Below are 192,500 nucleotides of genomic sequence, written 5' to 3' on the forward strand. Positions count from 1 at the left end.
TTTTTCAAGATAGCTCCACGGTATTTATCTGGAGTGAAGTTGGGATAATTATTTTTTTCTGAATAAAGATAGATAAATGTGCTAGCTGGTCTAGAATCTCCTGTACCATAGTACATTTTTTCGATTAAGCTATTGGCAGGACCAATTCTGTTTTGTCCATTAGAGTTAAAACTTAGCATGTTTTCCCCTTCAGAATTATACAATAGTTGTAAATCTCTATTTTGTCCCGTAACTATTCCGTTATAGAAATTAGTTTGTTCATTGATTTTATAATCAAGAGCAAAAATAAATTCTGCATTATTTTCATTTTTACTGCCCCATAGGTCTTCGTATTTAGGAACTAAACTGAATTGTTTGATTTGTTCTAAAGCATCTTTTGCAATTGTAAAGTCTGCCTCTCCTTTACCTAGTACTTCTCCAGACCATAAAAAAGCCTCTCCTTTTAAAGCTAAAGTTGCATCTTTACTCCAAAAAACATTTAGCCCTTTCCATAATCTATTTTCTGTACCATAGAGTTTTAACGATTGTTCAATATCCTTTTTAACTTGTTCAAAAACCTTTTCTTTTGGCGAACGTTTTTTGTTTAAACTTGCGAGATTGGTAGGGTCCTTAATTTTTTCTGTTGTAATTGGAACATCACCCCAAGTCTTCATCATTGTAAAATAAATAAATGCTCTAATACCGTAAACTTGAGCGAGCATAAGCTCTTTTTCTCTTTCGTTCTTTACCTTAACCTTTGGTGCATTTTCTATAAAATCATTCAAATAATGTATAAATCCGTAAAAATTTCCCCAATTGTTGAAGGCAATTCTTTCCGGGCTTACATCTTGATTTATGACATTTGTATAGAATGGAGTCTCTAGGGTTTCTCCATTAAAATAAATATCGGATCTTAAATCTCCCAGCGCAAATAATGTGAAATTATAATCTCTGAACTTAGAATAAATCCCGATAAGATCTGCGTTCATTGTTTCTTCAGAGCCCCAAAAGTTATTGTAAGTCAATGAGCTTTCGGGTTGTAAATCTAAATCACATGAATTTAATGTGAGAATAGATAATATGGTTAAAATATATTTTTTCATGATCAATAAAATTAAAAAGTTAAGTTTAAGCCTAATGTGTATGTTCTAGGTAATGGATATCTACCAGAATCTACTCCACCTAGTTCCGGAGAGTTGCCTGAATATGATGTGAAATATTTTAAATTAGCTCCTGTAACAAAGATTCTCATATCGTTGAAAATATTGCCTACTTTATTTCCAGGTAATGTATAGCTAAGAGTTATTTCTCTTAGTGCAAGATAATCCCCTTTTTCCCAAAATTTACTACTTCCTTTCCATTGATCACCTTGGTCAAATCCGCCAGCTTTATAGTTTCCGCTAGGATCTGTAAATACATATTGAGGAAGTTCTGCATTTGTGTTTTCAGGGGTCCAGGTGTTAAATGCAATTTCTTTTGGTCCATTTTGAGCTCCTTGTGTTTGAGCAAAACCTTTAATTTTTCTACCATTTACAATCATGTGCCCGACAGCAAAATCGGTTTTGATAAATAAGTTGAAATTTTTCCAAGACATGTCTGAATAAAAACCTCCGCTGTATTTTGGAGTGGTTCTACCGATTACAGCTCTATCTTTATAGTCAATGATATTGTCGCCATTTAAATCCTTCCATCTGGTATCACCTAAATGAATATTTCTTTGATTTTTGGTATCAGCTTTAGCAAAGGAAACCACTCTTCCCTTATCAGCATCTAATGCTGCTTGGTCATTATAAATTCCATCAAAGAGATAGGCTACAATTAAATCATCTCCATATCTTTGCCCTTCTTGAAGTCCACCGACGTATTCTAGTTTTCCAGTTGAAGGATTATAAATTTGAGTTCCTCCTCGTCTGTTATTCTCGACACCATTATCTGGTAATGATTGAATATATTGTTTTACAGAGTAGTATGTTCCGGATAGATTCCATTTAAAATCTTTAGTATCAATAACCTTTCCTCTTAATTCGATTTCTATACCTTTATTGCGTAATGTTCCATCATTGATTGTGATTGATGAAAATCCAGTCCAAAGTGGTAGGCTTAGATTAGCTAATTTATTTTCAACATCTTTTACGAAATAATCGGCTAATAAAGAAATTCGATTATTAAATAAACCTAAATCTAAACCAAAGTTTAATGTTTTAGAGCGTTCCCAGATCAGATTATAATTAGGCAAAACGGTATTTACATATCCCACTTGTGATGCGTATGTACTAGTTTGTTGATATACTCCAAATACACCAAAATTGGAAAGAATGTCTTGATTTCCATTTACACCATAACTGATTCTTGGTTTAATTTTAGAAACGATATTGCTTACTTTAGAATCTTTAAAGAATCTTTCATTATGAAGGTTCCATCCAAAAGACACCCCAGGGAAGAATCCCCAGCGATTATCTGAATATAGCCTTGAAGTCCCATCATATCTAAATGTCAGCCCGAGCAAGTATCTATTGTCGTAATCATAATTCAATTGCCCGAATGAAGAGCCTACTGCATATTGAGTTTTAGAAGAACTTGGACTTCCATTAGCTTCAGCTCCAGCATTTAAAGTATAGATTAAATCAGTTGGAGAATTTTTTGTTGAAGCAGAAGAACTGAAATCATTCTGTTTAAAATATTCGGTGCCTAATAAAGTGCTAATATTGTGATTGCCAAATTTATTTGAGTAATTCACTGTAGCTGTAACTTGCTTGTTGTTTAGCCTTCTTTGAGTAAGACTAGCAATTCTTGTGCTATTTAACACCTTTTTAGAATAAAAAGCTTTGTTAAAAGATTCATCAGTATTATGCACATTGAAATATGCTCCTCTAAGCATAAATTTGAATTTTTTAGAAAAATTCCAATCAAATTGAACGGATGTCGTAAGTCTTTCCTCAAGATTTTCTCGTATAAATTTATCTTTATAATAAAGAGGATTTCCAAAATTTACTTCTGTGCCTGGATTAGGGTCGCTGCTTAAGCTACCATCTGGATTGTTGTTATAAATTCTTGCGGTAGGTGCAATACCAGCAGCTCTTTGGAATACATTATAGATATCACCCAAGTAGTTTGGCGTGTTTTCGGAATTAGCATAAATAACATTAGAGCTAATTTTTAAATTCTCAGAGATTTTATAAGATGCATTAAATGTGCCCGTATATCTATTAAATTTGGAGCCGTAGACTAATCCTTTATCATCTAGAGCTCCTAGGCTTAAATAAAATGCACCTTTCTCATTCCCTCCTGAGAATGCTAGGTTATAATCTTTTGAAAAACTATTTTGATAAAATAAATCACTAAAATTATTATCTTGAAAAATTAATTGCTGATTAGGGTTAAGGGGATCTGGGATAGTTTCCCACCCAGCATAATTAAGTAGATATTTATTTTTATCAGATAATATCATAGTTGTGTAGTTAGAATTAATCGGATTGTTTCTAACTCCAGCAGGATACTCTCCGTTTAAGAAAGCATTGAAAGCACTTCTATTAATCTGATTTTGATAATTTTGAATAGCTAATCTGTTGAATTTTACATATTCTCGAGCATTCATTAGTTCGAGTTTATCTTTAGTTCTATCGTTATAAGTAAACCTTGAATTAAACACGATTGAAGATTTTCCCTTTTTCCCTTTTTTGGTAGTTACTAAAATAACTCCATTTGCAGAGCGAGCTCCATATATTGCAGTAGATGCTGCATCTTTTAAAACTTCGATAGATTCTATGTCATCAGAGTTCAGTCCATAAAATGAGCCAGGCACACCATCAATTAAAACTAAAGGACTACCACCTCCTCCAAAATCAGTCCCCCCTCTCAATGTGATAGATGGGGTAGAGCCTGGCTGTCCAGAAGTTTGAGTAATTTTCAAACCTGCGATTGTTCCTTGTAGTGCAGTAGCTGCATTCGAGCGCGGAGCATTTTTCAGCACTTTGGTGTCCAATTTAGAAACGGAAGTGGCAAGAGTCTTCCTAGATTGATTTGAGTACCCAGTAGCTACAACTTCCTCAAGTCCTACTTGATTTAGATTCTTATTGCTATCAATGTACAGGTCATAATTACTTTGTTTGCTATCATCTTTAGTCAAAATAATTTCGTTACCTACCAACTTTGCATCAAGTGGAAAATTATTGTTGATGAACTGAATTAAAATTTCCACAGGAACATCTTCAAAATCTAAATTGTTGATTTTTAAATCTTTAATATCTAAAGGATTATATGTTACAGTTAGATTTGTTTGTGTCTTAATTTCATTTATAAAATCACTAAATGATAATTGAAATGGATTAACCATGTAAACTGTTTTTTCTTTTTCTTGAGCATAAATACTAGGATTTCCCAGAAAAAACGCAGCAAGAGAAAGGCTAATTAATGTTTTTTTCATATGTTAAGAATTGAATTAGAATCAAATATAATATAAAAATCTTAATTTTACCCGTAGTGCATTATCGAATGAGGTTAATTTTTAAATTGTTAATGTTACTATGAAAGACAAATTTATTGAGATATTGAATAGTAGTCAAGGAGGTAATTTTTGCCAATATTCTTGTTTTGAATCCTTCAAAAGATTTGGCATAATTACGCCGTATCATAAATTGGTCACACAACTGCGAGAATAAAGTTTCTATACGTTTTCTACACTTTCTGAATGGATAGAACTGAGGTTTGTAATCTTTTTGATTTTTTCTTTTAGGGGTTTCTAACTGGATTTTTACCTCATTGAACAAGTCAAGCTGAACCGTTTGAGAAAGATAGCCCCTGTCTCCAAGTAACACGCAATCAGAAATTTGAAGTTTTATGTCTTTCAAATAATGAATGTCGTGAACGGAGGCGGGAGATAAGTCAAAACTTTGGAACACACCAGCAATAGAACAGATCGCATGTAGCTTGTAACCATAAAAGTGTAGATTTTGAGAAGCACAAAAACCTTTATTTGGCATTGAAAAGCTATTTTCTTTACAGATTTTGCTTCTGGAAGAGCGGGATAATTTACACACTTCTAAAGGCATGCTGTCCACCAAGAAATAGTTTTCAAAATCATTGAACTTTTTCACCATTTTGCACCTAATTTCTTCAAGAAAAGGGAAGAGTTTTCGTTTTCTTCTGTTGTAAACACTCCTTTCAATTTTAGATTCAATAGCCCAACCTTTTATCTCTCTAAAAAGCTGGTACTCAGAATCGATAGATTTAAATTCTGCTAAAATAATTAAGCTTATCAGCTCTATATCAGATAATTTTGGTTTCACTGGTTTAAAATAGAAATTTTCAGTTCCTGAAAATTCTATTAGTTTATTCAAAATAAAATTGTAACTTGCCTCTAGGTTGCTCATAATTGTATTTGATTGGTAACCAATGCAATTTACTTTTCTTTAGGCTCATGGGCAACCTTTTTTATAATGCACTACGGGTTAATTTTTGTTGTTTTTAACACTTAGAATTTTTCATTTTGTAAAAAGGTCTTCAAAATTAGAAAGTCTTTTTTCTTAAAAATTAGCCCAAAAAGAATTTTCTGTCTTACATTTGTTCAACAAAAAATACTATGAAAAATATATTCATCACAGGAATTGATACCGATGCAGGAAAAACTGTCGCAGCTTCGATTGCTGTAGAAGCTTTGAAAGCGGATTACTGGAAGCCAATTCAGTCTGGAGATTTAGATAATACGGATACGATGAAAGTCCAGCGAATGGTCTCTAATTCTGAAACTAAATTCTACCCAGAAGCTTATAGGCTCAATACACCAGCATCGCCACATGCTGCAGCTGAAATAGATGGAGTTATTATTGATTTAGACAAAATTGAAAGACCTAAGACCGAAAATAATTTAATCATCGAAGGAGCAGGCGGACTGCTTGTGCCATTAAATGCTAAACAAAATGTCGCTGATTTGATTCAGCCCAGCGATAAGGTGGTTTTGGTTACAAAACATTATCTCGGAAGCATCAATCATACTCTATTGAGCTATGAATATTTAAAAAATAAAGGTTTTAATGATATAGCTATTTGGATTAATGGAGAGGAAAAGACTTCGACCGAACAAGCTTTAAAAAATAGAGTAGATGCCTTTTTTATTGAACGCATTCAAACTTTGTTAGAAGTAAATAAAGAAAGTATCCAAAACGAAGCGCAACGCATCAGCGAAAGCCTACAATATTTTGTTCAAAAATAGATAAACATGCTTTTGAAAAAAAAACACCTGTGTTTTTTCTAAAAATGTAGCGTGTTTTTTTAAAAAAGACGTGTGTTTTTTGAGAGTGGGTAAAGAGGAGAAGTGAAAGAAACAAAAATAGATTTGATAAAAGCATAAACTTTAAAAATAAATAAAGCCGTTCCAAAGTTGGAACGGCTTTTCTAGTTGATAAAATTGAATAATGGTCTCTTAGATTTCTCTGTTTAAGAATGAGTTAAGCATCCAAGCAGTTTTTTCTTGCCCTGAAATAAAATCACTCATCATTGCATTAGTACCCTCGTCGTCTAATTCTCCAGAAGCATCAAGAATTTCTCTCTCGATGATTAAAATTTCTTTCATAGAATCCAAAACAACTTTCACAGCCTCAGTATCTTTGTGGATATTTTTAGCCGCTTTTACTTTAGAAGTATCAAGATAATCTTGGAAAGTATGCATAGGAGTTTCTCCTAAAGTAAGGATACGCTCTGCGATTTCGTCGATTTGTTCTTGAGCCTCAGTGTACATTTCTTCGAATTTTTCGTGTAAAGCGAAGAAGTTTTGCCCTTTAATGTTCCAATGAACACTTCTTAAGTTTTGGTAATAAACTTGGAAATTAGCTAAAAGGTTATTTAAGCTTTTGCATAATTCTTTTGATTTTTGTTCGTCTAATCCGATAGTTGTTAGTGACATAATATTTGATTTTTTATTGTTTATTATTTATACAGCAAATATCATGAAAAACTTTATGCATATTGTTTTATTTTGCTAATGATTATTTATATCTTTATCAAATAAATTTATATAATGACATTAGTACAATTAGAATATGCACTAGCAGTTGCCGAAAGTAAAAATTTCACCCTAGCAGCAGAAAAGGTTTTTGTAACTCAACCTACGCTGAGTATGCAGATCCAAAAATTAGAAGCAGAGCTTGGAGTAAATATATTCGATCGCACAACACACCCCATTACCATTACACCAATGGGCGAAAAAGTTTTGGAACAAGCCAAAAAGATATTGAACGAGGCGAAAAGAATGCAATTTATGGTTTCCGAAGAGAAAAACTCGTTGGAAGGAACATTTAAAATAGGCGTAATCCCTACCTTAGTCTCTACTCTGGTGCCATTGTTTTATAAAAATTTCATCAACAATTATCCTAAAACTCAATTGAAAGTTGTAGAATTAAAAACCAAAGAAATATTAGAACAACTAAAGGAAGGAAAAATTGATTTTGGAATTGCAGCTACGCCACTCAATGTACCTGATTTTGTAGAAGATGTGTTGTTTTATGAGCCCATGCTTGCTTATGTGCCACCGCAACATCGCTTGCATGATAAAAAGGAAATAGAAGAAGGAGACCTAGACACAAGCGATTTATTACTATTAGACGAAGGGCATTGCTTTAGAAACAATGTGCTATCCATTTGCTCTAATTCCGCGAAGTCTAATCTATCTGGCGTATCTGTGCAAAGTGGAAATTTTGAAACATTGGTAAAACTAGCCGACGATGGGCTCGGCATGACGGTTTTGCCTTCTATGCAGGCAGATGATATTTTATTGAAAAAGGAAAAACAAAACTTAAAGAACTTTAAACAACCAAGTCCTACACGCGAAATCAGCTTGGTGTATCACGAGTTGCAATTAAGGCTAAATTTTGCTCGAGAATTAAAGAAAATGATTCAGGGATTGGTACGCGGAAAGATCTATCTAGAAAAAGGCAATCGAACATTCCCAACGCTCTCGATGGAGAAAAACACTTAAAAACTAAAAATGCGCTAAATTCCAATTTTAGCGCATTTTTTATTTATAGCTCAAGCATACTTTAAATGAAAGTAAGAGATTGATTTAAAATAAAAAAAGGATACCAAAAATGATATCCTTTTTAAGCGATCCGGACGGGACTCGAACCCGCGACCACCTGCGTGACAGGCAGGTATTCTAACCAACTGAACTACCGAATCTTTTACTTTAATTTTTTTTTAAAAAGTGTTAAGTAAACCACTTTTGCGATCCGGACGGGACTCGAACCCGCGACCACCTGCGTGACAGGCAGGTATTCTAACCAACTGAACTACCGAATCTAAAAATTTTTGTCAAATAACAAAACTTAAATACTTCTTTCTTTAAGCGGTTGCAAATATAAGAATTATTTTTTTACTGTCAAAAATTTTATTCAAAATTTTATAGAGATTGTAATTTTTGAACTAATTGCTCTTTTGGAACAACTCCAACTACTTTATCCACAACTTGTCCTCCTTTGAAGAATAAAATTGTAGGAATGTTTCTGATACCATATTGAGCAGCAACATCTGGATTGTTATCTACATTCACTTTTCCTACGACAGCTTTGCCTTCAAACTCACGGCTGATTTCATCTACAGTAGGGGCAATCATGCGGCATGGGCCACACCACTCTGCCCAAAAATCTACCATTACAGGTAATTCTGATGATAAAACTTCGTTGATGTTGTTATCTGTAATTTCTAGTGCCATAACTTCTATTTTTTATTTTTGCAAATTTACTTAAAAAAGAATTATTTTCAAATTTAATAGCTATAAAGATAATTGATAGCTGTATAAGTTTAGTTTAAAGATAAATCAAGCCCATCGATGTCTTGCAACATTTGTATCAAATCTTTACTAATATTAATCGCATATTTTGTGGTCTCGGAGCTAAATTTAACCTTATTCTTGGTATCAATGAGTTCCATAATAAGTTTTTTATCCCCTTGGTGTTTTTGTACAGAAGATTCGATGAGCTCTAGCATTTCCGCGTTTAGATTAGATAATTCGATTGAAAGTTTAAGTGAGCTACTCTTCTTTTCAATCAAGCCATCGAGAAGTGAGATGTCTTTCACATTTGTATATATTTTATTAGAAAACTTGTTTTGAGTAATTGCTACTTGAACCAAGACGAAAAGATTTTTGTCTAAATAGGGTTTCAATTTTAAATAGTCGTCGTTGAATAGCATAAATTCAAAGGTATCTGAATAATCCTCTAGTACGAATTTTCCAAAGCCTTGTCCTGTTTTGGATTCAAGATGGCTCGCACTAGTGATCATTCCCGCTACGGTGAAGGTGGAACCCACTAATCTCGATTCATTCTTTTTCATATTGGCTAGGTCTATTTTAGCATATTTCTCTATTTCGATATGGTATTTATCGAGTGGGTGAGAGGAGATATAAATTCCTACAACTTCTTTTTCTTTATTTAATTTATATAAATCGCTCCACTCATCACAATTGCTGATCTCTGGTTTTTGAACTTCTATTTCCATTCCAGCAGAGGCAAATAAATCAAACTGGAATTCGCTTCCGCCTTCTTGGGTAGCTTGTCCATATTTTACCAATTTTTCTAGATTGGTTTGTCCAGTTTCGTCTTCGGCGAAATATTGCGCACGGTGGATTTCGTCTAATTCGTCAAAAGCTCCTGCAAAAATCAAATTTTCCATGGTTTTTTTGTTACATTGTCTTAAATCGACACGCTCCATGAAATCATAAATGTTTTTGAATTTCCCGTTTTCTTGTCTTTCTTTGATGATGCCTTCCACAGCGGCAGCTCCTACACCTTTGATGGCACCAAGCCCAAAACGAATAGCTCCATCTTGGTTCACATTGAAGTCTAAAATAGATTCATTCACATCAGGACTTAATACAGGGATTCCCATTCTTTTGCATTCTTGCATAAAGAAGGTAATATCCTTGATGTCCTTCATGTTGTTGCTCAACACGGCAGCCATATATTGTGCAGGGTAGTGTGCTTTTAAATAAGCCGTATGGAATGCAATATAGGCGTAGCAAGTGGAGTGCGATTTGTTAAACGCATATTGAGCAAAGGCTTCCCAGTCGTTCCAAATTTTTTCTAAAACCTTTTCAGGGTGATTGTTTGCTTTGGCTTGTTCAATGAATTTGCCTTTCATTTTAGCCAGAACATCAATCAATTTTTTACCCATGGCTTTACGCAAGACATCGGCTTCCCCTTTTGTGAAGTTTGCCAATTTTTGCGAGAGTAGCATCACCTGCTCTTGGTAAACGGTAATTCCGTAGGTTTCAGCCAAATATTCTTCCATTTCGGGCAAATCATAGGTGATTTCCTCTTTTCCATGTTTACGATCGATAAAGTTTGGAATATATGCTAGAGGTCCTGGACGATACAAGGCGTTCATCGCAATTAAATCCGCAAAGTTATCGGGTTTTAGCGATTTTAAGTGTTTTTGCATTCCAGGGGATTCGTATTGGAAAATCCCTGTTGTTTTACCTTTTTGGAAAATCTCTTGATAAGTTTTTGGGTCATCAAGCGGAAAGTCATCGGGCACCAAATCTTCGCCCGTAGTTTCTTTGACTAAACGCACTGCATCTTTAATGATTGTTAGTGTTTTTAAGCCCAAAAAGTCCATTTTTAGCAACCCAGCCGATTCCACCACAGAGTTGTCGAACTGAGTAACTGCCATGTCAGAATCCTTGGCGGTCGCCACTGGAATTAATTCCTTAATGTCTGAAGGTGTGATGATTACCCCACAAGCGTGCACGCCCGTGTTTCGGATACTTCCTTCGATTACCCTCGCTTGTTGAATGGTAGTTGCCTCGAGCCCATCACCTTTGGATAGTTCTATGATGTCTTTTAAATCTTTTAATTCATCGGCATTGAATTTAGCTTCCAAATCCTTGTCGCTCATTTTGAACAATTTGTTCAACTTGGTGTGAACTTTCTTTGCGATTTGGTCGGTGTCCGAAAGCGGGAGGTTCAGCACACGCCCCGTGTCGCGTATCGCCGATTTCCCCGCCATGGTTCCGTAAGTTATGATTTGCGCCACTTGGTCTTTACCATATTTATTAATCACCCAGCGGATGATGTCCTCTCGCCCGCGGTCATCAAAATCAATATCGATATCGGGTAAGGATACACGCTCAGGATTCAAGAAACGCTCAAATAGCAAATCATATTTAATGGGATCTACATTGGTGATTCCAATACAATACGCTACGGCAGAACCCGCTGCTGAACCACGACCAGGACCTACCGAAACGCCCATTTTTCTCGCTTGGGAGGTGAAATCTTGCACAATCAAGAAATAACCAGGATATCCTGTGTTTTCGATGGTCGCAAGCTCAAAATCTAGACGCTCAGTGATTTCGGGCGTTATTTCGCCATAGCGTTGTTTGGCACCTTCGTAAGTTAAATGTCTTAAATAAGCATTTTCCCCTCTTTTTCCGCCATCTTTTTCGTCTTCTTCATTTCTGAACTGTTCAGGAATATCAAATTTAGGCAAGAGAATGTCGTGCTTTAAATCGTAGAATTCAAATTTGGTTAAAAATTCCTTGAAATTATCAATTGCTTCTGGAATGTCTTTAAAAATCTCTTGCATTTGCGCTTGAGTTTTAAAGTAGAATTCATTGTTGGGAAACCCAAATCTAAAATCTCGACCGCGACCAATTGGCGTGTCTTTTTTCTCGCCATCTCGCACACAAAGCAAGATGTCGTGTGCCTCGGAATCTTCTTGATTAATATAAAAAGTATTGTTTTGGGCTAAAATTTTAACTCCGTATTTTTTTGCAAATTTGATGAGCACTTGATTGACATGCTCTTCTTCTTCAAGCCCGTGACGAATGAGCTCAACATAAAAATCATCGCCAAAGGCTTCGTGCCAAAACTTAAAAGTTTCTTCGGCTTGCGTTTCCCCCACATTTAATATTGTATGCGGAATCTCAGAAGAAAGCGAGCCTGTAGTTGCGATAATGTTTTCTTTGTGTTTTAAAATCACTTCTTTGCCAACACGCGGATAGCCCGCATAGAATCCGTCGATGTATCCCGTAGAGGAAATTTTTGCCAAGTTGTGATAGCCTGCCTTGTTTTTAGCAATTAGCACTTGTGTGTAGCGGCGGTCTGGGTTGTCTTTAGTAAATTTAGTTTGCTTATATCGGTCTGAAATATAAACTTCGCAGCCAATGATTGGGATTAAGTCTGTTCCTGTTTTTTTTACGGCATTCACAAAGTGGAAAGCCCCCATCATGTTTCCCATATCGGTGAGTCCCACCGCAGGCATGCCTAGCTCAATGGCGCGATTTACCAAAGCTCCAATCGTAGAGGTTGCCGATAAAATGGAGTGCGAACTATGATTGTGAAAATGGAAAAATGGCGAATCTTTTACTTCTTCAAGCTCAGAATCTTTTTTCTTGATTTTAGCCGTAGCTTTTTTAGCCTCCGCATCTTTATCTGCGATTTGCGTGTCGACTTCGATGTCATACGGCTGAATCGTATCGTTGTATTTCTTTAAAAAGGCAGCAAAATCATCTGGGCTAAATTTAGCCTTGCTATCAGGAATTACTCGCAAGCGTACAAGCTCAAAGAAACATCGAGCCGTAGCATTAACATCGGCAGCCGCATTGTGAGCCTCGTCAAACGGAACGCCAAAGAGTTTTTCGTGTAATTCCGTAAGTTTTGGGAATTTAAATCTTCCGCCTTTTCCACCGCCTATGGCACAGAAATCTACCGATTCCACCATGGTATCCAGCACAGGAAGCTTGGTGATTTGGTCGGTATCTTGCTGGAGTCTGTGATATTCAGCCCCCACAATATTAACATCAAAATTGATGTTGTGCCCAATGATTAAAGGCTTGTCTTTGAGTGATTCAGAGAAAATAGAGAGTGCCTCTGCCAAGGGAATTCCTTCGTTTTGCGCTTTTTCGTTGGTGATTCCGTGAATTTTAGTCGCATTAAACGGAATGTCAAATCCGTCTGGTTTTACTAAAAGATTATGATTTTCGATTAAATCTCCCTTTTCATCATGCACCTGCCATGCCAATTGAACCAATCGGGGCCAGTTGTCTGAATCGGAAACGGGAGCGTTGTAATTACTTGGTAAGCCAGTGGTTTCGGTATCGAAAATTAAATATTTCATGAGATTTTTAGCCTTTAATTAAAAGTAGGTAGACCACAAAAGTACAAAATTAAAGATAAGTATCGGGCGGTGGTTAAATCCAATTTTCAACAAAATAAAAATATGAAATTAATCATTTTTTTTGAAATCAGCAAATTACTAATTTAGCATATCAATATATTTGAAAATGAGAACAATAATTTATCCTGCGCTTTTTTTGGTGGGAAGTATTTCTTTAGCCCAAAATCAACAAGTGAATGGTCGTGTAGTGGATAGTCTGCAAGTGCCCATTGCTTATGCCGAAGTGATTTTGAGAGATTTAGATACGGAAAAAGAAAATCAGATTTTAACCGATTCCGATGGTAGATTTGAGTTACAAGCAGATTGTAATCGTTGTGTGCTTTCGGTGGAATCTTTTGGTTTTAAGCCTTATCAATCGTCTGAGTTTTCAATCTTGGAAAAACAAGATTTTGCGACAATTAAACTAAATCCAGCTTCGCTTGCACTCAAAGAAGTGATCGCGACGGGGAGAGAAAAGCCTGTACTGGTAACTCTGAAGCCAGGTAAAGTAATTTACAATGTGGAAAATACTGCTGATGCTTATGGGAGTACGGCACTAGATGTGTTGAGGAAAACACCCAAGCTCACGATTGATGGTGGGAATGCTATTAGAATAAACGGGAAAAGTAAAGTTTTGGTTTTAATTAATGGAAAAAATACTTATTTGCAGCCAGAACAATTGGTGAATTTTTTAAAAGCTACAACTTCGGGCAATATTAAAAATATTGAAGTGATGACCAATCCGCCCGTGGAGTACGAAGCGGAAGGCTCGGCGGGCGTAGTAAATATTGTTTTGAAAAAAGCAACAGGGCTTAGAAATAATTTTTTTGTGAATGCTGGACTCTCAAGTGGTGTATTTACGCATGAAAATTTAGATTTATCGTTTAATTATCATTATCAAAAATTCAATTTTTATGGTAATTTCAGCCGACTTTGGGGTAAGGTGAATTACTTGTATGGAAATCATAGGTTAGCCAATGGGCAAGAGATTTTTAGTGATTCGTACGATGTAGATAAGAAAACGCCGCGCGTGTACAATTTTGGCGTGGATTATAAAATTGATGATAATCAAACGCTTAATTTGCAAATAGGTAGAAATCGATTACACGGAACAGGTTTTGTGAAAACTCAAAATAATGTAAGAACTCCAAGTTTGATACAGAATGTGAAATCTCTTAGTGACTATTTCTTTCAAGATTGGGATCGAGGGAATATTTCGCTGAATTATGATTTGAAAAATGCTAAAAGTGAAACTAAATTAAGTGTAGATTATGCCAAATTTATGGGCGATACGCAAATTCGTTTAAAAAACGATTTTTTTGACCAAAATAAAGTGGCTCAACGAGAAGAAACCACGGAAACTTATGCTAATCGAGATATTGATGCTTATGCTTTTTCAGCAAGTCAGCAAAGAGATTTAGGTAAAATTCAGTTGAAATATGGTTTTAAAACTTCGTTTGCCAATTCATCTAACGACTTTAAACGCTATGATTTAATCCAAGCAAAACCCGTTTTAAACATCAATGAATCTAATGTTTTTGATTTTAAAGAAAACATAACCGCTATTTTTGCCCATTCAGCTATTGAAATTAATTCTACAATGCGTTTAGGAGCGGGGCTGAGGGTAGAACGCACTAGTAATGAATCTCATATCGAAGTTGCCAAAGGAAGTTCGCATAAACCAGAGGCAATTAATTCCACTTATGTAGATTATTTTCCATCATTACAATTTAGTTATAAACCCAATGATTTGGAATACTCACTTTCATTTTCCAAACGAATCGATCGTCCGCAATATTCAGATTTAAACACGCTTGATCAGCCGATAGATGCATTTTCTTCTTGGCGTGGAAATCCCTATCTAAAGCCACAAAAAACAGACAAAGTAGCTGTGGGCATTTTGCACAAGCAAAAGCAAATAGAGCTTTTTTACTCAAAGACCCATGATTATAAAGTAAATATGCAAATTGTAGAAAATGGAATTATGCTCGAAATTCCTAAAAATATGGGGACGCAAGAACATCTAGGTCTAGATGTCTCTTATGTTTGGAATATTCTACAATGGCATTTTAACTTTTCTGGGCAGGCATTTTATTTGAAAAATAAAGTGAAATTGAAAGCAGATTTGCCAGTGAAAAATCATTGTTGGGCAACCAATTTATCATTAAATGTAAATGCTAGAATTTTCTGGAAAATGAATTTAGATATCTTTACACAATACAATAGTGGACAGCTAAGTGGTGCTACCGTAACTAGTCGCCCGATGAATAGCACCGATTTTAGTCTCTCAAGGGCATTTCTTAATAATAAAGCTAAGGTGAAACTTTCGGTTGTCGATGTGTTTAATAGCTCGCATTGGAATAGTGTGAATGAATACCCAGGTTTCTATTCCGATAATTATGGTAGAGGAGAACGTCGACAAATCAAGCTAAATATAAGTTATAAAATCGGCTGGGGAGAGAATCATGATTTACGAGAATCCAATATGCAATCTGAGTTAGACAGGATTTAATATAGGATGCCGAAAATAAAAATCCATAATTAAATATATTTTCTTACTTTTGTGCCAGATTTAAAATCAATTTTGATTGAGAACAAAACTTTTAAAGCCTATTGTATAAATGGGTTTAAGAGAGTTGTCTGAATAAATTGTGAAAATTAATGGAGTAAATGTTTGGTAGATTGAAAATTAATTCTTTACTTTGCACTCCGTTTTAAAAACGAATATAGCATGTCACGAGTTTGTCAAATTACAGGAAAGAAAGCACAAGTGGGAAATAGTGTGTCTCACGCAAATAATAAAACCAAAAGAAGGTTCAATGTTAACTTAATGAAGAAACGCTTCTATGTACCATCAGAAGATAAGTGGGTGCAATTGAGAGTTTCTGCTAATGGGTTGAAAACTATCAACAAGATTGGTATTGAAGCTGCTTTGGAGCGTGCGAGAAAAGAAGGTTTAATCAAATAAAATAAAGTATCATGGCTAAGAAAGGTAATAGAGTTCAAGTGATATTGGAATGTACTGAGCATAAAGAAAGCGGAATGCCAGGTACTTCTCGCTACATCACAACTAAAAACAAAAAGAATACTCCAGATAGATTAGAGCTTAAGAAGTTTAATCCTATCTTGAAGAAATATACTATTCACAAAGAAATTAAATAAAAATGGCTAAGAAGACAGTTGCAACATTACAAACAGGTTCAAAAAAGCTTACTAAAGTTATTAAAATGGTAAAGTCTCCTAAATCAGGGGCGTATGTTTTTGAAGAAAAAGTTGTTCACGCTGATGATGTGAATGATTTCTTTAATAAAAAATAATTTTTTTGATTTTTGATAAAATTTATAAAAGTCGTTACGAAAAGTAACGACTTTTCTTATTTTTTTACTATCTTTCCCCTTTCAAAACAATACAAATTATGAGTTGGTTTAAAAAAGTTTTTGGTTCTGAGAAAAAAGAAACTTTAGATAAAGGTTTAGAAAAAACCAATCACTCTTTCTTTGATAAAATGAGTCGAGCCGTAGTTGGTAAATCTACGGTAGATGAGCAGGTGCTGGATGATTTGGAGGAAGTGCTTATCACATCAGATGTTGGGGTGCAAACTACCATTAAAATCATTGAGAGAATAGAGGAGCGAGTAGCGAGAGATAAATACATAAACTCAGTAGAATTAGATAGAATTTTGCGAGAGGAGATTATGGCACTCTTGGCCGAAAATGAAACCGAAGATTTTGAATCTTTATCAATACCAGAACTTCCGAATGGTGATCCTTATGTGATTATGGTTGTGGGTGTGAATGGCGTGGGGAAAACTACCACCATCGGAAAACTAGCTAAACAATTTAAAAATCAAGGAAAAAAAGTGGTGCTCGGTGCGGGCGATACTTTTAGAGCTGCGGCGGTGGATCAATTACAGATTTGGGCAGATCGCGTAGGTGTGCCTATTGTGAAACAAGCTATGGGCTCTGATCCCGCATCTGTTGCTTATGATACAGTGCAATCGGCTAAGGCGCAAGGTGCAGATGTTGTGTTGCTTGACACGGCAGGGCGTTTGCACAATAAAATCAACTTGATGAATGAGCTTTCAAAAATCAAGCGTGTAATGCAAAAGGTAATTCCAGATGCTCCGCACGATGTAATGCTGGTGCTAGATGGCTCTACGGGGCAAAATGCCTTTGAACAAGCCAAGCAATTTACCCAAGCTACCGAAGTTACCTCGCTTGCAATCACTAAATTAGATGGAACGGCTAAAGGAGGTGTCGTGATTGGGATTTCAGACCAATTCAGCATTCCAGTGAAGTTTATTGGAGTAGGAGAAGGGGTAGATGATTTGCAAGTTTTCAATAAAGCAGAATTCGTTGATAGTTTCTTTAAAAAAACAAATTAATACCATTTAAATAATGAAAAATAGTATCCTCATTTTAGATTTTGGATCTCAGTATAATCAATTGATTGCAAGAAGGGTGAGGGATTTTGGCGTTTATGCCGAGGTCATTCCTTGTACTTCAAGTCTAGAAGAAATCAAATCTCACGAGCCAAAAGGGATTATTCTCTCTGGCGGACCGTCTTCGGTTTTTGCAGAAGATGGCTACCGAGTAGATAAGGAAATTTATGAACTGGGCGTTCCTGTGCTTGGAATTTGTTACGGAATGCAGCTTACAGCACATTTATTAGGCGGTGAGGTGAAAAAGGGACAAAAGGGAGAATATGGAAAAGCTGATTTCACAATCACAAACTCTTGTTCGCTTTTTGAAGATATTCCAGAACAATCAACCGTTTGGATGAGCCACTTTGATGAGGTGATGAAAACGCCAGAAGGATTTGAAGTCGCTGGTAAATCAGAAGCTGAGATTGCCGCTTTCTTTAACGAAGAAAAACAAATTTATACTGTTCAGTTCCACCCAGAAGTTTCGCATAGCGAATTTGGCGAAAAAATGTTGAATAATTTCGTTTTTAAAGTTTGTAAATGTGAGAAAAACTGGGCTTTAAATGATTTTATCGAAGCAGAAGTTCAGCGAATTAAAGAAAAAGTTGGCGATAAAAAAGTGATTTTAGGTCTTTCTGGAGGAGTTGATTCATCGGTAGCGGCTGTGTTAATTCATAAAGCAATTGGGGATCAGCTAACTTGTATTTTTGTAGATACAGGTTTGCTCCGATTGAACGAAGGAAAAACCGTAATGGAAACCTATGGAAACACTTTTGACATTAATATTATTAAAGTCGATGCCAAAGAAAGATTTTTATCAAAACTAGAAGGTGTTTCAGATCCTGAGCAAAAAAGAAAAATCATCGGGCATGAGTTTGTTGAAGTATTTGATGAAGAAGCCGCAAAAATTGAAAATGCAGCTTTCTTGGCACAAGGAACCATTTATCCAGATGTGATTGAATCTCAGTCGGTAAAGGGACCCTCAGCAACCATTAAATCTCACCACAATGTGGGAGGCTTGCCAGAGGATATGAAACTGCAATTATTAGAACCTTTGCGTGAATTGTTCAAAGATGAGGTGCGTCGAGTAGGAGTGGAATTAGGTATTCCGAGAGAATTGGTATATCGCCATCCGTTTCCAGGTCCAGGTTTAGGAATTAGAGTTTTGGGTGAAGTTTCCGCTGAGAAAGTTGAAATTTTGCAAAAAGCCGATGCAATTTTTATTGAAGAATTAAGAAAAGCTAATTTGTATGATGCCGTGAGCCAAGCTTTTGTGGTTTTATTACCAGTGAAGTCAGTGGGCGTAATGGGAGATGAGCGCACTTACGAATATACCGCAGTCGTTCGTTCGGCAGACACCATAGATTTCATGACGGCCACTTGGTCGCGATTGCCATATGAATTGCTTGAGAAAGTATCCAGCCGAATCATTAATGAAGTAAAAGGAATCAACCGAGTTGCTTACGATATTTCGTCGAAACCACCAGCAACCATAGAGTGGGAATAGAATTTAGAAATCGCAGAAATTCAAATTTCTGCGATTTTTTTTATTATATGAAAGTTTAAAAAGATAGTCCTCCTATAAAAGACTGATAAAAATATTTTAAGTATAGGTGCGAATAAAATATACATTTATATAAAAAAGTGTAATCGAAGGATAAAACCATAAAAAATCCTACCTTTGTAAAGAATTCACACTTGCAACCTCATGAAATCTCAATACACGCCACAGCAATTTGAGCGAATCAAGAAGTTCTTGCCATACATCATGGCGACGGCGATTTTTATGCAAATGCTAGATGCTACGATTCTGAATACCGCTTTGCCTGCCATGGCAAAATCGCTCAATGTTTCGCCACTCAATATGCAATCTGCCATCATCAGTTATGTAATTACATTGGCACTTTTTATCCCGATTAGTGGATATTTGGCAGATCGGTATGGGACTAAAAAGATTTTCATTTTGGCACTATTTATCTTTGGCGTAGGCTCGCTTATGTGTGCTTTAAGTTTCTCGTTGAAATTTCTGGTTTTGTCTCGAATTATCCAAGGTTTAGGCGGAGCTTTGATGACTCCCGTAGCGAGGCTTGCTCTTATGAAAACTTACGAAAAATCTGAGTTTGTGGCAGCTATGAATTTCGCTATTATCCCAGCCCTCATTGGCCCCATAGCAGGTCCGCTCGTTGGGGGATATTTAGTGGATTATTTAAGTTGGCATTATATATTTTTAATCAATTTACCAATTGTAATTATTGGGATTTTACTTAGTTTAAAATTTATGCCACAATTTTATGGCGATGACCCGCATTTAGATTTAAAGGGCTTTTTGTTATTTGGTGCTTCCTCTGTATTATTGTCTGTTGCGTTAGAAGTTATAACTAACGAAAGTTTATTCATCTATGGCGTTATAATGCTAGTTTTGGGCTTAATGTTTTTGCCTATTTATTTTAGGCATGCCAAGAAGCGAGAATTTCCAATTTTCCCAACACATTTGTTCAAGGTAAGAACATTCAGAATTGGGCTTTTGGGCAATTTAGCCTGTCGATTAGGCATCAGTTCTTTGCCGCTGTTGGTACCACTTTTAATGCAGATAGACTATCAACAATCTGCTGCCGTTTCTGGGTGGATCGTTGCGCCCATGGCATTTTCTTCTATGCTTGCCAAGCCTTTAGTCGTCCCGATTTTAAACCGATTTGGCTATCGCAGAATTTTAATAGGAAATACCATAATCATAGGCTTATTAATTGCCTCGATTGCCATTCCGTCGAGAGGGGCGAGCATTTATGTATTTATCCCGATTTTAATCGTTTTAGGATTTTTCAATTCGATACAATTCACGGCGATGAACTCCATTGCTATTGCCAATTTAAGGAATTACCAAACCAGCAGTGGGAATAGCTTGCTTTCAGTAAATCAGCAGATTGCTATTGGTTTTGGGATAGCGATAGGATTAGCTATTTTAAGATTTTTTCAGCACAATCCGTATTTCACACAATTCGGAATGCACGATGCGTTTAGATTTACCTTTATAAGCATTGGGGCGATTACAGTGGCATCTACATGGGTGTTTGCACGCTTAAATCCTACGGATGGTGACAATCTTAAGACCAAAAAATAATTGATATTTAATTTTTTAAGTTGGGCAGAAATCAATATTTTTGTAGAAATTGATAAAGTAGAATATGAAGAAAATATTTTTAAGCCTTTTGGTAGGCGTGAGCGTGAGTACTTTTGCGCAAGAAGATTTAATTAATTCACTTAAAAACAACAAAAGTTCGATCAATGGTTTTGTTTTTACGCCCGTAAAGGTAAACGATGCAACATCGGTTAAAAACCAAGGACGAAGCGGAACTTGCTGGAGCTACTCAGGAAACTCATTTCTAGAATCTGAGATGTTGAAAAAAGGAAAGCCAGCAGTTGATTTAGCCGAAATTTATACTGCGAGAAATACATATATCGACAAAGCTAAAAATTATGTGCGCATGCACGGAAATGTGAGCTGGGGCGATGGTGGAGAGTTGCACGATGTGATGAACTCTTACAGAAAATACGGAGCTTTGCCGCAAGAAGTGTATGATGGATTGAATGAAGGGCAAAAGCTAAATGATTTTGGCGAAATGCAATCAGCTTTAAAAGCGTATTTAGATGCTATTATTAAAAACAAAAAACTAAGCAAAAACTGGCTTAAAGGCTTTACTGCTATTCTAGATGCATATTTAGGCAAAGTGCCAGAAAAATTCACTTATAAAGGAAAAACTTATACCCCAAAAACTTTTGCTAAAGAAGTGGTGGGGCTAGATCCAAACGATTATATCGAAATGGTATCATTGAACGATGAACCAAAGTTTGAGTATGTATTCTTCCCTGTGCCAGATAACTGGAGCTTTGACTATGCATACAATATCCCGATGGATGATATTACAAAAGTGATTGATTACGCTATCGAAAAAGGATACACAGTGGGATGGGCAACCGATGTTTCAGAAAAATACTTTAGCTGGGTAAACGGTGTGGCTTATGTGCCAGAAAAAAGATATGAAGACATGAGCGATAAAGAACGCCAAAATATGTTCAGCACTCCGCCGACTAAAGAGCGTGAAATTACGCCAGAGATGAGACAAGAAGCTTTTGATAATTACGAAACTACAGACGATCACGGAATGCACATTGTAGGTTTGGCAAAAGACCAAAATGGAAAAGAATACTACATCGTGAAAAACTCTTGGGGTATGAGCAACGATTATCAAGGCTACCTTTATGTAAGCAAAAACTATGTGAAATATAAAACTACTGCCATTCTGGTAAACAAAGCAGGAGTTCCAAAATCAATTCTTAAAAAATAAAATTTTCTGAATTGTAAAACATAGAAAATCTATCAAAAAGCCCTTTTTCATTGATTGAGAAAGGGCTTTCTGTTTATTGCCTGTTAAAAACAAAAAACTATAATTTTAGGTAAGAATAAAAATTTACGTTACCTTTACCCGCCTATGGAAGAAGATTTTTTCTGCAACGAGCTCGTCCAAAAATTTGAGCAAATGATTGAGAATAAGGAGAGTCTATATTTTGATTCAGATGAATTGTCGGAAATTATAGAGCATTATCTTTCAATCAGAGACATGGAGTATGCCCAAAAGGCAATAGAGTTCGCCAAAGAAATCCATCCAGATAATTTAAATATCTTGGTCAAAGAATTTGATTTTAGCATAGAAAACAATCAAATTAGAAAAGCCGAACGCCAAATGCTGGAACTAGAATCCATGGCAAGTGGCGACATCGATTATATGATTGCTTGTGCTAAATTTTATTCAGCCAAAGAGGAATACTTCAAAGCCATTGATCTGTATCAGCAAGCTTTGAGCCTTGCCGAAGACGAGGAAACCAAAATTTTTCTTTTACACAATTTGGGCAACGAATACCTAAATATCGATAATCTTGTGCGAGCTTTTCATTATTTTAAAAACATTCTAGCCATAGATCCTCAAGATGAGGAAGCCTTTATTTCCTGCATCGATTGCTTTGATGAAATGGGGAAAATCCATGAAAGTTTAGATTTTATACATCAATATTTAGACAAAGATCCGTATTCAGAATACGCTTGGCTAGAGTTGGGACGAAAATACCTTTTAATTGAAAATTATCCCGAGGCACTCAATGCCTTTGATTTTGCCATCGCCATTAATCCTAAAAGTATTAATTCTCTAATGCTAAAGGCTTATACCTTAGAGCTTTTTGATAAATACGAAGAAGCCATTGAGGTGTACAAAGAAGCCGCGGAGTTGGAATATACCACAGCGACAACTTTTATGAAAATAGGTCAGGCTTATTTAAGTTTAGACCAAAAAGAAAATGCACTCGAGGCGTTTCATACGGCAATTCACGAAGACCCTCAGCTAGACAAAGCTTGGTATGAGGCGGCACTGGTGTATGAGGAGCTGGGGCAATATCAAGAAGCGTTGCAATACATCAATCGTGCGATTGAGCTAGACGAAACCAATGTGACTTACCATAAACGAAAAGCCTATTATTTTGTGCAAATGGGCGATTTGGAAGCCGCAGAAGTATGTTACCAAACGATTTTGAAGCTCGAAGGGCACAAATTCATCAATTGGCATGCTTATGCAGAATTGCAGGTGCTTTTGGGCGACTGCAAGGCAGCGATAGATACCATTCATGCCACGTCTAAAAGATTCAATCAGCCAGAATTATTGTATCAATTAAGCCATTGTTATTTTAATTTAGACGATATGGCAAAGGGCATTCAATATTTGAAAAAAGCCCAGCAAGTGGCACCAGAGCTTTTGCCCGAAATGATTGAAAAATATCCGATTTTAAAGGATTTTCTCAAAATCATTTCTGCATTGGATTAAATTACAATTACTTAAAAAAAGCAACTAATAATTTAACGATGAGGTAACACTAAAAGTGCCATTTTTGCATTTGAGATGAGTTACTTTATCATTGGCGACATACACGGGTGCTACTATGCACTAGAGGAAATGCTTGCGCACTGGAATCCAGCAAAAGAAAAATTGATTTTGCTTGGCGATTTGGTGCACAAGGGCAAGCATTCTTATGCCGTGCTCGAAAAAGTGATTCAATTACAGAAAAAATATCCCGAAAAGGTAATTGTGCTCAAAGGCAATAACGATGAAATCTTTCAGCAACGCTACGAGGAAAGCATCACGCTTTCAGACAAACAAAAATTTGAAACCTATAATTTGAATTATCTCTCTGTGTTGCAGTGGCTGGAGGAGTTGCCACATTTTTACGAAGATGCCAAAATCTTTGCGAGCCATGCAGGATTTCCTGCACGTGCCGACGAAGAAAATGGCGAAATCGATTTTTTGTTTCACAAAGGCGAGCTCAAAAAACTCAAAAAAACGCAATTCCTTGGGCATGTTGTGGTCGAGGAGCCTAAGTTTGTAAAAGATAAAAAAGCTTGGTATCTCGACACGGGCGCAGGCTGGGGCAAATCGCTTACAGGAATAAAACTTAGCAAAAAAGCAAAAGTGAATCAAGTCATTAGCATTTCGGTGACTAAAAAAGATGTTTGCATGCATTAGATTGGTAAAGAATTTGTAGCTCTATTTTCTCAAGATATGAATTTAGTAGCGCACCAATTATTATCCTTTAATCAGCCCGAAATTCAAGTGGGAAATCACTTGGGAGATGTCATCAAGGGGAGAAGGCTCAGTAACTTTCCCCATGAGATTCAAAAGGGAATTTTATTGCATAGGCACATCGATTCTTTTACCGATTCGCACCCCGTGGTCAAGAGGAGTTGTGCTAGATTGTACGAGGATTATGGCAAATATGCGCCCATCATAGTCGATATTTTTTACGATTATTTTTTGATTAAAAACTGGGGGAAATTCTGCAAAAAGGATTTTAATACTTTTAGAAAAGAATGCTACAAAGTGCTTTTGGCATACAAGGAACTATACCCAGAGCCCTATCGACACTACACCGAGCTTTTGGCAAAAAGAGATTGGTTTTATCAATATTCTACCATGGAGGGCGTGGAGCTTACGCTCAATAAACTAGGAAGCCGCACACGATTTTTCAACAACATGCACATGGCGGTAAAGTCGCTCTATGTAGACGAAGCACTTTTCAATAAAGATTTTTTAGAATTTTATCCCGAATTAGAGCAATCCTGCCGCGAATTTTTAAAGCTTTCGGCTTAGAAAAATTGCTTATATTTGTAAGGTGAGCAATCCAATCTTAACTCCCATAGACTATTTAAACGGGCTGGGCCCGCAACGAGCTGAGGTGCTAAAATCTGAGCTCAAGCTCTTTAATTGTCGGGATTTATTGTATCACTTTCCGTTTCGTTATATCGACAAAACTAAATTTTACACTTTAAAAGAAATTACCAATTTTTCGTCTGAAATTCAGATTAAAGGCACAATCATCAATATGCAAGAAGTGGGCGAGGGGCGAAAAAAACGCATTCACGCTACTTTTCAGGACGAAACGGGGCAAGCCGATTTAGTTTGGTTTAAATATTCGCCATGGCTTAAGAAAAAAATTTCGGATTTAATCGCAAAGCCTATCGTAATTTTTGGGAAGCCGAGCCTTTTTCAAAACCGAATCAGTTTCACGCACCCAGAAATGGAAACCGAATCGGCGCACCAAGCCGAAGGCAAAGGGCTAGAGCCTGTGTATTCTACTACCGAAAAAATACAGAAAAAAGGCATTACGCCCCGCATTTGGCGAGGCATGATAGAGCAGGTTTTGGAAATGGTAAATCCCTACATTCGGGAAAATTTATCTAGCGAAATTAAACGAAAATATGATTTAATCGATAGAAACAAAGCCTTTTACCAAATTCATTTTCCTAAAAATGCAGAAGAGCTGAATCAAGCCCAAAAAAGATTAAAATTTGAGGAATTTTATTTTCTGCACCTTTCATTGCAAATGCAAAAAGCCATAGGCAAAAAGAAATTCAAATCGCAAGCATTTTCTTCTGTGGGCGATTATTTCAACGATTTTTATCATCATCATTTAGGCTTTGAATTGACCAATGCCCAAAAGCGTGTGATACGAGAAATCCGTTCGGATATGGCAAAATCTAGCCAAATGAATCGCTTGTTGCAAGGCGATGTGGGGAGTGGGAAGACCATCGTGGCGTTTATGTCGATGCTCATCGCTGCCGACAATGGATTTCAATCGCTATTGATGGCGCCGACAGAGATTTTGGCGCAGCAACATTATTATGGCTTAAAGCAAGAAGCCGACAAGATGGGACTTGAGATTGCACTGCTCACAGGAAGCACCAAAACGGCAGAACGCCGAGAAATTCATCAAAAGTTAGAAGACGGAAGTTTGCATTTTTTGGTAGGCACACATGCTTTGATTGAGGACAAAGTAAAATTTAAAAATTTAGGTTTTGCCATAATCGACGAGCAGCACCGCTTTGGCGTGGCACAACGAGCCAAAATCTTTAATAAAGGAATTTTGCCACCACACATGCTGATTATGACGGCAACACCGATTCCGCGAACGCTGGCAATGACGCTGTATGGAGATCTGGATATATCGATTATTGATGAATTGCCCGCGGGTAGAAAACCGATTCAGACGCACCATATGCTCGAAAAAGATCGCTTAAAATTGCTCGGATTCATGCGTCGAGAAATCGAGAAAGGTAGGCAGATTTATATTGTGTATCCGCTGATCGAGGAGTCGCAACAATTGGACTACAAAGCACTCATGGATGGCTATGATTACATCGCTACGGAGTTTCCTTATCCTGATTTTGCGATTAGCATCGTACATGGGCAAATGAAACCAGCCGATAAAGATTATGAAATGCAACGCTTTGCCAAAGGCGAAACCGATATCATGGTGGCAACGACGGTGATAGAGGTGGGTGTGAATGTGCCGAATGCCAGCGTGATGATTATCGAAAGTGCCGAGAAATTTGGGCTGTCTCAATTGCACCAGTTGCGCGGTAGAGTAGGGCGTGGTGGCGAGCAGAGTTATTGTATTTTGATGACCAAAGATAAGCTAAACGAAACGGCCTACAAACGAATCCAAACCATGTGTCAATCTACCGATGGGTTTAGAATTGCCGAAGTAGATTTAGAATTGCGAGGCCCTGGAAATGTGATGGGAACCCAACAAAGTGGTATTTTAAATCTAAAGATTGCAGATTTAAAAATGGATAAAACCATATTTCAAGCAGCCAGAAAGGCCGTGGAAGATACACTAGAAGAAGACTTTAACTTATCAATGACCAAAAATGCCAATATTCTACATTTTTTCAACCTTTATCACAAAAAGAAAATCGGTTGGGCAAATGTGGGCTAAAAAATTTTAATTCCTGAAATAAAAATATATGAAACATAAAATAATCGCAGTATTTTTGTTACTGAGCGTAGCAATTAGCTGCCAAACGAATAATAAACCTAAAACTATGAGTACAAATTTAGAAACAGCAACTTTAGCAGGCGGGTGCTTCTGGTGCTTGGAAGCCGCTTACGACCGATTGAAAGGCGTAGAAAATGTACAATCTGGATTTGCCAACGGGCACACCGAAAATCCAAGCTACAAGGAAGTGTGTACGGGCGAAACGGGACATGCCGAGGTAGTGCGAATTACTTATGATCCGAGCCAGATTGATTTCAAAACATTGTTAGAAGTCTTTTGGGTTTTGCACGATCCTACTCAGCTTAACCGACAAGGCGAAGACATCGGGACGCAGTACCGTTCAGGGATTTTCTATGAAAACGAAAAGCAAAAAACAGAAGCCGAGGAATCGATGAAAAATTCAATCGCACGCGGGGATTATGACAAGCCATATGTAACTATCATCGAGCCTTTGAAAGCCTTTTACCCTGCCGAGGATTACCACACCGATTATTTTGAATTGAACCAAACACAGCCGTATTGTAGTGCGGTGATTGCCCCCAAGATGAAAAAATTTCAGGCTAAATTTAAAGAGCTTTTAAAAGATTAAAATTATTATAAGAGAGATTGTTCAAAAGGCAATCTCTTTTTTATGTAAAGATATTAGCGTTTAATTTTTATATTTACGATATATTAAATCGGTAGAAATAAAAGTTTTTTTGACTGTGAATTAAATAAAAAATAAATCATGAAGATAAAGAATTTTGAATTTAAAGCTCGTGTTTCTAATATAGAATCCTATCAAGAAAAATTATTAAGTTTAAACCCCAGATATGTAGGAGAAGATCATCAAATAGATACTTATTTCTGTGCCAAAGAGGGGCGACTGAAGCTTAGAGAGGGCAACATCGAAAATGCTTTGATTAATTATCAACGCGCAGATACTAGCAAGGCAAAGGAATCTAAAATAATTCTGTATAAACATAAGCCAAGCGAGGCGTTGAAAGAAATCTTGACATTGCAATTGGGAGTGAAAGTTATCGTAAATAAAAAAAGACAAATTTATTTCATAGACAATGTCAAATTTCATTTTGATAAAGTAGAGGGATTGGGCACCTTTCTAGAAGTTGAAGCCATAGATACCGAGGAGGAATTTACACTTGAGCAATTAGAGGAGCAGTGCAACAAATACTTTGAGTTTCTTGGGCTTACATCACAAGATTTGGTAGATAAATCTTACAGCGATTTATTGATGGAAAAAATAGAAAAAATATAATTTTTTAAAGCCATGCAAGTGAGTAGAAATATATTAGCCTTGGGCTTAGCTTTTTTGATTATAGTAGCAAATGCGATTTTTGGGTATTATTTTGCACCAGACGAAATTACGATAACCCCTTTGGTTGTTTCAAGCACGGCACTGCTTGTGTGTTTCGGGACTAAAAATTTAAGGGTCATTTACATCGCCGTTTGGACATACATTTTTTTAGGGTTAAATGATATTTTAATTAAACTCTTTGGCGGAGGAATGCACGATAGCTTAGGGCAGGCTTTAATCAATTCGGCATCATGGATTGGTTTGGTGCCCGTGCTTATTATTTTGATTACTAAACTTATTAAAACCAAAAATATAGAAACCACAACAGAGAGAGTTAAGGCATTTATATTATTTGTAATTCTAGTAATTATACATTTTGTATTATTTTTAAATTTAGGGCAAGGCAGATGTTGCAATTGCTAAAAATTTTAAAATCACATTTAAAAAAGCTATTTTCGCAAGTCAAATAAATATTTGTGATTAAAAGTTTATCCATAGTATTGATTATGCTCTTGCTTTTGCCCCCAGCATTAAAGCTGGGCGTGTGGGTAGACTTTAAACTGAACGAACAGTATATAGCACAAAACCTTTGCGAGAATAAAGAAGTGCCTGGCTCAGATTGTCATGGGAAATGCCATCTAGGCAAGCAACTTAAAAAGGTAGAAGAACCCGAACAGAAATCCTCTACTCAGCCCATCAAAGTCAAAGATTTAGAATGGGTATATGTCTTGTTTTATACCGAAAAAACTAATCATTCCATAAAAAAACGCAACGCCAAAAAATTCTATGCTTGGATAGAGGAATCGCTATGTTCCAAGTATCTTTTTAGCATATTCAAGCCACCTCAATTCGTTTAAATAGCACATAGCCTGTTGCTCTGCAAGTGGAGCGACTTTTCTTTAATTAAAATAATATTTAAACAGAATTTAAAATGAATTTAAAATGAATTTAAAACAAATCCTAGCAAGCACAAGTTTGCTAGCAGGTGGCTTATACGCCCAAACGATTACAGAAAATGTAGAATTATACCCCATCAGTGTCATTGCAATAGATGGTACATCACAAATGCTCAACGATGTGTTGTTGCCTAGCAAAGCGCAGCTTTCTTATGACGGAGGAGCTATTTTAAAGCAAATCCCCGCATTTCAGAGTATTAAAAAAAGTGCAAGTTATGGAGCAGATCCCGTTTTTAGAGGATTTAAATACGATCAGCTAAATATAGTGCTCAATGGAGCGCAGTGTGCCACTGCCGCTTGCCCCAACCGAATGGATCCGCCTACCAGCCAAATGCACCCAAGCCATGTAGAGCGTATCGAGGTGCTGAAAGGTCCTTATGCGTTGCGATATGGCGTAGGGCTGGGAGCTACGATTAATTATATTTCGTCTCCCAATCATTTTTCCACTCAAAACAAAACTTACGGCGGACTTGCCACTTCATACGAATCAAACGCCAACATTCACCAAAGTCAAGTCAATGTAGGGCTGAGCGGAAATGCTTATGATATAAACCTTTCGGGATTTTATGCCGAGGGGGGCAATTACAAAGCAGGAAACGGCGAGGAAGTTTTAGCAGGATTTCATCGAGGAAGCTTTAGGCTAAAATCTGGCTTTAAACTTAATCAAACGCAGCAGCTCACTTTGGGAGCCACTTACAACCGAGGCAGAGATTCGGATTTTCCTGCGCTCGGCATGGATTTGCGCAAAGATGACACTTGGTTGCTAAATGCTAGACACAGCGCAAACTTTAATCATTCATGGCTTAAAAAATGGGAAACCACGGCTTATGCCACATTGGTAGATCATTTAATGGATAATCAAATGAAGCCTACTCCGCGTATGATGGATGTTTCCTCTGCCACCAAAACGCAGAATTGGGGCGGGAGAACCGAGCTAGAGTTTAGACCACAGAACGGAAAATGGTTTGTGGGAGCAGACTTTAAAGCCGAACAAGCAGAAGGAACTCGTGTGAGAACCATGCTTAAAGGAAAAATGGCAGGCAAGCAAATAGAAGATAATTCATGGCAAAATAGCCAAATAACTAAAGCAGGCATTTTCTCTGAATATCAATTAAAGACACAAGCCTTGGAATATGTGCTTTCGGCTCGCCTCGAATGGAATCAAGCAGAGGCAAAAGACGCTAGCAAAGGCTTTTTGGCATTGTATCCAAAAAGCAAAAGCAGTCAGCTCAATCCTAGCCTTAGTGCAGGAATTATCAAAAACTGGGAGGCTGTGCAAGTAGGATTTTGGGTAGGCAGAGTACAACGCAGTGCCTCGCTCACCGAGCGATTTATCAATTCCTTTAGCGTGGGGCAAGACCCGTATGAGCTTGTGGGGAATCCATTGTTAAAAGCTGAAAAAAACAATCAGGCAGATTTTACTTTCCAATGGAAAAAAACAAAAACGCTGATAGATGTAGATGTTTATTTCTCGTATCTGCAAGACTTTATCTCATCTAGGATTGCACCTACTTTAAAGCCTAAAACGCCGATGAGCCCAGGTGTGAGAGTCTATACAAACATAGAAAAGGCATACAAAACAGGTGTGGAGCTAAGCTAGAAACAGCAACTTGTGTCCTATATTCAGCAGCAGATCAGCTTGGCATACAGTTATGGGCAAGACCTTGAGTGAGCAGAAGCATTGCCGGAGATGGCACCCCTAGATTTGCGTTATGCCTTGAGGGGAGATTTCTTCCGCCACCGATTGCAACCGATGTTTAGCCTGCGTTATGTCGCAAAACAAGACAGAATTTCAAAGGAATTTGGCGAAATTCCTGCACCTGAGTTCACGGTTTTAGATTTCCATACCACTTGGCAATTGAATGCTAAAATGGCTGCCAATGTGGGCGTAAATAATTTATTGGACAGGGCTTATTTCGAGCATTTAAGCCGTGCCGTGAGAGGAGGAAAGACACCTATTTACAGCCCAGGACGAAGCTTTACGCTAGGGTTCAATTATACTTTTTAATCCACTCAGCATTTAATCAAAAAAATAGAGAGGTTGCCTCATTTTTAGGCAGTCTCTCTATTTTTTTAACTAAGTTATCCATGCATAAACTCAACGGCAGGTTTTGCCAAATTGTTGCTTATGTTTTATAAAAAACTTGCGCAAGTTTTTTATAAAACTTCACTTATTTTTAAAGAAAACCATAGATGATTTTATAGCTAAGCCTTAAGGGTTAGTCTAATAACCTATAAGGGTTAATATGGAAACCCTTAAGGGTTAGTTGTGAAACCCATAAGGGTTTTGTTTAAAACTAGCTTAAGAAATGCAGAAAAGTATGGGAGAAAAATTCGAAAAGATAGGCAATAATGCATGAAAAGATACCAATAAAAGCAAGTGAATAAAGGCCAGGAAATAAAAAAACAAAACACAAAAAAAGCCTTTCCCCTGTGGGAAAGGCTTTCTAAGTTCAATTAAAAAAAAATCAAATTATTGATTGTTTCTCACGATGTAGTCGGCGATTTTTTCAATCAAGTTTACTCGGTCTTTGCCTCCGATATTGTGTTCGTGCATTGGGTAGGTAAAGAAATCTACCTGAACATTGTTTTTCACAGCAGCTTCTAGCAGGCTCATACTGTGCTGAGGAACTACCACATTGTCGATACTTCCCGTGATGAGCATTAATTTACCTTGCAGATTTTGGATATAATTAGAAACCGTGCTTTGCTTGTAGCCCTCTGGGTTTTCTTGTGGCGTGTCCATGTAGCGTTCGCCATACATTACCTCATACATTCTCCAGTTGATGACAGGTCCACCCGCTACCGAAGTCGTGAACACGCCTGGCTTGCGAAGCATTAAGCTAGAAGCCATAAAGCCTCCAAAGCTCCAGCCGTGCACAGCGATGCGTTTGGCGTCTACAAAAGGGAGTGATTTCAAATACTCTACGCCAGTCATTTGGTCTTCGATTTCTTTGTTGCCTAAATGTCTGTGAATTACGCTTTCAAATGCAAATCCACGATTGGCAGAACCGCGATTGTCTAGCGTGAAAACGATATAATCGTTCAAGCTAGCAAAGGCAGGCTCCCACATGCTCGCACCACCTAAAAATGAATTGGTTACCAATTGTGCATGCGGACCACCATAAACATAAATCAAAACTGGGTATTTTTTATTTGGGTCGAAGTTCTCTGGCTTAATCATACGGGCATATAATTTGGTGCCGTCATTTGCCTTTAAATCCAAAAATTCGATGTTTCCTACTGCGTAGTTTTTCAGAGGATTCTCGCTGGTTTTGATGATTGTTTTTTTGCCATTTCGGGTGTCTATGATTTGTGTAATGCTCGGAATCTCGAGCGAAGAAAATTCGTCGATTAAGTAATTTCCATCTTCGCTCAAAGTAGAGCTGTGTGTGCCTGCGGTAGGAGTGAGGTTAGTAGTTTTTCCAGATTTTAAATCTGTTTTAAAAGTTTGCGTGTTGCGTGGATCTTCTCCCGTACCTGTGTAAATGACAGATTTCCCGTCGTTGCTAAAGCCTAAAATATCTTTTACCACCCATTTGTGTTTGGTCAATTGCTTATTGGTTTTGCCATCTGTGCTTAAAAGATAAATATTTCTAAATCCATCTTTTTGGCTAATCCAAAGCAAGTTTTTAGTAGAATTTGGCACGAAAACCGCTGCATTTTCTGGCTCTACCCAAATGTTGTTGGAATAAGAGAAAATCGTATTCACTTTTTTGCCCGTAGCCACATCATAGCGGTTGAGGTCGTAATGAGTAGTTGCACGATTGATTTCAGCCAAAACGATGTACTTTTCATCTGGGCTCCAAGCCAAATTGGTTAAATAATGAAAATCATCGGTATTGATGTCTAAATAAGTGGTTTTGTTGGTTCTAAAATCATAAATCCCTACTTTAGCGATTTCGCTAGGGTCGCCAGCCATTGGGTATTTAATAGGCATTGGTGTAGCAGGAATTGTGTTTAAATCCACTAGCGGATAGTTGGTTACCTTGGTTTCATTTTTTTGATAAAAAGCCAAAAGATTTCCATTCGGAGAGAAGAAAATCCCTTTTTTGATGCCGTACTCACTACGGTGAATCGCTTGTCCAGAAACGATGTTTTTATCCTTGCTATTGGTTACCTGCAAGATTTTGCCCCCGTTTGGTTGCGCAACATATAAGTTGTTTTCCATCGTGAAAGCCACGCGATTGGTATTTTTATCGATTTCGGCATTTTCGGCATTCTCAGGAAGTTTAATGCTTATATTTTTATCATTTTTGATGTCCCAAGCGTAGTAAGTATTTCCAGCTTTAAAGAAAAGTTGATTGTTTTTATAGCTTAATCTTGGTAAATATCTTAAATCAGGAAATTTGGATTTAATTTCTTGAAAACCAATGGTTCTTGTTTCTTTTCCTTGCGTATTTTTAAAAACGAGTCCACGCTGGTCTTGGTAAAAGAAATTTTCACCAGCCCAGTCTAGGTTGTAGAGCGTTTCAGGGTAAAGTCCTTTGTAGTAGCCCATTACAGCATCTTCTATGCTTAATTTTTGCTTTTGGGCTAAAAGCGAACTGCTTTCAAATACGAGTAAAAAAAGCAGTGTGAATAATTTAAATTTCTTCATCGGAAGGAGTTTTTTTAATTAAAAAATCATTGATATGTTCAAAGCCATTTCGTAAGTTTAAATCGCGTTGCGGGAACGGAATTTCGATTCCCTCTTTGCTAAAGGCTTCAAAAATGGCATAATATAATTCACTTTTCAGTAATTTAGGTCTTTGGATATAGGTAGAAGTCCACACCACAAGCTCAAAGTTTAGCGAGCTATCGCCGTAATCGTCAAACAATAGTTGAGGTTCTGGAAAGTTTAAAACACCTTTGTGTTTTTGAGCAACTTCGAGTGTGATTTCACGCACTTTGCTTGGGTTTTCGTTGTAAGAAACGCCAATCGGGAAGCGAAAACGCACTTTTCTCTCGTTATAAGACCAGTTGATTACTTTATTATTAATAAATTCAGAGTTGGGTACAATGACATTGATGTTGTCGTTGGTTACGATTTTGGTTGAGCGCATAGAGATAGAAGTTACATCGCCCACGATGTTGCCCACCTCGATACGGTCGCCCACTTTAATAGGGCGTTCAAACAAGATAACTAAACCAGAGATAAAGTTTTGTGCAATGTTCTGCAAACCAAATCCAATCCCCACACCCAGTGCTCCTGCCAAATAACTGAACGAACCAAAGTCAAACCCCGCTGATTGGAAGATAAATATAATTCCTAAAAAAAGGAATATATATCTAAAAATTGAAGAAATCGAACTTCTTACGCCACGGTCTGCAATACGAGAGGATAAAACTTTGTTTTCTAGAAATTTTGAAAGTTTTTTGGCGATCAAAAGTAAAATTACAAATGCCACTACCATATAGAGTGCCGTGAGCAATGTAAATGGTTTTTGACCAATTTTCACCAATTCTATGTTGAAAAAGGCTTTGATCTGTTCCCAAAACTGATTCGCAACTTCTTTAGATTCTTCCATAAATTTTTAAGTGTAATTTTTTCGAACTCGCAAGGTACAAATTTATTGTAAAATTATTGAGCATGGATTATTTTTTGTTTAAATCATTGCCCTTTACGGTGTAGTACCAAGCAAGCCCCATTTGTTTGTTGTACATGTCAGTCAGTGTTTTGTCCTCGTTCACCTTTTCTTCTTTCCAGTTTTTTAGGTTGATTTTATCCTTCTTTTCTTCTCTAGGCAGGTAGTACAAATCATTCTTTTTTATGATTTTTTCAAAAGAAATGGCCTTGTCTTTACCTGGGGAAAGCAGGGATTCCCCAAAACTATAATAAGTAAAGTTCGGAGGTGCAATCATTTCTATGAGCGTAGGAGCAATATCGATATGTGTGCCTGGCGTAGTGTTTAGCTCGGCAGGAATTTGCTTGCCATATAAAATGAAATTGACTGAGCTTCTTTCATACAGATTGGGCTGGTGAGTGATAAATCTTCTACCAAAATGATCCCCCGTAAAACCAAAGATGGCCTCAGGGAATTTTTGCTCGGCACTTGCTACAAAATCGCCTATACATTTATCCCCATACCACAAGTGTCCCATTTCTTTCAGCGTAAGCCCATTGTCATAATACTTTTGCAAATCCTTAGGGAAATCTTCTTTCTTTTTATACGGAAAGCCCTTTTTGTCCACATTTACAGTATAAGGTGTGTGGTAGCTGGTCGTGAGGATTAGATTAAAGGTATATTCATCAGGATTAATACTTTGATTTACTAATTTAAACAAATCTTCGTCTTCCACGCCCCAGACATTCAAGTCGGTCTTGTCGGCATAATCCATGGCAGAATACACATGATCTGCACCTTGGTAGAGAGAGAAATCTCCGATGTTTTCCCAGCTTAAAAAACCGCCATAAAACAAATTAGTCTTGTAGCCTAATTTTTTAAACTGTTCAAAAATAGAAGTCTCAAAAGGAGCTACCGTTTCGCGAATATGGCTAATGTTGATGCCCGTGTAAGGAATATTGGTAACAATGCTCCCAAACGAGTTAAAGGTGGCATAAGATGCTGGTAAAAAATGCGTGAAACGCAAAGATTTATCGGCAATGGCACTTAGATTTTCAGACAACTTGAGCGGACGATATTTTTCCATCAGCGGCCATGAATCATAACTTTCCATAATGATTAGAAAGATTTGTTTTGGCTTCTGGATCATAGCCCCTTGGGTTTTCTTTTCTAGCAAATCCGTTACTTTTTTAGCCTTAAAAATCTGATTGAACTCCTGTTCTGAAAGAAAAGGATTTTTAGAGTTTCCATTTATTTCATTAAACTCATCATACGCATACATCAAAGACCTAAAAGGATTTATAATAATTTTGTTGATGAAAGAATCCTTAGAAACCGCAGAAGTGAATTTCCTCACGGGAAAACCAGTAAAAGAACCTCGAATTCCTCCAACAAATAGGGTGATGCTAAGTAGCACAAGTATCGTTTTGCCAGCGAGGGAGTTTATTTTAGATAATTTATGGAAGATGATTTCTGACTTTTCAAATTTCTTGAAAATATAAAGCATCAAAACGATGGCTACAATGGCTGCAAATGAATTTAAAAAAGGATGAAAGTCTTTTAAAATACTATTGAAAGCTGCTTTTTGATCATCGTAAATCGCTAAAAAAATGAAGTGATTAAATTGCTGATTGTATTCTTTAAAATAATTTAAAGTAACCACACAGATGAGTACTCCTAGGATAGAAAATAAAATCTGCATGATTTTTCTTACTCCGATTACAAATTTTAAACGGCTCGTGAAACCAGAAAATGCAAACAGTAAAAATAGTGGCAGTATGGTGAAGTATCCCATCACAGTACAATCGAACCTAAATCCCATGAATAGAGCCCGAGTAAAATCTTTCCATTCAAAAATCTGGATTCGTTGATAATATAGGCAGGCAAAAATAATTCTAAACAGACTGAAAAATACAATGCCTACAAACCAAAAGAATATTAGATTACTTAATTCTTTCAGAAAACTTTTCCACTTCATCAATTTAATTTTAACGCAAAAATAAATAACTTTAAGTTTTATAAAGAAATTTTTTAGTGAAAAAAGATAGTTTCTAAGTTTCTGTCAAGAAGTATAAAGTTTTGCACCTCAATTAATTATTAGAAATAAAAAAAATAGCCATTGAGAATCTGAGATAATCAATGGCTTTAATTGAGGGTGACCAATGGGTCTCGAACCCACGACCTCCGGAACCACAATCCGGCGCTCTAACCAACTGAGCTATGGTCACCGTGTTTGCTTTTGCGAGTGCAAATATAGTGATTTTTTTTAAACTGAAAAATAAAAATAAAAAAATCTATAAAAAAAGTGCTTTCGGTAAGAAAGCACTTTTAGATTTTCATGAGCGACAAGCTTATTCAGCAGCAGCTTCGTTTGATTCTTCTGCAGAAGTTTCAGGAGAGTTTTCTTCTTCCTCATCTTCATCGTCGTCATCAGCATCAGAGCCTGCAACGGCAGTACGAGAAGTTTTAATCAAACATACAACATCGCTATCTGGGTGCATCAAAGTGTACTCGTCTACGCGGATGTCTTTTACATACTTTTTGTGACCAATTCTCATTTTAGTGATGTCTACCACTACTTCGTCTGGCAAGTTAGCAGGCAATGCTCTAACTTTAAGTCTTCTCAAGTTGAAACGAAGAACCCCACCAGCCATAACACCTCTTGCTCTACCTTCTAGGCGAACTGGGATGCTCATAGTTACAGGTTTGTCATCAGTAATTTGGTAGAAGTCTGCGTGTAAGATAGCATCAGTCACTGGGTGGAACTGGATATCTTGCAATACACAGTTGATAGTTTCTCCTCCGTCTAGCTCAAGTACAACAATGTGTGCCTCCGGAGTGTAAACTAAGTCTTTGAAACTTTTTACATCAGCAGAAAAGTGGATTGGTTCTGCTTCACCGTAAACAACACAAGGAACTTGTTCAGCATTACGAAGTGCACGCGTACTAGCTTTGCCTACGCTTTCTCTTTTTTTCCCTTGAATCGTCAATGATTTCATTTAATTAAATATTTAGTGTTAAAAATTAAAATTTCGTGATTTTTTCTTGTGTTATATTACAAACTTTCTGCTGATAGACTGTCTGTTGTGAACTAAATGCATTACATCTGCAAATAACGAGGCGCAAGATACAACTTTTATTTTAGAAACATCGTGTCTTTTTAAAGGAATTGTGTCTGTAACTACAACTTCTTCTAAAACAGAGTCCTGAATACGCTCATAAGCTTTGCCGCTCAATACTGCGTGAGTAGCCATGGCACGAACGCTTCTCGCTCCTTTTTCAATCATAAGGGCAGCCGCTTTGGTAATGGTGCCAGCGGTGTCGATCATGTCGTCTACGATGATTACATCTTTATCCTTCACATCACCAATTAGCATCATATTTTCTACCACATTGGCCTTCTTTCTCTCTTTGTAGCAAATTACGATATCGCTCTTTAAGTAGCTAGCATAGGCATTAGCTCTTTTGGCTCCACCCATGTCTGGAGAAGCGATAGTGAGATTTTCTAAATTTAGATTTCTCACGTAATCTACTAATATGGTAGAGGCGTAGATATGATCCACAGGAATTTCAAAGAATCCTTGGATTTGGTCTGCGTGCAAGTCCATCGTCATTACACGAGTGGCGCCTGCTGCGCTCAAAAGATTTGCCACTAATTTAGCCCCTATCGGAACTCTTGGTTTATCTTTGCGGTCTTGTCTAGCATAGCCAAAATACGGAATCACCACGGTGATGCTTTTAGCAGATGCGCGTTTGGCAGCATCGCACATAAGGAGGATTTCCATTAAGTTGCTGTCTGGCATAAAGGTTGAGCCGATGATGAATACTCGAGCTCCACGGATTGATTGCTCAAAACATGGCTGATACTCGCCGTCGCTAAATTCAAGGAATTTAACATTACCTAATTCTTGCCCATAGTGCTGAGCAATTTTTTCGGCTAAGACTCTACTTTGTCGGGTTGAGAATAATAATGCGGGTTGGTCCATTGGATTATTTAATTTGGTTGCAAAATTATAAAAACCTTGAAAAAATTAAAAGTAATTTGGCTATGAATAATTTTTTAATTTCAAACATATTTTTTAACAACGAAAAATCTTTAGCTTCAAAAATCATAAAAAAATGAATTTTTGAACTGAATTAGCCCAATACAAATTGGCGAAAAATCGTGTGAAAATGAATTTTTTTAGCCCTAAAAATTAAATCAAATTTTGTGGCTCGTAAATAAAATATTACTTTTGTTAAGTTTTAAAACCAAATCCCAAATGGCAGAAAAAGGAGCAATTATAGAATTAAGAGATGTAGATGTGTACCAGAAAGATTTTTTGGTGCTTAATAATGTAGACTTCAGATTGGAGCGTGGCGAATTTGCCTATCTAATCGGGAAAACGGGGAGTGGTAAAAGTAGTTTGCTCAAGGTTTTGTACAGCGATTTGCCTTTGCAGCGAGGCGAGGGTACCGTGGCGGGATTTGATTTGGCAAAACTCAGCACACGCAAAATTCCTTTTCTGAGAAGAAAATTGGGAATCGTGTTTCAAGATTTCCAGTTGCTAACGGATCGAAATATCGAAAAAAACTTAATTTTTGTGCTGAAGGCAACGGGCTGGTCGGACAGAACGGATATTGATAATAGAATCAACGAAGTGCTGGAACTAGTGGGCATGGCGACTAAAAAACACAAAATGCCGCACGAGATTTCGGGAGGTGAGCAGCAGCGTATTGCGATTGCGCGTGCCTTGCTGAACCACCCAGAATTGATTTTGGCGGATGAGCCTACGGGGAATTTAGACCCTGCAACTTCGGTAGAAATTATGAATTTGATCAAGAAGATTTCGGTGGAAAACGATATGGCAGTGCTTATGGCAACGCACGATTATTCTTTGATTAAAAAATTCCCAGCCAAAACTTTCCGATGCGAAAACGGAAAAGTAATCGTAGCCGAAAGCGAAACTTTGTTTTTGGATTAAGGGAAATTAAATTTTATAATATTTTAAATGAGCATGCTGGATAGTGTGCTTTTTTTATGTTTTGGGGTTTGTTGATTCAATCCACAAAGAAAAATCCAAAGGCATTATACGCAGCATGAATGAAAATGGTGAACAAAGCAGCTTCGGCATTGCCATATCGATTTGTTGTCTTTAAATAAAAGTTATTTAAAATCAATGCACTTACAAAAGTCATTAGCATATAAAGCCAATTGTATGTGTGGAAAAGTGAAAAAACAACAGACATAGCTATCAAATAGAAATAAAAAGATTTGATTTTAGTTAAACGCAGTAATTTATACAATAAATATTGAGAAAGTATAGTTTCAATAATGGGGGCGAAAATGACAATTGTGGTAAATTTTTCTACAACATCAGAAAAATCAAAATTAGCGTTTACCCCATCGTAACCAAAGAAATGCTCGTTGATACAGGAGAAGAAACACCCATTAATAATCATCGCTACGATTGTGGAAATAATAAAAAAGATTCTATGTGTTTTCATCTAAAAAAATAATTCATAGAATTAAAAATGATATGAATGGCAATAGGGAATAAAATATTTCTCGTGGAGATAAAAGAAAAACTTAAATAAGTTCCTGCTAAAAATGCAAAAATGTATTGCTCGGGTGAATGGACAAATGTAAAAAGGCAATTGGAAATAATGAAAGCAATGATATAGTGGTATTTTTTATAACGCTGCATCAGTCCATTTAAGATAATTCTCCTAAAATATAACTCTTCAAAAATAGGGGCTATTACGGAAACGCTTAAAGCTGAAAATGTAACTTCTTTTTTACTTGGATAATTTAGTTGGATTGATAAAGCATAATCTATGAGTAGCAATATAATAGGAGCAAATAGAACAGATAAAAAACCTATTTTGATATATTTTTTTTCGAAGAAAGTAATAGGGGTATTTTTTCTTTTATTGTATAAAATAACCAAAAGGCAAGGGAAAAGTATCGCAAATACCATTAATATATTTAAAGAAGCAAACGAGACTTCTTGAACGATATTGTCTATTATGAAAACACCTATCCCAGCAAAAATGAAAGAAAATAGGATGAGAGCGAGTACTTTTAATATTGTGTTTGGGAAAAAATTCTTTTTCATGATTTCTTAAATGTTATCTATTATTAAAGTTGATTAAAAGAGTAGTTTCCTTTCCGTCATAAATGAGTTTAGATGTTGATTTTAAGGGAGTGATTCCATTATCTTCCCTTTTAAAGAAAAAATCTTGATACTCAAATTTATCATCACTTATTCTTAGTGTAAAGGAAGAATTTGATAAGACATAATCATCATCAAGTCGAATTATAATAGATAAATTACCATCTTCATTTTTTTCAAAAGAATCACTATAAATTTCTTTACCTCTCTTGTCTAATTTAAAAGCCCACTCTTTGTTATTTATTTTAGTGCAGTAAAATCCTTTTTGAGCAAAATTGTAATAGGAAATAAGCCAAGAGCTATAAAAACTCCGTAAAACATTCTTTAATAATAAAAGATGTTTCTTGTCAAGGTTTTTGGGGGTGTTTTTTATTCTTAAACGCCCGTTTGTCATAATTTTTCCAGATATTTTTTCTTCTAAAAAACTAAAATAAATCAAGTTTTTCTTCCTCAATAGTTGAGAGTTATTTTTATTAAAAATAGAACGAAAATTCTCTAAACTATTTTTTCCTGAAGCAGAAACATCTGCAAGATTTATAGTGTCGAGAATGTTGCTTGCATTACGATATGTATTCTGCTGAGCATGCACGGAAAGAGATAAAAGAAAGATGAATAAATAAATGTTTTTCATGTTAAATTTTTCTACAAATTTAAATGTTTTTAGCTTTGTGTGTAAATAAGACACCTAAAAACATGAAAAATTACTTTTTGAGTCTGTTGTTTTTATGCTTATGCGTGAGTGTGGGAGCACAAGAAAGAATAAAATTAAGCCAAGTTGATATAGATAATAAAACTTCTTATTTTAAATTCAAAGAATCTCTAAATTCAGAGAATGGATTCAAGGAAAAGGAGCAATTGAAATTTAAAGGTGAGTATATAAAGGAGGGAGAATTAATACCTTTTGAAGGTGAAATATCATATAAGTTTTTTAGTAGAAAAGGAAATATAAAAATTTCTAGAATAAATTTTACTGAAAAAAATAGTTATAGAGAGATTATTGAACCAATTTTGAAAAGGTCGATAGAGTTGTCTTATTATCCTTATTTCCTTATCCTAAATGATAGGATGGTTAAATTAAATTGTAATTTAGATAAAAATGGAGATTACTTATTTAAACCGCTTATAGAAGATAATAAGAAAGTGACAAAAGAAGACAAGAATGCTAATTTTTATTTTTCTCTAACTCTTAATAAAGATAACCGAATACAATATGCAAGATCAGAGATAATGGATTCGGAAAATACAGATTATATGATAGAAACAGAATATGGAATGATTACAAATGAAGTAGTTATAAAATCTGCTTTTATAAAACTAACGAATATACATTCGAAAAATACGATAGAAATAAGATTTTCAAGAGAAGATTAATGAAAAAATTAAAATCTCTCACTATTTATTATTTTTTAAGTAGTAATTCCTTTCGTCTTATTTTCTATTTAGTATTGAGGTTCTAAAAAAGAAAATCATATCTTTGGTGGTGAATTAAAGTCTGAATGAATCAATATTTTAAACTTCAATACATTATGATCAATCGTAAGATGATTGATGAGGGGCTTGCTCCTATATTGGGGTATATGCTTATTCCAGTGGCTTTTTTTTATTTGTCAAATTTTCTTTTTCAGAAAATTGATTTTGCCAATTATTTAATGGTACTTGCGTCAATCATGTTTCAGTTTAATCTGTCGGGAAAAGCTAGAAATAATTTTCTGTCAATAATATTTAGCAATGCAATCAAAAATAAAATAAGAATTATAGAAAATTTAATCGTAGCACTTCCTTTCTTGCTCATGTTGGTGTATAACGGATGTTTTATAGAATCTATTATTTTAATATTAATTTCTCTATTACTCTCATTTGTAGTGTTTAGAAATTTGGGATTCACAATACCCACTCCTTTTTCAAATAAACCTTTTGAATTTTGCAACGGATTTAGAAAGAGTATTCTGTTGTTACCAGTAGCATATGGAATTGCTATTATTGCGAGTAATGTAGAAAATGTCAATTTAGGACTATTTTCAATTTTATTAATCAACCTAACGGCGATTAGTTATTATGTAAAGCCAGAGACAGAGTATTATGTCTGGATTTATTCATGTTCGCCCAAAAGGTTTTTAAGAGAAAAAATGTATACAGGAACAAAATTTTTAATTATTTTGAATTTGCCTATCTTGATACCCTTGCTTTATGTCTTTCATGCGGAATACGAAATCATACTATTTATTTATATTGTAAGCGTATTGCTGCTTTGGCTAGTGATTCTTGGTAAATATTCAGCGTATCCCAGAGAAATGAATTTGTATGAATTCATTGTAATTGTAGGCAGTGTTTTCTTTTTACCATTATCTTTGATAACGATACCCTATTTTTATAACAAATCATCTAAAAATTTAAAGACACTTTTACATGATTAAGATAGATAGATTAAACAAAAACTTTGGAAATAACGAAGTTTTAAAGGATATTTCGCTAGAGTTTTTAGAAGGAAATATTTATGGAATTGTAGGAGAAAATGGAGCAGGCAAAACAACTTTATTTAGATGTATCGCTGGGCTAGAGAGTTATAGTGGAGAAATATTATCAGAAAATAAACCTCTTAAAAACCATTTGGGCTATCTCGAAACAGAGCCATTCTTTTATTCAAGAATAACGGGTAAAGAGTACATTCAACTTTTGTGCAATGCTAGAAATAAGAAAGTTAATATAGACGAAAAAAATATTTTCGGTCTTCCCTTGGAGCAGTACGCATCCACATACTCAACGGGAATGAAAAAGAAATTAGCCTTAACTGCAATTTTACTTCAAGAAAATAAATATTATATCTTAGACGAGCCATTTAATGGCATAGATATTCAGAGCAGTATTATACTTGTGGATATAATTTTAAAACTAAAAGAATTAAACAAAATAGTATTGATTTCATCTCATATATTTTCTACGCTTGTAGATACTTGTGATAAAATCATTTTTCTAAATAAAGGGCAAGAGCCAAGAATAATTCAAAAGTCTGATTTTAAAGACTTAGAAAAAGAAATGAAATCAAAATTAATTTTAAAAGGCGTTGAAGATATCTTTAAATAAAAATAATGCAATGGTGATATGTCAAAGCGTTGTCTTAGAAAAAGGAAAAATCCAAGTTAGGGTTGCAAAATTTCGATTTAATTTGGGCTAGTTGTTTCCATTCTTTGGGTATTATATCCATGTCTAGCATCATGCTCTGCACATTGTTTTCCTAGATAAAAAACCATGTATCCCAATATAACTAAATAAAACAGATATTTTTCTTTGCGATGTAGCAAACTTGCCAACCCTAAAGATAAAAGAGAGATATCTCTTTTCATAAGAGTTTGTCGTTTTGATTAGGCTAACAAATGTACATATTGTATTTGTTACAACAAAGAAAAAAATAAGAAATTAATTTAAAATTATTTAATTTTCTGATATTCTATAAATCAGCCCACAGTTGAATCTTAAATCCTTGTTTAAAGAAGGCGATTCTGGGATGAAGCCTTTTGTTTTTGCAGAGATACCTGTGTTAAAGTAGAAGGAATTGTCTCTTTCTTTTTTATAAGAATATATTTTGTATCCAATGTTTAATTCAGCTCCTAGTCCCAGATGTTTTGAAGAGCTTCTGAAATCTAAGTCTTTTGGTTGAGACCATACATCAAAAGAAGTATTTATTAATAAATTATCGCCCAATTCATAATTATGTAATTTTATCCCGCCTGCAATGAAAAAATTGTCTTTGTTGAAATACTCTCTTATGTAAGGATTTATCTTGATGTTTTTTCCGACATGAAAATAATAGAAATCTTGCGTAATGTAATCCCCGAAAGGAGATAAGGAGTACCCTAAACTGAAGGAGAATTTATTTCCATTTTTTAATTTGAAATTACTTATTCCAAATAGGCTAGGGTTTATAAAATTAATGAAAGACAGATATGCAATTCTTCTTGTGTATCTTTTTTCTTCTCTGTTGAGCTCAGACCACTTAGTATATCTATAAAATTTCCCTTTAGGATTATAGATATTTCTTGCCATTCCCCAGATGTCATGCCCCACAACATCTCTTTCAAGCTCTGGCTTTTTTGTTTCGTCTATCGAGAGCTTTTGGTTAATCAAAGATGTGAGGTAATAGGAGCCGACACCGATGTGCCTCGTTATAACATCCGCTTTTACATTTTTATAATCTTGTTCATCAAATGCAAGTTTAGCATTCATAGATCTTAAATAAGTGTAGTCAGATTCTAGCCCCGCAGTATGTAGTCTAATGTAATTAGGTAAATCAGTTTCTTTTAGATTTTTCAAAGTAGCATCAGAAACCCCAATTACCTTGGCTACACCATCTTTGTCAAAGAAAGGAACATTTATAGCACCTATATTCAGCTCGGTCAAAACAGAGCGATGCCCCTCCTCGTGTGTTAGCGGTTGGAAGAAAATAGCAGTGCTTACATAGGAGAAAAGTGTGTATTTATCACTTATTTTTTCATTTTTCAAATAAATTTCATTTGAAACAAATCGCGTAGCTTCTTGAACATAAGTATTAGACTGTCTCATAGACATTAACTTAGTCCCATCCATTATAGGTGCTTCGTAAAATGTTTTCTGTTGGGCATAAATAGAGGCAGATAAAAGAAAAATGAATAAATAAATGTTTTTCATGTTAAATTTTTCTACAAATTTAAATGTTTTTAGATTTTTATGTAAGTAAAAAAAAGAAAAATAGTTTTTGAAAATAAATTATTTAAATAAAAGAAAATTACTATATTTGTTTAGAGTTGAAAGTTAATTTGTTATGAAAAGAATAATAGAAGATAAGAGAAATTTAGATATTTTAATTTATGTCTTAGCTGCAATTTTATTTGTCATGTCTTGCGCTTTGGGGTATAGCGTAGGTCTCCGTATTTTATCTTGATTAAAAACGGAGTATGTTTTTAGAATCAGAAATTAAAAATAATAAATAGGAATCATAAATCCCTAAACCCCGACTGAACATCGCTTTGTAGTTGCAAAAGCGCACCCGAAAAAGGTTCGCTACCTTCCACCGATTTTTTGAGAATCATTGTTTGCAAATCTTCGGCAGAAGCGTTTGGCTTGAGCGTGTCTTTGCATTGTTTTATAAAGTTTTGCGTGGCATTTTTAGTCGAAAAAATGATTTTCCAAGTATCGGGCAAGATGTAAATCTGTTGGCTTAAATTATGGTCATACTCTTCTTGTATAGAATGCACCAGAGCGTATTCATACTCTTCTAGCGAGTTGCTTAGCTCAATTCTTCGCACCAAATTAGTTGGTCGTATCCTCTCTAAAAAGAGAGCCATGCGTTCATACGCCTGCAATCGGTGAGAGGTGATTTCGTTGTTTTTCACATTTTGCGGTGTTTGAAGTTTTTGTGCCGAGAAATATTTATCAATCAAAAGATAAAAAATAGCACCTAAAAAAAGCATGGGTACTAAATATAAAAGCATGCGAATAATTTCCATAATTTAATGTATTGTAAAAGTACAAAGATAGAAATCTAAAAATTCATATCGTTTAATTAAAATCAAAAAAAATCTCAAATTATCGAATTTGCCCTATTTTAAAAAATGTAATAAAATATAATTTGTAAATATGCTTAAAAAATTGTATTTTGTCGCAACGAATTTAAAAAAATAATATATATGGCAAATTACACATCGCAAGAATTAATAGAATTAGAAAATCAATATGGAGCACACAACTATCACCCGCTACCCGTAGTGTTAGAGCGGGGACAAGGCGTGTATGCGTGGGATGTGGAGGGGAAGAAATATTTTGATTTTCTTTCGGCATATTCTGCGGTAAATCAAGGGCACTGCCACCCACGCATTGTGGAGGCGACCAAGAAACAAGCCGAAAAGCTTTGCCTCACTTCGCGAGCTTTTCATAATTCAGAATTGGGAAAATACGAAAAATTATTGGCAGAACTCATGAATATGGATCGTGTGTTGCCGATGAATTCTGGAGCCGAAGCGGTAGAAACGGCTTTGAAAATTACTCGAAAATGGGGCTATGAGAAAAAAGGCGTTCCTGCTGAGCAGGGCATTATTGTTGTGGCTAACGGGAATTTCCATGGGCGCACGACTACGATAATTTCTTTCTCTAATGATGAAAATGCGAGAGAGCATTTCGGGCCTTATACGCCAGGATTTATTTCTGTGTCTTATGACGATGCAGAGGCTTTGCAAAAAGTTTTGGAAGAAAATCCCAATGTAGTAGGTTTTCTCGTAGAGCCAATTCAGGGCGAGGCAGGCGTGTATGTGCCAAAAGATGGTTACTTGAAAGCCTGTGCCGATTTGTGTAAAAAGCATAATGTACTTTTCATTGCAGATGAAATTCAGACAGGAATTGCCCGCACTGGTAAAATGCTTGCTTGCGATCACGAGGGCGTAAAACCCGATGTGCTCACACTTGGCAAGGCACTTTCTGGAGGATTTTATCCCGTTTCGGCGGTGTTGGCAAAAGATGAGGTAATGGAGGTGTTGCACCCAGGGCAGCATGGATCTACTTTCGGCGGAAATCCATTGGCATGTGCCATAGCCACCGAGGCGTTGCAAGTTGTAATTGATGAGAAATTAGCCGAAAATGCCGATCAAATGGGGATTTTCTTTAGAGAAGAAATGCAGAAAATCATCGATAAACACAGCGATTTAGTTACCTTGGTTAGAGGAAAAGGATTGCTCAATGCCATCGTTATCAACGATACTGAAGACAGCGACACAGCATGGGAGCTATGTTTAGCCATGAAAGAAAACGGATTGCTTGCCAAACCTACGCACGGAAACATCATTCGTTTTGCGCCGCCACTTGTTATTAATAAAGCGCAACTCACTCAATGTTTAGAAATTATAGAAAAAAGCATTAGAGAATTTTCTAAAAATGATAATAAGGTGTAACTTTACACACATAACTAAAATTCACACAAAATCATGAAAATTGTAATTTCTGGCGGAACGGGTTATTTAGGCAGTTTGCTTGTCGATTATTATAAAACCAAGGCAGATGTTTATGTGCTCACGCGAAGCATTAAAAAAGATTTGCCAGCATCGGTAAAGCAAGTGGTGTGGGATGCCAAAAATGTAGGCGACTGGAGCGAATGTTTAGAAAACGCCGATGCGCTGATTAACTTGGCAGGGAAAAACATCAACACCCGAATGACCGAAAAAAATAAGCAAGAAATTTTACAATCAAGGATAGCCTCTACCGAGGCACTGGGCAAAGCGATTGAAGAATGCAAAAATCCACCTAAAATGTGGCTAAATGCATCTTCGGTAGCGATTTATGATGAAAGTAGAAGAGAAGAAAAAACAGAATTTTCAGAATTAAACGGCACCGATTTTTTATCTGAAGTCAGCCGAAAGTGGGAAATGGCATTTTACCGTTATGCCGAAGGAAAAACCAAAAAAGTGGTATTTAGAATCTCACTTGTTTTGGGCGACCATAAAGGAAGTGCATTGCATTCGCTCAAAAAACTTGTTCAGTTTGGGGGCGGGGGCAAAGCTGGTAACGGAACGCAAATGGTGAGCTGGGTGAGCGAAAAAGATTTTGTGCGAGCTATTTCTTACATCGTAAAACACGAATTGGAGGGCGATTTCAATATTGCTAATGGCAGTGCCGTCAGCAATAAATTATTGATGGAAATGCTACGCAAGAAATACAATCGCTCGTTTGGGCTTTCTGCTCCTAAGCTTTTAATTAAATTAGGGGGCGAAGTCATCGGCACACCGCCAGAGTTGATTTTAAGGAGTCAGAATGTAATCCCTAAACGATTGTGGAAGGCTGGTTTTAACTTCTTGCACGAATCCGTTTTAGATATTTAAGCCAAAGTTAAAGTTTATAGCAAAAAAAACTCAGTCATTTTGACTGAGTTTTTTTGTTTTTATGTAAAAAATAGATTTTGCATTATTTTGCTCTACGGCACCATACTGCCCATTGCACGAAAAATGCCCCAGGGTATTTTTTCTTAATGCGAGCCATATCTGTTGCGGCAGAACGCTTAGTAAAGTATTCTCCCACAAGCACACGATAGTCTGGGCGAGTGTACACCATTTCAGAAGATAAATCTGGGAAATTTCTTTTAAATTCATTTATCACACTATTTGCAAGGCTTCTATCCTTTGTGTATCGAATTTGAATTCTGTATCCTTTCACCTTTGGAGTTCTTGCACAAATATCAAAATTCTCACTTTCTTTCTTAGGTGTGTCCAAATTCGTTTTGCTTTTTAAGCACTTTTGGCTCGCCTCTTTTGAAATAAGAGAATCAATCACTTGATTAGCCTCAATGGTGTAAGAACCACCAGATATGCTATCTACAACCGAGATTTGCCCAAAGCTCACCCCGATGTAAAGGCATATAAATAAAGACAAAAACTTTTTCATACTTTCAATATCTTTTTGCAAATATAAGACACTTTCAAGACTTTGAAAGCTAAAATTTAAGAAATAGCTTAAAGCTCTTATTTGTTATCTGCCCTTTTTCTATAATAACTATCATTCCATTGATTTTGTTTGAAAATTTATGCGATATGCTTATTCAGTTTATTATGAGTAATTTAAGTGATTTGGTTTATTTAGAATATTTATAAATTAGCAAAAAAAGAGAATTAGATTGATTTTTTTTATGAAAGAATTAACGGAGCATGCTATTTTTGTAATTATTAATACTAAGTAAAACATACCCAAATTTCAATATTGTAAGAGAATGGCGTATTTGCAAAAAATTAAATGGAATTGTATTGCAGGGTTCATCTTGACTTTGATGTTCTCTGTAACCTACGCTCAGGATGCCGAGGCAATCAATGGCGACCCGAACAAGGGGAAGGAGTTATTTAATACTAATTGTGCAGCTTGTCACCAGCTAGATAAAAAAGTGGTAGGCCCTGCATTAGGAGGTATTGTAGAGAAATTGCAAACAGAGCAAGGGCTCGGAAGAGAGTGGTTGCATAAGTGGATTAGAAACAACGAAGAGTTACGTGCTTCTGGAGATGAGTATGCAATTAAGGTGTATGAGGAAAATGGCAAAGTAGCCATGACTCCGTTTCCTAATTTAACAGATCAGCAAATAGATGATATCTTGGCATATACATCTAATCCTCCTGCCGAGAAAGTAGAACCTGTAACTCAACTACAAGTAGAAGAGAAAGAGGGCGGAAGCCTTACTACAGGACCTATTGTTGTAGGTTTCTCGGTAATTGCATGTTTGCTTGTATGGATGCTTGTTCGAGTAAATAGCTTGAACCAATTGAGCTTAAAAGAATCTTTAGCAGAAGGTGAGGAGCTTCATAAGCAATCATTTAAAGAATTACTAGAGAAAAATCAAAAATATGTAAATTTTGGTTTGTTAGTACTTTCTTTATTAGCACTCTATGGCTTGTGGGAGGCAATGCTTGGGATAGATGTGAATAAAGGATATCGTCCAGAGCAACCAATTTATTTCTCGCACAAAATTCACGCAGGAGAGCAAGGTATTGATTGCCAAATGTGTCACACTAGTGCAAAGTATGGTAGAGTTTCAGGAATTCCTACTACTAATGTGTGTATGAACTGTCACTATTCTATCCAAGAGTATAAAGGAGACTATGTAGAAAAAGGAAAATCTAAGAAATTCTATACAGAGGAAATTCAAAAGATCTATGCTTCTTCAGGATTTGATAAGAATACAATGACTTATACTGGGGAAACAAAACCAATCGAATGGGTGAGAGTTCACAACATGCCAGATTTTGTACACTTCAATCACGCACAGCACGTTGTGGCGGGAGAAAATGCAATCAAAAAGGCTAAAAATGTGGAGCAAGTATGTTACGCTTGTCATGGTAGAGTAGATGAGATGAATGTGGTGGAGATGGCAAACGATTTTACAATGGGATGGTGTATCAACTGTCACAGAGAAACGCAAGTGGATATGGACAATGGATACAACAAAGCGTATTATTCAGAATTGCACGAAAAGCTTAAAAAGCAGTATGGCGACAACGCAACAATTACTGTAGATGCGATTGGAGGATTGGAATGTGCTAAATGTCACTATTAATAAGATTTAATAATTATAAATAAATACTGAAGTTACATGGCTTCTAACAAGAAATATAGAGGTAGTATAGAAGAATTATACAACGATTCTTTAACCGAGAAACTTGCAGCAAACGAGTTTGCGGAAGAGTTACCAGTTGACGAATTTTTAGGAGACAAGAAAACGATGGAGTCCTCAAAGACTTCTCGTAGAGATTTCTTGAAATTCCTAGGGTTCAGTACAGCAGCGGCTACATTGGCTGCTTGTGAGGCGCCCGTGATAAAATCGGTTCCCTATGTCGTAAAACCAATTGATGTAATGCCTGGGGTTCCTACTTATTATGCGTCTACAATGTACGATGGTTACGACTATGCAAGCGTACTCGTGAAAACAAGAGAGGGGAGACCTATCAAAATTGAACCAAACAAGGAGTTAAAATATCTAGGAGATGCTAATGCGAGAGTGCAAGCTTCTGTTTTGTCATTATATGACTCAAACAGAATTAAAGACCCGGCATTGAATGGTGAAAAATCTGACTGGGCAACCGTAGATAAAACTATTCAGCAAAAGCTTAGCAACCTAGGCGGGAAGAAAGTGGTGGTTTTAACCCCGTCTTTACCGAGCCCTTCTACCAAGGCGATCATCAATAGCTTTGCAAGTAAGTATGGTGCTGAGCATGTAGTGTTTGATGCAGTAGATGCAACTCCAGCTTTAGATGCTGCGGAAGAAGTTTTTGGAAAGAGAGTTTTACCTTATTATGATTTATCCAATACTGAGTTAGTAGTAGGCTTTAATGCAGATTTCTTAAATTCCCACAACGGAATTTCCTTGGAAAAGTCTTATGCAGCAGCCCGCAAGCCAGGTAAAAACATGCTTCGTCATATTCAAGTTGAAGCTAATTTAAGCTTAACTGGATCTAACGCAGATTCAAGATTCCCTTTAAAACCATCAGATGTTTACAAAGTTTTAGCAGAGGTTTATACCGCATTGAACGGTGGAGGAACATCAAATGCTACGGCAAAAGTTATAGCTCAAGAGCTACAGGCAAAAGGTAGCAAAGCAGTTGTTCTAGTTGATGGTTCAAAAGAAGCACAAGTTTTAGGACATTTAATTAATAAAACTTTAGACGCGAATGCTGTAACGGAAAAAGCTAATTTACTTAAAGAAAGTAATAATGCTAAATTTAAGCAATTCGTAAATGATGCAAAAGCGGGATTAATCGGAGCGTTATTCATTTATGATGCAAACCCTGTTGCAAATTCATTCTATGGAGCAGAGATCAAAGAAGCTTTAAAGAAAATTCCTTTATCAGTAGGGATGTTAAGCATTGATGATGAAACTGCAAAGAGTGTAAATGTTTTAGCACCAGTGAATCATTGGTTAGAAAGTTGGGGAGATTTTATTCCTCTATCAGGGGTATATGCTTTGCAACAACCAACAATTCAGCCAGTTTTAAATACAAGACAATTCCAAGAGTCGCTTTTAGTGTGGCTAGGAGATAAAAAAGCTCCAGTTTCTGCGGCGGTGAAGGCAGAGGAAAAGGCTGAAGACGGGCAAGAGCAAAAAGAGGTTGAAAGCATTGCCAAGGCTTTAGAAATTGAAGATAATTCATATTATAACTATTTAAGAAAATTTGCAGCACAGTACCTAGGTGGTGTATCATTTAATCAAGCCTTGTACAATGGTGCTGTAGAGACCGAAGCAGGCGAGCCTTTGTCTTATGTAGGAGGAGATGCGCAAGCAGCTATTTCAGTTTTAAAGGCTGCGAAAACTGCCGATTGGGAAATTCAATTATATACTAAAGTGGGAATGGGAGATGGTCGCCAAGCAACTAACCCTTGGTTGCAAGAGTTGCCAGATCCAGTAACTAGAACCTCTTGGGATAACTACTTTACAATGAATCCACTGGATGCAGAGAAATTAGGCATCGAAATGTGGAACTATGGTAATGAGCGAAACGGAAGAATGGAGTTGAATGGAGTTTACTATGAAGCTAAAGTAAACGGCGTTACAATTAAAGCTCCAGTTTATGTTCAGCCAGGTCAAGCAAGAGGCACAGTAGGTTTAGCTTTAGGTTATGGTGTAACAGGAAAAATAGCACAAGCAAATGCTTTAGAAAGTATCGGTGTAAATGCTTATCCAATATATAAAGATGGTCAATTAAGTGCCGTAATTGAGGAATTTAATGAAGTAGGAGGTTCTCATCCATTTGCCAATATTCAGGTAATGAATACTTTGATGGGACGCTATGAAATCGCAAGAGAGGCATCGCTTGATCAATTCTTAAATGAAGATCCAAAAGAGTGGAACGAGCCAGCTACGATGGATACTTTCATGGGAGAGAATACCTCTGTTAAGAAAGTTGATTTGTGGAGAAGCTTTGACAGCGCAGATGGTCCGCACTTTAACCTATCTATCGACTTGAACGCTTGTACAGGATGTGCTGCATGTATCATTGCTTGTCATGCAGAAAACAATGTCCCTGTAGTGGGTAAAGATGAAATTAGACGCTCTCGTGATATGCATTGGTTAAGAATCGACCGCTATTACTCAGATAGTATGCAGGTTGTTCAGCCAGAAAGATATCCATATACTCAAAAAGAGGCGTTAGAAGATACAAATTATAACGAGCCATCTCAATACAAAGTGTTGATTAAGCCAGCGGCTGAGAATCCAGATGTGATTTTCCAACCGATGATGTGTCAGCATTGTAATCATGCACCATGTGAAACAGTTTGTCCAGTAGCGGCGACATCTCATGGTAAGCAAGGACAAAACATGATGGCATATAACAGATGTGTGGGGACTCGTTATTGTGCAAACAACTGTCCTTATAAAGTGAGAAGATTTAACTGGTTTAATTATTCTCAAAACAGTAAGTTTGACTTTAATATGAACAACGACTTAGGTCGTATGGTATTGAATCCTGATGTAGTAGTTCGTCAGAGAGGTGTAATGGAGAAATGCTCTTTGTGTGTTCAGATGACTCAAGCTACAATTCTAAAAGCGAAAAAAGCTGGAAGAAGAGTAAAAGACGGAGAATTCCAAACAGCATGTACGAAAGCTTGTTCAACAGGTGCTATGGTATTTGGAGATGCTAATGATCCAAGTGCACAAGTAGTGAGCTTGAAGAAAGACAAGCGTAAGTATGAAGTGTTAGAAGAAGTTGGTACACAGCCAAATGTATTCTATCATGTTAAAATTAGAAATAGAAAAAATAACAAATAAAGGTTTAAAAAGAATTTATGTCAGGTCACTACGAATCACCGATAAGAGAACCGCTAATCTTAGGTCATAAAACCTATCATGATATCACCGAGGATATAGCGCGTCCAGTAGAAAGTAAAGCCGGAAAATTATGGTGGATTGCTTTTAGTTTAGCCTTCATTGCCTTTCTTTATGGTTTTGGCTGTATTGCTTATACTGTAGGAACGGGGATAGGTGTTTGGGGATTAAACAGAACCATCAACTGGGCTTGGGATATTACCAACTTCGTATGGTGGGTAGGTATTGGTCACGCAGGAACATTGATTTCTGCTGTGCTATTACTTTTCCGTCAGAAATGGAGATTATCAATCAACCGCTCGGCAGAAGCGATGACGATTTTTGCCGTAGTTCAAGCAGGTTTGTTCCCTGTAATTCACATGGGGCGTCCGTGGGTTGGATACTGGGTTTTCCCAATTCCAAACAACTTTGGTTCGCTTTGGGTAAACTTCAACTCTCCATTGTTCTGGGATGTATTAGCAATTTCAACCTACCTATCTGTATCAGTTGTATTCTGGTACATGGGGTTGATTCCAGATTTTGCTATGCTTCGTGATAGAGCTAAAAAACCTTTTTCTAAGAAAATATACAGCATCCTTTCTTTTGGATGGGGGGGTAATGCTAAACATTGGCAAAGATTTGAGGAATTATCTTTAGTATTAGCAGGTTTGGCTACTCCTCTTGTATTCTCAGTACACACCACGGTATCATTTGACTTTGCTACTTCTGTAATTAAAGGATGGCACTCAACCATTTATCCGCCATACTTCGTTGCTGGTGCGATTTTCTCAGGTTTTGCCATGGTACAAACATTATTAGGTGTAGCTAGAAAAGTGGTAGGTCTAGAAGACTATATTACACGAAAGCATATCGAATACATGAACATCGTAATCATTGTAACGGGAGGAATGGTAGCTGTCGCTTACCTTACTGAGTTCTTTGTTGCGTGGTATTCAGGAAGTAGATATGAAGACTTTACTTACTTTACTGTAGGTGCAGCAACAGGACCTTATTGGTGGGCATTCTGGTTACTAATCATCTGTAATGTGATTGTTCCTATGTCATTATGGTTTAGACCACTTAGAAGAAACTTCTTATGGACATTTATCGTTTCAATCATCATCAACATAGGTATGTGGTTTGAGCGTTTCGATATTATTGTAATCAACCTATCAAGAGATTATTTACCATCTTCTTGGACTATGTTTATGCCAAGTTTCGTAGATGTAGGTATTTACCTTGGAACTATTGGATTCTTCTTCGTATTGTTCTTACTTTACGCTAGAACATTCCCAGTGATTGCACAAGCAGAATTAAAAACAGTATTAAAATCATCAGGCGAAAGCTATAAAAAACATCATTTAGACCATGAGCACGACAATGAACACTAAGATTTATGCCCTTTATGGAGACGATGATATTCTGGTAAGCGCTGTAACATCACTTCGCAAAAAAGGAGTGAACATTAAAGATGTTTATACGCCATTTCCAGTACACGGTTTAGATAAAGCACTTGGGCTAAAGAAAACAAGAATTTCAGATTTAGCTTTCATTTATGGTGCTTACGGATTATTGCTAATGATCGTTACCACTTGGTATATGATGATTTATGATTGGCCTCAAAACATTGGAGGTAAACCAAGTTTTACTTGGGGAGAAAACGCTACTGCGTTTGCTGTACCAATGTTTGAGATGACGGTTTTCTTTGCAGCTCACTTAATGTCTATCACTTATTTGATAAGATGTAGCCTTTACCCTGGAGCTAAAGCAAAGAATCCAGATCCGAGAACTACCGACGATAAATTCTTAATCGAAGTAGAGTCGGATGATGTTGAGAATTTGAAGAATATGTTTATCGATTCAGGTGCCGAAGAGGTTTCTGTGAAAAGAGCAGTAAATTAAATTGAAATTTAAAATGAAAAAATCAATTATACTTGCAGGTTTTGCATTAGCACTTATCTCATGTGGTCCGGGAGAAAAACCCGCACCAGTTTACATGCCAGATATGTATTATTCTAATGCTTATGAGCCTTATGCGCAATCTACATTTGGTTACCCAAAACCTACAGATGATAAAGATGTATATGCGTTTCAGCGTAACCATCATAGTTCAGCACTTATGCCAGTAGAAGGAACCGTAGCGCACACTGAATCTGGATTGTTACCTTACGACTTGCCAAATACAAACGAGGGATATGAAGCTTCTAAAAGTCTAAAATCTCCACTAGATTCTCTTAATAGAGAGCAAGATTTGAAAAGAGGAGAAAAGCTATTTGGTCAAGCTTGTGTTGCCTGTCACGGAGAGAAAGGTGATGGACAAGGGCCAATTGTAGTTTCAGGAGCATTTTTAGGCGTACCGAACTATAAGGATCGTGAAATCACAGTAGGTTCTGTGCACCATGTAATTATGTACGGAAGAAATGCTATGGGATCTTATGCATCTCACTTTACTGATGATGATAGATGGCGTGTAGCTGAATATGTAATGGAATTAAGAAATAAATAATTATAGAAGAAGATATAAATTATGTACACTCTTTCACCAAAAATTAAAACTGCATCACTAGTATCGATTGTACTAGGTATCATCTTATTTGCTATAGGTGCAACGTTGAATGCAAGTAAAGGAGAGGACTATATTGTAGAACAAATCCACAATCATCCTCAGCAATTTGAGTACCTATCTTCTTCTCAAGAAGTTGTAGATGGCGAGCACGCAAATATAGAACACTCAGAAAATCACGCTGTAGAACATTTATTACAGCAGTATCATAACAGACCTTGGACTGCGTTCTTTATTGCCGCTTTCTTATTCACTGGAATTGCTGCCATTTCAATGTTTTTCTTGGCGACTCAGCATGTGTCTCAAGCAGGTTGGGCAGTCGTTGTAACAAGAGTTATGGAAGCGATATCAGCCTTTATGCCTTACGGAACAGTTATGATGCTTATAGTGTTATTTGCTTCAGGTTTCCATTTTAATCATTTATATCACTGGATGGTGGCTGATATTGATTTTAAAAGCGAGGGATTTGATAGTTTTATGGCAAACAAAGCAGCTTGGTTAAATGTTCCGTTCTGGTTAGTGAGATCAGTGATCTACTTAGTAGGTTGGACTTTGTTTGGATTCTGGTTAAGAAACAAATCTAAAAAGCTGGATCAAACAGGAAGTATGAAAGATTACTGGAGCTTGTACAGAGTTTCTGTTTACGCTATCGTATTCTTTGCATTGACATCAATGGCTTCAGGCTGGGACTGGGTAATGTCATTAGATCCACACTGGTATAGCACACTCTTTGGGTGGTATGTTATGGTAAGTTACCTAGTAGGTGCTGTGGCATTTATGATTTTAATCGCAGTATATCTTAAAAAAGCAGGATACTTTCCAGAATTTAACGACAATCACTTACACGATTTAGCCAAATATTTATTCGCATTCAGTTTATTATGGGGATACCTATGGTTATGTCAATTTGAGTTGATTTGGTACGCAAACATTCCAGAAGAAAGTGTTTACTTCCAGCAGAGAGATGTTCAGTACACTGCAACTTATTACACTATGTTAATTCCAAACGTTGTGTTCCCATTCTTAGCTTTAATCAGCAGTTCAATTAAGAGAAATTACACTTGGGTAGCCATCGTAGCAGTAGTTGTAATTCTAGGACATTGGGTAGATATCTTCAACCAAATGATGCCTGCAACTGTAGGACCTTGGTGGAACTTCGGATTCCTAGAATTTGGTGCATTCTTCTTTGTGCTTGGCGTTTTTGCTTATGTAGTAATGAATGCTTTGACCAAGGCACCTTTAGTACCAAAAGGAAACCCATTGTTACACGAAAGCGAGGTTTACGAATATCCGTTCTAAATCCCACTTTTTAGTAAAAAATAATAAAAAACTCGTTTTTGATACATTTTCAGAAACGAGTTTTTTTGTTGGGCAAAAAATTTAAATAACAAATAAATATTCATTATCTTTGAAAGATGAAATCTAAAGAAAAAATCAAAGTAGCGATTTCGTTGGGAGACCCCAATGGGATTGGTGCCGAAATTATAGTAAAAACACTCGCGCGAAAAGATATTTTAGGCATTTGTACTCCCGTAGTTTTCTGTACACATAAATTGTGGGGATATCTTTCTGCAGTGGTTGATAAGAATTTTACATATCATAAAATCAATGATTTGTCTAAAATTGTAGCAGGAAAAGTAAACATTTTGGACATCGAAGCACCCGATATTTTGATTGAGTTTGGAAAATCAACCGAGCAAGCAGGAGCTGTATCATTCAGTTCGCTTGAATTTGCAACCAATGCAGTTACCAATGGGCATTGTGATGTGTTGGTAACAGCTCCCATCAACAAGTCCAATATCCAATCAGAAGTATTCCAATTCCCAGGACACACAGAGTATTTAGAAAAATCTTGGGGCGGAAAGGCTTTAATGTTTATGGTGCATCAAGACATCAAGGTAGGACTTGTTACACAACATATCCCGATTAAGGAAGTTTCTTCGCATGTTACAGAAAAAGCAATAATCGATAAAGCAAAATTGATGTACAAGAGCTTGGTAGAGGACTTTGGTATTCCTCAGCCTAAGATTGCTTGTTTGAGTTTAAACCCACACGCAGGAGATAATGGACTGCTTGGTACCGAAGAGCAAGAGGTGATCATTCCCGCACTCAAAAAGTTAATCGACGAAGGGCTGTACATTTTTGGTCCCTATCCAGCCGATAGTTTCTTTAATTTGGACAATTTGCAGAAATTTGATGCCGTGCTAGCCATGTATCATGACCAAGGTTTAACTTCGTTTAAAACCATTGCAGGCATTGAGGGCGTGAACTATACCGCAGGATTAAAGCATGTACGCACAAGTCCAGATCATGGCGTGGGGTACGATATTAGTGGTAGAAATATTGCCAACGAAACCTCGATGGTGGAGGCAATTTATCAAGCCATTAAAATTTACCGTTGCAGAGAGGAATATTTAAGCCTAAAAAATGGAGCTCTCGAGACAAATGAAGACACTAAAAACAAATAAATTACAAAAAAATATTTGTATTTAAAATATAATTATTAAATTTGCCATCCGTTTATGGACAAAATGAAGAATTACGATGTTCAATTCTCTGGTTTAAAAGAGGGTGAGCATCAATTTAAGTTTGAAATAAAACAATCGTTCTTTGATTTATTTACTTTTGAACAAGAATTTCAAAAGCCAAATATTCAAGTAGATTTAAATTTAATTAAAAAATCTACATTTTTAGAATTACAATTTAAGCTCAATGGCGAAGTAGAGTTAATCTGCGACATTACCAACGAGCCATACACACAGCCAATTGATGGCGAAATGGAAATTGTAGTGAAATTTGGCGAAGAGTTCGATGATTCAGACGACGAAGTTTTGATTCTTCCGCATGGAGAATACAAAGTAAATGTAGCTCAATTAATATTTGAACTTACATTGCTTAGCATTCCGCTTAAACACATTAATCCAGATGTAGATTCTGAGGAAATGATAGAAGCACTCGATTTGCTAGACCAGTATGCTCCAGAGGACGATGATTACGAAGACTTTGATGAAGAAGTAGATGATGAAGAGGAAGATATTGACCCTAGATGGAATAAATTAAAAGATTTACTAGAATAATAATAAAAAAAGATACGGAAAATGGCACATCCTAAGAGACGACAGTCAACCACAAGAAGAGATAAAAGAAGAACTCACTATAAAGCTGAGGTTCCTACACTTACAACTGATCCTACAACTGGTGAAATGCACTTGAGACACAGAGCACACTGGAGCGACGGTAAACTTTACTACCGTGGAAAAGTAGTTTTAGAAAAAGAGACTCAAGAAGTTTCTGAGGACTAAAAATATTTAATTTAGAGATAAATTAAAAAAAAGTTGCATTGCGAATTGTTAAATGCAACTTTTTTTATTACTTTTAGATTTTTAAACAAAATAACACCGCTATGGACAAGAAAGAAATAAGAGAATTAATCACTTTTGTATCCGAGTCTGGCGTGTCTGAAGTAAAACTTAAGACCGATAAATTCGAGATCGAAATCAAAAATCCACAACAAGCGCCTGTTCAATATCAAGTGGCAAGCCCTGCTCCAGCACCTGTTGCTACGCCAGCTCCTGCGCCACAAGCGGCAGCTCCACAAGTAGCTGCACCAGCTCCGGCATCAGAAGAAGCGGATAATTATTTAACTATAAAATCTCCAATGATTGGAACATTCTACCGCAAGCCAAGTCCAGACAAAGATGTGTTTGTGAATGTGGGAGATACCGTAAAAGCTGGAGATGTAGTTTGTGTGATAGAGGCGATGAAACTCTTCAACGAAATAGAATCTGAAATTCAAGGAAAAATCGTAAAAGTTTTGGCAGAAGACTCTACGCCAGTAGAATATGATCAGCCATTATTTTTAGTAGATCCAAACGCTTAATTTTAGAATTTAATTATGTTTAATAAAATATTAATTGCAAATCGTGGCGAGATTGCGATGCGTATCATTAGAACTTGCAAGGAAATGGGAATTAAAACCGTTGCCGTGTATTCTACCGCAGATGCCGACAGCTTAGCCGTGCGATTTGCCGATGAGGCGGTATGTATAGGGCCGCCCAATTCAAAAGATTCATATCTAAATATTCCAAATATTATCGCAGCGGCAGAAATCACTAATGCCGATGCCATTCACCCAGGATATGGATTCTTGTCAGAAAACGCACATTTCTCAAGAACTTGCCAGAAACATGGTTTTAAATTCATAGGTGCATTGCCAGAGCATATCGAGCGAATGGGAGATAAGGCTACTGCAAAATCTACAATGATAGAGGCAGGAGTTCCCGTAGTGCCGGGTTCAGAAGGGATTTTGGAGTCTGTAGAGGAGGCAAGAGCCACTGCAGAGAAAATTGGCTATCCCGTAATGTTGAAAGCCACTGCAGGTGGGGGAGGAAAAGGGATGCGTGCCGTTTTTGATGAAACAGAATTAGAGAAAGCCTATGAATCTGCCGTGATGGAAGCTACTGCAGCTTTTGGAAATGGCGGAATGTATATGGAAAAACTCATTTTAGAGCCACGCCATATCGAAATTCAAATTGCAGGCGACCAGTATGGGAAAGCTTGCCATTTGTCGGAAAGAGACTGTTCTGTTCAGCGTCGTCACCAGAAATTGGTAGAAGAAACACCGTCTCCTTTCATGACGCCCGAGTTAAGAGAAAAAATGGGAGAAGCTGCTGTGAAAGCTGCTGAGTATATTGGATATGAGGGTGTGGGAACTGTGGAGTTCTTGGTAGACAAGGATAAAAATTTCTACTTTATGGAAATGAATACGCGTATCCAAGTAGAGCATCCAATTACTGAGCAAGTTGTTGATTTTGATTTGGTTAAAGAGCAAATTCTTTTGGCTGCAGGTGAGCGTATTTCTGGTAAGAACTATTTGCCAAAAATGCACAGTATCGAGTGCCGTATCAATGCCGAGGATCCGTATAAAGGATTTAGACCGATTCCTGGGAAAATTAAGCATTTAAATATTCCTGGAGGAAATGGAGTGCGCATCGATACACACATTTATGCAGGTTACCAAATTCCACCAAATTACGATTCTATGGTGGCTAAATTAATTACCACTGCACGCACTCGCGAAGAGGCAATTGCCAAAATGAGCAGAGCCCTAGAAGAGTTTTATATTGATGGAATAAAAACCACTATTCCGTTCCATAGACAATTGATGGACAACCCGCAGTTCCGTGAGGGAAATTATACCACCAAGTTTATGGAAGATTTCCAAATGGATGAAAAATATGCAAACGAAGATTAAATTCGTTTAGCCATATAAAATATGAAAGCCTTAGTTTTTTTACACTAAGGCTTTTTTATTAGACTTCTTTTCGTTGATTAAATAAATACTAAGCAAAATCATTGCACCGCTGAAAATATGCCAAAAATTGAATTTTTCGCCGTCTAAGACGCCCCAGAATACCGCCACAAGCGGCATTAAATACGAAACCGTTGAGGCAAAAATAGGCGAAGAGGTTTTCAATAATTTGTAAAATAAAATATACGCAATCGCTGTGCCCACGATAGAGAGCAAACTCACATAGCCCAATCCCTCGTATAGTTGTGTGCTCGAAAGTGGCTTGAAATCGCAACACAATAAAATTATAGCCGAGGGAATAAGCCAAATTGTATAAACCAAAGCACTGATTTTTTCAGCATTAATGTGTGCTAATTTATTCTCGGTAATAAGGCTTCCCATGGCATAGCACGCACAGGCAAACACGATGAGCATAGCATACCAGAAATGGCTAGAGCCCGTGCTTTCTCCACTAAAACTTAAAATTCCAGCCCCTATGAATCCGATAATCGCTCCGATGATTTGTCGATTTTTACTCCTTTGCCCAAAGATTAAAAAATTAAGTATTAAAATAAAAATCGGAATCAAAGAATCCAAAACGCCCGCCGTAGAACTATCCACTTGAGTTTGTGCAATGGGAAACAAAAATAGTGGAAGGAAATTCCCCACAAATCCCGTAATGCTCACCCACATAATATCTCGCCAAGATAGCTTAGAAATGCTACGCAGGGCAATCGGTAGCAAGAAAACGCCCGCAATGAAACCTCTCAAGGCTCCGACTTGTATCGCTGTAAAAGCTTCTAAGGATTTTTTAATTAAAATAAAAGAGGAGCCCCAAGTGATGGATAAAATGGCTAAAAGAAACCATTTATTGCTCAACAATTGACTTAAAAATGATTTTTTATGCATGATATTTTAAACCTTAAACTTTTCGGCTTACAAAATATGAAACCACACTTCCTATGAATAAAACACTGAAAATGCTAATGAAATAATTTTCCCAAGTGAGTTTTACGGGAAATGCCAAGAAATCGGAAATGTAAACCAAGCCATAATATTTTTGGAGCAAAAGCAAAATCGTTCCGAGGATAAGCCCAAAGCCTAATGCATATAAACTGATGAGCAAGCCCGTGTAAAAAAACGATTTTTTAAGGTTTTTTTGGCTTAATCCCAAGCATCTCAATGTCTCGGACTGGTTTCTTTTATTTAAAATCAAAATCGCAACAGAACCCGCTAAATTAAACGAAGCGATACAGAGAATCAATATGAAAATCAAGTAGATTACTAAATTTTCGGTATTAATCATTTTCATAAAAGCAGCATTAAGCTCTTTGCGCGTGAGCACTTGGAATTTGTCGCCCAGTTCCTTTTTCAGTGCATTTTGAATACTTTGGTTACTCCCATCGGTTGTGATTTCCAATGCCGAATATTGATTCGGGGCATAGTCCAAAAGCTTTTGAGCCAGCGGCAAATTCATGAAAATAAAATCGCTGTATTTGTCATTGATTCTAAAGATGCCCGTCGCATACGCCTCAACATGGTTAAAGGCTTCGTCTGGATTGGTAATAAGCCCTTCGCCAGGTTTGGGCACCAGAAGTTTCACAGCATTTTCGGTGTCGGGGAAAAGGCTTAGTCGCGTCGAAACATTGGTGCCGATGTTGATGTAGTCTGGCTCTTTAAAATCTAGAGGCTGCCCATAAAGCACCATGGAATCTAGACCAAAAATAGAATTAAATCGCTCATCGATTCCTTTTACAGTTACGATATGTTTTTTGCCTAAAAACTCTGCAAAAGCACGCTCTTCTACCACGGGGCAAATCGTTTTTACACCTTGTGTTTCTTGGATTTTTTGAAGCGTTTCGGGCGAAATTTTAAAAGATTTACCTTGGCTAGGCTCCACCTTTATATCGGGATTGATATTGCTATAAAATTGAACATTGATGTCCTCTAATCCCGAAAAAACCGATAAAATTACGATTAAACAAGTCGTAACAAAGCCCAAGGCAAGAAACGCAATCCATGAAATCACATTCACTTCTATGGCGTTTTTTCCCGAGAAAATGTAACGGCTGGCTAATTTTACCGGAAACCAATTCATTATAAAATCGGATTGTTTCCTTTGCCTTTCAATTCGCGCTCTATCGCATCTACTTTATCCAGCGACTCGTCGCTATAAAATTGTAAATCAGGAACAATTCTCATTTGTTTGCCCACACGCTCGCCTAGCAATTTGCGGAAATAACTTTTGTTATCTACAATGGTTTTAAGCACCTCTGCACGATACTGAGTAGGGAAAACGCTGATGTAGGTTTTGGCGATAGAAAGATCGCTAGTAGTGCGCACTTCCGTTACGCTCACCAGCAGCCCTTGTTTCATTTTATTGCCTTCCACACGGAAAATCTCGGCAAGTTCTTGTTGTAATAATTGATTGACTTTATGTAATCTGTTACTTTCCAAAATGTATAAAATTTAAAATTTGAATCCCAAAAATAGGAGTTTTCATTGAATTTTTAGGTATAAACCCGTGTTTAATTATAGAAAATTACACGATGCAGAATTTGGATTAAAGCTTAATTAAAGCATGAGTTTAATAATCAAAAAAGATGGAATTTGTGTTTAAGGGTTGTGTAAATAGCTTGTTTTTTAAGGGATTAAGAGAGGTTCTGTTCAATTCGATGAGAAACGATTTTATCAAAAATATTAAAATAAATCGGGATAATTATCAATTTATCCAATAATAGTTCTATCTTTGCCCCCGAATTACAGAACAGAAAAGCGTCAGGACATTTATTTTCTCCTTCATTTTTAGCAATGATTTTTTAGAATTTAAAGTTTTAGTTTTTTGTAGAAAAACAGAGGACTCTTTTCTAATATTTAAAAATCAATCATTACTAAATGAGAAAATCAAACAACAGCTTTTCAGGCTCTAAATCAGGGCGTGGAAAAAGAGGTTTTGCCTCTAAGAAAAACGGAAAATCTTTCACAAAATCAAAGAGAAACGCATCTTTTGGCGATGCTGAAAGAGGCGGAAGAGAAGAAAAATCATTCAAATTTAAAGGCGGAAAAAGCAGAAGACCTTCGGGCGGAGGCGGAAGAGGAAAAGCTAAAGGTGGAAACGGCAAAAAGCGTGGAAACTTTATCCCAGTAGAGAAATTCATTCACAAAGGGAGACCTATTCAAGAGGTGAAATACGAGGCAACGCAGCGTTACGACGAGATGCCAATTCACCCAAAATTGCTTAAAAATATCTTGAATATGGGATTTACCATGCCTACCGAGATTCAAGAAAAGGCTTTTATGCCTATTAGCGAAATCAAAGATGTTTTGGGCGTTGCCAACACAGGAACAGGGAAAACTGCGGCATATTTAATCCCAATCATCAATGCAATGCTTATGAGCGAAACACGTTTCTTTGGACTTGTAATGGTGCCTACTCGTGAGCTTGCAGAACAGGTGGAAGATGAGTTTAGAAAATTATCTAAAGGTTTAAAACTTTTCGGAACCTCATTTATCGGAGGACGCAGCATAAGCAATGATTTGCGTAAATTGAGAAAAGATTTTGATATCGTAATCGGCACGCCAGGTAGATTGGTAGATTTAAGCAAACGAAATGCTTTGAAATTCGAGAATTTCTCGGTCTTAATTCTAGATGAATTTGATCGCATGCTTGATATGGGATTCAGCCAAGATGTGAACTTTATCACGCAAAAAATGACCAATCGTGATCAGACTTTATTGTTTTCTGCCACAGTGGATCAAGCACAGAAAGAAATTGTAGATAATATTTTAGATAATCCTGTGGAAATTAAAGTTTCGCAAGGGAATGCCACCGCAGAGCATATAGACCAAGATGTAATGTACTATAAACGAAGAGATAAATTCGATGTTTTATTGTCATTATTGGAAGAGGAAGGTTTTGAGAAAGTAATGATTTTTGCGGAAACTAAACGCGCAGTGAGCGAACTTAGCGATAAACTTAAAAAAGCTAAAATCAAAAGTGATGAAATTCATGGAGATAAAACGCAAAGCTACCGTAAAATAGCATTAAAAGACTTTAAATCAGGTAAAATCAAAGTTTTGGTAGGTACCGATGTAGCCGCAAGAGGATTAGACATCAGCGATGTTACACATGTGATTAATTACCAAGTGCCGCAAGATTATGAAACGTACATTCACCGAATTGGTAGAACAGGTCGTGCCGGCAAAAAAGGTAAAGCCTATACTTTTGTAGAAAAGAAATAATTAAAAATTATAAATCAAAAGCCCCACACATTGTGGGGCTTTTTTTGTTAAAAAATTTCCCTAAATTTTGGCATTTTTATATTTTTGCCACAATTAATATTTTGTTTATGAAAAAAAGATTTTCTTTATTACTAATTAGTTTTTGTACGGTTTTTTTATTTTCACAAAAATCTAAAAAACCTTATAAAGCTGTGGATGGGATAACTTATAATGTCGGAGATTATTTGCAATTAGGTGAGCCTACAAATAATGGTAAATATCAAACTATACTTTATGCTCCAAGAACTTCTATTTCAGATGTTTTAGGGGTGATTGATGCAATTACAGATCCTACAGGAAGTTCAAGTACAACTAATTCTAAAAAAGGAGGTTTTGCCGATTCTTCAATCAAGGGGAAACCTATAAAAATAGCTTTTTTTAAAAAAGAGAATTTAGGAGAAGCTGAGGCTGTATTTGCTTATTCTCGTTATGATGCTGATAATTTTTTAAAAATATTACTTGACACATCACTCTACTATGGAGAAGTAATTACGAAAAATAAAGATTTTAAGCTAGCTAAATCAGGAGAATCATCAAATATTGATAATTCAGTAGTTTCGTTTGACCCTAATTTTGAAATTAAAATTATAGGTGATTATGGGAATGTTAAGGATAGAACAATAAAAGTTGAGTTTACAATCTACAATAAATCAGATGTAGCTCAAGAAGTATATATATCTAGAAGTCAATATTTTTATACGAATTCAATAATGACAGATTTTGATGGGAACACTTATGTGGAGAGTGACAAGAAGATTGGTTCTGATTCTTGGGGTGCTACAATTCCTTCGAAAATTAAAATGAAAGTTATATACATTTTCCCAAAGGTAATGACTAATATAAAAAAAATAAGCATTGTGGATATTCCGATGTGTAGCAAGAATGCAATACCAGGAGAGTATAATAGAAATTGTGGAAATACATATTTAAAAAATATACCTGTAAATTGGGATGATAGTGAGGTTAAAAAACAAAGTGAAGATGGTGGGAATATTCAATTATCGGATAAAGAATTGGATTTTGATATAATATCAGCAGAAGGGGATTTAAATACTAAAAAGGTAAGAATAGAATATTATTTTAGAAGTAAAGACGCTAAGGCTTCAATATGCCAGTATGATGCACCATATTTTGTAGATTCAGAGGGGGACATGTTTAGAGCTGATAAGTGGAGAATTGGAAACAAATATTGTGCTGATTTACCCACAAATGTAAAAATAAAAGGATTTGCGGAAATGATAGATGTTCCCAAGTCGGTAAAAAGTATAGAGTATTTTAATTTACCTTATAGTCAAGAAACTCCTAAAAGAACTAATGGAGAGAATGAAGCTCGAAAGATTAAAATCAGTTGGAAATAAATTATAAACTAAAAAGCCCCACACATTGCGGGGCTTTTTTTGTTAAAAAAATCTTGTGTTTCGGAAATTTTATAATTTTACAACTTCGTGATTAATGATAAAATTATTCAAAAATGAAAAGATATTTGTTTTTTGCAGCTTTTCGGATTATATTTTTCTCTGTACTGGGGAGTCTTTTTTTAGCTTATATTGTATTTTTATTTAGTGCTCGCTCAAACGAACATAGACATTCTTGTGATATGTCAGGAATCATTATTGGAATGTATCTCATGGTGGCATTATTGGGCTCTATTTCAAGTTCAATTTTTATTTTTTTAAATTTAATCAAGAATGTTAGGGAAAATAAATGGTACAATATACTATCTTTTTCAGCTTATTTATTCTTTGTTTTCTTGATACTTATTGAGCCAGATGCTTCAGAATTTCTTATTCTCGTTCCCAGTTTATTGCCTCTTTGTTTAATTTCTGTTTATGAGTATTTTCGTTTTAAGAAGAAATATTTGATTAAAAACTAAAAATTTACACCTGTTACATCACAGGGCTTTTTTACACTTAATAAATCCAAAAATTGACAAAAATCAAATCGTAGATACAAAAAAGTTTCTGCGATTTTTTTGTATCTTTACAAAGATAAATCAATTTTAAAAAAGAAAACATGAGTAAAAAATATGCTTTAGGCGTGGATGTAGGCGGTAGCCATATCAGCTGTTGTGCAGTGGATATGGATACTCAAAAATTGGTAAAAGAAAGTTTCAAAAGAGAAAAACTCTCGCATACCGATACCAAAGAAAATATTTTAAAAACATGGGCAAAGGCAATCAACGAGTGTATGGAAAGCGTGGGCGTAGACAATGTGCTCGGTTTGGGCTTTGCAATGCCAGGGCCATTTAATTATAAAGAAGGTATCTCAATGCTTGAGCACAAATATCCCAATCTGTATAAAACACATATTCCTACGGCTTTAAACGAATATTTAATCCAAAAACAAGAAATGCGATTCTTGAACGACGCCTCTGCATTTGCGGTGGGCGTGGCTTGGATAGGCAAAGGAAAAGGCAAAGAGAAAGTAGTAGTCATTACGCTTGGAACGGGCTTTGGTAGTGCATATATCGATGGGGGCGTGCCTATCGTGGAGCGTGAAGATGTAGCACCAGAAGGCTGTTTGTGGCATTTGAAATTCAAAGATGGTATTGCCGATGAGTACTTTAGCACCCGCTGGTTTACAGGGGAATACGAAAAGAGAACGGGCAAAGCCATTCAAGGGGTAAAAGATGTGATTGATACGCCATTGAAAGATGAATTATTTACCGAGTTTGGTGAGAATTTAGGAAACTTCATTGCACCTTGGCTTAATAAATTTAATGCCGATATCTTAGTCATGGGCGGAAACATTTCGCTTGCCTATCCACATTTTGAAAAAACATTGCTCGAAACTTTAAAACAAAACGGAAACCAAACGCCTGTGGCTGTTTCAGAACTAATGGAAGATGCCGCGATGATTGGTGCCGCACGCACTTTTGACGAAACTTATTGGGCAAAAGTGAAAGACAATTTACCTAAGTTTTAGATTTTTAATCAATTAAATTGTGTTATTATGGGAATGTGTGCTTGTTATTATTTGTTAAATAAGGAAGATGAACTTTTAAATCTTTCGAGCAAAGGCGAAGAGGAATTGTTAGATTATATTGAGGAAAATTTAAGCGAAAGCGAAGACCTTGTAGATATTGATAAAATGTGGGATGCGTTGCACTTTGTGTTTACTGGCTCCGAGTGCGGCATTGATTTGGAAAATCCTTTATCCATTGCCGTAGCAGGAGAAATTGAATTAGAAATCAGCGATGGACTCGTGGCATTGGTAAGTAAAGAAAAAATCCCCCAAGTGGTAAAAGCACTTTCCGAATTTGATATGCCTAAGGCGTTAGCAAATTTCAGTATGCAAAAATGCAAAGAGGCAGAGATATATCCTAATATTTGGGATTATGAGGAGGAATTGGAAGAAATAAGAGAAGAATTGCAAGATGCATACAACGAGCTTTTAGCTTTCTATCAAAAGGCAGAAGAACAAGGAAAAAGCGTTCTTATAACTATTTATTAAGACAAAGACAATTTACCTAAGTTTTAAAAAATATGATTTTAAATGATTTTCTTCCTCGTTTTTGATGAAATGAGGAAGAATTTTCATTAAATGAAAACAATAATAAATTCTTGAATTAATGAAAAAAATACTTTTTGCTTTAGCATTTGTATGCTTTTATGCTCAAATACAAGCGCAAGTCAATGAATATCCTACCAGCCCCGTGGATTATGTAAATCCGCTCATGGGTACGGATTCCAAATTTGCGCTCTCCAACGGGAACACCTATCCCGCCATTGGTCGGCCATGGGGCATGAACCTCTGGACGCCACAGACCAATAAAAATGGCGACGGCTGGGTGTATCAATACAGTGCTGATAAAATCAACGGGTTTAAACAAACACATCAGCCTTCGCCGTGGATGAACGATTATGGAGCCTTTGCCATTATGCCCATTGTGGGTAAATTACGATTTGAGGAAGGTGATCGCGCCAGCTGGTATTCGCACAAGACAGAGGAAACCACTCCGTATGATTATAAAGTGTATCTGGCAGATGAGGACATCACTGCCGAATTAGCCCCAACGGAGCGTGCGGCGATTCTGCAATTTACTTATCCTAAAACCGATTCTGCCATGATTGTGGTAGATGCTTATCACAAAGGCTCTTGGGTGAAATACTTGCCTAAAGAAAACAAAATTGTGGGCTACAACACCTTTAACAATGGTGGCGTGGCAGATAATTTTAAAAATTATTTTGTGATAGAATTAAGCCAAAAACCAGATTTTTATAAAACTTGGAACAATGGCAAATTTGAAAATTCTCCCGAGGTGAAAAGCGAAAGAGCGGGTATTGTCGTAGGTTTTAATAAAACTAAAAAAGGCGAAAAAATCATTTGCCGTGTGGCATCATCGTTCATCAGTTTGGAGCAAGCCGAGCAAAATTTAAAAGCTGAATTAGGCTCAAAATCTTTAGCCCAAGTAAAAGAAGAAGGTAAAAAGGAGTGGAACGAAGTTTTGTCTAAAGTCTTGGTAAAAGGTGGCGACGAAAACCAAATGCGCACTTTTTATTCTTGCTTGTATCGCATGGTGTTTTTCCCGCTTAGAATGTACGAAATCACTCAAAATGGCGACATCGTACACTACAGTCCGCAAAACGGAAAAGTGGAAAAAGGCTATAAATTTGCAGGGACAGGCTTTTGGGATACTTTCAGAGCCTTGTATCCTTTCTTAAACTTGATGTATCCTTCGATCAATAAGCAAATGCAAGAAGGCTTAATCAATGATTACAAAGAAGGCGGCTGGTTGCCAGAATGGTCTTCGCCAGGCTATCGTGGAATCATGATTGGTAACAATTCGGCATCGGTGGTGGCAGAGGCTTACATCAAAGGTTTGCGTGGCTACGACATCGAAACGCTATACGAGGCACTGATTCATGGTGCCAATAACGAAGGTCCCGGAGCTACGGGAAGAAAAGGCGTGGCGTATTATAATCAATTGGGCTATGTGCCAAACGATGTGGACATCAACGAGAATGTGGCGCGTTCGCTTGAGTATGCCTACGATGATTTTGCGATTTATCAATTGGCTAAAGCCTTGAAAAAGCCTAAAAAAGAAATCGAAAAATACCGCAAAAAAGCTTTTAATTATAAAAAATTATTTAAGCCAGAAAATAAATTAATGGCTCCTAAAAACAAAGACGGCAAATTTTCGCCCAACTTCAATCCGTTTTCTTGGGGCGGAGCCTTTACCGAGGGCAACAGCTGGCACTACTCGTGGTCGGTGTTTCAGGACATTGAGGGCTTAAAGAATTTAATGGGCGGAAACCGAGAGTTTGTCCAAATGCTGGATTCTATTTTTGTGATGCCGCCTACTTATGAGGCTTCGTATTATGGCGGAATCATCCACGAAATCAGAGAAATGCAAGTGATGGGCATGGGGCAATATGCACACGGAAATCAGCCGATTCAGCACATGATTTATTTGTATGATTATGCGGGTGAGCCGTGGAAAACCCAAAAATGGGCACGCGAGGTGATGAACCGCATGTACAACGCAAATCCAGATGGCTATTGTGGCGATGAGGACAATGGGCAAACATCGGCTTGGTATGTGTTCTCTGCCCTGGGCATGTATCCCGTAACGCCTGCTTACCCTGAGTATGCACTGGGCGCACCATTGTTCAAAGAAGCGACTTTAAGTTTTGAAAATGGCAAAAAATTAAAAATTGAAGCACCAAACAATTCAGCCCAAAACCGCTATGCCGACAAGGTGTGGGTGAATGGTAAATTGTATGATAAAAACTATTTCAATCATTTTGATTTGCTCAAAGGCGGTGTCATTAAATTCGACATGCAAGCCGAGCCCAATAAAAAGCGTGGCACGAGCAAAAACGCTTATCCTTTCTCAATGAGCTTGGAGCGATAATATGTTAAAAGGTTTTGCTATACGGCAAAACCTTTTTAAATTTACTAAAGTGAAATTTTGAATCATGAAAAAATTGTTTACTTTATTTTTAGGGCTGTGGATGATAAATGCAGTTTTTGCAGAGTGTGCATCAGGAAATCTGATAGCTTTTCCTCAGAATGAAAAAGTGAGCCAAAATAGCCTTTTTATGATTGAGGGCTATATGCTTTATCAAGATATAGTTCAATTTTTGGGCAATAAATATCCTGTGTATTTGAAAAGTGAGCAAGAAAAAATTCCGCTGCAAGTGGTGGAGTATTGCAAGGGGGAATATGATTTAGAGCAAGTGATACTCAAGCCTCAAAGGCTTCCCAAAGCAGGTGTTACCTATGTGCTTTTTGTAGACAATCTGCCAGAATATTTAAATACTTATGAAAATGGAAAAAGGCTTAAAAATCGGAGGCTTAATACATATTATATCTTAAATGAACAAGATACAAAAAAGCCTACATTAAGTGGAATTCCAAAATTTATGAAAAGTATATTTGAGCAATATGGTTGTGGAAATGATGTATATGCTATTTTTAGTAATTCTGCAAAAGATGATGATTCGGAGATTTGGGTAAAAACGACTGTAAAAAATTTGGACACGGGAGAAGTGATGCAATACTACATTAAGCCCTTTAATGGTAAACTCTATGTGGGACACGGCATGTGTAGTGGTGCTTTCAATTTTGGAGATAGTAAGCAGTTTTCAGTCGTTTTCAGCTTTATGGATTCATCTGGCAATGTGAGTGATGCTAATATTGAGCCTGTCATTTTTGAAAATCCGATATATCACAAGAAAAGTAAATGATTTAAAAAAAATAGGGTCTATCTATCCTTTCTCAATGAGCTTGGAGAGGTAGAGAAATGAGGTTTTTGATAAAAGCAATATGGTGCAGAGCCTTTCTCTCCTATTGCAAATAAAATTTCAGTAAGTGCAAAATAATTCCTATCTTGTGCAAAGCATTTTCCAGCTTGTGCAGAGTTTACACAAGCTTGTGCAAAGGATTTCCCAGATGGGGGAAAGGCAGCACAAGATAGGAAATTGAATACACAACATAATGTAAAGAATTTCCCAGATAGGAAATTCAATATCCTAGATGGTTTTTTAAATATTTGATAATGAATACAATGTTTAACCCTTAAAATAATAAAATTATGGCGAGAAAATCGTATTCAGAGAGCATCACTTCGGCAAAAGTGATGATTGATGCCCTTAAAAATAACAAGGGAAGTTTGCCACAAAAGTTAGACGACGATTTCATCACAAAAATGGAAAACCTCCGCACCAAAGCAGAGACGCTAAACACCGAGCAGGAAAAGCTTAAAGCGGATTTAAAACAAAAAACCGAAGCACTAGACAAGGAACTCAAAGAATTAGAAAAACATTATGCAGAGGCTAAAAAGCGCATTAAGCTAGACTTTCCGCAAACAGCTTGGAAGGAGTTTGGTATTGAGGATAAAAGGTAGAAAAGAGGTTTTTTACAGCACATTTACAGAAAGGTTTTGTCAGCACGGCAGAACCTTTTTGTTTATAACTAAAACCTTCGTTATTTAACGATTCTTCTTCCCCAAATGATTGGTATACAAAAACACGGGGATTAAAATCAAAAGCATCACAGGCTGAATAATCAATCGGCGAATGTAGAAACCTGCCGTAAAGCCTAAACTTGAAAATTCCGTTTTTAAACTATAATAATACAAGCCAAAAAACACCAAGGCACCCACCACATACACCAGCGCACTGAATTGCACATAGGCTTTTTTGTTGAAAATGAAAGCAATGATGCCGAGCGAAATGAGGGTGTTTAAGCCATATCTTAAAAGCATACTGAACAGGTGTTTGCCCAAGTCTATCTCGGGAAATGCCACATGATGATAATCCGTTTTGAAATAAGCCAAAAGCGGGTCGTAGAACAATTCGGTTTGGAAAAAGCGAACTGCCATCAGCGCAAAAATCAATACAACGATAAGTGCCCAGCGTAGAAATTTCATCAGTTTTTATTTTTTAGTACAAAAAACACAATCCAGATAATCCACAACACCACTACCATTCCGTAAATAATGGCAGGGAACAGATAATCGTGCGCCAATTCGCTGTATTCGGCGTGGTAGGCAAAAATATAATTGAGGATTGCAATGCGTGTAATATTGGTAAAATGCAGCAAAATCACCCCTCCCACCGAATACAAGAAACTCGGCAAAAGCTTTTTGGAAAATGCAATGATAAACGAGACGAAAATAATCATAATCGCAATGGCATTGCACCCTTCGTTTATGATACATACATAGCGGTCATTCAGCAAGAAACGGCGAAAAGTCTCTCCTGCTATCTGTTCAGAATTGGCATTGAAGCCCAGCCACTGCATCACTTGTGCGGTGCTTTCTGCCACCCAAGCCGTGAACGGATCGGCAATTTGTTTTAACTCAGAAAAATGTTGCAAATACTGGCTATACAACAAAGTGAGCACAATATAAGCGATAAAGAATTTGGCAATGAGCCACAATGCGGGTTTAAATTCCTTTAAATTCATAATTAAATGCAAATGTAGAAGATTATTTTTTATTTTTGCTTTAAATTCAGAATTATGAGCGATTTAAAAAAGAGAATTGATACGATTCTTGAGGCAAATCAAGAATTAGATAGCACTTTACAAAAGATTTGTAAATTGTTGTATGATGAGGTAAAGCACTTTAACTGGGTAGGCTTTTACTTTAAAAATGGAGACAAACAAGAGCTAAAGTTAGGACCTTACGAAGGTGCCCCAACCGAGCACACCATTATCCCATATGGCAAAGGAATTTGCGGACAAGTGGCGGTGAGCAACGAGACTTTTATCTCGCAAGATGTGTATGCCGAGGAAAACTATTTGGCGTGTAGCATTGAGACCAAGGCAGAAATCGTGGTGCCAATTTTTAAAAACGGAGAAAATGTAGGGCAAATCGATATTGATTCGCATTATGCCAATTCCATCAGCAAGGAAGATGAGGAGTTGCTCAATTACATTTGCGAGCGTGTAGGGAAAATGCTTTAAAATCGGATTTTTTTAAAATAATATTAAAAAACAAGGGCGATTGCTGAAAGCAATCGCCCTTCTCTTTTATTAAAGTTTATAATCTTAAAAATTAAGGTAAAACTTCTTTCATAATGTAGCCTTGTGAGCCGTTTGGCATAGGGATACTCAATTTTTGAGAAAGCGTAGGAGCCACATCGGTAATGTTATAACGAGTGAAGCTTTCGCCTGGTTTCACTTTCCAGCCATACCAAATGTTTGGCACATGCGTGTCGTATAGGTAAGTAGTCCCGTGAGTGGTACCTTTGGCACCGTATTCCATGTATTGCGGATCTAGCAATACAACGATGTCTCCGTTTTGTTTAGGGTCGTAGCCACGCTCGATTAAGCTTAAATTGTAATCAGTTGGGTTTCCTCGCAAGATGTCATTTCGGGAGTAGGTGCGTGCCACAAATGGTTTTTCGTTTGCCCAGTCGCATACTTCTCGAACAATTTTGTCGTAATCCCATTTTTTGTTTTTAATCAATTCATCGTTCAAGTAGATGTTTTGATTAGAATAATTGGTGATTAATTCTTTGCCATAAATCGGTGCAAAGTGCTCTTGCATTTCTTTGAAGAATGCTTTGTAATCCAAATTTTTTACATGGTATTTATGGTCGAGCAAAAAGTTTGGATTTTCTGCCGCAGCGTGGTCGGCACTCAAGAAAAGTAAATAATTGCCTTTACCCACTTTTTCGTCGAGGAAGTTAAGCAAATCGGCAATGTTTAAATCCAATCTTAAATAAGTATCTTGGATCTCCATGGAGCGAGTGGCAAAGTTGTGTCCTACATAGTCGGTAGAGGAGAAGCTCACTGCTAAGAAATCTGTAAATTCGCCTTTTCCTAGATTTTCATGCTCTATGGCTTCTTTGGCTAAATGTGCCACCATGTCGTTCCCGTAAGGCGTGGTTTTTAGCACGCTGTAATTACCAGTTTTTTTAGCAACTTTCTTTAAATCATAAGGGAATACAGGCTTGTCTAGCCCAGGGAATCCCGCTTCGTATGGAGTGAAGTCTGGAGTGCTTTCGTCGTATTCTTTAGCGTCTTTAAGCAATTTCCAGCCTTGTTTTATAAATTTTTCTGGTTCTTTTTTAGCATTATAATTTTTTACCCATTGTGGCAACTCTTTCATGTAAAATGTACTTGAAATAAAGTTGCAATTTTTATCCATCCAGTAAGCCGCATCGGCAAAGTGCCCAGCGGGCAAAATTGCGCCACGATCTTTTACCGAAATCCCAATTACCTTTCCGCGGAAGTTGTTGTTAAGTTTCAAAGCATCAGTTACGGTAGTGGCTTTTAGACGGTGCGGAGACATTCTCCCTTGTTTGTCATCTGGAGCGATGCCTACACTCTGCATATTGTTGTCTGAAGTGCAATACACAAAATCCTTCTCGCCACGGTGGTACCAAGAGTTTCCTACAATGCCATGAATGGCAGGCGTAGTCCCTGTATAGAGGCTAGAGTGTCCTGGTGCCGTGTAAGTAGGCATATAATTGTAGTGTGTGTTTTTGAAATTAAAGCCCTCTCTCATCAGTCGTTTAAAACCATCGTTAGAGAAATCGCTGTTGTAGCGGTACAGATAATCGGGGCGCATTTGATCTACCACGATACCCACCACGAGTTTGGGCTGTTCTACTTGTGCATTGGTAAGGCATAGCACGCTGAGTGCTAGGCTACTAATTGTTTTTTTCATTTGCTTTAATTGTTCTTAAATAATTTAAGGGCTAATCTACTAAAAATTATAGAAAATGTGGAATAAATTGAATTAAAAAATGTTTAAATTTTACTTTTTGAAAGCCTGCTGTGGGGCTACATAAATATTTTTTTTAATTCTAATGTTAAATCTCAAAAAAAGGTTTTCAACAATAGGTGTTTGATAATTCATCTAAGCCACATCCACACAAGATTTGAGCCCATTTTTGAACATTCAAGGGGATTTTGAAAATTGTCTTTTAAGTAAGTTTTCTATAACTTAGACCACTCGTTTGCGAGGAGAAACTTGCGAAAAATCATTTAATTATTTAATATACAAAAGTTTATACATCATGGGCGTTTTTGATAAAAGAATAAATTACAAACCATTTGAGTATCCAGAGATACTACAATTTACCGAGGCTATTAACAAATCATTTTGGGTGCATTCAGAGGTAGATTTCACAGCCGATATTCAGGATTTTCATTCCCAAATATCGGAGCAAGATCGCAATGCTGTGAAAAACAGCTTGCTAGCCATTGCACAAATCGAAGTAGCTGTGAAAACTTTCTGGGGAAATCTTTACAAACATATGCCAAAACCAGAGATGAATGGATTAGGGGCTACTTTTGCAGAATGCGAATTTAGGCACTCAGAGGCATATTCAAGATTGCTTGAGGTTTTGGGTTACAACGATGAGTTTGAAAAAGTGATCGAAGTACCTGTCATCAGAAAAAGAATCGAATACCTAAACGAGGCGTTAAAAGATGCCAATTCAGAAGACCACAAAGCTTATGTAATGTCGCTTTTGATGTTTAGTATCTTGATTGAAAATGTTTCATTGTTTAGTCAATTTGCTATTATTCTTTCGTTTACAAGATTTAGGGGCTACATGAAAAATGTTTCAAATATCATCGCATGGACTTCTGTAGACGAGCAAATTCACGCCAATGCAGGGATTTATTTAATTAATAAAATTAAAGAAGAACAACCCGAATTGTTGCAAGAAAACGAAGAGGCTCAGATCTATGATTTAATCAAGGAATCCATCAACATCGAGGCACAAATCCTAGACTGGATTTTTGAACAAGGCGAAATACCGAATATTACCAAAGAAAATCTACTTAACTTTATGAAATTTAGAGTAGACGATAGTTTGGTGAAAATTGGAATGAAACCATTGTTTAATGTTACCAATGAGGAATACAAAGCCATGGAATGGTTTGAGCAAGAGGTGTTTGCCAATTCGCTCGATGATTTCTTTGCTAAACGCCCAGTGGATTACACCAAGCACGATAAAAGTTTTTCAGCGAATAGTTTGTTCTAAAATAATTTAAGTCATGACAGAAGAGATAAAACAAGAAATGATTTACAATTTCAGTAAAGATTTCAAACTTGGTGAATACATTTATATGGGCATGGGGCTTGTTGGCGAGCATCGCGTGTGTATTTCCGTAGCCTATAAAATTGATTATTGCATCAAAAAAGCCAATCAATTTGTAGAAGCAGATCCTAATGTGAAGTTTACTCACATCAACAAAGTAAAAGTGGGCGAGACCAGTGCTACCCAAAAATTTGAATTATAATTTAAAAACTAAAACATACCAATACAAAAAAACATGTCTGAAGAAAAAACTATATGGTGGCTCAATGAGGAGTCTGAACAAATGCTCAATCGTGGTTATTTGCTAAAAGGCGAAACCGTAGAAGGTGCCATTGAGCGTATCACCACTGCAGCTGCCAAGAGATTATATAAACCAGAACTTCAACCAAGATTCGAGGAGATTATCCGCAAGGGCTGGATGAGCCTTTCTTCTCCCGTTTGGGCAAATATGGGAACCCAGCGAGGTTTGCCGATTTCGTGCTTCAATGTGTATGTGCCAGATAGTATTGAGGGGATTACACACAAGCTAGCAGAGGTGATTATGCAAACCAAAATCGGTGGGGGGACTTCAGGCTATTTTGGAGAATTAAGACACCGCGGAACTGCCGTTACCGATAATGGTAAATCTTCTGGTTCTGTGAGTTTTATGAAGCTTTTTGATACCGCAATGGATGTGGTTTCTCAAGGAGGTGTTCGCCGTGGCGCATTTGCCGCTTACTTAGATATCGACCACCCAGATATCGAGGAGTTTTTACACATTAAAGACATAGGAAACCCAATCCAAAACCTTTTCTATGGCGTTTGTGTACCAGATTATTGGATGAACGATATGATCGAGGGCGACATGGAAAAACGCAGAATTTGGGCTAAAGTGCTTGAATCTCGCCAGAAAAAAGGATTGCCTTATGTATTGTTCTCAGACAATGTCAATCGTCAGAAACCACAAGTCTACAAGGATAACAATATGGTGATTAATTCAAGTAACTTGTGTTCAGAAATTATGTTGCCATCGTCTGTAGATGAGTCGTTTATCTGCTGTTTGTCTTCGATGAACTTAGAGCTTTTCGACGAGTGGAAAGACACCGATGCAGTGCAATTGGCGATTTTCTTCTTAGATGCGGTACTTTCAGAATTCATTGCCAAAACCGAAGGAAATTATTATCTATCTTCAGCCAGAAAATTTGCAATGCGTCACCGTGCATTAGGTTTAGGGGCATTAGGATACCATTCATATTTGCAAAAAAATATGATTCCATTTGAAAGCATGGAGGCAAAACAATTTAATGCCAAAGCTTTTAAATTAATCAGAGATGAAGCCCAAAAAGCAAGCGAGGAGCTAGCCAATATCTATGGCGAACCTGAAATGCTAAAAGAATATGGTCGCAGAAATACCACTTTGATGGCAATTGCACCTACTACTTCGAGCTCTGCAATTTTGGGGCAAACTTCTCCAGGAATTGAGCCATATGCAAGTAACTATTACAAAGCAGGTTTGGCAAAAGGAAACTTTATGCGACAAAACAAATATTTGAAAAAACTATTGGCAGAAAAAGGCATGGATACCGAAGATATTTGGCGAAATATTATGCTGAACCATGGTTCTATCCAGCAATTGGAAGGATTAACTCAGCGAGAGAAAGATGTGTTTAAAACATTCAAAGAAATTTCTCCGATGGAAATCATCACACAAGCCGCTCAGCGTCAGCAGTTCATAGACCAAGCGCAAAGTTTGAACTTGAACATTCCGTCTTCTATGCCAGTAAAGGATGTCAATGCTTTGATGATTGAAGCTTGGCGTTTAGGCGTAAAAACTTTGTATTACCAACGAAGCCAATCTGTTTCTAAAGAATTAATGGTAAACTTCGTAAAATGCGCAAGCTGCGAAGGATAATCTTTAGTAATCTTAAAATAAAAAACGACTTCCGGAACCACAATCCAGAGGTCGTTTTATTTTATCTCAAAAAACACTCAAAATCCTATTTTTTTGGTGGGAATTTTTTGAATAAATCTTGAATCGCTGATTGAATAATTTTCTCAGAATCTGCCCTAGTAGAAAATTCTTTGCTAAACACGCCTTGCCAAATCAAATGTTGATTGGTGGCGTCTAGCATTTCAATCACTAAATCTTTTTGTAATTTTTTGGTTTTAATAGGAATGCCTACTTGCATACTTGTTCCAAAACCACCGCCATAACTACCTGTCCCAATGCCCACCGTGTTGGTGTTTGTAACGACTTGTTCAGATGGTTTTATGTCAATCAAAACTTGTGGATGATCCGATTTTTGCCATGATTTAGCTTTTAATTCTTGGTCGATTGCACGCACAATTCGAGTTTGGTCGAGCTGATTGACGCCATTCCAATCAATATCCGAGAAATAGTTGTAAGTTTTAATTTGGCTAAAATTTACCCCGCGGTCGTAATCGGTATCTACATGGGCAGAACTGCACGCCGCTAATAACAATAACGAAAAGATAAGGTATAAATGTCTCATAATTAATCAATAATATTCACCTCCCTCTCCAATTCTATACCAAATTGATTTTGGATTGATTCTATAATCTCAGTCGAAAAATCATAAACCTCTTTCCCTGTCCCAAAATCTGGGTTGATGAGCACTAATGCCTGCATGTGGTGCACGCCCACTTTGCCTACGCGTTTGCCTTTCCAGCCCGCTTTTTCAATTAGCCAGCCTGCAGGAATTTTCACATGCGCATCGTCCACACGATAATGCGGGATTTCGGGGTATTTTTGTTCAAGCTGAAGATAAATTTCTTTTGGAACAATTGGATTTTTAAAGAAACTTCCCGTGTTTGGGCAAACTTTTGGGTCGGGCAATTTGCTCGAGCGAATACTGATTACGGCATCGCTAATTTCTTGAATCGTAGGGTTTTCAATATTTTTTAAAGCTAACTCTTGCTGAATTGCTCCATACAAAACTCGTAATTCGTGGTCTTTTTTAGTCAGTTTGAAAGTTACCGCCGTTACGATGAATTTACCTTTCAATGCTCGTTTAAAGATGGATTCCCTATACCCAAATTGGCATTCAGCATTGCTGAAAGTTTTAAGCGTAAGATTTTTAATATCAAAAGCTTCTACGCTTTCGATGTGGTCTTTTACTTCTACGCCATAGGCTCCAATATTCTGAATTGGCGACGCTCCCACTGTGCCAGGAATCAACGAAAGATTTTCTAATCCGCCCAAATCTTTGGCTAAACAGTTTAAAACAAATTCATGCCAATTTTCGCCCGCAGCTGCTTTAAGCCAAATATGATTTTCGGTTTCTTTTTCTACGGAAATTCCCTTTAATTCGATTTTTAAAATATCGCCATTAAAATCATGCAAAAAAAGAACATTTGAGCCTCCGCCCAAAACATAGAAATTTGGATTTTTATTCTCGGTAAAATATTGTTTTAAATCCTCTATGCTTTCAATTTCAATCAGGCGTTTAGCTTGCACATCAAGAGCAAGCGTAGTAAAATCCTTTAATGATGAATTTTCAATAATTTTAGCCATGATTTACAAGGTATTATTTGGATATTCTTTCAATGCGATTTCTAAGGCATCGAGAGCCAATTTTAAATCTTCGGTATTAAGTACATACGCCAATCGAGCTTGGTTTTTACCCAAATCGGGCGTGAAATAAAAACCTTGCATAGGTGCAAACATCACGGTTTTGCCTTCGTGTGCAAAATCTTGAAGCAACCACACTGCAAATTTTTCGGCATCGTCTACGGGCAATTGTACCGCGCAGTAAAAAGCTCCCGTAGGTTTAGGGCACACTACGCCTGGGATTTGATTGAGGCGTTCCACCATAAAATCACGACGCTTTTTATATTCAGCATTAGCTTCTTTCAGGTATTCGTGTGCGTCGTTTAGTGCCACGGCACCCAATTTTTGACTAGTAACGCATGGGCTCAATCGCGCTTGTCCGTATTTCAAAACATTAGCGATAAATTCTTTATTTTTAGAGGCTACTGAGCCTAGTCTAATTCCGCACATGCTGAATCTTTTAGATTCAGAATCAATCATAATTGCATTTTGAGCCAATTCTGGAAAGTGCAAAATAGAGGAATGTTCTTTTTCGTAAGAAAATTCACGATATACCTCATCAGCTACGATGAATAAATCATGTTTTAAAACTAAATCCTTTAATTGTTCTAGCTCCTCATGCGAGTACATGTAGCCCGTTGGGTTTCCTGGGCTACAAATGAGAATAGCTTTGGTTTTAGGAGTGATTAATTTTTCAAAATCAGCAATAGGAGGGAGTGCAAATCCGTCTTCTATATGGGAAGTTACGGGCACAAATTTCACATCGGTTTCGTTGGCAAATCCGTTGTAATTTGCATAAAAAGGTTCTGGGACTATGATTTCGTCTCCAGCATCGGCAATGGCGTTAAAGGTAAAGAATAAAGCCTCTGAGCCGCCATTGGTAGCGATGATTTCGTCTGCCGAGATCGGAATATTTCGTTCGTTGTAGTAATGGCTAAGGGCATCGCGATATTCTTGGGTGCCCTCTGAGCTGGTGTATGACAAAATATTTTTCTGCCAGTTTTTTAGTGCATCTATGGCGCATGCGGGGCTATCTATATCGGGTTGTCCAATGTTAAGATAAAAGACTTTTTTGCCCTCTTTTTCAGCAGCTTTGGCATACGGCATGAGTTTTCTAATCGGAGATTCTGGCATTTTATGCGCTCTGTTTGATATTTTAGTCATAACATTAATTTAAGATGTTTTGTGAACGAATTTAATAACTTGGTATTGTTTTTGTGTCTATTTAAACAGTCGTAAAGATACGAAAATTAATAACTAATAAAACACAAAATTATGAGTAAAGCAAAACAAACAGGAACTATTTTAGGAAGTTTAATCATAGGAGCATTAGCAGGAGGAATTGCCGCTTTATTATTGACACCGCATAGTGGAGAAGAAACTAGAGAAAAATTGAAAAAAGAGGCAGATAGACTTCGTGAAGAGTTAAAAGATTATAGTTCAGACTTTAGCGATAGGGCTAAAAAGGTAAAGAAAGATTTAGAAAAAAAGCTTAAGAAAACAGAAGCTGAGCTTTTAGATATCGAAGAAGAGCTAGGAGTTTAATTTTTGTAATCTTTATTTGATATGTTTGGAGGAGTTAAAAATTATGTACAAGATCAGATAACACTTGCCAAGCTAGAAGTGGTGGAAGGAGCAGGAAAAGCAGCTGGCTCTATCGTTGCCATGGTGTTTATGGCAATTTTTGCCGTGCTTTTCATTGTCTTTCTAAGTATCGCTGGGGCATATTATCTTTCTGTGTATTTCGGGTCTTATATGTATGGTTTTTTAGCGATGTCGGGAGTATTTTTATTACTAATGATTCTCTTAGTAGTATTCAAAAAAGCTATACAGAATTTGGTGGCAAATATAGTTGTAGCTGCTACGATGGGAGCTAAAAAATTAAAGAAATAATGGAGCCGATAAGAAATTTAAAAGAACTACAACAAAGGAAATTAGAAATACAGAAGAAACTTACTTCAAGTATGGACGATCCTTGGAGTAATGTAAAAGGATTTGTAAATTTCTTTAGTCAGAAAAGCAAAGGCGGTGGTTTACCATTCATAGGTAAATCTTCGAAGTCTCAGAATAGAAATGAGCTAATCGATGAGGGAGCAAAAACAATCCTTACGTTTGTGGCAAGTTCTGTTGTGAGTAGATTTAAGCTTGGATTTATTCCCAAAATCATTATCACTTCTGGAGTAGCTTTTGCAACGCCGTATGTAGTAGATTTTGTACAGAAGAAAATTAGAAACCGTAAAACCAAAAAGAAATAATCCCATGGATTATTAAAATATAAAAAGCCGAGATTTTTAAATCTCGGCTTTTTTTGTAATGATTAAAATTAATTTAGTCTTTTACCACACCTTTAATTCTTAAAATCTTTCTTCCGTTCTCTACAGCGTTAGACAAAACGGTAATCGATTTGTTGAATGAATTTGTAATGCTTGTGTTATAGCGAACTTTGATCTGTCCTTTTTGCCCTGGAGCAATCACATCAGTTGGTTTTGGATACTCCGCAGCAGTACACCCGCAAGAGGTTTGCACTTTTCTAATGATCAAAGGCTTGTCGCCAGTGTTGGTGAATGTGAAAACACGCTCGCCATTTGAGCCCTTAGCCACTTCGCCATAATCAATCGTTTCTTTTTCAAATGAGATTTCTTGAGCGTTTGCAGCGGCTAAGCCAACAAATGCAAAAGAAACAGCAAATAATAACTTTTTCATATCTATTATTTTAAAATGCAAATTTAAGTATTTTTTTATAACTAATTTTAATCTTAAATTTGCGGTTCAAATACTAATGTTCAAATAATATACCATTTTTATGGAAATACCATCTAAATACAACCCGAAACATACCGAAGAGCGTTTATATAACTTTTGGCAAGACAACGGATTTTTTCATTCCGAGCCAGATGACAGACCAGCCTATACCATCGTGATTCCGCCACCCAATGTAACTGGCGTATTGCACATGGGGCATATGTTGAACAACACGATTCAAGATATTTTAATCAGAAAAGCCCGTATGTCTGGCTTTAACGCTTGTTGGGTGCCAGGTACCGATCACGCATCAATTGCTACCGAGGCAAAAGTAGTTAAAAGATTGAAGGAGCAAGGCATAGAGAAAACCGATTTGTCTCGCGACGAATTTTTGCAGCACGCTTGGGACTGGACACACGAGCACGGTGGCAAAATCCTTGAGCAGCTTAAAAAGCTAGGTGCTTCTTGTGATTGGGAGCGTACTAAATTTACTTTAGATGAAGATTTGTCTGAAGCGGTAACCAAAGTTTTTGTGGATTTATACAATAAAGGAAAAATCTACCGCGGATACAGAATGGTAAACTGGGATCCAGAAGCCAAAACCAACATTTCAGACGAGGAGGTGATTTTCAAAGAGCAAAATGGTAAATTATATTATTTAAAGTACAAAATCGAGGGTTCTGAGGAGTTCTTGCAAGTTGCTACCACTAGACCAGAAACCATTTTTGGAGATGTGGCAATTTGCGTGAATCCAGAAGATGAGCGATATAAACATTTAGTTGGTAAAAAAGTAATTGTTCCGATTGTAAATCGTGCAATTCCAATCATAGCCGATGAATATGTAGACATCGAGTTTGGTACAGGTGCGTTGAAAATTACGCCAGCACATGACACCAATGACTACGAAATCGGTAAAAAATATGATTTAGAAATCATAGATGCCTTAGATGACGATGGTCGTTTGAATCAGCATGGATTGCATTACAATGGCAAAGACAGATTTGAAGTAAGAAAACTCATTGCGCAAGAATTAGAAGAAAAAGATTTATTGCTAAAGGCAGAAGACTATGTGAACAAAGTAGGAACTTCTGAGCGTACAGGTGCTGTAATCGAACCAAAACTTTCGGTTCAATGGTATTTGAAAATGAAAGAATTGGCACAAAAAGCACTAGATGCGGTAGCCGATAGCGAAGTTAAATTATATCCCGACAAATTCCGAAATACTTGGAATCACTGGTTAGAGAATGTTCACGATTGGAATATTTCTCGTCAGTTATGGTGGGGACACAGAATTCCTGCCTATTTCTACGGCGACGGCATGGAGGATTATGTAGTGGCAGAAACTGCAGAGCAAGCTTTAGCTTTAGCCCAAGAAAAAACAAATAATACCGATTTAAAACTAGAAGATTTAAAACAAGACGAAGACGCTTTAGACACTTGGTTCTCTTCTTGGTTGTGGCCAATTTCAGTTTTCAATGGAATTAATGAACCAGAAAACGAAGAAATTAAATATTATTACCCAACGCGTGATTTGGTTACAGGACCAGACATCATGTTCTTCTGGGTGGCAAGAATGGTTATGGCAGGGTACGAATACCGCCAAGAGCAGCCATTCTCAAATGTGTATTTCACAGGATTGGTGCGCGATAAGCAAAGAAGAAAAATGTCTAAATCGCTTGGAAACTCACCAGATCCAATTGAATTGATGACTAAATACGGTGCCGATGGTGTGCGTGTAGGATTGATGTTGGCATCTTCTGCAGGGAACGATTTGTTGTTCGACGAGGATTTGTGCTTGCAAGGTAGAAACTTTGCCAATAAAATTTGGAACGCTTTCCGTTTGGTTTATCATTGGGAAACAGCACCAAACGAAGAAACCGAAGTGGCTAAAAATGCAAACACTTGGTTCAAGGCTAAATTCAACAAAACGCTATCCGAAATGAATCACAATTTTGAGCAATTCAGAATTTCAGATGCGTTGATGTCTTTGTATAAATTGATTTGGGATGATTTCTGTTCTTGGTATTTAGAGGCAATTAAGCCAGATTTCCAGCAACCGATTGCGGAGCAAACCAAGGCACAAGCCATTGCATTTTTAGAAGATTTAATTAAACTATTGCACCCATTTATGCCATTCTTAACCGAAGAGATTTGGCAAAACATCAAAGAAAGAAAAGTAGAAGAGGCGTTGATAGTTTCATCGTATCCAGAAGCGCAAGCTTTTGACGAAAAAGTGTTGGGATTGTTTGAAAATAGTGCCGAAATCGTTTCAGGAATCCGCACAATTCGTAAAGAGAAAAACATTCCAAATAAAGAGAAATTAAATCTATTTACTGAAAATTCAGACACTTTCTTAACAGCTGTAGTAGAGAAGCTAGGAAATCTAAATCCAATCGAATTTTCAAGCGAAAAACCGAATAATGCTCAAACTTTCAGAGTAGGTGTGCAAGAGTTTCATGTGCCACTTGAAGGCTTAATTGATGCCGAAGCAGAAATCGAGAAATTAGAAGCAGATAAAAAATACTTGGAAGGTTTCTTGAAATCAGTGGAGAAGAAATTGAGCAACGAGCGATTTGTAGCCAATGCACCTGAGCAAGTGGTAGCCATGGAGCGTAAAAAACAAGCCGATGCTACCGAAAAAATTGCTTTGATTGAGGAGCAATTAAAATCGTTGAGAGGATAATAAATGGCAGGGCATCAAGAGGAAATAGACCAATATATAGCCAAGCACTACATCAATAAAAGTAATTGGCTGAGAGCTGCGGTATTGGGTGCCAACGATGGGATTTTATCCACATCGAGCGTAGCGATTGGGGTAGCCGTTGCTAGCACGACTAGTGAGCCCGTGATATTGTCTACCTTGGCAGCCATGGTGGCTGGGGCGTTGTCTATGGCAGCGGGAGAATATGTTTCCGTGAGCTCCCAAACCGATATTGAAACCGCAGATATTGAGCGAGAACGAAAAGAGCTGGAGGAAATGCCAGAGCTTGAGCTTGAGATGCTTGCCAAGATTTATGAACAACGCGGACTCAAAAAAGAAACGGCAAAACTGGTAGCTCAAGAGCTTACCGAGCATAATGCATTGGACGCGCATGTGCGAGATGAACTAGGCTTAAACGAGGTAAATAAAGCCAACCCTTTGCAAGCTGCCTTAGCATCGGGGGCATCATTTACGGCAGGAGCACTCTTGCCACTGTTGGTAGTTTTGTTGTTTCCTGTAAAGGGGGTGGAATATGCATTGTATGGTTACTCTATTCTGGTTTTGATGATTTTAGGTGCCGTGGCAGCCAAAGCAGGAGGCTCTAACATTAAGAAAGCAGTTTTCCGAATTAGTTTTTGGGGAACCGCCGCTATGGGGCTCACCGCATTGGTAGAACATTTTTTTGGTGTGAATGTTTAAACTATACAGATGATAAAAAGATAAAGAGATTAAAACTTTAACATGCTAAAGGCTTGTAGTTTTTAAAACATTTTATAGCTTTGCGGCAATTCTATGAAACAGTGTGTGCTACATATAATGAATTGTGATAAGTTTAACATCTTTTTCTTGTTTATCTCGAGAAAAAGTGTAAACACACACACACACACACACACACACACACAGTATAATTGTGCGTGTATAGTTTACTTTCTACGATTTGCATTTGCAAGTAGTTTCCCATTCATTTTAAAGATAAAAAACAGTGTTGCTAGCTTATGGCTAGCTACACTATATTGTATCCATAAAATAAAGCCAAAGTTCCGTTTAGGAGCTTTGGCATTTTTGTTATGTACATCTTTTTATTCCCTAATAGAGAGATGTTTTTGCAGTGCCCCACACTGTAAAATACTTCTTTTCATACACTCTCATGGAACGGGCTTCCTAGTAGAAAGTTTTTTTTCATACTTAATTTTTTTAGCCGAGAGGCTAGAGGAGTTATTTAGTAATGTTCGCTATGAGAATAGCCGACAATCGTTTTTAAGTTTTGGCCTTGCTGTGGAAATCCCCTAACTCCACGGTAAGGCTTTTTTTATGAAAACAAGGGGAATAAAAAATTAATAACGGAGACAAATATAAACAGAATAGAAACTTTTTAAAATTAAATTTTATGAAAAAGACAATGTTAAGCTTAGGAGTATTCGCCTTGTTAGGCTTGAGTACCCAAGTATTCGGACAAGCAGTGGTGGAGACCGCAACGCCAAGCGAGTCTCTAAAAGAAAACGCGGTGGGGATTAATACCGATGAGCCTACCGCAAATCTAGATGTAGCAGGTAATGCAAGGCTACGCAAAACCAGAGAAGCAGTATTGCCTAAAGTGCAAGGCACTCAATTATTAGTAATAGACAAAGATGGGAATATTCTAGGTTTGCCTATTAAAACTACTACGCTGAAACAGCTAGAGGCAGGTGGTGCTGCTAGTGGTGGAACTCAAGATGGAGATGCTTCTTCAGGAGGAGGAAGCTCTTCTGCAGCACCAGAGGTAACCTTAGATAATATTACAGGAAATATTAGAGAGGTAAGACATATTACTCCAACAGAGTGGGCAAAGTCAAATACATTTGCCTTAATACAAACTACAACAGAAACTATAGATTTGCCAGATCCTTCTGGTTATACGAATAGAATTATTTCTGTAAATAATCAGGCTGGAACGCAGTTAAATTATGGAGGAAAAAATAGTCCAAAAACAGTATCAACTTTATTTGCAGGTAAAGGACATATCTTGATGTCTGATGGTACTAACTGGTATGTGATAGGAGGAAGTTACTAATCTCTAAAAAACATAAGATAAAAGATGAAAAAGTTATTATTATTGAGTATGCTGTTTATAGGAGTATTTACATATGCACAGCAAAATAAAACGTTAGACAATTTAACGGGGAACATCCGTGTGGTAGAGCATATCACGGTAGCAGAATGGACTAAGCCCAATACCTTTGCTTTGGTGCAAACAGGAGGCGAACCGATAGAGCTACCACCAGCTTCAAATTATGCAGATGGTAGAATTATAGCAGTGAATAATAGTTTCCCATATATTAAGAGCGATCCTTTAACTGTAAAACGCCCCTATGCCGAAGCTAATAAGCCAGAAGGTACCAGTGAATTATATGCTGGGAAAGGACATATTTTGATGGCATATAGAGGGAAATGGTATATCATCAGTGGTAGTTGGTAATTATTAATTATAAAGATTTAAAATAGAAAGTAAAATGAAAAAACAATTATTATTTTTAGGTATGCTCCTATCGGGTACAGGAGCCTTTGCCCAAATCAATACACAGGGGAATATAGTCCCATCAATAAATGGTCAAAATCCTTTTTTAGATGCTTCGGGCTACAATGCTGTGGGAAATAGCATAGCAAAAGGTTTATATTTTCCTAGTGCGGATTTGACTAAATGGGAGTTTAATGTGGGGGTAGTAAATCCATCCACTTTCTCTAGCTATTTTGATGGAATGGTAGTGTATAACTCAGGTGCAGGTAAAACCTTGGGAGATACTAGCAAAGGAGGAAAACAAGTAGATGTAACGCCTGGTTTCTACTATTTTAAAAATCCAGGACAGAGTTTCCCCGTAGGTAGTGTGGCTAATGGGCAGTGGGTGCGTTTAGGGGCTGAAGCTGTGGCAGGTAATACTACTTTAGGCACTTTGCCAAAATACACCACAACAGAAAGAGACAAGCTAAAAGGAGTAGAAGAAGGAAGCCTTATTTATAACACGACTACTAAACAAGTAGAGGTGTATAATGGTACAGGTTGGGATACCGTATCTGGAGTAGCTACCACCAACCCAGGCGGAGGTACCCCAGTATCTCCAGGCACAGGTGTAACGCCTCCAGGTGGAGGGGTACAGCCGCCAAGTGCTGGCACAGATCCTAGTACAGGCGGAGGAACCCAATCAAATCCTGGTCCTGGAGTTATAGCAGGAGGCATTAATGGAGGAGGCTCTGGTACAGCTACTATTAGTGCGACACAAGATATCTATGTGCCATCTTTGAAGATAAGCAATTATCAGGGGGTTATAAGAAAAATAACCGTTAGTATACCTTATACAGGAGGTAGAGGTACTTATGATGTGGTAGATCTCGTGGCGAGCAATGTAAGAGGTGAAGGTGGAGATGTAAATGATATTAGATTAAAGATCATAGGAGGAACATTTTCTTCTTCAGGAACAGTTACGGGTGAAATAGAGGTAAGAGGAGCAGATAATGCATTTAATGTAACAAAACTCGACCCTAATGTCTTTAAAACGATAGCGAGCTTTACTTTTAAGCTAGGAACTCAGACTCAGAAATTAAATGTAATTGCCACTGGAGGAGTTACAGATAAAATGTATAATGTTAAAACACATAATAAATTAGAGCACCAATTTGTATATGTTCCAATTATTTCTCCGAAGACAGGTAGAATATGGCTGAATAATAATTTAGGAGCAGAATATGCGAAGGTAGGATCCAAAGTATTTGCTCCAGAAAAGCATATGGCTGGAAGGACTGATAAAAATGCTGCAGGATCGCTGTTCCAGTGGCAAAGAGAGCCTGATGGAGCAGAGTTGGTAGACTGGTCTGGTTCTTCTCCAAGAATGGTTTATAGTGGAGGTCCTTGGAGAACGGATACGCATAGTTATAGTGCATTGAATTTATGGCAAAAACAAACAGCAAACAATCCGTGTCCTGCAGGATATCATGTGCCAACTATAAGTGAGTGGGTTGCGGAAGGTCCTTTAGAATATAGAAATGCGCCTCTTTATCCATTAGCATATGGTCATGTTGTTTTGTCTGGTTTTTCTGAAACATTTTCGCTTAACTCGGGTTCTGATGATGAATTTTGGACATCTACTTCTAGTAATGCAACCACAGCTAAAGTTGTGGATACGGATGGCTGGAGTCCTGATACATCTTTTAATAAGAGTTGGGGGTTACCTGTACGCTGTATAAAAGACTAGTAAATTTATTTTTCTTACAAGAGCCGTGTTAAGCGGCTCTTTTTTAACCAATAAATCAAAAAGAATAAAAATTATGAATAACTTAAAAGCATGGCTTCGTCCTAATCTTTTAACCAAAGACGATAAAGCAGATTTTATTGCGGTGCCACTGATGAACGGGAGCCTTGGGCTCAAAGAAGTGATAGAAGCCCTACAAAAAGAGGGTATGGAAATCCAAACCGAGACCGCTGTAGACATCATTACACGCTTTAACCGCAAAGCCTCGGAATTGGTGCTGAATGGCTATAGCGTAAACACAGGCTTGGTGTATATGCGCCCTGCCATCAAAGGGGTGTTCTATGACAAGACTTTTGACAAAGAAAAGCACTCGGTGTATGTGAATGTAAACCAAGGCTTAGAGCTTAGAAAAGCCAGCGAAGATACCAAGGTAGAAATCTTGGGCGAGCAAGCCAGCCCGATGAGCTTATTCAGCATTACCGACAAGGTAACTGGCAAAACCGACGGGACACTCACCAAAGGGAAAAACGCCGAAATCAAAGGCACATACCTCAAGATTGCAGGCGAAGACCCTAAGAATGGAGTAACCTTTAAAAACCTAGACAATCAAAAAGAGACCAAGCTCCCTGCCGAGAATGTGGTGCTTAATGAGCCATCAAGGTTATTGATATTAGTCCCAGCAGATTTAGCCAATGGCAATTATGAGTTGCGCGTAACCACACAGTTTAGCAAAGGAAATACCATGCTCAAAGAGCCACGTACAGAGGCTTTGAACATACCTATTGTTATTGCCTAAAGGTTAAAAAAGGCTTATTTTACAATATGGAGGGTTCTGCTCGCACGAGCAGAACCCTTTTGCTTTATAAGGCAAGACATTCTGTTAGCATAGAGACAAGCGCTCTGTCAGCGTAAGAACGGATACTCTGTTAGCCTAAGGACGGGGTGTCTGTTGGATTAAGCATGCTTTAGCTCATGATTTTGAACCAGTGGAGCGCCGCCGAATTACTAACAATGGTGCGTCTTATAAGACGCCATAGCGTTGTCTTACCGAGTGCGTGTGTGGCGTCTGATAAGACGACGAGGTGCCACCTAAAGGGCTAAACGACGACAAGTAAAAAAGCCCTTTTTAAGTTTTCTTAAAAAAGTGTACATTTGTATCGCTTCAAACCAAAAAGAAAAACAAGTTGATTACGCAAAGTACCATAGACGAAATATTTTCTACTGCGAGGGTAGAGGAGGTGATTGGTGATTTTATTCAGCTAAAGAAATCGGGGAGTAACTTTAAAGGATTCTCTCCCTTTAGCAATGAAAAAACACCCTCGTTTATGGTGTCGCCTGCCAAGCAGATTTGGAAGGACTTTTCCTCGGGAAAGGGGGGGAGTGTCGTTTCATTTTTGATGGAGCATGAGCAGTTCACTTATCCAGAGGCGCTTCGCTGGCTTGCTAAACGCTACAATATTGCCATAGAGGAAGACCAAGCGCAGAGCGCAGAGCAATTGGCGCAGGCTAAGGAGAAAGAAAATCAATTTACGCTCACCGCTTTTGCGGCTAAATTCTTCAAAGAGCAGCTACACAATACCGAGGAGGGATTAATTGTTGGTTTGTCTTATTTTAAGGAGCGTGGTTTTAATGATAAAACCATCGAAACCTTTGATTTAGGCTATTCTCCTAAAGCTTGGGAGGCTTTTACGCAGTATGCCAAAGATAACGGGTATTCCGTTGATTTGCTTAAAAACACAGGGCTCACCGTAGGTTCAGGCGATCGTGCCGTAGACCGATTTCGTGAGCGTGTTATGTTCCCGATTCATAGTTTCTCTGGGCGTATTTTGGGTTTTGGTGGTAGGATTTTAAACAATCAAGCCAAAGCAGCCAAGTATCTCAATTCGCCTGAAAACGAAATTTACCATAAGAGCAAAATTCTCTATGGAATTTATCAGGCAAAGCAATCTATTTTAAAGAAAGATGAGTGTATTTTGGTGGAAGGCTACACCGATGTTTTGTCCTTGCACCAAGCGGGCATTGAAAATGTGGTGGCGAGTTCGGGCACGGCTTTAACGCCAGAGCAAATCCGTTTGATTAAACGCCTTACGCATAATTTAATTCTAATTTATGATGGCGACGCGGCAGGGATTAAAGCATCGTTCCGAGGGATTGATTTGATTTTAGCCCAAGAGCTAAATGCCAAAATAGTGGTTTTGCCCGATGGCGACGACCCCGATTCTTTTGCCAAAAAACATTCCGATACCGAAATTCAGGCGTTTATTGCTGAAAATGCCGTAGATTTTATTGAGTTTAAGATTAAAATCTTAAGCGAAGAGGCGGGCAATGATCCAAGCAAACGAGCCGAGATGGTAAGCAGTGTGGTGCATAGCATTGCCCTGATTCCTAATTTAATTCAGCGCGAATTGTATGTGCAAAAGGCGTCGCATTTATTGGATTTAAGAGAGGAAACACTTTTTAGACAACTAAGTGTAGAGCTTCAAGAAATAGCCAAAGAAAGCAGAGGAGGCACTTCGCAAAATTCAGCAGAGCTTAGCGCGGCGATAAAAATAGCCAAGCCTAGCGATGAGCCTAATTTTAAAATCCAAGACAAAACGGCACAAGTCGAGGAGCAAATTCTGGAGGTGATTACGCTTTCAGAAGATAAAAAATATACATTCAAAAGTTTAGCCTCTGCCGAAAAAGATGAGTTCTATGAATCCACGGTGCTAGAGGAAGTTTTAGCCAATTTAGAAGAGGACGAAATGGAATTTTCTACGCCTTTTTACAAAGCACGATTGGCTGAAATCAGAAATCAATGGGAGGAAAAAGGCAAAATCGATGTGAGCGAATTTATGCGCCAAGCCGATGAGCGTGTGGTGGCAATGTACACTAATTTCTTGACCGAAAAATATTTTCTTTCCGATTGGAAAAACCACGGAACGCATGTGCCTACTTTGGAAGAAAATACGCCTTTGCATACACAGCATTTAATGCTGACTTACAAAGTTTTAAATATAAAAAAACAAGCTCAGCAGGCAAAAGAGGAGCTTAAAAAAGACCTTGAACCTGCCGAACGCATGGCGGTGCTTAAAAATCTAATGTATTTAAAACAAGTTTTAACCAAGGCTGAAATCTTGTTGGATAAAAGCGTTTAGCCATTCCAAATTTCCCAAGCCGCTTCGGCTTGTTTTTCAAGCATTTCTAGTCCGTTTTTGATGTTGGCATCTTGTGCTCTAGCCAATTGCAAAAATTTAGTTTCGCTAGGATTATAGATTAAATCATACGCCAGATGTTGGCTAGTTATGGCGTCGTAAGGCAAATCAGGGCATTTATCCACATTGGGCGAGGTGCCAAGCGGTGTGCAATTCACGATGATTTTATATTCTTCGATGATTTCAGGCGTTAGTTCATCATAGGTGAAATCGCCCTGAGAGCGTGACACGACTTTAAACGCAATCCCCAGTTCCGAAAATACATATTTTACGGCTTTAGATGCGCCACCTGTGCCTAAAATCAAGGCTTTGCGGTGATGTTCTTTTAATAATGGAGCGATAGAATCTCTGAACCCGATGACATCGGTGTTGTGTCCTATACATTTTCCATCTTTAAACTGAATGGTGTTTACGGCATTGATTTCTTTGGCAGCTCCTGTGATTTCATCTAAAAAAGGAATCACTTCTTGCTTGTAGGGAATCGTAACATTTAGTCCAGAAATTCCCGATTTTAATAGATTTTCTACTTCAGAAATTTCGGCTAAATCAAATAAATTGTATTCAGCAGTAATGTTTTCTCGTTCGAATTTAGCTTTAAAATATTTAGGCGAAAAAGAATAAGCGATGTTTCTGCCGATGAGTCCGTAAGTTTTAGATTCGTTTTTTTTCATACTTGTAAATCACTAAAATAGTTGCAATGCCTATCGCAATACAGATTAAATCCACGAAGAAATGCAGATTGATTTGTGGTAAATAGCGAGTATAGCCTATGAGATATCCCTGCGGATTGAGGTCTTTGGTTTTCCAAGGCCAAGCGGCACCGAGCGAACCGATGATAAAGCCGATGAGCCAGCCGATGACGATGTCGTGATAATGTTTGAGCAAATAGCCCATGAGCTTAGAAAAACTAATTAAACCGACAACCGAGCCAATGGTGAAGATCGCTACCAAATACAGCATGTGTATGCGTTCTGCTCGCTCGGCAAGTGTTGCAGTGCCCAGCATGGCAAAATCTCCGTTGAAAATCGCTATGATTGTGTAAAATAAATTATTCACACAATCTACCAAAAGCAGGTTGTAGTTCCCGATGATGATGAGCATAAACGAGCCAGAAAAACCAGGCAATGTCATGCCCGAAACGCTGATGATACCGCAGAGAAAAATAAACCAATAGCTGTCGTTAGGTGCCATGGGCTCCATAAACGAAATCATAAGCCCAAGTGCAGAGCCTAAGAAAATTCCATAATATACAGGTTTTTTCCATTCCTTGATTTTGGTACAAACATAGAAAATGGAGCCTATGATGAGACCAAAAAAGTAGCTCCATACTTCGGTTTCTAAGCCCAGTCCGCCCTCGCTATGTGTGCGGATGAGGTAATCAATAAGGAGCGAAATGGAGAAAAAAGCCGATACGGAACCGAAGTTTACGGCAAATTGGAATTTAAAATTGATGTAATCTAAAAACTTTTGAAAACGCCCAGAGAGCAATAATCTAAAGGCTTTGGTATTGATTTTTTGATAGGAATAAATCAATTCTTCGTAAAAATTGGTCACAAGCGCAATCATTCCACCAGACACGCCAGGGATTTTGTTTGCGGTTCCCATCAATAAGCCTTTGAACCAAAGAATTAGATAATCGATGAAATTTCGTTTATACATTTTTAGATTTTGCGATGTATTCGATAATGAAAATAATTAAAAAACCAAACACGCCAAACGCTATTGCCGAAATCAAATGATTTTCTGCCCCCGCATTGGCAAGTGTGTACATACTAGGGCTTATGTTGCTCTCGATTAGAGAATTAATTTTGCTAAAAGATTCGCTAGGTTGCTCCTGCAAATATACCGAAAGACTTTTGTAATTCGGTGAAATTTCGCTCATTAGCTTTTCGCCATGCTCTTTAATGTACACGGTATCGTTGATTTTCCATGGCCAAATCTTCCAAAGCGAGCCAATCAAAAAGCCTGTGAGAACGCCCACCAAAGTATTGTGATGTTTTTCTAATAGATAATTTAATAATTTTGAAAAAGAAAGCAACCCAATACCTGCCCCCAAAACGACTACTGCAATTGTGCCTATTTCATGATTTCCAATGGCTGAAATAATCGTGGTGTAAGCTCCTAAAAGTAATAGGATAAAACTCCCAGAAATACCAGGCAAAATCATGGCACAAGCTGCCAAAGCTCCTGATAAAAACAAATATAAGTAGCCACTTTGTGCTGCCAATGGAGGCGTTGTAGAGACATAGAAAATAGCAACAGTCCCGAGGATAATGCCCAAAATACTGCCTAAATTCCATTTTTTGACTTGTTTGCCTACATAGAAAATACTGGCGACAATCAATCCAAAAAAGAAAGACCAAAGCTGAATAGGATAATATTGTAATAAAAAGGTAATGAGTTTTGCCAAAGATAGAATGCTTGTAGCAATACCCGCAAGCAATACTACCAAGAAATTTCCATTCACTTTTTGCCAAACTTCTTTGAAATTTCCTTTTAAAATATCTTTGAACAAAGCAGGCTTAATATTGCTGATACTCTGGATTAATTCGTCATAAATTCCAGAAATAAAAGCAATTGTTCCGCCCGAAACGCCTGGCACCACATCGGCAGACCCCATAGCAATTCCCTTTAGATATAAAAGAAGATAATCTTTAAAATTTCTCATGCTCTGTTCAGTTAGTTTTCTTCCACACGCTTGATGTCTACACCTATGGCTCTCAATCGTTTTTCGATGTCTTCGTAGCCACGATCGATTTGGTCGATGTTGTGAATGATACTTTTCCCTTGAGCTGCCACGGCAGCAATTAGAAGTGCAATCCCCGCACGGATGTCTGGCGAAGACATATTGGTGCCTCGCAATTCAGTCTCGTGATTAAGCCCAATAACTGTTGCGCGGTGTGGGTCGCAGAGAATGATTTGCGCCCCCATGTCGATTAATTTATCTACGAAGAAGAGTCTACTTTCAAACATTTTTTGGTGAACGAGTACGCTACCTTTAGCCTGTGTAGCCACCACCAAAATAATGCTCAACAAATCGGGCGTGAATCCTGGCCACGGAGCATCGGCAACGGTGAGGATAGAGCCGTCCATAAAATGCTGAATTTTATAATTTTCCTGTGCAGGAATATAAATATCATCGCCTTGCTTCTCTAGTTGAATTCCCAATTTTCTAAACACATCTGGGATAATGCCTAGATGTTCCCAGCCCACATTTTTGATTGTGAGTTCCGATTTAGTCATTGCTGCGAGACCAATCCAGCTACCAATTTCAATCATATCTGGCAAGCAAGTATGCTCGGTTCCGTGGAGTTTTTCTACGCCTGTAATGGTGAGTAGGTTAGATTTTATTCCCTCGATTTTAGCTCCCATATTCACAAGCATGGTACACAATTGCTGAATGTATGGCTCGCAAGCTGCGTTGTAAATCGTTGTGGTGCCTTCAGCTAAAACTGCGGCTAAAACAATGTTGGCAGTTCCTGTAACCGATGCTTCTTCCAAAAGCATGTAAGTACCTTTTAGGTTTTTGCCTTTAGGAATTTCTAAGGTGTAAAAATCCTCGTTTTTATGGAAATTATACTGAGCCCCTAGTTCAATAAAGCCTTGAAAGTGGGTATCCAGTCTTCGGCGTCCAATTTTGTCGCCCCCAGGTTTAGGCATATAAGCAAAACCAAAACGAGCGAGCAGTGGTCCCATAAGCATCACAGAGCCTCTGAGTGCTGCACCATCTGCCTTAAATTCAGGAGATTTAAGATAGGCTAAATTAATGTTTTTGGCATGGAATGTAAAATCGCCTTTTCCGTTTTTTTCTACACGAACATTTAGATTTTTAAGAATTTCTATTAAGCGGTTTACATCACGAATGTCTGGCAAATTTTTGATACGAACAGGCTCATCGGTTAGGAGCGTTGCACATAAAATTTGTAAGGCTTCGTTTTTGGCACCTTGCGGAGTGATTTCTCCGTGGAGTCTTTTTCCACCATTAATTTCAAATATAGCCATAGGCAGCGAGGTTGTTTTTATAAATTGGTTAAAATATTATTTTTTCTTTTTGTTGTTTTTCCAGTATCGTTTTCTTTTAGTGAAAACTCTTTTTTCGTTCATGGTTGAAGCTAAATCTTTGCTAGAAGCCAAATTGATGTTGTGCTCGCATTTATCTTCAAGCTCATCGATATCGATTTTGCCACCAGAAAGCTCTTTAAGCTCTTTATAAATCACCGCATCTTCCACGGTATCTTTGTTCCAAAGTAAGTAGCTTTTTTTCATCTGATTGGCAATGGCTTTTACCAGTCCTAATTTTTTATCGTCGTCTTCCCATTCGCTCGCCACTTCGATCATTTTTCTAAGGTTTCTACCATAGTATCGGTATTTTCCGCTAAATCCAGGATAAGGGATTTTGCGAGGTTTGGAATTCATTTCTAATTCGGTAGGAATAGGAAAAGGAGAGTCTACATCCAAATCAAATTCAGCCATGATAAAGAGCTGATCCCATAATTTATGTTGAAAATCAGGAATGTCTCTCAAATGCGGGTTGAGGTTGCCCATCACCGCGATGATCATTTGGGCAAATTCGTTTCGTTCTTCGCGGTCGGTTATATTTTTACAATAATCTACCATTCTCTGGATATGTCTACCATATTCTGGAATGATTAATTTTTTTCGTTCTGTATTGTATTGCATACTGCTTTAATTCAATAAAAAAATGGATTTAAAATTCTATGTGTAGAATCGGTGTAAAAGTATTGATTTTTGTGCGTAATAACAAAGATTAAACCTATTAATATTTTGTTATTGCATCAAAAAAATAACTCCGAAAAAGAAATTTGTTGAGGCTAAAATAGATGACTTAGGAAAAGTTTTTTTACTTTTGGAGCTAGAAATAAAATTAAAGTATGGCACAGCAAGAAGATGCGTTGAAAAATGTGATAAGTCACGCAAAAGAATATGGTTTTATTTTTCCGTCGAGTGAAATTTACGATGGGTTAGCCGCAACCTATGATTATGGGCAAAATGGGGTTCAACTCAAAAATAATATTAAAGAATATTGGTGGAAAGCCATGGTGCAGCTCCACGAAAACATTGTGGGGATAGATGCCGCAATTTTTATGCACCCTACCACTTGGAAAGCCTCTGGACATGTGGACGCTTTCAACGACCCGATGATCGATAACAAAGATTCTAAAAAGCGTTATCGCGCCGATGTTTTGGTAGAAGAACACATTGCTAAAATCGAGGCTAAAATTGAAAAAGAAGTAACCAAGGCTGCAAAAAGATTTGGGGAAAGTTTTGACAAAGAAATGTATCTGCAAACCAACCCGAGAGTGCTTGGCTACAAAGAAGAAATCGAGAAAATCAGCAAAAGATTGGGCGATTCTTTGACCAACAACGATTTGGCAGATGTCAAAGCTTTGATTGAAGAATTAGGCATTGTGTGCCCTATCAGCGGTTCGCGCAACTGGACAGATGTTCGCCAATTCAATTTGATGTTTGGCACTAAGCTAGGTTCTACGGCAGATTCAGCATCTACACTTTATTTAAGACCAGAAACGGCTCAAGGTATTTTTGTAAACTTCTTGAATGTTCAGCGTACAGGACGCATGAAGATTCCGTTTGGTATTGCGCAAATTGGTAAAGCCTTTAGAAATGAAATCGTTGCACGCCAATTCATCTTTAGAATGCGCGAGTTTGAACAAATGGAAATGCAATTTTTCATTGCGCCAGGCACCGAAATGGCAGCTTACGAAGAATGGAAAAATAAGCGTTTGCAATGGCATTTAAATTTAGGTTTAGGCGAAGATAATTATCGTTTCCACGATCATGAAAAATTGGCTCACTATGCCAATGCAGCGGCTGATATTGAGTTTAAATTCCCATTTGGATTTAAGGAATTAGAGGGGATTCACTCAAGAACAGATTTCGATTTGAGCAATCACCAAGAGTATTCAGGTAAAAAGATTCAATACTTTGATCCTGAAAGAAAAGAAAGCTATGTGCCGTATGTTTTGGAAACTTCAATCGGGCTAGATCGTATGTTTTTGGCGGTATTCTCAAAAAGTTTACAAACCGAGGATTTAGCCGATGGTAGCCAGCGTGTGGTTTTAAAATTGCCACCAGCTTTGGCTCCAATTAAAGCAGCGATTTTGCCATTGGTGAAAAAAGATGGTTTGCCAGAATTAGCACAAAAAATCGTAGACGAGCTGTCGTTTGATTTCAATGTAGAATACGACGAAAAAGACAGTATTGGAAAACGCTACCGCCGTCACGATGCGATTGGTACGCCACTTTGTATCACAATCGATCACGATTCTTTGGAAGATAACACCGTAACGATAAGAGATCGCGACACTATGGAACAGCAGCGTGTGAAAATTGATGAATTGTCATCGATTTTAAATCAAAAAGTAAGTATGAAGTCTTTACTTAAAAAATTGAAATAACACTAATTTTTCAATCCTAATAAAAAATCCCGATAATTTAGAATTATCGGGATTTTGTTTTGTGAGAAAAATCGGAATTTACAGGATTTCTATTTTGTCTAAATCCGCAAATTGATTTTCGTCGTTTTCGATTTTAATGCTATTTTTAAATCCTTTTTTCAAAGGGACTTTAAGCGATAATTTTCCGCCATTGGGTGCTTCTTGAAATTCGATTTTGTAAGATTTTCCGCTATTTACACTTAAAGTTGCGATGCTTGGTTCTTTAGCAAAATAATGAATGACCAATTCTCGAGTCTGATTTTTAGGGCTAAAGATTTTTCTAAACTCAATGTAGTTTCCAGCCGTTCCGCCCAAATTGGTGACTAAGGCATGGCGAGAGGCTCTTTCATTGAAAGCATGCTTGGCTTGGTTGGGCAAAACCTTGGTATTCTGGGTTAAATTATAATTATGCAGATAAGCATATTCCGCCTCGTAAGTATATTTTGGTGCAAATTCCCCTTTTAGTTTAAGCGCAACAACGCCGTGCGGTGGCACCCAAACTCCGATGCGATTGTGTTTCTTGCCAGGAATGTCTTTGTGCCCCCATAAATCTCTGAGCGAAACGCCGCCTTTTAATTCTAAATCACTGAAATTAAACCAAATGATTTCTTTTTTCTTAGTTCGGTTAAATAAAACAACTGCACGCTCACCGCTGTTGATTCCGTTGAGCTTTTTGCTCCAAACTTGCAACGGATCTTTGTAATTTGAGATTAATTTTCCTTGTTCGGTCATGTCTTGATTCACGGCAATAATTTCGGTGTTGGAAATTACTTTAAGCGTTTCGTCCGAAATTTGAGATAAATCGTTTCCGAGCATTAAAGGCGAGGTCAAAATACTCCACATACTCATTTGTGCTTTGTCTTCTTCGTAGCTTAATCCTCTGCCAATCTGCAACATATCCATATCATTGTAGTGTCCAGGGCTCATGTACGGAGCCAAAAATGTGTTTAAATCCACAATTTCTGTCATGCTGTGAAATGTATTGGCAATGTCGCCCGAAATGCGCCAAGAGTCGGCAAGGCTAGTAACCCAAGAGCCAGGGAATTGCCAGCGGCAGACATTGAATCCAATTTTTCTGGAGCTGATGGAGTCTAGCATTTTTTTGATGTATGTGTAATGTTGCTCTTCATCTAATTTTAAATCTTGCTGACTTGCTCCGCAATAATCCACCTTGATGAAATCAAACTTTAAATCGTTGATGAAATATTCTAAATCTTTGCGCTCGTTTTGATACAGCCCAGCCCCTACGCCGCCTTTGTCTTTGTCCCAAATAGAGGCGCAAGTATTAGGTCCCACATCAGAATAAATACCTGCTTTCAGCCCTTTGCTATGGATATATTCCGCAATAGGTTTTAGTCCGTTTGGGAATCTTTCTTTGTTTAAATTGAGGCTCCCGTCGGGATTTCTTCCGTCAAAAAAACCGTCGTCTATGTTTATATATTGGTAGCCAATTTTGTTCAATCCGAGTTTTACGAGATAGTCGGTTTGGCGTTTAATAATTGAATCAGAAATGTGATTTCTATAATTGTTCCAGCTAGCCCAGCCCATGATTGGGGGAGAGGGCTGCGTGCTGTTTTGTCCCCAGCAGATTGCACCTGCTAGTCCTAGAATAAATGCAATTTTCTTCATATTTCTATTGATTGTTTTTCAGGTTGTAGAGGTATGTAATCATTTTTTTGTAGGCATCACTCAGCGGGATATTTCTTCGTTTCATTGTATTTTCTGCTGAGTCAAATACTTGCTGAAGTTTTAACTTAGGTCCATTTCTTTTGCCACTAAAGTTAAACATAGGAACTTTTCTAGGAATAAAACCCTCGGCAAAAATATTGCTAAAGCCTTCGATTACGCTTCCCGTATTGATTTTTGAATTAATGGCTAGTTTACTATGGTCGCCAATGAAAACTCCGCAGAATTGCAATCCTGTTTCGGTGTATTTATTTTCGGTGTAGTCCCATAAATCCACCATGCCATAATCATTTCTCAAGTTGGAGGCATTGGTGTTAGCCCCCAGATTGCACCATTCGCCCACCACGCTATTGCCAAGGTAGCCATCGTGTGCCTTGTTGCTAAAACCATTGAAAATCACATTTTTAATTTCTCCGCCCACTTTGCAATGTGGTCCTATGGTAGTTTCGCCATAAATTTTTGCTCCCATTTTAATTGTAGCCTTTTCGCAAAGTGCAAGTCCGCCACGAATCACAGCTCCTTCCATAATTTCGCTGTTTTTGCCTAAATAAATAGGGACTTCAGAAGCATTGAGCGTTGCAAAAGTGACTTTGGCTCCTTCTTCCACAAAAATATTTTCCCGACCGATGATTTTGTTGCCAGACGGAATTTCTGCACTTTCACGATCTTTGGTTGCCAAAGCAAAATCAAACAAAAGTGCTTGCTGATTATTCATAAATAAATCATACGGACGATTGATTTTTAGCTGTTTTTCAGCCAATTGAATTTTATCTAAATTTTCTTTGTCTTGAAATTCCTCCCAGCTACCACGGAACCCTAAACATTCGGAATTTTCCCAAATGCCTTGTTGAGGTTTTAAATTCCTGAGCCCGATAATAAAGTCGTGTGTTGGAAAATAAGCAGAATTGATGAACAAATTGTCTTGTTCTAGCATGAGCGGATATAAATCTTGAAGATAATCCGCTGTGAGGCAGGAGATAGAAGTGGAGAAAAGTTTTTCCCATCGCTCTCTAAAAGTGAAAATCCCCATGCGTAAATCTCCAAACGCTCGGGTGAAACACAACGGATACATTTGTTTCTCGTTATTAGCAAACAAAACAATGTTCATAATTTTATCATTAAAAATGTATTGCCTAAGATACTATAAAATTATGAAATGGGGGTAATGATATTTATCGTAGCTATAGTTGTAAACAAAAAAAGCCTTGCACAAGCAAGGCTCAAAAAATTATTTATTATGAGAAAAATTATTTCTTTTGGAATTTTTTATATTTGTTCATGAACTTATCTACACGACCAGCGGTATCAACAAGCTTCATTTTACCAGTATAGAACGGGTGAGAAGTAGATGTAATCTCCAATTTGATTAAAGGGTACTCTACACCATCGATTTCGATAGTTTCTTTTGAAGCTGCGGTAGATCTTGTGATGAAAGTTTCATCGTTACTCATGTCTTTAAACGCTACCAATCTGTAATCCTGTGGATGTATATCTTTTTTCATGACTTAAAATCTATTTCTTGAATTGGACTGCAAATCTAAGGATAATTTTTTAATCTGCAAAAAAATAATTAATTATATTTGTAACAAATATACTCAATCATGAAAAAACATCGCCATTCTCGCCTCATATTTTTCTGTTTCCCCTTGTTGTCTTTGGCTTTATTTATGGGCTGTAGAAAGGATTTCGACTTTGAACCCAATATTGAAAATTTAAAGTTTTCGGAAGAAAATATTTTGCTTGATCCCGTGCTAAATTTTTCAAATTCACCTACTTATTTGATCAAGGTTTTCAATACAAGCGATACCGATATCGAAATTCCTAGCATTTATTTAAAGAAAAAATCAAATTCTTATTACAGAATCAATGTAGATGGGCGTGCGGGGTATGAGTTTAGCAATGTGCCTTTGAGAGCCAAGGACAGTCTTACGATTTTTCTGAGCGTAGCGGCAGAAAAGCCTTTGGCGGATTTGTATAAAGATCAAATTGTTTTTCAAGATTTAAATAAAAGCAAAGAAATCAATGTTTTAACTTTAATTGCTAAGGCAAAATATTATTATCCAGAAAAAGGGCAAGAAAACTTATTCTTAAATGAGAATACTACTTTTAATAAAGAGATGTACCATGTGATAAGTGGAAATTTAGTCGTGGCGGAAGGCATAAAATTAAACATCGAGGCAGGGACTAAAGTTTTGTTTTATGAAAATGGTAGGCTGTCTACGGCTGCGAATGCAAGTTTAGAAATCAACGGAGAACTAGATTTGCCTGTGGTGTTTAAAACCTATAAAAATGAAATAAAATACGACACAATTCCATCGCAGTGGAGGGGGATTAATGTAGGCGAAAATGCTCGCTTAACTATGAATTATGCCGAAATCATCGGGGCAGAAAATGCGTTAAATATAGCAGAAGCTGCGCAGGCTACGATTAAAAATACCAAAATTTATAATTCTGGCGTTAATGCAATTGAGGCAAATCACGCAACGATTAAGGCTGCAAATTTAGTGATAAACAATGCTTTGCAAAACGGAATTTTGCTCAAAAATGGTGGAAATTATGAATTTTCGTTTTGCAGCATTGCCGATATGTGGCGTGCGGGCTCGTGGGGAATGGGCGAGAATTTGCCTATGTATGTGAGCGATTTTTTAAGCAAAGATGGCGTAGAAACCGTGAATCCTTTAACCTTGAGAATCAATAATTCTATATTATATGGCAATGCGAGCAATGGGCTCCAGCTTGATTTAAAAGGTGGAATTGCCAATTCTATCGAAATCAGAAATTCTTTGATTAAAAACGACAATCCTAAAACTTTGGATTTGAAATCTCCAATTTTTAAAGATATTATTACACAAAATCCAAAATTTAAAAACACTAATTTCTTTTCTCCAGATTTGGGGCTGAAAGATAATTCACCAGCTTTGGGAAAAGGAAATGCCGCCGATGTGAAAAATAATCAGCTCACTATTGAAGGCAAGCCGAGAGCTACGCCTCCCAATTTAGGAGCGTATTAATCAATAAATTCATCGTATTCGAGCAAAACTTTTTTCAGTGAATTTTTATCGATTCCGTTTTTGGATTCAAAATTTAAATCAATCAAAATATCGTTTTTGTGGCGATTGTGATTGAATAATGAGTCCAAGATGTGATTGTAGGAATATTCGCTGATGTGTATCGAGTGGATTTTTTGTTTGCTTGAATCTATTTTAAATAATTGATTTCCATCGTGATTGAAAGAGATTTCTTTGATCTTGAGATTGTAGTCTTTTTCATTTTTGATAAAATCATCATTCTTTAAGAAAGGTACGCAAACTATAATTAAAGCGAAAAAATTCCATAAGCTATGTAGCAAAATACCACTGATGAAATTGAAGCGTACACGAATGAAGGCGATTAAAAATCCCCCGAAAATCTGTGTGGAAACAATTAGTGGTGCTAAAATATAGAATAGCGTAGAGCTGTTTTCGTAATTGCTAATGTGCACTAAACCAAAGCTAAGCGTAGAGAAATAAACGAGATATTTAAAGATTCTGTCCCATTTATCTCTGGAAATAAAGAAATGATAGAATTTGCGATATTTCAGCCAAGATCTGAAAATAATTTCTTCTGACAAGGGTGCTAAAACCGAGTATAGAAACAATTTAACCCAAAAAGTGTTCTGGCTATATATGATTCTTGGTTCCATTACCATCGATTCCACTTTGTCTAGCAGTAGAATTAGTGGCATATAAAACACCAAATTGATAAGAATATCTATGAGAAAAATTATGAAAAGGTATCGAAAGTTTTTGACCAAAGAATAATTGTCAATTCTCTGATCGGTAGGATTTTTAATAAATTCTACAATCTCAAAAAATATCTTTTTCATGCGTTTCTTAATCTTCGTCCCAAGTAGCGTTTGAGTAGGTGCGCCATTTTTCGAGCAACTGTGTCATGTCTTCTGGCACAGGCGATTCAAAATCAAGTTGCTCGCCCGTTACAGGGTGCTCGAAGCCCAAAGTTTGTGCATGCAAGGCTTGGCGCGGACAAACTTGAAAACAATTTTGCACGAATTGCTTGTATTTTGTAAAAGTGGTTCCTTTTAGGATTTCATCGCCACCATAGCGTTCATCGTTGAAAAGCGTGTGCCCAATATGCTTCATATGTGCGCGAATCTGGTGCGTGCGACCAGTTTCCAATTTACACTGAACTACGGTGATATAGCCCAATCGCTCCAAAACTTTGAAATGCGTAACGGCATGTTTCCCTTGCGAGCCGTCTTCAAATACAGCCATTTGCATTCGGTTGTTGGGGTTGCGTCCTATGTGCCCCACGATGGTGCCCTCGTCTTCTTCGATGTTGCCCCATACGATGGCGGTGTATAATCGGCGTGTGGTGCGGTTGAAGAATTGCTTGGCTAAATGATCCATCGCATATTCTGTCTTGGCAATCACAAGCAGTCCACTCGTGTCTTTGTCAATTCTGTGTACTAGTCCTGGTCTTTCCAGTTCAGCAGTGAGCGATGGGAGATTATCGAAATGATATTTTAAGGCATTTACCAGCGTGCCAGAATAATTTCCGTGTCCTGGGTGCACCACCATGCCAGGTGCTTTGTTTACAACAATTACGCTCTCATCTTCGTAAACGATGTCCACAGGAATGTTTTGCGGAATTATCACATTTTCTCGTGGCGGATAGCTGAGCACGACTTTCACTTCGTCGCCAGCTTTTACACGATAATTTTGTTTTACGGCTTCATCGTTTACAAGAATATTGCCTGCTTTTGCTGCTTGCTGAATTTTATTTCGAGTAGCATTTTCGATGAAGTTCATGAGAAATTTATCCACGCGCAAGGGCTGTTGTCCCTTGTCGGCAGTAAATCTATAATGCTCATACAACTCATCTTCCTCTTCGGTAGGCTCGTATGCCTCTTGGTGTTCTTTCATAGATTAATCGATACTAATTCCAGTAGTGTCAATTTTTGGTTTATGGGTTGTATTATTTTTATCGTGTTTTTTGAGATTATTTTTTACCGCTTCGTCGTATTTTATTTGATTTCTAATCTCCTCTGGCAAATCATTAATTCTAATTTCTTTAGACCTTTGAATAGATTTATAGTACAAAGAATCCTCATCTTTAATTTTTCTACGGAATATAATGTCTAGCGAATCGGTTTGATTTTTTAGCTCAGAAAGCATCTTAGTCGAAAGCCAAATCGAGATTGGTCTTCCCTCATCATAAGTATCGGTGTATGGTGGATCTTGGTACACTACAGTTCCATTGATGGTATCTTGTTCTGTGCCGAAAAATCTTATGCTTCCAAGCTCAAAATAATGATCAAGAATTGCCTTTCTTGCTTCTTGCAAAGTCATTCCAATTAAATTTGGCACAGGCATATCCAGGTCAAAACCTTTACCTAGAACTAAATCCACTATACTACCTCTTGGTAAAAAAGTTCCCGCTGCAACTTCTTTTCCGTTAAATAAAACTTTTAGCACAGCATCTTTTGCAGGATCTTTGACATAAATTGTATCGCCCACCACAAAATGTCTCATGCTTAATTGAGTGAAGGCTAATCTTTTACTCTTGTCAATTAAATTAGGCAATTGCACAGGTTGCCAAGTTCTTGGGTTGGATTTAATAAAGATTCTACGCCCAGGTTTTACGGTAGAACCTGCATTAGGATAGAAGTCTAAAACCGCAAAGGGTTTATAATCTTCTGAATATTTTACACTATCTACGGAGTATTCAAGCCCTAAATCGTCGAGCGTTTTCATCGCTTGCTGAATGTTCATAGAAGATAAGTCTGGCACTTTTATTTTCACATTATGGTTGGTGTAGTCGTTCAACCATTTGAAAGTGAAATACCAAAGGCCCACGAGTAGTCCCGCGCCGATTAAAATATTAAGCCATAGCTTCCAGCTGATGAGTGCTTTTAGAAAATTCATATATTAATGATTCAATGTGCAAATATAAACAATTCATTTATTAAGATGTAGAAAGATATGATTTTTATACATCGCCAAAGGTGTTCATATCCACTTTTGGTTTTTCTTTGGTTTCTTTGTTCTCAGGTGTCAAAATTAAGCCCAAAAGCATGATGAGCATGGAGAGTAAAATTACGATTAAAAGCACTTTTTCATTCACAAAATCATTGCTCATGGCAAGTGGCAGATCAAGGAAAAGCAAAATCGTAATTAGCCCTCGTGGGGCAATGCTCGCTGTGGGCAAAATATTGCGTGGTTGTGTGGCTGCAAAATACCCAAAGCGTACAAAAAATATTATCCCGATAATGGCTAAACCATATAAATAGGTAGCCGTGTTGCTAAACATGTCTAAAGTAATATTAAACCCAAAGAATAGGAAAAATCCCGTACGGATTAAAAATGTAGATTCTGCGGTGAGCAAATGAAACTCGTGCAAACCTTCATTCACCTTTTTGGTAGGGATATATTTTTTAAACTTATCGGGTAGCATATCTCGGGTATTTGCCATGAATAATCCGAAGAAGAAAATGATAATCAAAGCTGAAAGATGGAATTTTTTAGCAATGACATAAGCTAGGATTAATAAGGCTAAAATCAAGAAAAATTTGACATTATGCGATATTTTTTCAATTAAAGTGAAGAGTATGTAAATCACTACAAAGGAAACGATTACCACAATGACCATTTCTAAAATAAGTGAGCCAAATGACCCGATGGTAATAGATTTTGCGACTTCGTAGGGTTCTCCGTTGGAGTCGATGATGTGTGGTTTGATAAAATAGAATAGAATAATCCCTAAAATGTCTGAAAATGTGGATTCGTACACCACAAATTCTTTATCTTTTTCGATGAGTCCCGCAGCACTAGGTATCGCTACCGCACTACTGATGATTGCAAGTGGCGTTACTTCCAGCATTGCGTTTAGAAAAGGGACGCCTAGCCAATAATTTACAAGCAGAGCTAGCCCCGTGGCAGTGAGCAATAAAATGACCAGTGCCGAGATAAATCCCTTGAAGATAATTCCCTTTTTTTCTTTGTTGATTTTGAGTTCTAGTGCCCCCTCGAGCACGATTAAAATCAGCCCAATAGTCCCGAAGGTAGGTATAATTTTATCTAAATAAGGAATATGGTAATGAAAACTATCGGCTAAAAAACGAAGCCCAATCCCCGTCGCAATCAGTAGGATTACAGAGGGGAATTGGGTGTTTCTTGCTATAGTATCAAATAAATAGGAAAATATAATAAGGATGGACATTCCGCCCATGATTAAATATATATCCATCAGAGATATTTTAGAATTTGGTAGTTGCAAGTTTAGCCATCTCCACGATTACATCGGTGGCTTTTTCCATAGATTCGAGCGTTACATACTCAAAACGGCTGTGGAAATTTTGTCCGCCCGCAAAGATGTTAGGGCAAGGCAATCCTTTGTAAGAAAGCTGAGCCCCGTCTGTTCCCCCGCGGATTGGTTTAATTAATGGCTTAATATCAAGATTTTTCATAGCTTGCTCTGCCAAATCTACGATATACATTTTATCTTTGATGTGCTGATGCATGTTGAAGTATTGGTCTTTGATAGTGGTGATTACACGCTCTTCGCCCAATTCATCATTCATTTGTTTTGTAATATCTTGAAGCAATTTTTTGCGTGCCTCAAATTTTTCCAAATCATGGTCGCGAATGATTAATTCTAAATTCACTTCGTCTACATCACCGCAAATATAACTTTGGTGGAAGAAACCTTCTCGCCCTTCGGTGCGTTCTGGCACTTCGTTTTCTGGGAGCAAATCACCAAATCTTCTATACAAATGCAACGCATTTACCAATTTACCTTTAGCATAACCAGGGTGAACCACTTTTCCCACGAATTTCACCTTAGCTCCCGCAGCGTTGAAGTTTTCATACTCCAATTCACCTACAGAACTTCCGTCCATGGTATAAGCGAAATCTGCACCAAATTTCTCAACATCAAATAGATGAGCACCTTTTCCCACCTCTTCGTCTGGAGTGAATCCTACCGCAATGCGTGGTCTTGGAATCTCAGGGTGAGCGATGAGATATTCCACTGCCGTTACGATTTCTGCAATACCCGCTTTGTCATCTGCTCCAAGCAAAGTAGTCCCGTCGGTAGTGATTAAAGTTTCGCCTTTATATTCAGCCAATTCAGGAAATTCAGAAACACGCAAAACAATGTCTTCTGCTTTGTTTAGCACCACATCTTTTCCGTCGTAATTTTCCCAAATTTGAGGATTTACATTTTCTCCGCTGAAGTCTGGCGAAGTATCAAAGTGAGCAATAAACCCAATTGTTGGTAGCTCTTTATCTTGATTGCTAGGCAAATAACCCATTACATAGGCATGGTCGTCTATACTTACATCTTCAAGCCCAAGCTCCTCCAATTCATTTTTAAGGTATCTCGCCAAATCCCATTGGCGCTCAGTACTAGGAATTTGCTCCACATCTGGCTCACTCGTTGTGTAAACCTTGGTGTAGCCTATAAATCTTTCAAGTAATTTTTTACTCCATTTAGCGTCCATAGATATAAATTTTTTGTAAAAGTAGTAATTTTAAATTACATTTAACCAAGATTTAAGCCATTAAATTATCTATGATACACATTACCGAAAGCCCCCTTGCAGCAATTGCTGCGATGTCAAAAGCCCCTGATTTAGAAAAGATATTTTCTTACTATAAATCACTTTTTAGAGTGAACTTCAATTATTTAGATTTTGAATTAAACGAAAAAAATTATTCCGAATATGCTCATTTTTTGAGTGAGTTTAAAGCACAAAAAACTGATACTCAAATTTGTGTAAAAGTTACAACAAGCAAGTTGCATGAAAAACTGATTTTAGCTAAATTTTGGGATTATTGGCTTTTGGACATCGATGAATTTTTTACTAAAAAAACGATTTTTAATGATTTTTTTAAGGCAGATCAATCTTTAGCACAAAAGATAATTCTTTTGGTGCCATTTTCTTTTTTCATGGCTAAAGAATCCGAGCATTTATTCCAAGAGATTTCAGATTTAAAAATAACCAAAATTCGCATTTTGGAGGACGAAGAAAATCAGAATTTAAACGATTTTGAAAAGATATTGCAAATGCTTGAAAATTATAATTTTGAGCATTTTTGGCATTTAAAAACTCATGACGAGAATTGGCAAGCTAGCATAGAAAAATTACACGCGCTGGGCGAACGAAATTTTGTGAGCTGTTTGCACGGTTTGCAACACCAGATACCAACCGAAAATCTCATCAGTTTTGCCAATGTGCATCGAGCACCGATAAGCATCAGAACTTTGGCTTTTGAGCATGCCTACAATCGGGCATTATATTTGTTTGGAGAGCAATAATTTGCATAAAACCAAGATAAGCATTACTTTAGTGCAATTAAAAACAGAACCAAAATCGATGAAAAAAATAGGAATTTTAATGATTTTAATAAGTTCTCTGTCGCTAGCACAGCAGAATTTCATTAAAGTAAATAACTCCAAAATCAGCGTAAAAGAGTTTAAACAAAAATATAAAAATAATATTGAGGCAGAGGGCGTTGCCAATGCGATTAAGGATTATGTGGGGTATGAATTGATGCGCCAAAAGGCTTTGGAAGATAGGGCAGATACAACTTATTATTACAAACAATTGTATAAAAATAATTTAGAAAATTACACGCGTCCGTTTTGGGACAGTTTGCTCATTGCCAAAGGAAAAGAATTTAAAATCCCAATCGATTCGCTCAATGAGCAGCAGAAGAAAAATGTGATAAATAATTTGCTATTGTTTCAGAATTTACAACAATTAAGGCTGGATTCTGCCGCAATTGTTCAGGTGAATAAAGCACTCGGGGAAGATTATTTAAACACGGCTCAAAAAACTAATTTCAAAGGAAATAAAGCCATTTTTACCACGCCAACGGGGAAATTTACGCAGCAAGATTACATCCAAATGCTCAACGAAGTAAAAGGGGGCGATGTGAAAAAGAAAAATCTTTCTGCTTTGATGAAAGATGGCTATTATTTGGTGAGAGATAAATTTCTGTTAGAAGATATAAAAAATCATTTAGGAAAATATTATCCAGCGTATCAACGCCTTACCGATGATTTGAAAAATACAATCCTCATTAATTATTTCATAGAAAAACACATTTATCACGAGGCAGATCAAGACCAAGCGGGGAAGAAAGCTTATTTAGCTAAAAATCAATCGCAATACACTTGGCCAGATCGTTATGAATTAAACATTTTTAGATACATAAATGAGCCAGACGCTAAGCAAGTAATGCAGTGGCTTAAGCAAGGAAAAACAGCCGATTTTGTAGAAAAACAATATACCGATCAATGGGTGGGCAATCAGCCAAAAGTATTTCACAACGAAGGTTTTTTCTTGGTTAATTCTCCTGAGCTTGGAAAATTAAACCCAAACGAAAAAGTGCAGAAATCCACTTTTCGCAATGCTCCAGCGGTGATTCAAATTGTGCGTTTGGTGCCCCCAACACCGATGACGATGGAAGAGGCAGGAAACACTTTGAGAGACGATTACCGCAGCTTTTATTTTGACAAAGTGATGAATGATTTAAGAAAAAATGCCCAAGTAGAAATTCCTGCAGAATTGAAATAAATGATGAGAGATTTAACTAAAATATTACTGATTTCGGTGGTGTTTTTCGCATCTTGCAAAGATTCCGATTCGGGCGAGTGGGTGGCGAAATACAAAGATTATGAATTGCCTACCAGCGAATTAAAAAGTGTGATTCCTGTGGGCGTTTCCTCGGAAGATAGTGCGAAATTGGCGCAAAACTACATAGATAATTGGTTGAAATCTAAAGTCTTGATGGAAAGTAGCGAAGATATTTTGTCTAAAGATCAATTGCTTGACATTGAGGTGAAGGTAGAAAGCTATAAAAATGATTTGATTTTAAACGAAATCGAGGAGCAGTGGCTGGCAGAAAATCCGCCCAAAGAACCTACTGATGCGGAGATTGAGGCTTTTTACAAAGAAAATCCTGCAATAATTCCTGTGAGAAATACGATTTTGGAATATCAATTCATTTCTGTGAATCCAGACCAAGTTTCGGAGGTGAAAAAATGGATGAGGCAAGGAAGCCCCGAGGCGATGCAATCACTTAAAAATTTAGCCAACGAAAATAAATTTACGGCTCAATTAGGTGATAACGAATGGATTGATTGGAAAGATTTTTTGAAATTAATGCAGCTACCACCCGATACGCCAAAGAGCCGCTTTTTGCAAAGAGATCGTGTATTTGAAATTAATCAACAAGCAAAGGTTATTGTGCTTAAAATTTCTAACTTTGCCACCGAAGGGCAATCTGCACCAATTGGCTATGCAAAAAGAGCCCTAAAAAATATTATATTAAATAAAAGAAAGCTAAATTTGCTTTCTCAAAAAAAAGAAGAATTATACCAAAAAGCAATATATGATAAAGAAATTGAACGCAAATAAATTATGGATAGCACTATTGTGTGCCTTGCCTGTGATCGGTTTTTCGCAAAGTCACAAAGTGGACGGAGTAGAAGCGGTGGTAGGTCACGAGATTGTTTTGCAATCCGACATTGATCGTGATTACGAAATTGCTAAACAAAACGGACAAACTTTCCCAGATAAATGTAGCTTTCTCAACAATATGCTAGTACAGAAAATGGTTCTGAACCATGCTAAAAACGATACGCTAGTGAAAATCGCCGACGATAGAATCAAAGCGAGAGCAGAAGCCGTTTTGGAAGATTTTAGAAACCGCGCGACCGATGCACAATTGTTACAAGTCTATGGGGTGAAAACCATTCCAGAGCTTAAAAATTTATTGGAAAATATCGTGCGCGAAAATGCTCTAATTGAAACTAAAAAATCAATGATTGATGAGAATGTAGATGCGTCGCCAGAAGATGTGAAAAATTTCTTTGAGAAAAACAAAAGCGAGTTGCCAAGAGTAAACGAAGAGGTAGAGCTTGCGCACATCATCATTTATCCAGAAATTACCGAAGCGCACAAACAGCAAATCATCGATTCGTTGAAGCAAATCAAAAAAGATATTGAAAACGGGGAAAGTTTTGCAACCAAAGCAACTTTGTTTTCGCAAGATCCAGGTTCTGCAAGCCAAGGCGGATTGTATAAAAACATCAAAAGAGGAAAATTCGTTCCTGAGTTTGATGCCGTAGCCTTCAACCTAGAAGAAGGACAAATTTCGGATCCCGTAGAAACAGAATTTGGTTATCACATCATTAAATTAGACAAGCGTTTAGGACAAGCCATCGATGTTCGTCATATTTTATTGGTGCCAAAGCCTACCCAAGCGGAAATCGATTCGGCTAAGGTGAAATTAGAGAAAATCAAGCAAGATATAAAATTAGGAAAAATAACATTTAAAGAAGCTGCTTTGCAAAATTCTGTGGATAAGTACACAAGATTTAACGGAGGAGTGCTTACTAATCCTCAAACGGGCGAAGATCGCTTTGAGCGTAGTAGCTTGCCATACAACCAAGTGTATGCTTTGGCGGGATTGCAAAAAGGCGATATCAGTGATATTTTTGAATCTGAATACAAAAACAAAAAAGTGCTTTCAATCCTTCAATTAATCGATGTGATTCCTGCACACCAAATCAGTCTAAGCACCGATTACACCAGATTGAAAAACTATACTTTACAAAAGAAAAAACAAGAGGTTTTGTACGACTGGATTCGCAAAAACTTACCAAACACTTACATTAAAATAGGAAAAGATTACCAAAATTGTAATTTTGAGTTCAATTGGTTGAAGAAGTAAGATGAAAGATTCTTAAAGAAAAAAGAGACTCAAGTGAGTCTCTTTTTTTATGTTGTAAAATATAGCAAAATCTTATTTTTTAATAATAGTAAAACTCAGCGGCGGCAGGCTCATAATGCGCTCCACAGGACAGTCATTCCAGACATCGTATCCTTTTAAGTGTAAAGGGATAAATTCTAAATTAATCGTTTCGGTGTGATTGTTAAATGCGATGATAAAACGCTCGTTTCCTCGCTTTCTCTGAACGATTAATAAATCTTGATCGGTGTAGAGAAAACGAGTCGTTCCTTTGTTTAAAACTTCGTGCTTTTTGCGTAGCGCAATGATTTTTTTGTAAAAAGCGTGTAATTCATCATTAAAGCCCACTTCGTTATAGATGGATTCTGCTTCCTCAAACGGATTTGCCGTTTCAGGATCGAAGTCAAATTCTTTCCACCAGAGGGGTTTTCTACAATCGGGGTCATCTGCACCCCACATGCCCATTTCGTCGCCCGCCCAAATTTGTGGTGCGCCTGGCATCGTAAATTGGAAAACCAAAAAGTTTTTAACTCTTAAATAAGTTTCTTCATCAGGCTTTTGTGTTTTGTAGGACACATCATCCATTGGTTTGGCTAAATGTTTGTATTTTCCTTTGTTAAAGAAAGAAGTGAGCAGGCGAGGCGTGTCGTGCGAGGCACTCATCATCATCAAGCAATCTATGGTACTGCGTTTCATGCCCGAAACTGATAGTCTTAGATTTTCCGCCATATCTAGAGCACCTGCATATTGTTCGTTTCGTCCGAAAAAAGCACGCGCAAAACGATAACCTTGATAAAACATGATTGAATCGAAAATATCCCCTTTTAGATAAGGGCGAGGATCCATCATTTTATCTGGCCAAGTTTCCCACCAGATTTCGCCTACAAGCAGCGCATCGGGTTTCACATGGCGCACGCGTTGTCTGAATTTACGCCAAAAATTCATTCCAATTTGGTCGGCAACATCTAGGCGGTAGCCATCAATTCCCTTGCTTGGATCTCCATCGGGCGCGAGCCAGCGTTGAGCCACTTTTAGAATATGTGATTTTAAACTTTCATCTAAATCCCCTTCGTATGGGAAACCACTCACTTTCTCAGAATATTGAATTTTTCTGAACTCTGGCATTTCTTTCACGCCAGACCAGCCTTGGTAGGATAGTTCTGCGTCTTCTTGGTCATCATCGAACTCAGAAATATTATACCAAGTTTTGTAAGGAGATTTATTTTTATTTTTAACTAAATCTTGCCATGCCCAAAACTCATTTCCTGTATGATTCCAAGAAAAATCAATGATGATGTGCATGTTGCGGGCATGTACTTTTTCCACCAATTCTAGGAAAAGTAAATCGGCACTTGTCCACTGCCAAGTGCTGGGATCGGCAGGGTCTTCTTGAGCAATTATCTTTTTGTCGCCTTCTGGATCGGGACCAAAATGAATGTCTACATGATGATAATATCTCGCATCGTATTTGTGCAATGATGGCGAATCATTGATGGGGTTTAAGTATAGAGCATTAATGCCCAAGTCTTCTAAATAATCTAATTTATCAATAATCCCTTGAATATCTCCCCCATATCTTCTGCCTTGTACTTGGTCATACCACTGTTGCATCAGCAATTTGTCGGGGGAGTGGGGCGGATTGGCATACCAGTCGCTAGTCCAGCGAGTAATTTGCCAAGTTTCGTCTAAATTTCCAGGCCAAGCACTTTTGATATTTTCAAGTTTAGGGTCGTTGCTGTGGTCTGCATTGTAAAATCGCTCCACAAGAATCTGGTACCAGATCGCATTTTTTGCCCATTCTGGAGGCGAATCATATGCTGTGTGTGAAGCTTTGAAATCCATATTTTACTGATTTTTGTATTTCTCTATCGCCGTTTTGATTTTTTCCATTCGGTTGGTAGGGCTTGGGTGGGTACTCGTAAATTCTGGCTGACGATTGCCGCCTGAGGCTTCTTCGAGCACTTTCATTACTTCGATGAGCTCGTGAGGATCATATCCCGCTTCAATCATAAATCTTACGCCTAAATCATCGGCTTCTAGCTCATCGCCACGCCCGTATTTTAGATTAATCATATTGGCAATCATTTGAGCATATTGTGCAGAGTTTACATCGCCACCTGCAACGCCTGCTGCGCCTACAAGTCCTTGTGTGAGCTGCTGTTTCGCCATTTGCTCTGCGCTGTGTCTTGCTACCACATGTCCAATTTCGTGCCCTAGAACGCCCGCTATTTGCCCTTCGGTTTTTAATCTTTTAAGCAAACCTACGGTAATAAAAATTTGTCCGCCGGGTAGGGCAAAAGCATTTACCGTATTAGGATCTGCAAGTACATGGAAATTAAATTGATATGGCGTTTTGTGCGCGGCACTATTATTTACAATCTTATGCCCAAGTTGTTTAATAAATTCTTGCGTTCTAGCATCTTGTAGCAAGCCACCAGATTCTCTAATCATATAATCGCGCCCGTCCAGTCCCAAACGAATTTCTTGCTCAGGGCTGATGCTTATGTGTTGCTTCTCGCCCGTGATTTCGTTCATGGAGCTATTTGAGTAATATCTAAACAACGCAAATAATGCAATTCCAATGGCAATGATTAATCTAAAAAAAACTTTATTAGTTCTCATTTTTTTTACTGAATTCAGATAGCAATTTACTATTTATAATTGTAAAAAATACAATAATTAATAGATTTTTAAATTTAAAATTTAGTTTTAATAAAATGGAATAAAAGTAGCCCCCAGCCCAAAATCATCAACATGCCACCAATGGGTGTGATAGGCCCGAGAATACTGGTAGGAACCGAAATTTTCTCCGAAAAAGCAAGAATGAAAATACTCACCGAAAAGAAAAAACAGCCAATCATGATTAAAATAGCGGCGTAGTTTTCTATACTTGTTTTAAAATTTAAGTAAAAACCTAAAATCAGAAGCAATAAAGCATGATACATCATGTAGCGCACCCCGACTTCAAAACTCATTAGTTTCTCAACCGAAAGAATTTTCTTGAATGCATGTGCCCCAAAGGCTCCTAATATGATGGAAGCCATGCCATAAGCTGCTCCTACGATAAGTGTAATTTGTTTCATTTTATGGTAGTTTTTTATTTTCCGGCTACAAAATCTTTTAGATAAAAAGGCTCAAAATAAGCCACATCTTCAAACTGTTGATTTTGATATAATTTAAACGATTCTGCACACATATCTTTGGCAGAAGGCAAGCTTTCGGTGAGATAAGTGGCATTTTCGAGTTTTAGGATTTCGCTGGCTTTGCTTGCGCCATCGCCCAAAACAATGATTTTCTTATTATTAAAAGATTGAAAACTTGTTTCATCTAAAATTTTAGCATTCGTTTTTTCGATAATTTGCATTTGTGGGGTAAAGGTTGCTGTGTAGACTTCCTTTCGGCGAGCATCAATCATCGGGATAATGTAGTCTGCATTATTTTCATTTTCGACTGAACGCGCCAAAATTTCCAGAGAATTTAAACTCAACAATGGAATGTTTAACGAAAAACATAAGCCCTTTGCCGCCGAAACCCCGATGCGCAATCCTGTGTAGCTGCCCGGGCCTTTGCTCACGCAAACGGCGTCCAAATCCTCAAAAGATAAATCTTCTGCCTCCAGAGCCCATTGCATAAAACGGTGAAGCTTTTCGGCGTGTTCATAATTCTCTTTGCTTTCTTCGCAAAGTGCCACCAGCTTGCCATCTCGAGCCACAGAGACCGAGCAATTGCGGGTGGAGGTTTCTATATTTAAAATTAAAGCCATTTTTTAATTAAATGTAATCGGTTTGTCTAAATAAAAATCAAGGACTTTTAGGCTGAAAATATAATTGTATTTAGCTTGTAAAAGTTCTGATTTTGCACTAAATAATCGTTCGGCTGCTTGATTGAAATCATACAGCGTGATTTTGCCTGCATCTAAGCTTTTTTGAGCAAAATCCATGGATACTTCTGCGGATTTTACTGCCTCTTGCACGGCAATAAATTTTTGATAATTGCTCGAGGTGTTGAAATAAGCTTTTTGGATTTCTTCTTTGAGTTGTTGTTTTTTGATCTCAATATCTTTTTCTGCCATTTGTGCTTGCAGTTCAGCATTTTCGACATTTAATTTGGTGAGATTTTTATTAAAAATCGGAATATTGAGATTTAGCCCAAAATTGTGCGTGTGGTTGTTCCACCATTGGTCAAAAAGCCTATCGGAATCAATGCCTTTGTTCAAATACGCTCGGTAATTGGTGCCGATGCCATAAGAGGCAGAAAGGCTTGGCCAGAATTCGGTTTTGGCTAATTCTATGTCTTTCAGAGAGCTTTGTGCTTTAATTTCAGCATTTTTAATCCTTGGTTGATTTTGATACGCGTGCGCAATTACTTGGTCTATATTATCAATCAATCGTTGCGGATTTTCGCTTAAATTCAGCGTGAGCACATCAAAGCTTTCGGTGTCTTTTAGCTGTAAAAGTTGAGCTAAATTAAACAAAGCTTCTTGCACATTTACTTCGGCAGTTGCCACATTTTGCTTGCTACGCGCCAGTTGAGTTTTAGACTCGTAGACATTGCTGAGCGGAATTGCCCCTCCGTTAAATAATTTTTGAGTCTGTTCTAATTGATTTTCAGAAAGTTTTAATTTTTGTTGAAAGTTTAAAACCAATTCTTTTTGCAACAAAACATTCAAATATTGATTTAAGATTTGTAGCGTTAATTGATTTTCAAGTGCTTTTAAATCTTCTTGCGCAGCTTGTGCGTCGAGTTTAGCTTTCTCCTCGTTTAGTTTAAGCCTCCCGTGATTGTAGAGTAGCATATTGGCAGAAACCGACAATGAATTTTGATATAATTGAAAGCCATTGGTTTTTCCCACATACTGCTGGTTGGAGTTGGTAATCGGCACACCTTGCACCCCTGCAATTAGCCCATTTCCAATCGAGGCACTCACGGTAGGGAGTTTTTGGCGATTGGCAGCTGTTACACGATTATCGATCAATTGTGTGTTAATTCTATTTTGCTGAAGGTTGAGGTTATGCTGTTTGGCATAAGCTACCATTTGCTCAAGCGACCACTGCTGGTTTTGAGCCAAACCAAGACTGAAAAGTCCGCCAAAAACGAGAAGAAATGTCTTTTTCATATTAAGATTAAAGGCAAAAAACTCAAAAAAATGAGTTGGGTTTAATATTTTAAAATAGTAACGATTTCTGTATTGCCAATTTTTTCTCTTCCTTTCAGAAAATCGAGTTCAATCAAGAAATTAAACTGGGCAGGAATTGCTCCCACTTTGGTAACCAGTTCTGCGCACGCAGCAGCGGTGCCCCCAGTTGCTAAAACATCGTCGTGAATGAGCACTCGAGCTCCTTTTTCCAATTGCCCATCTACCATTTCTAGCGTAGCTGCTCCGTATTCTAGCTCATAAGAAGCCTCCACGGTAGGAGGTGGTAATTTTCCTTTTTTTCTAATCATTATAAAAGGAACTTTCAATGCAAGAGCGATAGGAAGTCCTAAGATAAAACCACGACTCTCTATACCGCAGACAGCATCTACTTTTCCTCTGGCTTGATCTGCAAAATAAGCAATCACTTTTTCTGAAACTTCTGGATTTTGAAACACACCGCTAAAATCTTTAAAAGAGATTCCTTTGTGCGGGAAATCTTCAACAACTCTTATGCAAGAGGCTACTTCGTTGGCTAATGTCATAACTGATGATTAATAAAGTTTGCAATTTAATAAATAATTATATAATCTCAAATAATACATTTTGATTACATTTGCATTTCAATTTTGATTATGAAAGCATTTAAAAGAGTTTTAAAATACATAAAGCCTTACAAGCTAGATTTAGTACTCACTGTATTTTTCAATATTTTATATTCCTTATTTGCCATTTTTTCGATATCCTCATTGTTCCCGATACTCAAGATTTTGTTTGACAATGTGGAGAAAAATACTACCGAAATCATTGAACCAGAAGGCGTGGGGGAATTCAGTTTTCAACATGCGCAATATTTACTGAATAAATACATTGCAGAGCAAATGAATGTTCATGGGGAATTAACGGTTTTAGCCTTCATCTGTTTAATTACGGTAACTTTGTTTTTATTGAGAAATATCTTTAGATATGCCGCTCAGTGTTATGTAATTTCGTTAAAATCAGGAATTTCTCGCGATATTAGAAACGATTTATATGCCAAAATAGTAAAATTGCCCGTTTCTTTTTTCACCGATCAACGCAAGGGCGATTTAATGAGCCGTGTGTCTAGCGATGTAGATAACATTCAGCGATATAACTTAAACCCGTTGATTGAGATATTTCGTGCTCCGTTTATGATTATAGCCTCGCTGGTAATGTTGATTTATTTAAACGCAGGTTTAACCTTGGTGGCATTCATTGTTTTGCCACTAATGGGGGGCGTGATTTCTATGATTTCTAAAAGTCTTAAAAGATCTTCGCACGAGTCTCAGCACCTGTTGGGCAGGTTGATTTCTAGTGTGGAGGAAACCATTGCTGCCAATAAAATCATTAAAATTTTCAATGCTGAAAATATTTTAACTAAACGCTTTTTTAAGCTCAATAGCACTTGGCGAAAAATCTATAATAAAGTAGAACGACGCTACGAACTTTCTTCGCCAATGAGTGAAGTTTTAGGTTCTGTAACCATGATTATTTTAGTTTTTTATGGTGGAAAAGTCATTATTGAAGGAGGGAATTTAACGGGAGAGGCATTTTTGACTTTTATCGGGATTTTTTTCCAAATGCTAGATCCTGCCAAAAGTTTGTCTAAAGCGGTAACAGACATCGCACGCGGAAATGCCTCCGCAGAGCGTGTCTTTGAAATTTTAGACGCCGATGTTGTGGTAGAGGAGCAAGCAAATGCCGTGGAAATTAATGAATTTAATCATGAAATTGAGTTTAGAAATGTAAGCTTTAGCTATGAAAAAGACACGCCAATTATCAAAAACTTTAATTTAACCATTAAAAAAGGTATGAGCGTAGCACTCGTCGGTCAGTCGGGGAGTGGGAAATCTACGATTGCCAATTTGCTCGCAAGATTTTACGATCCGCAAGAAGGAGAAATTTTGGTCGATGGCGTTTCTATTAAAGATTTAAATTTAAAAGATTTTAGAAAACTCATGGGCATGGTAACGCAAGATTCCATTTTGTTCAACGACACGGTGTATAACAACATTGCACTCGGAAAGGAAAATGCGACGCCAGAAGAAGTGTATCATGCTGCAGAGGTGGCAAATGCAAAGGAGTTTATCGAGAAATTGCCTTTAAAATACGAAGAGAATATAGGTGAGGGTGGAAGTAAGCTTTCGGGCGGACAAAAGCAGCGTCTCTCTATTGCGCGTGCTGTTCTGAAGAATCCGCCAATTATGATTTTGGACGAAGCGACTTCGGCACTTGATACGCATTCAGAAAGATTGGTGCAACAAGCACTTGATTATATGATGCAGAGCACTACATCTTTAATGATTGCTCATAGACTTTCTACCATTCAAAATGCAGATTTAATCGTGGTAATGGAGAACGGAGAAATCAAGGAGCAAGGAAAGCATGAGGAATTAATTGCCAAAACTGGAATGTATGCTCAATTGATAAAAATGCAGAATTTCGATTAATTTTTAAGTCGTTTTCTTCAGAGGTTCCACATGCGTCATCACCTCGATGATTTTTGGATATTTTTCAATCAAAGTTTTTTTCACTTGGTGAGCGATATCGTGTCCTTGTCGCACAGTGATTTCGCCATCTACAATTAAGTGTATATCTATTATATATTGTGTGCCTTGTTTGCGCACAAAGCATTTTTCGGTAGCGTGCACGCCAGAAACATTTTTAGATATCGCCCTAATCTCTGCAACAAAATCATCGTAACGGTGCTCATCCATAATTTCGCCCAGAGCAGGACGGAAAATACTATAAGCATTATACAATATAATTCCGCAAGCTACCAGTGCCGCCCAGTCGTCTGCAGCCTCGTAACCCTGTCCCATAATCAGAGCAAAGCTGATGCCTACAAAAGCCGCTAGCGAGGTGAGTGCATCGGCGCGATGGTGCCACGCATCGGCTTTTACAGAGGTGCTTTCGCTTTCTTCGCCCGCACGAGCCGAATAGCGATAAAACAACTCTTTAGAAACGATAATCGCCGCCAATATATATAAGGTAAAAGGCTTGGGCAAAGCGTGAGGTGTTTGGATATTAATGATACTTTCTCGTGCAATAATCAATGCAGAAATTACGAGAAAAATCACCACGACAAAAGTCATGAGTGGCTCTGCTCGTCCGTGCCCATAAGGGTGATCTTTGTCGGGCGGCTTGTGTGCGTAGTTAAACCCAAAGAATAAAAGCGTAGAAGAGATAACATCGGTCAAGGATTCGATGGCATCTGCCACGAGTGCAAAAGAGTTCCCGAAAATCCCGCTCAGTAATTTTACAAAAAATAAAAATGAATTGCCGAGAATCCCTAGAAATAATGCGCTTTTAGCTTTATGTATATTATGATTTTGCAAGTTTTTTTGGACTTAAATGCTTTAGTGCAAATTTGCCTAAAATTGAAGGAATAAAAAAAGAATTAGCCCAAAAATAATTTTGATATTAAATTTTATATTCAAAGCGAAGTGCGTAATGTCTTGAAAATTAAATGTGTTTATGTCTCTTGATGAATGTTTTTTATAATTGAATTTAACAAGAGTTTGTGAGATTAAAAACATTAATTAAAAAAATGTATTTATTTTTGCATCAAAATTTTATTAAACGATGCCCAAGAATTTAGTCATAGTAGAGTCACCTGCAAAAGCCAAAACGATTCAAAAATATTTAGGGGGAGATTTTGAAGTTCAATCAAGTTTTGGTCATGTAGTGGATTTACCCAAGAAAAGTATGGGGATAGACATTGAAAATCATTTTAAACCAGAATATGAGATCTCTCCCGATAAACGCGATGTGGTAAAGAAACTAAAAGAACTCTCTAGCAAGGCTGAAACCGTGTGGCTAGCATCCGATGAGGATCGTGAGGGGGAAGCCATCGCGTGGCATCTATACAATGAGTTAGGTCTTAGAAAAAAAGATACCAAAAGAATTGTTTTCAACGAAATTACTAAAAAAGCAATTTTAAAAGCAGTAGAAAATCCAAGAACCATAGACGAAGACTTGGTAAATGCGCAACAAGCACGCCGAATCCTAGACCGCTTGGTTGGGTTTAAAATGTCGCCTGTTTTATGGAAAAAAATAAAGCCAGGACTTTCAGCAGGGCGCGTGCAATCGGTAGCAGTGCGATTGATTGTGGAGCGAGAGAAAGAAATTATGGCATTTGAGCCAGAAAATAGTTTTCGATTTATCGCAGAATTTGTTTTAGAAACAGGCGAAATATTCGAAGCAAGTTTAAATACTGAATTTAAAGACTATAAAGAAGCTAAAGCCTTTATAAAAAAGTGTAAAGAGGCAGATTTTTTTGTGTCTAATGTAGATACACGACCGGGGAAACGCTCTCCAGCACCGCCTTTTACAACTTCTACTTTGCAGCAAGAGGCATCTAGAAAGTTAGGATTTTCGGTAACACGCACCATGAGTGTTGCCCAGCAATTATATGAGCAGGGGATGATTACTTACATGCGTACCGATAGTGTAAACTTGTCGGACGATGCTTTGGCAGAAGCTAAAAAAGTAGTAACCGAAGAATATGGCGAGAAATACGCTAAAACGAGAAGATATAAAAGTAAGACCAAAGGTGCACAAGAGGCACACGAGGCAATCCGCCCAACTAATTTAGCTCAGCAACATGCGGGAATGGATTCGGCTCAGAATCGATTATATGAGCTAATCTATAAAAGAACACTTGCGAGCCAAATGGCTGATGCCGAGCTTGAAAGAACAACAATAAGCGTTAAAAATGAAAAAACACCTAAACACATCTTTAGAGGAAAAGGTGAAGTGGTGCTTTTTGATGGTTTTCTAAAAGTGTATCAAGAAAGTAGCGAAGACGATGACGATGTAGCTCAAGCTCAGGGAATGACACTTTTGCCTAAAGTATCTGTGGGAGAGGATTTAAAAGTAAATTTAATTAAAGGAATAGAGAAATTCACGCGTCATGCACCCCGCTATTCAGAGGCAACTTTGGTGCGCCAATTAGAAGAATTAGGCATCGGGCGACCATCTACTTATGCTCCCACAATTTCTACCATTCAAAAGAGAAATTATGTAGAGCTCTATAATTCAGACGGAGAGGAACGCAACATCAGAACCCTAGTTTTGAACAACAAAGGGGAGGTAAAAGAAGTTTCGGAATCAGAAAGATTTGGAACTGAAAAAAATAAACTGAAACCGACAGATGTGGGAATTGTAGTAAATGATTTTTTGGTTGAATATTTCAAAAATATCATGGATTATCAATTTACTGCCAAAGTAGAAGAAGGATTTGATGAAATTGCTGCAGGAAAAGAAGATTGGACCAAAGTCTTGGGCGATTTTTATAAAGGGTTCAACGAAAATGTAGCAAAAGTAGAAGAAAATGCGGAGCGAGCTACGGGAGAACGCCTTTTAGGAGTTGATCCTAAAACTGGGAAAAATGTATATTCCCGAATCGGAAGATACGGAGCCATGGTGCAAATAGGAGAGGTGGAGGATAAGGAAAAACCAAAATTTGCAGGGCTAAATCCTGATCAGAATATTTCTACAATCACGCTAGAAGAGGCACTTAAATTATTTGAGTTGCCAAAAGATTTAGGAACTTATAAAGGAGAAGAAGTAGAGGTAAATATAGGAAGATTTGGACCTTATGTTCGTTTTGGAGAAAAATTTATTTCCCTTAGCAAAGATGAAGATCCTTATGAGGTGGAATTTGAAAGAGCCAAAGAATTAATCGAGATAAGACTCAAAGAAGATGCTCCAATCGCCATGTACGATGGCTTGGAAGTAACTCGTGGAAAGGGACGATTTGGACCTTTTATCAAATGGAATGATTTGTATATCAATGTCAATAAAAAATACGATTTCGATAATTTATCTCAATCAGACATCAAAGAATTGATCGAAGATAAAAAGAAAAAAGAAGCAGAAAAAGTCGTAAAAAATTGGGAAGCAGAGGGGATTCGTATCGAAAAGGCAAGGTGGAAACGCCACAACATCATTCAAGGAAAACTGAAAGTAGAAGTTGGCAAAGAAGTTGATGTGCAAAACATGTCTCTAAAAGAGGCGCAAAAAATCTTGGAAAATGCAAAACCTAAAAAAGCAACTAAAAAAAGTGCAGGTAAAAAATCAACTCGTAAAACTTCTTCCAAAAAATCTACTATAAAAATCAAGAAAACTAAATAATGGACTTTCAGGATATATTGTTGCCTATTCCTTATGAATTAAGAGCTTATGCAGAAGCTACGACCAAGTATATGGTTGGTAGTCATGTTCGTTTTGAGATAGATGAAGCCCTAGATTCAAACGCTGTAGTGTTACTCTCAGTGGGAGAGTACGACAGTTTTGGAAACGGAGAGGTGGATCCATTCTTTTCAGAGGTGCGTCGTAGATTTTATCAGCTTTCGATCAGTAATTGGAAAAATCCGTTGTATGATTTAGGAAGTATAGCTGTGAGCGAGGATTTTCTAGATACTTGCGCCGATGTGGAAAGCATTGTAAAGCAATTTTCAGAAAAGAAAGTTACTTTAATCATAATAGGAGGAACTCAGGCACTTTCTTACTCCATCTTTTTGGGGATTCAGAAGAAATGGGTGAATGTTGCAGGTATTGATTTTAAGTTAGATATAAATTCTTTAGATGGTAGATTAAGTCATGATAATTTTGTGTCTCAAATGATTTTGGGAAAAGAGCAAAAATTGCTAGAATATGTAAATATAGCCAATCAAGCACCATACAATGCGGCAGAAGAATTCGATATACTAGAGCAATTAAATTTTGACAATATCCGTCTCGGGAAATTAACAGAGGATTTAAAACAAGCAGAACCATTACTTAGAGAGAAAGATCTTGTGTCGGTAGATTTCTCTGTAATGCAAGCTTCAAGTTTCAATAATCCGCTAGTGTTAACGGCAAATGGATTGAACGAAAGAGAGATTTGTGCCTTAATGCGCTACTCGGGGCTGAGTCCAGCCGTTAAAAATTTACATTTATCAAACTCCTATTTATTAGATATAGCAGATGCAAGTCTAGTAGCGGAGATGATGTGGTACTTTATTGAAGCAAAAAACAACTTGAAAGATGATTCTGAAAAAGAAAAATTCCGAGTGTTGTACGAAGAGGAAGAAATAGTATTCTATAAATCCACCAATTCAGAAAGATGGTGGATCGAAGTAAACATAGATGGAATAAGAAAAATGCTCCCTTGTAGTGAGTATGATTATAGAGAAACATTAAGCGGAAATTTACCTGAAAAATGGTTTAGATTTTACAAAAGGTTTTTCTGATAAATAGGTTGAAATAAACAATATAACATTTATTTTTGGGTAGTTCAAAAAAATATAATAGTTTTACACACTCTAAAACGAAGAGTCAAATGATAAGAATTTATGTAGCTATATTCATGGCAGTAACATTGACTTCTTGTAACATGTTCAATGGGAAGAAGAAGTCTAATGACAGAGGGATGATTGTCTCAAGTAGCAAATCCAAAAGTTTTGTTCCTCAGCGCCCAGTAGGTATGGTGCCTGTTCCGGGAGGATCTTTTGTTATGGGACAAACTGATTATGACTTTGCGCAACAAAGAAATGCATCTCCAAAAACAGTTTCGGTTTCAGGATTTTTTATGGATGAAACTGAAATTACCAACGAAATGTATCATGATTTTGTAAATTATGTAAGAGATTCTATCGTAAGACAAAGACTAGCTGAAAGAGCCAATGAATTAGGTTACAGCGGGGGACAAAATCAGGGTCAAAATGGTATTGCAGAATATGCATTTAAAGTAAGAACCAATGGAGATCAGCCATCGGCTTACGATCAGTATATTAATGAAATGGCAGATGGTAGAAGTGGCTACGATTCTGAACGCCAATTGAACTGGGATGTGCCAATCATTTGGAATAAATTTGACTACCCAGATAGAGATTATGTAGAAGTAATGGAGGATTTATATTATCCACCAAAAGACAGATTCAATGGAGAGAGATTATTAGATGTTCGAAAATTGAACTATGTATTTACTGAAATTGATAAAAACAAAGCAGCGAAGTATGCTAAAAGCGGAAAAACTAGAAAAGACTTTGTTACCGTAGATACTATCAATGTTTATCCAGATACTACCGTTTGGGTAAGAGACTTTAATTATGCATACAATGATCCGTTACATCAAGATTATTTCTGGAATACAGCTTATTCAAAATATCCAGTAGTAGGGGTAACATGGGATCAAGCAAGAGGATTCTGTGCTTATAGAACAGAAAAACATAGAAAATACAATAATTCAAGAAAAAAGAAACCAGAAAACGATGTGATTGTGTACCGTCTCCCTACCGAAGTAGAGTGGGAATACGCAGCTCGTGGAGGTTTGGAAGATGCACCATATCCTTGGGGAGGCCCTTACTTGATGGATAGCAGAGGATGCTATTTGGCAAACTTTAAGCCTAAAAGAGGAGATTATGTAGAAGATTGTTGTTCTAAATCTAAGAAAAAAGGATACATTTATACAGCACCTGTAAAATCATTTTATCCAAACGATTACGGATTATATGATATGGCAGGAAATGTAGCCGAGTGGACACAGTCTCCTTATGAAATCATTTCTAGTGAATATACTTCAACCTTGAATCCTTATTTAGGTTCTGGAAAAGATAATAGAAAGAAAACTGTAAAAGGAGGTTCTTGGAAAGATATAGGATATCTGCTCATGGTAGCCAACAGAGAATATGAATACAAAGATTCAGCTCGAAGCTACATCGGCTTTAGAACTGTACAAACCATTCCAGAAGGAGCTAAAGTAAAATATAGAAAACCAAGAAGATAATTATAAAATAATACAAAAATTAAATCATAATAAAATTATGGCAGCAAAAACAAAAAAGAAAGATGTAATACTAAATATGGTGTACTCCCTAGGAGCCGCCGTGGTAATTATTGGAGCTTTATTTAAAATTAACCACTGGGGAATTGGTCCAATAAATGGCTCATTAGTATTAGCAATAGGTCTAGGCGTAGAGGCACTTATCTTTATAGTCTTTGCATTCGATCCTCCAGCAGGAGAGTATGATTGGGAAAAAGCCTATCCAGAATTGGCAGACCCAAATGCAAAACCAGTTGCAAGAAAACAAAATGTAGTAGCAGATTCAGGGGCTTCAGAAGCTTCATTAAGTGCTAAATTAGATAAAATGTTGGCAGATGCTAAGTTAGACGCAGCTTTGATGACTAGATTAAAAGATGGTATCAATAGCTTTAGCAACACTGTAGAAGAAATGAATAAAACAGTAGATGCTTCAAGAAATACACAAAAATATGGTGATCAATTAGCCTTGGCTGCAAATCATATGGAGTCTTTAAACTCACTATATCAAGTGCAACTAGAAAATGGTAAAAAACAAGTAGAATTAAACCAAAAATTCATCAACGAGATGCAAAAATCTGCTTCAGGATCTGAACAATTTATGGCTGAGATGAATAAATTAACTAAAAATGTAAACGACTTAAACAAAGTATATGGTGGCATGTTATCAGCCATGAGACAACCAAATGTTTAATTCAATTTTAATTATTAATTCTACAAAGATTTAAACCATGGCAAAGGGAAAATTACCACCACGCCAGAAGATGATCAACCTGATGTATCTTATCTTCATTGCTATGATGGCGATGCAGATAGATAGAGAGGTGTTGAGAAGCTTTGAAGGCGTAAATACTTCGCTCACAGATGCATCAGCTTTGGCGAGCGAAAACAATAATACATTTTACGAGCAAATTAAGAATAAAGCAAAAGATGATGCCGATTACCAAAAAGTGCAAGCTAAAGCTGAAGAGGTTAGGGCTAAATCTAACGAAGTGTTTGAAGCAATAGAAGCTGTGAAACAACAACTTATTGCAGAAACTGGCTATGTAGCACCAAAAGATGGTGAACAAGAAACTAGTTATAATTCTTTGCAAAATACAGATGCTGTAACTAATTTGTTTTTCCGTTCACAAGAACCTTCAAAAACGGGGGCAGAACTTAAAAATAAAATCAATCAGTATCACGATTTTATGCTAGGACAATACACTAGCGAAACAGATAAATCTCGTGTCAATAAATTGTTTAGCACAGAAGGAAATGCTAAGAAAGAATGGTTGTATAGAATGTTCTATAATCAGCCGATGGTAGCAGCCTTGACTAATTTATCTAAAATTCAATCTGATGTTAGAACAGAAGAGGGGAATTTAGTGAGAAATTTATTGGCAGATAAACTACAGGATGAGATTGAATTAAAAGCATTCCAGCCAATTGTTGATATTCCTCCAATTGTTAAGAAAGGAGAAAAAGTATTAGCAAATATAGCTTTTGGAGCTTATGACAACTCCTTACAAGGAACTGTGACTGCTAATGGAAGATCTATTGCATTGACTAATGGTCGAGCAACCTTTGATTTAAACACCTCGACAGATGGCACACAGACAATTAGAGGTACTATGACTTATAAAAAGCCAGATGGCTCAACTGAAACAATGCCATTTGAGCGTACATACCAAGTTGTAAGCGAAACATTAGCAAAAGCACCTACAGGAGGATCTATCTCAGCAGATAAGATGAATGTTGTGTATAGAGGCGTAACAAACCCTATTACTGCAACCATCAATGGGGCAGATGGTCCAATTAATATGACTGCCTCTACAGGATCGCTTAGTGGATCAAACGGAAAATATAATTATCGAGTTTCTTCTGGAAACACCGTAGTATTTACCGCAAGTGCCAAAACTTCTTCGGGAGCAGTAGTTACAGAGAAAAAGGAATTTAGAATAAAACCAGTTCCACCGCCACAAGGACAAATTCGTGGAAAAAATGCTCTTACCACTTCTGTAAGCTCATTATCAAGACTTACGGTAGATGCAGCCATTCCGAATTTCGAGTTCCCTGTAAGCTTTACAGTTAAGAGTTTTAAAGTTAAAGTTCCAGGGCAGAAGACAGTTAGCGTTTCAGGAAATAGTTTAAGCGGAGCCGATCGAGTGCTTAAAAATGTGAAACCTGGAGATGCGGTTAATATTTTCGATATTGAAGCTACAGCTTCTGGACTAGATGGTAGAATACCGAATATCTCTCCAGTAGTAATAGATGTTCAATAAGGTTTTTTAAAAGAATAAATTCATATGAAAATGAAATATAAACTATTAAGTTTAACATTAATACTGCTAGGTGCTATTGTAAATGCACAATCGGTGCTAAATGCTAAGTCACCCGAAGAACTCCGAAGAATGAGAGCAGAAAATGTTTCTTTAAATTCTAAAGGAGACACAATTCCCAATGCAGATGAGCCTATGCCATACGGTTATATAGACGACAATGATGTGCTATGGTCTAAAGTAGTTTGGGAAATTATAGACATGAACGAGAAGCTGAATCAGCCTTATTATAATTCATCAAACGGTATAGCATACAGCACTTTATCATTGTTCGATGCATTGAAAAAAGGAATTGAAAGTGGCGAAATCAAAGAAGTTTATGATGATGAGTTTTTTGAGCATAAATTAACTCCTCAAGAAGCACTAAATTCTCTTTCAAGAACAGATACCACAGATTGGTATTATGAGCAAAAAGAAGCAGGTGTAGACATGAGCAAAGTGCAAGATACTGGTATAGATAGATATCCTGTAGGAAGCGACAAGGTTAAAATGATCAAGATCAAGGGAATGTGGTATATCGATAGAAGAATAGGCGAAATGCGTTACCGTATCCTCGGAATTTCGATGATGGGTCCAGACGCTCAATCTATGGGGAGAGGTTTTGATGGAGCCGATGATTATGTAGATTTATTCTGGATTTGGTATCCAGATGCTAGAAAGGTTCTGAACAGATATAAGGTGTTTAATTCCAAAAACGCCTCATCAAAAGTAACATTTGATGATATGCTGAATGGACGAAGATTCAATACCGTGATTTATAAAGCTAGCGACATGATGGGAAATCGAAGCATAGACCAATTTATTCCAAAAGATGCAGAAGCTCAGCTAGAAGCCAGCCGAAAAATCAAGGAAGAAATTCTACAAAAGGAAAACGAAATGTGGAATTACTAACAAGAAATAGTTAAAAATATATTTCTAAAAATATGACAAATATAATCCCGATGTGTTAGCATATCGGGATTTTTTTATGTTAACTTTGTCTCATGAAAACGCGATATATATTAGTGGGCTATGGGCTAGCCAATGTTTGTTTTGCTAAATATTGTGTGGAAAACAAACAATCTTTTGTAATTTTCGATGATCAAAAAATCACCGCCTCCAATGTTGCAGCGGGTGTTGTAAACCCCGTGGTGCTGAAACGCTTTACACCAGTTTGGCAAGCGATAGAACAAATGGAGCTGCTCAAAAAGACATTTGCTGAATTTGCCGATCTTTTAGGTAATAAATACTTTCATGAAATGCCTATTTATAGAGTCTTGGCAAACGAGAAAGAAGGTGAAATTTGGCAAAGAAAACGATTAGAAAATCAAGTTTTAGAAAAATATTTAAACAAAGATTTAAAGGCTAATAAATACGCAAGCATCAAAGCGGAACATGGATTTGGAACAATGCGCTACACAGGATATGTAGACATTACTCAACTTTTGGCTGATTTCAAAAATCAATATAAATCACATTTTAGGAATGAAAAATTTGATTATTCCAAATTAAATCTAGAAAATAATACTTACGAAGATATAGCATTTGAGAAGATTGTCTTTGCAGAAGGAGCCAAAGTTTCTCAAAATCCGTATTTTGGTTTTATTCCAGTAGTTCCTAATAAGGGGCAAGTGTTGAAAATCAGAACAGAAGAAGCCTTGCCACATGCTATTGTGAAATCAAAATGTTTTCTAATGCCCATAGGCAAGCATGAATACTTTGTAGGAGCTACCTATAATCGTGATTTTGAAAATGAAGAAGCCACAATCGAAGATCGCCAGAAACTTCAAGAACAATTGGAGCATTTCTATACAGAGCGATATCAAATCATTGATGAAAAAGTAGGATTAAGACCCACGGTTCCAGATCATAAGCCAATCATTGGTCAGCATCCAGAACACGCAAATTTGTATGTTTTAAATGGTCTAGGCACGCGCGGAACATTCAATGGGCCAGCTATGTCCAAAGCTTTGTATGAATCCATAGAACTAAACAAACCGATTGATCCGTTAATCGATATTAAAAGATTTTTGTAAGAAAAACCGCTAAAAAGCGGTTTTTTTAAGTTTATAACAAAATTGAATTTGTATCATTTTTAGTTGAAATTAAAAAATCATTTGGGGTAGTTATTTAAAAAATACTATATCTTTAAAAAATTACTGCAATATTGTACTTACAAACTAAATAATGTATTTTTGCCCCATGTTACAAGCGCAAAATGTTGGAGTACACTTCGCGGGCAATTATTTGTTTGACGGAGTAACTTTTAGAATCAATAAAGGCGATCGCGTGGGGCTCGCTGGTAAAAACGGAGCAGGAAAATCTACCTTGCTAAAAATCCTTTCAAAAAAACAAAATCCTACCGAAGGAGAAGTAGTTTATGAAGGGCAAATCAGTGTGGGCTATTTGTCGCAAGATATTGATTTTGAAGAGGGACGCACCGTGTGGGAAGAAGCCCAACAAGCCTTTGAACAGCTCAATTATTTGCAACAACGGATGGACGAGGTCAATCACCAATTGGCAACACGCACCGATTACGAGAGCGATGAATATCATGATTTAATCCACGACATCAGCCACTTAACAGAACGCTACACCATGCTCGGTGGCTATACCAAAGATGCTGATATCGAAAAAGTTTTAAAAGGTTTAGGATTTAAGAATTCAGACTTTAATCGTTTAACTTCGGAATTTTCAGGCGGGTGGCGTATGCGCGTGGAATTAGCCAAATTATTACTTCAAAAACACGATGTGATGTTACTCGACGAGCCGACCAACCACTTGGACATCGATTCCATTTTGTGGTTGGAGGATTTCTTAAAAAGCTACGAGGGAGCAGTGATTTTGGTATCGCACGACAAATTATTTTTGGACAATGTAACCAATCGTACGCTCGAGGTGGCAAATAAGCGTATTCACGATTATAAGGCAAATTACACCAAATACATTCAGCTGAGAGATGAACGCCGTGAGCAACTCAAAGCCGAGAAGAAAAATCAAGAACAATTTATAAAACACACCGAGCAATTAATCGATAAATTTAGAGCCAAAGCCTCCAAAGCTTCAACGGCTAAATCTTTGCAAAAGAAATTGGAGCGTATTGACATTATCGAAGTCGAAAACGAAGATGTCCACAGCATGAACATCAATTTTGAGGCATCTCAACGTTCTGGCAAAGTGGTGTTTAATCTCGAAAATGTGAAAAAAGCATTTGGAGATCATACGATTTTTAGCAATGTAAATCTTGAAATTGTACGAGGCGAAAAGGTGGCTTTTGTGGGACAAAACGGACAAGGGAAAACCACGCTGGCACGCTGCATCGTGGGCGAACTGGATTTTGAGGGCAAAATCAAACATGGGCACAATGTAGAAGTAGGGTATTTTGCACAGAATCAGCATCATGTGTTAGTGGATACGCGTACAGTGCTAGAAGAAGCAGAGCATGCCGCCAATGAAAATACAAGACCACGAGTGCGTGATGTTTTAGGCGCATTTTTATTCAGTGGAGAAGCAGCCGAGAAAAAAGTGAAAGTCCTTTCAGGAGGAGAGAGAAATCGTTTAGCTTTGGCTAAATTACTCTTGCATCCGTCTAATGTTTTGATCATGGACGAGCCTACCAACCACTTGGATATTCAGTCTAAAGAAATTTTGAAAAACGCACTGAACAACTATGAGGGAACTTTAATTTTAGTTTCTCACGACCGTGAGTTTTTAAGCGGACTGGCAGATAAGATTGTGGAATTTAAAGAAGGAGAAGTTAAAGAATTTTTAGGCAATATCGATGAATATCTAGAGTATAGAAAAGCATCGAATATGCGCGAAATCGAAAAGGTGGAACAGAAAAAAGAAACGACTAAATCTGTTGAAGTTCAGCCCGAAAGAAAAGAAGATAAACGAATTAAAAATAAAATTAGTAACTTAGAGGCAGAAATAGCACAACTCGAAGAAGAAATTGCTAATTTAGAACAAAAATTTATGCAAGAAAATCCAAGCGAGGAGCAATTGGCAAATTATGAAGCTTTAAAAAATAATTTGCAAGAAAAAATGCAGAATTGGGAGGATTTATCTGAACAACTTTAAAAAATAACTAATTTATGAGCAAATCAAATAAAACCATTGCAGGATATCATATTTTAATGTTGCTTTCAACCATCGACGAGGACTTTGATTCTCGTGCCGATAATATCATTCGCGAGTATTTAAGCGATGAGTCGCCTTTTCCTTTAAATCTTGATCAAGATTTAGAAGAAATCATCAATCTTGAAAGCACAGAATTAGAAAAACATTTTGTGAGCAAAGTAGAGGATTTCTACGATGATTCTACACCAGAAGAGCGTGAGCAATTCATCGAAGTTGCCAAAAAGCTCATTCGTGCCGATGAGGATATTACCGATTGCGAAAATGCGTTTTACAAAATATTATTAAAGACTTTTAGAGCAAAAGACCAAGCGCAAGCATAAATTTAAATTTTAGGCAGTTTTTACGCTTGATTAAAAATCCTTAAATTTGCCAAAAGTCGGAAAAAACGATAATTTTTAATATTAAATCAAACAGAAATAAATGTTTCAAAGCTTACAAGATAAATTAGATAATGCCTTGCACACGCTCAAAGGGCACGGGCATATTTCAGAAATAAATGTTGCAGAAACCATCAAGGAAATCAGACGCGCACTTGTGGATGCCGATGTTAGCTACAAAGTAGCCAAAGATTTTACTAATAAAGTAAAAGACAAAGCCATAGGTCAAAATGTATTAACAACCTTGAATCCAGGGCAGTTGATGACCAAAATCGTGCACGACGAAATGGCGGAGCTTATGGGAGGCGAAACCCAAGAATTAAATGTTTCTGCCAACCCAACTATTATCTTAATTGCTGGTTTGCAAGGTTCTGGTAAAACCACTTTTTCAGGTAAATTAGCTCAGTTTCTTAAAAAGAAAAAGAGCAAAAAACCACTTTTGGTAGCAGGCGATGTGTATCGTCCTGCAGCGATCGATCAGCTAAAAGTTTTAGGCGAGCAGATTGATGTGCCAGTTTACACCGAGGAGGGGAACAAAAATCCTGTGGAAATTGCTCAAAATGCTTTGCAACAAGCCAGACAAAACAATAATAATGTAATCATTGTCGATACCGCAGGGCGTTTAGCAATAGATGAGGCAATGATGCAGGAGATTCGAAATGTGCACCAAGCCATTAAGCCAACCGAAACCCTTTTCGTAGTGGATTCGATGACGGGGCAAGATGCGGTGAATACGGCAAAAGCTTTCAACGAAGTGCTTGATTATGATGGTGTAGTGCTCACAAAATTAGATGGTGATACCCGTGGTGGAGCGGCACTTACGATTCGCACCGTGGTAGATAAACCTATCAAATTTATCTCAACAGGTGAGAAGCTCGATAAACTAGATGTGTTCCACCCAAGTCGTATGGCAGACAGAATTTTGGGAATGGGAGATGTGGTTTCCCTTGTAGAGAGAGCGCAAGAACAATTTGACGAGGAAGAGGCGAGAAGATTACAAAAGAAAATCGCTAAAAATAAATTTGATTTTAATGATTTCTTAAAACAAATCAAGCAAATCAAGCGCATGGGGAACATGAAAGACCTTTTGGGTATGATTCCAGGTGCAGGAAAAGCCTTGAAAGGAATCGAAATCGACGATGATGCCTTTAAACATGTAGAAGCAATCATTTACTCAATGACCAATCAAGAGCGTGAAAATCCAAACATCATCGATGCCAGTCGCAAACGCCGTATTGCAAGAGGTTGTGGTCGCTCGGTGCAAGATGTAAACCAATTATTGAAGCAATTCTCGCAAATGGGCAAGATGATGAAATTTATGCAATCTAGCCAAGGAAAGGCTATGATGAAGATGATGGGAAGTAAAATCCCTGGCATGAATTAACAAAAGAAATAGTTGCACAATTGGTAAATATTATTAAATTTGCTGTAACAACATTAAGTTAAAATTACAGAAATGAAAAAGTTATTATTCAGCGCGTTAGTCGCTTTCGGAATTTCACAAGTAAGTGCACAACAAGGTGAAACATTAATCAATGTAGGTGTTGGTTTTGATTCATGGTCTGGTGTTCCTGTTTATGTAGGAGCAGAACATTATGTGACTGATGATATCACAGTTGGAGGGCAGTTAGAATATGGTAGTGCAAGCAATTATGGATATCAATCTTTAAAAGTAAAGGCTGACATTTTTTCGGTGGGAGCTGTTGGAAATTATTATTTCGATAGACTTTTAAGCTTGCCAAGCGAGTGGGATGTTTATGCTGGATTAAACCTTACTTATTATTCTTATAACATTAAGGATGATGTTTATAAAGTTAGCGGTTCTAATACAGGTTTTGGAGCTCAAGTAGGAACAAGATATTTCTTTGCTCCAAACTGGGCAGCTAATTTAGAGTTTGGTGGAGGAAGCCAAGTATCTGGAGGAAAAATAGGAGTTACTTATAAATTCTAATTTTAATCCAAGTTAAAAATATAAAATCACTCTCATTTTTTTGAGGGTGATTTTTTTATAATCAAAATTTAAAACCCGTTGGGAAAACATATTCTCAACGGGTTTTTTAATATGAAAAATTAAATGAAATTTATTATTTCAAACCTTGTTCTATTTGGTTTTTCTTGATTTCAAAATCCTCAATAGCTTCAGTGATTACATCTAGCGAATCAGCTGCTGCTTGATGCACTTTTTCTAATCTTTTGTCTAATTGTTCAGATTTGATTTCAAATAAATCTACTTCAACTTGTCCCACTTTTTCGATTAAACTTTGTTGTGTGTTTTTGATATCTTCTAGTTTGTTCAAAACACTTTTCATTACTTCTACTTGATTTGCCATAATTTAAAATTTTATACAATTAATATTGCAACATTGATTCCAAAAAAGACTTTTGAAATAAAAAATATTTATAAAAATTACCTAAATCGTTAAATTTGTTTAAAATCTTCTTTCGCAATGGTTGCCATATTTCGCTCTGCCAAGGCGGTGATAAACACAAAAGGATTTACGCCCGCACTCCCTGGAATGAGTGAGCTGTCTTGCACATACAGATTTTTGTACCCATGCACACGACCAAAATCATCGGTAGCTTTGCCTAGCACGCAACCGCCAAGTGGGTGGTAGCAGAAATCATCTCCAAATCCATTATTAAACAACAATCGCGAACGAGTTCCGCCGTTGTCTTCTTTCAGTTTTTTGAGTAAAAGTTTGGCTGCTTTTACAGAATATTCGTTTTGAGATCTTTTCCAGTTCAGTTTTACCTTTTTACTTGCTTTGTCAAAATAGTAGTTTCCACGCTCTCGGTTGTCTGAAATAGAGAGGAATAGCGTAGTCCAAGTTTCAATGCCTAAAGGAAGCGGTGCAATTTCAGCAAAAATTTTGTATTCAAAATCGCCATTCCACATATCAATCCCTTTCACTGGAATAGTTGATTGGTTCACGCCCGTGCTATTTACAAAGTTTCGCCCTGTCATGATATTTCCGTTGGGTCCCCAATGTTGCCCAAGTTCTTCGTTTAAATTTGGCAAGCCACCTAAATATTTAGATTTAAGCAAAACCTCAGAAGTTCCTGTGCTACCCGCGTTGAGGAATAATTTGTCGCAAGTATAAATTTCGAGTACATCTACATCGCCATTCTCTTTAATCACTTTCACCTCTAGTGTGTAAGTTCCATCTTCGTTGGCAATGATTTTGTCGAGCATTCGCATCGTTCTGAGCGAAACAAGTCCAGTTTCTTCCGCTTTTTTAAGATAAGTTTGGTCTAAGCTGAATTTTCCAGCATTGTTTCCATAAATTACTTCTCCTCCTAAAGCAGATTTGTAAACCTCGCCCTTGGCTTCAAGTTGCATGTAATCAAAGTCGTAGGTGTTGCTAAAGAATTGTGTTTTTAATCCTGCATTGTGTGCTTGTTTTTCGGCAGAGCGCGAGAAATTATAATATTCCGTTGTGTCATAGAATTTTTCTGGAATTCTTTGCACTTTTAATTCCTTATTGGCAAGTGGGAAGAAGACATCATACATTTCCTTATCATCGATTTGCGGGAAAATCTCTTTAAAATAATCTCTCCTTGGCGGAATAGATATTCCTCCGTTCACAATGGAACCACCACCATAGGCACGCCCTGCAAAAATATCCATTTCGTCATATTTTATTTTATCTAAAACTCCTGGATATTTTTTTATCGGGATCGGGATAGGAATTGGAGCATTTGGCCAATTAGAAAACCAGCTAGAGCGTTTATCTGCCTTAATCATTTTACAAAAAGTATCGTGCTTAGGCGTTCTGTCCCAGCGTTTTCCCATTTCTAGAATTAACACAGGTTGCTTGTTCTCGGTTAATCTCCTCGCACACACAGCCCCACCGTAGCCACTCCCCACGATGATGTTGGGAAAATGTCCCACTTTTTTAGTTCTGTTTGGAGCAAGATTTAAAACTCTACATGCACTCAGTGTGCTGCTTGCCAACAAGGCAGAGGCACCTAAACCTGTTAATTCTAAAAATTTTCTTCTTTCCATAAATATTTTTTATGCCTCTTGTAGGTGCAAAAATGTTGCCGTTATCTCAAAATCCTATAAAATTTATATCCGTTGAATGTTTTAAATCCATTTGAAAATATAGATTTAGTCCGTTTCTTCTAGACTAAAAATAGCTTCAACTTGCGTTTCAAAATAAGCTGCGATTTTCAAAGCCAAAACGGTGGAAGGGACATACTTTTTGCTCTCGATGGCATGTATCGTTTGTCGGCTCACGCCAATTTCTTGCGCCAATTGCTCTTGTGTGATGTTTTTTTTGGCGCGTTTTACCTTGAGTGTATTTTCCATTTTTAGCCTTTTTTCTGTTTAAATAAAAGATAATGAAATCTGAGTATAAATAAAATAAGAACGGTGTAAATGCTGAAAATCAAAACATTGATGAAAGCAAAACCGTAGACAAAAATAAATAAAACCAATAAGATTAAATAATTAACCAAAAATGCCCACTGAAAGGATTCTAAACGCAGTTTTTCGATAAATTCATCTTCAACCTTTTCTCGTGCAAAGGCAATCATGAGACCGCCCACGATCCAGAGCACATTTACAAGCGTGTACAGAATATCTCTAGACGAAAAATCAAAAATTTTATCTTCCTCAAAATAGCCCAAAAAGGCAAAAACTTTGGTTTCGATACCAAAATTAGGTTTAAAGGTAGAATAAGTCCAAAGCGCAATGCCAATCAAGACAAGAGCAAGCCCAAGCCATTTAAAATTACGCGGAATTAAGAATTTTGTTTTCATGATTAAAGGGTTTTATTGTTTCATATTCCAAATGTAAAATAAACTTTACAAATTGTTTGGTTTTCTTGTCGTGAAATTTTAGCCTAAAAAGATTTAAAAGAGAATTAACGAATAAAATTGTTTATTTCTCAGTTTTTCTATAAATTTGCTCGGCAAAAAGAGATATGCCCTTAACCGACAAAATTATTCAGGAAGGATACACTTTTGATGATCTATTATTAGTTCCTGCGTATTCCAATACATTACCTTCTCAGGTAGATTTAACCACACAACTTACTCAGAAAATTCAGCTCAATATTCCAATAGTGAGTGCTGCGATGGACACCGTTTCCGAGGCAAAATTAGCCATTGCACTTGCGCGTGAAGGCGGTCTTGCATTCATTCATAAGAATATGACTATCGAGCAACAAGCCAAGGAGATAGATATGGTAAAGCGTTCAGAAAACGGAATGATTGCTAACCCTATTACGCTCCACCCAGACCAAACTTTGGAAGATGCCGAAAACCTAATGCGCACCTATAGAATCAGTGGTTTGCCCGTAATTAAAGAAGATAGAACACTCATCGGAATCCTTACCAATCGCGATATCCGTTACCAAACAGATATGTCGCAAAAAGTAACCGATGTGATGACTAAAGCACCGTTGGTAACCTCAGACATCAATACAAGTTTAGACGATGCCAAAGAAATTTTGCTTAAAAACCGTATTGAAAAATTACCAATCGTAGACAAAGACAATAAACTAATTGGGCTTATCACGATTAAAGATATTGATAACTTAACCGAGTTCCCGAATGCTTGCAAAGATGAGACAGGAAGATTGCGTGTAGGTGCAGGCGTAGGAGTAGGAGCAGATACTCTAGAGCGTGTTCAGGCTTTGGTAGATGCGGGAGTAGATATTATTGCATTGGATTCAGCGCATGGGCATTCTCAAGGGGTAATTTCAAAAATTCAAGAAGTGAGAAATGCGTTCCCAGATTTAGACATCGTGGGCGGAAACATCGTAACAGCCGAAGCTGCAAAAGCCTTGATTGAAGCAGGGGCTAATGCCTTAAAAGTAGGTGTAGGTCCAGGTTCTATTTGTACCACTCGTGTAGTGGCAGGTGTGGGCGTGCCACAGCTCTCTGCCGTGTATGATGTGTATGAATATGCCAAATCAAAAGGCATCGGAGTCATTGCCGATGGTGGAATTAAACTTTCTGGAGACATCGTAAAAGCCATTGCTTGTGGAGCAAGTTGCGTGATGCTCGGAAGTTTATTTGCAGGAACCGAAGAAGCACCAGGCGAAGAAATCATTTACCAAGGTAGAAAATTCAAAACTTACCAAGGAATGGGCTCGCTTGCTGCAATGAAGCGAGGAAGCAAAGACCGCTATTTCCAGAGCGAGGCAAAAGATGCTAAAAAATTAGTGCCAGAAGGAATCGAAGGGCGAGTGCCTTACAAAGGAGCCTTGAAAGAAGTAATCTATCAACTTTGTGGCGGATTGCGTGCCGGAATGGGCTATTGCGGAACTCAAACCATCAAAGAATTGAATGAAAACGCAAAATTGGTAAAAATCACCAATGCGGGGCTGCAAGAAAGCCATCCACATGATATTGTGATTACCAAAGAAGCACCAAACTATTCAAACTAGGAAATCATAAATTATTTTTTTATTATTAATTACACTTAGATGATACTTTATTCCGATAGAGTATCATCTTTTTTTATTCAAATAAGCCTAGAAAACGAAATTTAGCAGTATTTTTTTTGTGTAAAGTCTGTTTTTAAGTAAAAAATATCTATATTTGACCACGATTTTAGAATTAAATATGAATATCGATAATATAGACAAGCGGATTTTAAAGGAATTATTGATTAATAGTAAGCAATCAATCAAGGATCTTGCGCAAAAAGTTGAACTTTCAGTAACACCCGTACACGAACGAATCAAGAAGCTGGAATCTACGGGAATCATCAAGGGATATTCTGCCAATTTGGATATCAAAAAAATTGGATTTAATCTCGTAGTCTACATGAATATTACGCTCATTAGACATCAAGAAGAGCTAGACAGCGAAATCGCTAATTACATCAATGGGCTTGATGAGGTGGTGGAAGCCTATTTCGTTTCAGGAGATTTTGATTTAATGGTGAAAGCCGTTTTGCGAGATATGTCTCATTATCAAGAATTTGTGTTGCACAAAATGTCTAGAATCGATATTATTTCTAATGTGCGTAGCTATTTTGTAATCAAAGATATTAAAGACCACAACGAGCGTATATATCCAGATAATTTGTAACTTTGCGCCATGAGAAATTACAAAGCGAGCCTTTTGGTAGGGCTCGGTGCGTGCAGTTATGGCGTGCTCGCTACCACAGTAAAACATGCCAATGAGATGGGGATACATACCAGTATCCTTACCGTAGCGCAGTTTTTAATCGGTTTTTTGTTTTTATTAGTTTTGGGCGAAATCACAACCCGACAAAACAAAAACATTCAAAAAGTAGATTCTAAAGATAAACTACAACTTTTTTTATGGGGTATCAGTTTAGGTACCACCACAATTTTCTATTACCTATCGTTGCGATACATTCCTGTGTCGATCGCCATTATAATGTTGATGCAATCTATCTGGATGAGTGTGCTCATTGGAGGTATTACACAGAAGAAAATTCCGCCTAAAAATACCATCATCGGTGCATTGATTGTACTTGGCGGAACGCTTTTGGCTACCAATATTTTTGATGTAAAACAGAGTATAGATTACCGTGGAGTATTGCTAGGATTGGGGGCGGCACTTTCATATTCTACCAATATTTTTGCCTCGAGCCGTGTGGCGGTAAAAGCCAATAATATTTTGAGAAGTAAATATATGGTGCTCGGTGGATTAACTTTTATTGTGCTTTTCTGGAATGTAGAGACTTTTCACCACATCAGTGGGCAAGCCATATTTTGGGGAGCTGTAATTGCGCTTTTTGGAGCAATTTTACCACCGATTTTATTCAATATTGGCGTGCCAAAGATTGGCGTAGGATTGGGGAATATCATTGCAAGTTTAGAAATTCCAGTATCGATTATTTCTGCTGTTATCGTTTTGGGCGAACCCGTAAAACCTATTCAGTGGTTGGGTGTGCTTACGATTTTGTGTGCAGTAATCATCATTAATACGCCGAAAATTAAATTGAAAAAATAAATTTTTCTATAAAAAAAATAATATATACATTTGCCTTAAATCAAAAGTTAGTCTTGGCTAACAAAATAGTTTTGAAGAATTTTATTTTATGGCAGAGTTTTGTATAAGACATTTAGAGCGATATTGGGGCGAGCTTATCCAATCAGCAAATGAGTATTTCATGAATGGAAAATACGAGCAGTCTCTTGAAATATACACCCATGCACTATTTAGGGCTGAGGTTTTGGCTAGTAATCCAAACGATTGTTTACGGTTAGCGGTGCCATTTATAAAGATGTATGTAGATTCACAGAATTATTTGGTGCAGAACTATATTATGCTGAATGATCTAAAAAATGCTAGAAATCAAATTTCTTTATCTACGCAATTTTTAATGTTTTTGTATAGCCGAAAAATACTAAAAATAAGTGAGTTGGAGGAATGGTTGTTGAGAAATCATTTTTTATTTCAAGAAATTCAAAATCATATAGACAATAAATCATGTTTAAAGAAAATAGTAAATTAATTATTTGTTAAATTTGAATAACTCATAAAGCACTTTTACGTCTATATATTTTTTTGTGTTTAAAATTATTTAGAGTCTCATTTAAAAAATAAACTTGTAAGAGTGCTTTTTTAATTTAAAAATCATGAAAGAATTAATTTTAGTCCGCCACGGGCAATCCGAATGGAATTTAGAAAACCGATTCACGGGTTGGAAAGATGTAGATCTTACGCCGCTCGGCATTGAGGAAGCCCAAAAAGCAGGCGAATCGCTCAAGGGCGTGCATGTCGACGAAGCCTTTACTTCCGAGCTGATTCGGGCACAGCATACTTTGCAAATTATTCTCGAAACGATGGGGGAGCCCAATATTCCGATTACTAAAAACATTGCGCTCAATGAGCGTTCTTATGGCGATTTGGAGGGATTGAATAAAGCCGATACTGCCAAGAAGTTTGGCGAAGAGCAGGTGCATATTTGGCGACGCTCGTTTGATGTAGCACCGCCTCATGGCGAAAGTTTAAAGGATACCTACGACCGCGTTGTGCCGTATTACGAAAAAGTGATTAAGCCCAAATTGGCGACCGAAAATATTTTAATCGTGGCACATGGCAATAGCCTAAGGGCACTGATTATGTATCTAGAAAATCTGACCAAAGAAGAAATCCTCAATCGTGAAATCGCTACGGGACATCCTGTGATTTATCAAATTGATGGGAGTTTACATCCTACTTTAATTCAGAAATAGAAAATCGTTTAAAATCGGATTTTTTGAAACAAGATTTAGTTATAAAAACATAACTAAATCTTGTTTTTTTATGCTTGAAAGAAATCAAATTCCATAGGAGAGTTGTCGGCATTTTCTACTGAAAATTCACCAATTCTCGTGCGGCGAAGTGCCGTTAAATAGCCCCCAGAGTTAAGTGCTTTGCCAAAATCATGTGCAATCGAGCGAATGTAAGTTCCTTTGCTGCAAGTGATTTCGAAATCTACGAAAGGCATTTCGATTTTAGTGATTTTAAAATCTTTAATTGTGATTTTGCGTGGTTTTATTTCGGCAGATTCGCCTTTTCGAGCCATTTCATACAAGCGAGTTCCGTTGAGTTTTACGGCAGAATGCATGGGCGGAAGTTGCTCAATTTCTCCGATGAATTTTTGCGTTGCATTGTGAATCATTTCATCAGTTAGATGCTCAGTCTCAAAAAATGCATTTTCGGGCTTTTCTGTGTCATAAGATTCAGTTGTGGCTCCGAGTTTTATGGTGCCAGTGTAGGTTTTTTCTTGTGCTTGGTAGGTGTCGATTTTCTTGGTGAATTTTCCCACGCACACGATGAGCAAGCCCGTAGCTTTGGGGTCTAGAGTTCCCGCATGTCCTACTTTAAATTTCTTGAGATTATAGTTTTTTCGAATGTTATATCGAATTTTTTTGACCACATCAAACGAAGTCCAATCCAGTGGCTTATCTATCAAAAAAACTTTGCCTGCTTGCAATTCTTCTAACGAGTATGGCATAGATTATTTTTGGAAATAATAGAAATAAACTAAAAGCACAATCCCTACGATGATACGATACCAGCCCCAAGGCTTAAACCCATATTTATTAAGCACCGCGATAAATGTTTTAATCGCTACCAAAGCCACGATAAAGGCAATGATATTTCCGATTAAAAACATCATCATATTGTCGTTTGAAGCAAGTAGCATTTCGTAACCTTTTTGCTTTACGGCACCCATTCCCCATTCTTTTAAAAATAAAGAATACACCGTAACGGCAAGCATGGTGGGAACTGCCAAGAAAAATGAAAATTCTGCTGCCGCTTTTCGGCTAAGTTTCTGCGTCATTCCCCCGATGATAGAGGCAGCACTTCGGCTTGTACCAGGCATCATCGCCAAACATTGCCAAAAACCGATAATCACGGCTGTTTTGTAACTAATTTCTCTTTCGCTATGAATTTGTGGATTTTTAAACCATTTGTCGGCAAAGATTAAAATGACCCCACCAATGACCAAAACTGTAGAAATCGCAATTTGATTGTCCAAAACGGCTTCGATTTTATCATCAAATAGTTTTCCTAAAATCAAGGCAGGAACTACGGCTGCCGCCAATTTGAAATAAAATGTGAGATTACTAAAATCAAAGAATTTTTTGTAATACGCCACAACTACCGCCAAAATCGCCCCAAACTGAATGGAGACTTGATACATCTTCAAATATTCGGTTTCTTCCATGCCCATTAAGCTCGCAGTGAACCCCATGTGGGCGGTAGATGAAATGGGCAAATATTCAGTAAGTCCTTCTATGATGGCAATTACGATTGATTGTAATAAATCCATTTAGTTATTTAGTTTTGGGTTGATACATGATTGCTACAACTTCTACGATAAAACCGATTAGGATAAGGCTAGGAGCCAAACGGATTCTTCTCCATGAGAAGATATCTTCGTTCCAGTAAGTTGGGTCGAAAGTGCCATCTGGTCGAGTGTTGGCATCTGCACCACCCATAAGCCAAAATCCAAGGGCTATGAGTGCTAACCCTGCAAACATGATTAGGTAATTTTTTTTATTAAAAAGCATTTTTTACAATTTAATTATAAGTAATATAATTGGTCTGTTCTAAGTTTTAAATAACGCCATGAAGCGAAGAATGTACTTAATATTGCAATAAGCACACCGACTAAAATCACACCTGCGATGATGTAAATAAAGTCATCATGCCATAGTGCTAAATTAAGTTTTGGGGCGGCATAATACCATAAACCACCCAAGGCAACGAGCGAAAGGATAGACCCCAAAAGTCCAAGCCAAAAGCTCTGAATCAAGAAAGGTTTTACGATAAATCTTCTTTTTGCACCCACGAGTTGCATTGTCTTGATGGTAAATCGTTTAGAGAATATTTTTAATCTCAATGAGTTATTGATCAATATAATAGAGATGATTAAAAATAAAGCGGCTAATGCAATGAGCCAGAAAATGATATTATCGATTCTTTTGTAAATGCCTGCTAAGCCAGAAGTGTTGTTCACTTTGTCGATGATTGGGTAGTTGCTTAAAACCTTAGTGATGCTATCAATTCGCACAGAATCCACATAGCTTGGGCGCACGGTAATCACCACAGATGGCGGGAATATTCCGTCCTCAAATAAGGCTAAATCATCATTTTTAAGTCCCAATTGTTGTTTCGCAATTCCAGTTGCAGTGGCTTTGTCGATGTATTTTACATTTTTTACATAAGGTTTGGTCTTGAGTGTATCGACAAAAGCTTGTTGCATTTCTGGTTCTTTCTTTTTTTCTTTACTGTCTTTTGCTTCTTTAAAATAAGCCTCGATTTCAAACTGATTTTTTAAGTGCTCGGCATAATCGTTTGAGTTTACAACGATAAGTGCAAATAAGCCCAACAAAAAAAGCACGAGAGAAATACTCACCACTACCGTAAAGTTCGAAGAGCGAAGTCTTCTGCGGTTCATTCTATCAATTGATTTTGACATGAAAAAAAGAATTTTATAGTTTTATCACTGCAATATTACTAAAAAGAATTTTAAATTTCTACATTAGGTCTTGCTAAAATTCAACAAACAAAACTTTTAATAGAAAAAATTAGGAAGTTTCCTAAAACTTTTTATAGCTTTGCCCCACTCTTATGAAACAGCGTGTGCAACATATAATGAATTATGATAAGTTTAACAACTTTTTCTTGTTTAGCTCGAGAAAAAGTGTAAACACACACACACACACACACACACACACACACACACACACACACACACAACTTATACCTTAATATAACCTGTCTATTTGCTTGTGCAAATGCTTCTTTTTCCTATTTAAAAATCAAAAATACCATTGCTAGCTTGTTGCTAGCTATACTATATTGTAAAATAAAGCCAAAGTTCCGTTTAGGAGCATTGGCTTTATGTTTATCTAAAAATAAATGTTTTTGCAGTGCCCCACACTGTAAAATACTTCTTTTCATACACTCTCGTGGAACGAGCTTCCTAGTAGAATGTTTTTTTTCATACTTAATTTTTCTAGCTAAACAGCTAGGAAAGTTGTTATGTAATGTTCGCTATGAGAATAGCCGACAATCGTTTTTAAGTTTTGGCCTTGCTGTGGAAATCCCCTAACACCACGGTAAGGCTTTTTTTATGAAAACAAGGGGAATAAAAAAATAATAACAGATGCAAATATATAAACAGAATAGAAACTTTTTAAAATTAAATTTTATGAAAAAGACAATGTTAAGTTTAGGAGTATTCGCCTTGTTAGGCTTGAGTACCCAAGTATTCGGACAAGTAGAGACTGCTACGGAAGGACCTTTGAGTAAAGATGCCGTAGGAATAAACACCGATGAGCCTACCGCAACCTTAGATGTGAATGGGGGAGCGCGTGTAAGAAAAGCGAGAGCTGCCGTATTGCCTACAGACCCGAAAGTAAAAGCCACCGAGATTTTGGTAGTAGACAAAGATGGAAACTTATTGCGTTTGCCAATTAGTACCACTACGCTACAAGAGTTAGTAGGTTCCGCTCCAACAAGTGGTGCACAGCCAGGGGGAACTGTAAATGGCTTTCCAGCTCAAACGAAGTTAGGAAAAACCATTGCAAGCATTAGAACTAAAGAATTACCAATGTTAGCAACTGATTGGACAGATTCAGACTATACAATCGTTATTAAAGGGGATGGAGATGGTATTGCTCTTCCTTCCGCAAAAAATAATAAAGGAAGAATTTTATGTATAAGAAATGGAGAAACAACCAATAGAACCTATTTTGGAAGTGATATTCCAAAGAACAATGGGGCAATAGGAGGAAACAGAGGTCAAGTATTGCAGTCTGATGGTGAATATTGGTGGGTGATTGGAGGTTTTTAATCGGAAAAAATAAGAAATCATGAAAAAGATATTTATCAGTTTATCTCTTTTAGGGTTAGCAGTAGGCTATGCTCAAAATACGACGAATAGCACAATTGCTTTGACCATTGATAAAAACTACTTTTTAGATGGTTCATTTAATACCTTCTCAAAGGTTTCTTTAGGAAAAGGTTTAAATTTTCCGAGAACAGATTTAACAAAGTTTGAGTTTAGTACTACAGATTTAGGTGGATACCAATATTCTCGCACTGCTTTTGATGGTATGATAGTGTATAATACCGCAAAGGGAACCACGGGAAGTAATGCCGCTACGCAAGGAAAACAAGTGTCTGTAACACCAGGCTTTTATTATTTCTATAATCCTAAAGGGACAGAAAAAACAACAGATTTATCAGAAGGGCAATGGGTGCGTTTGGGCGCGGAATCAGTAACATCTACTTTAAGCACTTTGCCAAAATATAGCACAGAAGAAAGAGATAAGTTAAAAGTTGTAGAAGAAGGAACCATTATTTATAATACCACCACCAAGCAAGTAGAGGTGTATAATGGTACGGGTTGGGTGCCGGTATCTGGAGTAGCTACCACCAACCCAGGCGGAGGCACCCCAGTATCTCCAGGCACAGGTCCAGGTACAGGCGTAACACCTCCACCAAGCACTACCACCTATTCTGCTACCAAAACGGGAACTTACCGCAAAAGTTTTACTAGAAACAATTGTGGGGCTGGTTATATAGGGGGAAGTCATGAAGTGTCTCACCAATCACAAGCTACGGCAACCAGTACTATAAGCCAAGAGGATGCTGATAGAAAGGCATTAGATGCCGCAGTAGCCGCAGCCACCCAATGGGTGATTGCCAATGGGCAAAGAGAGGCAAATAGCCGTGGACAATGTAGACAAGACCCCAATAGTGGCGTTGCGAATTTAGGAAATGGAGTCCGCGCTACTTTGCAAGATGCAAAAGGCTATGTGGTATCGCTTACTTATCAAGGAGCACAAGTGCAGGGAAAAATAGACAATGGAAGTAATAAGGTGCAGATACAAATTCCGTATACAGGAGGAAATGGAGGAAGCTATGGGCGAGTAACCGCCCAAACGCAAACCCTTGCGAGAGCAGCCCAAGATGGAAGAAGTACAGCGGCAACCTTAACAATCCCTGCTGGTCAATTAGCCAATGGAAATGGTTATATCTCAGCAGAGATGAGTACGCCAAGTCTTTACAAAGTAAAAATGCTAGCCCCAGGACAAACTGAAAAGGTGGCAGAGTTTAAAGTACGCATCAATGGACAAGAGAAAACAGTGGTGGTGAATGCTTTAGGCGGTATCCCAGATAAGAAGTTTAATGTAATGACCAATGGTAGATTAGAGCACCAGTTTGTGTATATTCCTATCACAGGTCCAGATGGCAGAACATGGTTAAATAACAATTTAGGAGCGGATTATGCTAATGTTAATTCTCCACACTTTAATCCAACCCAGCAGGCTACAAGTAAGGCTGATTATAAGGCATATGGTTCGTTGTTCCAGCGGGGTAGAGAGGCAAATGGACATGAGTTAGTAGATTGGACAAGGTTCATTTTTGGACGTGTAGTTCATTCAAATCTGTCTTGGAGTAGAGATATGTTGTCAAGTTTAACCACTTATCATGATCCATGTCCAAATGGGTATCATACTCCATCTAAGTCCGAGTGGGAACAATTGTTCCGCGCAGTGGGTTCAGGCAATTCAATGTGGAAAGAGCGTAAGTTAAATCTTCCCGCTGCAGGCTTCCGCAACTACGCCAATGGTTCGCAGTTCAGTCACACAGGTAGCGGCGGCTACTACTGGTCGTCTACGCAGAGCCTCTACGCATGGGAGTTGCGCTTCAGCTCAAGCGGTAGCAGCATGGGCAAAACCAGTCCTTCCTACGGGTATCCGGTTCGTTGCCTCAAGGATTAGCGAGCGTTTAATTCCCCCTTCTCAAAGAGGAGAATTAAGCCCACAAAAAAAGCATTATAAATATGAATTATGAATAACAAATAAGAATCAAAAACAAAAAAAATGAGCATTAAATATAAAGTAGTAGAGAGAGGTCAGCCCGGTGTAAAAGGTGGCGGGACCAAGAAGTTTTATGCCAATGTGGTGAACGATGGAGAGTATAGTATAGACGATTTGGTAAAACAAATTGAGAAGTTTTCGGCACTCAGCGAGGCAGACATCCGTGGTGTCATCATTGCGCTAGAGAATGTAATTCAAGACGCCTTGGCCGCCAGCAAGATTGTACGCTTAGAGAAACTAGGAACGCTCTACCCTACGCTAAGCAGTGGAGCTGCCGCAAGCGAGAAGGAGTTTCAAGCGGGATTAATCAAGAAAGTAGGCGTAAACTACCGCCCAGGCAAGCGTATTCTAGATGCGATGAAGTCGGCAGGATTTGAAAAGGCGTAGTTTTATTTATCATTCCTATTTATAGTAGAAAAGGCACTATTTTTTAGTGCCTTTCTTTTTTTTGTAGTATTGTAAAAACCTGCGCAAGTTCCAACAGAAACCCGCGCGGGTTTGGGCTAAAACTTGCGCGGGTTTGGAGCAAAACCTGCGCAGGTTTCAAGACAATGTTGCGCAGGTTTTATGCCTAAGCTAGAGGCAGGATTAAAAAAATACTTTTAGATTTACTTTATCACCGCAAGAAATCGCTTACTTTTAAGGTTAGAGCGAAAAAAAGTAGATAGGTTTGTGTAAACTATGACAAAAACCATAATCGTTTATTTGTACAGGCTATTTTTTTTAAACATCTTTACGAAACTTAAAAATTATGTACAAATAATATGGAATGGATAGTTGATTTATTCTCTAATCATGAGAGTATTGCATATACAGTACTTGTATATAGCATTGTAATTGCGTTGGGTGTTTTTTTAGGAAGACTCAAATTCTTTGGGATTTCATTTGGAATTGCCTTTGTGCTTTTTGCGGGCATAGCAGTTTCGCATTTTGGATTCACCATCAATCCAGAAATCCTACATTTTGTTAAGGAATTTGGTTTAATTCTTTTTGTGTACACCATTGGTTTGCAGGTAGGTCCAGGTTTCTTTGCTTCGCTAGAAAAAGAGGGGCTAAAGTTAAACTTCATCTCAATCATCACCATTGTAACTTGTGTGATTACGGTACTTGCCATTTTTTATATAACTAAAGAAGATATTGTGGTGCTCACGGGAGTGATGTCTGGAGCGGTGACCAATACGCCAGGGCTCGGTGCGGCACAACAAACCATTATGGATTTAACAAATGGAAATCCAGATAATAAAATTTCTACACTAGGTACAGCCTATGCTATGAGCTATCCGTTTGGTGTTTTGGGGATCATTATTGTTATGCTTTTGTTTAAATCTATTTTGCGCGTAAATGTGGAGGCGGAGTCTCGTTTAAATAAATGGAAAACAATAGCCAAGGCAGGCACTTTTAGTCGTAGAGCGATTAAGGTTATAAATCCTCAGCTTTTTGGAAAAAAAGTGGGAGACATCTACGAAGTGTTGGGAGATCATTTAGTGATTTCCAGATTGTCTAGAAAAGGTAAAATTCTACGCGCCAATCCCGAAACAATACTAGAGGCAGATGATGTATTGCTAATTGTAGCAGCACCAGATGATTTTAGAAAAATTGAAAACTTTGTAGGGAAAGAAGATTTCGAGACCGATTTAGGACTAGACAATCCAGGCAATTCCCCAATTGTATCTAAAAGAATCAGCGTTACCAAAAAAGCTGCTTATGCTAAAAAGATAGGACAGTCTGATATATTTAATGCTTACCCTATCACTGTAACACGCTATATTCGTGCAGGTTTAGAGTTTATAGCAACTCCTTCAACTAAATTACAGTTCGGTGATACCATTATCGTAATTGGGGAAGAAAAAGACATCGAGAAGTTTGCCAAAGCGGTAGGTAACTCTAAAAAAGAAATGAGTACTCCACATATCGCAGAATTGTTCTTTGGAATTATTTTAGGCGTATTGTTAGGAAGTATCCCATTCCATATCCCAGGCGTGCCATTGCCTGTGAAATTAGGATTGGCAGGAGGTCCTTTGGTGGTAGCGATTTTAATCAGCCGCTATGGCGGAAAATTCTCTGTAACGCATTATGTTTCACAGAGTGCCAATTTAATGGTGCGCGAAATAGGTATCGTATTGTTCCTAGCCAGTGTAGGGCTCGGCGCGGGAGAAAACTTTGTGGAAACCATCGTAAACGGAGATGGCTTATATTGGATGCTTTTAGGGGTGATTATTACTTTGGTGCCTCTGATTGTTACTTCCATCGTATGCCGTTCTATTTACAAATTGAGCTATCCCGAAATTTGTGGAATCTTAGCTGGAGTATCAACCGATCCGCCTGCACTTGCCTTTGCCAATCAGTCAACAGGTTCAGATGCTCCAGCGGTGAGCTATGCCACTGTGTATCCGCTCACTACCTTTTTACGAATTATGGTCGCACAGTTTTTAATTTTATTTTTCTATACTTAAACACTTTAATATATGGATTCAAGAAGAGCCGCACAGATTTTATCAAAGAAAATGCAGCGTGTGATAGATGCACAGCGTAGGATAATCCTATTCCTTATCTGTATTATTTTTGCTTTTGGAGTTACATTCGCCATGGCGCATTATGAGGAGAGTTTAAACATGATTCAAATCTATGTAGTATTCATTCTCTTTTTAGCCATTTCACTCTGGGTAACAGAGGCGGTGCCTCCCTTTGCTGTGGGACTCCTCATCGTAGGATTACTAATATTTTTCATAGGAAACTCTGCCACCAATATCAAAGGGCAGGCAGACTATATAGATGTAAAAACCTTTGTGCAAACTTGGTCTAACTCTGTAATTTGGCTAATGCTCGGTGGTTTCTTTTTGGCTGAAGCACTTAAAATCACGGGGCTAGACAAAGATTTGTTCCGTTTGAGTATCTCTAGAGTGGGCAACAATCCCAAGCACATTATTCTAGGACTGATGATGGCAACGGGAATTGCCTCCATGATTATGTCTAATACTGCCACCACTGCTATGATGATAGCCTCCATCATGCCATTTATCGATGTGGTGGGCTACCAAAACCGAGTGAGCAAAGCTTTGCTTATTGGGATACCAGCTTCGGCAGCCATTGGTGGGGTAGGGACAATCATTGGGTCGCCACCCAATGCCATTGCCGTAGACGCCATTAATAACTTGGCGAGGGATCATGGCGATCTTCATTACATTTCTTTCCTCGATTGGATGATTTATGGCGTGCCCATCGCCCTTATTTTGATGGTAGTTTTCTGGTTTATTTTAATTAAAGTCTACAAGATCAAAAATACGCCTATCGAAATCGACTTTTTGCACAAAAAAGGACTAGAAAGCCAGATGGAGAAATTCAATAAGCGCATGGTCATCGGAGTTTTGATTATCACCGTATTGTTGTGGCTTACGGGCAGTGTGCACGGAATCCCATCGGCTGCAATTTCAGGTATTCCCATCATCGTATTGCCCATGTTGGGCATCATTACAGGCGTGGGCGTGAGAAAATTACCTTGGGATACACTGATGCTCGTAGCGGGAGGTTTGTCGCTCGGTATTGCGATTCAACAAAGTGGATTGGCAGATTTCTTTGTCTCAAAAATCAGTAATTATGAATTTTATGATGTAGTGTTTTTAATCATCTTTGCCTTTGCCACGGTGATATTCTCCAACATTATGAGCAACACCGCAACGGCAACGATTTTAATCCCCGTAGCGACCATTCTGCCAGGTGTAAACCCCATAGAAGCCGCCGTTGTTATTGGGCTTTCGGCATCATTTGCTTTGTTCTTGCCCGTGTCTACACCGCCTAATGCAATTGCGTTTAGTACAGGATATTTAAAGCAATCCGATTTTAAATTAGGAGGATTCTGGATAGGCTTGCTAGGACCTGTGCTCACTATTCTGTGGGTATTGCTGTTGTCTTATTTTGGATTCATGTCTTAGTTGATTTTATAGTTAATTAAAAAATCCCGAATTTCAATCATTCGGGATTTTTTGTGTTTTTTTAAGCCACGGGAATTGGTGGATTTTTCTTGATGAAATCAACAATTAGCTCTGGCTCATCAGTTAAGTAGAGCAATTTCTTGTATTCTTGTCCTATTGCCAATTGGTGCAAAACCGAATACAGAGAAGAATCTTCTACATATCGTTTTTTGCCCAAGAAAATCATCGGGCTGTAGTAGCCAAAGGTTCCGTAGTGGTTCTGTGCCGCTTCTTGGAAAATTTCCTGCGTGGTGCCCGCACTTCCTGGCGCGAAAATTACACCATATAAGCTAATGGCAAGCAAGACATCTTCTCGAATGGAATTGGAGAAATATTTAGCCACATGTGTTGCAAAAACATTGGTAGGCTCGTGCCCATAAAACCAAGTGGGAATCGCCAAATTCTCGGTAGTGCTTGGATATTTTTCCAAAACCTTTTTAGCCTGAATTAAATAGTTTTTAGCCAAGAAATCTTTAGTTTCCTCAGGATTTAATTTTCCAAAATCCAAATCGCTTAATATTTCAATAGCATCCATGAGCTCTGCCTCAGTTTTGTTTGCCATATAAGCTCCTAAATTTGCTGCTTCCATAATCCCAGGACCTCCGCCCGAAACGATGTAGTAGCCCTCCTCGGCAAGCAATTTGGCAGTTTGCGCCGATTTAATATAAAATTCAGAACCCCTGCGGGTAGAATGCCCTCCCATGAAACCAATAGCCTTGCGATCCGTCATGCCCAGATCGTTGTAGCCCATCAATTCGCGGATAGATTCATCGATATTGAAATCGTGTAACCGTTGTGCCATCGCAATATGGAAACCTGGGTTGTATTTATTTAGGCTAAAGTGTTTATAGATTTGCAAATCGGTAGAGTTGTCGTGCACAGGATCATAGCCCTCCAGCAATTCTTCGTGAGTGTAAAGCGTTTTTCGATTAGGATTAAAAGGTAAATTATCAAATTTTGGATAAATAAAAGCCCCCATTTGCATCAATAGGAAAGCATCTTCTTGCTTAAAATCACAACTGATAAAAACGGTATTATCTAATTCAAAAGATTCCCAATTGATAGCCTCTTTGGTAAAATCTAAATTCTGGATTACCAAATCCCTCAAACTATTGCTCGCCTTGGTATGTTTTCTCCAGTAATCTAAAGTTCTAATAAGTTTTCCTCGTTTCATAACATCAAAATTACATAAAAAAATAGCTTAAATACTTAATTTCACTATTTAATAAATAATACTCGTATCTTTGTATTAAATATTATGCCAAATGAGAATTTTAGCCCTAGATACCAATCATTCCATTTTAATTGAAAAATTAGAAAAAGCAGGTTTTTCCGTTGATGAAGATTATACTTCGCCCAAAAACGAAGTAGAACAGAAAATTGCAGACTACGATGGAATCATTATCCGAAGCCGTTTCCCGATTGACGAAACTTTTTTAAGCAAGGCAGAAAAATTAAAATTTATCGGCAGAGTAGGCGCAGGGCTGGAGAACATAGATTTAGATTTTGCCGAAAGCCGTGGAATCATTTGTTTTAACGCGCCCGAAGGTAATCGCGATGCGGTGGCAGAGCAGGCAATGGGCATGCTATTGAGCATTATGAATCGTTTTTGGATAGCCAATCGCGAAGTGAGCCAAGGCATCTGGAAACGAGAAGAAAATCGTGGCGAAGAAATTAAAGGAAAAGTAGTGGCACTCATCGGCTATGGAAATATGGGGAAAGCTTTTGCTCAAAGGCTAAAGGGATTTGGTTGCAAAGTGATATTTTATGATATCAAAGACGGGCTCAGTGATGAAAATGCTCGCCAATCCACGATGGATGAGGTGTTTGAACGAGCAGATATTTTAAGCCTACATATTCCGCAAACGCCCGAAACGCTGGGCTTGGTAAATGATGCGTATCTTCAAAAATTCCATAAAAATATATATTTTATCAACACGGCTCGTGGCAAATCCGTAGTTACAAAGGACTTGGTGAAACACCTTAAAACGGGAAAAGTGAAAGCCGCTGCACTTGATGTGCTAGAGCAAGAGAAAGCATCTTTTGAGTCTTTATTGCAAAGCGAAATTCCAGAAGAATTAAATTATTTAATTCAAGCTGAAAATGTGTTGCTCACGCCACACATCGCGGGCTGGACTCTTGAAAGTAAAGTGAAACTAGCAGAAGTCATTGCCGATAAAATTATTGAAGCATTTGGCTAAGTTATAAATTATCTTCGTACGGCACTCGGTGCGTGATAGAACGCCCTAGCGTGAGCTCGTCGGCATACTCGAGCTCGTCGCCCACACCGATTCCGCGTGCGATGGTGGAAAGTTTTACATCGCTGTCTTTTAGTAATTTATATAGATAGAAAACCGTGGTGTCGCCCTCCATGGTGCTACTCATGGCAAAAATGATTTCTTTGGCATTTTTGGCGCGTTCGAGTAGGGGAACGATGTTTAATTTTTCGGGACCTATGCCTTCCATGGGAGAAATCTTTCCGCCCAAAACATGATAAACGCCACGATATTGTCCCGTATTTTCAATCGCCATCACATCACGGATGTCTTCTACAACGCAAATAATGTCTTGCTCACGCAATTGATTTTCACAGATTTCGCAAATATCGTTGTCGCACAGTGCATAGCATTGTTTGCAATATTGAATTTCGTCTACCAATTTCGTCATCGATTGTGCCAAAACATGTGTTTGGCTTTTGGGGCGTTGCAACATATGCAAGGCTAAACGCAAAGCCGTGCGCTTCCCAATTCCTGGTAGTTGAGAGATTTCTTCTACTGCTTGTTCCAAAATTTTGCTAGGATAGTGCATAGGAGCGCAAAGGTATAAATAAAAGATTTTGTGCTAAAGAAAGTTTCGTTTAATTTTTATATTTTTACGCGAAATAAAAAAAATGAATTTATGCTCACGCCTTGGCTCACGGCTGCTTTGATTGCAGGATATTTTTGTGTCTTATTATTCGTTAGCTATTTAACTTCACGAAAATCCACTAGCGAAACCTTTTTTACGGGCAATCATCAATCGCCTTGGTTTGTAGTAGCTTATGGAATGATTGGAGCCGCACTTTCGGCGGTAACTTTTGTTTCCATTCCTGGGGGCGTGGTGAATAACGCATTCTATCTTTCGCAATTTTTCTTGGGAAATCTAGTTGGCTATTTGTTCATCACATTTGTGTTGATACCGATTTATTATCAATTAAGGCTGGTGTCCATTTATAGCTATTTGCACAATCGGTTTGGGTGGTTTAGTTATAAAACAGGTTCCTTTTTCTTTTTGCTTTCGCAGTCCTTTGGGGCAGGGTTGAGACTACTTTTAGCCATCAAAATCTTGCAAGTTTTGTTTGGCTTAGGCAATGAACACGCTTGGTGGCTTGGGCTTTTGTTTTTGGTTTTAATCTTTCTTTACACTTTTAAAGCTGGGATTAAAACCATTGTTTGGACAGATTTATTGCAGACTACTTTTCTGATTTTAGCCGCGTTAAGCATTGTTTTTGTCATTTTTTCTAAACTACAAATGGGCTTGGGCGACATGATTGCTATGGGCGAAGAAAAAGGCTACTGGAGATGGCTCAATACTGATGTGAACAGTGGTTCCTATTTCTGGAAACAGTTTCTCTCTGGGATTTTGATTGCCATGGCGATGAATGGACTCGACCAAAACATTATGCAAAAAAGCTTGACTTGCAAAAACATGCGCGAAGCACAGAAAAATACGCTTGTCTTTAGTTTTTCGGTGGCGGTGGTGCAATGTTTATTTTTGTTTTTGGGAATGATGCTTTATTTATACGCCGATGTGTACCAAATCGAGCTGCCTACCAAAATGGTGAATGACGTATCTCAAATTGCAACCGACAAAGTTTTGCCATTTTTAACGCTTAATCACTTTGGTTTATTGGCGGGCGTGATGTTTGTTTTGGGAACCGCTGCCGCGGCTTTCTCGAGTGTGGATTCTGCACTCACAGCACTCACTACTTCATTTTGTTATGATTTTTTAGGCATCGAAAAAAAGAAAAATCCGATACAATTAAAGACCATTACGCATATAGGATTCAGTGTGGTGATGCTTGGTTTAATTTTGATTTTTCAAAACTCTGGGAGCGATGTGTTTAGCCTAATTTTTAGTTTGGCAGGCTATACCTATTCGCCACTTTTAGGATTGTTTTTGTTGGGGATTTTTACTTCGTTTAAACCCAATGATAAAATCGTCCCAGTTGCCTGTATTTCAACTCCGATTTTGGCTTATTTTTTAAATCAATTCTTATTGAAAAATTACGATTTTAATATGGGATTTTTGACTATTCTCACGGGGGCGATCATCAGCATAGTTTTGCTATATGTGCTGAATGCTGTGAGTAAATTAGTTAAATAAAAAAAGATTTAGCATTTGTTTTAATACTAAATCTTTTCTATAATTAAAATTAAAACTATTCGGAATTAAGATTTTCTTCTTAGGATATATAAATCTTTTCTTCTGTCTTTTAAGTTTTTCACGCTACCTTGCTCGTGCAATTCAAGCAATAAATCTAAATTGACATCTACCACGAGAATCATCTCTGTGTTTGGTGTAGCGGCAGCTTTTACACCATCGGCAGGAAAGGCAAAATCACATGGTGTGAACACCATAGACTGCGAGTATTGAATGTCCATGTTATGCACCTTTGGCAAGTTTCCTACACTTCCCGCAATAGCGACATAGCATTCGTTTTCGATGGCGCGGGCTTGGGCACAATGTCTTACACGAGAATATCCGTTTTGCGTATCGGTTAAGAAAGGCACAAAAAGAATATTCATTCCGTCGTCGGCAAGTAGGCGGCTCAATTCTGGAAACTCGGAATCGTAGCAAATCAAAATTCCGATTTTGCCACAATCTGTGTCAAAGGCTTTGAGCTGCGTTCCGCCCACAAGTCCCCAAGCTTTTTCCTCGTCTGGCGTAACATGCAGTTTTTCGTAACGCTCCACCGAGCCATCTCTGCGGCATAGATACCCGATGTTATAAAGCTCATCTTCCACGATTTCTGGCATACTTCCCGTGATGATATTGATGTTGTAATTTACTGCCAATTCCGAAAATCTCTCGCGCACTTGCGGTGTATATTTAGCCAAAGAACGAATCGCTTCTGCCTCGCTCAAATGGTTGAACTCAGCCATCAATGGTGCGTTAAAATATTCTGGAAATAGTGCAAAATCACTTCGGTAGCCCGAAAGCGTATTGATGAAGTATTCGGCTTGTTCCATTACTTCTTCAAAGTTTTTGTACGGGCGCATTTGCCACTGCACTAAGCCTAAACGCACTACTGTTTTGTTAGAAGTAGGCATGGTTTCTTCCTTGTCTTTTCCCTCGTAATAAATGTTGTCCCATTCCATTAAGATGGCATTTTTTACCGAAAGTTTATCATCAGGAAGATAGTTTCTCAAAATACGAGTTGGTCTGAAATCGTTTGCCATTTGGAACGAAAGCACAGGATCGTGGATCTCCTTGTGGCTCACTTTTTCGATGTATTCCTTTGGCGTCATTTCCTCAGAATATTTGTGATAGCCAGGCATTCTTCCTCCAAAGGCAATTCCCTTTAAATTCAATTTTTCGCATAATTCTTGGCGGTATTCGTATAATCTTCGCCCGAGTTTCATGCCCCTAAATTTTGGGTGTACAAAAATCTCGATTCCGTATAGAACATTTCCGTCTGCATCGTGTGTAGAGAAAGTTTCGTTTCCCGTAATTGAATTAAAAGTATGGTGTTTATCCACTTTTTTTCCTGGAACAATGATCGAAAGAGCCACACCAGCAATTTCATTGTTCACCTTCAACGCCACTTGCCCTTCAGGGAAGATTTTAATCAACTTTTTGATTTGTTTTTTCTCCCAAACTAGATGAGGCATGCTTTGATAAGATTCCTGCATCGCAGTCAAAAGTTGTGGATAATCTTCCACCGTTAAATAATGTAATTCAATATTCTCTACTATATTGTCGTTTTTCATGGTTTGTATTTAAAAAGTGGTGCAAAGATACATAATTATAAAAAAAGCCCGTGAAATTGAGAGATATAGCATTTGAATTTTATAGGTTTTAATTGTTGTGTAATAAAAATTATTTATATTTGTATTCAATCTAAATAAATATAGATGAAAAAATTATTTTTATTAAGTTTAGCAAGTATTTTACTTTCAGCTTGTTCCTCTTCAGATAGCCGAAAGGATTCGGGACCTTCCACATGTGAGCAATGCATAAAAGAATTTAATAGAAAAGCAACACTTACGCATTGGGCTGATGATATCATTATTCCAAATTATAAGACATACAATCAGTCCATTATTCAGCTTAAAACAGAAACGGAGGCTTTTGTACAATCGCCTTCTACCGAGAATTTGGCAAAACTCAAAAATGCGTTGAGCCAAACTTATTTACTTTGGCAAACAGTGGCTCCGTTTGAAATGGGCAAAGCCAAAGCTGTGGATTTAAGATTTTATACCAATATTTATCCCACCAATGTTACTAGGATTGAGCAAAATATACAAAGCCAAAATCTTAACTTAAAATTGCCAGATACCAACACACAGCAAGGGCTTCCTGCATTGGACTATTTAGTAAACGGAGTGGCAGACTCTCCAGAGAAAATTGTAGAAAAATACCAAGATGATAAGTATAAAAAATACTTGGTAGCTGTTGTGGATAGATTGCAACAAATTACGCAACTAGTTGTAGATGATTGGGATACCTCTTATCGAGGGAAATTTATCCAAAACGATGGAAATTCGGCGGTATCTTCTATCAATGTTTTAGCCAATGATTATTTACTTTATTATGAGAAATATATGCGAAACGGAAAAGTGCGTTTCCCATCTGGTGCCGCAACAGGAAAGGCTTATCCCAATGATGTGGAATCTCGCTACAATCCGCAACTTTCGTTTCCTTTGCTCATAAAATCGCTAGAAACCATGCAAAACTTCTTCAACGGAAGACGCTTTGTAGATCAGCCAGTTGGCTTAGGATTTAGAACTTATCTAGATAAATACCATAAAGTAACAGGAGGTAAAGATATAGCACAAGCCATCAATTCAAAATTTGATGAAGCCATCAATTATACAAAGAAAATAAGCGAACATGCCACAGAGTATGAGTTGATAAAAACGAATAACAAAGCCATGCTAGAGTTGCATGACATTATCCAATCAAATATAATTAATCTAAAAGTGGATATGTTCCAAGCAATGGGTGTTTCTGTGCAATATGTAGATGGAGACGGGGATTAAGTGTTTTGATTTCAAAGGATTAAACAATGTTCGTTAAAGTTAAAAATTATTTAGCGCAAAATACCTCTGCTGCTCCACTCAGCGTCTTTAGAATGATTTTCGGGACGATGATGTTTGCCAGCATCATTCGTTTTTGGCACAATGGCTGGATCGAGGATTTTTACATTAAGCCCAGATTTTTCTTTTCCTACTATGGATTTGAATGGGTAAAGCCTTTAGGCATATATACTTATGTGCTTTTTGCCATTTGTGCATTGGCAGCATTGGGCATTGCATTGGGCTATAAATATCGATTTTCAGCGATTTTGTTTTTTCTGTCGTTTACCTACACCGAGCTGATGGATAAAACCACTTATCTCAATCATTATTATTTCATTAGTTTAATGGCATTTTTAATGATTTTTTTGCCCGCCAATGCGTATTTTTCGGTAGATGCCTATCTCAAGAAATCGGAGAAAAAATACATTCCGCGATGGACGATTTTTTCGGTGCAGTTTATGCTGAGTATCGTTTATTTTTATGCAGGTTTGGCAAAACTAAATTCAGATTGGTTGTTCAATGCCATGCCACTTAAAATCTGGTTGCCACCACACCACGAAATGCCAATTGTGGGCGAATTATTTTCGCAAACATGGTTTCTGTACTTTATGTCTTGGGGTGGAGCGATTTATGATTTAGCCATTCCGTTTTTATTGTTTAATAGAAAAACGAGATTTATAGGATTTTTATTCGTTTTATTCTTTCATATTTTTACACGAATTTTATTCCCAATCGGGATGTTCCCGTTCATCATGATAGGTTCTACACTTATCTTTTTTGATGCCAAATATCACCAGCGATTCATTGATTTTCTGAGAAAAATCCTTCGAAAATTGAATTTTAAAAAGATTGCAACAAGCGAAGTTCCATATAAATATCCCGCATTTTTAAATCGCCCGATTCAAGTGCTTTTTGTGCTATTTTTTATCGTGCAAATTGTTTTTCCGTTTAGATATTTATTGTATCCAGGCGAATTGTTTTGGACAGAGGAGGGATTCCGATTTTCGTGGCGAGTGATGTTGATGGAAAAAGCGGGCTACACTTCATTTATCATTAAAGATAAAAATTCAGACAGAAGAACGATTGTAGAGGCGAGAGATTACCTCACGCCGTTTCAAGAAAAGCAAATGTCGTTTCAGCCCGATTTTATCATTGAATTTGCACAATATTTAGCCCAAGAATTTAAGAAAAGAGGTTACGAAAATCCGCAAGTTTTTGCACAAAGTTATGTCGCGCTCAACGGGCGTGGAAGTGTGCAGTATATTGATCCTACGGTGGATTTAGCCCAAGAAAAAGATTCTTGGAAACATAAAACATTTATTTTACCATTTAATCATGAAATCAAAGGTTTATAGTATATTTTCTTTGTTGATTTGTTTGCCCATTTCGGCACAAATTCAGTCCAAAGAAAAAGCAAAAAAGGATAGTATTGAAACCATTAATCTAAACCAAGTGGAGGCGCAGGCGCACCGCAAAAAGGCTTTCACGCTCAGGCACATGAAAGAGGTGGAGGGAACCTCTATCCTCGCAGGGAAAAAGACCGAAGTGGTGCTTGTGGATCAAAAAACAGCAAACCTTGCAACCAATAATGCACGCCAAGTGTATAACCAAGTGGTGGGGCTCAATATTTATGATTACAACGATGGTGGGTTGCAGCTCGGAATTGGAGGGCGCGGACTGGATCCCAACCGAACTGCCAATTTTAATACAAGACAAAATGGCTACGACATCAGTGCCGATGTGTTGGGCTATCCCGAAAGCTACTACACGCCGCCCACAGAGGCATTGCAAGAGGTGCAAATCATTCGTGGAGCGGCATCTTTGCAATACGGAACGCAGTTTGGTGGAATGATTAATTTTAAATTTAAAGAACCCACCTCACGCAAAAAGATTTTGCTCAATTCAAGACAAACGATAGGTTCGTATAATTTATTTACCTCGTTCAATAGTTTGGAGGGCACGCTGGGTAAATTTTCTTATTATACTTTTTACAATCACAAACAAGGCGATGGGTTTCGTCCTAATTCTAATTTTAATTCCAATAATGCCTTTGGTGCATTTAAATATCAATTTAACGAAAATACGAGTGTAAAGTTTGAATACACTTATTTCCATTATTTAGCACAACAAGCGGGCGGGCTCACCGATAAAATGTTTTACGAGAATCCCACATTTAGCAATCGTTCCAGAAACTGGTTTGAGGTAGATTGGAATTTATTTAATTTAAATTTTCATCATAAATTTAGCGAGAAAACAGCTTTTGACCTTAATACCTTTGGGCTAAAGGCGGATAGAAAAACAGTGGGATTCCGAGTGCAACGCGTGGGGCAACCAGATAATCCTAATGAGGCGAGAGATTTAATCGTGGGCGATTTTGTGAACTGGGGAGCGGAAGCAAGATTATTGACAAAATATAATTTCTTTAATAAAGAAAATGTGCTACTCGTGGGGGCAAAATACTACCAATCACGCAACAAGTCGCGCCAAGGACCTGGGACAAAAGGAGCCGACGCCGATTTCAATTTTGATACAAAAACTTCGCCCGATTATCCGCACCAGAGCGATTTCACTTATCCGAATTTGAATTTAGCCGTTTTTGGAGAAAATATTTTTAGAATCACGCCTAAATTTTCCATCACACCAGGAATTAGATTTGAATACATTGATACGCAGGCTGATGGTGCATTTCGCTATGTGTTGAAAAATTTGGCAGGAATTGTTATCCAAAACGATTTGATAAAAGACGATATTGATTACAAAAGAAGTTTGGTACTTTTGGGAATAGGAGCCAGCTATAAACCCACCGATTTCTTGGAAGTGTATGGAAACCTGTCTCAAAACTATCGTTCTGTGACATTCAGTGATTTGCATACCACCAATCCTTCGTTTGAAGTGGACAAAAACATCAAAGACGAAAACGGATTTACGGCAGATTTAGGCTTCAGAGGAAACTTCAATCGATTTATTTCTTATGATACCAATATTTTTGGATTGTGGTATCTAGATAAAATAGGGAATTACATACGCCCAGCAGATGCCAAAAGCGTGAGGGCAAATGTGGGAGATGCCATTATTTATGGTTTGGAGTTTTTTGCCGAGGCAGATTTTTTGAGAGCCTTTAGAGTAGCCAATCGCTCGCTCATGTTTACAGGCTTTGTAAATTCATCTTTTTCTGAATCTAAATACATTAGATCAAAAATCGTTGGGGTAGAAGGGAAGCGAGTGCAATTTAATCCACAAGTAAATTTAAAAACGGGAATCAATTTTGGGTATAAAAATTTCCTAGCCGCATTGCAGTACATGTATGTTTCGGAGCAGTTTTCAGACGATAGCAACTCGCCACAGCTCAAGCAAGAAGACACTTACGGAATCCGTGGGGCAATCCCTGCCTATGGCATTATGGATTTTTCTGCCTCGTACACCTATAAGCGATATAAACTCGAGGCGGGAATCAACAATTTGCTTAATGATTATTATTTTGTGCGTCGTGCCACGGGCTATCCAGGACCAGGGATTATCCCATCAGACCCGCGTACTTTTTATGTAACTTTTGGGTTTAAATTATAATTAAACGGATTCTTTATCATTACTAAAATTTGTTTGAATTAAAATTTGTACATAACTAAAAATGATTGCAATGCTAGTTACCAATATTTCAGAATTTAGAAAAGATTTAAAATCCTATTTAAACAAGGTTGCAAAAAACTTTGAAACCTTAATCATTAATCGTGGAAAAGAATCTGCAATCGTGGTTTTGTCGCTTGATGAGTATAATTCTTTGATGGCGACAAATTATGAACTGTCTTCTCGCAAAAACGAACAGCGTCTAGATGCTGCAATAGCAAAATTGAAATCAGGAGAATCATTTGAGAAAACACTGATTGAAGATTAATTATGAAATATATTTTTGTAGATGAATCTTGGGAAGATTATCTATATTGGCAAAAAGACGATAAACGAAAGCTTAAAAGAATCAATGCTTTGTTGAAAGATATTTCGCGCACGCCTTTTGAAGGTATTGGCAAACCTGAGCCATTAAAACATAAATATTCAGGATTTTGGTCACGCAGAATTGATGATGAACATTGTTTAATTTACCGTTACGAAGAAGATAAAATCCTGATTGCCAAATGTAGATTTCATTATGATTAAAAATAAAAAAGCTATCTCTAGATATTGAGATAGCTTTCTTTTCTTATGAATTAAATTAGTCTTTGTCAAAAAATCGCAACGAGTTTTTCAACGATTGAATTTCTCGTTCCATTTGTTGCATTCTTTGTAGCATGTGGCGCATCGCATCGATTCCTGCAAGGTTCACGCCCAAATCATAATGCCAGCGACTGTATTTTTCAAGCTCTTCTAGCATATCCTCTTCAATACAATACTCATTGTCCACCTGTTGCAAAACGAGAATTCCCTCGTCCTGCAGATCGCTGATGAAAGTACGCTCAATCTGCGTGTTCTTACAATAATCAGATATTTTGATATATTTTATTTCCATGATTTTTAAAGTTTAGCTAGTTTTTCAAACAATTCTTTTTGTTCATCGCTTAATTGCGTAGGAATTTCCACTTGGTAATTGATGATTAAATCACCAAATTCTCCTGCCTTTTTGTATTTAGGGAAACCTTTTCCTTTCAATTTTACTTTGCTATCGTTTTGTGTGCCTGGTTTTACTTTTAATTTCACTTCGCCATCAAAAGTTTTAACCAAGATTTCTCCGCCTAAAACAGCGGTGTATAAATCCAATTTTTGAGTTTTGTGCAAATCATTGCCTTGGCGTTTAAACTCGGGATCTTGCGCAATGTTAAAGGTAATGTACAAATCTCCTTTTGGTCCGCCATTCACGCCTTCGCCGCCGTAGCCTTTTAGCTTAATTTTTTGCCCATCTTCTACACCTGCAGGAATTGTAATTCTGATTTTTTTACCATTCACATTCAGCTCGCGTTTGTGCGTAGTGTAGACATCTCGCATGCTAAGCTGCAGTTCAGCAGAAAGATCCTGTCCTCGGAATTTTCTTGTACGGCTACCTCTGCCAAAATGTGCACTACCACCAGCACGACTGCCAAATAAATCGCTGAAGAAGTCAGAGAAATTACCTTCTTCAAAATTTCCGTCATAGGATTCGCTCCAAGCTTGCCCACCACCAAACGGATTGCCACCGCCATAGGCTTGCTGTTGCTGTCTCATTTTTTCTATCTCCTCAGCGTGTTTCCAATTTTCGCCATACTCATCATATTTCTTACGATTTTCAGGATTGCTCAGCACCTCGTTAGCCTCGTTCAGTTGCTGGAATTTTTGTTGAGCCTCCTTATCGTTTGGGTTCAAGTCTGGGTGGTATTTTCTTGCCAATTTGCGATAAGCTTTTTTGATGTCGGCTTCGCTGGCATTTTTGTCCACCCCTAGTATTTGATAATAATCTATATATGCCATAAATATTTCTAAATTTTTTGATTAATTAGGGTAAATCAATTATTGTGCAAACTATTGATTTTGTTCTTTTTTTGCCTTTTCCCACAATAAATCAAGCTGTTCTATCGATAAATCTGACAAATTTACCTTTTCGTTTTCTGCCAAATTTTCCATTTTTTGAAAACGATTAATAAATTTCTGATTGGTTCTTTCTAGTGCATTCTCTGGATTGATCCCTATTTGGCGGGCATAATTTATAATTGAAAAAAGCACATCGCCCAGCTCGTCTTCTTGCTTTTGCTTGTCAGTCTCGGCCTTAAACTCTGCAATTTCTTCTTCTATTTTGCTGAAAGCCTCCTCGGGTGTAGGGAAATCAAAGCCAATGCCTTTTACCTTATCCTGAATGCGGTAGGCTTTCACCATAGCGGGCAAACCTTTAGGGACACCTGCCAGTACAGAACGATTACCTTCTTTTAGTTTTAGTTTTTCCCAATTTCGTTTTACTTCTTCCTCGTCTTGCACTTGCACATCACCATAAATATGCGGATGGCGGAAAATCAATTTTTCGCATTCGGCATGTATGGCATCTGCAATATCAAAAGCCTTTTGCTCCTCGGCGATTTTGGCGTAAAAGATGAGGTGCAACATCACATCGCCGATTTCTTTTTTAAGCTCAGGGAGATCGTTGTTTAAAATAGCATCGCCTAATTCGTAAACCTCTTCTAGTGTGAGATGGCGTAGGCTGAGCAAGGTTTGTTTTCTATCCCAAGGGCATTTTTCTCTTAAATCGTCTAAAATATCGAGCAATCGCCCGAAAGCTTGCATTTTTTCTTCTCTAGTGTGCATCATGGCATATTTTCTTGGCAGAAAGGTACAAAAAAAAGCCCAAAAACTAATTTTTGGGCTTTATAGATTTATTAATTTATTTAAAATCTTATTCCTCTTCGCTTTTAGCGTTTTCAGTTTCTTCGTTTTCTTCTGGAGTCAATAAATCGTTTTTAAGCAAAATATTGTACCATTGGAATAATTTTTTAAGATCTGAGTGGTACACACGGCTTTCGTCGTATTCAGGAAGCACCTCTTGCATATAAGCACGCAATTCGCTCTCTGGAGATTTGTGGCTTATGCACTCTTTTCCGTTTTCTTTTTCGTAGATTTTTTTGAAAACTTCGCGTAATGGAACTTCTTCTGTATGGGTGTAAATCGCTACATTGCTAAGCAAACTTACATTGTAAGATGCTGGAATGCTTGATTTTTTTCCGTCGTCTAAGTTTTTTGCAATAAAACCACTTTTGGTTTGAGAAATTAGGTTGTATAAACCTGGCTTTCCTGAGATTGCAATTACTTTTTCTATCTTCATCTTTTATGTTTTAGTATTAAAATTTTTTTCGTGATGGCAAATATAAAATTTATTTCGGAAAACGCATCTTATATTTTACATTTACATTCCCTTTGCTGATTTTATCCAGTTTTTTGCTCACCAATTTTTTCTTAAAATTGCTCAAATAGTCGGTAAACAAAACACCATCTATGTGGTCGTATTCGTGCTGAATGACACGCGCAAATATATCCGAAAAAGTTTCGGTATGCTCCACAAAGTTTTCATCTAAGTAGCGTAGCGTAATGCTCTCTGGGCGAGCTACATCTTCGCGCACATTTGGGATACTTAAACACCCTTCGTTAAATTTCCAAGGCTCGCCAGTTTCCTCGATTTTGTGAGCGTTGATAAATACTTTTTTAAAAGTTTTAAGCTCCTCGGCTATGTTCTCGTACTCTTCATCTTCCGCAAAAGGAGTAATGTCAATCACAAAAAGGCGAATCGGAAGCCCTACTTGAGGTGCTGCAATCCCGATGCCATTGGCTGTGTACATGGTTTCAAACATGTTTTCAATCAACTCGTTGAGGTGCGGATAATCTTTATCAATGTCTTCGCATTTTTTTCTTAAAACAGGGTCGCCATATGCGCGAATATCTAATATCATTTCTTTAAATGTTTTAAATTATAAATTTTTAATTTTCTTTTAATTCTGAAAGAAAAAATCCTCCAGAAAATGATTTTTTTTTATTAAAGCTAAAAAATGAATTTCAACCGAATTTTTAATAAAAAAATAGGGCGAAATCTATATTATTTTTTAGCCGTTTCGTTCCATGAAAGATTGCAAAATCAATGTGGCACTCACGCGATCGATGATGGTTTTGTCTCGTCGTTTTTTCTTTTTTGCGCCGCTCATAAAAATCGCTTCTGCCGCTCGTATGGAGGTGTAGGATTCATCTTCTCTGTGAATATTGATTTTCGGGTATTTTTTCTGAAAATCTTGAATGAAAATCTGAATGTCTTCTTCAATTTCTCCAGGCACGCCGTGTGCACGCATTGGCAAACCTATCACCACATCGCTCACGGGCTCGGTCGCAAAATATTTTTCAAGATACGGCATCAAATCCTTGGTAGGCACTGTGTCCAATGCCGAGGCAATGATGCGCAGGGGATCTGTTACGGCGAGTCCCGTTTTTACTTTTCCGTAATCTATGGCTAAAATTCGCAAAATTTCAATTTTTAAAACTAAACAATCTCCGCCGAAAGTCCGCTATCTAGCAAGGCAGAACACATCGGGATAAGTGTATCTTTGTCACCAGATTTCACATCGCACTTGCCAGAGTAGTGCACAATCATAGCACACTGTTCCGCTTGAATAGGCGTGTGCTGGCAGATTTTGACCAAGCATTCAATCACCCAATCAAAGGTGTTTACATCATCATTGTGCAGAATGATACGGTAAGCATTCTCGGTTTCGGTAAGCACCGCGATGTCTTCTAATGTTTCGGTTTGTGTGTTAAAATATGGATTCTGTGTCATTTTTTAAGCTTTTTCAAAACGGAGAGCAATCCACTCGTTTCGTTCTTTCTTATCTACAAAATTTAATCCAAAACCTTCTACAAATTGAATCATTTCTTGCTCATCGATATCAAGCAATCCACTCAAAATCAATTGTGCATTAGGTTTTAGTGCATTGATGTAAAAAGGCATATCTGCCTTTAAAATATTTTTGTTGATGTTTGCCAAAACCAAATCAAATTTTTCGTCTGGAATGGATTCAGCACCACCTTTTATAAAACTAACTTCTACATTGTTTCGTTCGGCATTTTCTACCGCATTTTCGTACGACCATTCATCAATATCGATACCCAAACAAGATTTAGCCCCACGCATTTTGCTCAAAATCGCCAAAATGCCCGTTCCCGTTCCCATATCAAGTACAGATTTTTGGTCTAAATCTAGGTTTAAAAGATATTCCACCATTAAATGCGTGGTCTCGTGGTGCCCTGTGCCAAAAGACATTTTGGGCTGAATCACGATTTCATACGGAGCATCGGGATGTGGCTCGTGGAATTCAGCACGAATGTAGCACGCATCGTTGATGTTGATAGGCGAGAAATTACTTTCCCACTCTTTGTTCCAGTTTACGGGTTCTATTTCTGTTCTTTCGTACACGGTTTCGGCGGTGTCGAGTTCTGCAACTTGGTCTTTTACAAATTCCTCGTCGTCATAATCTTTTAAGATATAAGCCTTTAACCCAGTCGCTGTTTCTTCAAAAGATTCAAATTCAGCTTGAGAAAGTAGTGCGATTAAAATCTCGCTAAATGGCTGAGGAGGTACAATATTAAAGTTGTATTCAATATAATTCATGATGTAATTTTTAAGGTTTAAATCAAGCAAAATTTAGCCTTAAAGCCAATTTGTTTTGTGCTGAAAAACCTTTTGCAAAGATACAAAAATCTAAGCTAATAAATGATTTGGAAATGGATTTAAGCTAAAAAATTAAAAAATCTGAATTAAAAAAAGTACCTTTGCTGTATGAAAAATGATAATAAAATTTTTGGGCTTCATCCTGTGTTAGAAGCCATAGATTCTGGCAAAACCATAGATAAACTATTTGTGCAAAAAGGCTTGCAAGGCGAATTGGCGAGCGAGGTTTTGCGTAAAGCCAGAGCGTTGGGGATTCCGATGCAGTATGTTCCCGTGCAAAAACTCAATAAGCTTACCCGCAAGAACCATCAAGGGATTTTTGGGTATTTGTCGCCCATTGAATTTTATAAAATAGACCAAATTTTGCCTCTCGTGTACGAAAAAGGAGAAAATCCGTTTTTCTTGATTTTGGATAGATTGAGCGATGTGCGAAACTTTGGGGCCATTGCCCGCACCGCTGAATGCTGTGGTGTGCATGCCATTGTGGTGCCAGAGCGTGGGGCGGCAGCCATCAACGAAGATGCCTTGAAAACATCAGCTGGAGCTTTGTTTAAAATCCCCGTGTGTAGAGAAAAATCGTTGAAAGAAGTGGTGAGTTTCTTGCAATTGAGCGGAGTTTCTGTTGTGTGTGCTACGGAAAAAACCGATGATACGATTTACAATACCGATTTAACCAAGCCGCTTGCTATTGTAATGGGGAACGAAGGTGATGGAGTGGGCGAGGAGTTGCTCGCAAAGGCAGATCATTTAGCCAAATTGCCGATGCTTGGAGAAATAGGTTCTTTAAATGTTTCAGTAGCCTGTGGTGCGTTTTTGTACGAAGCCATTCGCCAGCGAGATTTTGCTTAAAATGATTTCAATCATAGAAAAGCAGTAAAATTTTATATAATCATTTAAAATATTTAACTTTACAAAAATTAGAAAACAATGAAATATTCAACAATTATAGGTTTAGTTTTGCTAGTTGTAGGATTGATTTTATACATCCTTCAGGCACCAGATTATACCGCAAAAGAATTTTATATTGCAGGATTCTTAGGGCTAGGTATAGGTTTGCTTTTGGGCGGATTTATGGGCTATGCACAGAAAAAACGCAAAAAAGTAATTGAAAAAGTGGTGAAAATAACTCCACAAAACGGTGCCGAACCAGAAACTATGCCTATTGCGGAAGATGTGAATAAAACAGAAGAAGAATATAGATAAAATATAATTAAATCATGAGAAAAAAAATCGTAGCAGGAAACTGGAAAATGAATAAAAACTGGGCAGAGGCTAAAGAGCTTTTGCTTGGTGTAAATAGCTTTGTTTCGTCAAGAAACCCAAAATGTGAAGTGATCGTAGCACCCCCTGCTACTTATTTGCTAAACGCAGCGGAGATTTTCCAAAGCAATGCGGAGATTTCTGCTCAAAATGTTTCTGAATTTGAACCAGGAGCTTACACAGGAGAGATTTCTACCGATATTTTAAATTCAATTGGAGTAAAATATTCAATCATTGGGCACTCAGAGCGTCGTTCAATCTTTGGAGAGACCAACGAGCAAATCGGAAAAAAAGTAGACAAAGCTTTGGCTGCTAATATTTCGCCAATTCTTTGTTGTGGAGAGGTGCTTGAAGAAAGAAAAGCTAACAAGCATGTAGATGTAGTGTCTGAACAATTGAAAGCTGCACTTAAAAATGTGAAAAAAGAGCAAATGAAAGATGTAATCATTGCTTATGAGCCAGTTTGGGCAATTGGAACAGGTGAAACTGCTACGCCAGAGCAAGCTCAGGAAATGCACGCTGAAATCAGAGCTTTATTAAGAAGTTTATTTGATCAAGAAACATCAGAGGCTGTAAGAATCCTTTACGGAGGAAGTGTAAAACCTAGCAATGCAGACGAATTATTCTCTCAGCCAGACATCGATGGTGGACTTGTGGGAGGAGCTTCATTAAACATCGAAGATTTCTCTGCCTTAATCACTTCAGGTAGCAACGCTACAAAATAATAATTTGGTTTTTATTGATATTAAAACGCCCTTATGTGGGGCGTTTTTTGTTTTTGGGAAAATTAAGAGTTTTTGTGATTTGTTTTGATAAAATAAAGTAGTTTTACTTATATTTGTCGGAGATATAAATTCTAATAAATGAAAACAGAAAGTCATTCTATTAATGATGTCTTAGCAAAAAATGCGACGTCTTTTTTTATACCTCCATTTCAGCGAGCTTACGCTTGGGGTAGACCAGAACTTGAAAGATATTTTAGTGATGTATCAAGGATCATTGAATCAGAATTAGATATTAGACAACAAAATAAATTGGAACACTTTTTTGGCACAATCGTTATTAAAGAAGAAAAAGCTGGTTTTGCCAATAAGTCTATCATAGTAGATGGGCAACAAAGATTAACTACAACATTATTATTTTTAATAGCACTTAGGGATTCTGATTTTGATGATGAAAATGAAAATTATATACATCAAACATATCTAATAAATAATTCATCAACTTTTCAAGATAAAATAAAATTGAAGCAGGTTACAAAAGATTGGGATTCTTATAAAGCCTTAGTTAATAAGCTAGAACCAAAACCTGGAGTAATAAAAAATGCGTATGATTTTTTTAAAAAACTTATAGGTGATCGAAAAAGAGAATCGCCACAAATAAAACTAGAGCATTATATTAGAGCTATTCAAAAAATGAATGTTGCTGTGATTTTTTTAGATGAAAGACCCTACAAAGGAGAAGATCCTCAAATAATATTTGAAACATTAAATTCTTTGGGGAAGCCCTTGACCTTGTCTGATCTTGTGAGAAATTTTGTTTTGCTTAACATGGAAAGTAATAAACAATCTGAGATATATGAAGGAATCTGGCATCCTAAAATAGAAGCTATTTTAAATGAGAATACATCAAAATTTTTTAGAGATTATTTACAGTATAAAACAGCAAGTTCATTGAAGATAGTCAATGATAGTAATACAAAAGAGCTATACCAATATTTTAAAAGTTTTGTAGAAAAGGAATTTAATGATCATGAGAATTTTATAGATGATATAGTACATTTTGTAGTTTTTTATAAATGGATAATAACAGAAGTGGTGACAGATATTATATCTCCAAATAAATTAAATGATAAAAAAATAAAAGAATTACTCAGGAATATTTTTCATGATATTAAATCAGAGGCTTTTAAGCCTTTTGTCTTGGGGTTGTTAGATCTTCATCAAAGTGAAAAAAATGATATCAAATTAACAGATGATATTCTTATATCCACATTGACAGCAATTAGAACATATTTGATAAGGAGGAGAGTTTTGGGGTTAACTCAAGGGGAAAATAAAAATATAATTCCTCTTGTTAAAAAGATTGAGCTTATAAAAAATGGTGATTTAACAATGTTTGAGTTGTTAACTAATATGTTTTATAGATTAAGATTGCCAAATGACAATGAAATGAAAGATTCTTTAACTTCGTTAAATTTTTACAAAGGCTTAAAGCAATATTCAAAGCTCATACTAGGGAAAATAGAGGAGCATAATACTAAGGTTGCAGTGGATTTTAGAGATTCTAAAATAACGATAGAACATATAATGCCTCAAACATTAGGAGACAGTTGGAAGGTTGAATTGGGGGAAAAATCAAATGAAATTCATCAAAAATACATTCACAATATAGGTAACTTAATACTGACAGAATTTAATAGTGAAATAGGTAATAAATCTTTTGAGGAAAAAAAAGATAAGATTAGAACATCTTCATTGTCTTATCGATTAGGAATTATAGATAAAAATATATGGAATGAAGAAAGTATAATTGAACATCAAAAAAATATGATAAAATGGTTTTTATCTACATTTGAGATTCCTGATGAGTATAAGGAGAAAGCTAATTGGAATACAAAAACAGTAGAAGATGTGTCATTTTCTCCACTAGACATAGACGCAAATGAAATGGCAGAAGGAAATAAACCAAAGGAGTTACATGTTTTTAAAGAAGTTATAGAAGTAAATACTTGGCAAGACATCTTTGTAAGTTTTCTTAAATATTTAAGAGAAAGTCAGAATTTTGATTTTAATTTTATATTAGACAATCAAGAACTGCTATTTAAAAATAGCGATATTATTGTTAAATGGAGAAGGTTAAAAGAAATTTTTGAATTTAACTCAGATTTATCAAATCGCTATAAGAATTTTGAAGGAAGGTTTTATAGTAAGGAAAAAAAATTAAATGATGAAATGTTTTTTATTCATATAAATATATCAGCATCAACTTGCATGAATAGGATTAAAAGTATTATGCAAAAATTTAATATATCAGAAAATGAGGTTAAAGTAATTTTAAAATAATTAAGGATATGCTTTTTTTAAGAAAAATAATTAGTAATTATCATATCAATACCCAAATTGATGTGTAGTTTATTTTATGAAAGAATGTTTTTTGAGATAAAAGCAAGTTTATCTGGATTAAGATGTTCTTAATAAACTATCTTTTAATACCAATTGATTACTTTTATATATTTTTTGTAAGTTGTCAAGTTATTGTGTTATTTGTGTAAATATTTTATTTAAACAATAGAAATTATGGAGGAGGTAAAAAGTAGTTCGCGAATCGAAAGAGTCCAAGAGAATCTTTATTTAAATTTAGTAGAAGGTGAGAAAATAGAAGCTATAGCTTGCCAAAAAAGATTGTATACAATTTTTCCAATTCTTACAGGTGGAAATTTGTTCCCTTTAATCAAGCGTCGAGATATTATTGCTGTAACTTCTGGGCGATTTATTTTAATGAAACGAAAATTAATTATGGGGTATGATCTTATAGATATGAGATGGCAAGATATTGGAGATGTCAAGTTAGAAGTTGGAATTTTTGGTGCGGATTTATCTATCTCACAATACGCGTCTACAGATTTATCTATCGATAAAAATATTGGTGCTTATATTTTAAAATTGGTTGGTTTTCAAAAAGAGCGTGTGTATCAAATTTATAGGTTGATTCAGCAACAAGAGCAAATTTGGAGAGAAAAACGAAGAATAAGAGGACTGGAGGAATTGAGAGCTAAATCTGGAGGCATGCAAATGAATCAATCACTTGGAAGTGGATTGAATGGTGCTGATACAGAAAAAGCATCTCCTTCTACACGATTAGCTGAAGCTAAAAAGATGCTTGATGATAAACTCATATCCGATAGTGAATATGAAGCATTAAAAGCTAAGATCATAAATGAAATGGTTTAGTTAAGTTACCCACCAAAATAAGTGTTGTAAAGATAAATCACTAACACCAAGGCTAGGATAATAGTCAGAAATAAATTTTTCTTTTTCTCTTTTTGTAGTTGTCTTTCTAGATTTTGCATTTGTTTGAATTTTAGATTAACAAATATATAAAAATAATATGAAAAAAAAAGCCACCTGACAATCAGATGGCTTTTAATTAAATTAATGTAGACCCACAGGGATTCGAACCCCGACAAACGGCACCAAAAACCGGTGTGCTACCGTTACACCATGGGTCTCCGTTTCAACTGGACTGCAAATATAGAACAAAAAATTTAATTACAAAAAAATTATTTAAAATATTTTTCGGCAAGTGTTGTGGCTTCTGGTTTGCCTATGTCTAAAACCTTGGCATTGTGCGCAAAGCCTAAAATATTTTCATCGGTCATTAAATCTAAATAAGATTTCATGATAGAAAATTTGCCCGAAAATCTATTTTTCTCAAAAAATAAAGGAGAAAGCATATGCACTCCACTGAATGCTAAAGATTTGGAGAGGTTCTCTCTGGCAATAATTTCTTGATTGTTCCTCAGATCTCGCCAGCCACACAATCTATTTTGCGTATCAAAAAGCAGTTTTCTAGTACTTTCCCGATCGCTTACCGCTAAACTTGCTAATGCATTGTTTTTTTTGTGAAAATCAATAAGTTGTTTAAGGTTAATGTCGGTTAGGATATCGCTGTTTAAAATTAAAAAATCTTGATTTCCAAGTAAATTTTTTGCTTTGAGTAAGCCGCCTCCTGTTTCAAGCAATTCGTCGGTCTCGTCAGAAATCAGAATTTCCGCCCCAAAGTTGTCGTGCTGTTTTAGGAAATTAAGAATTTGGTCTGAAAAATGGTGGACATTAATAACAAATCGCTGAATCCCAAAAGACTGAGCATACTCAATGTTTCGTTGCAAAAGCGGTTTGCCATTGATGGGGAAAAGTGCTTTGGGAGCCGTGAGTGTAAATGGACGCAGGCGAGTGCCCAAGCCCGCCGCAAAAATCATTGCCGTGATATTATCCATTTTGCCAGTTTTTTGCATCTTGCACGGTGTGTGCGGTTTTCACATCCACATCGTCTGGGTAATTTTCACGCAGATAATCGCTGATGCGATCCGCCGCAAAAACCGAACGATGTTGCCCTCCTGTGCAACCAAAATTAATTTCCAAATTGGTGAAACCTCGAGCGATATAATCTTTTACTGTGATGTCTATTAAGTTCTGAATCAGTTCAATGAATTTTGGCATTTCGGTTTTGGTCAGTAAAAAATCTTTTACGCCTTGGTCTCGCCCCGTTTGTTTTTTGTATTCGTCGATGCGCCCGGGGTTTAGAATCCCACGACAGTCGAAAACGAAGCCACCACCATTCCCAGAAGGATCTTGTGGAATTTCCTCTCGGTACGAAAAACTTCTTACATTTATATTTAATTTATTCATTATAGGGGATTTATGATTTCAGTTTTGTTTAAATTTTTAAAAATATCTTTTAAGGCTAAAGAATTTTTGATTAAATCTAAATTTTGTAATTCTTCTAAGTTTTTGATTCCTAGTGAAATGCTAGATGAGAAATGCTCTTTTTTGTAAATCCAGCCCAAACGACCATACACGCCTAAAACTTGTAAAAGTCTGAGAATTAAACAAGTATTAAATTCGTTTAAAAATGCATTTTTATCAAAATTGGGGATTACTTTTTTAAGCTCAGAAATATAAAAATTCAATAATTTTTGTCTAAGCTCAGGGCTTAAATTAGCTTTAGCTTGCCACAAAAGCGATACCACATCATATGCGCAAGAACCCCGCATGGCACCTTGAAAATCAATGAAGTATATATTTTCGTTGTGAAGCATTACATTTCTGCCTTGCAAATCACGATACATTAAAAATTGATATTTGGCAGTTTCTATTGAATTGGCAAGCGTGTCAAAATCTGAGAGCAATTTGTCTTCGGCATAAACTTGCTGAGACAAATCAAGGAAATAATTTTTAAATCCAAATAAATCTCTGTAAACTAGTGTTTTATCGAATTTTTTGTGCGTGAAAAAATCTTCATCATTGATTAATTCATTGCCCTGAATTTGAAATTTTACTAAATCTTCAAGCGTTTTTTTGTAATAATTTTCTGTTTCAGGTGAATTTTCCAATACATTATTAAGTAATGTTTTGTCGCCTAAATCTTCTTGAAGATAGTAAAATCCTTGGTCAAAGAAAAGAATTTTAGGCACATTCACGGGGATTTGTGCAAGTTTTTGGGCTAAATTTATAAAACATTGATTTTCATGTGTGTCTTTGTTTTTAACTAAGATTAAAGTTTTAAATTCTCCCTCGTCAAAAAACACACGAAAATAAGTTCTGCCCGAGCCCCCTGCATTCATAGGAACTATGTCGCAAACGCTCCCAAAAGTTTTGATTTTTTCTATAATTTCTGCCGAAAGTGGCAAATCTTGCATCATGATAAAAATTCGATTTTAAACGATATTTGGCGTAATTTCTAATTGTGCTGTAGCCACCTTTCGTTGCTTATTAAAGGTATCGAAATAGAAATCAAGTCGCCCAAGATATAAGCCAGCCCAGCCCACTTGGTTCACAATCGTTGGTTCTCCAGCTTTGTTAATGATTTCGGTAGGGTGAGGGAGGAAGGTGTGCGTGTGTCCGCCAATGATTAAATCTATATCTTGAGTTTTGGTAGCAAGTTCACAATCAGAGATTTTAGGTGTGTCATACTTGTACCCAATATGTGAAAGGCAAATGATCATATCACATTTTTTATCTTTTAGGATTCGCGTCATTTCTTGCGAAATTTCGACGGGGTCGAGATATTTGGTTTCTAAATAATTTTCTTTGCTAATGAGTCCTACGGGATCGATTCCTAGTCCGAAAATACCGATTTTCACCCCGCCTTTATTTATGATTTTATATTTTTTGGTTCTTCCGTCCAGAATTGTGTTGGTGAAATCGTAGTTTGAACAAATAAAATCAAAATTTGCATATTTTAGTTGTTTCTCAAATCCAGCCAAGCCATTGTCAAAATCGTGATTTCCCATGGTGGAGGCTTCATATCCCATTTTAGACATGAGTTTAAACTCCAATTCGCCTCCAAAAAAGTTGAAGTATGGTGTTCCTTGGAAAATGTCGCCTGCATCTAGCAACAAAACATTGGGCTCTTCTTTTCTGATTTTATCTATTAATGCTGCACGGCGTGCAAAACCACCTTTGTTGGAATATTTTGGATTTTCCGAAGTTTCAAATGGTTCGATTCTACTATGTTGATCGTTAGTGTGTAGTATAGTGATTTTCTTTGCATTAGACTTTGCCCACGCAGGAATACTCGGTAAAAGTGCAAGTGCGGTGGCAGCAGATGTAGTTGCTAAAAATTTTCTTCTTGAAAGCATGGTCAATAGATTTTAGGGTAAATATCTTGGATTGTTGTTGATTTGTAAAGTGTCGTTTGCCTTAAATTCTTGAATAAAAATATCACGAAGTTTTTCGTTGATATTTACGATTTCTTCGGGCTGAGTTAAGAAAGTCATGCCATCGCCACCTTTTTGCAAATAATCGTTGGTAATCACCCAGTAAGACTTATTCACATCAAATTTGCGATTGTTGCTAAGTATAATGTTTAAATCTGGACCATCAAGCGAAAAGCTTAAACCAGCAATTGGGTGTCCTTTTTTGCGGTGTTCTTTGAGGTAATCAATCATTTTTATAAAATCCTTGCCACTGAGTTTTACCACCACGGCTTCATTTTCAAATGGCATCAGCTCAAAAATACTGCGTACCGTGATGTTTCCAGGCGTAAAAGTTCTGCGGATCCCCCCAGCATTGAGCAAAGCTACATCAATATCGTGATGATATTTTTTTTGAAAAATTTTATTCCCCGCTTCAAGCAGTTGATCGGCAAGGAGGTTGCTCAAATTCGCATTCATTCCTTTATTTAATTCATAAGGATTGTAGGTAAGCACTTGGTCCATCTCTTGGTCAAGTTGCTTTTTATAGGGAGCAATTATTTCGGTAAGCTCAGGGCTTGGGGCATATTCTGCTGTAATGTTGATTTCTTGTTGCGCAACTTCGGGCTGTTTGTAAAGTTGCTTTTGGCAAGCGGTAAACGCGAGAACACTAGCCAATGAAATCACTGAAAATGTGCGTTTTTTCATATTTGTAATTTTCTTGTTTACAAAATTGAAAAAAATATTTGTAATAAAGGCTTTTTTCATGACTAAAAAAATGTAAAGATTTAAAAATGGACACTTAAAGCATTGAGTTAATTTTCTAATTTCTATACTTTTTTAGAGAAGGAGATTTGAATGTTTATATTCTTGTTGAGTGAATTTTTTAATTCATATGTTATAAAGTATGCGAAACAAAAAAACGTAGATGATAGTGTTTTAGAGAAATAATGTTGAGTTGATAGAAATACGCATTGAATTTGACTTGGCAGCAGAGGTCGGGATTGTATAATAAATAAAAAGTATAAAAAAATTTGTAGGGTTAAAAGTTTTTCTTACATTTGCAACCCGATTTTATCCAAAAGTACATAATAATTATTTAAAAATCAAAAAGGTGGATACACTAAGTTATAAAACAATATCAGCAAACAAGCAAACCGCTAATAAGGAGTGGTTGTTGGTAGATGCAGAAGGGCAGTCTCTAGGGCGTTTGGCATCTAAAGTGGCTAAATTACTAAGAGGAAAGCATAAGCCTAATTTTACCCCACATGCAGATTGTGGTGATTATGTAGTAGTCGTAAATGCAGATAAAATCAATTTGACCGGAAATAAATGGTCTGATAAAGTTTACCAAAGATATACTGGGTTCCCAGGAGGGCAAAGAAGTATCTCTGCAAAGCAATTCTTTGCAAAAGATGCAACTGGATTGGTAGAGAAAGCTATTAAAGGTATGCTTCCTAAAAATAAATTGGGAAGAGCAATCCTTAAAAATGTGAAAATTTACGAAGGTGCAGAGCATGAACAAACTGCACAACAACCAAGAACAATAGATATAAACGAATTCAAATAAAATATATGGCTATCACTCATAAAATAGGGCGTAGAAAAACATCTGTTGCTAGAGCCTATATCCAAGAAGGAAAAGGAGAAATCACAATCAATGGTCGTGATTTAGAAACTTATTTTGGTACAGATGTATTAAGATATAAAGTATTGCAACCTTTCGTGATTACTGAGACTGTAGACCAGTACGATGTAAATGTACTAGTACACGGCGGTGGTATTACTGGGCAAGCTGAGGCTATCAGAATGGCTTTATCTCGTGCACTTTGCGAAGTGAACCAAGAGTTTAGAGCGTTGTTGAAACCAGAAGGATTGCTTACTCGTGACCCAAGAATGGTTGAGCGTAAGAAATACGGACAGAAGAAAGCTCGTAAGAGATTCCAATTCTCAAAACGTTAATCAATCTTCTGTTGGAAAAGTATATTTCAATTTTTTGAAGAAAGAATTAGTTTGCTTAGTCTTCGTGCTAGGCAAACTTTTCCTATTTAAATTAATGAATGTTTTTTCCAAATTCAAATTAAACAATTATAATTAAAATAAAACAAAAGCCGGTTAGTTTAGCATCCAAATGCAGCGGGCGATTGATGTAAAGTCATGACCACCACTGGATTGATTGCTGATTAGCGGAAAGTAAACTAATTTAAAACAATTAAAAAATGGCAAAAAAAAGCGTAAAAGAATTGCTAGAAGCTGGTGTTCACTTTGGACACTTAACTAGAAAATGGAATCCTAACATGGCTCCTTACATCTTCATGGAGAAAAACGGAATCCACATCATCGATCTTCACAAAACAGCTGTAAAATTAGAAGATGCTTGCAACGCACTTCAACAAATGGCTTCTTCAGGAAGAAAAATTTTGTTTGTAGCTACTAAAAAGCAAGCTAAAGACATCGTTTCTAAATACTCTGCAGAGGTAAACATGCCTTACATCACTGAGCGTTGGCCTGGTGGAATGTTAACAAACTTTGTTACCATTCGTAAAGCTGTGAAAAAGATGAACTCTATCGATAAAATGAAGAAAGATGGTACTTTCGAAAGTTTATCTAAAAAAGAGAGATTACAAGTAGATCGTCAAAGAGCTAAATTAGAAAAAGATTTAGGTTCTATCGCTGACATGACTCGTATTCCTTCAGCTTTATTCGTTGTGGATATCGTAAACGAGCACATTGCGATTAAAGAAGCTCAAAAATTGAACATTCCTGTATTTGCTATGGTGGATACTAACTCTGATCCTAGAGAAGTAGATTTCCCAATCCCAGCAAACGATGATGCTACAAAATCTATTGAAATCATTATGCAGACTGTTACAGATGCAATCAAAGAAGGTTTATCTGTAAGAAAAGCTGAGAAAGAAAAAGCAAAACAAAACAAAGACGGAGATACAGAAACTTCTAACGAAGAAGAATAATTTTTAATGTTTATTTAAACTTTAAATAATTATAAAATAGTACATTCGTATAACAAATTTTAAAATATAAAACATGGCATATCAAGTAAAAGCTGCTGAAGTAAGCAAATTAAGAAACGAAACTGGAGCTGGTATGATGGACTGTAAAAAAGCCCTAGTAGAAGCAGAAGGTGATTTTGATAAAGCAATTGAACTCCTTAGAAAAAAAGGACAAAAAGTAGCTGCAAAAAGAGCTGACAGAGAAACCTCTGAAGGTGCTGTTATCGCTGCTACAAATGCAGACAACACTAAAGGTGCAATCGTAGCTTTAGGTTGTGAAACTGATTTCGTTGCTAAAGGAGAAGGTTTCGTAGCTTTGGCTAAAGAGTTTGCTAACCACGCACTTAATTTCTCTTCTAAAGAAGATTTCCTTGCATCTGAAATGGGAGGAATGACTGTAGCTGATAAATTAACTGAGCAAACTGGTGTAATCGGTGAAAAATTAGATATCAAATTCTTCGAAACATTAGAAGCTCCATTTGTAGGTTCTTATATCCACAACGGAAACAAAATTGCTGCTCTTGTAGGTCTTAGCGAAAGCTTTGATAACGCTGCAGAAGTTGCAAAAAATGTTTCTATGCAAGTAGCTGCTATGAATCCAATTGCATTAGATGAATCTAAAGTAGATCAGGCAGTTATCGACAAAGAAGTAGAAATTGCTAAAGAGCAATTAAGACAAGAAGGTAAACCAGAAGCTATGTTAGACAACATCGCTAAAGGTAAACTAAACAAATTCTTTAAAGAAACTACACTTGTAAACCAAGAATATATCATGGGAGACAAAGTTTCTGTAAAAGATTATGTAAATTCAGAAAAAGCTGGTGTTACAATCGTAGATTTCGTAAGAGTAGCGATCTAATTTGCACATAGAAAAAATAATTTTCTAATTTTTTATAATACTAAAGAGGCTGAAATTTCGTTTTCAGCCTCTTTTTTTTATTTTTGTGTTTATGAATTCAAAGAATCTTGTGGTAATTGTAGGCCCTACGGCTATTGGAAAAACAGCAACAGCCATTGCACTTGCCAAGCATTTTAATACAGAAATCATTTCAAGTGATAGTAGGCAGTTTTTCAAAGAAATGTGCATAGGTACAGCCGTCCCTAGTCCAGATGAATTGTCGCAGGTTAAGCATCATTTTATTCAGCAGTTGAATATTCATGAGGACTATTCAGTAGGGGATTTTGAGCGAGATGCGATCGAATTTATAACTGAATATTTTCAAAAAAACGATTTTTTGATTATGGCAGGAGGTTCTGGTTTGTATGAAAAAGCCATTACGCAAGGGCTCGATGATTTTCCAGATATTCCACCAAGTGTGCGAGAGCAATTAAATTCTGATTTGAATGAAAAAGGACTAGATTTTTTACAAAATGAATTAAAAAATAAAGATTTAGCCTATTTTGAGAAAGTGGACACTCAAAATCCACATCGTGTGATTCGTGCGTTGGAGGTTATTCGCCATACGGGGAAAGCCTACTCAGGTTTTTTAGCCAAAAATCAATCAAAAAGGAATTTTAATATCATAAAAATCGGGCTTACTTTATCTCGAGAGGAAATTTATGACCGAATCAATCGTAGAGTGGATATTATGATTGAAAATGGATTGCTCGAAGAAGCTAAAAATCTTTATAAATTTAAAAATTTGAACGCCTTAAACACCGTGGGCTACAAAGAATTATTCCATTATTTTGACGGAGAAATTTCTCTGGACTTTGCCATTGAGGAAATCAAGAAAAATACGAGAAGATTTGCCAAAAGGCAACTTACTTGGTACCGAAAAGATGAAAATATTAGGTGGTTTGCCCCCAATGAAATTGAACAAATAATCGCTTATATAAATTCTGAAATACAATGATTTTTTGCTGATAATTAACATATTTATCAATTTTTAATTGTATTTAAATGTTTGAAATTCAGAAAATTGATTGGAAATGTGAATTTTTGTGATTAATTATTTTCATTTTCTTTTTTTCGAAATAATTTTTAATTTATATATTGCGAAAATAATTAAAATCCTATGTCGAAGAAAAAGTATGAATTGGAGGTGCCGGTACAAGCCTCGCCAAGTTTTTTATACAATTATATATCAACACCATCGGGGCTTTCCGAGTGGTTTGCCGATAATGTAAACTCAAGAAGCGATAAATTCACTTTTATTTGGGACGATTATGAGGAAGTAGCTCATTTAATTCGTTCTAAATTCGATGAATATGTGCGTTTTCGTTGGGAACACGACGAGGATTCAAAATATTATTTTGAGCTAAAAATCCAAGAAGATGAATTAACGGGAGATGTTTCGTTGATTGTAACGGATTTTGCCGAAGAAGATGAATTAGACGAGGCTAAAGATTTATGGGCTAGTCAATTAGAAGATTTAAAACATATTATAGGTTCTTAACCTAAAAATACAATTATGATTAATTTTAACGGGAATATCATTGAAGCATCTGAGGCTCAGCTAGATTTAAACAATGATTTCTTTCAAAATGGGCTCATCATTACAGAAAAATTGTTGGTGATCTCGCACAAGATTTTGTTTGCAGAGTTACATTATTTCAATTTAATGGCAGCGATGCGCATGAGCCGTATCGAAATTCCTTTGAGTTTTACGCCAGAATTCTTTGAAAATCAAATTAATAATTTGTTAGAAGAATTTCCTCAAGAAAATTTAGGAATAAGATTCGATGTTTTATACCACAAAAACAAAATCAATTTTACTGTAAGAGCACACGAAATTCAGGATTTATATCGTTTTGAGGATTACCCGATGGATTTGTATCGTGAGTCTTTTGTCCCAAACACATTTTTCGATAGAATTAATTTCTTAAATCCCGTAAATCATATTTTAGACATTTATTGCCAAGAAAACGATTTTGCAGATTTATTACTTCAAAATGACAAAAAAGAATTGGCAAGAAGTTTAAAAGGAAGCATTTTTGTTATCAAAGGGACAACAATTTCTACGCCTTCCATAGAAGATGGGGCTAAATCAAGCGTTTTGAGAAACAAAATTTTAGATACTGCTAAAAAATTACCCGAATTTGATGAAGTGCAAGAGGGGAGTGTTTTCCCGTTTGCTGTTACAAAAGCCGACGAAGTTTTTGTGGCAATTGACGGAGAGGGAATCGTTTCATTGAAAAGCTTTAAGAAAACACAGTTTTCAAACGAATATACACAGAGTATTGTTAATCAATTATTTGGTTTAAGCTAAAGTATTATGGAACAAGATTTAAGCGACTACAGAAAAAGCTACGAGAAGTTTCAATTGATTGAAAGTGAGGTTTCTGATAACCCAATGGAGCTTTTCAGAGATTGGTTTTATGTGGCAGATAATGAAGAGAAAATCAGTGAGGCAAATGCCATGAGTGTGGCAACGATGGGGCTAGATGGTTTTCCGAAAACGCGTGTAGTTTTGCTTAAAAAATTCACTCACGAAGGATTCATTTTTTATACCAATTACGATAGCGAAAAGGGAAAAGCAATCGCTGCGAACAATAAAATTTGCTTATCGTTTTTTTGGCCAGTGCTTGAACGACAAATAATCATCAAAGGTGAAGCAGAAAAATTACCTGAAAATCTGTCTGATGGCTATTTCGAGTCGAGACCAAAACAAAGCCAAATTAGTGCAATTGTGTCGCCACAAAGTTCGGTGGTGCCCAATCGCGATTTTTTAGAAAATAAAGTAAGAGAAATTGAGATGCAATATCAAGATGATTTGCACCGGCCAGAAAATTGGGGAGGCTACTTGGTGCGACCTGTGAGCATGGAATTTTGGCAGGGCAGGGCAAACCGCCTGCACGACAGGCTTCGCTATACTTTGCAAGAAGATTTTGATTGGAAAATAGAAAGATTAGCACCATAAATTATTTTGGTTTAAAATTTGATATAGAACTTTAAATCAAAAAGAATAATAAAATGAGCGAAGAAAATAAAAACCAAGAACAAAAAACAGAAGAATTTTATATAAAATTAAAGGAAGAATTAAATAAAGTTGAAGAATTTCCAAAAGATTTTACATACAAATTCATTCTCCCGACCGATAATCAAAAAATCGCAGAGCTTAAAAAAGTGTTTGATGGTGCTAGAGCACAATTCCAAAACCGCGAATCTAAAAATGGAAAATATACAAGTATCACAGCGGTGATTTATGCGCTAGATGCAGATCAAGTCATTCATTACTATAAAAAAGCAGGGGAAATAGAAGGCATCATAATGCTATAAATTCATAATTATTAATTTTTTTAAGAAGCTTCAATCCATTTGGATTGAAGCTTTTTTTATAGATTTATTCTTTTAATCCAAAAATCAATCAAAAAATATTGAAATTCACAATTTTCAAAATTGGTCAGAGATTTCGTTCTCAATAATAATTCGTAAATTTGCGCCTCAAATTTCTACATGGAAAACGATAGCATTCAAATATACGGAGCACGAGAACACAATCTCAAAAACTTAAATCTAGAAATTCCGCGAGATCAGTTAGTAGTTTTTACGGGACTGAGCGGTAGCGGAAAATCTTCTTTGGCTTTCGATACGATTTATGCCGAAGGTCAGCGCCGTTACATCGAAACTTTTTCAGCCTATGCACGCCAACTTTTAGGCGGAATGGAGCGTCCTGATGTTGATAAAATCGACGGACTGTCTCCTGTGGTGGCGATTGAACAAAAAACGACTTCCAAAAGTCCGCGTTCTACGGTGGGCACAATTACCGAAGTGTATGATTTTTTGCGTTTGCTTTTTGCCCGAGCTTCTACGGCATATTCTTATGTTACGGGCGAGAAAATGGTAAGTTACACCGATGATGAAATCAAAGAATTGCTCAGAGAAAAATACGATAACAAGAAAATTGCGATTTTGGCACCCGTGGTGCGAACTCGTAAAGGGCATTATCGCGAATTGTTTGAGCAAATCGGCAAGCGAGGTTTTGTGCAAGTGCGCGTAGATGGCGAAATTCGTGACATTGAGCCAGGCATGAAACTCGATCGCTACAAAAATCACGACATCGAAATTGTGGTAGATAAACTATTATTAAATGATGAAACTACCAATGAAAGATTGCAGTTGAGCCTTGAAACAGCAATGTCACAAGGTGAAAATGTCATGATGGTTTATGATTACGACAAAAACGAAGTCAAATATTTTAGCCGAGAAATGATGTGTCCTACATCGGGAATTTCGTATCCTAAGCCAGAGCCAAATACATTTTCGTTCAATTCACCAAAAGGGGCGTGTCCTACTTGCAATGGACTAGGGACTGTAAAAACCATACAGCCCAATAGCGTAATTCCAGACCCGAGTTTAAGTTTAGCCAAAGGTGCCATTGCTCCGATGGAAGATATTAAGCATAAAAAATATTTCAATCAGCAAATAGCATACATTTTAGCAAAGTTTGAAGAAGATGACAAAACGCCTTTTCAAGATTTAAGCGAAGAAACAAAAGATGCTATCTTGTACGGTAGAGTAGAGGAGGTAGAAATTGAGCTTAAAGCATCAAAAGTTAAAAAGAAATTTAGCATAGATTTCGAAGGTGTGATTCCGTATCTTGAACGAATCATCAACGATAAAGAAAATACAAAATCTTCTGGTTTAGAAAAAAGATATGCCGAGGCTACACCGTGCCCTACTTGCGAGGGAACAAGATTAAAGAAAGAATCGCTTTATTTCAAAATCGATGAAAAAAACATCGCAGAAGTTTCGGCGATGGATTTAGAAAATCTACACGAGTGGATTCAATCTTTGCCTAAAAAACTTGGGAAAAGCGAGAAAGAAATTGCCAAAGAGATTTTAAAAGAAATTGAAACGCGTATAGCATTCTTATTGGATGTTGGACTTAATTATTTAAGTCTAAACAGAAGTTCCAAAAGTTTGTCTGGAGGAGAGGCACAGCGGATTCGTTTGGCTACTCAAATTGGGACACAGCTCGTGAATGTTTTGTATATTTTAGATGAGCCTTCAATTGGATTGCACCCGCGCGACAATCAAAAATTAATTCATTCTTTAGAAAATCTTCGGGATATTGGGAATTCAGTCATTGTGGTAGAACATGACGAGGAAATGATTATGGCGTCAGATTATGTGGTGGATATCGGTCCATATGCAGGGAAACGAGGTGGGAGAATTGTGTGGCAAGGAAAACCAAGCGAATTGAAGAACGCTAAAACGCTCACCGCCGATTACATCAACCAAATTAAAAAAATCGAAATCCCAAAAGAGCCACGCAAAGGTTCGGGCGATTTTTTAGAGTTAAAGGGCGCAAGTGGAAATAATTTAAAAAATGTAGATATAAAAATTCCACTCGGTACATTAACGGTGGTTACGGGTGTTTCGGGGAGCGGAAAATCTACGCTCATCAACGAAACCTTATACCGAATTTTAAATCAAAAAATCTATCATGCTATTCAAAAGCCAATGCCTTATAAGGAAATCAATGGTTTAGAACATGTAGATAAAGTCATTGATATCGATCAGTCACCGATTGGGCGCACACCGCGAAGCAATCCAGCCACATATACAGGTGTATTTTCAGACATTCGTGCATTGTTTTCAAATCTTCCCGAAGCAAAAATTCGAGGCTACAAGCCAGGAAGATTTTCATTTAATGTAAAAGGTGGTAGATGCGAAACCTGCCAAGGAGCAGGATTAAGACAAATCGAGATGAACTTCTTGCCAGATATCTATGTCCCGTGCGAAACTTGTCATGGCAAGAGATTCAATCGTGAAACTCTGGAGGTAAGATATAAAGGTAAATCCATTTCTGATGTTTTGGATATGACTATTGATGAAGCTGTGGAGTTTTTCCAGCCAATTCCTAAAATCTATCAAAAAGTAAAAATGTTGCAAGAAGTTGGTTTAGGCTATATCACCTTAGGGCAGCAATCGACTACATTAAGTGGTGGGGAAGCTCAGCGAATTAAGCTAGCCACGGAGTTGAGCAAAAAACAAACAGGAAAAACGGTATATATATTAGACGAACCTACGACGGGCTTGCATTTTGAGGATATACGAGTTTTGATGAATGTAATACAGCGATTGGTAGATTTAGGCAATACCATAATTATTATAGAACATAATATAGATGTCATTCGTATGGCAGACTATATAATAGATATAGGACCAGAAGGAGGAGTAAAAGGCGGAACCGTCGTAGCACAAGGCACGCCCAATGAGATAAAAAAATCGAAGAAGAGTATTACAGCACAATTTATATAACTAAAAAGAGAGTTTTTAAGCTCTCTTTTTTGTATAATAACTATATATAAGTATTCCAAAATATACACATGCCCTCTAATAAATCATCTCAATAGAGCCATTATCTCTAGAAGATGATAAAAAACTTCAAATTGTAAATTAAAGAAAAACAGCTAATTGCGAAAAATATGTAAAAAACACACGAAAAAAGTGGATAAAAAATTTGGAGGGGAAGGTAGGAAGTACCTATATTTGCACTCCTTTTGAAACAGAAAGGCTTGTTCATTGAAAGAAAGAAATTGAAAAAAAACAAAAAAAAAGAAATATTTTTTTGGAGGATAAGAAAAAGATGTTATCTTTGCAGTCCGTTTCGATTTCAGGGTGGTTCGGTGGCAAAAAAAAACTTCAAAAAAGTTTTGGTAGGAAATAAAAAGTTACTATATTTGCACCCGCTTTCAGAAATGAGGCGAGAAAGATAGAGAAGTTCATTAAGATTAAAAGATAGAAGAAAAATAAAAGCCAAGTGTCAATTCGATGAGTTATCAGGAGGTGGACTTTGAGCGTTATAATTACAAAATTTAAGGAATTACAACGGAGAGTTTGATCCTGGCTCAGGATGAACGCTAGCGGGAGGCTTAACACATGCAAGTCGAGGGAGAATTAATTTTCGGATTAAGGAAACCGGCGCACGGGTGCGTAACGCGTATGCAACTTGCCCTTATCAGGAGGATAGCCCGGGGAAACTCGGATTAATACTCCATAAGATTTTGATTGGCATCGATTAAAATTGAAAGATTTATTGGATAAGGATAGGCATGCGTCAGATTAGTTAGTTGGTAGTGTAACGGACTACCAAGGCGATGATCTGTAGGGGTCCTGAGAGGGTGAACCCCCACACTGGTACTGAGACACGGACCAGACTCCTACGGGAGGCAGCAGTGAGGAATATTGGACAATGGAGGGAACTCTGATCCAGCCATCCCGCGTGCAGGAAGACGGCCCTATGGGTTGTAAACTGCTTTTGTATGGGGATAAATCTACCTACGTGTAGGTAGTTGAAGGTACCATACGAATAAGCATCGGCTAACTCCGTGCCAGCAGCCGCGGTAATACGGAGGATGCAAGCGTTATCCGGATTCATTGGGTTTAAAGGGTCCGTAGGCGGGCTGATAAGTCAGTGGTGAAATTTTGTCGCTCAACGATAAAACTGCCATTGATACTGTTAGTCTTGAGTGATATTGAAGTAGCTGGAATGTGTAGTGTAGCGGTGAAATGCATAGATATTACACAGAACACCGATTGCGAAGGCAGGTTACTAAGTATTAACTGACGCTGAAGGACGAAAGCGTGGGGAGCGAACAGGATTAGATACCCTGGTAGTCCACGCAGTAAACGATGCTAACTCGTTTTCGGGGAGTGATCTTCGGAGACCAAGCGAAAGTGATAAGTTAGCCACCTGGGGAGTACGTTC

The 192,500-nt window shown here is 37.2% G+C and carries 181 protein-coding genes, 4 tRNA genes and 1 rRNA gene (2 of these 186 only partly in view); 110 read left to right on the forward strand and 76 right to left on the reverse strand.

The features are described 5' to 3' along the window. The 3 genes from ORNRH_RS06340 to ORNRH_RS06350 form a co-directional block, all read right to left on the reverse strand. Positions 1 to 1,082, reverse strand: the 5' portion of a protein-coding gene (locus ORNRH_RS06340; protein WP_014791057.1) for a RagB/SusD family nutrient uptake outer membrane protein. The gene continues 421 nt to the left of window position 1, outside the view; the window shows 1,082 of its 1,503 coding nt (coding positions 1–1,082); the start codon lies at positions 1,080 to 1,082; its stop codon lies off the left edge, out of view. Between the two features lie 11 nt (positions 1,083 to 1,093). Further along, entirely contained in the window at positions 1,094 to 4,402 is a 3,309-nt protein-coding gene (locus ORNRH_RS06345; protein ID WP_014791058.1) for a SusC/RagA family TonB-linked outer membrane protein, read from the reverse strand. 61 nt (positions 4,403 to 4,463) lie between these two features. Continuing rightward, positions 4,464 to 5,348 carry an IS982 family transposase gene (locus ORNRH_RS06350; protein ID WP_014791059.1) on the reverse strand — a complete coding sequence of 295 codons (885 nt, stop codon included), beginning with the start codon at positions 5,346 to 5,348 and terminating at the stop codon, positions 4,464 to 4,466. Positions 5,349 to 5,557: 209 nt separating this feature from the next. Here ORNRH_RS06350 and bioD point away from each other — a divergent pair, with 209 nt between their 5' ends. Continuing rightward, a complete protein-coding gene (gene bioD / locus ORNRH_RS06355; RefSeq protein ID WP_014791060.1) occupies positions 5,558 to 6,187 on the forward strand; it encodes a dethiobiotin synthase in 630 nt (209 codons plus the stop codon). Positions 6,188 to 6,397: 210 nt separating this feature from the next. On the opposite strand, the gene ORNRH_RS06360 is transcribed toward bioD, so the two are convergent. Continuing rightward, complete coding sequence (locus ORNRH_RS06360; RefSeq protein ID WP_014791061.1) at positions 6,398 to 6,877, reverse strand: Dps family protein; 480 nt, start codon at positions 6,875 to 6,877, stop codon at positions 6,398 to 6,400. 114 nt (positions 6,878 to 6,991) lie between these two features. Between ORNRH_RS06360 and ORNRH_RS06365 the strand changes: the two genes are divergently transcribed. Next, on the forward strand, positions 6,992 to 7,948 hold the full coding sequence (locus tag ORNRH_RS06365; protein ID WP_014791062.1) for a LysR family transcriptional regulator: 957 nt from the start codon (positions 6,992 to 6,994) through the stop codon (positions 7,946 to 7,948). A gap of 126 nt (positions 7,949 to 8,074) precedes the next feature. On the opposite strand, the gene ORNRH_RS06370 is transcribed toward ORNRH_RS06365, so the two are convergent. The 4 genes from ORNRH_RS06370 to dnaE all read right to left on the reverse strand — a co-directional run bounded on the left by ORNRH_RS06370 (position 8,075) and on the right by dnaE (position 13,086). Continuing rightward, positions 8,075 to 8,148 (reverse strand) — tRNA-Asp (locus ORNRH_RS06370). Between the two features lie 46 nt (positions 8,149 to 8,194). Next, positions 8,195 to 8,268, reverse strand: a tRNA-Asp gene (locus tag ORNRH_RS06375). Positions 8,269 to 8,368: 100 nt separating this feature from the next. After that, complete coding sequence (trxA, locus tag ORNRH_RS06380; protein ID WP_014791063.1) at positions 8,369 to 8,680, reverse strand: thioredoxin; 312 nt, start codon at positions 8,678 to 8,680, stop codon at positions 8,369 to 8,371. 89 nt (positions 8,681 to 8,769) lie between these two features. After that, positions 8,770 to 13,086, reverse strand: a complete 4,317-nt coding sequence (gene dnaE / locus ORNRH_RS06385) for a DNA polymerase III subunit alpha (protein WP_014791064.1) — start codon at positions 13,084 to 13,086, stop codon at positions 8,770 to 8,772. Between the two features lie 166 nt (positions 13,087 to 13,252). Here dnaE and ORNRH_RS06390 point away from each other — a divergent pair, with 166 nt between their 5' ends. From ORNRH_RS06390 to ORNRH_RS11625, 18 genes are all read left to right on the forward strand, one after another. After that, positions 13,253 to 15,637: an outer membrane beta-barrel family protein gene (locus ORNRH_RS06390; RefSeq protein ID WP_014791065.1), complete on the forward strand. Its 2,385-nt coding sequence runs from the start codon at positions 13,253 to 13,255 to the stop codon at positions 15,635 to 15,637. Positions 15,638 to 15,856: 219 nt separating this feature from the next. Further along, positions 15,857 to 16,093, forward strand: a complete 237-nt coding sequence (gene rpmB, locus ORNRH_RS06395; protein ID WP_014791066.1) for a 50S ribosomal protein L28 — start codon at positions 15,857 to 15,859, stop codon at positions 16,091 to 16,093. A gap of 11 nt (positions 16,094 to 16,104) precedes the next feature. Then, positions 16,105 to 16,287, forward strand: coding sequence for a 50S ribosomal protein L33 (gene rpmG / locus ORNRH_RS06400; protein ID WP_014791067.1), 183 nt, complete (start codon positions 16,105 to 16,107; stop codon positions 16,285 to 16,287). 2 nt (positions 16,288 to 16,289) lie between these two features. After that, complete coding sequence (locus tag ORNRH_RS11940; RefSeq protein WP_014791068.1) at positions 16,290 to 16,442, forward strand: DUF4295 domain-containing protein; 153 nt, start codon at positions 16,290 to 16,292, stop codon at positions 16,440 to 16,442. 98 nt (positions 16,443 to 16,540) lie between these two features. Continuing rightward, positions 16,541 to 17,509 (forward strand): signal recognition particle-docking protein FtsY, encoded by a 969-nt coding sequence (ftsY, locus tag ORNRH_RS06405; RefSeq protein WP_014791069.1) that lies wholly within the window; start codon positions 16,541 to 16,543, stop codon positions 17,507 to 17,509. A gap of 13 nt (positions 17,510 to 17,522) precedes the next feature. Beyond that, positions 17,523 to 19,055 (forward strand): glutamine-hydrolyzing GMP synthase, encoded by a 1,533-nt coding sequence (gene guaA / locus ORNRH_RS06410; protein WP_014791070.1) that lies wholly within the window; start codon positions 17,523 to 17,525, stop codon positions 19,053 to 19,055. 201 nt (positions 19,056 to 19,256) lie between these two features. Then, a complete protein-coding gene (locus ORNRH_RS06415) occupies positions 19,257 to 20,666 on the forward strand; it encodes an MFS transporter (RefSeq protein WP_014791071.1) in 1,410 nt (469 codons plus the stop codon). A gap of 64 nt (positions 20,667 to 20,730) precedes the next feature. Then, positions 20,731 to 21,891: a C1 family peptidase gene (locus tag ORNRH_RS06420; RefSeq protein ID WP_014791072.1), complete on the forward strand. Its 1,161-nt coding sequence runs from the start codon at positions 20,731 to 20,733 to the stop codon at positions 21,889 to 21,891. A 192-nt stretch (positions 21,892 to 22,083) separates the two neighbouring features. Continuing rightward, positions 22,084 to 23,415: a tetratricopeptide repeat protein gene (locus ORNRH_RS06425; protein WP_169313187.1), complete on the forward strand. Its 1,332-nt coding sequence runs from the start codon at positions 22,084 to 22,086 to the stop codon at positions 23,413 to 23,415. Between the two features lie 75 nt (positions 23,416 to 23,490). Next, positions 23,491 to 24,111: a metallophosphoesterase gene (locus ORNRH_RS06430; protein ID WP_014791074.1), complete on the forward strand. Its 621-nt coding sequence runs from the start codon at positions 23,491 to 23,493 to the stop codon at positions 24,109 to 24,111. Between the two features lie 36 nt (positions 24,112 to 24,147). Continuing rightward, positions 24,148 to 24,735, forward strand: coding sequence for an acyl carrier protein phosphodiesterase (locus ORNRH_RS06435; protein WP_014791075.1), 588 nt, complete (start codon positions 24,148 to 24,150; stop codon positions 24,733 to 24,735). Positions 24,736 to 24,757: 22 nt separating this feature from the next. After that, positions 24,758 to 26,863 (forward strand): ATP-dependent DNA helicase RecG, encoded by a 2,106-nt coding sequence (gene recG / locus ORNRH_RS06440; protein WP_014791076.1) that lies wholly within the window; start codon positions 24,758 to 24,760, stop codon positions 26,861 to 26,863. Between the two features lie 28 nt (positions 26,864 to 26,891). Then, the gene (gene msrA / locus ORNRH_RS06445; RefSeq protein WP_014791077.1) at positions 26,892 to 27,512 is read left to right on the forward strand and encodes a peptide-methionine (S)-S-oxide reductase MsrA; all 621 of its coding nucleotides are present in this window, start codon (positions 26,892 to 26,894) and stop codon (positions 27,510 to 27,512) included. Positions 27,513 to 27,650: 138 nt separating this feature from the next. Then, positions 27,651 to 28,178, forward strand: coding sequence for a class IV adenylate cyclase (locus ORNRH_RS06450; protein WP_014791078.1), 528 nt, complete (start codon positions 27,651 to 27,653; stop codon positions 28,176 to 28,178). A 12-nt stretch (positions 28,179 to 28,190) separates the two neighbouring features. Next, a complete protein-coding gene (locus ORNRH_RS06455; protein ID WP_014791079.1) occupies positions 28,191 to 28,640 on the forward strand; it encodes a hypothetical protein in 450 nt (149 codons plus the stop codon). Between the two features lie 53 nt (positions 28,641 to 28,693). Further along, a complete protein-coding gene (locus ORNRH_RS11620) occupies positions 28,694 to 29,074 on the forward strand; it encodes a hypothetical protein (protein ID WP_155814508.1) in 381 nt (126 codons plus the stop codon). Positions 29,075 to 29,159: 85 nt separating this feature from the next. After that, on the forward strand, positions 29,160 to 30,773 hold the full coding sequence (locus tag ORNRH_RS06465) for a TonB-dependent receptor domain-containing protein (protein ID WP_052040717.1): 1,614 nt from the start codon (positions 29,160 to 29,162) through the stop codon (positions 30,771 to 30,773). Positions 30,774 to 30,863: 90 nt separating this feature from the next. After that, positions 30,864 to 31,181, forward strand: a complete 318-nt coding sequence (locus ORNRH_RS11625; RefSeq protein WP_052040716.1) for a TonB-dependent receptor — start codon at positions 30,864 to 30,866, stop codon at positions 31,179 to 31,181. A gap of 465 nt (positions 31,182 to 31,646) precedes the next feature. On the opposite strand, the gene ORNRH_RS06470 is transcribed toward ORNRH_RS11625, so the two are convergent. The 6 genes from ORNRH_RS06470 to ORNRH_RS06495 all read right to left on the reverse strand — a co-directional run bounded on the left by ORNRH_RS06470 (position 31,647) and on the right by ORNRH_RS06495 (position 38,705). After that, a complete protein-coding gene (locus tag ORNRH_RS06470) occupies positions 31,647 to 33,773 on the reverse strand; it encodes a S9 family peptidase (RefSeq protein ID WP_014791081.1) in 2,127 nt (708 codons plus the stop codon). Further along, positions 33,760 to 34,683: a mechanosensitive ion channel family protein gene (locus ORNRH_RS06475; protein WP_014791082.1), complete on the reverse strand. Its 924-nt coding sequence runs from the start codon at positions 34,681 to 34,683 to the stop codon at positions 33,760 to 33,762. Before ORNRH_RS06475 ends, ORNRH_RS06470 begins: the two co-directional genes overlap by 14 nt. A gap of 67 nt (positions 34,684 to 34,750) precedes the next feature. Continuing rightward, positions 34,751 to 36,697, reverse strand: a complete 1,947-nt coding sequence (locus tag ORNRH_RS06480) for an LTA synthase family protein (protein WP_014791083.1) — start codon at positions 36,695 to 36,697, stop codon at positions 34,751 to 34,753. A gap of 176 nt (positions 36,698 to 36,873) precedes the next feature. After that, positions 36,874 to 36,947, reverse strand: a tRNA-His gene (locus ORNRH_RS06485). 123 nt (positions 36,948 to 37,070) lie between these two features. Continuing rightward, positions 37,071 to 37,718 carry a 50S ribosomal protein L25/general stress protein Ctc gene (locus tag ORNRH_RS06490; RefSeq protein WP_014791084.1) on the reverse strand — a complete coding sequence of 216 codons (648 nt, stop codon included), beginning with the start codon at positions 37,716 to 37,718 and terminating at the stop codon, positions 37,071 to 37,073. Positions 37,719 to 37,769: 51 nt separating this feature from the next. Continuing rightward, on the reverse strand, positions 37,770 to 38,705 hold the full coding sequence (locus ORNRH_RS06495; RefSeq protein WP_014791085.1) for a ribose-phosphate pyrophosphokinase: 936 nt from the start codon (positions 38,703 to 38,705) through the stop codon (positions 37,770 to 37,772). Positions 38,706 to 38,981: 276 nt separating this feature from the next. On the opposite strand from ORNRH_RS06495, the gene ORNRH_RS06500 reads away from it, so the two are divergent. Next, positions 38,982 to 39,683 carry a cell division ATP-binding protein FtsE gene (locus ORNRH_RS06500; RefSeq protein ID WP_014791086.1) on the forward strand — a complete coding sequence of 234 codons (702 nt, stop codon included), beginning with the start codon at positions 38,982 to 38,984 and terminating at the stop codon, positions 39,681 to 39,683. 76 nt (positions 39,684 to 39,759) lie between these two features. Here ORNRH_RS06500 and ORNRH_RS06505 read toward each other — a convergent pair whose 3' ends face one another. The 3 genes from ORNRH_RS06505 to ORNRH_RS06515 are packed head-to-tail and all read right to left on the reverse strand — an operon-like array spanning position 39,760 to position 41,505. After that, entirely contained in the window at positions 39,760 to 40,206 is a 447-nt protein-coding gene (locus ORNRH_RS06505; RefSeq protein ID WP_014791087.1) for a CPBP family intramembrane glutamic endopeptidase, read from the reverse strand. Then, on the reverse strand, positions 40,203 to 40,817 hold the full coding sequence (locus ORNRH_RS11630) for a CPBP family intramembrane glutamic endopeptidase (RefSeq protein ID WP_014791088.1): 615 nt from the start codon (positions 40,815 to 40,817) through the stop codon (positions 40,203 to 40,205). The genes ORNRH_RS06505 and ORNRH_RS11630 overlap by 4 nt, the downstream gene beginning before the upstream one ends. 13 nt (positions 40,818 to 40,830) lie before the next feature. After that, entirely contained in the window at positions 40,831 to 41,505 is a 675-nt protein-coding gene (locus ORNRH_RS06515) for a hypothetical protein (RefSeq protein WP_014791089.1), read from the reverse strand. 62 nt (positions 41,506 to 41,567) lie between these two features. Here ORNRH_RS06515 and ORNRH_RS06520 point away from each other — a divergent pair, with 62 nt between their 5' ends. From ORNRH_RS06520 to ORNRH_RS06530, 3 genes are all read left to right on the forward strand, one after another. After that, positions 41,568 to 42,245, forward strand: a complete 678-nt coding sequence (locus ORNRH_RS06520; protein WP_155814509.1) for a hypothetical protein — start codon at positions 41,568 to 41,570, stop codon at positions 42,243 to 42,245. Positions 42,246 to 42,370: 125 nt separating this feature from the next. Continuing rightward, complete coding sequence (locus ORNRH_RS06525; RefSeq protein WP_036601143.1) at positions 42,371 to 43,288, forward strand: hypothetical protein; 918 nt, start codon at positions 42,371 to 42,373, stop codon at positions 43,286 to 43,288. Next, the gene (locus ORNRH_RS06530) at positions 43,281 to 43,955 is read left to right on the forward strand and encodes an ABC transporter ATP-binding protein (protein ID WP_014791092.1); all 675 of its coding nucleotides are present in this window, start codon (positions 43,281 to 43,283) and stop codon (positions 43,953 to 43,955) included. Before ORNRH_RS06525 ends, ORNRH_RS06530 begins: the two co-directional genes overlap by 8 nt. A 77-nt stretch (positions 43,956 to 44,032) precedes the next feature. On the opposite strand, the gene ORNRH_RS06535 is transcribed toward ORNRH_RS06530, so the two are convergent. The 3 genes from ORNRH_RS06535 to ORNRH_RS06545 form a co-directional block, all read right to left on the reverse strand. Then, positions 44,033 to 44,215, reverse strand: coding sequence for a hypothetical protein (locus ORNRH_RS06535; protein ID WP_014791093.1), 183 nt, complete (start codon positions 44,213 to 44,215; stop codon positions 44,033 to 44,035). An 88-nt stretch (positions 44,216 to 44,303) separates the two neighbouring features. Further along, the gene (locus ORNRH_RS06540; RefSeq protein ID WP_014791094.1) at positions 44,304 to 45,536 is read right to left on the reverse strand and encodes a hypothetical protein; all 1,233 of its coding nucleotides are present in this window, start codon (positions 45,534 to 45,536) and stop codon (positions 44,304 to 44,306) included. A gap of 305 nt (positions 45,537 to 45,841) precedes the next feature. Continuing rightward, positions 45,842 to 46,354: a DUF7935 family protein gene (locus tag ORNRH_RS06545; protein ID WP_014791095.1), complete on the reverse strand. Its 513-nt coding sequence runs from the start codon at positions 46,352 to 46,354 to the stop codon at positions 45,842 to 45,844. A gap of 180 nt (positions 46,355 to 46,534) precedes the next feature. On the opposite strand from ORNRH_RS06545, the gene rocD reads away from it, so the two are divergent. Both rocD and ORNRH_RS06555 read left to right on the forward strand, forming a co-directional pair. Next, on the forward strand, positions 46,535 to 47,788 hold the full coding sequence (gene rocD, locus ORNRH_RS06550; RefSeq protein WP_014791096.1) for an ornithine--oxo-acid transaminase: 1,254 nt from the start codon (positions 46,535 to 46,537) through the stop codon (positions 47,786 to 47,788). Between the two features lie 33 nt (positions 47,789 to 47,821). Next, on the forward strand, positions 47,822 to 48,712 hold the full coding sequence (locus tag ORNRH_RS06555) for a TIGR01777 family oxidoreductase (protein ID WP_014791097.1): 891 nt from the start codon (positions 47,822 to 47,824) through the stop codon (positions 48,710 to 48,712). 82 nt (positions 48,713 to 48,794) lie between these two features. Here ORNRH_RS06555 and ORNRH_RS11635 read toward each other — a convergent pair whose 3' ends face one another. After that, entirely contained in the window at positions 48,795 to 49,271 is a 477-nt protein-coding gene (locus ORNRH_RS11635) for an SPOR domain-containing protein (protein WP_014791098.1), read from the reverse strand. 322 nt (positions 49,272 to 49,593) lie between these two features. Here ORNRH_RS11635 and ORNRH_RS06565 point away from each other — a divergent pair, with 322 nt between their 5' ends. The 11 genes from ORNRH_RS06565 (at position 49,594) to accC (ending at position 61,985) form a co-directional block, all read left to right on the forward strand. Then, positions 49,594 to 50,925, forward strand: a complete 1,332-nt coding sequence (locus ORNRH_RS06565) for a c-type cytochrome (RefSeq protein WP_014791099.1) — start codon at positions 49,594 to 49,596, stop codon at positions 50,923 to 50,925. Positions 50,926 to 50,961: 36 nt separating this feature from the next. Further along, entirely contained in the window at positions 50,962 to 54,132 is a 3,171-nt protein-coding gene (locus ORNRH_RS06570) for a TAT-variant-translocated molybdopterin oxidoreductase (protein WP_014791100.1), read from the forward strand. A gap of 17 nt (positions 54,133 to 54,149) precedes the next feature. After that, positions 54,150 to 55,559, forward strand: a complete 1,410-nt coding sequence (gene nrfD, locus ORNRH_RS06575; RefSeq protein WP_014791101.1) for an NrfD/PsrC family molybdoenzyme membrane anchor subunit — start codon at positions 54,150 to 54,152, stop codon at positions 55,557 to 55,559. Continuing rightward, positions 55,537 to 56,070, forward strand: a complete 534-nt coding sequence (locus tag ORNRH_RS06580) for a DUF3341 domain-containing protein (protein ID WP_014791102.1) — start codon at positions 55,537 to 55,539, stop codon at positions 56,068 to 56,070. Before nrfD ends, ORNRH_RS06580 begins: the two co-directional genes overlap by 23 nt. Before the next feature lie 13 nt (positions 56,071 to 56,083). Beyond that, on the forward strand, positions 56,084 to 56,674 hold the full coding sequence (locus tag ORNRH_RS06585; RefSeq protein ID WP_014791103.1) for a c-type cytochrome: 591 nt from the start codon (positions 56,084 to 56,086) through the stop codon (positions 56,672 to 56,674). A 21-nt stretch (positions 56,675 to 56,695) separates the two neighbouring features. Beyond that, a complete protein-coding gene (locus ORNRH_RS06590) occupies positions 56,696 to 58,030 on the forward strand; it encodes a hypothetical protein (RefSeq protein WP_014791104.1) in 1,335 nt (444 codons plus the stop codon). A gap of 116 nt (positions 58,031 to 58,146) precedes the next feature. Next, entirely contained in the window at positions 58,147 to 59,199 is a 1,053-nt protein-coding gene (gene pdxA / locus ORNRH_RS06595; protein WP_014791105.1) for a 4-hydroxythreonine-4-phosphate dehydrogenase PdxA, read from the forward strand. Between the two features lie 54 nt (positions 59,200 to 59,253). After that, positions 59,254 to 59,808 (forward strand): YceD family protein, encoded by a 555-nt coding sequence (locus ORNRH_RS06600; protein ID WP_014791106.1) that lies wholly within the window; start codon positions 59,254 to 59,256, stop codon positions 59,806 to 59,808. A gap of 21 nt (positions 59,809 to 59,829) precedes the next feature. Further along, entirely contained in the window at positions 59,830 to 60,033 is a 204-nt protein-coding gene (gene rpmF, locus ORNRH_RS06605; protein ID WP_014791107.1) for a 50S ribosomal protein L32, read from the forward strand. A 101-nt stretch (positions 60,034 to 60,134) separates the two neighbouring features. Continuing rightward, the gene (accB, locus tag ORNRH_RS06610; protein ID WP_014791108.1) at positions 60,135 to 60,611 is read left to right on the forward strand and encodes an acetyl-CoA carboxylase biotin carboxyl carrier protein; all 477 of its coding nucleotides are present in this window, start codon (positions 60,135 to 60,137) and stop codon (positions 60,609 to 60,611) included. A 15-nt stretch (positions 60,612 to 60,626) separates the two neighbouring features. Further along, positions 60,627 to 61,985: an acetyl-CoA carboxylase biotin carboxylase subunit gene (accC, locus tag ORNRH_RS06615; RefSeq protein WP_014791109.1), complete on the forward strand. Its 1,359-nt coding sequence runs from the start codon at positions 60,627 to 60,629 to the stop codon at positions 61,983 to 61,985. Between the two features lie 39 nt (positions 61,986 to 62,024). Here accC and ORNRH_RS06620 read toward each other — a convergent pair whose 3' ends face one another. The 3 genes from ORNRH_RS06620 to rbfA are packed head-to-tail and all read right to left on the reverse strand — an operon-like array spanning position 62,025 to position 64,478. Continuing rightward, entirely contained in the window at positions 62,025 to 62,930 is a 906-nt protein-coding gene (locus tag ORNRH_RS06620; RefSeq protein ID WP_014791110.1) for a DMT family transporter, read from the reverse strand. 13 nt (positions 62,931 to 62,943) lie between these two features. After that, positions 62,944 to 64,119 carry an ABC transporter permease gene (locus tag ORNRH_RS06625; RefSeq protein WP_014791111.1) on the reverse strand — a complete coding sequence of 392 codons (1,176 nt, stop codon included), beginning with the start codon at positions 64,117 to 64,119 and terminating at the stop codon, positions 62,944 to 62,946. Next, positions 64,119 to 64,478, reverse strand: coding sequence for a 30S ribosome-binding factor RbfA (rbfA, locus tag ORNRH_RS06630; RefSeq protein ID WP_014791112.1), 360 nt, complete (start codon positions 64,476 to 64,478; stop codon positions 64,119 to 64,121). The genes ORNRH_RS06625 and rbfA overlap by 1 nt, the downstream gene beginning before the upstream one ends. 438 nt (positions 64,479 to 64,916) lie before the next feature. On the opposite strand from rbfA, the gene ORNRH_RS06635 reads away from it, so the two are divergent. The 8 genes from ORNRH_RS06635 to ORNRH_RS06670 all read left to right on the forward strand — a co-directional run bounded on the left by ORNRH_RS06635 (position 64,917) and on the right by ORNRH_RS06670 (position 73,653). Beyond that, a complete protein-coding gene (locus ORNRH_RS06635; RefSeq protein ID WP_014791113.1) occupies positions 64,917 to 66,263 on the forward strand; it encodes a DEAD/DEAH box helicase in 1,347 nt (448 codons plus the stop codon). Between the two features lie 107 nt (positions 66,264 to 66,370). Beyond that, a complete protein-coding gene (locus tag ORNRH_RS06640) occupies positions 66,371 to 67,660 on the forward strand; it encodes a hypothetical protein (protein ID WP_036601139.1) in 1,290 nt (429 codons plus the stop codon). Between the two features lie 113 nt (positions 67,661 to 67,773). Next, complete coding sequence (locus ORNRH_RS06645; RefSeq protein ID WP_014791115.1) at positions 67,774 to 68,175, forward strand: hypothetical protein; 402 nt, start codon at positions 67,774 to 67,776, stop codon at positions 68,173 to 68,175. A 140-nt stretch (positions 68,176 to 68,315) separates the two neighbouring features. Continuing rightward, positions 68,316 to 69,227 carry an ROK family protein gene (locus tag ORNRH_RS06650; RefSeq protein WP_014791116.1) on the forward strand — a complete coding sequence of 304 codons (912 nt, stop codon included), beginning with the start codon at positions 68,316 to 68,318 and terminating at the stop codon, positions 69,225 to 69,227. Between the two features lie 27 nt (positions 69,228 to 69,254). Then, positions 69,255 to 69,755 (forward strand): YfbM family protein, encoded by a 501-nt coding sequence (locus ORNRH_RS06655; RefSeq protein ID WP_014791117.1) that lies wholly within the window; start codon positions 69,255 to 69,257, stop codon positions 69,753 to 69,755. A 118-nt stretch (positions 69,756 to 69,873) separates the two neighbouring features. Beyond that, complete coding sequence (locus ORNRH_RS06660; RefSeq protein ID WP_014791118.1) at positions 69,874 to 72,159, forward strand: GH92 family glycosyl hydrolase; 2,286 nt, start codon at positions 69,874 to 69,876, stop codon at positions 72,157 to 72,159. 64 nt (positions 72,160 to 72,223) lie between these two features. Further along, entirely contained in the window at positions 72,224 to 72,994 is a 771-nt protein-coding gene (locus ORNRH_RS06665) for a hypothetical protein (protein WP_014791119.1), read from the forward strand. Between the two features lie 347 nt (positions 72,995 to 73,341). Further along, positions 73,342 to 73,653 carry a hypothetical protein gene (locus ORNRH_RS06670; RefSeq protein ID WP_014791120.1) on the forward strand — a complete coding sequence of 104 codons (312 nt, stop codon included), beginning with the start codon at positions 73,342 to 73,344 and terminating at the stop codon, positions 73,651 to 73,653. 84 nt (positions 73,654 to 73,737) lie between these two features. Here the strand turns inward: ORNRH_RS06670 and ORNRH_RS06675 are convergent, their stop codons facing one another. Both ORNRH_RS06675 and xrtF read right to left on the reverse strand, forming a co-directional pair. Continuing rightward, positions 73,738 to 74,178, reverse strand: a complete 441-nt coding sequence (locus ORNRH_RS06675; protein WP_014791121.1) for an exosortase F system-associated membrane protein — start codon at positions 74,176 to 74,178, stop codon at positions 73,738 to 73,740. After that, complete coding sequence (gene xrtF, locus ORNRH_RS06680) at positions 74,178 to 74,717, reverse strand: exosortase family protein XrtF (protein WP_042275284.1); 540 nt, start codon at positions 74,715 to 74,717, stop codon at positions 74,178 to 74,180. The genes ORNRH_RS06675 and xrtF overlap by 1 nt, the downstream gene beginning before the upstream one ends. A gap of 54 nt (positions 74,718 to 74,771) precedes the next feature. Between xrtF and ORNRH_RS06685 the strand changes: the two genes are divergently transcribed. Then, positions 74,772 to 75,218, forward strand: a complete 447-nt coding sequence (locus tag ORNRH_RS06685) for a GAF domain-containing protein (protein WP_014791123.1) — start codon at positions 74,772 to 74,774, stop codon at positions 75,216 to 75,218. A 91-nt stretch (positions 75,219 to 75,309) separates the two neighbouring features. Here the strand turns inward: ORNRH_RS06685 and pafA are convergent, their stop codons facing one another. Further along, entirely contained in the window at positions 75,310 to 76,929 is a 1,620-nt protein-coding gene (gene pafA, locus ORNRH_RS06690) for an alkaline phosphatase PafA (protein WP_014791124.1), read from the reverse strand. 352 nt (positions 76,930 to 77,281) lie between these two features. Between pafA and ORNRH_RS06695 the strand changes: the two genes are divergently transcribed. Genes ORNRH_RS06695 through ORNRH_RS06705 form a run of 3 tightly spaced genes read left to right on the forward strand, consistent with a single transcriptional unit; the run spans position 77,282 to position 80,204 of the window. Next, positions 77,282 to 78,256: a ribonucleotide-diphosphate reductase subunit beta gene (locus ORNRH_RS06695; protein ID WP_014791125.1), complete on the forward strand. Its 975-nt coding sequence runs from the start codon at positions 77,282 to 77,284 to the stop codon at positions 78,254 to 78,256. Positions 78,257 to 78,269: 13 nt separating this feature from the next. Further along, positions 78,270 to 78,515, forward strand: a complete 246-nt coding sequence (locus ORNRH_RS06700) for a hypothetical protein (protein ID WP_014791126.1) — start codon at positions 78,270 to 78,272, stop codon at positions 78,513 to 78,515. A 33-nt stretch (positions 78,516 to 78,548) separates the two neighbouring features. Beyond that, a complete protein-coding gene (locus ORNRH_RS06705; RefSeq protein ID WP_014791127.1) occupies positions 78,549 to 80,204 on the forward strand; it encodes a ribonucleoside-diphosphate reductase subunit alpha in 1,656 nt (551 codons plus the stop codon). Between the two features lie 85 nt (positions 80,205 to 80,289). On the opposite strand, the gene ORNRH_RS06710 is transcribed toward ORNRH_RS06705, so the two are convergent. From ORNRH_RS06710 to ORNRH_RS06720, 3 genes are read right to left on the reverse strand one after another with little or no spacing between them, the layout of a single operon-like run. Next, positions 80,290 to 80,805, reverse strand: coding sequence for a DUF4136 domain-containing protein (locus tag ORNRH_RS06710; protein WP_014791128.1), 516 nt, complete (start codon positions 80,803 to 80,805; stop codon positions 80,290 to 80,292). 2 nt (positions 80,806 to 80,807) lie between these two features. Beyond that, complete coding sequence (gene murB / locus ORNRH_RS06715; protein ID WP_014791129.1) at positions 80,808 to 81,827, reverse strand: UDP-N-acetylmuramate dehydrogenase; 1,020 nt, start codon at positions 81,825 to 81,827, stop codon at positions 80,808 to 80,810. A 3-nt stretch (positions 81,828 to 81,830) separates the two neighbouring features. Continuing rightward, entirely contained in the window at positions 81,831 to 83,027 is a 1,197-nt protein-coding gene (locus ORNRH_RS06720) for a pyridoxal phosphate-dependent aminotransferase (RefSeq protein ID WP_014791130.1), read from the reverse strand. A gap of 111 nt (positions 83,028 to 83,138) precedes the next feature. On the opposite strand from ORNRH_RS06720, the gene ORNRH_RS06725 reads away from it, so the two are divergent. Genes ORNRH_RS06725 through ORNRH_RS06735 form a run of 3 tightly spaced genes read left to right on the forward strand, consistent with a single transcriptional unit; the run spans position 83,139 to position 84,118 of the window. Next, complete coding sequence (locus tag ORNRH_RS06725; protein ID WP_014791131.1) at positions 83,139 to 83,408, forward strand: YtxH domain-containing protein; 270 nt, start codon at positions 83,139 to 83,141, stop codon at positions 83,406 to 83,408. Positions 83,409 to 83,429: 21 nt separating this feature from the next. After that, entirely contained in the window at positions 83,430 to 83,756 is a 327-nt protein-coding gene (locus ORNRH_RS06730; protein ID WP_014791132.1) for a phage holin family protein, read from the forward strand. Then, positions 83,756 to 84,118 carry a hypothetical protein gene (locus ORNRH_RS06735; RefSeq protein ID WP_014791133.1) on the forward strand — a complete coding sequence of 121 codons (363 nt, stop codon included), beginning with the start codon at positions 83,756 to 83,758 and terminating at the stop codon, positions 84,116 to 84,118. Before ORNRH_RS06730 ends, ORNRH_RS06735 begins: the two co-directional genes overlap by 1 nt. 73 nt (positions 84,119 to 84,191) lie before the next feature. Here the strand turns inward: ORNRH_RS06735 and ORNRH_RS06740 are convergent, their stop codons facing one another. After that, on the reverse strand, positions 84,192 to 84,566 hold the full coding sequence (locus ORNRH_RS06740) for a DUF1573 domain-containing protein (protein WP_014791134.1): 375 nt from the start codon (positions 84,564 to 84,566) through the stop codon (positions 84,192 to 84,194). A 100-nt stretch (positions 84,567 to 84,666) separates the two neighbouring features. Between ORNRH_RS06740 and ORNRH_RS06745 the strand changes: the two genes are divergently transcribed. From ORNRH_RS06745 to dnaG, 7 genes are all read left to right on the forward strand, one after another. Next, on the forward strand, positions 84,667 to 87,288 hold the full coding sequence (locus ORNRH_RS06745; RefSeq protein ID WP_014791135.1) for a valine--tRNA ligase: 2,622 nt from the start codon (positions 84,667 to 84,669) through the stop codon (positions 87,286 to 87,288). Positions 87,289 to 87,291: 3 nt separating this feature from the next. Beyond that, the gene (locus tag ORNRH_RS06750; protein WP_014791136.1) at positions 87,292 to 88,005 is read left to right on the forward strand and encodes a VIT1/CCC1 transporter family protein; all 714 of its coding nucleotides are present in this window, start codon (positions 87,292 to 87,294) and stop codon (positions 88,003 to 88,005) included. A gap of 688 nt (positions 88,006 to 88,693) precedes the next feature. Continuing rightward, positions 88,694 to 89,356 carry a hypothetical protein gene (locus ORNRH_RS06755; RefSeq protein ID WP_014790424.1) on the forward strand — a complete coding sequence of 221 codons (663 nt, stop codon included), beginning with the start codon at positions 88,694 to 88,696 and terminating at the stop codon, positions 89,354 to 89,356. A 24-nt stretch (positions 89,357 to 89,380) separates the two neighbouring features. Continuing rightward, the gene (locus ORNRH_RS06760) at positions 89,381 to 89,761 is read left to right on the forward strand and encodes a hypothetical protein (RefSeq protein ID WP_014790423.1); all 381 of its coding nucleotides are present in this window, start codon (positions 89,381 to 89,383) and stop codon (positions 89,759 to 89,761) included. A 34-nt stretch (positions 89,762 to 89,795) separates the two neighbouring features. Further along, positions 89,796 to 91,529: a fibrobacter succinogenes major paralogous domain-containing protein gene (locus ORNRH_RS11640; protein ID WP_014790422.1), complete on the forward strand. Its 1,734-nt coding sequence runs from the start codon at positions 89,796 to 89,798 to the stop codon at positions 91,527 to 91,529. Between the two features lie 73 nt (positions 91,530 to 91,602). Then, complete coding sequence (locus ORNRH_RS06770) at positions 91,603 to 92,322, forward strand: DNA-binding domain-containing protein (protein WP_014791138.1); 720 nt, start codon at positions 91,603 to 91,605, stop codon at positions 92,320 to 92,322. A gap of 388 nt (positions 92,323 to 92,710) precedes the next feature. Beyond that, positions 92,711 to 94,663: a DNA primase gene (dnaG, locus tag ORNRH_RS06775; RefSeq protein ID WP_014791139.1), complete on the forward strand. Its 1,953-nt coding sequence runs from the start codon at positions 92,711 to 92,713 to the stop codon at positions 94,661 to 94,663. On the opposite strand, the gene ORNRH_RS06780 is transcribed toward dnaG, so the two are convergent. From ORNRH_RS06780 to ORNRH_RS06800, 5 genes are read right to left on the reverse strand one after another with little or no spacing between them, the layout of a single operon-like run. Continuing rightward, complete coding sequence (locus ORNRH_RS06780; protein WP_014791140.1) at positions 94,660 to 95,391, reverse strand: shikimate dehydrogenase family protein; 732 nt, start codon at positions 95,389 to 95,391, stop codon at positions 94,660 to 94,662. The two genes, dnaG and ORNRH_RS06780, sit on opposite strands and share 4 nt — an antisense overlap. Beyond that, positions 95,372 to 96,379 (reverse strand): DUF368 domain-containing protein, encoded by a 1,008-nt coding sequence (locus ORNRH_RS06785; protein ID WP_014791141.1) that lies wholly within the window; start codon positions 96,377 to 96,379, stop codon positions 95,372 to 95,374. The genes ORNRH_RS06780 and ORNRH_RS06785 overlap by 20 nt, the downstream gene beginning before the upstream one ends. After that, positions 96,372 to 97,388, reverse strand: a complete 1,017-nt coding sequence (locus ORNRH_RS06790; protein WP_014791142.1) for a DUF368 domain-containing protein — start codon at positions 97,386 to 97,388, stop codon at positions 96,372 to 96,374. The genes ORNRH_RS06785 and ORNRH_RS06790 overlap by 8 nt, the downstream gene beginning before the upstream one ends. Before the next feature lie 11 nt (positions 97,389 to 97,399). Then, positions 97,400 to 98,722 carry a UDP-N-acetylglucosamine 1-carboxyvinyltransferase gene (gene murA, locus ORNRH_RS06795; RefSeq protein ID WP_014791143.1) on the reverse strand — a complete coding sequence of 441 codons (1,323 nt, stop codon included), beginning with the start codon at positions 98,720 to 98,722 and terminating at the stop codon, positions 97,400 to 97,402. A 36-nt stretch (positions 98,723 to 98,758) separates the two neighbouring features. After that, positions 98,759 to 99,400, reverse strand: a complete 642-nt coding sequence (locus ORNRH_RS06800; RefSeq protein WP_014791144.1) for a DUF4290 domain-containing protein — start codon at positions 99,398 to 99,400, stop codon at positions 98,759 to 98,761. A gap of 212 nt (positions 99,401 to 99,612) precedes the next feature. On the opposite strand from ORNRH_RS06800, the gene ORNRH_RS06805 reads away from it, so the two are divergent. Next, positions 99,613 to 101,157 carry a glycine--tRNA ligase gene (locus tag ORNRH_RS06805; protein WP_014791145.1) on the forward strand — a complete coding sequence of 515 codons (1,545 nt, stop codon included), beginning with the start codon at positions 99,613 to 99,615 and terminating at the stop codon, positions 101,155 to 101,157. A 78-nt stretch (positions 101,158 to 101,235) separates the two neighbouring features. Here ORNRH_RS06805 and ORNRH_RS06810 read toward each other — a convergent pair whose 3' ends face one another. The 3 genes from ORNRH_RS06810 to ORNRH_RS06820 form a co-directional block, all read right to left on the reverse strand. After that, positions 101,236 to 102,825, reverse strand: a complete 1,590-nt coding sequence (locus ORNRH_RS06810) for an alpha-galactosidase (RefSeq protein WP_014791146.1) — start codon at positions 102,823 to 102,825, stop codon at positions 101,236 to 101,238. A 4-nt stretch (positions 102,826 to 102,829) separates the two neighbouring features. After that, positions 102,830 to 103,990, reverse strand: coding sequence for a putative sugar nucleotidyl transferase (locus ORNRH_RS06815; RefSeq protein ID WP_014791147.1), 1,161 nt, complete (start codon positions 103,988 to 103,990; stop codon positions 102,830 to 102,832). Positions 103,991 to 104,129: 139 nt separating this feature from the next. Beyond that, positions 104,130 to 104,384, reverse strand: coding sequence for a type B 50S ribosomal protein L31 (locus tag ORNRH_RS06820; protein WP_014791148.1), 255 nt, complete (start codon positions 104,382 to 104,384; stop codon positions 104,130 to 104,132). 99 nt (positions 104,385 to 104,483) lie between these two features. Between ORNRH_RS06820 and ORNRH_RS06825 the strand changes: the two genes are divergently transcribed. After that, positions 104,484 to 105,893, forward strand: coding sequence for a right-handed parallel beta-helix repeat-containing protein (locus tag ORNRH_RS06825; RefSeq protein WP_014791149.1), 1,410 nt, complete (start codon positions 104,484 to 104,486; stop codon positions 105,891 to 105,893). Here ORNRH_RS06825 and ORNRH_RS06830 read toward each other — a convergent pair. From ORNRH_RS06830 to pepT, 5 genes are all read right to left on the reverse strand, one after another. Continuing rightward, positions 105,890 to 106,747: a CPBP family intramembrane glutamic endopeptidase gene (locus ORNRH_RS06830; protein ID WP_014791150.1), complete on the reverse strand. Its 858-nt coding sequence runs from the start codon at positions 106,745 to 106,747 to the stop codon at positions 105,890 to 105,892. The genes ORNRH_RS06825 and ORNRH_RS06830 overlap by 4 nt on opposite strands. A gap of 7 nt (positions 106,748 to 106,754) precedes the next feature. Continuing rightward, entirely contained in the window at positions 106,755 to 107,804 is a 1,050-nt protein-coding gene (locus ORNRH_RS06835) for an RluA family pseudouridine synthase (protein ID WP_014791151.1), read from the reverse strand. A 3-nt stretch (positions 107,805 to 107,807) separates the two neighbouring features. After that, positions 107,808 to 108,806 (reverse strand): PASTA domain-containing protein, encoded by a 999-nt coding sequence (locus ORNRH_RS06840; protein ID WP_014791152.1) that lies wholly within the window; start codon positions 108,804 to 108,806, stop codon positions 107,808 to 107,810. Positions 108,807 to 108,870: 64 nt separating this feature from the next. Then, the gene (locus tag ORNRH_RS06845; RefSeq protein ID WP_014791153.1) at positions 108,871 to 110,127 is read right to left on the reverse strand and encodes a cation:proton antiporter domain-containing protein; all 1,257 of its coding nucleotides are present in this window, start codon (positions 110,125 to 110,127) and stop codon (positions 108,871 to 108,873) included. Between the two features lie 10 nt (positions 110,128 to 110,137). Further along, entirely contained in the window at positions 110,138 to 111,382 is a 1,245-nt protein-coding gene (gene pepT, locus ORNRH_RS06850; RefSeq protein ID WP_014791154.1) for a peptidase T, read from the reverse strand. A gap of 71 nt (positions 111,383 to 111,453) precedes the next feature. Here pepT and ORNRH_RS06855 point away from each other — a divergent pair, with 71 nt between their 5' ends. The 4 genes from ORNRH_RS06855 to ORNRH_RS06870 all read left to right on the forward strand — a co-directional run bounded on the left by ORNRH_RS06855 (position 111,454) and on the right by ORNRH_RS06870 (position 115,625). Further along, complete coding sequence (locus tag ORNRH_RS06855; RefSeq protein ID WP_014791155.1) at positions 111,454 to 112,200, forward strand: hypothetical protein; 747 nt, start codon at positions 111,454 to 111,456, stop codon at positions 112,198 to 112,200. Positions 112,201 to 112,279: 79 nt separating this feature from the next. Next, positions 112,280 to 113,464: a peptidylprolyl isomerase gene (locus ORNRH_RS06860; RefSeq protein ID WP_169313188.1), complete on the forward strand. Its 1,185-nt coding sequence runs from the start codon at positions 112,280 to 112,282 to the stop codon at positions 113,462 to 113,464. Continuing rightward, on the forward strand, positions 113,465 to 114,307 hold the full coding sequence (locus ORNRH_RS06865; protein ID WP_036601127.1) for a hypothetical protein: 843 nt from the start codon (positions 113,465 to 113,467) through the stop codon (positions 114,305 to 114,307). Further along, positions 114,282 to 115,625, forward strand: a complete 1,344-nt coding sequence (locus ORNRH_RS06870) for a peptidylprolyl isomerase (RefSeq protein ID WP_014791158.1) — start codon at positions 114,282 to 114,284, stop codon at positions 115,623 to 115,625. Before ORNRH_RS06865 ends, ORNRH_RS06870 begins: the two co-directional genes overlap by 26 nt. A gap of 72 nt (positions 115,626 to 115,697) precedes the next feature. Here ORNRH_RS06870 and ORNRH_RS06875 read toward each other — a convergent pair whose 3' ends face one another. The 6 genes from ORNRH_RS06875 to ORNRH_RS06900 form a co-directional block, all read right to left on the reverse strand. Continuing rightward, positions 115,698 to 117,485 carry a glycoside hydrolase family 13 protein gene (locus ORNRH_RS06875; protein ID WP_014791159.1) on the reverse strand — a complete coding sequence of 596 codons (1,788 nt, stop codon included), beginning with the start codon at positions 117,483 to 117,485 and terminating at the stop codon, positions 115,698 to 115,700. 3 nt (positions 117,486 to 117,488) lie between these two features. Beyond that, positions 117,489 to 118,265: a M48 family metallopeptidase gene (locus tag ORNRH_RS06880; protein WP_014791160.1), complete on the reverse strand. Its 777-nt coding sequence runs from the start codon at positions 118,263 to 118,265 to the stop codon at positions 117,489 to 117,491. 74 nt (positions 118,266 to 118,339) lie between these two features. Beyond that, positions 118,340 to 118,726, reverse strand: a complete 387-nt coding sequence (locus tag ORNRH_RS06885; protein ID WP_014791161.1) for a DUF423 domain-containing protein — start codon at positions 118,724 to 118,726, stop codon at positions 118,340 to 118,342. A 14-nt stretch (positions 118,727 to 118,740) separates the two neighbouring features. After that, on the reverse strand, positions 118,741 to 119,406 hold the full coding sequence (gene tsaB / locus ORNRH_RS06890; protein WP_014791162.1) for a tRNA (adenosine(37)-N6)-threonylcarbamoyltransferase complex dimerization subunit type 1 TsaB: 666 nt from the start codon (positions 119,404 to 119,406) through the stop codon (positions 118,741 to 118,743). A 3-nt stretch (positions 119,407 to 119,409) separates the two neighbouring features. Continuing rightward, positions 119,410 to 120,759, reverse strand: a complete 1,350-nt coding sequence (locus ORNRH_RS06895; protein WP_014791163.1) for a TolC family protein — start codon at positions 120,757 to 120,759, stop codon at positions 119,410 to 119,412. 41 nt (positions 120,760 to 120,800) lie between these two features. Beyond that, the gene (locus tag ORNRH_RS06900; protein ID WP_014791164.1) at positions 120,801 to 121,322 is read right to left on the reverse strand and encodes an adenine phosphoribosyltransferase; all 522 of its coding nucleotides are present in this window, start codon (positions 121,320 to 121,322) and stop codon (positions 120,801 to 120,803) included. A 90-nt stretch (positions 121,323 to 121,412) separates the two neighbouring features. Between ORNRH_RS06900 and ORNRH_RS06905 the strand changes: the two genes are divergently transcribed. Beyond that, a complete protein-coding gene (locus tag ORNRH_RS06905) occupies positions 121,413 to 123,248 on the forward strand; it encodes an ABC transporter ATP-binding protein (protein WP_014791165.1) in 1,836 nt (611 codons plus the stop codon). 3 nt (positions 123,249 to 123,251) lie between these two features. On the opposite strand, the gene ORNRH_RS06910 is transcribed toward ORNRH_RS06905, so the two are convergent. Beyond that, complete coding sequence (locus ORNRH_RS06910) at positions 123,252 to 124,136, reverse strand: cation diffusion facilitator family transporter (protein ID WP_014791166.1); 885 nt, start codon at positions 124,134 to 124,136, stop codon at positions 123,252 to 123,254. Positions 124,137 to 124,383: 247 nt separating this feature from the next. On the opposite strand from ORNRH_RS06910, the gene topA reads away from it, so the two are divergent. The 11 genes from topA (at position 124,384) to ORNRH_RS06965 (ending at position 138,372) form a co-directional block, all read left to right on the forward strand. Next, positions 124,384 to 126,936 carry a type I DNA topoisomerase gene (gene topA / locus ORNRH_RS06915; RefSeq protein WP_014791168.1) on the forward strand — a complete coding sequence of 851 codons (2,553 nt, stop codon included), beginning with the start codon at positions 124,384 to 124,386 and terminating at the stop codon, positions 126,934 to 126,936. Further along, positions 126,936 to 128,036 carry an arginase family protein gene (locus ORNRH_RS06920; protein WP_014791169.1) on the forward strand — a complete coding sequence of 367 codons (1,101 nt, stop codon included), beginning with the start codon at positions 126,936 to 126,938 and terminating at the stop codon, positions 128,034 to 128,036. Before topA ends, ORNRH_RS06920 begins: the two co-directional genes overlap by 1 nt. Before the next feature lie 89 nt (positions 128,037 to 128,125). Then, positions 128,126 to 129,571, forward strand: coding sequence for a T9SS ring complex lipoprotein PorK/GldK (gene porK / locus ORNRH_RS06925; RefSeq protein WP_014791170.1), 1,446 nt, complete (start codon positions 128,126 to 128,128; stop codon positions 129,569 to 129,571). 37 nt (positions 129,572 to 129,608) lie between these two features. Beyond that, positions 129,609 to 130,298: a type IX secretion system motor protein PorL/GldL gene (gene porL, locus ORNRH_RS06930; RefSeq protein WP_014791171.1), complete on the forward strand. Its 690-nt coding sequence runs from the start codon at positions 129,609 to 129,611 to the stop codon at positions 130,296 to 130,298. A gap of 37 nt (positions 130,299 to 130,335) precedes the next feature. Next, positions 130,336 to 131,868, forward strand: a complete 1,533-nt coding sequence (porM, locus tag ORNRH_RS06935; protein WP_014791172.1) for a type IX secretion system motor protein PorM/GldM — start codon at positions 130,336 to 130,338, stop codon at positions 131,866 to 131,868. Between the two features lie 30 nt (positions 131,869 to 131,898). Continuing rightward, complete coding sequence (gene porN, locus ORNRH_RS06940) at positions 131,899 to 132,816, forward strand: type IX secretion system ring subunit PorN/GldN (RefSeq protein ID WP_014791173.1); 918 nt, start codon at positions 131,899 to 131,901, stop codon at positions 132,814 to 132,816. A gap of 92 nt (positions 132,817 to 132,908) precedes the next feature. Further along, positions 132,909 to 133,940: an NAD(P)/FAD-dependent oxidoreductase gene (locus ORNRH_RS06945; protein ID WP_014791174.1), complete on the forward strand. Its 1,032-nt coding sequence runs from the start codon at positions 132,909 to 132,911 to the stop codon at positions 133,938 to 133,940. Positions 133,941 to 134,106: 166 nt separating this feature from the next. Further along, positions 134,107 to 135,984 (forward strand): ribosomal protection-like ABC-F family protein, encoded by a 1,878-nt coding sequence (gene abc-f / locus ORNRH_RS06950; RefSeq protein WP_036601126.1) that lies wholly within the window; start codon positions 134,107 to 134,109, stop codon positions 135,982 to 135,984. Between the two features lie 14 nt (positions 135,985 to 135,998). Beyond that, positions 135,999 to 136,364: a hypothetical protein gene (locus ORNRH_RS06955; protein WP_014791176.1), complete on the forward strand. Its 366-nt coding sequence runs from the start codon at positions 135,999 to 136,001 to the stop codon at positions 136,362 to 136,364. A 100-nt stretch (positions 136,365 to 136,464) separates the two neighbouring features. Then, on the forward strand, positions 136,465 to 137,805 hold the full coding sequence (gene ffh / locus ORNRH_RS06960) for a signal recognition particle protein (protein ID WP_014791177.1): 1,341 nt from the start codon (positions 136,465 to 136,467) through the stop codon (positions 137,803 to 137,805). A 72-nt stretch (positions 137,806 to 137,877) separates the two neighbouring features. Beyond that, positions 137,878 to 138,372, forward strand: a complete 495-nt coding sequence (locus tag ORNRH_RS06965; protein WP_014791178.1) for an outer membrane beta-barrel protein — start codon at positions 137,878 to 137,880, stop codon at positions 138,370 to 138,372. 133 nt (positions 138,373 to 138,505) lie between these two features. Here the strand turns inward: ORNRH_RS06965 and ORNRH_RS06970 are convergent, their stop codons facing one another. The 4 genes from ORNRH_RS06970 to ORNRH_RS06985 form a co-directional block, all read right to left on the reverse strand. Beyond that, complete coding sequence (locus ORNRH_RS06970) at positions 138,506 to 138,751, reverse strand: hypothetical protein (RefSeq protein WP_014791179.1); 246 nt, start codon at positions 138,749 to 138,751, stop codon at positions 138,506 to 138,508. A gap of 89 nt (positions 138,752 to 138,840) precedes the next feature. After that, the gene (locus tag ORNRH_RS06975; RefSeq protein ID WP_014791180.1) at positions 138,841 to 140,427 is read right to left on the reverse strand and encodes a GMC oxidoreductase; all 1,587 of its coding nucleotides are present in this window, start codon (positions 140,425 to 140,427) and stop codon (positions 138,841 to 138,843) included. A gap of 105 nt (positions 140,428 to 140,532) precedes the next feature. Continuing rightward, on the reverse strand, positions 140,533 to 140,733 hold the full coding sequence (locus ORNRH_RS06980; protein WP_014791181.1) for a helix-turn-helix transcriptional regulator: 201 nt from the start codon (positions 140,731 to 140,733) through the stop codon (positions 140,533 to 140,535). A 2-nt stretch (positions 140,734 to 140,735) separates the two neighbouring features. Then, positions 140,736 to 141,185 (reverse strand): hypothetical protein, encoded by a 450-nt coding sequence (locus ORNRH_RS06985; protein WP_014791182.1) that lies wholly within the window; start codon positions 141,183 to 141,185, stop codon positions 140,736 to 140,738. A gap of 164 nt (positions 141,186 to 141,349) precedes the next feature. On the opposite strand from ORNRH_RS06985, the gene guaB reads away from it, so the two are divergent. The 5 genes from guaB (at position 141,350) to ORNRH_RS07010 (ending at position 145,591) form a co-directional block, all read left to right on the forward strand. Next, positions 141,350 to 142,819 carry an IMP dehydrogenase gene (gene guaB / locus ORNRH_RS06990; RefSeq protein WP_014791183.1) on the forward strand — a complete coding sequence of 490 codons (1,470 nt, stop codon included), beginning with the start codon at positions 141,350 to 141,352 and terminating at the stop codon, positions 142,817 to 142,819. A 154-nt stretch (positions 142,820 to 142,973) separates the two neighbouring features. Next, complete coding sequence (locus tag ORNRH_RS06995; protein ID WP_014791184.1) at positions 142,974 to 143,468, forward strand: Lrp/AsnC family transcriptional regulator; 495 nt, start codon at positions 142,974 to 142,976, stop codon at positions 143,466 to 143,468. 9 nt (positions 143,469 to 143,477) lie between these two features. Next, positions 143,478 to 144,362 carry an EamA family transporter gene (locus ORNRH_RS07000; RefSeq protein WP_014791185.1) on the forward strand — a complete coding sequence of 295 codons (885 nt, stop codon included), beginning with the start codon at positions 143,478 to 143,480 and terminating at the stop codon, positions 144,360 to 144,362. Between the two features lie 88 nt (positions 144,363 to 144,450). After that, positions 144,451 to 144,867 carry a hypothetical protein gene (locus tag ORNRH_RS11645; RefSeq protein WP_014791186.1) on the forward strand — a complete coding sequence of 139 codons (417 nt, stop codon included), beginning with the start codon at positions 144,451 to 144,453 and terminating at the stop codon, positions 144,865 to 144,867. 124 nt (positions 144,868 to 144,991) lie between these two features. Further along, entirely contained in the window at positions 144,992 to 145,591 is a 600-nt protein-coding gene (locus ORNRH_RS07010; RefSeq protein WP_014791187.1) for a 2,3-bisphosphoglycerate-dependent phosphoglycerate mutase, read from the forward strand. 68 nt (positions 145,592 to 145,659) lie between these two features. Here ORNRH_RS07010 and truB read toward each other — a convergent pair whose 3' ends face one another. From truB to ORNRH_RS07030, 4 genes are read right to left on the reverse strand one after another with little or no spacing between them, the layout of a single operon-like run. Further along, positions 145,660 to 146,355 carry a tRNA pseudouridine(55) synthase TruB gene (gene truB, locus ORNRH_RS07015; protein ID WP_014791188.1) on the reverse strand — a complete coding sequence of 232 codons (696 nt, stop codon included), beginning with the start codon at positions 146,353 to 146,355 and terminating at the stop codon, positions 145,660 to 145,662. A gap of 3 nt (positions 146,356 to 146,358) precedes the next feature. Continuing rightward, positions 146,359 to 147,177, reverse strand: coding sequence for an undecaprenyl-diphosphate phosphatase (locus tag ORNRH_RS07020; protein WP_014791189.1), 819 nt, complete (start codon positions 147,175 to 147,177; stop codon positions 146,359 to 146,361). Positions 147,178 to 147,181: 4 nt separating this feature from the next. Continuing rightward, positions 147,182 to 147,418: a DUF3098 domain-containing protein gene (locus ORNRH_RS07025; protein WP_014791190.1), complete on the reverse strand. Its 237-nt coding sequence runs from the start codon at positions 147,416 to 147,418 to the stop codon at positions 147,182 to 147,184. Positions 147,419 to 147,432: 14 nt separating this feature from the next. Beyond that, a complete protein-coding gene (locus ORNRH_RS07030) occupies positions 147,433 to 148,329 on the reverse strand; it encodes a cell division protein FtsX (RefSeq protein ID WP_014791191.1) in 897 nt (298 codons plus the stop codon). 735 nt (positions 148,330 to 149,064) lie between these two features. On the opposite strand from ORNRH_RS07030, the gene ORNRH_RS07035 reads away from it, so the two are divergent. The 5 genes from ORNRH_RS07035 to ORNRH_RS07055 all read left to right on the forward strand — a co-directional run bounded on the left by ORNRH_RS07035 (position 149,065) and on the right by ORNRH_RS07055 (position 155,673). Next, positions 149,065 to 149,709, forward strand: coding sequence for a hypothetical protein (locus ORNRH_RS07035; protein ID WP_155814510.1), 645 nt, complete (start codon positions 149,065 to 149,067; stop codon positions 149,707 to 149,709). A gap of 19 nt (positions 149,710 to 149,728) precedes the next feature. Then, the gene (locus ORNRH_RS07040) at positions 149,729 to 151,645 is read left to right on the forward strand and encodes a DUF5977 domain-containing protein (protein ID WP_014791193.1); all 1,917 of its coding nucleotides are present in this window, start codon (positions 149,729 to 149,731) and stop codon (positions 151,643 to 151,645) included. 102 nt (positions 151,646 to 151,747) lie between these two features. Beyond that, positions 151,748 to 152,131 carry an HU family DNA-binding protein gene (locus ORNRH_RS07045; RefSeq protein ID WP_014791194.1) on the forward strand — a complete coding sequence of 128 codons (384 nt, stop codon included), beginning with the start codon at positions 151,748 to 151,750 and terminating at the stop codon, positions 152,129 to 152,131. Between the two features lie 377 nt (positions 152,132 to 152,508). Beyond that, on the forward strand, positions 152,509 to 154,197 hold the full coding sequence (locus tag ORNRH_RS07050; RefSeq protein WP_014791195.1) for a putative transporter: 1,689 nt from the start codon (positions 152,509 to 152,511) through the stop codon (positions 154,195 to 154,197). Positions 154,198 to 154,209: 12 nt separating this feature from the next. Then, positions 154,210 to 155,673, forward strand: coding sequence for an SLC13 family permease (locus ORNRH_RS07055; protein ID WP_014791196.1), 1,464 nt, complete (start codon positions 154,210 to 154,212; stop codon positions 155,671 to 155,673). Between the two features lie 61 nt (positions 155,674 to 155,734). Here ORNRH_RS07055 and ORNRH_RS07060 read toward each other — a convergent pair whose 3' ends face one another. Beyond that, a complete protein-coding gene (locus ORNRH_RS07060; protein WP_014791197.1) occupies positions 155,735 to 156,886 on the reverse strand; it encodes an LOG family protein in 1,152 nt (383 codons plus the stop codon). Positions 156,887 to 156,977: 91 nt separating this feature from the next. On the opposite strand from ORNRH_RS07060, the gene ORNRH_RS07065 reads away from it, so the two are divergent. Further along, positions 156,978 to 157,913, forward strand: coding sequence for a 2-hydroxyacid dehydrogenase (locus tag ORNRH_RS07065; RefSeq protein ID WP_014791198.1), 936 nt, complete (start codon positions 156,978 to 156,980; stop codon positions 157,911 to 157,913). 1 nt (position 157,914) lies between these two features. Here ORNRH_RS07065 and recR read toward each other — a convergent pair whose 3' ends face one another. Beyond that, a complete protein-coding gene (gene recR / locus ORNRH_RS07070; RefSeq protein WP_014791199.1) occupies positions 157,915 to 158,520 on the reverse strand; it encodes a recombination mediator RecR in 606 nt (201 codons plus the stop codon). 90 nt (positions 158,521 to 158,610) lie between these two features. On the opposite strand from recR, the gene ORNRH_RS07075 reads away from it, so the two are divergent. Then, on the forward strand, positions 158,611 to 160,077 hold the full coding sequence (locus ORNRH_RS07075) for a sodium:solute symporter (RefSeq protein WP_014791200.1): 1,467 nt from the start codon (positions 158,611 to 158,613) through the stop codon (positions 160,075 to 160,077). Between the two features lie 65 nt (positions 160,078 to 160,142). Here the strand turns inward: ORNRH_RS07075 and ORNRH_RS07080 are convergent, their stop codons facing one another. Further along, positions 160,143 to 161,684, reverse strand: coding sequence for a bifunctional GNAT family N-acetyltransferase/carbon-nitrogen hydrolase family protein (locus ORNRH_RS07080; RefSeq protein WP_014791201.1), 1,542 nt, complete (start codon positions 161,682 to 161,684; stop codon positions 160,143 to 160,145). A gap of 144 nt (positions 161,685 to 161,828) precedes the next feature. Between ORNRH_RS07080 and ORNRH_RS07085 the strand changes: the two genes are divergently transcribed. The 5 genes from ORNRH_RS07085 (at position 161,829) to ORNRH_RS07105 (ending at position 167,147) form a co-directional block, all read left to right on the forward strand. Continuing rightward, positions 161,829 to 162,956, forward strand: a complete 1,128-nt coding sequence (locus ORNRH_RS07085; RefSeq protein ID WP_014791202.1) for an imelysin family protein — start codon at positions 161,829 to 161,831, stop codon at positions 162,954 to 162,956. A gap of 26 nt (positions 162,957 to 162,982) precedes the next feature. Continuing rightward, on the forward strand, positions 162,983 to 164,350 hold the full coding sequence (locus ORNRH_RS07090) for an HTTM domain-containing protein (protein WP_014791203.1): 1,368 nt from the start codon (positions 162,983 to 162,985) through the stop codon (positions 164,348 to 164,350). Continuing rightward, on the forward strand, positions 164,331 to 166,562 hold the full coding sequence (locus ORNRH_RS07095) for a TonB-dependent receptor family protein (protein ID WP_014791204.1): 2,232 nt from the start codon (positions 164,331 to 164,333) through the stop codon (positions 166,560 to 166,562). Before ORNRH_RS07090 ends, ORNRH_RS07095 begins: the two co-directional genes overlap by 20 nt. 70 nt (positions 166,563 to 166,632) lie before the next feature. Beyond that, positions 166,633 to 166,887, forward strand: coding sequence for a type II toxin-antitoxin system Phd/YefM family antitoxin (locus tag ORNRH_RS07100; RefSeq protein ID WP_014791205.1), 255 nt, complete (start codon positions 166,633 to 166,635; stop codon positions 166,885 to 166,887). 2 nt (positions 166,888 to 166,889) lie between these two features. Then, on the forward strand, positions 166,890 to 167,147 hold the full coding sequence (locus tag ORNRH_RS07105) for a Txe/YoeB family addiction module toxin (RefSeq protein WP_014791206.1): 258 nt from the start codon (positions 166,890 to 166,892) through the stop codon (positions 167,145 to 167,147). 55 nt (positions 167,148 to 167,202) lie between these two features. Here the strand turns inward: ORNRH_RS07105 and ORNRH_RS07110 are convergent, their stop codons facing one another. The 8 genes from ORNRH_RS07110 to prmA all read right to left on the reverse strand — a co-directional run bounded on the left by ORNRH_RS07110 (position 167,203) and on the right by prmA (position 172,092). Beyond that, positions 167,203 to 167,496, reverse strand: coding sequence for a chaperone modulator CbpM (locus ORNRH_RS07110; protein WP_014791207.1), 294 nt, complete (start codon positions 167,494 to 167,496; stop codon positions 167,203 to 167,205). Between the two features lie 5 nt (positions 167,497 to 167,501). Further along, positions 167,502 to 168,428, reverse strand: coding sequence for a DnaJ C-terminal domain-containing protein (locus ORNRH_RS07115; RefSeq protein WP_014791208.1), 927 nt, complete (start codon positions 168,426 to 168,428; stop codon positions 167,502 to 167,504). 51 nt (positions 168,429 to 168,479) lie between these two features. Next, positions 168,480 to 169,253, reverse strand: coding sequence for a nucleoside triphosphate pyrophosphohydrolase (gene mazG / locus ORNRH_RS07120; protein WP_014791209.1), 774 nt, complete (start codon positions 169,251 to 169,253; stop codon positions 168,480 to 168,482). 88 nt (positions 169,254 to 169,341) lie between these two features. Continuing rightward, entirely contained in the window at positions 169,342 to 169,767 is a 426-nt protein-coding gene (locus ORNRH_RS07125; RefSeq protein WP_014791210.1) for a DUF5606 family protein, read from the reverse strand. 49 nt (positions 169,768 to 169,816) lie between these two features. After that, positions 169,817 to 170,389 carry a peptide deformylase gene (gene def, locus ORNRH_RS07130; protein WP_014791211.1) on the reverse strand — a complete coding sequence of 191 codons (573 nt, stop codon included), beginning with the start codon at positions 170,387 to 170,389 and terminating at the stop codon, positions 169,817 to 169,819. 150 nt (positions 170,390 to 170,539) lie between these two features. Further along, positions 170,540 to 170,950 (reverse strand): Holliday junction resolvase RuvX, encoded by a 411-nt coding sequence (gene ruvX, locus ORNRH_RS07135; RefSeq protein ID WP_014791212.1) that lies wholly within the window; start codon positions 170,948 to 170,950, stop codon positions 170,540 to 170,542. 17 nt (positions 170,951 to 170,967) lie between these two features. Further along, the gene (locus tag ORNRH_RS12175; protein WP_014791213.1) at positions 170,968 to 171,261 is read right to left on the reverse strand and encodes an ATP-dependent Clp protease adaptor ClpS; all 294 of its coding nucleotides are present in this window, start codon (positions 171,259 to 171,261) and stop codon (positions 170,968 to 170,970) included. Between the two features lie 3 nt (positions 171,262 to 171,264). Further along, positions 171,265 to 172,092, reverse strand: coding sequence for a 50S ribosomal protein L11 methyltransferase (gene prmA / locus ORNRH_RS07145; RefSeq protein WP_014791214.1), 828 nt, complete (start codon positions 172,090 to 172,092; stop codon positions 171,265 to 171,267). A gap of 168 nt (positions 172,093 to 172,260) precedes the next feature. Between prmA and rlmB the strand changes: the two genes are divergently transcribed. From rlmB to ORNRH_RS07170, 5 genes are all read left to right on the forward strand, one after another. Further along, positions 172,261 to 173,001 (forward strand): 23S rRNA (guanosine(2251)-2'-O)-methyltransferase RlmB, encoded by a 741-nt coding sequence (rlmB, locus tag ORNRH_RS07150; protein WP_014791215.1) that lies wholly within the window; start codon positions 172,261 to 172,263, stop codon positions 172,999 to 173,001. Positions 173,002 to 173,079: 78 nt separating this feature from the next. Beyond that, the gene (locus ORNRH_RS07155) at positions 173,080 to 173,355 is read left to right on the forward strand and encodes a hypothetical protein (protein ID WP_014791216.1); all 276 of its coding nucleotides are present in this window, start codon (positions 173,080 to 173,082) and stop codon (positions 173,353 to 173,355) included. A 14-nt stretch (positions 173,356 to 173,369) separates the two neighbouring features. Next, the gene (gene tpiA / locus ORNRH_RS07160; protein ID WP_014791217.1) at positions 173,370 to 174,137 is read left to right on the forward strand and encodes a triose-phosphate isomerase; all 768 of its coding nucleotides are present in this window, start codon (positions 173,370 to 173,372) and stop codon (positions 174,135 to 174,137) included. A gap of 138 nt (positions 174,138 to 174,275) precedes the next feature. Next, entirely contained in the window at positions 174,276 to 176,477 is a 2,202-nt protein-coding gene (locus tag ORNRH_RS07165) for a DUF262 domain-containing protein (RefSeq protein WP_014791218.1), read from the forward strand. 234 nt (positions 176,478 to 176,711) lie between these two features. Continuing rightward, positions 176,712 to 177,365, forward strand: coding sequence for a PH domain-containing protein (locus tag ORNRH_RS07170; RefSeq protein WP_014791219.1), 654 nt, complete (start codon positions 176,712 to 176,714; stop codon positions 177,363 to 177,365). A 207-nt stretch (positions 177,366 to 177,572) separates the two neighbouring features. Here the strand turns inward: ORNRH_RS07170 and ORNRH_RS07175 are convergent. The 6 genes from ORNRH_RS07175 to ORNRH_RS07200 form a co-directional block, all read right to left on the reverse strand. Beyond that, positions 177,573 to 177,643, reverse strand: a tRNA-Gln gene (locus ORNRH_RS07175). A gap of 51 nt (positions 177,644 to 177,694) precedes the next feature. Further along, a complete protein-coding gene (locus ORNRH_RS07180; protein ID WP_036601377.1) occupies positions 177,695 to 178,402 on the reverse strand; it encodes a nucleotidyltransferase family protein in 708 nt (235 codons plus the stop codon). Between the two features lies 1 nt (position 178,403). Beyond that, positions 178,404 to 178,823 (reverse strand): RapZ C-terminal domain-containing protein, encoded by a 420-nt coding sequence (locus ORNRH_RS07185; protein ID WP_036601125.1) that lies wholly within the window; start codon positions 178,821 to 178,823, stop codon positions 178,404 to 178,406. Next, positions 178,823 to 179,836, reverse strand: coding sequence for an aminoglycoside phosphotransferase family protein (locus ORNRH_RS07190; protein WP_036601124.1), 1,014 nt, complete (start codon positions 179,834 to 179,836; stop codon positions 178,823 to 178,825). Before ORNRH_RS07190 ends, ORNRH_RS07185 begins: the two co-directional genes overlap by 1 nt. A 15-nt stretch (positions 179,837 to 179,851) precedes the next feature. Next, the gene (locus ORNRH_RS07195) at positions 179,852 to 180,775 is read right to left on the reverse strand and encodes a bifunctional metallophosphatase/5'-nucleotidase (protein WP_014791222.1); all 924 of its coding nucleotides are present in this window, start codon (positions 180,773 to 180,775) and stop codon (positions 179,852 to 179,854) included. 12 nt (positions 180,776 to 180,787) lie between these two features. Further along, positions 180,788 to 181,537 (reverse strand): 5'-nucleotidase C-terminal domain-containing protein, encoded by a 750-nt coding sequence (locus ORNRH_RS07200; protein WP_014791223.1) that lies wholly within the window; start codon positions 181,535 to 181,537, stop codon positions 180,788 to 180,790. A 406-nt stretch (positions 181,538 to 181,943) separates the two neighbouring features. Between ORNRH_RS07200 and rplM the strand changes: the two genes are divergently transcribed. From rplM to ORNRH_RS07260, 11 genes are all read left to right on the forward strand, one after another. Beyond that, the gene (gene rplM / locus ORNRH_RS07205) at positions 181,944 to 182,399 is read left to right on the forward strand and encodes a 50S ribosomal protein L13 (RefSeq protein WP_014791224.1); all 456 of its coding nucleotides are present in this window, start codon (positions 181,944 to 181,946) and stop codon (positions 182,397 to 182,399) included. A gap of 5 nt (positions 182,400 to 182,404) precedes the next feature. Continuing rightward, positions 182,405 to 182,791, forward strand: a complete 387-nt coding sequence (gene rpsI / locus ORNRH_RS07210) for a 30S ribosomal protein S9 (protein WP_014791225.1) — start codon at positions 182,405 to 182,407, stop codon at positions 182,789 to 182,791. 257 nt (positions 182,792 to 183,048) lie between these two features. Then, a complete protein-coding gene (gene rpsB, locus ORNRH_RS07215) occupies positions 183,049 to 183,801 on the forward strand; it encodes a 30S ribosomal protein S2 (protein ID WP_014791226.1) in 753 nt (250 codons plus the stop codon). A 73-nt stretch (positions 183,802 to 183,874) separates the two neighbouring features. After that, a complete protein-coding gene (tsf, locus tag ORNRH_RS07220; protein WP_014791227.1) occupies positions 183,875 to 184,699 on the forward strand; it encodes a translation elongation factor Ts in 825 nt (274 codons plus the stop codon). Positions 184,700 to 184,790: 91 nt separating this feature from the next. Beyond that, the gene (gene miaA / locus ORNRH_RS07225) at positions 184,791 to 185,696 is read left to right on the forward strand and encodes a tRNA (adenosine(37)-N6)-dimethylallyltransferase MiaA (RefSeq protein ID WP_036601122.1); all 906 of its coding nucleotides are present in this window, start codon (positions 184,791 to 184,793) and stop codon (positions 185,694 to 185,696) included. Between the two features lie 162 nt (positions 185,697 to 185,858). Next, complete coding sequence (locus ORNRH_RS07230; protein WP_014791229.1) at positions 185,859 to 186,239, forward strand: START-like domain-containing protein; 381 nt, start codon at positions 185,859 to 185,861, stop codon at positions 186,237 to 186,239. 15 nt (positions 186,240 to 186,254) lie between these two features. After that, the gene (locus tag ORNRH_RS07235) at positions 186,255 to 187,052 is read left to right on the forward strand and encodes an aminotransferase class IV (protein ID WP_014791230.1); all 798 of its coding nucleotides are present in this window, start codon (positions 186,255 to 186,257) and stop codon (positions 187,050 to 187,052) included. A gap of 6 nt (positions 187,053 to 187,058) precedes the next feature. After that, positions 187,059 to 187,703 carry a pyridoxamine 5'-phosphate oxidase gene (pdxH, locus tag ORNRH_RS07240; protein ID WP_014791231.1) on the forward strand — a complete coding sequence of 215 codons (645 nt, stop codon included), beginning with the start codon at positions 187,059 to 187,061 and terminating at the stop codon, positions 187,701 to 187,703. Positions 187,704 to 187,756: 53 nt separating this feature from the next. After that, positions 187,757 to 188,062, forward strand: a complete 306-nt coding sequence (locus ORNRH_RS07245) for a DUF493 family protein (protein WP_014791232.1) — start codon at positions 187,757 to 187,759, stop codon at positions 188,060 to 188,062. Positions 188,063 to 188,239: 177 nt separating this feature from the next. Next, positions 188,240 to 191,050 carry an excinuclease ABC subunit UvrA gene (gene uvrA / locus ORNRH_RS07250; RefSeq protein ID WP_014791233.1) on the forward strand — a complete coding sequence of 937 codons (2,811 nt, stop codon included), beginning with the start codon at positions 188,240 to 188,242 and terminating at the stop codon, positions 191,048 to 191,050. Between the two features lie 567 nt (positions 191,051 to 191,617). Further along, a 16S ribosomal RNA gene (locus ORNRH_RS07260) occupies positions 191,618 to 192,500 on the forward strand; it runs 634 nt beyond the window's last position.

The sequence above is a fragment of the Ornithobacterium rhinotracheale DSM 15997 genome (genome assembly GCF_000265465.1).
GTDB classification, from domain to species: Bacteria; Bacteroidota; Bacteroidia; order Flavobacteriales; family Weeksellaceae; genus Ornithobacterium; species Ornithobacterium rhinotracheale.

Bases quoted from the DNA above. Each gene is read 5' to 3' on its own strand.
- nrfD (WP_014791101.1), top strand. From the start codon at position 54,150: ATGTCAGGTCACTACGAATCACCGATAAGAGAACCGCTAATCTTAGGT.
- accC (WP_014791109.1), top strand. From the start codon at position 60,627: ATGTTTAATAAAATATTAATTGCAAATCGTGGCGAGATTGCGATGCGT.
- ORNRH_RS06555 (WP_014791097.1), top strand. From the start codon at position 47,822: ATGAAAATTGTAATTTCTGGCGGAACGGGTTATTTAGGCAGTTTGCTT.
- ORNRH_RS07060 (WP_014791197.1), bottom strand. From the start codon at position 156,886: ATGAAACGAGGAAAACTTATTAGAACTTTAGATTACTGGAGAAAACAT.
- ORNRH_RS11645 (WP_014791186.1), top strand. From the start codon at position 144,451: ATGGCAGAGTTTTGTATAAGACATTTAGAGCGATATTGGGGCGAGCTT.
- ORNRH_RS06805 (WP_014791145.1), top strand. From the start codon at position 99,613: ATGGCACAGCAAGAAGATGCGTTGAAAAATGTGATAAGTCACGCAAAA.
- mazG (WP_014791209.1), bottom strand. From the start codon at position 169,253: ATGCACACTAGAGAAGAAAAAATGCAAGCTTTCGGGCGATTGCTCGAT.
- ORNRH_RS06815 (WP_014791147.1), bottom strand. From the start codon at position 103,990: ATGAACATTGTTTTGTTTGCTAATAACGAGAAACAAATGTATCCGTTG.
- ORNRH_RS07030 (WP_014791191.1), bottom strand. From the start codon at position 148,329: ATGTCAAAATCAATTGATAGAATGAACCGCAGAAGACTTCGCTCTTCG.
- dnaE (WP_014791064.1), bottom strand. From the start codon at position 13,086: ATGAAATATTTAATTTTCGATACCGAAACCACTGGCTTACCAAGTAAT.
- ORNRH_RS06590 (WP_014791104.1), top strand. From the start codon at position 56,696: ATGTACACTCTTTCACCAAAAATTAAAACTGCATCACTAGTATCGATT.
- miaA (WP_036601122.1), top strand. From the start codon at position 184,791: ATGAATTCAAAGAATCTTGTGGTAATTGTAGGCCCTACGGCTATTGGA.
- ORNRH_RS07185 (WP_036601125.1), bottom strand. From the start codon at position 178,823: ATGAATAAATTAAATATAAATGTAAGAAGTTTTTCGTACCGAGAGGAA.
- ORNRH_RS06625 (WP_014791111.1), bottom strand. From the start codon at position 64,119: ATGAATTGGTTTCCGGTAAAATTAGCCAGCCGTTACATTTTCTCGGGA.
- ORNRH_RS06580 (WP_014791102.1), top strand. From the start codon at position 55,537: ATGAGCACGACAATGAACACTAAGATTTATGCCCTTTATGGAGACGAT.
- porL (WP_014791171.1), top strand. From the start codon at position 129,609: ATGGCAGCAAAAACAAAAAAGAAAGATGTAATACTAAATATGGTGTAC.
- ftsY (WP_014791069.1), top strand. From the start codon at position 16,541: ATGAGTTGGTTTAAAAAAGTTTTTGGTTCTGAGAAAAAAGAAACTTTA.
- ORNRH_RS06965 (WP_014791178.1), top strand. From the start codon at position 137,878: ATGAAAAAGTTATTATTCAGCGCGTTAGTCGCTTTCGGAATTTCACAA.
- ORNRH_RS12175 (WP_014791213.1), bottom strand. From the start codon at position 171,261: ATGACACAGAATCCATATTTTAACACACAAACCGAAACATTAGAAGAC.
- ORNRH_RS07010 (WP_014791187.1), top strand. From the start codon at position 144,992: ATGAAAGAATTAATTTTAGTCCGCCACGGGCAATCCGAATGGAATTTA.
- ORNRH_RS06540 (WP_014791094.1), bottom strand. From the start codon at position 45,536: ATGAAAAACATTTATTTATTCATTTTTCTTTTATCTGCCTCTATTTAT.
- ORNRH_RS06655 (WP_014791117.1), top strand. From the start codon at position 69,255: ATGGGAATGTGTGCTTGTTATTATTTGTTAAATAAGGAAGATGAACTT.
- ORNRH_RS06695 (WP_014791125.1), top strand. From the start codon at position 77,282: ATGGGCGTTTTTGATAAAAGAATAAATTACAAACCATTTGAGTATCCA.
- ORNRH_RS06885 (WP_014791161.1), bottom strand. From the start codon at position 118,726: ATGAAACAAATTACACTTATCGTAGGAGCAGCTTATGGCATGGCTTCC.
- ORNRH_RS07230 (WP_014791229.1), top strand. From the start codon at position 185,859: ATGTCGAAGAAAAAGTATGAATTGGAGGTGCCGGTACAAGCCTCGCCA.
- ORNRH_RS06620 (WP_014791110.1), bottom strand. From the start codon at position 62,930: ATGCATAAAAAATCATTTTTAAGTCAATTGTTGAGCAATAAATGGTTT.
- ORNRH_RS06500 (WP_014791086.1), top strand. From the start codon at position 38,982: ATGGCAGAAAAAGGAGCAATTATAGAATTAAGAGATGTAGATGTGTAC.
- ORNRH_RS06645 (WP_014791115.1), top strand. From the start codon at position 67,774: ATGAAAAGATATTTGTTTTTTGCAGCTTTTCGGATTATATTTTTCTCT.
- ORNRH_RS07095 (WP_014791204.1), top strand. From the start codon at position 164,331: ATGAAATCAAAGGTTTATAGTATATTTTCTTTGTTGATTTGTTTGCCC.
- ORNRH_RS06785 (WP_014791141.1), bottom strand. From the start codon at position 96,379: ATGTATAAACGAAATTTCATCGATTATCTAATTCTTTGGTTCAAAGGC.
- ORNRH_RS06955 (WP_014791176.1), top strand. From the start codon at position 135,999: ATGAGCAAATCAAATAAAACCATTGCAGGATATCATATTTTAATGTTG.
- pepT (WP_014791154.1), bottom strand. From the start codon at position 111,382: ATGGACGCTAAATGGAGTAAAAAATTACTTGAAAGATTTATAGGCTAC.
- ORNRH_RS06465 (WP_052040717.1), top strand. From the start codon at position 29,160: ATGAATTTAAAACAAATCCTAGCAAGCACAAGTTTGCTAGCAGGTGGC.
- ORNRH_RS07235 (WP_014791230.1), top strand. From the start codon at position 186,255: ATGATTAATTTTAACGGGAATATCATTGAAGCATCTGAGGCTCAGCTA.
- ORNRH_RS06360 (WP_014791061.1), bottom strand. From the start codon at position 6,877: ATGTCACTAACAACTATCGGATTAGACGAACAAAAATCAAAAGAATTA.
- ORNRH_RS11640 (WP_014790422.1), top strand. From the start codon at position 89,796: ATGAAAAAACAATTATTATTTTTAGGTATGCTCCTATCGGGTACAGGA.
- ORNRH_RS07245 (WP_014791232.1), top strand. From the start codon at position 187,757: ATGAGCGAAGAAAATAAAAACCAAGAACAAAAAACAGAAGAATTTTAT.
- bioD (WP_014791060.1), top strand. From the start codon at position 5,558: ATGAAAAATATATTCATCACAGGAATTGATACCGATGCAGGAAAAACT.
- ORNRH_RS07085 (WP_014791202.1), top strand. From the start codon at position 161,829: ATGAAAAAATTATTTTTATTAAGTTTAGCAAGTATTTTACTTTCAGCT.
- ORNRH_RS06675 (WP_014791121.1), bottom strand. From the start codon at position 74,178: ATGAAATTTCTACGCTGGGCACTTATCGTTGTATTGATTTTTGCGCTG.
- ORNRH_RS06495 (WP_014791085.1), bottom strand. From the start codon at position 38,705: ATGGACCAACCCGCATTATTATTCTCAACCCGACAAAGTAGAGTCTTA.
- ORNRH_RS06780 (WP_014791140.1), bottom strand. From the start codon at position 95,391: ATGAAAAAAAACGAATCTAAAACTTACGGACTCATCGGCAGAAACATC.
- tsaB (WP_014791162.1), bottom strand. From the start codon at position 119,406: ATGGCTTTAATTTTAAATATAGAAACCTCCACCCGCAATTGCTCGGTC.
- truB (WP_014791188.1), bottom strand. From the start codon at position 146,355: ATGCCATACTCGTTAGAAGAATTGCAAGCAGGCAAAGTTTTTTTGATA.
- ORNRH_RS11940 (WP_014791068.1), top strand. From the start codon at position 16,290: ATGGCTAAGAAGACAGTTGCAACATTACAAACAGGTTCAAAAAAGCTT.
- ORNRH_RS06840 (WP_014791152.1), bottom strand. From the start codon at position 108,806: ATGAATTTTCTAAAAGCACTCATCAGCTGGAAGCTATGGCTTAATATT.
- ORNRH_RS06545 (WP_014791095.1), bottom strand. From the start codon at position 46,354: ATGGAAATTATTCGCATGCTTTTATATTTAGTACCCATGCTTTTTTTA.
- ORNRH_RS07125 (WP_014791210.1), bottom strand. From the start codon at position 169,767: ATGAAGATAGAAAAAGTAATTGCAATCTCAGGAAAGCCAGGTTTATAC.
- tsf (WP_014791227.1), top strand. From the start codon at position 183,875: ATGGCATATCAAGTAAAAGCTGCTGAAGTAAGCAAATTAAGAAACGAA.
- ORNRH_RS06505 (WP_014791087.1), bottom strand. From the start codon at position 40,206: ATGAAAACACATAGAATCTTTTTTATTATTTCCACAATCGTAGCGATG.
- xrtF (WP_042275284.1), bottom strand. From the start codon at position 74,717: ATGAATTTAAAGGAATTTAAACCCGCATTGTGGCTCATTGCCAAATTC.
- ORNRH_RS06585 (WP_014791103.1), top strand. From the start codon at position 56,084: ATGAAAAAATCAATTATACTTGCAGGTTTTGCATTAGCACTTATCTCA.
- ORNRH_RS06430 (WP_014791074.1), top strand. From the start codon at position 23,491: ATGAGTTACTTTATCATTGGCGACATACACGGGTGCTACTATGCACTA.
- ORNRH_RS06740 (WP_014791134.1), bottom strand. From the start codon at position 84,566: ATGAAAAAGTTATTATTTGCTGTTTCTTTTGCATTTGTTGGCTTAGCC.
- ORNRH_RS06390 (WP_014791065.1), top strand. From the start codon at position 13,253: ATGAGAACAATAATTTATCCTGCGCTTTTTTTGGTGGGAAGTATTTCT.
- prmA (WP_014791214.1), bottom strand. From the start codon at position 172,092: ATGAATTATATTGAATACAACTTTAATATTGTACCTCCTCAGCCATTT.
- ORNRH_RS06845 (WP_014791153.1), bottom strand. From the start codon at position 110,127: ATGGATATATATTTAATCATGGGCGGAATGTCCATCCTTATTATATTT.
- accB (WP_014791108.1), top strand. From the start codon at position 60,135: ATGGACAAGAAAGAAATAAGAGAATTAATCACTTTTGTATCCGAGTCT.
- ORNRH_RS06725 (WP_014791131.1), top strand. From the start codon at position 83,139: ATGAGTAAAGCAAAACAAACAGGAACTATTTTAGGAAGTTTAATCATA.
- pdxA (WP_014791105.1), top strand. From the start codon at position 58,147: ATGAAATCTAAAGAAAAAATCAAAGTAGCGATTTCGTTGGGAGACCCC.
- ORNRH_RS06735 (WP_014791133.1), top strand. From the start codon at position 83,756: ATGGAGCCGATAAGAAATTTAAAAGAACTACAACAAAGGAAATTAGAA.
- ORNRH_RS06975 (WP_014791180.1), bottom strand. From the start codon at position 140,427: ATGGAAAGAAGAAAATTTTTAGAATTAACAGGTTTAGGTGCCTCTGCC.
- ORNRH_RS06650 (WP_014791116.1), top strand. From the start codon at position 68,316: ATGAGTAAAAAATATGCTTTAGGCGTGGATGTAGGCGGTAGCCATATC.
- ORNRH_RS06810 (WP_014791146.1), bottom strand. From the start codon at position 102,825: ATGAAGAAAATTGCATTTATTCTAGGACTAGCAGGTGCAATCTGCTGG.
- ORNRH_RS06480 (WP_014791083.1), bottom strand. From the start codon at position 36,697: ATGAAGTGGAAAAGTTTTCTGAAAGAATTAAGTAATCTAATATTCTTT.
- ORNRH_RS06825 (WP_014791149.1), top strand. From the start codon at position 104,484: ATGAAAAAACATCGCCATTCTCGCCTCATATTTTTCTGTTTCCCCTTG.
- ORNRH_RS07000 (WP_014791185.1), top strand. From the start codon at position 143,478: ATGAGAAATTACAAAGCGAGCCTTTTGGTAGGGCTCGGTGCGTGCAGT.
- ORNRH_RS07195 (WP_014791222.1), bottom strand. From the start codon at position 180,775: ATGCTTTCAAGAAGAAAATTTTTAGCAACTACATCTGCTGCCACCGCA.
- ORNRH_RS07075 (WP_014791200.1), top strand. From the start codon at position 158,611: ATGCTCACGCCTTGGCTCACGGCTGCTTTGATTGCAGGATATTTTTGT.
- murB (WP_014791129.1), bottom strand. From the start codon at position 81,827: ATGGCTAAAATTATTGAAAATTCATCATTAAAGGATTTTACTACGCTT.
- ORNRH_RS06475 (WP_014791082.1), bottom strand. From the start codon at position 34,683: ATGGAAGAATCTAAAGAAGTTGCGAATCAGTTTTGGGAACAGATCAAA.
- guaA (WP_014791070.1), top strand. From the start codon at position 17,523: ATGAAAAATAGTATCCTCATTTTAGATTTTGGATCTCAGTATAATCAA.
- trxA (WP_014791063.1), bottom strand. From the start codon at position 8,680: ATGGCACTAGAAATTACAGATAACAACATCAACGAAGTTTTATCATCA.
- ORNRH_RS06685 (WP_014791123.1), top strand. From the start codon at position 74,772: ATGAGCGATTTAAAAAAGAGAATTGATACGATTCTTGAGGCAAATCAA.
- ORNRH_RS06985 (WP_014791182.1), bottom strand. From the start codon at position 141,185: ATGAAAACAAAATTCTTAATTCCGCGTAATTTTAAATGGCTTGGGCTT.
- ORNRH_RS06530 (WP_014791092.1), top strand. From the start codon at position 43,281: ATGATTAAGATAGATAGATTAAACAAAAACTTTGGAAATAACGAAGTT.
- ORNRH_RS06450 (WP_014791078.1), top strand. From the start codon at position 27,651: ATGAAGATAAAGAATTTTGAATTTAAAGCTCGTGTTTCTAATATAGAA.
- recR (WP_014791199.1), bottom strand. From the start codon at position 158,520: ATGCACTATCCTAGCAAAATTTTGGAACAAGCAGTAGAAGAAATCTCT.
- ORNRH_RS06860 (WP_169313188.1), top strand. From the start codon at position 112,280: ATGATTTTAATAAGTTCTCTGTCGCTAGCACAGCAGAATTTCATTAAA.
- ORNRH_RS07025 (WP_014791190.1), bottom strand. From the start codon at position 147,418: ATGCTTTTTAATAAAAAAAATTACCTAATCATGTTTGCAGGGTTAGCA.
- ORNRH_RS11635 (WP_014791098.1), bottom strand. From the start codon at position 49,271: ATGAAAAAGTTTTTGTCTTTATTTATATGCCTTTACATCGGGGTGAGC.
- rpmF (WP_014791107.1), top strand. From the start codon at position 59,830: ATGGCACATCCTAAGAGACGACAGTCAACCACAAGAAGAGATAAAAGA.
- ORNRH_RS06870 (WP_014791158.1), top strand. From the start codon at position 114,282: ATGATAAAGAAATTGAACGCAAATAAATTATGGATAGCACTATTGTGT.
- murA (WP_014791143.1), bottom strand. From the start codon at position 98,722: ATGGCTATATTTGAAATTAATGGTGGAAAAAGACTCCACGGAGAAATC.
- def (WP_014791211.1), bottom strand. From the start codon at position 170,389: ATGATATTAGATATTCGCGCATATGGCGACCCTGTTTTAAGAAAAAAA.
- rpmB (WP_014791066.1), top strand. From the start codon at position 15,857: ATGTCACGAGTTTGTCAAATTACAGGAAAGAAAGCACAAGTGGGAAAT.
- ORNRH_RS07065 (WP_014791198.1), top strand. From the start codon at position 156,978: ATGAGAATTTTAGCCCTAGATACCAATCATTCCATTTTAATTGAAAAA.
- ORNRH_RS06525 (WP_036601143.1), top strand. From the start codon at position 42,371: ATGAATCAATATTTTAAACTTCAATACATTATGATCAATCGTAAGATG.
- ORNRH_RS07200 (WP_014791223.1), bottom strand. From the start codon at position 181,537: ATGAAAAAACGCACATTTTCAGTGATTTCATTGGCTAGTGTTCTCGCG.
- ORNRH_RS07115 (WP_014791208.1), bottom strand. From the start codon at position 168,428: ATGGCATATATAGATTATTATCAAATACTAGGGGTGGACAAAAATGCC.
- ORNRH_RS07090 (WP_014791203.1), top strand. From the start codon at position 162,983: ATGTTCGTTAAAGTTAAAAATTATTTAGCGCAAAATACCTCTGCTGCT.
- topA (WP_014791168.1), top strand. From the start codon at position 124,384: ATGCCCAAGAATTTAGTCATAGTAGAGTCACCTGCAAAAGCCAAAACG.
- ORNRH_RS06660 (WP_014791118.1), top strand. From the start codon at position 69,874: ATGAAAAAAATACTTTTTGCTTTAGCATTTGTATGCTTTTATGCTCAA.
- ORNRH_RS06770 (WP_014791138.1), top strand. From the start codon at position 91,603: ATGAATAACTTAAAAGCATGGCTTCGTCCTAATCTTTTAACCAAAGAC.
- ORNRH_RS06880 (WP_014791160.1), bottom strand. From the start codon at position 118,265: ATGAGAACTAATAAAGTTTTTTTTAGATTAATCATTGCCATTGGAATT.
- rpsB (WP_014791226.1), top strand. From the start codon at position 183,049: ATGGCAAAAAAAAGCGTAAAAGAATTGCTAGAAGCTGGTGTTCACTTT.
- ORNRH_RS07100 (WP_014791205.1), top strand. From the start codon at position 166,633: ATGCTAGTTACCAATATTTCAGAATTTAGAAAAGATTTAAAATCCTAT.
- ORNRH_RS06830 (WP_014791150.1), bottom strand. From the start codon at position 106,747: ATGAAAAAGATATTTTTTGAGATTGTAGAATTTATTAAAAATCCTACC.
- ORNRH_RS06730 (WP_014791132.1), top strand. From the start codon at position 83,430: ATGTTTGGAGGAGTTAAAAATTATGTACAAGATCAGATAACACTTGCC.
- ORNRH_RS06790 (WP_014791142.1), bottom strand. From the start codon at position 97,388: ATGAGAAATTTTAAAGATTATCTTCTTTTATATCTAAAGGGAATTGCT.
- ORNRH_RS06350 (WP_014791059.1), bottom strand. From the start codon at position 5,348: ATGAGCAACCTAGAGGCAAGTTACAATTTTATTTTGAATAAACTAATA.
- ORNRH_RS06455 (WP_014791079.1), top strand. From the start codon at position 28,191: ATGCAAGTGAGTAGAAATATATTAGCCTTGGGCTTAGCTTTTTTGATT.
- ORNRH_RS06470 (WP_014791081.1), bottom strand. From the start codon at position 33,773: ATGAAGAAATTTAAATTATTCACACTGCTTTTTTTACTCGTATTTGAA.
- ORNRH_RS06755 (WP_014790424.1), top strand. From the start codon at position 88,694: ATGAAAAAGACAATGTTAAGCTTAGGAGTATTCGCCTTGTTAGGCTTG.
- rpsI (WP_014791225.1), top strand. From the start codon at position 182,405: ATGGCTATCACTCATAAAATAGGGCGTAGAAAAACATCTGTTGCTAGA.
- ORNRH_RS06535 (WP_014791093.1), bottom strand. From the start codon at position 44,215: ATGAAAAGAGATATCTCTCTTTTATCTTTAGGGTTGGCAAGTTTGCTA.
- ORNRH_RS06670 (WP_014791120.1), top strand. From the start codon at position 73,342: ATGGCGAGAAAATCGTATTCAGAGAGCATCACTTCGGCAAAAGTGATG.
- abc-f (WP_036601126.1), top strand. From the start codon at position 134,107: ATGTTACAAGCGCAAAATGTTGGAGTACACTTCGCGGGCAATTATTTG.
- porN (WP_014791173.1), top strand. From the start codon at position 131,899: ATGAAATATAAACTATTAAGTTTAACATTAATACTGCTAGGTGCTATT.
- ORNRH_RS07170 (WP_014791219.1), top strand. From the start codon at position 176,712: ATGGAGGAGGTAAAAAGTAGTTCGCGAATCGAAAGAGTCCAAGAGAAT.
- ORNRH_RS07050 (WP_014791195.1), top strand. From the start codon at position 152,509: ATGGAATGGATAGTTGATTTATTCTCTAATCATGAGAGTATTGCATAT.
- ORNRH_RS06415 (WP_014791071.1), top strand. From the start codon at position 19,257: ATGAAATCTCAATACACGCCACAGCAATTTGAGCGAATCAAGAAGTTC.
- ORNRH_RS07155 (WP_014791216.1), top strand. From the start codon at position 173,080: ATGAAATATTCAACAATTATAGGTTTAGTTTTGCTAGTTGTAGGATTG.
- ffh (WP_014791177.1), top strand. From the start codon at position 136,465: ATGTTTCAAAGCTTACAAGATAAATTAGATAATGCCTTGCACACGCTC.
- ORNRH_RS06800 (WP_014791144.1), bottom strand. From the start codon at position 99,400: ATGCAATACAATACAGAACGAAAAAAATTAATCATTCCAGAATATGGT.
- ORNRH_RS06515 (WP_014791089.1), bottom strand. From the start codon at position 41,505: ATGAAAAACATTTATTTATTCATCTTTCTTTTATCTCTTTCCGTGCAT.
- ORNRH_RS07045 (WP_014791194.1), top strand. From the start codon at position 151,748: ATGAGCATTAAATATAAAGTAGTAGAGAGAGGTCAGCCCGGTGTAAAA.
- porM (WP_014791172.1), top strand. From the start codon at position 130,336: ATGGCAAAGGGAAAATTACCACCACGCCAGAAGATGATCAACCTGATG.
- ORNRH_RS07110 (WP_014791207.1), bottom strand. From the start codon at position 167,496: ATGGAAATAAAATATATCAAAATATCTGATTATTGTAAGAACACGCAG.
- pdxH (WP_014791231.1), top strand. From the start codon at position 187,059: ATGGAACAAGATTTAAGCGACTACAGAAAAAGCTACGAGAAGTTTCAA.
- ORNRH_RS11630 (WP_014791088.1), bottom strand. From the start codon at position 40,817: ATGAAAAAGAATTTTTTCCCAAACACAATATTAAAAGTACTCGCTCTC.
- ORNRH_RS07035 (WP_155814510.1), top strand. From the start codon at position 149,065: ATGAAAAAGACAATGTTAAGTTTAGGAGTATTCGCCTTGTTAGGCTTG.
- ORNRH_RS07105 (WP_014791206.1), top strand. From the start codon at position 166,890: ATGAAATATATTTTTGTAGATGAATCTTGGGAAGATTATCTATATTGG.
- uvrA (WP_014791233.1), top strand. From the start codon at position 188,240: ATGGAAAACGATAGCATTCAAATATACGGAGCACGAGAACACAATCTC.
- guaB (WP_014791183.1), top strand. From the start codon at position 141,350: ATGCCCTTAACCGACAAAATTATTCAGGAAGGATACACTTTTGATGAT.
- ORNRH_RS06865 (WP_036601127.1), top strand. From the start codon at position 113,465: ATGATGAGAGATTTAACTAAAATATTACTGATTTCGGTGGTGTTTTTC.
- ORNRH_RS06635 (WP_014791113.1), top strand. From the start codon at position 64,917: ATGAGAAAATCAAACAACAGCTTTTCAGGCTCTAAATCAGGGCGTGGA.
- ORNRH_RS06640 (WP_036601139.1), top strand. From the start codon at position 66,371: ATGAAAAAAAGATTTTCTTTATTACTAATTAGTTTTTGTACGGTTTTT.
- ORNRH_RS06705 (WP_014791127.1), top strand. From the start codon at position 78,549: ATGTCTGAAGAAAAAACTATATGGTGGCTCAATGAGGAGTCTGAACAA.
- ORNRH_RS06750 (WP_014791136.1), top strand. From the start codon at position 87,292: ATGGCAGGGCATCAAGAGGAAATAGACCAATATATAGCCAAGCACTAC.
- ORNRH_RS06760 (WP_014790423.1), top strand. From the start codon at position 89,381: ATGAAAAAGTTATTATTATTGAGTATGCTGTTTATAGGAGTATTTACA.
- ORNRH_RS06720 (WP_014791130.1), bottom strand. From the start codon at position 83,027: ATGACTAAAATATCAAACAGAGCGCATAAAATGCCAGAATCTCCGATT.
- ORNRH_RS07040 (WP_014791193.1), top strand. From the start codon at position 149,729: ATGAAAAAGATATTTATCAGTTTATCTCTTTTAGGGTTAGCAGTAGGC.
- ORNRH_RS06875 (WP_014791159.1), bottom strand. From the start codon at position 117,485: ATGGATTTCAAAGCTTCACACACAGCATATGATTCGCCTCCAGAATGG.
- ORNRH_RS06425 (WP_169313187.1), top strand. From the start codon at position 22,084: ATGATTGAGAATAAGGAGAGTCTATATTTTGATTCAGATGAATTGTCG.
- ORNRH_RS06570 (WP_014791100.1), top strand. From the start codon at position 50,962: ATGGCTTCTAACAAGAAATATAGAGGTAGTATAGAAGAATTATACAAC.
- ORNRH_RS06920 (WP_014791169.1), top strand. From the start codon at position 126,936: ATGGACTTTCAGGATATATTGTTGCCTATTCCTTATGAATTAAGAGCT.
- ORNRH_RS06600 (WP_014791106.1), top strand. From the start codon at position 59,254: ATGGACAAAATGAAGAATTACGATGTTCAATTCTCTGGTTTAAAAGAG.
- ORNRH_RS07165 (WP_014791218.1), top strand. From the start codon at position 174,276: ATGAAAACAGAAAGTCATTCTATTAATGATGTCTTAGCAAAAAATGCG.
- rocD (WP_014791096.1), top strand. From the start codon at position 46,535: ATGGCAAATTACACATCGCAAGAATTAATAGAATTAGAAAATCAATAT.
- ORNRH_RS06665 (WP_014791119.1), top strand. From the start codon at position 72,224: ATGAAAAAATTGTTTACTTTATTTTTAGGGCTGTGGATGATAAATGCA.
- ORNRH_RS06970 (WP_014791179.1), bottom strand. From the start codon at position 138,751: ATGGCAAATCAAGTAGAAGTAATGAAAAGTGTTTTGAACAAACTAGAA.
- ORNRH_RS06490 (WP_014791084.1), bottom strand. From the start codon at position 37,718: ATGAAATCATTGACGATTCAAGGGAAAAAAAGAGAAAGCGTAGGCAAA.
- rpmG (WP_014791067.1), top strand. From the start codon at position 16,105: ATGGCTAAGAAAGGTAATAGAGTTCAAGTGATATTGGAATGTACTGAG.
- ORNRH_RS07055 (WP_014791196.1), top strand. From the start codon at position 154,210: ATGGATTCAAGAAGAGCCGCACAGATTTTATCAAAGAAAATGCAGCGT.
- ORNRH_RS06980 (WP_014791181.1), bottom strand. From the start codon at position 140,733: ATGGAAAATACACTCAAGGTAAAACGCGCCAAAAAAAACATCACACAA.
- ORNRH_RS06520 (WP_155814509.1), top strand. From the start codon at position 41,568: ATGAAAAATTACTTTTTGAGTCTGTTGTTTTTATGCTTATGCGTGAGT.
- ORNRH_RS06365 (WP_014791062.1), top strand. From the start codon at position 6,992: ATGACATTAGTACAATTAGAATATGCACTAGCAGTTGCCGAAAGTAAA.
- msrA (WP_014791077.1), top strand. From the start codon at position 26,892: ATGAAACATAAAATAATCGCAGTATTTTTGTTACTGAGCGTAGCAATT.
- ORNRH_RS06905 (WP_014791165.1), top strand. From the start codon at position 121,413: ATGAAAGCATTTAAAAGAGTTTTAAAATACATAAAGCCTTACAAGCTA.
- ORNRH_RS06895 (WP_014791163.1), bottom strand. From the start codon at position 120,759: ATGAAAAAGACATTTCTTCTCGTTTTTGGCGGACTTTTCAGTCTTGGT.
- ORNRH_RS06945 (WP_014791174.1), top strand. From the start codon at position 132,909: ATGAAAACGCGATATATATTAGTGGGCTATGGGCTAGCCAATGTTTGT.
- ORNRH_RS06345 (WP_014791058.1), bottom strand. From the start codon at position 4,402: ATGAAAAAAACATTAATTAGCCTTTCTCTTGCTGCGTTTTTTCTGGGA.
- ORNRH_RS06900 (WP_014791164.1), bottom strand. From the start codon at position 121,322: ATGACATTAGCCAACGAAGTAGCCTCTTGCATAAGAGTTGTTGAAGAT.
- rlmB (WP_014791215.1), top strand. From the start codon at position 172,261: ATGAAAAATGATAATAAAATTTTTGGGCTTCATCCTGTGTTAGAAGCC.
- ORNRH_RS11625 (WP_052040716.1), top strand. From the start codon at position 30,864: ATGGCACCCCTAGATTTGCGTTATGCCTTGAGGGGAGATTTCTTCCGC.
- ORNRH_RS06420 (WP_014791072.1), top strand. From the start codon at position 20,731: ATGAAGAAAATATTTTTAAGCCTTTTGGTAGGCGTGAGCGTGAGTACT.
- ORNRH_RS06820 (WP_014791148.1), bottom strand. From the start codon at position 104,384: ATGAAAAAAGATATACATCCACAGGATTACAGATTGGTAGCGTTTAAA.
- porK (WP_014791170.1), top strand. From the start codon at position 128,126: ATGATAAGAATTTATGTAGCTATATTCATGGCAGTAACATTGACTTCT.
- ORNRH_RS07080 (WP_014791201.1), bottom strand. From the start codon at position 161,684: ATGAAAAACGACAATATAGTAGAGAATATTGAATTACATTATTTAACG.
- ORNRH_RS06435 (WP_014791075.1), top strand. From the start codon at position 24,148: ATGAATTTAGTAGCGCACCAATTATTATCCTTTAATCAGCCCGAAATT.
- tpiA (WP_014791217.1), top strand. From the start codon at position 173,370: ATGAGAAAAAAAATCGTAGCAGGAAACTGGAAAATGAATAAAAACTGG.
- ORNRH_RS06710 (WP_014791128.1), bottom strand. From the start codon at position 80,805: ATGAGACATTTATACCTTATCTTTTCGTTATTGTTATTAGCGGCGTGC.
- pafA (WP_014791124.1), bottom strand. From the start codon at position 76,929: ATGAAAAAAACAATTAGTAGCCTAGCACTCAGCGTGCTATGCCTTACC.
- ORNRH_RS06745 (WP_014791135.1), top strand. From the start codon at position 84,667: ATGGAAATACCATCTAAATACAACCCGAAACATACCGAAGAGCGTTTA.
- ORNRH_RS07190 (WP_036601124.1), bottom strand. From the start codon at position 179,836: ATGATGCAAGATTTGCCACTTTCGGCAGAAATTATAGAAAAAATCAAA.
- ORNRH_RS06565 (WP_014791099.1), top strand. From the start codon at position 49,594: ATGGCGTATTTGCAAAAAATTAAATGGAATTGTATTGCAGGGTTCATC.
- ORNRH_RS06700 (WP_014791126.1), top strand. From the start codon at position 78,270: ATGACAGAAGAGATAAAACAAGAAATGATTTACAATTTCAGTAAAGAT.
- ORNRH_RS06855 (WP_014791155.1), top strand. From the start codon at position 111,454: ATGATACACATTACCGAAAGCCCCCTTGCAGCAATTGCTGCGATGTCA.
- ORNRH_RS06835 (WP_014791151.1), bottom strand. From the start codon at position 107,804: ATGAAAGAACACCAAGAGGCATACGAGCCTACCGAAGAGGAAGATGAG.
- ORNRH_RS07020 (WP_014791189.1), bottom strand. From the start codon at position 147,177: ATGGATTTATTACAATCAATCGTAATTGCCATCATAGAAGGACTTACT.